The organism is Granulicella sp. L46 (assembly GCF_009765785.1).
In the GTDB taxonomy this organism is placed as follows: domain Bacteria; phylum Acidobacteriota; class Terriglobia; order Terriglobales; family Acidobacteriaceae; genus Granulicella.
Map to the genome: position 1 here is coordinate 129,292 of NZ_LMUT01000003.1, position 168,071 is coordinate 297,362.

The window sequence follows — 168,071 nt, forward strand, 5'->3', positions numbered from 1 at the left end:
CGCCGTGATTGCCGTGCCCTTGCCGGATCCAGGAGGACCTAGCAGCACGGTGAAGGCGCGCGGATTGACGCCTTGATAGTCCGTAGACAACTGACCGCCAACAACCGCGCCCACCACCGTGCGGAGTGATTCAGTGAAAAACCGCTTGCGGATGTAATTGCCACCCGTGCAGTAGTCTGCAAAGTCACCGTATGGCGTGCCGTTCCAAACTTCATCTGGATACACCGGCACGTTCGTCTCTTGCTCCGGCTCAAAGTCCTCGGGGTCAACGGTCACAGAGACAGTACCGCTGCCAAGCACAACCTGGACATCCGCGCCCGGCTCTGGTGTGAAGGCGGTTGCATTGCGGAGTGCCATTGCTGCCTTGAATTGGGCCGTGTTGCGTTTGGCCCTATCGCAGCCTCCGTGTTGACACCGGAACGCCAGCTTGCCGTCTAGGATGCTCAATACGGTGCTGCTAGGGTCACCGGCTCCGCTGTCGTGCTCCCACGGGCAGGCGATGCCCAACGTCCAGCCGTTCGCCACACGTTTTTCAAACTCACGGACTTCAACACCGTAGTGGTCGCAGTATTCCAACAGCCACGTCTTCCACTCATCGGCGGCTGCGTCACTCACAGCGGCTGCCGGGTCAAACGTCTGCTGACTGGCGGGTGCAAGATCCAGCACCCAATCAGGCATGGGCAGGATGGGCGCATCCACAAGGACTGAGTACAGCTCACCACTGGCGTGCACGCTGCCCGCCGCCATCACGTGTCCGCCGTTCGCACGGATGTCACCCTTGAGGCCGTCCTTCTCCCAACCAGCACCGTTGCGCACGGGCCGCGTGGGATCTGCCTGGAAATAAAGCTGGACACCAAACTCCGGGCGGCGTCCGGTTCTAACGGTGTAGGTGTACGGCAGCCAATCGGGCCACTCGCCATCCTCCATCAACCCGTGGTCAACGTCCACCACCACCAGCCCGCTTGGGCCGGTGGCAATGGCCACGGTTGCTTCGGGCTTGGCAGACCACCAACGCCGCACGGTCGCTTCAGCGTCGGTGGCGCTGAGGCTGCCGTGCGGCGCTAAACCGCCAATGGATTTCTTCTTTCCAGGTATGCAAGGAAAGACAAACCATCCACGCTGTGCATAAGAAAGTGCGAAGTCTAAGTTATTCATGGGCTGCCCGCTCCCACAACCGATTCGCGTTCGCAATCCATTGACTGACGGTTTCGCAGCCGCCGCCGCTGCCGTGCCCCATCTGCCAATAGGTATTGTCCGGGCCGTCACCAAAGAGCGCGGGGTGCGGTATGGAATACATGGAATCCACGTCGTATATCTCTCCGTGTCTCCGTGCTAATGCGTCATAGACCTTTTCGCATATCCGCACCTTCAGCGTGTGAGAGCCGCTGCACTCGCTATGCCCACACGGGAAAGTGACGATGAAGTCGAAGCCGGGCTGGTTGGCGAGTCGCCAATCCCAACCTGCAAGTGTGAAAAATCTTGCCCAACGTAATTTCAGAAACATGATGTTTTCCTTCTGCCCGGTTTGAAGGTGGGCCGCCTGTTGTCTCTACCCTGCCCCGCAATTGACGGACGCGCAAACCAAAGTGCGGTCCCGTATAAGCTCTGAGGAAAAACACCCGGCCTGGGAGTGACGCCAAGCCGGGTTGAATGAAGTTGCGCCTCCGAGGGTGTAAAAGGGCCGCGAGATAACGCGACTGCGGGGACCCTTCGGAGGCGGGATTTCTCCCCGCCCTTCTCGTTGGAGACTAGCCGCTAAACGTGGCTAATCTTGATTTGCTGGATGGCCTCAGACCTCCGAATCCGAGAATCGATCCGGCGATAAGCCAAAATGGCAAGCTGTCCCTGCAAAGCAAGCGGCTGGTCAAGGATCTTGACATTTATGCCTGCTCCGCCACGAACGCCAATCATATTGCCCGCCCGGAAGTCGCCGTACAGGATGGGCAGCACACCCGCTGTGGTCGCGGTGGGCAAGCTCGGCATGTTGCTGTCAAACAGAACCGGCTTGTCCAAGATGCGCATGTCCCCGTTCGCGTCCGTCGTGATGATGGGCACGTATAGGTTGGCTTGCATCTGTGCCTTGCGGATAGCCAGCGCAGTGGCGCGCGCCATCACCCAGGAGGCGTTGGGCTGGTAAACGCCCTTGAGCTGCGCAACCACGTCGTACAGAGCATTGATGAGGGTCAATCCGTCTGCTGACGTCCCCAACATTTCATACGCCGTGTTGGTGCCAAGGCCGGTGTTGCCCAGGATGCCCTGAGGCTGCCCGGAGCCGGTCCCGGTTGCCAGAAGTGCGCCCTCCGTGATCCGCTGGCCAATCAGGAGGTCATTTACAACGAACTCCTGAAACATGCCCACGTCTTGCAACAGCTCCCAAGACACGGTTCTTGCCGCCCCTACCATGTAGGCGCTGAGTAGCGTCTGTCCCAAGGTGGGATCCGACCCACCGAAGGTAGCAATGGTGCCGTTGGATTCAGCCTTGATAGCGCTGGCACCGAACGATGCTTGGCTGGGGACTTTAATGTCTGTAGCCGTAGGGATTAACAGGCTGGCGTCATACAGGGCGAGGTCCGGCAAGCCAAGCGGGACAATCTGTTGCCACGTTGGAATGCTAACGACATCGCCGCCCGCCGTGGTGGAGCTGCCCTGCGTGCCTTCATACAGAGCCGCGCTTGCACGTGGTCCTGCATAATTGCTGGTAGGGCGCTGGCGGGTAAACGCCTCACTCCTGGGGATAGCAAAGCCGCCCTGCCCGTCTGCACCAACCACCAAGTCTGCGGAGGCAGTTTTGCCTCCCGACAGGAGGAAGCTGCGCAATGCCTCAGAATAATCGCGGCTCTGCGTGTCAGCAGCGTTGAGCGCCGGTGAGTAGGTCGCCATGAAGCCACTCGCCGCTCCGCCAGCGCCGGGCGTGCCGTCGCCTCCAATCCACATCGGTATACCATCTTTGTTGAACATGGACCGGATGGTGCTCTGTGCTTTCCGGGCCTCAATCTGCCCGCGCAGAGCCTCCACGCGCCTCATGGTGCCCTTGTACTGTTCCTCGTCTGAGGCTGTCATCTGGTGACCCATCGGGCCGATAAGGGCATCCGCCTTGGCAATCTCTTCTTTGTGCTGATCCAACATTTCCATGAGAGTCATTGAAAATCTCCAATTGCATATGCGGGTTGAGTAGGTAATCAACATCCGCGTCCGCGCCTACAAAGCCGGTGCATTTCCGGCAGCCATCGCGGGCGACTCATGCCGTTTACATGAGCAACAATTAGGACACTCGGGCGGCTCCCCGTTACCGCCCTACAGTTCGCTGCCACATCTTGCACGTCTCCAGGTCAAGTACATGACCCGCTATCGAGCATGAGCCGGAGCTACTTCTCCGACCAGCGAAGCTTGGGTGTTAGTGGATGTGCTTCGGCCCGTCGCTGTATGCATAAATGCGCTCCAGCTCAGACACTTCCGCGCGTTCAATCTCAGCGGCAAAGCTGCCAGTGGTCATCGCGCTTTTCACGATGATGCCGATGTGTGCAGCGAATGCATCAGCCAGCGCCTCAAGTTGGCCGCCGTCCAACGGTTCACTGAGGGCCAACTGCGGCGCGCCGTCAACCAGCCCGATGTAGCCAACACCACGCAGGCCCCTGCCGGGCCAGCGCGAACGTAATTCTTCCCGCATCGCGTCCGTGGCAGGCTGTGGCCTAATCGGAACGAATTCCATATCGCCCGGCATGTCGCCTAAGAGGACACCCACGCAGATGGAGGAGTTGATTACTAGTTCGTCGCGTCTATGCTCATACGTTGTCATTGCTCTCACCTTTCAATTTGTGAGCAGCGCAGTCAGCCGTATAATGAGACAGGCTGATTGCGGTGCATTCGCGTGCGTCCAATTTCTTGCCAACCGGCTTCGGGGTGTTAGCGCACCTCGGAGCCTTCGTTTTTGTTTGTCCCTCTAATCCCCTGTTTACCTCCGGCCACCGCTTTTGTCCAGCAACGTCCGGGAGCCTTCTTTGTTAGTTCTTGAATCCCATCTGTGCCGCTGCAACGTTCATCGTGGCCTGGAGTTGCTGCTTAGCGGCGTCTCCGCCCATGAGTGGCTTCACCCATAAGGAAGCACCGCCGTCACTGCGCGCCTGCTTCCAGAGGATCCCAAGGAACAGCAACGTTCCGCGCGCCGCCATACGTTCAAAGTCCGTGACGTACTCTCCAATTTGCCCGGACGCGACCGGCAGCCACTTGCAACCAAACTCACCCGTCTCAATCGTGGAGTGGACAAGCCCGGCTGTGATGTCATCGCGGTTCAAGCCCTCATCGGCCATGAGCGTCCGTCCTTTCTCGACGGCCTCCACAAGGCGGCCCACGGCTTCAATGACCGGCATTTCCCGGGTGACGATACGGGCCGGGCTGCCCGATGCCAGCACCCGCCGTACACGCGCAGCCGGGTCGTTTGCTAGCTTGGCCTTCATCGTCTGAAATCCTTTCTCACGGCCTTGTTCGGTCAGTCCCATTCGTTTCTCCCTCTACTTATGGTGTTTACGAAAATCACCTTGCAATGTCAAGCGGGTTATCGGCTATTCCGCTGTAAATTACCAGCGTTCCATCTATACTTGTATCTACACATGGCGGCCACGTGTGTCAAGGTCTCCCTATACTCGTATTTACAAGAACTCGGTTTATAAAGCAAGCAAGTTATTGAATAAATCGCTCATGCCAGAAGCGATGTCCTTCTGAGACGTGTTATAGCCGCGCTCGGGTCGGGTGTAAAGGGGCATTGCACAATCCCGGCCTCCATGAGCAGCATTGCCTCTGAACTCTCCTTTTACAGAAGTGCGGCATGTTTGTCCAGCGAGTTATTGCGCATCTCGCTGCTTGTTGGTAGCGATGCCCTCTATACCTCTGTTTACCGACTAGAAGCACAGAAGTCAACTACAAAATAAAACCAAACCTACAGCGAGTTAGGCATTTTCTCGCTGAAATAAAACAGCGATACGCCCTCTGATACGGGTTATATCCGGGCCGCCCAGCGGTGTCAAGGCGCGCGGGCCGGGACGCGTAAAAATGCATTCTTACAAGTACATTCTTATAACTACATTCTTATAGCTCCACTTTAGGACTACAGTTACAAACTACACAAAATACACCACTTGACAAGAATAAAATCCGTGCGGTAGCGTGGTTTTCATCAATCATCCGCTCCACTGAAAGGACACACTAATGAAAATGAAAGAAACGCAAAAACGCTTGAATCGTATTCTCCGGGATCTCGACAACGCCGCTGGCTTCTTTGAGAAGTTGGGCCTAACCGCACAAACGGCGTTGCTTGACGAAGCCGCAGACGCCGTGGAGGCAACGCGCCATGTGGCGAAGGATCTCCGGGGGTGCTGCGCCTAACAGCCGGGCTCGCTGCCTAGTTGCTGGCGATGCCCCTTCTGCTTTGGACGAACACGGCCAAGCAGCGGGGGCAACGCATACGCTCAAAGTCCAGGCGCATGATTTCGCTAGGCGGGATTGGGTAGTGACACTGCGTGCAGGGGTTTCGAGGTCTTTGGGCTGGATGGCTAATCGGCGGGCTCTCATCCTCGCAGCATAAGCGAACAGAAAGCGAATATCCTGTGGACGCGGCAGGACTGTGCGCTCGGCTGTTGCCATCATTCCGGTGTCGGATTATGCTCGGTCCAATATGGCCTCAAACAACAAGGTTTGGAACGCATCCGACGCCCTCAAGCTCGTTGCGGTTGGAGCCGTCATACTCGGAGTTATCGCCTTTCTTAGCTCCCACGAACGCCCTCCCCAAGACCAACGGCCACTAGACAGTCAACTGGCCCCTGAAACCGCCAGCCAGTCTTCGGCAACGGATGTGTCATACCTATGCGATGCCCAGTCGTATCGGCAAAAGATGCTGGACGATGCGCTTGAGGATGTAGAAGAACACAGCGGGGATAAGTTCGATAAAGAAGCCGCGCGAAAGCGAGTTTTAGCCACTCCATACGCTACGCTTGAATCAGAGCGCCTGGGTGACTTGGCCTTCGTGCGCAAGACGTATCGCGAAGCCAACGACACGCACCAGATCTGCCCGAATCAATAGGCCCGGCACACCTGGGCGGAGGAAACAATGACAGTCGGTGAATTGATGAAACGTTTTGAAGGGTCTGACCCAAAGGCGTACGTTTTTGTCATTGACGAAACGGACGGCAAACAGCGGTACCTCAACATCGACAACATCGCACCCGGAGTTGGTAAGCCTTCCACAAGCCTTGCCGCTTGGCCCGGATTCGAGAATAACGGCACAGACAAATGGATGTTCCTCACCGCTCGCGCCATGGATCGCTAGCTGTCACCGGGCGTGTTTCAACTATTGGGCGGCCAATCAACACCATCTAAGTGGTGTTGAAAATGGTGTGGGACTGGCGCACCCGGCGCTCTAATTTCGCGGCGCGTCGATTCCCAACAAACACAGAGCTAGAACGTAATCGCATTTGACCCGGCTGCCCTAAATGGTGTGGTTTTGTGCGATGGTGGCAAAAATGGTGTTGCACAAAACCCGCATGGATAAAGGCCAAACACCACACTCAATGCCATCGTAAAGATTTCACTTGACTCGCTACGACTCTTTAGCGCCTCTTACGACTCTTGTAAGTTGCTGAAAGTAATAGACTTGTCCATTTTGGGAAGCTGACGTTCTGCCACTGAACTACTCCCGCTCAGAAGACTGATTATACCGCTGGTGGAGCGTTGAGGGTGGTTGGAGCCTGGGGGGTGGGTGGGATGGGGTGACTGGTATCACATACTTGCGGTGCGGTGAACGTTTCAATCGGAGCGGGTCTGGATGCCTCAGAGAAAGACTTGATGGGCCCGGCGGATGGGGCTGGCGAAATTTTCGCTGGGAGATTCGCTGGGAGAAGGAGCGGGTATGACTCCAATGGCGGCGTTGAGCGGCATTGCATTGAAGAGGATCGTGTTTGGCACGGATTTTTCGGTGGTGGCCGAGCGTGCGGCTACCTATGCGAAGGGGCTGGCACTGAGCTTTTCGGCAAGCGTGGACCTGGTGCATGTGTTCGATACGGATGTGTACCTGGATGACGCTGAGCCGCGGCTGCGAACGCTGGATGACCGGCTGGCGGTGCGGTCGGAGAAGCTGGAGGCGTTGGCGAAGACGTTTGCCGCAGAAGGACTGCGGACAAGGACTGAGTTACCGATAGTGCGGCCGAGCTGGAGCGGGCTGCTGAAAGCGGCGGAGACCGAGAAGGCGGATCTGATTGTTGTGGCGACGCGATCGAAGGCGCAGTTGAAGCGGGTGTTTGTGGGGTCGACGGTCGAGGAGCTGATTCGGCAGGCGCCGCAGCCGGTGCTGACGGTGGGGCCGCACGTGGCGGCGATGGATGGGCCGCTGGAGTTCAGGCGGATTGTGTATGCGACGGACTTTACGCCTGAGGCGGAGAAAGCGGCGCAGGCGGCACTGCTGTTTGCCGGGCATGGGGACGCGAATCTCTACGTGTGCCATGTGATTCCTTGCCGGGAGAATTCGGAGGACGGGCCGGCGGAGGGGGATGTGCGGGAGAACCTGGAGCGGTTGCTGGCTGCGTCGTCGCTGGGGGCGTATGGCTGCGAGCTGGAGATTGCGTATGGAGCTCCGGCGGAGTCGATATTGGCGCTGGCAGAGAAGGTGAAGGCGGATTTGATCGTGATGGGGCCGAGGAAGCATTCGTTCTGGCTGACGCATGTGCAGCGCGGGGTGACGCTGGAGGTGCTGGCGCAGGCGACGTGTCCGGTGCTGACGGTTCATTAGGGGTGGGCGTGTGGGTAATGCATGCCTCAGGGCTAAAGCCCTTTCTCCTTTGCGAGCGTATGAGACCCGAGGCTAAAGCCTCGGGGTACCTATATTGTGGTGTGCCGTTATGATGGGAGGGTTGAGACTGCGCGGGTTGGCGCGGTTTCCCTGATGCTCATACGTTGCGCGGCCATAAGGAGATAACTTAAGTGACCTCACGAAAGATTCTTGCACTGGTGTTGGGACTTGCCGCTTTTGGCACGGTTGGAGTGGTGGCGCAGACGTCGGGCGATACGGGGACGGTGCGGGCTACGCTGCCGAATGGGATGCGGGTGGTGATCATTCGCAATTCGCTGGCGCCGGTGGTGACGGTGCAGACGAACTTTATCGTGGGTGGGGATGAGACGCCGGAGGGGTTTCCGGGGATGGCGCACGCGGAGGAGCATATGGCGTTCCGCGGATGCACGGGGATGACCGCGGATCAGACTGCGGCGATCTATGCGCAGATGGGTGGAGAGAATAACGCCGACACGCAGCAGAATATTACGCAGTATTACGCGACGGTGCCTTCGGCGGATCTGGATGTGGCACTGGAGGCGCAGGCGGCGTGCTTGCGGGGTGCGGATAATACGCAGGAGGAGTGGTCGAAGGAGCGTGGGGCGATTGAGCAGGAGGTTGCGCGCGATCTCTCGAATCCTACGTACAAGTTTATCGACCGGATGAATGGGGATATGTTTGCGGGGACCCCCTATGCGCATGACCCGTTGGGTACGAAGGACTCGTTTGATAAGACGACGAGCGAGATGCTGCAGGAGTTTTACAAGAAGTGGTATACGCCGGCGAACGCGATCCTGGTGATTGTGGGCGATGTGGATCCCGCGGCGACGATGGCGAAGATCAAGGAGATGTACGGAAAGATTCCGAGCCATGAGCTGCCGAAGCGGCCGGCGATCCAACTGGGCGCGGTGAAGTCAGAGAGCTTTACGCTGGACAGCAATCTGCCGTACACGCTGGGTTTCATTGCGTACCGGTTGCCGGGAACGGACTCTCCGGATTATGCGGCGAGCCAGATTTTGGCGGATGTACTGAGCAGTCAGCGCGGCGATCTGTACGGGATGGTGCCTGCGGGCAAAGCGCTGGGCACGGAGTTTGGGATGGCTGAGGAGTATCCGATGGCGAGCGTCGGGTTCGGGCTGGTAGCCGAGCCGGCGGGCGTGGATGCGGCAGCTTCGATCGCGGAGATGCGCGGGATTCTCGAGAACTATGCAGCGAAGGGCGTGCCGGAAGATCTGGTGGATGCGGCGAAGCGGAGCGAGGTGGCGGCCGCGGAGTTCCAGCGGAACTCGATTCCGGGGCTGGCGAATGTTTGGTCGAATGCGCTGGCGGCGGAGGGACGGACGTCGCCGGATGAGGATGTTGAGGCGCTGAAGAAGGTGACGGTAGCGGATGTGAATCGCGTGGCGAAGCAGTATTTGACCCCCGCGAATTCGGTGACGGCGACGCTGAAGCCGGTGCCGACGGGGCAGCCGGTGTCTGCTAAGGGATTTGGCGGTGCGGAAGAGGTCACGTCGGCTCCTACGAAGCCGGTGGTGTTGCCGGAGTGGGCGGCGAGTGCTCTGGACACGCTGAAGGTGCCGACGGATTATGCGCAGGTTTCGCTGGATACGACGCTGGCGAATGGGATTCGGCTGATTGTTAAGACCGATCCGATCTCGCCGACGGTGACGGTGATGGGCAGCGTGAAGCATAACTCTGATTTGCAGACGGCGGAGGGGATGGATGGCGTGGCCGGGGTGCTGGACGGGCTGTATTCGTATGGCACGCAGACGATGGATCGGCTGGCGTTTCAGAAGGCGCTGGATGATATTGCGGCGAATGAGAGCGCGGGCTATGGGTTTTCGGTGGTCGTGCTGAAGGACCATTTTTCACGCGGTGTTGAGTTGCTGGCCGACAACGAATTGCACCCTGCCCTGCCGGCGCCGGCGTTCGCGGTGGTGAAGCAGCAGACGTCGCAGTTTGTCGAGGGGAACTTGAAGAGCCCGGAGTACAAGACGTCGCGGGCGCTTGATTTGGGACTGCTGCCCGTGGGCGATCCGTCGCTGCGTGAGACGACGCCGGCGACTCTGGCGAAGGTGACGCTGGACGATGTGAAGAAGTATCACGACAGCACGGTGCGGTCGGACCTGACGACGATCGTGGTGATTGGCGATGTGAAGCCAGATGAGGCGAAGGCGGTCATCGAGAAATGGTTTGGGGATTGGAAGGCGGTGGGGCCGAAGCCGGAGACGACGCTGCCACCGGTTCCGGTGAACAAGGCGTCGGCTGCGAATGTGGCTGATCCGGAGGCAGTGCAGGATTCGGTGTTTCTTGGATTGCAGCTGAAGCTGGATCGGTTTGATCCGGACTACTATCCGGTGCAGCTGGGCAACCACGTGCTTGGCGGCGGGTTCTATGCGACGCGGCTGTATCACGACCTGCGGCAGGTGGCGGGGTATGTGTATTACGTGAACGTCGGCGTGTCGGCTTCGAAGACGCGGGCGACGTACACGGTGGAGTACGGCTGCAACGCGGAGAACGTGTCGAAGGCGCGAGCGCTGGTGCAGCGGGATCTGAACCAGATGCGGACGCAGAATGTGTCCGACGCGGAGCTACACCAGGCTAAGGCTTTGTTGCTGCGGCAGATTCCGCTGAGTGAGTCGAGCGAGGAGGCGGTGGCGCATGGGTTCCTGGGACGCGCGGAGATTGGGCTGCCGCTGGATGAGCCGATTCACGCGGCGAAGACGTACTACGAACTGACTGCAGACCAGGTGCGGGCGGCGTTCTTCAAGCTGATTCGGCCAGAGGATTTTGTGCAGGTGGTGCGGGGGCCGGCTCCGCAGTAAGAGGTTTGCTTCATGGCTTGCGCTGTTGACTACCTAGCCGGACAAGGTACACTCCACTGGAGGACGGACAGCCTTGACCGATTCGACGACAAATCGTGGCAGCATGACGCTGGAGTCTGATCTTTCGAGCGTGGACGCTGTGGAGACGAAGGCCGAGCAGCTGGCGCGTGAGGCTGGATTCGACGAGGACAGTTCCAGCCAGATTGCGATGGTGGCGCGCGAAGCCGTCATCAATGCGATCCTGCACGGTAACAAGAAGGACCCCGCCAAGCAGATCCACGTGAGCTACGAGCTGAACGCCGAGGCGCTGCGGATTAAGATTGCTGATGAAGGACACGGGCTGGATCCGGATACGGTACCCGATCCGCTGGCGCCGGAGAATATTCTGCGCAGTTCAGGACGAGGGATATTCCTGATGAAGGCCATCATGGATGAGGTACACTTTCACCAGTTGAACCCCGGCACGGAGATCGAGATGATCAAATACCGAGTGAAGAAGGAGCTTTCAGCATGAGCATGACATTTAAGGTCCGCGAAGTGGGCGGCGTCACCATCGTTGATTTGAGTGGGAAGATCACCATGGGTGAAGGCAGCCCGACGTTGCGCGAGGAAGTGCACAAGCTGGTGGCCGAGGGCAAGAAGAAGATTGTGCTGAACCTGGCTGACGTGAACTATATCGACAGCTCGGGGCTGGGTGAGCTGGTAAGTTCGTACACGTCCGTGAAGAACTCTGGCGGCGAGTTGAAGCTGCTGAACCTAACCAGCAGGGTGCGGGATCTGCTCGTGATCACGAAGCTGGTGACGGTGTTCGACGTTAAGGATGATGAAGCGACGGCGGTTTCTTCGTTCGCGTAGAGATTCTGGAGTTTGGAAAACAACGGCGCGTCGATGACGCGCCGTTGCTGCGTTTGCGTGGAATGCGATGTCGGCCTGTAGTATTCCATCGGGCGGACAAGGATCGCAGTCCCAGGGGCTAAAGCCCCGTCGATTGGGTTGGTTTGTTGTCCAGGCTAAAGCCTGGACCTATCTAAGAGGCAACGACAAAGGCAACGGCAGAAGAAGAAGCAGATTCCCAGAGGGAATGACAGAAAGAAAAGCAACGACAAAGGCAGAAGAAGATTCCCCAAGGGAATCACAAAAAGAAAAGCAACGGCAAAGGCAGAAGCAGATTCCCCAAGGGGATCATAGAAAGAAAGGCAAAAACCTCGGGTACAGCAACTGTGGGTTTGCGCTAAAGGAGATGTCGATGAGCAGCGGCGTTGCGGGTTATATCGCGGCATTGGACCAAGGGACGACGAGTACGCGATGCATCATTTTTGATCGTCGCTGCCGGGTGGTGTCGGTTGCGCAGAGAGATCATGAACAGATTTATCCGCGGCCGGGCTGGGTGGAGCATGATCCGCTGGAGATCTGGCGACGCACGCAGGAGGTGATCGAAGAGGCGGCCGGGGCGCGGGGGCTTCTGGCGAAGGACATTCATGCCCTGGGGATTGCGAATCAGCGGGAGACGACAGTGGTTTGGAATAAGCGCACGGGCGTGCCCGTCTACAACGCGCTGGTGTGGCAGGATACGCGGGTGGCCGAGGGGGTGGAGGCGTTGAGCCGTAAGGGTGGGAAAGATCGACTGCGTGAGACGACGGGGCTGCCGCTGAGTACGTACTTTAGTGGGCTGAAGATTGCGTGGATCTTGGATCATGTGGAGGGGGCGAGGGCGGATGCGGAGAGGGGCGAGCTGCTGTTTGGGAATGTCGATAGTTATTTGCTTTGGAATATGACGGGGGGCGTGGACGGGGGCGTTCATGTGACGGACGTGACGAATGCGAGCCGGACGCAGTTGATGAATCTGCGGACGCTCGAGTGGGACATGGAGATTCTCGAGTTGCTGAGGATTCCGCGAGGGATGCTGCCGGAGATTCGGTCGAGCAGCGAACACTATGGAGAGATGAAGAGTGGGGCGCTGGCGGGGGTTTCGATCTGCGGGGTGCTGGGAGATCAGCAGGCGGCGCTGGTGGGACAGGCGTGCTTCAGGCCGGGGCAGGTGAAGAACACGTACGGGACGGGATGTTTTCTGCTGATGAATACGGGGGAGCTGAAGGTGTCGACGCACGGATTGGTGTCGACTGTGGCGTATCAGTTTGGCGGGGAGAGGCCGGTGTATGCGCTGGAGGGGAGCGTGGCGATTACGGGCGCGCTGGTGCAATGGGTCAGAGATAACCTGGGGCTGATTGAGCGCAGTGAGGATATCCAGGCGCTGGCGCAGACGGTGACGGACAATGGCGGGGTGTATTTTGTGCCGGCGTTCTCGGGGCTGTACGCGCCGTACTGGAAGGACGATGCGCGCGGGGTGATTGTGGGGCTGACGCGCTATGCGAATAAGGGCCACCTGGCGCGGGCGGTGCTGGAGGCTACGGCTTTCCAGACGCTCGAGCTCGTGGAAGCCATGGAGGCCGACGCGGGGATTCCGCTGGCGCAACTGCGGACGGATGGAGGGATGGTGGTCAATGATCTGCTAATGCAGTTTCAGGCAGACATTCTGGATCGCGAGGTGATCCGGCCGGCGATGCGGGAGACCACAGCGCAGGGTGCAGCGTATGCGGCGGGTCTGGCTTCGGGGTTTTTCACGGGGACGGAACAGCTCGCCGAAAGCTGGGAGATGGACCAGGTGTGGAAGCCGCAAATGGAGGCGGGGAGACGCACGCGGCTGTGCAAGCAGTGGAAGAAGGCTGTGCTCCGCAGCATGGATTGGGAGGAGGAGTGAGTCGCCGGGATGGATCCGCGGAGGCGCTGTGAGGGTGCGACTTCGCGGTGCTGCGAGGCTCGAGAGTGGAGGTCCGGTAGGAGGGTTGGGATGGCTGCTGTGGAGCAGGATATGAGGGTTGATCATGGTAGACTCGGAGCAGAATGAGTGACCCTAAGTATGGCGTGGGCAGCGGAGTTTGGAGCCCTGGCCCTGCCCGTTGTCGAACCGAAATTTCCCTCCGAATGGTGAGGCAGCTTGGGTTTTTTTTCCTAATGCCTGTGCTGGTGGTCTCTGCGAGCGCGCAGCAGCAGCAACAGCAGCAATCGACTCCTTCAGGCTATCCAGATAGCTCACAAACTTCTACGAATCCGGATTGCTCCGACCCGGCGCTGGCAAGCTCTGCGGACTGCATGGGGCAAGACCAGGGCAACGGTCAGCAGTTCAATGGGAATTCCCAGAACGGAGCTGGGGTGCCCAGAACGTTTGGAGCTCAGACGCCGAACTCAAACAATTACACCGATACGGGCCAGCAGAATTCGCGGCAGGGTCAACAGAACGGCGCGAACTCTCAGCAGCAGCTCTTGCTTCCGCCGGAGCCGTTGATAGAGTTCCAGAAGTTTATTGCTTCGACGACGAGCCAGGTTTTGCCGATCTTTGGAGCGAATTTGTTTCGGCGTGTGCCGTCGACGTTTGCGCCGCTGAACATGACGCCGGTTCCCTCGGATTATGTGATTGGACCGGGGGATGAGCTGCGTGTACGGGTGTGGGGTCAGGTGAACTTTCAGGCCAACCTTCAGGTGGACCGGGCGGGAGAGGTTTATCTTCCACAGGTGGGGCCGACACACGTAGCGGGCATGCCGTTTTCGGAGTTGGATGGGCATCTGCGGAAGGCGATTGGGCGGGTGTATCGCAACTTCGATTTGACGGCAGACATTGGGCAGATTCGGGCGATCCAGGTGTATGTGGCGGGACAGGCGCGGCGTCCGGGCGTGTACACGGTGAGTTCGCTGAGCACGCTGGTGGATGCGGTATTTGCTAGCGGCGGACCGTCGGTGCAGGGGTCGATGCGGCACATTGAATTGCGGCGCGGAAGCGAGGTTGTTACGGATTTTGACTTGTACGGTCTGCTGGTTCATGGCGATAAGTCGAAGGATGTGAAGCTGCTGCCGGGCGACGTGATCTTCATCCCGGCCGTGGGAGCCGAGGTTGCGATTACGGGCAGCGTGCGGACGCCGGCGATCTATGAGCTGCGGGAGGGCGAGTCGCTGGACGGGCTGATTGCGGATGCGGGAGGTGTGTCGGCCGTGGCGGCGGAAGCACGCGTCTCGATCGAGCGCATCTCTGAGCATCACGATCGATTTGCGATGGAAGTCGCCTACGATGCCAACGGCCTGAAGACGCCCATGGCGGATGGTGATCTGGTGCACGTGTACTCGATTGTGGCGCGGTACCAGAAGACGGTGACACTGCGCGGCAATATCGCGAATCCCGGACGGTTTGCGTGGCATGCGGGCATGCGTGTGAGCGATCTGATTCCGGATAGGGATTCCCTGATCACACGCAACTACTGGTGGAAGCGAGCGCAGCTTGGCTTGCCTGCTCCGGAGTTTGAGCCAATTCCCTACTTCTCCAACATGCGGCAGCCGACGGATGGCAACGCGGTCACGCTGAGGCTGCGGTCGCAGGGAGGAATAAACGGACAGCAGGGCCAAGATGGCTCGCAGCAGAATCTGGACGGGAACGCGAATGGAGTTCCTAACAACGGGCCGAACAACACTGCAGGCTTGCGTGATGGCCAAAATGGGTTAGCGCAAGACCAGGTGGGGCAGAACGCGGATGGTTCGCAGCAGGGGCAGTATGGTTCGCAACAGAACCAGCGGCTGAATGCGCAGCAGCAGGCGAGCAACTCGTCACTGGCAGCACAGCAGTCGGGAGTTTTCAATGGCCCAGCGCCGGCGCAGCGCACAGAGGTGAAAAAACTTGCTCCGGAAATTGATTGGGATTATGCAGTGATCCAGCGCCAGGATCCGGACACGCTGAAGACGACGCTGATTTCGTTTGACCTGGGCAAGCTGGTGCTGCAGCATGACACCTCGCAGGATATGGAGTTACAGGCGGGCGATGTGGTCTCGATTTTCTCTGAGGCTGACATCCGCGTACCGATTGCGCAGCAGACGAAGCTGGTGACGCTGAGTGGAGAGTTTGTGCATTCGGGCGTGTACTCGGTGCAACCGGGAGAGACGTTCCACCACCTGGTGGAGCGGGCTGGAGGTTTCACTCCGAATGCGTACTTGTACGGCTCGGAGTACACACGCGAATCGACGCGGGCGCTACAGCAGGCGCGCATTGATGAATACGTGCAGAACCTGAGCATGGAGATCCAGCGCAGCAATATGGCGATCGCGGCGTCAGGGACGGGATCCCCGCAGGATGCAGCGGCAGACCTGTCGGCACAGACAAATGAGCAGAACCTGCTGACGAACCTACGGCGGATTCGCGCGACCGGGCGTATTGTGCTGACGTTTGTGCCGACGAGCAGCGGAACCGTTTCCCTTCCCGAGATTTCGATGGAGGATGGCGACCACTTCAGCGTTCCGTCGGTGCCGGCGACGGTTAACGTGGTGGGCGCGGTGTACGATCAGAACTCCTTTTTGTACTCCACGAGCCGGCGGGTTGGCGAATACCTGGGGTTGGCAGGAGGACCGAACCGGGACGCGGATTACAAGCACTCGTTCCTGATTCGCGCGGACGGCGAAGTGGTCAGCAGCGACCTTGGAAAAGGGCTGTGGGCGGCCAAGTTTAAGGACGTGCGGGTGTATCCCGGCGATACGATTGTAGTGCCGGAAAAGACGTACAAACCCGGAACGTTGCGTACCGTACTTGCCTATTCGCAGCTGTTCTCATCGCTAGCGCTGGGGGCTGCGGCAATTGCCGTAATTCAATAGCAGGAATTTGCAGGAATTCTATGACTTCCAATTCCCCACTGCCGACCGTGAACGAACGAGTTGATGCGCCTCCTGCCGTGACGTCGGCGGATCGCGGCGCCGCGGACGATGAGGAAATCTCGTTGCTTGATTTACTGATTGTCCTCGCCGAACGCAAGCGCACTGTGCTGCGGGTAACGGGAGTCTTCGCTGTTCTTGCGGTCATCCTCTCGATGATTCTGCCGGTCCGCTACACCGCGACTGTTACCTTGCTGCCGCCGCAGGAGAGTTCCTCGATGGGCGCCGCGATGGCATCACTTGGCAATCTGGGAGGGGTGGCGGCTTTGGCGGGCGGCAGTCTCGGCCTCAAGAATCCGAACGACCGTTACGTCGCGATGCTACAGAGTCGAACAGTGGAAGATGCCATGGTGCAGCGATATGGTCTGATGCAGGAATACCACGCGCACTATCTGTCGGACGCGCGAAAGGTATTCCAGGGCCACACAACAGTCGATGGTACTGGCAAAGATGGTTTGATTCATATCACGGTTGAAGATCACAACGCGCAGAAAGCTGCAGAGCTTGCCAACGGCTATGTGGAAGAATATCGCGATCTGTCGCAACATCTTGCCATTACAGAAGCGTCGCAGCGCAGACTATTTTTTCAACGAGAACTCGAGCAGGCGAAGAACAACCTGGCCAATGCCGAGGTAGCGCTCGAACAGACGGAGCAGAAGACAGGCGTCATCCAACCGGATAGTCAGGCACGAGCCTTGATCGAATCCGCGGCAACTCTACGCGCGCAGATTACGGCACGCGAGGTGCAGATCGAGGGAATGCAGACGTACGCAACCGGACAGAACTCGGAGTTGATTCAGGCGCAACAGGAATTGGCTGGGCTGCGAGCGCAACTGGCTAAGCTGGGAGGCTCCGAAGATAACTCGGGGAGCGAAGTCCTGATCCCCAAGGGGCTAGTTCCCCAGGCTGGGATGGAATATGTCCGGAGGCTCCGGGACGTGAAGTACTATGAGACGATCTTTGACATCCTGGCGCGGCAGTTCGAGTTGGCGAAGCTCGATGAGGCGAAGGAGGGCGCGGTGATTCAGGTGGTTGACCCGGCGATTCCGCCAGATAGGAAGTCTTTTCCGAAGCGCAGCCTTATTGTGCTCGGGGCTACCGTAGCGGGATTCTTTATCGGAGCTTTCCTTGCACTATTTCAGGCTGCGTTGCAACGCCTAAAGGCCGACCCAGAAGGCACCCAAAAACTCAGCATTCTGCGCAGGGCTTTCTCAGCTAAACGCCTGTGATCTTGAATTGCCGGGCGATAGGTGGACCGTAACTACGGCGTGTTCAGAGACACGAACTAGTACATGCATTTGGTCATGTTAGCGGAAGGATAAGATCGCATCCATCGGTAACGATGAACCAGCCTGCTGAACACAGTCGGGCAGAAGTGATCGACACGGGAGCGCTTGTGTGGCCCCGGATGATGTGCAGCCTGGGACGCCGGGAGCTTTTGAGACTCAGTGCATTTGCAGCTACTGTCACAAAAGTGTAGGCAGCTTTATGTACGCGAACCTAACAAATCCAGTACAAGGAATCCGCGTCGTTGCATGAAGGTGGGCGATTGCCTATTTGCGTTCCCGCCTAGAACACTCCACGCAACCGACGGCTGGGAGGCATCTGAGCCACGAGCTTACGGTAGAATCAAGGCTTGGGACACATAACAAAACGGGGTCATTAGAATAACGTGGCGAAGATTGCTTTAATCACCGGCGTAACCGGGCAAGACGGTTCTTATTTGGCGGAGTTTCTTCTTCGCAAGGGCTATCAAGTCCATGGCATCAAGCGGCGCAGCTCTCTCTTCAACACAGACCGTATCGACCATCTTTATGAAGACCCCCATTTCGAAAAGAGGAACTTCGTCCTGCACTACGGAGATCTTTCTGATGCATGCAGTCTGCTTCATATTATGCAGAAGGTTCAACCGGCCGAAATTTACAATTTAGGCGCGCAGAGCCATGTTGCGGTGTCGTTCGAACAACCGGAGTACACGGCGGACATTGACGGGCTGGGAACTCTGAGGGTGCTGGAGGCTATTCGAATATTAGGAGCCGAAAAGAAGACGCGGTTCTACCAAGCCTCGACTTCGGAGCTATACGGATTGGTGCGGGAGGTTCCGCAGACCGAAAAGACGCCGTTTTATCCCAGGTCTCCGTATGCGGTGGCGAAGCTTTATGCGTACTGGATCACTGTGAATTACCGTGAAGCCTATGGCATGTATGCATGCAACGGCATCCTTTTCAATCACGAGTCACCGGTGCGGGGCGAGACATTTGTGACGCGCAAGATCACTCGGGCATTAGCGCGCATCAAGTTGGGTCTGCAGGATACGTTGTACCTGGGAAACCTGAGTGCTCTCCGAGATTGGGGTCATGCGCGCGACTATGTGGAGATGCAGTGGCGAATGCTTCAGCAGGAGCAGCCGGAGGACTTTGTAATCGCTACCGGGGTGCAGCATAGCGTGCGGGAGTTTGTAACGCTGGCGGCCGAGATCCTTGGTATCAGGCTCAGTTGGGTTGGCCAAGGAGTAGAAGAAAGAGCGATGGATGAGAGCGGCTCCACGGTAGTTGCGGTGGATCCGAGGTACTTTCGTCCGTCGGAGGTGGAGACCTTACTGGGTGACCCCAGCTATGCCCATGAGCGATTGGGATGGAAGCCGAAAGTCAGCTTCGAAGAACTTGTGAAAGAAATGGTTGACGCCGACCTGTTGGCGGCTGAGAGAGATCAACTTGTCAAGAAGCACGGATACAGCGCCTATGAATATCACGAATAGTTCCCTTCTGATCGGCTCCAAAGTGTATGTAGCGGGACACCGGGGGCTGGCGGGCTCGGCCATCATGAGACGGCTTGAGGGTGAAGGTTGCGCTGAGATAGTTACGCGGAGTCATGCAGAGTTGGACCTGACCGATGAAGCGGCGGTGGTTCGCTTCTTTGCGGAAGAGCGTCCGGAGTATGTGTTTCTCGCGGCGGCAAAGGTGGGTGGCATCCTGGCGAACAACACACGTCCAGCAGAATTCATTCAGGATAACCTCAACATCCAGGCCAATGTTATACAGGCGGCGCATGATTTCGGGGTAAAGCGTCTGCTGTTTCTCGGGTCAAGCTGTATCTATCCGCGTGACTGTCCCCAGCCGATTCGGGAGGAGTACATCCTCTCCGGGCCGCTGGAGCCGACCAACCGTTCCTATGCCGTGGCAAAGATTGCTGGCATCGAAACCTGCTGGGCCTTCAATCGCCAATACGGAACGCAATTCATCTCGGTGATGCCAACCAATCTCTATGGACCGAACGACAACTACGACCTGGCAGGTTCCCATGTGCTCGCCGCTCTGCTGCGCAAGATGCACGAGGCGAAGGTGGCGGGTGCATCCGAAGTCTCCGTATGGGGGACAGGCACGGTACGGAGGGAGTTCCTGCATAGTGACGATATGGCGGACGCTTGTGTCTTCCTGATGAATCTGCCGGATGCGGTGTATGGGCCCATCATTGACTCCAAGTCGCTGGCACCCCTGCTCAACATTGGTTGCGGTGAAGATCTGACGGTGCGTGAGCTTGCGGAGCTTATTGGCGAGGTTGTGGGTTTCAAAGGCCGGCTGGCCTTTGATACCTCGAAGCCCGATGGAACGCCGCGGAAATTGCTTGATGTATCTCGGATGAAGGAGCTTGGTTGGCAGGCGAGCATCTCTCTGCGCGAGGGACTCGCTGCTGTCTACCGAGAATATTCGGACATTCACAATGCGGCGCAGGAATATCCGGGCGAAGTTACAGAGGTCGTTGAGTGATCCAGTCAGCTATACGGAGGATTCGGCAGTTGCTGCATCTCCGGAACCAAGGCAGCCTGGAGGACCATGAGCGTGGGGCCGAGAGGAATCGCCGAGCACTGCTGACCGGGGGCACTTCCACACTTGCGCGTGTGGTGCAGATCGGCACCTCGCTCATCACCGTCCCTCTCACTCTCAAGTATCTGGGCAATGAGCGATTCGGCCTGTGGATGACCATCAGCTCCGTGCTGGCGATGGCAGCGTTCGCGGACTTCGGCGTGGGTAATGGCGTACTGAATACCGTCGCCAAGGCCTTCGGGAAGGACGATATGGAAGGCGTCCGCAAAGCCGTCTCCAGCGGATTCGCTGTGCTCAATACCATCGCCGCACTCCTTCTGCTGTCGTTCTTCTCTATCTACCGGTTCGTCAACTGGGCGAATTTCTTCCGCGTCTATTCGCCACAGGCCCGTGCGGAAGCAGGCCCCGCGCTGGCGGTCTTCGCCATCTGCTTCGCGCTGAACATCTCAATGGACGTGGTACAGCGGGTGCAACTTGGCCTGCAACAGGGGTATCGCTACGGTCTTTGGCAGTTGTGCGGGAGCGTCACGGGACTTATCGGCGTTCTAGGCGGCATCTGGCTGCATGTGAGCCTGCCCGTACTAGTGATCGCCATCGCCGGAGCACCGATTGTGTCCACTGCGCTGAATGCCATCCATTTCTTCGGCTTCGTTCGCCCCGACCTGCGACCAAGCCGGGAGCTTGTATCCCGCGATGCCATCTCCCAGATCGCGAGGCTCGGCGGCTTGTTCTTCGTGCTCCAAGTGGTGTCTGCTGTCTCTTACTCGGCGGACAACTTCATTGTTGCCCGTACGCTCGGCGCAGTGAATGTGCCCGAGTTTGCGATCCCGCAACGTATGTTCGCGCTCATCGCGATGATGTCGTCCATGCTGGTCGCTCCCCTTTGGCCCGCCTACGGTGAGGCCGTCTCTCGTGGCGATATCAAGTGGGTGCGGCACACCCTTGGCCGCTCTCTGCTGATTGTTCTTGCGGCAACCTCTGTAGCGTCAGGAGTTTTGCTGTTCTTATCCCACAGGCTTCTCTACTGGTGGGTTGGCTCCCGTATACATCCGCCCTTCCTCCTACTGCTAGGACTTGCTATTTGGACGGTCATAAGCTGTTGCGGAGATGCCCTTGCTATGTTTATGAATGGAGCGGCAATCATACGAATACAATTAGTGGTCGCGACGGTCTTTGGAGTAGCCTGCCTGGCAACAAAGATTACTTTCATACATCACTATGGAATATCCGGTATTCCCTGGGCTACGCTTTGCGCTTACATGGTTACGGTCGTATTGCCGTATAGCCTGTATGTCCCGCGTGTCGTCGGCCGGTTGGCAAATGCGGTAAAGCCACCTATACCATCTATGCGGTTGGATAGTTATGAATAGACTACAGTAACCAAGGGTTATGCTTATAATGAGTGCTTTTCGGTCTAAACTTGCGCAGTGTACATTTGATGCAACGATAACGTTACATTCACTTTCCGCTCACTCGGGGTTGCTTGGTCGTTCTTTGGCCCGTGCGGCGCTCAAAGCAGTGTTGCCGATCCTGCGGGTTGTAGGTAACGACCAGGCAGTAGTTGCGACCGTCTATGGACAGAGCCTCGCTATGCCGGCAAGGCATCCCCTGCCTGCCACGATGGCCTTATTTCCCCAATACAACCGGCCCTTTGGCCTAGCGGCGGAGGCTATAGTCCACTCAAGCACTAGTAATGCTCATCTGGCTGTTATTGATGTAGGCGCTAATATTGGTGACACAATTGCTATTTTGGAGCAGAGCTGCCCCGCACGCTGGCACTATCTATGCATTGAGCCGGATCCAGCGATTGCTGAATTCTGTACAGCAAATCATGCTGATAACGACCGAGTCCAGGTTAGGCAGATATTTATTGGAGAAGATGAAGGCGCGGACGTCTGGCTCCAGGATGATGGTCGGGCAAATCCATCGACGAAGCGACAGGATATTATGGATAGTCAGTCGCAACAGCGCGACGGCAAACTGGTGCGCTTGGACACCGCCAGTAATTGTTTTGCCACAAGCTACGGGACTGACCTCATTAAGGTGGATACCGAGGGCTACGATTTTCACGTTCTACGTTCGGGGCAGAACCTATTAAGGACGTACCAGCCAGCACTTTATTTTGAATTATTCCCGAAGTTACTGCTGGAGGCTATGGACAGCGTTGAGGCAGGGTTTAATTATCTGGCGGGTTTGGGGTATCGCTATTTTGTGTTTTTTACAAATCGTGGGGACCTGTACTGTACTGTTACCGATCCAGATCACATCTTCTTGCGGGGGCTGGAGAACATAGCAGGTGGAACTTCACCTCTACTCCCCTACTTCGATGTATTTGCTTCTGTTCACAAAAATGTGTGCGATACGCTGGTCGAGATGAACATTGATAGAGCTGCTAAATAATCGCTCTTCCCCTATGTCAATGCAGGCATTGGATTGGGGGTTACCCTTAGCAACATAGTGTGATTCCGCACGCTAAAGTTTACAGGACTCTGGAGATGTTTAAATTGCTCGAGGTTGTGCACAGAAGGATGAGATATGTGACACAACTCTGTGTTGACACCTTAGTAGTGTTGATGCAGAAGGGGACGCTTCGTCCTGATAGTGTGCTATTAATCCGTCTTGACGCCATTGGTGATTTCGTTCTATGGCTGGATGCCGCTCAGGCCACGGTAAAGCACTACAAGGCACAAGGTAAGAGCGTCGTGCTTGTAGCGAATGCAGCCTGGGCGGAATGGGCAAAAGAACTTGCAATCTTCGACGATGTGATTGCCCTGGACCGACGAAAATATGAACAGGAGCCGCTGTACAGGTTTCGTCTTGGGCGTCGTATTCGCAAGCTGAAATGCTCGATTGCCGTGCAGCCAACCTATTCGCGGGAGTTTTTTTGGGGAGATGCTGTTGTTCGCATATCCGGTGCAAGTGAACGAATTGGCTCCGCTGGTGACAACTCGAACATATCGCCATGGCAAAAGCGTATCAGCGACCGCTGGTACACGCGCCTGATATCTGCCACTCCAGCACCCTGCATGGAACTGGTGCGCAATGCCGAGTTTATACGAGGTTTGGGAGAGATCAGCTTTCTGGCCAAAGCACCGAATTTACGTGCAATGAGCACTCTTCGGAAAGGCGAATCGTTCCTTGCTGCAATGCAGCAGGATCAGCGCTATTATGTTCTATTTCCGGGCGCAAGTTGGGATGGCAGGCAATGGCCCGTGGCCAGTTTTGTCCAGATAGCTGCGCGACTTTACCATGAGACCGGATGGCATGGGGTGATATGCGGCGGAAACGTGGACCGTCAGCTTGCCGAGGACATCTGCGGACTGAGCAGAGCCCCACTAATGAACTGGGCCGGACGCACAGATCTGCCACAGTTGGCGGCCATTCTTTCCGAAGCGCAATTACTGTTGACAAACGAAACTTCTGCAGTGCACATTGCGGCTGCTGCTGGAGTGCCGACGGTGTGTATCTTGGGCGGTGGCCATTATGGACGTTTTATGCCTTACCTAGTTGAACAAACGGATGGCCGCTCGTTGCCATACGCAATTACCCACCAGATGCCATGCTTTGGTTGCAATTGGCACTGTATTTACACGCGTTCAAATGGGGTTCCAGTGCCGTGTATCGATCGAATCACCGAGGAAGAAGTGTGGAACGCAATTAGCACAATACTTCGGCCCGTGACTGGAACATTCTCGTGCCGCACGAGTCATTGACTCCATTGGTCAAAGCATTAGCGGATCGAGAATTTTATGTGCTATTGAGTCGCCTTTATCGATCCCTCGCGATTTGAGGGTTGGAGCACCAGCGTCGAAGAGACCAAGTCCATGGAATCAGATCGTACTTTCCGACATCTCTGTACATCGGGAGCAAACACCAGAGTGGAGCTTCTTCTTTCCGTCAGAGGATCCCGAAGATCTGGCCGGCTCCCTGGAGGCTGCATACAATCGATGCGAAGTGCGACACGACGCCGCCGATGCAGGACAAGTCAATGGAGCGTTGTCCCGAATGACGGCAGGAATTCGCACACACCTACTGAGATATCATGAATAGGATGTCAGAGAATCGAATCCTCTCCTAGTCCGAGGAGAACTGCTCCCGCGAACGGAGTATCCATCAGGAGCCGCAATGCAACTCGATCATGCATCCACATCTGGCGGCAAACGGCTCTCGACACCGATGAGGCCGGATTGTCCTCTCTTTACGGTGGTCACCGTTGTCTTCAACGGCGAAAAGGAGTTGGAGACAAGCATACTTAGCGTACTGAACCAGAGTTATAAGAATGTCGAATATATCATCATCGACGGCGGATCAACTGACGGGACACTCGACATACTCCGCCGGTATGAAGACGCGATCGATTACTGGATCAGCGAGCCGGACAATGGAATTTACGATGCAATGAATAAGGCAATTCGCCTCGCTCGCGGTAAGTGGGTGTACTTCCTTGGGTCTGATGACACTTTGCGCAATTGCCTGGAAATAGTGGCCGAATACCTCAAGGATGAGCGGATCATCTATTTTGGCACTGTTTACGCCCCAGGGCTAAAAGCAATAACTCAGACCCCCGTGCGACCATGGCAACTGCTACGCCGCAACATCTGCCAGCAGGCTATATTTTATCCTCGTGCATTGTTCGAATGGCGCGAGTTTAATATAAGGTACCGGATACTTGCCGATTGGGAGTTTAACATGCGATGTTACTCTAACCCGCACTTCAGTTTCCAGTACATACCTGTAGTGGTTGCAAATTATAACAATCTCACCGGGATCAGTTCAGTTTGTACTGATGAACAATTTATACTCGATCAGGCCGATATCATTCGTGAGTGCTTGCCCCCGGCGTGCTATGTATGGCATCGGATGAAAGGATTAGCCCATCTAGCGATAGACGGTGTTCAGGGGAAGCGATGACGTATCTTGAGTATTTTGCATCGGTTGGCGAAGCTCCGGGCACTTATTTTTTGATAATGATCGTCACTATTGCTTGCTACATATTTATCTTGCGCAAGCAATTTTACTCTATTTTCGATCCCCTATTTTACGCGACCGTGTTTGGCGCCTTTGCCGCAACCTGTCCCGTGTTTCTCTGGTGGCGTGGTCTAATCGACACAAGATATTTTATTCAGTTTTTGTGCACCGAATGCGCCTTTTTTATCGGACTTCTTTTATTTAAACCTATCAATTTCAATAAGCTAAACATTCGAGCTGTCGAGGGAGGCGGACAGAGACGGTTTCTTAATGCATTATATATGGTCTCTGCAACTACTTTCATTCTGACACAAGCGGTTAGCTATGCCACTCTCGGTATTCCTTTTCTCTCAGACAGCCGCCTTTCATACTATGCTGCGGGCGGCGGGATAGGCGCCTTGGGTCATATCATTGGTGTAACCTGGTCTTTTAGCGGCTACCTATTGATATATCGCCTTGCCCGCAACACTGAGACTGGACAACGAATTCATTTATCCGACATATTTGTAGGAGTCGCACTGCTTACGTCGGTAGCTTTGTCTGGCAGTAGGTCTGGACTCATACAGGTCATCTTCTTGATCTTCTATTCCCGATTCATGCTTAAGGGGAGGCGGTCAGGTGCAATAGCTGAAAAGTTTTTAGGGCGGTTACAAAAAACTATCATGATCGCTGCGGTAGTCGGAGCAATCCTCATCGTTAGCGTGAAAGCAGGAGGGGGCACTATTGATGGGTCAATTTTCGTACTGCTCCAACGGCTTGCAGTTAACGGCGATGTGTTCTTTATGGCATATCCGACGCACATCATTGACACTCTTTCTCCTAGAGGAGCATTCCTTGCTCTCTTTGGCAGTGTACTTGCCATGTTCCGCCTAGTCCCTCCAGCAAGCTTGCCAGAGCCCCTGGGGTTTCAGATCTTTCGCGCTGTTTACGGCTCTGTTGATTTTGTGGGGCCCAACCCCAGACACAACGTATTTGGAGTTGTCTATCTTGGGGTTTTCGGCGCCACGCTCTATTCGCTAATGCTCGGCATGATGGTTGGTTTCGTTCGCAATCGTATCCCGAGGTTCGTACGCAGTGGCAGCGCGATTGAACCACTATATGTGTTCTTGGCTATCTCATGTGTAGCGGCTCTGACTGATATCGGGGTGTTAATGATGGATATTGGAAGCGTAATACTCGTTGCCCCCTTTCTCTACGCCGCCGCAGCGATCCTGAGCCTTGCAGTTCCTCCGAGTTTGTTCACTTTACGGCACCTGTCCCTGCAATCGACATTATCAAAGGATTCGTAATGTGCTCAAGGTTTTTGGACTGACAGCGCTACTCAAGGAAGCGCGGGCAACCGATGGCTCTATGCCCGGGATTCAAAGGGCCCAAAGAAGCAGGGGGCAGCCATATTCGATAAGCCAAGACGCAGACTTATGTTTTAATTAGGAAGCGCTTAGGGGCGCGTAACGAGAGAGTATTCAGAGATTCGCTTGGAAGCGAGATCTCGGTTAGTCCATCAGGGCGGCCCTCACCTCAAGGCTGCCGGACGCTGCGACCTAACATTTCCAAGCCACACAACTCAGTCATGAAAATCCTTGCGATTGTCGTCCGCTACAAAACGCCTATTGAGCAATCGCACACGCTTCGGAGTTTGTCGGAGGCATTCTCATCCGAGCCTGAACTGCTTGGCAATTATGACGTCCTATTGTGGGACAACAGCCCTATGCGACTTGAGAATCCACAGCTTAGTTTTCCCTTCCAGTACAACTTTTCAGATCAAAACGTCGGAGTCGCGGGAGCCTATAACAGGGCGTTGGCACATGCCGAATCGATCGGTACTCCATGGCTTTTGCTCTTGGATCAGGACACCATCGTGACGGCGCATTATCTCCGACGCATGCTGGGATACGCCAAGGAAGTTGAGAGCGACCAGAGCATCGCAACAATCGTACCCTTCGTCCGCTCTCATGACTCTCTGTTTTCGCCACGGAAGCTTGGGCGGTTCATTCGCAGTCATGTGATCCCCCGGTCAGTCTCCGGGATCTACCGGAAGGAAGCGTATGCGGCAAACAGCGGAACTGTGATGCGAGTATCCGCTTTACGCGCGGTCGACGGATACAGCCAGGAATTCTGGCTTGATTTTTCCGACATCTACATCTTTCATGCGCTCTATCGGCACGGGAAATATATGTACATTGCTGGTGATGTGGAATTGTCTCATTCTCTTGCGAGCATGAATTTCGATCAAGAGGTGGGCTTGGAGCGCTACCGCAGTTTTCTCGCAGCCGAAAACGCCTATGTCGTACAGTATCGCTCCAGTCTGGCAAACCTGGCCCAGACCTTCTGGCTTGCAGGTCGAGTAGTGAGGCAATACCAGCGTTATAACAATAAACAATTTGCTAGAATCACGATGAATTTTCTGGGACAAAGAATCTTCTGGTCGAAATCCTCCTGTCTCGCAAACTGGAAGGATATCCTCCGAAAGGGCCGCAGCATTCCAGCCATCGCCGAGGGCAAAGTTATTGGATAATAGTTGCGTTTGGGATGCCAACTATCCCAACACTGTCCAGAGTCTGTCTTATCCATCGTTGTGGTATTGCGTTCAAATAGAACAACTATGATTGAAGTTTCAGCAATGCCGTGATCACGGCGGAGTTTTTGGGGTTGCACGACGGTATATTCTCGTCGTCCGGCAAGTTGGTACTGCTCCTTTAGGTTGCGACGATCAATGAAAGACTTTGAGAGCTATTCTGCCGGCCCGCGGTGTGAACACACCTTAGTCTATTATTCTTGTGCTTGTAGGACCACGGACGTGGAAGGTCTATCATGTCTTGCCGGCAAACAATGCAGACTGAAGGATGGCGGAAAACGGTGCTGAAAGCGGCTCTAAAAAGTGTGATGAGGACAGGAATCCTACCTCGACTTCTAATAGCACGCGTTAAGATCCTCAGGAGTTTGGGTAAATTGCCGAAGTTACGCATAGCACCCTCGGCGACGATTCAACGCATCTTCTTCTCGTTTCCATATCATAGCGTTGGCGATTTGATCCTTTCTCTAACGCTAGTGGATCGCATCCATGAGCTTTGGCCGGAAGCGCAGATTGATGTCGCTGTGGGGGTCTCAATGGGGGCAATCGTCGAGGAGATTCCATATGTGAGCCGGACCTTCAGGCTGACGAGGTCACGGTTTCGACAATCTTGGTTTGCAGCTTACGCCGAATTGTCCAATGCAACTAAACTGTTCCGGGCTGAGATCGCTGATACCGTCTACGACCTAGCGGTTGCGCCGCGGTGGAACTCTGCTGATTCGATCTACTCGGCCTATTTGGCCTACCTTACTGGTGCTCCCATCCGTTGCGGGTATTCCGAAAGCTCTGGTGGTGGCTCAGTCGGGATTGATCGCTTCTATACTATCGCCGCTCAAGGGGGAGCGAACGAGCATGAGACTGTGCGGTATACGCGGGTTTTGAGCCGTTGCGGCTTGGAGCCGGGGAGCGGGGTCCACTTTGCTCAAAATCCGATTCGTGCCTTAGAGTCAATTGTGGAGCACCGCAAGGCTCGGGGGGTGAAAATGTCTGCCCCCGTCGAGGGGAAGTATGTTGTGTTCTCGCCTGGGGCGACTAATCCTCGGAGGATGTGGCCGATAACGCGGTTCGCAGCGATTGGTCGCGCACTTGAGGAGAGATTCGGACTCAGCGTGATCGTAGTTGGTGGACCTGGGGACATAAGGCTCTGCCAGCAGTTGGCGGATGCCGTGGGCAAGAGCGCCTATTCGACGGCAGGCAAGACCGATCCTGTTCAGATGTTGGATCTTATTGCGGATGCGGTATTGTTTTTGGGGAATGACTCCGGTCCAGCTCATATTGCCGGTGGCTTGGGTGTCAGAACGATTGTGATCAGTCCTTTTCCTTCGTCCTGCACGGTGGATCACACCAATTCGCCGCTACGTTTTCGGCCTGCCGGGCCTCGGGTGCACGTGCTGCAACCGACAGCTCCCATGGCTCCCTGTTTCCCAACCTGTCAGCAGAATACACAGCACTGCATTCTGCAAGTCTCGATAGAAGATGTTCAGACAGTGTTGGATAGCCTGGTCACCGATAAGTCTGAGTTCGCTTCCGACCACCAACGGCCTCTTTCCGTGTCATAGCGTAAGAGGATTTGCAGTGTTGCCAGCTCCGACGCAGTGATCGAGCATGCCTTTGCGAACCACAGAATTTGCCCGGATCACGGAACCTCTCGCGATTTGAACATTAGACGTAATGAGTGTGTCGGCCCCCGCAAGAGATGTTTCTGAAGGCAGACCTGACTTCATAGGCTCGCAGCAGATCATCGAGTTTTTACACTTGATGCCGTATTCCCACATTCAGCAGAAAATCACCCGATACTGCGCCCGCACTTCGGCCTTCACGCATCGGGATAAACCAGGACTACAGTCTCCTCGCAATGGGTGGAGGGACCGTCAAATGCAGAGCCTATCGCGCTAATTGATCAACTCGGTTTGTCCGGACGCGTGAAGTTCATCCCTCGCGCAAGTGACGCGTGTGAGGTTGTCAGCAAGTAGCGTGGGCACATTTCCGAATCTGCAATCGATAGACTAAGCTACACAAGGGAGATATCTCGGTGTCGGTTGATAAAGTATTGATTACTGGCGGCCTTGGATTTATTGGCGGTGAAGTTGCCAAACGGCTGGTGGAGATCGGCCAAAGAGTCGTTCTATTCGATAATCTAAGCCCGCAAATTCACGGGGCCGTTCCCAATCTCTCCTCGTTGTCGCTGCTCAGAAGCACTGATGTAGAAGTCTTTCGTGGCGACGTCTGCAGACCCTGTGATTGGGAGGTGGCGCTCTCGGACGTCAAGTGCGTTATCCATCTTGCGGCTGAAACTGGTACCGCTCAATCCATGTACGAGATTTCACGATACACAGAGACCAATGTCGGCGGCACAGCCTTTTTGCTTAATTATTTGGCTAATCATAAACACAACGTTGCTAAGATCATCCTTGCTTCGTCGCGGTCCGTGTATGGCGAAGGCGCATATCTATGTGCCTGCTGCGGTCTGGTCTATCCATCCATGCGTTCGGAAGAAATGTTTCGCAGCAAACGATGGCAACCCGCATGTCCAACCTGCAACGGCCCGATCGTCGCAACCGCGACGCCCGAAGAGGCAAGAACATCTCCTGCCTCAATTTACGCGGCCACGAAGCTGGCGCAAGAGGACTTGGTACGGATCGCCACCAAGGCGCTTGGAATTCCCGCCGTCATCTTCCGATTTCAGAATGTGTATGGCGAAGGCCAGTCACTGAAAAATCCGTATACCGGCATTCTGTCAATTTTCTCTAACCAGTTGCGGAGCGGCGTGACGATCAATCTCTATGAAGACGGCCAGGAAAGCAGAGACTTCATCCATGTTTCAGACGTCGCGCGCGCGGTATTCCTCGGCGTAACCGGGGACGGCGCTGACGGGAGCACGTTGAATGTAGGATCCGGTCGGGCGACCACTGTGGAGCGGATTGCTCTCTTACTAAGGGAGAGGTTTGGATCTGAGACCCAGCCTCTCGTATCCGGCCAGTATCGTTTGGGCGATATTCGCCACGGGTATGCCGATACGGCTGCCATTTACGAACAACTGGGGTTTGCTCCTGAGATCTCTTTGGAACAAGGGCTAGATCGCTTTGTAGCTTGGGTAAAACAGCAAGCGCCGGAACCGGATCGGCTCAATGCTGTCACGGAGGAACTGATATCCCGGGGGCTGTATGGTGGGACATGCCGCAACTAAGACAGCTCCTATCTAGCGACCTCAAGCGCCAGTATGTACAGGAGGGTAAAGCTGATGCTTCTCCAACTTTCTTCCAGTTCATTTGCCGATTGCCCCATCCCCGGTTTTTACCGATCGTATTGTGCCGTATGAGTCGATCTGCGATGCTGCAGGGCATCCCGATACTGCCCAAAATGTTCACGTATATCAATATCGTGGTATTCGGCATGGAAATCACACCGCTTTGCGAAATTGGGCCTGGGGTCTTTTTCCCCCATACCTCGGGGATTGTGATTGGCGCCCGCCGGCTCGGCAGCAATGTGACGGTATTTCAGGGTGTCACGCTGGGTAGCAAAGAACTGGATATGGGGTTTGAGCCGGCTCTACGGCCCGAGGTCGGGGATAACGTCGTGTTGGGATCCGGCTGCAAGGTACTCGGCGGCATTCGAATCGGCGACAATGTAACTGTTGGAGCCAATTCTGTGGTGTTGAATTCAGTCGAACCAAACGGCACAGTGGTCGGGATTCCAGCTCGGAGAATCACCTAGTTCGCGGAGAGCACACAATGATCGGGGATTATGCAATGGAGGGTGCGTCAGTGGTCGAGCTTAAATCAGTCAAAGCTATGGAGAGCGGCTTGCTTGATTTGACGATCATCATTCCGAACTACAACACACAAGAATTACTTTATCAATGCCTCCAATCTATTTATGAAAACACGTGTGGGATTACCTTCGAAGTCTTTTGTATTGATGACAACTCGAGCGATGGCAGCGCCGACATGGTGGAGTCGTTCTTCCCGCAGGTAATTTTGGTGCGCAACCGTACTGGGCAATATTATGCGAAGAACAATAATCGTGGCTTGAAGGAATCCAAGGCGCGTTATGCGTGTCTGCTTAACAGCGATACCAAACTCTTAGGAAACACCTTTCAGCAACTTGTGGATTTCATGGATGCGCATCCGGAGGCTGCAGCGTGCGGTCCGACGCTTCTGAATCCCGATATCACAGTTCAGTCCTGCATACGACGGTTTGCCGGCAGCGGCACGATGATTCTGCAAGGGTTAAACATGCATAAGTTTTTCCCTCGTGGCAAAGTCGCACGAGAATACTATTCCATCAACTTCGATTACGAGAAGGAGCAGGTTGTCGATAGTATCGGGACTACGGCGTATGTTATACGCCGGTCGACTTGGGAGCAGGCAGGCATGTTGGATGAACGCTTTCCGCACTTCCAGGTAGATCTTGCCTATAACCTGATGCTCAAGCGTGCAGGCCTAAGAGTCTTCTACACTCCTTGCGCCAAGGTGATTCACTATGGCAGTCAGAGCGTGAATCAACAGCCCAAGAAAAAAATCATCGAGCTTCACCGCGCTCTGGCGGACTTTAGTGACTTCTACAATTACTTTGGAACAAGTTGGCTAGTAAAGAAGGTAGTTCGTGTAGCCCTGAGAATCCGTTGCTGGATCAAGCTTCTTGAATTTCAGCTTGGCTCCGACAAGCGAGTAATCAAGGGTCCAGGTGCGCCTCCGCTGAAGCGAAGTGATCTACACTAACCAACCGATGCAGTTGATTGGATTCATCCTATGCTGCTCGCAAGTACGAAAGTGAGGCAGTCGTATATGTTGATGAACACTGGGATCCTGGTTACAGGGGGAGCAGGGTTTATTGGGTCGAATTTTGTGCTGCATTGGATTCTGGCTGGCAAGGGACGGGTTGTCAATGTGGATGCGTTGACGTATGCGAGCAACCTTGGGAACCTGGCTTCTATTGAGGGGGACCCGGACCATGTGTTCGTGCATGGAAACATCTGTGATGCGGAGTTGATGGCCAGGACGCTTGCGGAGCATCGGCCTCGGGCTATTGTTCATTTCGCGGCGGAGAGTCATGTGGATCGGTCGATTATGGGGCCGGATGCCTTTCTGAAGACAAATATCGATGGGACGTTCACCTTGCTGCAGGCGGCGCGGGCGTATGTGGCAACGCTGACCGAAGAGGAGCGCGAGGCGTTTCGGTTCGTGCATGTTTCTACAGACGAGGTGTATGGGACGCTTGGGCCGGGAGATCCGGCTTTCTCGGAGACGACGCCGTATGCTCCGAATAGCCCATATGCCGCTTCGAAGGCCGCTTCCGACTTCCTGGGGCGCGCTTGGTTTCATACCTACAAGCTTCCGGTGTTGATAACCAACTGCTCGAATAACTATGGGCCTTATCAGTTCCCCGAGAAATTAATTCCGCTGATCATCACGCATGCCCTGACGGGCAAGCCGCTACCGATCTATGGGGACGGGCTGCAGATTCGCGATTGGCTGTTTGTTACGGACCATTGCAAGGCGATCGTTGAGGTGCTCGAGAAGGGTGTGGTTGGGGAGACGTACAACATCGGGGGGAATAACCAGCGCAGCAACCTGGAGGTGGTGAAGACGATCTGTTCCCTGCTGGATGAGCTGATGCCGGAGTCGCCCTACACGCCGCATGCGCAACTTATTACCTATGTGAAGGATCGGCCAGGCCATGATCGGCGGTATGCAATTGATGCGACGAAGATTGGGCGGGAGTTGGGGTGGAAACCCGAGGAAAGTTTTGAGACAGGCATGCGTAAGACGATCCAGTGGTACCTGTCGAATGCGGAGTGGATCGAGTCAGTGACGGGGGCGGCCTATCAGGAGTGGGTGACGAAGAACTACACTGACCGCAAGCAAAAGGCGGAGGGCTGATGAAGGGTATTATCCTCGCGGGCGGTTCGGGAACGCGTTTGCACCCAGTGACGCAGGCGGTTTCGAAACAACTGTTACCGATCTATGACAAGCCGATGATTTATTACCCGCTGACGACACTGATGCTGGCGGGCATCCGGGAGATTTTGCTGATCTCGACACCGCAGGATACGCCGCGGTTTGAGGCGCTGCTTGGGTCCGGAGAACAGTGGGGCATCAAGATTCAGTATGCGGTGCAGCCGTCGCCCGATGGCATCGCACAGGCATTCCTGATTGGCAAGGAGTTTCTTGCCGGGGAGGGATGCTGCCTGGCGTTGGGAGACAATATTTTCTTCGGTCATGACTTCGTGAAGGCGATGCAGCAGGCGGTTTCGCGTACCGAGGGGGCGACGGTATTTGCCTACGCAGTCACCGACCCGGAACGATATGGCGTGGTTGCGTTTGATGCTAACCGCAAGGTGACGTCCCTGGAAGAAAAACCCTTGAAGCCGAAGTCGCGGTACGCGGTTACGGGGATTTATTTTTATGACGCACAGGTTGTTTCCGTCGCCGAACAGATGAGGCCTTCCGCGCGTGGCGAACTGGAGATTACCGATGTGAACCGGTGGTACCTGGAGCGCGGTCAGCTGTGCACTGAGCTGCTGGGGCGGGGTATGGCGTGGCTGGATACTGGGACGCACGAAGCGCTGCTCGACGCCTCGAACTTTGTGCAGACGATTGAGCAGCGACAAGGTTTGAAGATTGCCTGTCCAGAGGAGATTGCGTTCCGCCTTGGATACGTCTCGACTGTGGAGCTGGAGGCGCTGGCAAGCAAACTGGGAAAGAGCTCGTACGGGCAGTACTTGAAGCGCCTGCTTACGGAGACACTCTACTGACGCCGATGGGCAATGGTCCGATTTTGCTACTCGGTGCTCATGGCCAGGTGGGCGGAGAGGCGTTGCCGCTGCTGCGCGAGCTTGGCGAGGTTGTTAGCCTTACGCGAGCCGAGCTTGACTTGACCGACGGCGCTGCCGTTCGAGCGGCCGTAAGAGAGCTGAAGCCGCGTTGGATTGTGAATGCGGCGGCCTACACGGCGGTGGACAAAGCCGAGAGCGAGTCGCGAACGGCGTATGTCCTCAATGGTGAGTTGCCGGGAATCCTGGGCGAAGAGGCTGCTCGCATCGGATCGGCGGTCATTCATTTTTCGACGGACTACGTGTTTTCGGGGGAGGGATCGCGGCCTTGGCGGGAGGACGATCCTACGGGCCCGCTGGGGGTGTATGGGGCGTCAAAGCTTGCGGGGGAGAGGGCGCTTACGGAGAGCGGCGCGGCGCACTTTATCTTTCGCACGAGCTGGGTATTTGGCGCGCGCGGTGAGAACTTTCTGCGGCGGATCCTGCAGTTGGCGATGGAGCGCGACGAGTTGAAGATCGTCGATGACCAGATTGGGTCGCCAACCTGGTCGAGGACGCTTGCGCGCCTGGTGGGGCATACGATTCGACGCACGGAGGATAGGGCGAAGCTCGGTGGAGGCGGGTTGGATGAGGTGGTGAGATCGGTGGGTGGGGTCTACCACGCCTCCAGTATGGGGTACACGACGTGGTTTGGTTTTGCAACGGAGTTCGTACAGATTGCGCGGAGGGCGATGCCGGAGAAGACGCTGGCGAAGCTGGCCGCTATTCCGACGAGCGCTTATCCCACGGCTGCGGTGCGCCCGAAGAATTCGCGGCTGAACTGCGAGAAACTTGCGCGCGGACTGGAGTTTGAGATGCCTGATTGGCAGTCCGCCACACGCGAGGTGATGGAGGAAGTGCTCGCGGAGATGCGGACGCGATGAGGCCAAACGGACTTATCAAGTTGTGCGCGTCACGCGATGGTCTGGTGCAGGTCGAGGGACGCAGGAAGTTCAGCGTCTTGCAGGAAGCTTCCTTTCGCGTCCTTCGCTGAGATCAAAGGTTCTTCGATTCCCTCAAGCGGCCAGGCAATGCCAAGGGTGGGGTCATTCCAGCGCACGCAGCGTTCTCCTGCCGGGTAATAGAAGTCCGTCGTCTTGTAGAGCACGTTGGCGGTCTCGGATAGAACGACGAAGCCATGCGCGAAGCCCTGGGGGATCCAAAGGAACTCGATATCCTCTCCATGCAGGTCAAAGCCCGCCCATTTACCGAAGTCAGCAGAGTTGGGGCGGAGATCCACGGCGACATCCCAGATGTGTCCTGAGATTGCGCGAATCAACTTGCCCTGGGGCTGCAGGAGTTGATAGTGAAGGCCGCGCAACACGCCTCGCTGGGAAAAGGACTGGTTGTCCTGCACAAAGCGATCGGGGAGACCAGCTGCAGCGAAGGTACGGGTATTGAATACTTCGGAGAACCAGCCGCGCTCGTCGCCATTCTTCTGTGGGCGGAGTCGTTTTACGTCGCGCAAGCTGGTGTCAAAAATTTGCATGGCTCATTCTAGCGTGGGCTAAATTTGTGACCTGCAGAAATACAAAAGGTAGGGATGGCGATCGGGGGTATCGAAGGTATATACACCCCCCATCGGGCACAGATGTTTACGCGGCTGGTCGCTTGACGGCGTCTTTCGCGTGCTTTGATTGGGGCAGCTAAACGCATGAAAACACTAGCTGCAGACGGAGATGCGCGGATGCTTGAGGGCTGGACACCGGAGTGAGGGTTGAGGCAGCCACCAAGTGAGTGATTGGTCGCACAGTTCGGTTCTCAGTGAGGGCGGCTGCGCGAACCTCAATGTGTTCGCACTTTCAACGATTTGTAAACTATTCGCGAAGGTTGCTACGTCTATCCTTAGACAGGAGAACGAATCGTGATGATTATGCGCCGTGGTTCCGAATTGGTATCAGACCCGTAACAGGAAATTCATCACGACAACCCGATTCCGCAAGAATGGATCACTGAAATCGCTCGAATGGCTCATGTACTATGTTTAAAACGTCTTGCGAGCATCGCACCCACACAGAGTGTTACGGCTGACAACCGACGGAAAAGGGATGGGCAGTTTTAATGGCAAATTCGCGGGCCGAACACGATCGTACCCCAAAGTCCGAAAAGAAGCTTTCCGAAACGTTCGAGGGGCAATTGTCGGAAAAGGCCAATGCAGATCCACTGTTTTGTCCCCGTTATGTAAGTGGTTGGTGCATGTCGAAGCGTAAACGCTGCTTCGATCTGGTGCTGAGCGTTATTGCTTTGATCGTTTTTTCTCCGCTGATGTTGTTGATCGCCTGGTTGATCAAGTTCACGTCGCAAGGGCCAGCCTTGTTTCGCCAGGAGCGGGTTGGGTTGCATCAGCAGACGTTTGTCATCTTCAAGTTCCGGACGATGGAAAACCGCCGCGAGCTTCTGAACGCCGGCCCGACGGTCACGAGGCACGGTGATTCGAGGATGACGAAGATCGGCGCACTACTTCGCCGCCTGAAGCTGGATGAGTTGCCACAGTTAATCAATGTTCTTCGCGGTGAGATGAGCTTCGTTGGGCCCCGACCCAAGATCGCGCAGCATGAAAATCTATGTATGCTTTGCCGCCCGGGTATCACGGGAGCGGCGACGATTGAGTTCTCTCACGAGGAAGGTTTGCTCGCAGGCGTTCCGGAAGAACTTGTCGAGCGCTATGTGGTGACTGTCCTCAATCCTGAGAAGTGCAAGCTGGACATCAAGTACATCGAGACGACCAGGTTTTCGACCGATCTCAAGATTCTGATGCACACCGTCTTCAAGCTCAGCAACCGGTCGAGGCGTACATTCTCAACGGAGTCCGTACGTTTTCTCAAGGCCAGAACGAACATGGAGACGAACTCCTCCAAGGCGCTCAATGCAGCGGGCGAATCGGACTTTTCCGGTCAAGAGGTTCGGCAGTCCGCGTGACCCGCGAGGCGCATAAAACTATCGGTGCGCTTCACTGTTCTTGATCTTGTGCCGAAGACCTATTCCTTATGCAGGAAGTAGGTTAGTTGAATGGTTCCGATAACATTGTGCTGTTGCCCCTGGGCTATCAGGGGTGCCTTCCACAGTTCGCCTTGCACGTTCGCCTTGATCTCAAAGTTGCGTAAGGGGCGTAACACGACGTCGGCGGAGAGGTCGTTCTGGGTAGTGCCTCCGGGAATAAAATCGTCTGCGGCCTTCGCTTGACGATATTGCAGTTGAATCTGCTGATCAGGACGAAGGTGCCAGGTTAGCCAGGCTTGGCCACCGGTGCTCTCGCGGCCAATCCAGTCGCCGAGAATGTAACCCTTGTTGGTGTAGCCCTGGACCTGAACGTTTTCCCACATGAGAAGACGACCTTGATTGCTTTCAGGATCATGCACATTGGTGGTAAATCCTTCGGCGCGGAAGTCCACTCGCGGCAAGCCGGGTAAGCGCGCGATGTAAATGCCTGGTCGTAGGCCGGAGCGTCCGAGGTTGCTGATGGGGAAGACGTTGTCGTGGGCGAACGAATCCATATAGAGGGTAACGAGGTGATTGTCCCAGGGTGTTCTCCAGGTCAAGTCGAAGGTGCTGAAGCGGGCGCCGGGATTCTGCCTTGAAAACTTGACGTCGGGCTGCGCAGCCGTGACGCTGAAAAAGCTGCGGAGAAACGTGCCAATCGTGATGGGCACGTTGCAGGTGGCAGATTGTGGGTCCGCCGGCGGCCCGCAATATTGTCCATGACCACCCCAGATGACGGAGCGCATGAAGCCGATCTCTAGATCGGGTACCACCTTCATGCTGACCTTTTCCATATGAATCCAGGGGTCGCTGGGAAACTGGTGCCCTTGCAAGATGCCTACCATGAAGTCATAGCGAAAGAGTCCCACATATCGGGAGAGGCCCGGGATATAGAGCGGCTCTACCCGGTTGATCCGAAAGCTGTAAATGTCCTGCGCGTTGTTGGACCAGCCCATGGCGGCGCCAAGTGCCGGACCTAGCCATTCATCACTTCTGCCGAAGGAGACTTCGTTGCCGAGGAGGTGGACGGAGGCATTTGCCTCCAAAATCTGGACAGTGTCCTGGCCGGGAATTACGCCTGCAGGGATGGTGGTTTGAGGGACGTTGGGGGTTTGATCGATGGCGGCGAGTTGTGCAGCGACAGACGGGGAGTAGCCCATCGCAGACGGAGCATGTTGGTACTCGGCGCGGACGATGAGGCTAAATCTTCCGCCCTGCGCTTCTGCGCTGACGCCGGTGAGGTTGTTGAAGCCGGTCTCATCGGGACGGCCGTAGTCGTTGACGATGGTTTGACCGAGGTGGAAACTGTCGTTCAGGATCTCGCCGTTGATCTCACGGACACGGGTGTAGGCGCTGGCTGAGCGGAGAGTGGGTGACCGGTCGCCGGCCAACTCGGGAGCCAATTCTCGGCGGAGGGTTGCGTTGATCTCGACGGCCTCCGCGGGTGCATAGGTTGAGTGCAGCGACTCCTGAGAAAGGGTAAGCATGTGCGCGAGCGAAGCGCGTGTCCAGGGCCGCATGTCAAGGTACGCGGTTGGAAGATAGCCGAGGTAGTAGAGGCGCAAGGCGGCTGAGTAGATCCAACTGTCGACCGGAATGTACGCGGAGCCCGCGGTGCTGGCGGATGCGGCGGCTACCTCATGGTGAGAGGGGATAGGCTCGCCGCTTTGCGCGAGCGTCGGCGTCGCGAGCATACCTATCGCGGAAGAAGCGACCAATAGGGCGCGGAGGATCAGTCGTTTCGCGGGCGAGGCGGAGGTGATGAACGATCGAGCTGACTGGCGGGAGAGAATCCGATGACTGGCAGGATGAAAGTCGATTGCTGCCTCCAAGGCGGGACGCACATGCAAGGATTGCGTTCTGGAACCCAAAGAAGATTGCTTACTTGGCATGCGGTGGCCTGGACTCACGAAACCCAACGTTACTCAAAGATAGTATAAGTCCTGCGCTGGCCGGGGGATCTTCGTGCGAGCGGCTTGGGTGTAGCCGGTTGAACACAGCGGAGATCGTGCTTTCGTGGGCAGGAGCGACTTCGGCCTTCTACTATAGAAAACTTTTGACATCCTGCCGATAGCTGGTCTGCATCCGTGAGGGTGCGTGCGGCGGTGAGCGATGAATGATGAGTGGTATGCGGAGGACAGCTCCTATTCGACTGCGGATTTAATTTGCGGAGGAGAGCCGACGGAGACGCCACTTGGATCTGCAAGCCCATCGTGCCTGGCCAGCCAGATTCGCGAATTGCTTGGCGAAGGTTGTGAGCTGGAGGCAAGCTTTCTTGAAGAGAGCTGGGCGTCTGGTCGACCGGTGACCTCGGCAAAGTGCTGGCCCAAGCGCGACCGGGCTACGGAAAACATCGTAGGCGTCACGTTTGCAGACTTGAGCACGGTCGGGAGCTTCTTCTTTTCAGCGGCGGATGGTTTGATGGGCGATCGCCCTGCTTACGCCTATCCCGCTAGTTCAAGGAACTCCTATGCTGCAGCTTGGTTGCACGATCCTTTAGAAGAGTTTGTCTCACGGACGGAGGATCACGCTGCGGTGCGGGATTCAGCGAGGGATAAGAGGCGTGCTGCCACGGAGACATTTGACTCGATGACGTATCAACGCGCTTGTGAACTTCTTAGTGTGGGCGAGGGCAGCACCGTAACGCAGATCAGGACGGCGTATCGGCGGATGGTCGGCGAGTGGCATCCTGACCGGCTGGAGCAGAGTAGCGAGAGGGTGCGCGCGTTCGCTACGAAGCAGATGGCTTCGATTAATGAGGCGTACCACTTGCTGCGGGATTTTTCGCCTGCGTCGGCATGCTAACGGACAGTGCCGATGCGCGAGGCGGTTATTCGGGGAGGAGCAGGATCACTAAGACCAGGGCCTCGACAGCGAACATTCGGAAGGCCGCGTCCTGACCGTTCCAGAGCTTCGATTGCCACATTAGGAACCACTCGGCGCCGATGCATAGAAACGCGATGAACCACTGAAGCATTCCGGAGGTCAGTGCAATCACGCCCACCTGCTTGGCACGGTGGAACTCCGGCTGGGGACTGCGGAGGGTACGAAAGAGGGCTATGCTCCCCCACCAGCTGAGAGCTGCGTTGAGGATCTCCCACGCGATGATGCTGAGATAGAAGGCGAGGTGGATCCAGGGGGCGCGAATGGCGCGCCATAGGCCGTGGTTTCCGGGGAAGGTGGAGTCCATCATGAGGACATGCCGGACAAATTGGTAGTTAGAGTCGAAGTCGGTCAGGTTATTGAATGCGACGAGGGCGAAGAAGAAGCCGACCGCGGCGAGCAGCAGCATCTTGCAGGTTCGAATGGCGATCATCGGGAGGACTCCTGAAAGCTGGCGAGATACCGTCGCAACGCAGTGAGTGTGGCGCCGTCATACTGCGGGCTGGAAGCCATCTGCGATCGCGGGATGATGTTCTTTGGGTGTAGGACGTAGGCGTCGAATTGAGTTGGATTGGCTACGGCCTCTTGCGCCAGGTCGCGCCAAAGGAGTTTGGACTTCTGTCCACCCTCTTCCGAACGGCTGTGGCAGCGAAAGCAATTTTGGCGCGCAATGGCGTAGCCCTGTTGCACTACTGAATCTTTGGCGGCTGCGCCTTGCGGCTTAATGGGTGCATAGACGGTTTGTTCGCGGCGTAGATCGAGTCGCACGACTCCCCAGGGGATCTGCGCTTCGTCATCGTGGGAGAGGACTCGGAACGACGGCTTGAAGCTGGGATGCGACACCATGTAGGGACCCATGGGCAATCGAACTATTCCCAATGGCCAATGATCCGATTCCAGGCCATTCATTTTGAGGACGAGGAGCGGGTGATGGGCATGAACGTAGGACGCTGGATAGTGTGCGGCGTACTTGTCGTCGCAAATGGCGATGACCATCGTCGCTCCGCTCTGCGCGCCGAGCCAGCCCGGTAATCTCTCCAAGGAGACGCCGCTGATCTGCACGGTTGTTCCAAAGTTTGGGTCGTCGGTAACGGTGTAGGTTTCTTGCGGAAGAGACAGCAGAGACTTGTAGGAGACGAATCGCGTTTGACCTTGCGGAACACCTTGCAATGACCCACCTATCTCGAGGTCGCTGGGTGCGTGGCGCTCAGTCTGAAGGACGAGGCGATGTTCCGTCTCGAGGGCGGCCGCACATACAGTCATCCCGCACAGCACCAGAAGTGCCATCAGAGACCGGCTTGTATGGGTCATTCGGTAATAGTAGCCGAAAACCGGCGAAGTTCAGCCACGGGACGGCTGACTAGCATGCTAAAGTAACCTTCACTATGGACCCACTCGAAGCACTGGAACACCTTGGTCTCGTGCTGCCGTCGCCGCCGGCGCCGGGGGGCAATTACACGTCGGCGAAGACTGCGGGCAATATTGTTTACCTGTCTGGAGTGGTCTCTCAGACTGCAGATGGCATCCTGACGGGCATCGTGGGGTTGGACCGTTCGATTGACGAAGGCTACGCGGCGGCTCGTGCCTGCGCGCTGTTGCAGCTCGCGGTGTTGCAAAAACATCTTGGCTCGTTGAGCAAGGTGCGAGGAATTCTCACGGTCAACGGCTATGTAAACTCTGTTGCGGGCTTTGCGGAGTCGCCGAAAGTGATCAATGGCGCGTCGGATTTGTTTCTTGCAGTCTTCGGCGAGGCTGGGCGGCATGTTCGCGCGGCAATTGGCGTGAGCGGCTTGCCGCGCCATGCGCTGGTCGAACTGCAAATGACGGTGGAAGTCTGATGGCCGAACATGCGCTCTCCGCCGTGCCAATGCATTCACGATGGAACGCGGCGCTGCCGCCACGCCTGACGATTGACTCGGGGGATGTGGTGCACTTTGAGTGCCAGGACGCGAGCGGCGCCGAGGTCCATCGCGGCATGACGGCGGAGGAGTTTCAAAGGATTGATTGTGGATTGATTCACGCGCTTACCGGGCCCGCGACCTGGGAGGCCGCATCCTAAGTGGATAAACCGCTGGAGCCTAAAGGAAGCATCGTTATGATTGAAAGCAGGAACAGGGCGACGCGTTTGAGTTTCATGAAAGTTCTCCTAGGGCCTAAGGAAATCCTTAATTCATTTCGTCCTTGGCTTGATATGAATTGAGCTTAGAAGTGCGCGGCCTCAAGATATATAGAGGTCTTTACACGCGGATGCATGTGGTTCTACTGGGGCTCGAAGAAACAACGACTGAAGAAAGAAAAGCCTGCGACGCGAGAACGCGCTACAGGCCTGCAAACTTCGGTGAGAAATTCTTACTGCGGCGGCTGTTGATCTTGGGGAGGCTGCTGATCCTGATGCTCATTAGCGACGTCGGCGGCGAGACGGAGTTCTTCGTTCGCCTCGCTTAGAAGCTCTTTCGCTCTCTGAGCATGGCCGCCGAGCTGGCCGTCGTTGGCTCTCTGCGCATAGCTGATGTAGTTGAAGGCCTGGACGACGTTGTCCTGCGCGGCCGCGAGGTTGCCATGGCGGTAGCGGTCGATGTTGACGTACGGCGTTGGTACGCCCTGGGCGATTGCCATGGCGCACACTACCGAAGCGCTGGCAACGGTAGTGAGGACGATATTGCGGCGTTTCATGATGTTTCTCCTTTGTTCAATTGAAATGGAATACGGCGTTGCTGCTGCGTGGCTTGGAGCGGACGGCGGCGAGTTAGTCCCACACGGCCATGATGATTTCGCCCTTCTCGTTGAGCAGGAGGGTTATACGGTTGGGGTCGGAGTCGAAAGTGCCAAGCCCGTCGGACTCACGGATGACACGTAGCCTGGCGGGTAGATCCTCTTCGCGAACAATGCTTTCCTGCGGTCGACCGGCTGGCGCGGTTTGTCCTTTGGGAACAAAGAGTTTACCCACGCACTTGACGCAGTCTTTCGGAGGGGCAGCGGCTTCCACATAACCGGGAATCGATTTCAGGACGACGCGGTTGGCCGCGCCGTGCACTCGCACGCCGTTGAAGGGATGTCCGGGCTCAATCGTGAAGACAGCTTCGACCTCAGGATAGGAAGTCGGCGCCGTATTTTCGAACGGCGCTTCGGCGATGAGTGCGAGATCAAGGATGCCGTCGGCAGGGATACCTTTGGTGAGGGGAACGAGTTCCACGGATTCCCAGCCTTCCGTGGTGACAAGACCGCGCACACGGACTACATCCAATTGCGGGGCGTGGGTGCTGCGCAAGACTTCAACGCTGGTGATCCAGAAGACGGGCGCCGTGTTCGGAGCATCGCCCTGGTCAGGCTTGGGCGCGGAGACTGATTCCTGCGGGTTGGGTGCGTTGACCGCGAGCGGTTTACTGCTTTGTGCGTTGCCGATGCCCGTGAGTATGAGGGTGGCATTCAGAAGTGCGGCTAACTTGGTTCTGGTTTGCATCGTTGTTACTCCTTATTTTTTGGAGATGATTTGAGTTATGCGCAGGCGGCTGGAGCGGGTTCGAGTTCTATCGGTGCTGAGCCAGGGAATACGGAGAAGTGGCCTGGTTGCACGGGTCGGGTGCCGTTCGTGAGGCTGGCTTCCATCTGATCGAAGGCTGAGAGGATAAGGTTGGCCGGCGTAATTTGAACGAGATTGCAGAAAGAAGTCTGAGTACTGGCAAACGTGCCGTTCTCTGACAGCTTGTTGACGGGCGCGCCGCCTCCGCAGAGCGAGAAGTATCCGCATTCCTTCTTGCAAGCTTCGACCCCGGCGCGGATGTCGGTAACCATAACTGCCATCGCGGGACTGCTCAGCATTTCTTCTATGGTGTGCTGGTGTACATTGCCGATGATGAAGTTGTTGTAGCGCTCATTCTTGTATCCAAGCAGCTCGGGCGAGAACGACGATACGTTGCCATTGCAATCGATGTTGAGCATTGCCAGGGGTTCGACCTGTTCGTTGCCGACCGGAGCCTCTTCTGGACGGAAAATGCGAGGGATCAGGCCGTCGATTTCACGAATGAAATTGATGCCTGGATTCTGGCGAGAGATGGTCCAGAATCGTTGCAGAAAGGCGTTGAACTTGTTCCGCATGCTGTCACGCGACAGCGTCATCAGCTCGGAGACGTGGTCGCCTTCGGACTCTTCGACGTTGAAGCAGACATCTTCGATTCCCTCCTCAACATAGAAAGCATGCAATTCGTCCGGGCATTCCAGGCCTTCTTTAGAAAGCACAGAGATGACGTGGAACGGAATTCCCTCCTCCTTCAGCAGGCGTGCTCCGCGGATCGCGCGGTCGAAGGTTCCCTTGCCCGAACGGGTGATACGGTTCGCGTCGTGCATGTGGCGAGGGCCATCGATACTGACTCCCACCCCCACGTTCCAACGACGGATCAGGTCGCACCACTCCTTCGTTACCAGGGTTCCGTTGGTCTGGAAAGAGTGGCGAATTTCGATGGAGGGAGGCCGCAGCTGTTCGATTGCCAGAAAGGCGGATTCGTAATATGAGACCGGAAGCACAAGCGGCTCTCCAGCATGCCAGATGACCGTGATCTGATTACCAGCATAGGGAGAATCGAAGACCTTCTGGAAGCTCGCGGTGACGGTATCGATGCTCATGACCGATGTGTCGTCGCGAGTTGGCAGATAGCAGTATTTGCAACGAATGTTGCAGAACGGTGTAGGCTGCAAAACGATCGTTTGAATTCTCGGTTCCGAGCTCTGCATGATCTCTGTGTCCTTTCTGGTGGGTTGGGAGGGTCAGGTGCTACCAGTTGTGCCAGAAGTTGTGCCAGTTGTGCCAACCCCCGTTGCCCCAGTTATGCCAGCCGCCATTTCCCCAGTTGTGCCAGCCGCCGTTGCCCCAGCCGCCATTCCGCCAGCCGCCATTGCCCCAGCCGCCGTTACGCCATCCGAACCCTCCGTTAAGCCAGTCGGCGAGCATGAGAGGCATTCCGGATGGGCTTTTGAAGACGGCGTCATTGACCGAGGAGACGGAGGCGCGGATGTCGCTGAGGCGGTCGGCGACCGATAGATTGTCGACCGTGCTGGTGGGGGTGGGTTCCGCTTGACCCTGTGTTGCGGCGAGAGCGGCAGAAATGCCAACTACGCCAGCGGGTATGAGTAATGCGAGAGCCTTTGAAGTGCTTTTCTTTGCGCTCATGGTGATTCTCCTTGATGACTAATGGTAGGTAGCCGCGATACATAAATGAATCCGTGGCGCTACACGTCTCGGGGTGTGAGGCTACATAAGTAGGCCATGTGGTTCCGCATGGGTCGAGGTGGAGCGGGAGAGGCGGAACGAGTACAATCTCGACACAACCCGCGCTTCACTCTGGATTTTGTCGAGGAATGTGCAGCATGTCGCAGTGGCCGCGTGATCAGGATGCTCGCAAAGATGAAGGCGTTTCTGCGCGCGCGTTTTTCATCGCATTCGTCGCAGCGTGCGTTTTGTCTTTCGCCCCGTGCGGGTGGGCACAGTACCGATCAACGCAGTGGACGGCTGACTCTGGCCTCCCGCAGAACAGCGTCCGCGGCATTGTCCACGCCGCAGACGGCTACCTCTGGGTCGCCACGCTGGATGGAATTGCAAAGTTCGACGGGCTCCGCTTTACCGTCTACAACAAGAGCAACACGCCGGGCATCACGTCCAACCGCTTTGTCGCGATGGCTGAAGGAGACGGCGGCGATCTCTGGATGGCTAGCGAAGACGGGAACCTCATTCGATATCGCGCTGGCCACTTCCAACGGATGGGAGAGGCAGAAGGACTCCGTCCCTATTCGGTTGGCGCCATCACCTACGATCATCGCGGTGGGTTCTGGGTGGACTCTGACGACCGGGTGTACCGTTGGGCACCCCAGTCCGGGCGCTTCGAAAGAGAAGCGTTCGACCGCGACGACACGCGATTCATTCCTTTGTGGTGGGGGGGGACAGGTTTCTGGGCGATTCAGAATGGCAATCTGGTATGTTTCACGCGCGGTCACCTGACGACACATCTGCTTCCGAAGACATTGACGCTCGCACACATTCAAGGTGTCGCGGTTGGAGGAGACGATGTCGTGTGGATTGGTACTACGGATGGCCATCTCGGAAGACTGGTTGACGGTTCCCTGGCCGTGGGAAAGGGAACAGTTACGACAGACTGGCTGAGTTCGAAGAGGGAGGGTTGGAGAGGCCAGATCGCGCCGGACTTCAGACGCACGGTGATCTTCCCGTCTGACGGCATAGAAAAGGGGATCCCCTATAACGTGGTCGTTGCCGACGACGAAGATAACATGTGGGTGGGTTCGGAGGATGAAGGGTTATTCCGGGTTCAACGACAATCGATTAAGTCGTTGTCTTCAACCCAAGGCCTTGCGAGTGACGGCGTTTATCCAGTAATGGAATCCAGCGCGGGCGACATGTGGGTGGGAAGCTGGCCGGCGGGTCTGACGCGTGTGCATGACGGCCGGGTAACGGCCTTTACGAAGGCGGACGGCGTCCCTGGCCTGGTGACAGCGCTCGCCGAAGATCGATCGGGAACCATCTGGGTGGGGTCGCATAACGGAGTGCGGATATTCTCCCACGGACGATTGATCGTTCCTCCCGGCATCCCCGAAGAGAAACTTCCGGTCGTCCAGGTAATCCATCCGATGGGCGATGGCGCCATGATGCTCGGAACACCGAAGGGCATCTACCTACTCGCTGGATCTAACTCGCGCTGGATGACAACGCGCGATGGCCTGGCGAGTGACGATGTTCGTGTGATCCTCGAGGACCGCAGGGGAGATACGTGGGTCGGTGGATATGGCGGTCTCACGCGCATCCACAACGGAGTGATGACGCGCTGGACAGAGGCGGAGGGTTTGCCCAGCAATAACATCCGCGCTATCGACCAGGACAGCGCAGGCGAGATCTGGGTGGGAACCTATGACGGTGGTATCGGATGGCTTCACAACGGCAAATGGGCAGTTTTCAATCAGAGTTCAGGACTCTACGATAATGGAGCTTTTCAGATCCTTGAAGATGGTCAGGAGCGGTTCTGGATTAGCTCCAACCGTGGCATCTATCGGGTAAGCCGGAGACAGCTCATCGACGTGGCGGAAGGGCACGAAAAGAGGGTCGACTCAGTGGCCTACGGGAGGGCCGACGGCATGTTGAGCATGGAATGCAATGGCGGAGTATGGCCAGCGGGAGCCAAAGACGCCCATGGATTCCTTTGGTTTCCAACCGAGAAGGGTGTCGCCATTGTCGATCCAACGTCTGTGTCCGTTGACAACTTGCCTCCGAAAGTCGTGATTGAATCAGCATCGGTTGAACATAAGGTGCAAACTGCAGTCGACCAGGTTGTGATGCGGCCTGGCGAGACGAACCTCGAGGTACAGTACACGGCGCTGAGCTACTCGAGGCCGGAACAGATTTCATTTCGTTACAAGCTGGATGGCGTGGATGAGAACTGGCAGGAAGTGGGTCATAGACGAACGGCGTACTACACGCATCTGCCGCCCGGCGATTATATCTTCCGTGTGACGGCGAGGAACAGCGACGGGGTCGAAAGCCTGGCGGACAGCACGCTGCGGGTGACAGTAATTCCGCCGTTCTATCGTCGCTGGTGGTTTTTCGCCTTAATCATTTTGACGACACTGGGGATTCTATGGCTGCTTTGGAATCGCCGCGCGCAAGAAGTGGCAAGAGAGCAGGCATCACAGCAGGCATTCTCACGTGAGCTAATTGCGTCTCAAGAAAACGAACGGCGGCGCATCGCTGCGGAGTTACACGACAGCCTGGGTCAGCGACTGATCATTATCAACAATCTTGCGCTCTTCCTGCTGAAGACAAAGGGCAAGGTTCGTTCTGAAGAAGATAAGCAGGAAACCATTGAGGAAATCAGTTCGGAAGCCACGCAGGCGATCGAAGAAACTCGAGCGATTTCCTATGCACTGAGGCCATTCCAGCTTGACCGGTTGGGACTGACGAAGGCGATTCAGGCGATGTTGACAAAGGTAGAGCGCGCGTCAGAGATTGAACTGAAAGCCGACATCCAAGACATTGACGACGCCTTTCCCGAAGAGTTGCGCATAAACTTTTATCGCATCGTACAGGAGGGCCTGAACAACATTGTGAAGCATTCTCATGCGACTCAGGGCACAGTGACAGCGCATCGAACGAAGTCGTCCGTAGTGTTGACAATTTCCGATAACGGCCAGGGACTGCCGAGCGAACCACGCAATATGAAGCCCGGAGCTGGAGGATTTGGGTTGACCGGCATCCGCGAACGCGCCATGCTGATGAGTGGAACGCTTCAGATCAAGAGCGAGAACGGGAATGGGACCGTGCTCGTGATCCACTTCCCACTGGAGAAAAGGAGCGCCTACGATGAGCCAAGTAATTGAAGTTCTGCTTGCGGATGACCATCCGGTTGTACGTCGGGGGCTGAAGGCGACGATTGAAGAAGACAGCGATCTGCGTGTTGTCGCGGAGGCTGCGGATGGTAACGACGCCTTGCGTCAGATCGTCGATCTTCGGCCGGCGGTTGCGATTCTCGATATTGATATGCCGGGCCTCAACGGACTCGGGGTGGCGCGCGAGTTGTTGGCGCAGAACATCGGGACGCACGTCGTGTTTATGACGTTCCATGCCGACGAGGATCTGATGCGCGCCGCAATGGATGCAGGCGGCAAGGGATATCTGCTCAAGGGCAGCGAGACGGACGAGGTAGGAGCGGCCATACACGCCGTGTGTGCAGGCAGGACCTACATCGGGTCCAAGATGGCGGCGGTTCTGCTTAAGCAGAAGGATGAATTATCCGGAGGCGTACAGCAGCTGGACATCACTGTACTGACTCCGTCGGAGAAGAAAATCCTTCGGCTCATCGCCGATGGCCTTTCCAGCAAGGAGATCGGTGACTCACTTTCGATCCATTACCGAACGGTGGAAAATCACCGCACAAATATGTGTCGCAAGCTAAACATCGAAGGCGCGAATGCGCTCGCGCGGTTTGCGTTGCAACATCGATCTGCGCTGCATGAACGACTGCTTTAAGGCACACCTGGCGTAGAATTCTGAGCGCGGCAGCTATTCAGCGCGTCCCTGAGTACGGTATCGAGTTCGGTGAGATTGTTTTTCAACGCGTAGGCACACGCTCCCGCCTCCCGAGCTGCGCTGCGAAGCGCATCGTCGTTATAATCCGTCAAAATCACGATCCGCGCATTGGGATGATGCTGAAGCAGTTGCCGGGTGGCTGACAGGCCATCCATGCGCGGCATGCGCACGTCCATCAGCACCGCGTCGGGGCTATGTTCTGTATATGCGGCCAATGCGTCGGCTCCGTCTTCACACTCGAAAATGTTGTCAGCAAAATCACTGATCGCGCGCCGGATCAGCCTTCGAATGGTTGGATTGTCTTCCACAATTAATATTGTCATCAGTTGCTTTTTCAATCTCGTACCTGAATAAAATCATAGGCGTTACTTGATTCCACAATCATTGGTATCGCTACATAGCGGCAGCGTGTACCACTGCACGGCCTTCCCATGCGGTTCCACACGGTCGAGTGATGAGCGTGACATGACGTGAGCCTTCTCGGTAGTGCGGCGCCCGTGGCTGCGGCCAGCAATTAGCACGTGTGGAAGCGCACGTAACGCTTGTGTAGTGATCGTCATTGGTTTCGGGGCGGCTGCTCTCTATAGTTTCAATCGTGATGAAATTGACGAGAGCCGTGCTGTGCCTGGTGGTTTTAAGTAGTGCTCTACCCATCAGGGCCGACGACGCCCGCTTTGATCTACCTGGCCCGAGGATCGATGTGTATGTAACTCGTGGCAACGCAACCTTGCCGATCGCCCAGGTGCCGGAGCTGCAGCCAAATGACAAACTGAGAGTCAAAACAGACCTTCCCGCGACGCAGTCCAATCACCTTTTGCTCATCGTGGCCTTCTTGCGTGGCACAACGAACGAACCGCCGGACAACTGGTTTACTAAAATCGAAACCTGGAAGCAGAGCTCACCGGAAGGGACGCTGATCGTCGTTCCTGACGGAGCCCAGCGTGCCATGTTATTTGTTGCACCGGAGACCGGTGGTGATTTCAACACTCTTCGCTCCGCGGTAAAGGGAAATCCCGGTCTTTTCACGCGGGCAAGTATTTCGCTCAACAAGGCCTCGCTCGAACAGCAGCGAATCGAGCGTTATATCACCAACATGCAGACCGTCGCGTTGGACGATGAGAAAGTGATCCAGATGCGCTCGGCAAAATTGGCCGCGGCACTGGCATTGAAGCCCAACGCAGACTGCTTCAAGCAGCCGGTGGCAGACCAGGTAGATTGCCTGACTCAGACCAGTGCGCCGTTGCTGCTCGATGATGGCCACGGGCAGACAGTCGCCGATGCGATCTCGACTGGCGCTTCATCGGATTTCTTCAACGAGGCGGCACAGAGCGACGACGCTACCTATTCCGCATATGTTGGTACGCTGATCGACCTCGTGCATTTGGTGGTGATGATGCGCACGGCTCAATATCAGTACATCCCGGCGATCAGCTTTCCTCGAGGACCCACCCTGAACCTCAAGTTGAACGCCCCGCCGTCGTTCAACAAAACGAAATCAGTCATCGTGGTTGCTCTGCCGCCGATCCAGAGTCCGCGTCTGCCAACGCTGCGGCCGGCAACGTCGACGCAGGTTTTCTGCCTCGCGAACCCTGCACTCATGTTGCCATTGCGTGGAGAGCCATTGCTCTTCTCCACCTCTTTCGCCCACGACCTTTCGGTCGAATTTGATGCCTCCGCTTCTATGGCGGGCATGCCACTCACGCCGGACGCATTTGATGGTGGCCTTGTACGGAGCGACACGGACTTGGCCCGAGGTCTGCAAGCCACCGCTGGCTCCGGGCCTTCGCAGGCCGCGTCAACTGTGCGCGGCACACTTCGAGGCTATTGGGGGTTCCGTGCGTTTGAGGGGCCAATTCTTACATTCCAACGGTCTGACGACGGCAACTGGCAGTTGACAGACACCAACGCCCTGGTCGCGGGGAAAGACGGGCAGGTCACATTGCAAGGGAGTGACACGGCTTGCATTAGCCACATCGTATTGACGAGCGCCGACGGTTGCAGCATTCCGGTGGCATTTGCGCCGGTTCCAAGCGGGGCGGACGCAATGAGTCTTAAAATTCCGCTGCAAGGCAAACAGCCTGGCACCTATTCGCTGGTCGTGCAGCAGTACGGTAACGCCATCCAGAAGACACTTCCGCTGACTGCATACAGCGCAGACACCCGTCTAGATAAAGTGTTGATAAGCCTGACCGGCGATACTGCCACGATCTTTGGGAAGGGCTTAGAGAATGTGCTTTCGATGAAGGTGGGAGATCAGGTCTTTTCGCCGGCAACACAGGCTGAAGATCTCGGAAGCCTCGATTTGCATGCGTCTCACACTGGATTCTTCCCTAAGATAGCGAACGCCGTCGTGACGCTGAAGGACGGTCGCGTGATCAACATGCGGGCGACAAGCGAGAATCCCAGCGCAACGCTGCAGTTGGTTTCGTTGCAACCGATGGTCACGCCTCGCGATGGAGAGCTTGAAGTGACGCTCGGCTCGCGTGAGGATATTCCCCTTCGCGCGGTTCTCAACTTCGTCGTCCAGAGTGCGGGTGTGTTTCCACTTTCGCAGTCAATCGAAGTGGCCACTGCGGATGGCACTCTCCGTACCACGCTTTCTTTCCGGTCGGAGAGCTTGATCCTGCAGGATGCGCACACCGTCGTGGGCTCTGTGGACCTGTACAAGGCATTTGGAGAATCCGCGTTTGGTGAATTGCATTTGCGTGCCGTACAGGGCGACGGAACAGCCGGCAGCTGGATCACTCTGGGAAAGCTGGTGCGTCTGCCGCACATCAAGGACGTTCACTGTACGGAATTCGATGCGCCAACTTGCGTGATTGAAGGCAGGGACCTCTTTCTGTCCCTTGCATTCAGTCCGACAGAAACTTTTGAGTCCGAGGCGCTGGTCCCAACCGGTTTTGACGAGCCAACCTTCGTTATGTCCATGCCGGCGTCCGGACGCTGGACCACGCTTTATATGCGTTTGCGCGATGACCCACAGGCAACGGCGACGGTCCGAGTACCACCTCGAGACGCCAGGCAATAAATGGCGGAAAGTGCGCCATTTATATGTGGGCAAACCCGCTATGTTTTCTATCAGCCCGCTTCCGAATTTTAGAGGCAGTACCCTGATAGAAAACTGGATGGGTCAATCGAACATCGAAACATACTCCCCATCTACCGCACTGTCAGGTTGTATGACACAGTCTCGGTCGTCGTGCCCGATGTGCCTGTGACCGTAAGCGTATAGGCCCCCGGTGGCGTCTTGTTCGCAGCGCCGCCTGAGTCGCCGCATCCCGTCACCGAGCCTGCCGCCAGCAATACCAGCGCAAGTCCTAGTTGCACGAACAACCAACTCTTACGCCGCCTCCGCACCAGCGTCGATCCCACCAGCGCGACGCCACTCAGCAACACCACCATTCCCTTTCCGCCGCCAGGCAGAGAACTGCGTCGCGCCGACATCACCGCTACATTCGTCTGCACTGTCAGTGTGGAGGTGACAGCAGCACTTCCGCTTGGTGTAACCGAGCTAGGACTCACTACGCACGTAGCATTAGACGGGGCTCCTGTGCAGGCAAGGCTCACGGCCTGTGTGAACCCTCCGGCCGAGGTCACCGAAATTGTCGCATTCGTCCCGCTGCCGGCCGCCACACTTCCACTGTTCGGTGAGATCGAAACCGCATAACTCGGCGTCACCGCCGCAGTAATCGTCACCGACACGGCGGTCGAAGTGGAAGCCGTAAAGCCCGTAATCCCTCCATACGCCGCCGCGATCGAATGCGTCCCCACCGCCAGCGCACTGGTCGCATAGGTCGCCACGCCCGACCCGTTTAGCGTCCCAGTCCCCAACGTAGCCGCCCCATCCAGGAACGTCACCGTCCCCGTCGGCAACGTCGTTCCTGACGCCGGCGTGACCGTGGCCGTGAATGAAACGCTCGTCCCACTCACCGCAGTAGTCGGCGAAGCTGCCAGCGCGGTGCTCGTCCCAACCGGGGTCATCACAGCCGACACCACGACCACCGACGCCGCTGACGTGCTCCCGCTGAAATTCGCATTGCCTCCATACACCGCCGTCATACTATCCGACCCAACCGGCAGCCCAGTCGCCGCATACGTCGCCACCCCGGCAGTCAGCATACCTGTCCCCAGCATCGTCGTTCCGTCATAGAACGTCACGGTCCCCGTCGGCGTTCCCGTACTCCCTGCCGCTCCCGTTACCGTCGCCGTCAGCGTCACACTGGTGCCCGCCGTAATCGCTGAAGCCGAAACGCCCAGACCAGTCGTCGTTGTCGCCAGTGTCGGGATCGTACTGCCATAGTCGTTCAGCAGCACTGTAGAGCCAGCCAGAATGTCCGGCTTCCCATCGCCATTCAAATCCACGGCAATCGACGTTCCTCCCGCAGCCAGGTTGATCAAATCTTTCGGCGCAAGTCCGCTCCCCGTATCCACGGATGTAAACGTCCCATCGCCCTTGCCATAGAGGATCCCGCTATATGCATTGAAATCAAACAGCGCCAGGTCGATGTTGCCATCTCCATCGAAGTCCGCCGCTGTAATTCCTCCTTCGATCCCGCCCTGCACGTCGCCAATGCCGCCGGTGAGCTGCAGAATCGTCGGCGCCGCAAACGTCCCATCGCCATTGCCCAGCGAGATCGCCAGTTCGGGATCAGCATTCGCATCCGCGCCCATGCAAGCTAGATCCAGTTTTCCATCCTTGTTGAAGTCCTCCACCACGCACGGAGAACCCGCATTCGGATACTGGGGAACGTTGACACTCGCCGCGGTATTTACAGTCGTCGGCGCAGCAAACGTCCCATCTCCATTCCCCAAATACACCTGCACGATGGTGTCGAGATCGTCGTCCGCGTTGTATGCACCCGAATGCGAAACGGCAAGCAAATCCTCCTTGCCATCGTTATTGAAGTCTGCAATCGTTACCACCTGCGGCACGCCCGTCAGAATCGCCGGCGCGGTCGGGCTGTTTAAACTATACGTCGTTACCGGCGTGCCAAACGTTCCATCGCCATTGCCAGGCAACACCATGAAGCCTTCGAGGTAGATATTCTGTGTCGTATAAATATTCTCGTAGAAGCTAAACGAGATCGCCGCTTTCCCTCCTTTCTTGAGAGGAGCCAACTGCAAACCCACAATTTGGCTCTGGGAGTCGTTTTCCCCCGGAGGCGCCAGCGACGGCATCAGGTGCGGCACCGGCGTAGCAAACGTACCGTCTCCGTTGCTCAGGGCCGTCCAGTAGAGCAACCCGCTGAAACTCAACGACGACGCATTATTTGTAATGAAAACCAGGTCTGCCTTCCCATCGCCATTTATGTCTCCGACCGCAAATGCCACGAGGCCAAGACTGGAGCCATTGATGGTCGTTCCATTGACCACAGCGCTTGCCGGAATATTAATCGTCGAGACCGGATTGAAGATGCCCTTCGCGGTTCCCAGCTGAACCGTAAAGGTCGAGTTCACCTGGTTGTTGGAGTAGGTGCCAAGCGTGATCAGGTCCGGCAATCCATCGCCGTCCACGTCACCCATATTCGTCCCCGTATACGCGCCATAAGCTCCCGTACCATTCACATACGGCGCCCCCGAAAACGTCCCATTGCCATATCCCATCAGCGCATACGACAAGTTCGGATCATCGCCATCCCCCACATACACGCCGCCATTCGCCAGTCCGTTATAGATGTCCAGGTTCCCATCGCCATCCAAATCCGAAACCGCTACCTCTCCATAGTTGCCGATCGACGCATAGTTCGGTCCCACATGAAACGTCCCATCGCCGTTACCAAAGTAGGTCGAGATGTTTCCGTTCCCTAGCACCAGGTCCAGCTTCCCGTCCTTATTCAAATCACCGCTCGAAAGATAAGGTCCGGTTGCCGACGAGAAATTGGCCTGGTACGGAAACGCCGGCGTGGGCGACGCTGTAAACGTCCCATCCCCGTTACCCAGAAACACCTCACCATTGTTGCCAATCAAGTCTTTCTTGCCATTCCCGCGCAGGTCGGCCGTAATCATGTTCGTAATCGGAGTCGAGAACTCGTCGGTGTATCCCGGCAGCGCCGGCACCATAAAGCTCTGCGCCGCGACAAATGTCCCGTCCCCCTTGCCCACCAGCACTGAGATCTGCTGTACCACCCCGCCGCTGTTACCCTGGAAATCTGAAACTGTAACAATGTCCAGCTTGCCATCGCCGTTCACATCCTCAATTACCGCGGCAATCGTCGCTGTCCCCGCCGTCGGATACGACACCGCCGTCTGAAACGTTCCATCCGTGTTGCCAAGCAGCACCGACACACTCCCGCTCGTCGTGAACACACTGTTCGTTACCACCAGGTCGTTGTTTCCATCCTTGTTCAGATCTGCCGCAGTAAGCGCGCTCGCTGTGGAGAAGCCAAAGATGCTAAGTGCGTAGTCCGTTGAAAACGCGCCAGTCGGGAGGTAACTTCCTTGCGTCAACGTACTGGTCACAACGTAAAGACCGGCAGTCATCGCGATAGGGTCATAGGCAATCCCGGCGAATATGTTGACTCCGGACGTTGTGGTCCCCACGAAGACCTCCTGTTCCGTCCCGAAGCCTGTAGTTGGTGGGACACAGCCGGATGCAAACACATCGGGGGCGGTGGTCAGGCCGGCTTCAGAATGCAGCAGGACCTCATAGTTGTCTGAAATCGTCCCACTCAGCACATCACTGCTTCCTGGTTGAACCGAGTAACTGCCGGCAGCCAATGTAAGCGAGCAATTGGGCTCGCGGACAAGGGAGACCAACTCGTTCCCCGGTGCCGAGATCGTCGTGAGGTTGCCCTGAAAATCCGCGACCCCGGTGACGGAGCCATCGGTCCCCGTCACCAGTGGCTTCGCCGCACCACGCTTCACCACAGCCTTTGGTTGCTGCTGAGCATGGGCCCCCATCCCCAACAACCAACTCGCTACCAGCACCAGTGCCGCACCGCCTCGAACCCGCCCACTCACACGACTCACCCACAACGTAACGGCCATCGCGATCCCGCCCTCGTCACTCGACATGTATTCGCAACGACGCCTCTAGCAGTAGAGACGTCGTCGCATCACCACCACCGCACCCATCCCGATCGCCAGCAGCATCCACGTTCCAGGCTCTGGCGCTGGCGTCGGATTGGTCACCGAAAAGTTCAGCGAACTCAAGCTCGTGATATCCAGTGTGTCGCCGTTCAAAAGCGAGTAGCCGACCCCCGAATAATTCGCGATCGTTTGACCGGTCACGCTTCCCGTAGGCGCCAGCGTTGTCATCAGCTCATAGTTCAGCAGCGCCGGGTCGTAGAAGATCTGCATATCGGTAGCAAACGTTGCGTTGAACAAATTAATGCTTTCGTAAATGCCCGACCCCGTGTTCGGATTTCCGTTGACTTCGATGTACGCGTTCGTCAGTGTCTCGGACGTGCTGCCGTCCGTAAATGCCCCGCTGACCGAGCTCAGAAGATAGTAACCAGCTGAGCCGGTTACGGTCGTGGGATCTTCAGTGAAACTGATGCTGAAGTTTTGATTACTGAAGGTAGAACTGCTCAACGCCGTTGGTCCAACGATCGCACCCGACGCGACTCCTGAAAACGTGTACGTCAGGTCGTCCGCTCTCATCGAGCGGGTCGACATTAATAACAATCCTCCTGCAACAGCGAACCACACAGGAAGCAAACGACTGGGAGACTTCAAGTGCAACATAACGCAATTCCTCCATTTGGCCTGGGTTTCGATCAATCGAACCCGGCCCTTGTTGGCGGTTCGATGGCGGTTCATGGGACGGCAGTTCTTCCATGCACAGCCCAGTTGGCTACAGGTGCGGCGGTCTAAATCGCGAGACAGGTAGTCCGCGCGGAAGGTTCAATACAACCTGCCTCGCCATCGGGATCTCATCGCATGCACGCAGCCTAGGCTTCGGACCTCGAAAAATCCTCACCCAAATCTGACCTAAATGCGAAATAATGCGGTGAACGTCCACTATTGTCGATATACTTCGGCGCAGACAGCCTTGGTCTCCCAAAATGTTTGTCTTAGGTTCTGCTCGGCTTGACCCAGAGAAGCAGCTGCTGATCACCGGCTCCGGCACGGTAGCCCTTCAGCGCAAGCCGTACCTCGTCCTTCGCTATCTCATCGAAAACCGACATCGCATGATCCTCCGCAAGGAGCTCCTCGATCAGTTCTGGGACGGCAAGAACGTCTACGACCAAAGCCTCAGCAAAGCCGTAAGCAGCATTCGCAAAGCCTTTGGCGAAACCCGCGACAGCTCCATCTTCATCGAGACGCGCTGGGGAATTGGCTACCGCTATGTCGGCCCCTTCGACGAGTCTCTCGCCGTCTCGCCGGCCTCGCCATTCTTCACCCCGCCGCCGAACACGCCAATCCCCGAGCACACTCCCCAGCTCGCCACAAAGCCTTCCTTCAAATGGCTCTTCCCACTTCTCCTATTCGCTCTCATCGCAACAGTCGCCCTCCTCATCCTCCAGCCACGCTCACACCGCTTGGCTGCGTCCAACCCTGTGCATGCGTCCGTGCTTGGACCCATTCGCTCTGTCGCCGTCCTTCCGTTCTCCGCCGACGCTGCCCAGCAGCAGGATCAATATCTCGGCATGGGACTCGCCGATGCCGTCGCCGACAAGCTCAGCACCGCCAACCAGCTCACAGTCCGCTCCTCGTCCACCGTCCGCTCCATTCTCGGCCCTCACCCCGACCCCGCCACGGCCGGCCCCCGCCTCAAGGTCCAGGCCACCGTCGCCGGCGACGTTCACCGCTCCATGCACAACCTCGTCATCACCGTTCACCTCATCGACAGCGCAACCAACGCCAACCTCTGGTCCAGCACCTTCAACACCGACGACTCCAACATCTTCGCTACCGAATCCTCCATCGCCCAGCTCGTCTCCACCGCGCTCCTTCCCCAACTCCCCGCCAACCCCATCCAGCCCTCCGCTACTCCAGACACCACCCATCCCGAGGCCTACAGCGATTACATGAAGGCCGAGTTCTTCGCCAGCAGCCGCACTCAATCCTCTTTCCTTAAAGCCATCGAACTTCTCAACCACGCCATCCTCATCGACCCCAACTACGCCCGTGCCTACGCCGCCCTCGCCAGTTGCTACCAGCTCCAGGGCTTCTACCACCTCGCGCCGCCGGAACAGGCTTACCCCCGCGCCAAGGCCGCCGCGCTCAAGGCTCTCTCCCTCGATAACTCGCTCGCCGAAGCCCACGTTGCTCTGCTTTCCATCCACACTGATTACGACTGGGACTGGGAAGGCGCCGAGCGCGAGTTCAAAGCCACCATCGCCATCGACCCCAACTACGCCGTCGCCTACCAGTACTACGGCTACGCTCTGTTCGGCATGGGGCGCGGCGAAGAAGGTCTCGCGGCCATGAAGCACGCCGCCGAACTCGACCCCGTCTCTCCCAGCGTCCAGACCTCGCTCGGCTGGGCCTACTTCCTCCTCCGGCAATACGACCAGTCCGCCGACCAGTGTCACCGGGTCCTCGAGCTCCATCCCGACTTCGTCCCCGCCCACCAGCTTCTCGGCCTTGTGCTCGGTCAGATGAAACAGGATCAAAAATCCCTCACCGAACTTACCGTCGCCCGCAAGCTCGAGCCTGACAGCAGCATCACGCCCATCCTCATAGACTACGAATTAGCCCGCACCGGCAAACGAGTCGAAGCCGCCAGCCACCTGACCACCCTCTTCGAAGGCGGCCATGGTGCCTCGTTACCCGACTACTACATTGCCGCTGCCTGGCTCGCCATCGGCGACAAGCAACAAGCGCAGCTCTTCCTCAATCGCGCCTTCCAGGCCCGCTCCAACTGGATCATCTACCTCCAATACGATCCTCGCTTCGACGACCTCCGCCCCAACCCTCAATTCCAATCGCTCGTCTATCAAGTCACCAACTCCCACACCGGCGCTAGCTAACGCCACGGCTCCTGTTCCTGGTACTAACGAGAACGAGGTTAACTTTTGTCAGGAGCTAACCGACGCTTGCTCTTTTCTGCGAGAGTCACGCGAATTCCTTGATCTTCCGACGCAAGTAGCGGTTCCAGTACATGACGAGGCCAGTTGCGGTAAGGACGGCGAGGCTTAGGCCTAAGAGGAACCAGAGTATTTTGATGGGGAGACCCCAGAGGGTTCCGAAGTGGAGTGGGTGCATGGACCAGAGGAACCAGTCGCCGACGGAGTGGTTGGCGCCGTAGTGCCAGTCGGTGAGTACGCGGGCGTCGACGGTCGAGATGGCGATGATGTCGCGGTGAGAAAAGTCGGCGGGGTCGCGTAGATCCATCTGAGCGTAGGCGGAGGTGCCGAGCAGCGAGGGATCGCTGATGGAGAAGAGGCGGCCTTGGGGAGAGGCTTGCTGGGCCGCGTCAAGGATCGATTGGAGCGAGGCGCGGTGCGGGCCGGTGGGCGTGGTGGACGGCATGCTGGGTGAGGCCATTCCGCTGAGAGGCGAGAGAGCATTGACGGCGGCGACGATGGGTCTGTAGAAGCCGAAGTAGACGCCGGAGAGCGACCACCAGATGACGATGAAGAGGGTCCAAAAGCCGATAGCGTGGTGGAGATCGAAGTTGATGCGACGCCAGTTGCTGCGCAGGCTGAGGGTGAGGGCGCGCGACCAGCGCGCAATTCCCTGCCACCAGAGAAAAATTCCGGTAATGCAGAGAAGGAGAAGGATGGCCGCGCCGATGGCATTGACCTGTTCGCCATATGCGGGGCTGAGCAGGAGAAGAACGTGGAGATCGTGGATCCATTGCACCCACGTGCGGGGCCGGGGATGGAGGGCGGCGGTGACGGGGTCGGCAATGAGGGTGAAATGGGAGCCGGTGGACGTGACGGCGTCGAGCGTGTAGGCGGGGATGGTGGGCCAGGGAGTGTAGAGGTCGGTGACGTGGGCGGTGGGATAGGCTCGCGCGAATGTATCCATCACGGTGGGGATCGAAGCGAGGTGCGCGGGGTCGTAGGCGGAGAGATGTGCGGGAAGCGTTGTGCGGGTTAGCTCGTTTTCGAATACCAGGATCGATCCAGTGAGGGCGATCACGATGACGTAAACGGACAAGAAGATTCCGGACCAGAGATGGATCTGGAAGAGCGCCTTGCGCAGGAAGAGCTTGCGCGGGTTGTGGACGGCATCGTGGAGAAACGGCATACGGGCTACTTGTTGAGATGGGTGTCGTACCAGGCCAGGATGCGCGTTAGGGATTCGATCTGGTGGGCCTGCTCGTGGAAGATATGCTGCTCGCGAGGGTAGCGAACCATCTGAACATCCTTGTTGAGGAAGCGGAGGCCGTTGTAAAACTCTTCGCCTTGCGAGATGGGGACACGAGGATCCGCTTCGCCGTGGAGGATGAGAACCGGCGTTTGAACGTTGGCAACGTAGCGGACGGGCGAGTGGGCATCGTAGATGGCGATGTTGGGTTGAAGCGGGCCCATGTAGCTTTGCGAGAAGCTAGGCGAGATGTCAGTGGTGGTGGCCATGCTGTAGAGGTCGGTGACACCGGCGCCGTCCATCGCAACCTTGAAGCGGTCGGTGTGGGTGACGGTCCAGGAGGTCATGAATCCGCCGAAGCTCCAGCCTCCGATGCCGAGGCGGTTGGGGTCGCTGATGCCCTGGGCGATGAGGTCGTCGACGCCGGCCATGATGTCGGCGAAGTCACCGCCACCCCAATCCTGATAGTCGGCTTCGGTGAAGGCTGGCCCCTGGCCCTCGGAGCCGCGGGGATTGGGAAGTAGGACGACATAGCCGTGCGACGCAAGCATCGTGGCATAGTTGTACCAATTGCCGTTGAAGCCAATGGTCCAGGCTTCTTCAGGGCCGCCATGGACGTGGACGATGGTCTTGTACTTGGTTCCCTGCTGGTAGTCGGGCGGAAGAACGACTACACCGTAGACGATGTGGTGGTCTTTCGGATTCTTCCAGGAGATTTCGCGCTGGTCGCCGATGTTCCAGTTCGCAACCTGCGGGTTGGTATTAGCAAGGGCTTCGGAGTGGCCGTCGTGCCAGGCGTAAGGATCAGGGGCTTCCGTCGGTGTGTCGCCGAGGAAGGCGAAGGTGCGGCCGTCGGGAGTGACGTCGAAGGATTCGCTGGAGGCGGGAAAGCCCGAGAGCGGCGTGATGGTGAAGTTCGCAGTGTCGACGTCGACGAGTTCATAATGCGTTGCGACGATCTGGTTGACGAGGAGGTGGGAGCCGTTGCCAAGCCAATGCATCTCGCGGATGGTGCCGGGAAGTTTGGATTCGAGCTTGATGTCCGCACCCGTGGATAGCATTTTGACGAAGTGCTCATCGGTGATGTGGAGCGTAGTGAAGCGCGAGTAGGCAACACGCAGGCCATCATGCGAGAAGGTGGGAGTGGCGTAGCCGGAGATAGGCTCGAGGGTTTTGGTGACCGCACCGGTGCGAGCATCGAGAAGGAGGACTTTGGAGACGCGCCAGTAGTCGTCGATGCGGGGCGTGGGAGAGGCGCGGGAGATGATCGTGGCGTCGTCGGGCGACCACTCGATGGTGTCGATGTTGATGTCGCCGGTGGTCAGGTGACGCGCTTGATGTGAGGCGAGATCGTAGATCCAGAGGCGATCGTACTTGTAATGGTGGTCGACGTAGTCCTGATCGTTCTTGTCTTTCTTTGCGGCAGCTTCGGCGGGCGTGTCCGTGTCGGTGCGGACGAAGGCGATGGACTTGCCATCGTGGGACCAGCGGAAAGATTTGATGCCGCCGGGGAGGTAGGTGAGGGGTTCCGCTTCACCGCCGGAGAGAGAGATGATCCAGAGTTGCATGGCGTCGGCGTCGGCTTCAGGTTTGGCGGGGATGTCCGGGCGGGTGGGCGTTGAGGTGAAGTGGTAAGGCGAAGGCTCGGCGTTGGACAGCGGATTCGAGCGGTTAGAGAGAAACGCGAGGTGAGAGCCATCGGGCGAGAAGGCGGGATTGTCTTCGGCGGCTCCGCTGTACGCGAAGGGATGCGCGCTATTGGGGACGCCGACGGTGGCGAGGAAGATGTGGGCGTCACGATGCTTGCCGGCCGGGACGGAAGTGTCCACCGCGTAGGCAACGAGTTTGCCGTCGGGGGAGATTGCCGGTTCGGCGACGCGTTTGATGTTCACAATGTCGGAGGGCTGGATCGTGGTCTTCTGGGCGCACGCAGGAACGATGGGGGAGCAAAGGAGGGCGGCGAGGACGCGGAGTCGAGAGGTAGGGGAGGCCATCGGGGTTCCTTTGATTGTAGGGGCGCGGGGGCGGGTTCTAGTGCGGGAATCTTCGCGCTTCGGTCAAGAGGTCGCGGGTTACGAGCAGTGCCGGAAAAAATGCTGCGCGCGCGGCGGCTGTTGGCCGTTCCGCACGCGCAGCTTGGTTAGAACTGCAGCTTGAGGGCGAACTGCAGCGAGCGTGGAGCACCGATTTGATACAGGCTGCTGAAGCCACCGTCAGCGCCGCCGCCGCCCAAGCTGGAGGCAAGCGTTTCGGAGGAGATACCGAAGTAGGGGTTGACGGCGCCATAGCTCGTGAGAATGTTACGGCCGTCGTTGACCCCTACATCGCCGAAGAGCGGGTGGTTGAAGACATTGAAGGCCTCGGCCCGGAACTGCAGCACGATGTCGTTGTGGATGGGAAATGTGCGACGGAGAGCGACGTCTTCCTGCCAGACGTCGAAGCCGCGAATGGTGTTGCGACCGAGATCGCCCTGGGTGAAGCTGCTGGCGGGTGTGCTAAAGGCAGCAGGGTTGATTACGCGTCCACCAGCAGCGGAGGGCTCGGAGAGCCAGATAGGCTGGCCGGGAACAACGTCGGGACGCTGGTTGGCCGCGGTCTCGTTATAGACGAGACCGAAGGAGAAGACGCCGGTATAAACCGTGAGCGGAGCGGCGGTATTGGAGCGGAAGAGGCTGTCGACGGCCCAGCCGTTAGCGATGTATTTGACTACGCTATTGCCGCGCGTAAGCTTTGGCAGCTCGTAGGTGATGGCATTGGTGAAGGTGTTGCGGATATCAAAGTCCGAAGAACCGTAGTCGAGACTGGGAGCGTAGACGGTATAGTACGGAACCGGCAGCGCTACGCCGGAGCCGTTGTCGAGGCCATGCGACCACGTGTACGTTGCCAGAAACTGCAGGTGATGCCAGAGCTGTTGCTTGAATTCGAACTGCAAGGCGTTGTAGTTGGAGTAGTCGTGATTGGTGATGACGTCGAGGAATTGGAAGTCGGCGTTGGCACCCATGGCAGGCGTGAGCATCTCGTTACGCAGAAGGTCGCTGCCAATGTTGCCGACGTAGGTGAGCTTCATGCTGCGATTGCCGCCGAGGTTCTGCTGCAATCCAAGGTTCCACATGTAGGTGCGAGGATCGCGCAGGTGCGGATCAAACGCAAACACGAAAGAGTATGGAGGATCGAGGGTGAAAGGGATGGGAGCAGCGGCGGCCTGCGAGAGCGGATAGGTGCCGTCGGTTCCGTAGAGGTATTCGGAACGGCTGTAGGGGAACCCAAGAGTTCCCTGCGCGCCCTGCTGGTTGCCCAGGCCGTAGAAGATGCCGCCGCCACCGCGCACAATGGTCTCAAATCCCGGATCCTGGTGAACAACATACGAGACACCTAGGCGAGGAGCGAAGTTGTGCTTGCTCGGGGTCCAGAGAGGGGTGCCTTCGGGGGCCAACGCAGCGTTGGCAGGATCGTTGAGATTGATGGCCGTATAGAACGGATGGCCGGTGCCTTCCGATGGGGGAGGATCATAGTCCCACCGAAGGCCATAGTTCAGGGTCATGCGCGGCGTGAGCTGCCACGAGTCCTGCGCGAAGAAGGAGAGGTTGTTGAAGATGGGGCGAAGCTCAGAGGTATCGGTGGTATCGACGTTGGCGTACGACGGGACCTGGGTCTGAACGAGGGACTGAACGCTGTCGAAGCCATAGCCGATGTCCCAGGGACGATAGCCGTTGGTCGGCGTGAGATGACGGAAGTCGACGCCGAATTTGAAGCTGTGCTTGCCGCGAGACCAACTGAGCGTGTCGACGAAGTTAAGCTGATGCTGGTGGTTGGTCGCGTCGTTGCCGACGTAGTAGTCCGTCGTGCTGTCATTGAAGAAGAGCGAGAAGACGGACGTGTCGACGGTATAGGTGGGATTTGACTGGAAGAGATAGGCGGAGGTGGGTGGGGTCGATCCGCCGAACCCAATGGGGACGACGGTGGTGGCGCCCTTGGATTTGCTGACGTTAAAGCGGAAGTCGTTCACCAGCGACGAGGTGATCATGTAGGTGACACCGGCCGTGATGGTGCTTACGTTGGCGATAGTGCTGCTGTAGGTGGAGGTGGCGTAGAAATCAAAGGCACCATACTGCGCGCCGTTCGAGGGAGCGTAGTCGCCACGGACGAACATGCTGAGCTTGGGCGTCGGCGTGTAGTCGAGGCGCAGACTGCTAGCGTTCAGCGTGGAGGGGTTGGAGAAGCTGGCAAAGAACTGGCCAGTGTATTGACCAGAGATGTCCTGACCGGCGGAAGGTAGCGGGTAAGCTTCGAGCAGCGGAAGCACTACGGCACTGGCCTGGTCGCGCGCGAAGGTGGTGGGAACGATGTTGATCTTGGACTCGGGTACACGGAGGCGAAGGCCCTCGTAGGAGAAGAAAAAGAACAGCTTGTTTCTGATGATGGGACCGCCGATCACACCACCGAAGTCGTTTTGCTTTTCAGCTTCGCGCGGAAGGCCTTCATTATTGTTAAACCAGTTGTTCGCGTCGAAGACGTCGTTCCGGATGTACTCAAACGCGGTGCCGTGGAATCGGTTGGTACCACTGCGGGTGACGATCGAGAGCTGCGCACCCGGAGTTCGACCGTACTCCGCGTCGAAGGAGTTGGTCTGGATCTTGTATTCCTGCATGTCGTCGACGGAGACGAGATTGTTGTAGCCGCCGTTGTTGCTGGTGGCTGGGGAAGCGCCGGCGCCGGCTGAACCGAGATAGACGTTCGAACCCTGGGTGATGCCAACGTTGGCGCTGACACCGTCGATCGAGAAATAGTTGGCGTCCGTGCGCTGGCCGTCGATGCTGAACTGCCCGGACGCGGTGTAGTACGTCTTGGCCGTGACGTTGCCCGGGGTGAGCGAGATGAGCGCCTGGAAGCTGCGGCCGTTGAGCGGCATATTCTCGATGAACTGGCGAGCGACGGTGGTAGCAACGGCGGCGGAGGTTTCGATCTGCTCGTTGCTGTCGGCCGTCAGGGTGACAGAGTCGGAGGCAGAGCCGACATCGAGCTTGACGTTCTGATCAAGCTTGTCCTGGGTGTGCAGCTCGACGTCCGGGACGATGGTGTCCTTAAAGCCGGGGGCGCTGACCGTGATCTTGTAGCGACTGGCGCGCAGGGTGGAGAAGCTGTACTGGCCCTTAGCACCGGTTTTAGTGGTGATCGCGGCGTTGGTGCCGAGGTCGGTGACGGTGACCGTGGCCCCAGGAATCACGGCACCCCCGGGGTCGGTTATGAGGCCGTTGATACTGCCGCTTTCGCTCTGAGCAAAGGCGGGGCTGGGAACACAGAGGACGAACAGCAAGAGAAGAGGGGTGAGATTGAAGTAGCGAAGCTTCATAAAAACCTCCTTAAGGGGTGCATGGAAATTGTGTTGCTTTGGCCCTGATCTGGTGCGTTGATTGAGGCATCGATCTGGTGCGGTTTATTTTGTTGGGTCGAACATGGTGCGTTTGAAGTGGAGTGGCAGCGCGTTAAAACGTGCGCGCAAGATTGTTCTGCCGGATGAGATACGCCAGCTCGCGCGAACTTCCTTCGTTGCGCGAGTCGAGTTCGTCGGCCACAGCAAGGGCGTCGCGAATGGGTTCATCCTGCCCGAGTTTGAATTTTGCTTCGACGCGATTGACGTGAAGCCGAAATCCGGTGATACCGGAGAAGCGACGCGTGATTTCCGAGCGAGGAATTTCGTCGGTCTTCCAGCCGTCGGGGATTGGCGATTCCATGCGCTGGGTGAGTTCTTTCAGAGAAGTATCGAGTTCCGACTCCTGCTGAAGTTCGATGTAACCGTAGCAGTGCACGGCGGTGTAGTAGTACGTCGACGGCATGTCGCGCCCCGGGTACCAGCTGGCGGTGACGTAGCTGTAAGGGCCTTCGAAGATGGCGAGGAAGATGGTCTTGGGATTCGCGAGTTGCTGTGCGTGGTCGTTAGCGCGAGCGATGTGGCCGACAAGGGTGAGAGGACTGTCGGGGTAGCTGCTCGAGGGGTCGATGAGGAGTGGGAGATTAGTGGCGAAAGGCCCGTCGTCGCCGTTACTCACCAGCAGCGCCCAGGGACTCTGCTCGATGAGCGAGCGAGTGTCCTGGGAAGATGTCGGCTGCCAGCAGGGGCGGACAAACATGGATGCGACTCCTTGATTAGTTAACTTTCGCGTGTCTGTTGCGAAACAAATCGCCAATTACTGTCTTACAATTTCTCCGCCGAGGACCGTCATCACTGGCTTGACGGCTTCGATCCGGACGGGATCCATGGCGAAGATATCTGCGGAGAGAACAGTGAAGTCCGCAAGCTTTCCCGGAGCGATCGAACCCTTGATGTCATCCTGACTTTCGGCAAAGGCGGAGCCAACGGTGTAGGCGTGCACAGCCTGCTTCACGGTGATCTTTTGCTCTGGAAACCAGCCGCCCGGATTCTTGCCATCCAGCGTGCGTCGCGTTGTCGCTGCGTAAATCCCGACGAGTGGATTAATCGGCGCAACAAACCAGTCCGAACCGAAGGCCAGGACCGTACCCGCGTCGAGCAGAGAACGAAACGCATATGTTGTCTCGGCTCGTTTGTGACCAATTCGTTTTTCCGCCCAGCGCCCATCATCGATCGCATGATATGGCTGAACCGATGCAATGACGTGCAGCTGAGCGAACCGAGGAATATCTTCCGCCCGCAGATGCTGTGCGTGTTCGATGCGCAGACGGCGGTCGGCGGGACCATTCTCCTCTTCCAACCGCTGGTACATATCAAGAATGGCCTTATTGGCGCGGTCGCCTATCGCGTGAACGGTAATGTGCAAGCCTGCTTGATCGGCCGCCTTCATATCGGCAAACATTTCTTCCGGATGCGCGAGTTGCTCCGTGGGCACGCCCGAATTTCCAGGAGCATCATCGTACGGCTGAAAGAACCAAGCCGTACCCGACCCAAGCGATCCATCGGCAAAGGCCTTCAGCGACCCGAGAACCAATGTGTCATTTCCAAAGTTGGCTACGATTCCCAGCGCGGTGAGGCGCTGATAGTGATCCAGAGGAAAACGCGCCGAGACCCTTACCTTCCACTTACCCTCGGCCATGAGACGCTGATACCCACGAACGACCAGCGCCTGCATATCTGCTGCATGCGATCCGGTGAACCCCATGTCCTGAACGCTCGTTACGCCGCTATCCAGAGCATATTTCTGTGCCGCCAGCAAAGCCTCATCCACTTGAGCATCCGACGGCGGAGGAATCACGCGCTCAATCAGATCCTTCGCAGCATCCTTGAATATCCCTGTGGGATTACCCTCTTTGTCGCGCAGGATGACGCCACCTGGCACGTCGGGCGTCGCCTTGGTGATGCCTGCGAGCCTCATCGCCATCGCATTGGCTAACATCATGTGGCCATCGGAGCGATTCACCCACACCGGGTTGTTTGGCGCGGCCGAATCAATCCACTCATGGGTCGGTAGACTTACGGGCGACCACTTCTCCTCGTCCCAATTCCCATCCTGAATCCACTCACCCGAGGGACGCGTACGCGCATAGGCTGCAATCCGCCCGGTGAACTGCTCGCGACTGGTGACGTCGCGAAGCTGAACACTTGCAATTCCCTGCCCGCCCCAGAAAAAGTGCACATGCGCGTCGTTGAATCCCGGAACGACTCGCTTGCCTTTGAGGTCAACCACCTTTGTTTGTGGCCCCGCAAATCGTTCGATCTCCTTGGTGGTTCCAACCGCGAGGATACGATGACCCGAAACCGCAATCGCTTCTGCCTCTGGCTGCGCAGGATTCTCCGTCCAGATTTTTCCGTGGATTGCGATCAACTCAACTTGCGCACGTAATTGCAACGGGATCGCGAGGATCAGAAGTAGCAGGAATCGCTTCAGCATACGTCCTCCCTCCGAACGCTTTGAAAGTGCGATTACGGTGAATATCGATAACGACGGATACACGTACGCTATGCCACGGGGTGGGCCTAAATCTAAGAGTCTTTTTACGGAAAGACATCAACTGTGCGCCTAATGTGTTTACAGTAGTATGAATTGCTGGACCAAGTAAAGATCCAGATTTGGACATCATGATGGTGCCAGCACGAAAGGTGGTCGATGACTCTACTGGGTAGACTCACGCTGGATGAAGCTCGGCCATCCTCGTTGCAGACGCAGCTCTCGGCTCAACTGAAGCAGCTAATTCAGACTGGTCAACTACTTGCCGGGGAACGCATGCCCTCGACAAGGGAGATGGCGATCGATCTTCAAGTCTCGCGCAACACGGTCGTCGCAGCGTACGAAATGCTTGTAGGACAGGGTTATTTGGAATCACGTCTCCGCAGCGGCTTCGAGGTCTGCGCCGCAGCGCAGGCATTCCGGACCTTGCCGGTGCTTGAGAAAGCTGCGCGCGAGAAGAAGCTTGAGCCAGTCCGGCCTGGAGTTCCGGTGCCGTTTCGTCCCACCCAGCCGGACGTGAATTTGTTTTCGATGCAGACGTGGAACCGCCATCGCACCCGGGCACTCAAGCGAGGCGCATCTCTTCTGCACTACCAGTCGAGGTTCCCTGTTGGGCTCGATGAGCTGCGCCAAAATGTCGCGAACTATCTTCGTGACAGCCGCGGCGTTCGTTGCCAGTGGAATGAGGTTGGAATTACAAGCGGTTCTCAGCAAGGATTGTTTCTGCTCGCGCAGCTACTGCTGGAGCCGGGGCAGACGGTTTACATGGAGGAGCCAGGTTATCCAGGAGCGAGAAACGCGTGGAAGCAGGCCGGCGCCAGGATCGTTCCCGCGCCGATCGACGAAGAGGGGATACAGTTGCCGGACAACAAAGCGGCGCAGGGTTCCCTCATTTATGTGACGCCGTCGCATCAATTTCCGCTTGGCACGTGCATGTCCTTAGCGCGTCGGCTCTCCCTATTGCAGGCTGCGCGCGCTTCGAAATCCTGGATTGTAGAGGACGATTACGACGCGGAGTTTCGCTACACGAGTTCGCCGCAGCCGAGTCTCCAAAGCCTGGATGAACATCGGCGGGTGATTTACATTGGCTCGTTCAGTAAGACGCTGTTTCCCGCTCTTCGGCTCGGGTATGTTGTCCTTCCGCCTGAGTTGGTGGACAAGTTCGCGGAGCTCAAGTCAGTCGTCGATGACTATGGTCCGCTGATTGACCAGGCAACGCTGAGCAGCTTTTTGGAGAGCGGCGCGTTCTATGCCCACCTCCGACGCTGCCGCCGCCATTATGCGGAACGCCAAAGCCTCTTTCTCGAACAGGTGGCTCGCTACGGGCTGCCCCTTACGTTTCCAATTACGGGACGAGGAATGAACCTCGCTGGCCTGCTGCCCGAAGGTTCCTCTGATCGCATTTGGAGCAATCGACTCAAAGCTGCTGGGCTGGACGTGCCGCCGCTTTCAAGCTATGCCATCAATCCCACTCCGCCGGGCCTGCTCTTTGGCCTTGCGGCATTCGATACTCGATCGATTCAGCGGGGAGTAGCCAAGATGGCACAAATGTTCGACCAAAGAGGAACTTCTTGAGGCAGAGGCCTACCGGTTCGGACCGCCTTTCACCCGCCGTCTCAATTTCGGCCACACCTCCATGTGCCGCATCCTCGAGGACTAGTCCAAGAAACGGCCCCGGTTTATTCAATTACGCAGCGCCGAGGAAAACGGACCTTCATTCGCTTACTTACTAATGCGCTTTGAATTGCCGATGCTGCACAGGAATACCCACTGCGCCAGTAAGGTATACGAAGCTTCATGGCCATCCTGACCAAGTCCGCCAAGGACTCGGCCTCCATCTTTCGCATCACCTGTCTTCTATGGACTTGCAGCGTGACTATGGCGATGCCGAGAACGGAGGCTGCCTGCTTATTCAGTAGGCCTCCAACTATGAGTGGGACAACGTCCCGTTCCCTTGGCGATAACAGCGAGTAGCGAGTTTTCAGCTTCTCCAGTTCAGCCTTTCTCAGTCGCAACTTTCGGTTCTGAACTAAGGCAATGTGAATGGCCTCCACAACTACTGCCGGGTCCACTGGCTTCGTAAATACTTCGATTGCCCCCATTTTCATGGCATGTACGGCCGCCGCCACGTCGCGGTGATCGCTAATAAAGATCATGGGAGGGCACAATTCAGGATCGATCCATTGGCGCAGGCTAGCGCCACCGCTATTATGCAATTGCAAATCAAGAACCAGACAGCCAGCCTCTCTTAGCTTGCCGTGTTCGAGACAATCTGCGCAGGAACTAAAACTCAAAACTGCTATGCCGGACGAAGCCAGCAGTGTTGAGAGTGTCTGACAAAATCTCAGATCCTCGTGGATCAGGTAGACCGTCTCCTTTGATCGCGCGGTCAAGCATCGATTAGATGAAATTACGACGGTGCGCTCCGCGTCCAAAGGTATACCGGGAATCAAATCAAGGTGATGGCTAATACCGTCCATGGAACACTACCTTTCAGAAGGGACTAGAGCACAATTGCTCAGTGGCACACTTCACTCTTTCTTCCGCGGGAAGGACCGTGGTTGTCATCGCTCCTGTTACGAGAAGTACCGAAAGTTTGTCTATACGGCATCGCAGCGGGATGCTTCGTCACCATCGAGTGCGATAGCACGACTCATCCAATATCACGGTAGCGATGTTTCGCGAGAGGCAACACATTGGGAACTACAGAAAACGACCTGCTCTTTTCTACAGTTCAACCAAGCGCGTGGCTCTATGCACGAAACTCACAACGCCTCATGATCGCCAATGATTCGACGGTAGAGTTTGCGGAGATTGGCGCGGATTCCAGTATCGGGATGCAAGAAGCTCACGTTGCCGGGCACAATCACGGAAATATCAGTTCCAGATCCAGTGGAACTGAGGATCGTCAGCCTTCCCTGGATACGTGCAGCGCGCTCACGCATACCCTGCAGGCCATGATGGCCCTCTCTCCCAGTCATGGCATAGCTCGGATCGATGCCAACCCCGTTGTCCCCCACATGAAGCGTCAGATTCTGGCCGTACATCAGGTCGATGCTCAGATGACTTCCGTGGGAGTGGGCTTTTGCATTCTGGATAGCTTCGTTCCCGATTCGATATAGCTCATCACGAACGATCGGATGCAACTCTCGTGCATCCCCAATGACCGAAACCGATACTGTCATTCCGTCAGGGACAACTCCAGTTTCTGCAGCCCGCCGCAGCGCCGGCCCGAGCTCGTTTTTCAATGTAGTCGAGGACCGCAACGAGTTCAGGGTTGTGCGGCCTTCCGCAATCGCCTGCTCAAGCCAACCGGAGACCTGGCCCAATGCACGGCGCATTTTCTCCGGATCCAATGGTTCCTCGAGCCCATCGTCGACGACGAATTTACTGCCTTGAATCGTCTGAAGGAATGTATCGTGGAGTTCTCGTGCCATGCGCGTGCGCTCGGAGAGTCGCTCGTCGAACCGCGCTCCAATAGCCCTTGCTATTTGTCGAACTCGAAGACGATAGACCGCCCAGATGAAAGCGATCACTAGGGCTACGCATGCGGCTAAGAATGTACGGGTTTGGTACCAGGTGGGAAGAACTTCAAAATTCAAGTTCGCACCTTGCGTGTTCCATACCCCATCACTGTTGCTGGCGATCACTTGAAACGTGTATTTACCTGGCGGGAGATTGTTATAGAACGCCTGCCGCCGTGAGCCAGCATCGTGCCAGATCTTCTCCCATCCATGCAACATGTAGCGAAAATGTATCTTTTGCGGGATGGCGAAGCTCGGCGCGGTGTAGTCGATCTCCAGTTCGCTCTTGATTGAGGGCAGACGCAGGCCATTCGCAACTGCGTAAGGCTGCCGGTCAACAACTACGTCCTCGACATGCACCGGCGGGACTACATCACTGATCCGATTCGCCGGGTCGACACTCTGCAATACAGCGCCATTCACAAACCAAAGCCGTCCGTCGCGAGACTTGGCAGCCCCATTAAAAGGAGCATAACCAGTCTGCGCGCCGTCCGCGGCATCTAATAGTCGGAACTGCAGTTTGCGGTCAGGCTTAGCCCACCATTCTTCCAATTCAATTCGTGGAATATCGATGAGGCCGCACTGCGCGTACAGCCATAGGTCACCACGATCATCCGTAATAAAGGCCTGGATGTCGTCACAGGGCAGACCGTTCTGTATGGTCATCGTCTGCTGCTTCCCGTTCTTCCACGCGACGACTCCGAAAGATGTAGCCCCCATGACGGAATCATCTGCACCGACGAATAGCTGATTGAACCTCGATGTCCCGTTAGAACGCTCGTTGTGCCCGAAGCGAAAGATGTCGAGCTTGCCGTTGGCGTATCGTCCGAGGTCGCCGCTGATGAGGCCTAACCAGAGAGCGCCGTCGGGAGCAGCCGCGACTCTGCGTGCAGCCGGCATTTGCGGTGCTGGAAATTCCTGTTGTACGGTATCGTTCTTAATCCGGACGAGCCTGCGTGGACTGCCGCTGATCTCGGCCCAAACAGTGTGTGCCGTATCCTCTGCCAATCCCACTACGAATCCAAGCGGAGAACCGTCGGGTCTGTTGATGCGACGGAACCTGCCGTTCTCGTAAATGTTCAAGGTATTGTCGATTCCCACCCACAGCCTGTCCCGGTCGTCCTCAAGCAGAGATGTCACTTGGTCGCCGGGCAGACCCTTCTTAGCTTGCAACGAAGAAATAACATCGTCGCGTATAGAACCCAGAGCTCCTGCGCCTCCTGCCCAGATCGTTCCGTCATGTGTTGCAAGAACAGAATCAACTTCATCCGTCCCTAATCCTCCGAGACCTGGGACGGTTGTTACGCGAAGATCACGGAAACAATCGAGCCCCTTGCTGGTCGCAACCCAGACGTCACCCTCGGTGTCTTCGTAGAAGGCCATAATAAAGTCGCCCGAGAGGCCATCAGAACTACGAAATCGATCTACTTTGCCATTATGAATTCGGTAGATACCCTCCGCCGCAGTGCCAATCCACAAGCTGCCCCGCCTGTCGGACAATAAAGCGGTTACCTCCAGAGAGCTCCCGTCGATACCCGGGGCAAGAAACGGCTTCAACGCCCCATGGACCACTTGCTCGAGTCCAAGTCCGGGACCAGCAGGATTGATTCCTGCCAGTATGACGCCATTGGGTTGAGCGACGATTGCAGCCACGCCGTCCGCTACGCCCCCTCGCTGTCCCGTTAGCCGCAAGATACTAGTTGAGCCCGGACGCCATCGCATGAGCGAGGTAGTGTCCCCGATCCAGAGGGAGCCGGCGGTGTCCTCGATGAAGGAGGCGCCTCCTCGGAGGGCGATTCCATCCTCCTGGCCGTAGCATTGGGTTTCCAGACCTACTACCCGACAAATCGCGACACCGTCCGGTCGAAAGCGCGAGAACCATACTTCTCCATTGAGCCGTTCGATGATTGTATCGATGCGGCCCAGCGAGCCCGGATACTGGACGAGCTTATGATCTACCCAATGCACAAGCCCAGATTCTGTGCCGATCCAGAGACTCCCATCACGGGCTCCAAGCAGGGATTGCATCCTGAGGGAGGGTGTCCGACCTCCGAGTCCCGACAACCATGGAACGAACCGCACGCCATCAAAACGCAAGAGTTCGTTCTTCGTTCCAATCCATAGGTATCCATCCGTCGTCTGTGCAATTGAGAAGGGATGGCCATTGAAGAATCCGTCCTGCAACCTCCAGACTGAATGACCATACTGCGACATCTGCCGGCTGGGATCGACCGCCCACGCGGAGCAAGTTGCCAAGAGCAAGAAGAGACATAGTCGGAGCGAACGCGAGGTCTTCAACTTGGCCACCTTGATGATTCTGAGCGCACTGCTCCTGAGTTTAGCTAGAAGACTGAGCTGATTCCTGCGGACTAATCTCAAGTCGTCGTGGGGGGCCTATCAGCATCCATCCATCAATCAAATCCGCAGCATCCGCATCAACTAATAATCACTTCAGCGTTTCACAATAGCGCTTTCGAGGCATTCGCGGAATATCATAATCTGCTGCCAGTGAGCTGTAGTTTTCTACAGTTCGGGATTAGATTTCGAGCAGGCCCCGTCGCACCGCAATGGTGACAGCATGAGTTCTGTCGTTCGCCTGCAGTTTGTCCACCAGATTCTTGATGTGAAAGTTGACCGTTGTCTCTGCGATGGCGAGCCGATCGGCAATCTGCTTGTTTCGATGGCCGTCCCGAATGAGCTGGAGCACCTGCAACTCGCGGACGGTAAGATCATCTTCACCGTAGTGTTCTGAGAGGCGCGCCGCAACTTCAGGAGGCAGGTACCGTCGACCTGCGTGGACTGTCCGGATCAGCCCCAGCAATTCGTTCTTCGGCATGCTCTTGAGAATGTAACCAGACGCCCCGGCCCGCATTGCCCGCTGGATCTCGCCGTCGCCGTCAGAGGTGGTCAGCATGACAATGCGCGCCTGGGGAAATTCTCCCCGAATCGCAACCATTGCATCTATGCCATTCGTGCCAGGGAGACGGAGATCCATTAGCGTGACATCGGGGCGGTGTCGACGGAAATTCGACAACGCCTCAACCGCATCGGTTGCCTGTGAAACGAGAATCATGTCTGGCTGAGAAGCAATGATCGTGCTCAAACCCTCCCGGAAAACGGGGTGGTCTTCGACGCTCAAGATGCGAATTGGCTCGCTAGTCATCCCGAGACCCTCAGTGTGATGATTGTAAAGGTGTGACCTATCGAGCGTCTGTCAGGCTATAGATAAATGCAGGTCCCACTCTGTAGTTTCCGAGGTTTGCGATCATTCTCCTCTAGGTTAGGTTTCAAGAAGCCGCCGCCTTATGAGACGCTGTCTCTCCTCCCTCCTTTGGCATCGCCGCGTACCTTCAAATCGAGCTTAGCGATTCACCACGAAATGCATGGAATTCAATTGGAGGATGTGGAGTATGGAACAAAGGACATTGCTACTCGAATATAAAGCCGTCGTTAGTCACGCTGAATATTCGATACCTGGCAACCCAACGCCAGAAACGCTATAGGCAGGAGACATTGAACTGGATCCGGAGCGTCGCACCGTGAAAAAGTGCGGTCAATTAGTTCACCTGACTCCGAAGGAATTCGATCTGACACACCAATTGATGAGTCATCCCGGAAGACCGATCCGGCACACGCTGCTGATAAAGGCGGTCTGAGGCTCCGCATATGGGACAAGACCCGAATATCTGAGAATCTACATGCGGCAGCTCCGCAAAAAGCTTGAGGATGACCCAGGAAATCCACAATATTTTCTGACCCATTCCCACTTCGGCTATTACTTTTCGGACTCGCTGTGATACTCACCTGTCGACGGTGCCTTATACTTTGGGTTGGCTTAGAGCGAAACCATAAAAGAATAAGTCAACCGGATCGCGATGCTGAACGAACCAGACCAACTCCCTCTTCCGCAACCAGTGCTCGGACCTCTCACACGCGCTGCGATCTTTCTCGTCGTCACGATCAATCCCGAAACTGAAAGTTATGAGGCTGTGCGTTCGTTCTGCGGCGACCTCGCCGGGCTGATCCGTGCGGTAGAGTTCCGCGACATAGACGCTGGACTCACTTGTATAGCAGCGTTCGGATCGGATGCGTGGGATCGACTTTTCGGCAACCCCCGGCCCGCCGAATTGCATCCGTTTCGGGAATTCCGGTCCGGCAAACGGCATGCGATCGCCACTCCAGGCGACGTGCTGTTCCACATCCGTGCCGGGCGGTTGGATATCTGTTTCGAGTTAGCCACGCAGATTATGGAGCGCATCGGGGACGCCGTTGCCATCGCCGACGAGGTTCAAGGCTTTCGATACTTCGAGGATCGCGATCTTATCGGTTTTGTCGATGGCACCGAGAATCCAAGGGGCACTCTTGCTCTCGAAGCCGCGCTCGTTGGCGCAGAGGATGCTCCTTTTGCAGGCGGCAGCTATGTCATCGTCCAGAAATACCTTCACGACATGAAGGCATGGAATGCCCTCTCGACCGAGGCGCAGGAACTCATTATCGGCCGCAGGAAGCTGTCGGATATCGAACTCGATGACACCACAAAGCCTGCCTCGGCACATACCGCACTAACCGTCATTGAAGAGGATGGGAAAGAGGTCAAGATCCTGCGGGACAACATGCCCTTCGGCCAGCCTGGCCGCGGGGAATTTGGAACCTACTTCATCGGCTACAGCCGGAACCCACGCGTGACCGAGCTTATGCTCGAAAATATGTTTGTGGGCCGGCCGCCCGGCAACTATGACAGGCTACTGGATTTCAGTCAGCCCGTTACTGGTGGCTTGTTCTTTGCGCCTTCAGTGACATTTCTAGAAGGTGCAGGCGCAGAACAGCCTGCGGCCGCGGCAATCGCCACACCGCCAGCGAGATCTGATCCGTCTTCCACATCGTCAGTGCGCAATACATCTCTGGGAATTGGATCACTTAAAGGAGAACGACATGAATAACCTCCATCGGGAGTTGGCACCAATCTCTGACGCCGCGTGGGCGCAGATCGAGGAGGAAACGACTCGTACACTCAAGCGCTATCTCGCCGGTAGACGAGTCGTTGATGTACCGACTCCAAGCGGGATCGACTCGCCGGCCGTTGCAACGGGCCATCTCTTGTCGATTGCTGCTCCGGAAGAAGGCATCGTTGCGAGGCAGCGCGAGGTGAAGGCCTTTGTCGAGTTGCGGGTGCCCTTCGAGCTGACACGTCAGGCCATTGACGATGTCGAGCGCGGCTCGGATGACTCCGACTGGCAACCTGCCAAAGACGCCGCCAAGACAATCGCTTTCGCTGAGGACCGTGCCATCTTCAATGGCTATCGCGAGGCAAATATCCAAGGCATCCGCGAAGGCACCAGCAATCCGATCATGACGTTACCCTCCGACGTGCGCGACTATCCAGACGCTATCGCTCAGGCGTTGAGCCAATTGCGCCTCGTAGGTGTGAACGGCCCGTATTCGGTTTTGCTCGGGGCCAAAGCTTATACGGAACTGGCCGAAACCCGCGATCATGGATACCCGGTGCTGGAACACATAAAACGCATTATCGACAACAACATCATTTGGGCCCCCGCTATTGAGGGTGCGTTCGTGTTGAGCACGCGTGGCGGAGATTTTGAGCTCAACATCGGACAGGATGCCTCTATCGGTTATCTAAGCCATACAGACTCGGTCGTTCGGCTTTATCTTCAGGAGACATTCACGTCCCGGGTACTGACGAGCGAGGCATCAGTTGTGCTCGCTCCCATGGATAAGCCTTCTGCCTGAATAAGCAAAGAAGATCGAAAGAGAACTCAACTGCGAGTGCCGCTGGACAAGACTGAAGGCTCGCTCTTCGGATCTCCTCTTAATCTAGGGGAACGACAATATAGACACTGAGACTTGTTCGGAATGTGGCGCCGACCTGTGCCGGACTACTCGTGACGATCCTTATCCGGAACTAACCTCAAAAAAATAGCAATCGGAGAGCGACTATAAACGTTGCGGAAAGATTGTGCGTTTTAGCTCAGTTCATAACGGTAAAAAACGAAGTGATCTATACAAAGAGATAATTGCGTCCGACCTAGCACGCCTCTACGCTCCTTATCAGTAAGCGAGTACTCGCCGATCGTTATCAGTCCACGGTCGTCTAGTGCGGACCTTAATTTAAGGAGAAAGACAATGCAAGCATTGAAGTTTGTTCGGAATAGTTTGGTGGCATGCGCCACATTACTCTCGATCACCAATACTGCCGTCAAGGCGACGGCGCAAGCGCAAACTCCCTCGGGGGTAAAAACTGTGCTCCTCATTCACGGGGCATGGGCCGACGGTTCTAGCTGGTCGAAGGTGATTCCTTTGCTCGAGGCGAAGGGTCTGCATGTAGTCGCTGTGCAGATCCCGCTAACATCCTTCATGGACGACGTCGCAGCAACGCAGCGGGCCATTGATCTCGAAGATGGGCCGGTATTGCTCGTCGGTCACTCCTACGGCGGAGCTGTCATCACTGAAGTTGGGAACGATCCGAAGGTCGCTGGACTCGTTTATGTGTCAGCTGTTGCTCCAGACAAGGGCGAATCCACTCTCGGTCTCATTATGAGTGTTCCAACGCCCATCGGCGCAGAACTACGCCCCGACAAGAGTGGTTTCCTTAAGCTGACACCCAAAGGTATCGCCGAGGATTTCGCGCAAGATCTTTCCGCTAAAGAGATTGCAATTCTGACCGCAACCCAGGTGCCCGCAAGCGTCGCGGCAATGAAGGGTGAAGTCACGAATCCAGCCTGGAAGTCCAAGCCGTCGTGGTACATCGTTGGCGGGAACGATCGCGCAATTTCACCCGTTCTTGAAGCTTCGTTGGCTAAGAAAATTGGAGCGACAACGATCACCGTGCCGTCCAGCCATGTGATTATGCTCTCCAAGCCAGCAAAGGTGGCGGATGTGATTATCGGTGCGGCGTCACAGGCCGGTTCGAAATAACGTGTCATGCATCGCTTTCTTCTGCTGGCATTTATTTCTCAGCCGCCTGGGAAGAGGCGATGCAGACATGTAGTAGGCATCGAGCAGCACTTCTAAATCGGCTTGGGCCCCACTATCGAGCAGGTTCTCGCATCGCCTTTCCAAGGAGAAGAATATGTCTCTCGTGATCTCTGCTTTTGCGTTGGGTGTTGTGTGCGGTCTCCGCGCCATGGTTGGTCTAGCCGCTGCAAGCTGGGCGGCTAACCGCCAGCAAATTTCGCTTGAGGGGACCTGGCTCTCCTTCCTCGGTTTCCGCTTCACGCCGTACATCACGAGCCTGCTCGCTATCGGCGAAATCATCAATGACAAGCTGCCCAAAACACCCAGCCGTCTTGTGCCTCCACAGTTCGCCGGTCGTGTGGTGATGGGTGCGCTCACGGGGTCTGCTATCGGCCTGTCGCAAGAACACTTCCTCATCGGTGCCCTCTCCGGAATCATCGGCAGCATCGTTGGGACACTTGCCGGCTCCAAGGCAAGAGCCTTCGCCGCCAAACTGTTCGGACGCGATTTGCCCGCCGCGTTGCTCGAAGACGCTATCGCGGTCGCGTTGGCCGTCGTTACCATCGTGACGCTTCGATAAAAAATTCCCGACCCCCGTTGGCGCCTTCTCGCGATAGCGGCCCCATTGTGTCGTCACTCATTCCCAATGTTCACGAAAAGAATGCTCACGAAAGGACCATTCGCAATGTTCGCTTCCCCTTTGCTCAAAAAAGTCCAAAGAAACTAACTCTTCCAGCCAGTCGGGATAAAGCCATTCCAATGAACCTACCGCATTGATCTGAAAGGGGTGTGTGGCGGAGAGTGAGGGATTCGAACCCCCGATAGCCTTGCGACTATGTCTGATTTCGAGTCAGGTGCATTCAACCGGGCTCTGCCAACTCTCCGCTGTAAGCCATTGAGGCTCAATCACTTGCACTGCAACGACAAGACCTTGAATGCGGTCGCGTCGCGAGAAACCAGGCATCTAGAGTGGCACCAGAATGCCGTTCGCCATGGCAAATGATTTTGGACCGAGCAGCTCTCCGAAGGCGGATACCCCATCGAGTCCTAGATGAGTGTACCGGCAAAGGTGTGGCTGTTGCAATGTTCTCAAGGGAAGGCGTTTGACAGTGGTTCAAGGCGATACCAGTTCAGCCCCTAGCCGGTTATCGCAGCAGCCCGGACCGAATACCACAGGGGTATGTTCCCTAACTACTATGATTAGAGTTCGGAAGCCCCACGACTGGATGGACTCTGACGCGAATTTTTGGGAGCATCGACCCACGTAATCCTTGGAGGCAATCATGGCTGCAGTACCTGGAACGACGGCCGCACATCCTGCTTCGACACGTGTTCTGTCGAAGAACATTCATCTCATCCGCTGGGTGGAGAAGATGGCCAGCCTGACGCAACCCGCGGCGATTCACTGGATCGACGGGTCGGCCGAAGAGAATGAATATCTTTGCCAGCAGTTGGTTGAATCCGGCACCTTTACCAAGCTCAATGAGAAACTTTGGCCGGGATGTTATTGTGCCCGCTCGTCGCCCAAGGATGTAGCGCGCGTGGAAGATCGGACGTTCATCTGTTCCCTTTCCAAGGACGATGCGGGGCCGACGAATAATTGGGAAGCTCCTTACGTGATGCGCAAGAAAGTCAAGGAACTCTTTCGAGGATCGATGCGCGGGCGGACCATGTATGTTCTGCCGTTTTCGATGGGACCAATTGGATCACCGATGTCGCGTATCGGCGTGCAGCTCACCGATTCGGCTTATGCCGTTGTGAATATGCGGATCATGGCGAGGGTGGGCCTGCCAGTCTTCGAGGAGATCGACAAAGATATTCATCGGGTTGTGCCGTGCATGCACTCAGTGGGAGCACCGCTGGCGCCCGGCCAGCAGGATGTGCCGTGGCCGCAGAACGATACGAAGTACATCGTGCATTTTCCGGAGACGCGCGAGATCTGGAGCTATGGCTCGGGCTACGGTGGCAATGCCCTGCTTGGCAAAAAATGTTTCGCGCTGCGTATCGCTTCCAACATCGCCCGGGATGAAGGTTGGATGGCGGAACACATGCTGATTCTCGGACTGGAATCTCCAGAGGGCGAGAAGACGTACATGGCGGCAGCCTTCCCTTCGGCCTGCGGTAAGACCAACCTGGCGATGATCATCCCACCCAGCGGATTCGACGGCTGGAAGACCTGGACCGTCGGCGACGATATCGCGTGGATCAAGCCAGACGAGACCGGTCGACTGCGTGCCATCAACCCTGAAACGGGCTTCTTCGGTGTAGCTCCGGGAACCAGCGAAAGGACCAATCCAAACGCCATGGCAACGCTGCGCCGTAACACCATCTTCACCAACGTGGCCGTTACTCCCGACGGCGGCGTGTGGTGGGAAGGTATGACGGAGGAGCCACCCGCTGAGTGCGTGGACTGGCGTGGCGAGCCCTGGACGCCGGAGATAGGCCGCGAGACAGGCAGGCCGGCCGCTCACCCGAACGGCCGCTTCACGGCTCCGGCCACGCAGTGCCCTTCGTTCGATGTGGAAGCCTCGGAGTCTCCCAACGGTGTGCCCATCTCCGCGTTCATCTTTGGAGGAAGACGCGCAACCGCAATTCCGTTGGTCGTGCATGCCTTCAACTGGTCATCCGGAGTTTATCTCGGTGCAACGATGGGCTCAGAGACGACCGCCGCAGCTGAGGGCGCGGTTGGCAACGTACGACGCGACCCTATGGCGATGCTTCCCTTCTGCGGCTATCACATGGGCGACTACTTTCGTCACTGGCTGACCATGCAGCGGCAGCTCTCCATCACACCCCGCGTCTTCCAGGTCAATTGGTTCCTCAAGGACGAGGCTGGCAAGTTCCTGTGGCCCGGCTACAGCGAAAATATGCGTGTACTGAAGTGGATTATCGATCGCGTGCGTGGGCGCGCCCAAGGCAGGGAGACTCCGATCGGATGGGTTCCGCGCTATCAGGATATAAATTGGGACGGACTCGACATGTCCCCCGAAACCTTTGCACAGCTTGAAAAGGTCGACAGCAAAGCCTGGCTGCGTGAGGTAATGGGTCATGAGGAACTTTTCCTCGCACTACATGACCATCTGCCGGCCGAGATGATTTATGAGCGGGAGCTGCTGATCTGCCGTCTGTGATAATGCTCTAGCCGCGATGGAAGATCTGGGCGATCAACTCCGGGACTATCTCCTGCATGCGCGATTGATCGAGCACCGTTGGGCTGAATCGCGCATTCAACGCAAACCCCTCCAGGATCGCCTCCACCGCCAAGGTATTGCTGCGCGTCTCTTCGAGCTTTTCGTTCTTCTCTGGGAATAAATCGGACAACTCCTGCCGATTCACCGACGTACTCGCTTCCAGATGCTTCTCCGCTAAGTCCGCCAGCAACTCCGGGTGGCGCAAAGCAAACAGCTTGAACTCAATCTGCAGCAGCTGGGTCTGGGTGTCACAGATCTGCTCGACGATGTAGTGAATGATCGCGTTGTATCGTTCTTCCTCATTCTTCACATCCTGGATGCGCTCTCGCAGCGCCCTTGCGCGCCGCCGCGTGGCGAGGCTGCGAAGGGCAAGAAACACCTCCGTCTTGCTGTCGAAATTTGCATAGAAGGCTCCGCGACTGCGGCCGGCCTCCGCTGCAATATCCTCAATGCGAGACGCCTCAAACCCATCGCGGGCAAAGATGACTTCGGCTGCACGCAGCAACTCCGTGCGAGTCCGCTCCGACTTCATCGCTTGCTGTGAGCGCGATACGGAAGCTAGGTCTGCGGCCAGGGGTCGTTCGCGACGGCGCATCTGCTTAAGCCGAGACATTTTTTGAATCGTTCCTCGAGGCCTAAGCATAATATACACACATGTATATTTTCCACTTTACGTGCAACGATCCAGTGGAATGATCGAGGTTCGAAACTATGACGTCACGTAATACCGTGCAGAGTGTAATCACGCTTGCCACCGTACTGTCCGCATTCTCTATGGGGTTGTTGAGCGGATGCAAGAGCGAAGGGCCTCCTCCGGGAGCAGCAGGGTTCGGACCTTTGCCCGTGCAGGTGAGCACCGCCGTTCAGCAGGATGTTCCGCTTACGGGCGAATGGGTCGCGACCACCGACGGATTTGTGAACGCACAGATCCAGCCACAGGTCTCCGGATACCTCATTCGACAGGATTACAAGGAAGGCAGCGAGGTCCACAAGGGACAGGTCTTATTTGAGATCGACCCGCGGCCCTTTCAAGCCATTCTGGATCAGGCAACGGCTAGCGTCGCGCAGGCGCAGGCGCAATATGAACTGGCCGGGATCAATGTGCGTCGAGACACGCCCCTAGCGGAAGCGCATGCGATTGCACAAAGCCAGCTCGACAACGACATTCAGACGCAGGCTGCCAACAAAGCCGCTGTAGCCAATGCTCAAGCCTCCGTGGAAGCGGCCGAGCTGAATGTTGGATTTACGAAAGTACGATCGTTGATCGACGGCGTTGCCGGACAGGCAGCGCTGCAGGTGGGCAATTTAGTAAACACCAGTTCCGTTCTCACGTCGGTCTCGCAACTCAATCCCATCAAGGTTTATTTCTACATCAGCGAGCAGGAGTATCTGACGCTGTCCGCGCAGGCAAAACAGCGCGGCGTAGCTGACCTGCTGCGCAGCGGGAACGTGATTCCGCTGAAGTTGAAGCTGGCAAATAACCAGGTGTATCCGCAGACCGGCCGCATCATCTTTGTCGACCGCGCTCTGAGCTCTCAAACGGGCAGCATTCGGATGGCAGCGCAGTTCGCAAACCCCGGAAATCTCCTTCGGCCGGGTCAATTCGGACGTGTCTCGGCGGAGACCACGGTTCTGCATAACGCGGTGGTAGTTCCGCAACGAGCCGTGTCGGAGATGCAGGGCATGAACCAGGTCATCGTGGTTGGAGCCGACAACGTGGCGCATATTCGCACGGTTCAGCTAGGAACGCAGGTCGGTCCAAACATCGTGATCTCGAGTGGCTTGAGTGCGGGCGATCGAGTGGTCACAGCCGGCAATGAGAAGGTAAGGGACGGCATGAAGGTCGTGCCTCAGGCGGATAATTCACCTGCTCCCGCAGCCGCCGGGCAGAACGCGCAGGGGAACTAACCTATGATCTCGAAGTTCTTCATACGCCGGCCCATTGTGGCCATGGTGATTGCGATTCTCATGGTGATCGGCGGGCTTGTCTCGCTGCTAAGCCTGCCAACGGCGCAGTTCCCTAATATTGTGCCGCCTGAGATTCTAGTGCAGGCGACCTACCCTGGAGCGGACGCAAAGACGCTGGAGCAGGCTGTCGCTACGCCGATTGAGCAGCAGATGAATGGCGTCGACAACATGAACTACATGCAGTCGACCAACGCCAGCAATGGTCTCACCCAGCTCACCGTCGACTTCGACGTGGCGACTAACGCCGATACCGACCAAATTCTTTCGCAGCTGCGCGTCGACCAGGCGCAGAGCCAGTTGCCCGCTGAGGTCACCGTCGCCGGCCTCACAGTGAACAAATCTCTCACCTCGCCGCTGATGCTGCTGGCGATCTCTTCACCGAACTCCACTTACGACGGAACGTTTCTGGCAAACTATGCCTACATCAACCTGGTAGATGAAGTCACCCGAGTGAAGGGCGTGTCGCGCATCCAGGTGTTCGGCGCGGGCCAGTATGCTCTGCGCATCTGGGTCAAGCCCGACCAACTCGCCAAACTCGGCGTCACCATTCCGCAGATCGCCGCAGCGCTCCAGGCTCAGAACACCGTAAACCCGGCTGGCCAAATTGGTGGCGAACCCGTTCCCAGTGGTCAACAGTTTACTTACACAGTCCGCACGCAGGGACGTCTCATCACCTCGGAAGAGTTCGGCAATATTATTCTGCGCGCTAATGCCGATGGCTCGATTCTGCACCTCAAGGACGTCGCTCGCATCGAGCTGGGTGCTCAGACCTACAACCTTAGCGGCCGCTTTGAAGGCAAGCCCGCGGCCGTCATGGCGATCTATCAACTGCCCGGCACCAACGCCGTGGAGACGGCAAAGAATGTTCGCGTGAGGATGGACCAACTCACGAAGAACTTCCCGCCGGACATGGCGTATCACGTTGCGCTCGATACTACGGCTGCCGTGAACGCCGGTATTCACGAGATTCTTGTAACGCTTTTCATCGCTCTGGCGCTGGTTATCCTGGTCGTCTACATCTTCCTGCAGGGCTGGCGCGCGACGCTCATTCCGTTGCTCGCGGTGCCCGTATCGCTCATTGGCACCTTCATGGTATTTCCGCTGCTGGGCTTCTCCATCAATACGCTGTCGCTCTTCGGCCTGGTGCTTGCGATTGGCTTGGTCGTCGACGATGCGATCGTTGTGGTCGAAGCAGTCGAACACCATATTGAGGAAGGCATGACGCCGCGCGATGCGTCGTATGCTGCGATGGAACAAGTAGCGAGTCCGGTCATCGCGATCGCGCTCATCCTCGCGGCCGTATTCATTCCGACAGCCTTTATTCCCGGCATCACCGGACGTCTGTACCAGCAGTTCGCAGTTACGATTGCAATCTCGGTATTGTTCTCGGCTTTCAATGCTCTCACTCTCAGCCCCGCGCTCTGCGCCCTGCTGCTGAAGCCCAAGACCGAGTCCAGAGGCCTTCTGGCCCGCTTCTTCGGTTGGTTCAACCGCGTCTTCAAGCGAACGACGGAGGGCTATGTCAGCACCTCGGGCTGGCTGGTGCGTAAGTCGATCGTCGGCGTACTCATCATCCTGATCCTCAGCGTGTTCGTTATGCTGTTGGGGGCGCGACTACCTGGCGGCTTCCTTCCAACCGAGGATCAGGGATACGCATTCGTCGCGCTGCAACTGCCGCAAGGCACCTCGCTTGAACGTACCGCCGACGCCTCACGGGATGTAGAGAACGCGCTGCATAAGGTGCCCGGCGTGGAGAGCGTGACCTCGGTCATCGGCTTCAGCCTGCTGAGCTTCACCCAGGACACGTACCACGCCTTTTACTTCGTCACGCTAAAAGACTGGGACCAGCGTAAGAGCGCCGATCAGCAATTCACCGTAATCCAGCAGAATCTGGCGAAGCAACTTGGCGGCGTCAAAGAGGGTCTCGCGTTTTCCTTCCCCCCACCTGCGATCCCTGGCCTGGGGAGTTCTGGTGGCGTGAGCATGCTGCTGGAGGACCGCTCCGGCAGCGGCGATTTGAATTTTCTGACTGCGAATACATATAAGTTCCTTGGCGCGCTCAAGAATCGTCCTGAGATTGCCGCAGCGATTCCCTCGTTCGCTCCCGCAGTACCTCAGCTTTACGTCGATGTCGATCGCGAAAAAGCGGCGCAGCAACAGGTAAACCTTGCGGACGTCTACACCACGATGCAGGCCTTCATGGGCGGCACGCTGGTGAACTACTTCAACCGATTTGGCCGGCAGTGGCAGACCTACATCGAGGCCGAAGGCGACACTCGCACGAACATCGACAACATTGGCCAGTTCTACGTAACATCGGCCAACGGCAATCGAGTTCCACTGAGCGCGATCACTACAGTGCGACGCTCGGCCGGCCCTGAATTCACAACGCGCTTTAACGAATACGAAGCTGCGCAGCTCACAATCGTTGCGACGCCCGGATACAGCTCAGGCCAGGTGATGAAGGCGCTCGAGCAGACCTTTGCACAGACGATGCCTGCAGGCATGGGAATGGATTACTCAGGCATGAGCTTTCAGGAGCACAAGGCGCAGCAGAGCATTCCGGCGTGGGTTGTGTATGCGCTCTCTATCGTGTTCTGCTTCCTCATTCTCGCTGCACAATATGAGAGCTGGTCTCTGCCTTTTGGCGTTCTGCTAAGTACGCCCGTTGCAATCTTTGGAGCCTATCTTGCCCTGACCGTGCGGCATCTTGAAAACGATGTCTATGCCCAGATCGGTCTCGTCATGCTCATTGGGCTATCGGCGAAGAATGCGATTTTGATCGTTGAGTTTGCGAAGGACGAATATGAAAAGGGCGAGACCATCTTTAGTGCGGCGATGAACGGCGCACGACTCCGTTTCCGACCCATCCTCATGACGGCTTTCGCCTTTATCCTGGGCTGCGTTCCGCTCTGGTTCGCCTCCGGCGCTGGCGGCGTCTCACGCCAGATCCTAGGCACGGTTGTGATTGGAGGAATGCTCGCGGCAACACTCATCGCAATCTTCCTCATCCCCGTCACCTTCTCCATCGCTGAACGATTTGCTCAACGTTTCGGTTCGGCGCATAACGCGAGTCTCGACTCCGACCACGACGCTGGTCCGCCGAAAACAACGGCGCCCTCGCAGGGAGGACAAGCATGAAACATACCTTCCGCAGCCTCTCCTCGCTCGCGCTGATCCTCACCATCGCCGGTTGCAAAGTCGGCCCTAACTATAAGCGGCCCGCGGTTAACACGCCGGCGAGCTATCGTGGGGCGCTCGCGCCTGACATCGCGCCCGCGACCAACGCCGTTCCGCTCGGCGCGCAAAAATGGGACACCGTCTTCACCGATCCAGTGCTGCAACAGCTTATTGCCGAGGCTCTAAAAAATAACTACGATGTGAAGATCGCAGCTGACCGTGTGTTGGAGCAACAGGCGCAGCTAGGCATTACCAAAGCGGCGCAGTATCCGACTCTCAATGTTGGGGCCACTTATGATGCGCTAGGCCTTCCCAGTAGCCTGTTAAACAGCGTCAACACTAGCTCGAATAGCTCTAAGAGCACCGGCCAGACGAACTACTACGCCGGCGGAATCACCGCGTCTGTTGCGTGGAATTTGGACTTCTGGGGCATGTACCGTCGCCAGACCGAAGCCGCACGCGCCAACCTGCGCGCCACCGAGTGGGCTAAGCAGACAACGTACAGCACACTCGTCGAAAATGTGGCAACGGCGTACTATCAGCTCCGCACACTCGATGCGGAGCTCGCGATTACCAGGAGCACACTGGATGCCCGCAAACAGTCACTCGATTTGACGCAGACGCTCGAACAGGGCGGCGCTGATTCCATGGCCGATGTGCGCCAGGCTGAGGAGCTCTACTATACCGCACAGGCTCAGATTCCAGATCTAGAACGGCAGATCGAACAGCAGGAGAACAACCTGCGTCTCCTGCTCGGCGAGGATCCTGGACCTATCGTTCGCAATGTCGCCGACAGCACATCGATCATCGCAAGCGCGCCGCATCCCGCAGATGTTCCCGCGGGACTTCCGTCCGATTTGCTGGAGCGCCGCCCTGACGTCCGACGCGCGGAAGAGCTGCTCGTCCAGGCCAACGCAAATATAGGGGTTGCACGTGCACAGTATTTCCCTCAACTCGCACTGACGGGTACAGGCGGCACTTCCGGAAGCCAGCTGAAGGGACTGGTGAACCCCGTGAATGTCTACTACTACGCAGCCGGTAACCTCACGCAGCCCATCTTTGACGCGGGCAAGATTCGCGCCAATTATCACTTGGCTCAGGCTACGGACAAAGAGCTGATCGATACCTACCAGCAGACCATTGCCGGCGCGCTACGCGATGTCTCGAATGCGCTGGTCGCATATAACAAGACACGCGAGTACCGTGAGCAACAGGAGAAGCAGACGGCGGCTTCAGCAGACGCTGTTCGCCTCGCGCGGATTCGGTACAAAGGTGGTTCGACCAGCTATTTGGAAGTGCTGACAACCGATACGAATCTCTATAACTCACAACTCACGCTCGAGGCAGCACAGCAGGCGGAGGCGTTGTCTCTCGTCCAACTTTATAACGCGCTTGGCGGCGGCTGGTAGCTATCGAGGGATCAATCCTGCGAGGCGCCTTTGCCATTCTGCAATCGCTGCGTGCGCGGACGCAGGAAAGGTCAAATGCCCGACCTTGCGTCCAGGCCGCGCCTCCTTGCCATAATCGTGGCGGAATAGCTCTGGGAACTTCGATGTCTCGCTTTCGCTTGGCATCGAGCCGATGCAGTTCAGCATGACCGTCGGGCGACTTTCCGTGTTGCCGAGTTTGCCGCCGACGATCGCCCGCAGATGATTTTCAAACTGCGAGGTCCCCGAACCTTCAATCGTCCAGTGACCCGAGTTATGAACACGAGGCGCCATTTCGTTAGCCAGCAAAGCACCATCCACAACAAAGAACTCTACCGCGAGTACGCCAACATACTCGAGCTTCTCGAACAATACGTCGAGATAACGTTCCGCTTGATGCTGTAGCTTTTCATTCACAAACGGCGCGATCGACGTGCGAAGAATTCCTTCGCGGTGATGGTTTTCGATCAGAGGATAAAACACCACCTGTCCGGACCTGCTGCGCACAGCGATGAGCGATACCTCTTCTTCAAAGTTCACCATCCCTTCAAGAATGCAGGGCACCCGGCCAACCTCCGCCCAGGCGTCTGCCACATCGTCGGAGCTGCGCAGGCGCGCCTGCCCTTTGCCGTCATATCCCATTCGTCGTGTCTTGAGAATCGCTGGCAGTCCAGTAACTTCCAGCGCGTGCTTTAAATCTTCGAGGCTATCGACCGGCGCGAAGGGTGCTGTACCGATCCCGCACGCATGAAAGAATTGCTTCTCCAATAGACGATCCTGCGCAATTCCCACAGCGCGCGCATTGGGATACAGGTTCAAGCCCTGCAGAACATCCGCGTGGATGTTCTCACTTTCGATCGTCACTACATCCACGGCCGCAGCAAAGGCAGCGACAGCGGCAGCGTCGTCCAGGTCGACGGGGATAACTTCGGCAACCTGCTCTGCGCAGTCCCCCGGCTGCCCTGCACAAATCACTTCAACATCCAGAGCCTTACCAGCCTGCGCCAGCATCAGCGCCAGTTGGCCCGCACCCAGTATCCCGATTCTTGGCCTCACTCGCGTAGTCATTTCCGTGGATCGGGCCCCTTCAACACGGTCTTTGTCTGCCCGCTGCGAAACTTCTCCAGCTTCTCCGCAATCGCCTCATCGGTTAGTCCAAGGATCGACGCAGCAAACAGGCCAGCATTTTTGGCACCCGCTTCCCCAATCGCAAACGTTGCCACGGGAATACCGGCAGGCATCTGCGCGATCGAAAGAAGGCTGTCGAGCCCATCGAGCGCGCGGCTCTTTACCGGCACCCCTAGGACGGGCAAACTTGTCTTCGACGCCACCATTCCCGGAAGATGCGCTGCACCGCCTGCGCCTGCAATGATGATGCGCAGACCTCGAGCCTTGGCGCTGGCCGCATACGTCATCATCTTGTCTGGGGTTCGGTGAGCGGAAACGACCTCAGCTTCATAAGCGATGCCAAACTCATCAAGAACTTTCGCCGCTGCTTCCATGGTCGGCCAATCTGACTTGGATCCCATAATGATCCCAACGACGACGCGAACTCCAGACTTTTTTGCCTTTGCCATCACAACCTCCACCCCTGCAATACTTCAATAAATGCAACCTGCTCTAAAGCCTGCACGCGATCCTTCAATATCTGTGGTGTATCTCCTGGCAATACGGAACAGCGTTTCTGCAACACGATCGGGCCGCCATCCACTTCTTCCGTCACCTGATGAATTGTGCAACCGGTCTCGCTTACACCCGCAGCCAAAACCGCTTCGTGCACCTTTTGATTCATCAATCCGCCGAATGCGGGCAATAGAGAGGGATGCACATTCAACAAACGTCCCTTCCAGTCTTCAACGAAACATGCCGAAACAATGCGCATGTACCCGATCATGAGCACCAACTCTGCACCCGCTTGGCGTAACGCATCGGTCACCTGTTGGTCATATTCATCGCGCTTTAGGCCTGCGGGGTCGAGAAACAGCGTGGGTACGTCATACCTCTCAGCCCGCTCAAGAATGGGCGCATTCCGCTTATCCGAGACGACCAATACGAGGTCAACATCGAGAGCAGCCTCCGTGACCGCGTCCAAAATACCTTGCAATGCCGTTCCACGAGTTGAGCCAAGTACACCGACTTTTAGACTCATGCGGATCGCAACCTCTTCATATGATCCACGCGGCCAGCGATCACCGAATCGGTACCGATGTCTGTGCGATGAAAGAATGGGCCCGGAATCTCCCGCACGACCTGTTCGCAAACAGCTTCCGCTTCACTGATGTTGTCGCCAATTCCAATCACTGCAACCGCGCGCGACCCGGTGGCGATTAACTTACCTTGCTGCACATCCACTGCGCTAAGAAAGATCTTCGCATTCGTGGGTAGTTCTTCAGGCAACTGAACCTCGTCTCCCTTGCGCGGGGTCTCTGGGTAGCCCTCGGGAACTACGTACTTGCAGACGCTAGCCCGGTCAGAGAATCGCACATCGACCTCGGCAAGTGTCCCGCCGACGATCGCACGGCAAATCTCCACGAAGTCCGTCTGCAAAAGGGTTAGGAGGTTGAGCGATTCGGGATCGCCAAAGCGTGCGTTGTACTCGATGAGCTTTACGCCGTCCCGTGTTGCCATGAACCCACCGTACAGGACGCCCCGATACGGCGCACCGCACTCTTGTGCCAATGCAGCCGCAACGCGCCGATTCATCTCCTGCGCCTCGGTAATGTCCTTGCCGTTCAAGAACGGCAATTTGTGGTCGGCATCCGTATACGTACCCATTCCGCCGGTGTTAGGCCCTTTATCGCCGTTATATGCGCGCTTGTGATCCTGCACTGCAGGCATGTGTTTGAGTGTCACGCCATCGCAGAAGCTCATGAGCGAGAACTCTTCTCCTTCAATCTTCTCTTCGACGACAAACGGATGCCCATGCTCGACCAGCTCCCTGGCGAACGCCAGACTATCGTCTATGGACAGAAGATGATCCCCACAAACTTTGACTCCCTTGCCGCCCGCAAGCCCATCATCTTTGATCACGTGACGATTTGCATAGACGTTCAGCACTTCCTCGAGCCCATCCATCGAAGTGAAACGCCGGAAGAACGGATTGCCGGGAATTTTATACTTCGCCAGAAGATCTCGCGCAAAGCCTTTGCTTGACTCAATCCGCGCGAGGCTTCGAGTTGGGCCGACTACCGGGACGCCGACCGACATGAGGGCATCCGCGACGCCGGCCGCAAGTGGGGCCTCGGGACCAATTACAGCAAGCGTAGCCTCATGCTCGCGAGCAAAAGCAGCTACGGCTTCTGGATCTGTGATGCGTCCGATGCCGTATTCCAAACAGAGGGAGGCGATACCTGGGTTGAGAGCATTGCTGAAACAAACCAGCGCGGGCTGCTGAGCCGACCGAGCCAGAGCGAGGGCAATCGCATGTTCGCGCGCCCCTGAGCCGACGATCAGAACTGTCTCGCTCATTGCTCCAGGCTCGCGAGAATGGTTGCCTCCAACGGCCTCAAGTCCGGCGCAAAGGTTATCCCGGTAATCTTTTCAAATAGCTGAATATACCGCGCAGCGAGCTCGGCAATTAGCTCATCCGGAGGAATGGGGAGTACCGCGTCCTGATAGGGATCACAACGATCGCGGAACCACAGTCGGAAGAACTCTTTGTCGATCATGTTCGGCTCCTGTCCGGCAGCCAGGCGTTCCGCGTAACTATCGGCTAACCAGTATCGACTCGAATCCGGTGTGTGGATCTCGTCGATCAACAGGATTTCGCCATCCGCTGTTACGCCGAACTCATATTTTGTGTCGGCGAGAATCAACCCGCGCTCGGCGGACCGCTTCTGGCCAAAGGCGAATAACTCAAGCGCTTTCGTTGAGGCAACTTCCCACTGTTTGGGCGTCAGCCAACCTTCCGCAACAATCTCCTTCGCTGTAATCGGCCGATCATGCGTTTTTTCCTTCGTCGTCGGCGTGACGATATTGTTTGACAGCGCCTCGTTTTTCTTCATACCCTCCGGAAGCGCATGGCCGCAATACGTTCGTACGCCTTTCTGATACTGCGTCCAGATCGACGTATCGGTCGAGCCCGTCATGTATCCCCGCACCACAAACTCGATCGGCAAGACCTGGCATTTGCGGGCAATCAGCGCGTTGGCATGTGGGCTGAGCAGTACATGGTTGGCAATAATGTCGCGAGTCTGCTCGAACCAGTACAGCGACGTTCGGTTCAATACTTGCCCCTTGTAGGGAATCGCCCCGAGCAGGCGATCAAATCCACTCTGCCGATCGGTCGTCACCAGCAGTAAACGCCCATCGCCAATTTCGTAGGTATCGCGGACCTTGCCGGGGTACTTAGCAGCGAGCGGCAGATCAGTGGATGTCAGGCAATGTGGAATCGCATCTAGCAACATTTGTCGTTCCATTTCAATTCACCTCGCCGAAGCGGGTGCCGGATGCATTTCCTTCGACTCGACCCAATTCCCACACCTTGAATTGGGGGAATCCAGCAATGGCCGCAGCCAAATCTTCTCGCAGGCCGGGCGGAGCGATCAAGACCAGTCCAACTCCCATATTGAATGCACGATGCATCTCGTGATCGTCGATGTTCCCAAGGCGTTGCATCAGCGAAAATATCGGCTGGGGCGTCCATGTCGCAGGGTCAATGATGGCTCCCAACCCGTCTGGAAGAACTCGAGGCACGTTTTCCACCAAGCCGCCGCCTGTAATGTGCGCCATGCCTTTCACTGGGATGCCAGCGTCCAGAATTCGTTTTATCGGCGCGACATAGTTTGCATGCGGGGCCAGTAGCACGTCCGCGATTGACTTCCCTTCCAACTCTTCGGGTTGCGCATCAATCCCATACCCGCCAATCTCAAAGATCAGTTTGCGTGCCAGAGAAAAACCATTCGTATGCAATCCGCTCGAATTAATTGCATACAAAACGTCACCCGCAATAATGTTTGCACCGGTCAGCAGGCGCTCGCGGTCGACAACGCCTGTGACAAATCCCACCACATCCAGATCGCCTTCAGCGTAGACGGCGGGCATCTCCGCTGTTTCGCCTCCCACCAAAGCGATTCCGGCTTCCACGCATGCAGCGCTCATTCCACGCACCAGGGCTTCTACGATCTCGGGTTCAATTTTATGAAATCCGAGGTAGTCCAGGAACGTGAGCGGCGTCGCACCCATCACCACAATGTCTCCCGCGACGGCCGCAACGAGATCATGGCCGAGCGCTTCATACCTGCCTGCCATGACCGTAACCTTGCTCTTGGTCCCGACGCCGTCGGTGCTCTGCACCATCACCGGATCCTTGAGATGCTTCAATGCATCGCCCAGCGAGAAGAGCGTTCCAAATGATCCGAGGCCGGTCAGGACGGCCGCAGAATGGGTCTTCGCGACGTGCGATTTGATGCGCCGCACCGCCTCATTCCCTGCCTCGATATCCACTCCTGCGGACTTGTAATCTACCTTCGAACTCAATCCAGCCACCTCTTATTTCTGTGAATCGCTTCTTATCCAACCCACTTTCGTGCGTTGTCAAACATTCTTTGCCATGGACTGTCTTTGAGCCTGCGCGTCCATGTGTGCTGGATTCCGAGAAAGATGCGCTCAGGATGCGGCATCATGATGAGCGCGCGTCCGTCGGCACTGGTCAGCCCAGCAACGCCCTCCGCCGATCCGCTTGGATTGAGCGGATAATGCTCAGTTACCTCGCCGTAGGTATCAATGTAGCGCAAACCGATCACGGCATCCGAGCGAACGTCGCTTACGTGGCCTTCTCCATGCGCAACCACTATAGGGATGCGCGAACCCGTCATTCCCTCGAAGAACAAGGACGGTGATTCCTCCACCGCGACCATACAGACGCGCGCTTCGAACCGCGTCGAAACATTGCGCCCGAAGTTCGGCCATGCAACTGTCCCAGGGATGATATCGCGCAGTTGCGCCATCATCTGACAACCGTTGCAAACTCCCAAAGAGAAACTATCAGAGCGCTCGAAGAACTGGGTGAACATCTCCTTCAACTGGTCATTGAACAGGATCGTCTTCGCCCATCCACTGCCCGCGCCCAGTACGTCGCCGTAAGAGAAGCCCCCGCATGCTGCCAATCCACGGAAGTCCTCAAGACGCGCGCGGCCGGCCAGGAGATCGCTCATATGAACATCAACCGCAGTAAAACCTGCACGATCGAACGCAGCGGCCATCTCTACTTGGCCGTTCACACCCTGCTCACGCAGAATGGCAACGCGAGGGCGCGCCGCATGGACGAACGGAGCATTGACCCGCTGTGCCAGATCGAACGGTACCGTGACAGAAAGCCCGGGCCGCCCAGCATCGTCCAACAGCGAAAACTCCTGAATCGCGCTTTCAGGATTATCGCGGAGGGTCTGGATGTGAAAGCTGGTCTCCGCCCACATCTTCTGCAGCGCTGTGCGGCTGTTCTGATAGACGATTTCCGCACCGCTGCGAATAATAATTTCATTACGTTCGATGCAATGCCCAACAACCTGCGCCGTAAGACCCGACGCATTTAGGTGCTCGATGGCATCGTCCAAATCTTTCTTCGCAACTTGCACCACAGCGCCGAGCTCTTCACTGAACAGCTCCTCCAAACCTGCTGCGGGCAGCGCGATATCCAGTCCGACGTTCCCAGCGAACGCCATTTCCAGCAGCGTGACAAAGAGGCCGCCATCACTGCGATCGTGATACGCCAGTAGCTTTCCTTCGAGATTTAACTTCTGAATTGTATCGAAGAACGCCTTTAATATTTCGGGCGAGGGAGCGTCCGGCCCCTCGTCACCTACCTGTCCATATACCTGAGCCAGGCATGAGCCGCCCAGTCTATTCTTACCAGCACCCAGATCGATGAGGACGAGAACTGTATCTCCCTCTTCAAGCTGTGGAGTCAGTGTTTTGCGCACATCCATGACGGGAGCAAATCCCGAGGCGATCAGCGAAAGCGGCGACACAACCACCTTGGCATCCGGGCCTTCGCGCCACTTGGTCTTCATAGACATCGAATCCTTGCCTACGGGAATCGACATACCCAGCGCCGGACAGAACTCCATGCCCACTGCGTGCACTGCGTCGAACAGCTTCTGATCTTCCTGCCCCTCACCTGCAGCGGCCATCCAGTTGGCGGAGAGTTTGATGTCGCCGAGTTTTTCTATCGAGGCACCGGCCATGTTGGTAACAACTTCACCTACAGCCATCCGGGCCGAGGCCGCGGCATTGATGACAGCCAGCGGTGTTCGCTCGCCGATCGCCATCGCCTCTCCGCAACCTGAGTCGTAGGAGCGAAGCGTGACAGCGCAATCCGCAACGGGAATCTGCCATGGACCCACCATCTGATCCTGCACAACAAGGCCTGAGATGCTTCGGTCACCAATCGTTATCAAGAAAGACTTCGATGCAACCGTTGGCAGTCGAAGCAATCGTTCGACCGCATCCGCAATCGTAACTCCTGCCAAATCGAGCGGCCTGGTATCAGTCCTCGATCGAGTAAAGGCCCGCTCCATCTTTGGCGGTTTCCCGAAGAGTATTTGCAACGGCAGGTCGATCGCATGCATTTCTGTAGTCGCATCCGTCTTCGCGCCTTCTGAACCATTGCTGAGCGTGAGATGCGGCCGCTTCTCAGCGGTTCCCACGACGGCGAAAGGACAGCGCTCGCGCTGGCAAATCGCTTCGAAGGCCTGCAGATGTTCTGGCGCGATCGCGAGCACATAACGTTCCTGCGCTTCATTGCACCAGGTCTCCAGCGGGCTCAAGCCCTCTTCACCCCGAGGAACGGCATTCAGATCGAAGCTTCCACCGCAGCCGCCATCCTTGACCAGCTCAGGAAACGCATTCGATAGACCGCCAGCGCCAACGTCATGAATGAACGCGATAGGATTGCTTTCGCCACGCTGCCAACAGCGATCGATGACTTCCTGCGCGCGCCGTTCCATCTCCGCGTTGTCCCGCTGCACCGAGGCGAAGTCAAGATCGGTGTTACCACTCCCTGCACTGCTCGACGCCGCGCCGCCACCGAGGCCGATCAACATCGCTGGCCCACCGAGCACAACCAGAGCGTAACCGGGCTTCATCGCGCCCTTCTCTACGTGTTCCGCGCGGATATTTCCCAGGCCGCCCGCAAGCATGATCGGCTTGTGATATCCGAAGACGGTACCGTTGCTCAACTGTTCGTAGGTGCGAAAGTATCCAGCGAGTGCCGGCCGACCAAATTCGTCGTTGTACGCAGCAGCGCCGAGCGGGCCTTCAATCATGATGTCGAGCGGTGAAGCAATATGCGAAGGCCGGCCATACGCCTTCTCCCAAGGCTGCGGCGCTTGCGGCAAGTTGAGATTCGATACCGTGAAGCCGCACAGCCCAGCCTTTGGCTTGGCGCCGCGTCCGGTCGCACCTTCGTCACGAATCTCTCCGCCCGATCCGGTCGCCGCACCTGGCCACGGCGAAATTGCAGTCGGGTGATTGTGGGTCTCCACCTTCAGCAGAATATGAATATCTTCGTCGTGGTATTTGTAGGTCGCATCGCCGGCCTCAGGGAAGAACCTTCCTGCGCGTCCTCCGCGAATCACTGCGGCATTGTCACGATAGGCCGAAAGAACATTGTCGCCTGAGAGTTCATTCGTATTGCGGATCATCTGAAATAACGACCGCGGCTGCTTCTCTCCATCGACCGTCCAGCTCGCATTGAAGATCTTGTGGCGGCAGTGCTCGCTATTGGCCTGAGCAAACATGTACAGCTCAACATCGGTAGGATTGCGTCCCAGCCGCGTAAACTCAGCCACCAGGTATTCGATCTCATCGCTCGCCAGCGAAAGCCCCAACGAGCGATCCGCTGCAACGATCGCCTCCGCGCCGAGGCCCAGCACGTCGATATATCCTAGCCCTTTGCCTTCCCGCGGCGCGAAGAGTGCCTGAAGTTCATCGGCACTCTCAAAAAAAACACTCTCGGTCATGCGGTCATGAAGTGCGGCTGTCAGCGTCGAAACATCTCCGACAACGCCCTCACCTGACGAGACAATCCGAACGACACGCGCACGCTCAATCCTCTCGATCGCGGTGAAGCCTGTGTTGTGCAGAATGTCGGTAGCCTTGCTCGACCATGGCGATTGCGTTCCAATCCGAGGCCCAATCCATACCCGCTGACCGGAAGAAAGGCCGTCGCCCGCACCCAGCAACTCCGCTAGTCGCTGGTGATCCACCGTGTCTTCGGCTTCCTTGCGGATAAGCAGGAGGTATAGATACGACGACTCAACGGCAACGACATTCCCTGCCTCGGCAGGATAATTCGTGCGCAGTTTCTGCACGACGCGCTCAGCCTCAAACGCCGTCAGTGCCGACGGCCCGGGCAGCACGCGCATGGTCGTTCCGCTAGAGGTGAGCGGAGAGATTTCTTGTGATGTGGCTTGCGACATCTTCGGTATGTTTGGCAGCGTCGTTCCGTTTTTGTTCCAGCGTGTTGAGATATTCTTCGGTGATGTCTCCGGTGACATACACTCCATCGAAGACAGAAGTATCAAAATGAGTGAGACTGGGGCAAGCGTCGGTAATGGCCTGTTTCAAATCGTCCAGGTCTTGAAAGATGAGTTCATCCGCTCCAATATTCTTTGCGAGTTGCTGCACATCGCGACCGCTGGCAATCAGCTCAGAACGCGCCGGCATATCGATTCCGTAGACATTCGGAAAGCGTACCGGGGGCGCGGCCGAACACACGTAAACCTTCTTCGCGCCTTGTTCCCGGACCATCGCGATGATCTCGCGGATCGTCGTTCCGCGGACGATGGAGTCGTCCACCAACAACACGTTCTTGCCTTGGAATGCTTGCGGAATCGGATTAAGCTTGCGCCGAATCGACTGCTTGCGCTGGGCCTGCCCGGGCATGATGAAGGTTCGCCCTACATATCGATTTCTCACCAGCGCATCACGATAGGGAATATTCAATCGAGTCGCAATCTCCTGCGCGGCTACGCGGCTCGTCGAAGGAATTGGGATCACGACATCAATGGGGAGGTGAGACCACTCGCGCTGAATTTTTTCCGCAAGCTTGGTCCCCATGTTGATGCGGCACTGGTAGACCGATGCCCCATCAAGGACAGAGTCTGGCCGCGCCAGGTACACAAACTCGAATAAGCAAGGGGCTTTCTCGTGTGCCTGCAGGCTCTGATGCTGGAAGACCGTACCTTCCGTGTCAATGAAGATTACCTCGCCCGGCGCGAGGTCGTGGTCCAGATCGAAGCCACTCACCTGCAGCGCCACGCTCTCTGAGGCGATCATGAACTCAGCCTCTTTCCCCTCGCCGCGCTTTCCGAAAACCAGTGGTCGAATCCCGTGCAGATCGCGGAACGCCACCATACCCACGCCAGCGACCATAGCGATCACCGCATAGCCGCCCTTACATCGTCGATGAACTTCTTCGACGGCCGCGAATACGTCAAACTCATTGGGGCGAACGGCTCCGCGCCGAGAGAGTGCATGGGCAAAAACATTCAACATGACCTCGGAGTCGGAGCTGGTATTCAGGTGGCGCATGTCCGTGAGGAATAGGCTCTCCACAATCTCTGAGACATTGGTGAGGTTGCCGTTATGCGCGAAGATAATTCCGTAAGGTGAGTTGACATAGAACGGCTGTGCTTCAGCCACCGACGCGCAGCCTGCCGTGGGATAACGCACATGCCCAATCCCCATGTCTCCTAACAGCCGTGCCATGTTTCCAGCCTCGAAGACATCGGTAAGCAGGCCATTTCCCTTCTCGAGGTAGAACCGGTCCTCAAAGCACGTCGCAATGCCCGCAGCGTCCTGGCCGCGGTGCTGAAGCATGGAGAGGCTTTCGTAGATGACGGAGCTAACTGGACTACGCCCGAAGACGCCGACAATACCGCACATGGTTCCTCACTGCCTGCCTGATGCCGCACAAACTTCTTGAATCATCGCGAAGTTCACCAGCGTGGATAAAACAAGCTAAAACGTCTGCCTGCTTACCTATATAACGTCAGCGTGCTTACCTATATTTAGAGTCCGGTCCAGCCCAAAGGGTTCAAAGGAGAGGAATCCGCAAGGCCGTTTAACTGCCTGCATTCAAGGGAAATTACTCTCTACCATCATCTCCCATCCCGATGAGGAAAATCGCGCAAGCGGGCGCCGACAACGAGAAACACTACCAAAAGTTTCGATAATTGAATAGGTTAGCGGAACAGCCGAGGCGGACGCACAGCCTAGAAGTTGAAGGACAAGCCGCCCTGAATTGCCCGCGGAACCTGCGCCAGGATCAGCGTCTGACCGTCCGGCGCGAGCACGGGCTGATAGCCCTGCTCCAATAGATTGGTCGCCTCCACCACGGCATCCAACCCCTGCGGCAGCATGCTTCCGGACCACAGCCTCTGCCGCACATAGAAGGTCACGTATGCCTCCTCCGGCATAACGTTGTAAGCGTTCACCTGGGTGAGTGTATTGGCCGGCTGCCAGCGATATTCCGCCTTCAGCGACGTGCCGGTACGAACGATTCTTCCTCTGAGAGCCACGCTGGCGGCCGCGGTCGTCTGGGGCGTCAGGCCGGCGGCCAGATTTGTCATCACTAGGTCGCCACCACTTCTCAGAGCAGTTCCGAGGTCATACTCCACCCACGCGGACAGCGCCGGTGTCAGCGTCTGCATGAGCGAAACGCTCAAACCCCGCGCAGCATATCCGGGACCGCCGACCTGGAACGTTCCCGTAGTTGGATCGGCTACTGCATTCGCCAGCTGCAGCGAACTGGCACTCATCAGCCCACTGCCACCAATGGCTCCATACGGGAGCCTATCGATATAGGCCGAGGCGCTGATCACGCGGCTACCCAGCTTACGACTCACTGACAGCTGCTGATGCATACCCCGGTCACTAAGCGGCTTGCCATTCGCGTCCGGCACCACGAACAACGCAGGTTTCAGTTGATCGAGACCATCCGAGCTCTGCAGCTCACGGCTGGAAGCATACCGATATTCCACCACCACATCATTCCCGGGGCGGGCGGTAAATCGTATGAATGGTTCAGCTTCCAGGCGGGTCTCCTCGAGGTGTTCGGCCTCCATCAATGTCCCCGCGTCAATCAGGAACATGTCACCCAGCGCGAACTGCTGGGTACTCGCCAGCCGCAGCACTTGGAAACCACCCGAGCCTCCATCGGTCAACTCCGGATGTGATTGGAAGCTCGAGACCAACCGCGTGCTTCCACCCAGCGGGCTGCGACGTTCGTAGCCTGTAATCAACGCGATGGACGGCTGCGGGGTGTCCCCACCCGTCTGCACATCCCCGACATCGGCGCGCAGCACAGCTCCATCTCCGTCCTCCATCGTTCTGTCCAGGACGAACGCCTGGTGCAGGCCGCCGTCTCCAAAGACTCCGTCTCCGCTGGTCAACATGATTCTTCCCTGCGAGGAGACACGGTGCGGCTGATCGGCGCTGGAAGAGATCGGCGCACCGCTCTCTGGATCCACCAGCCGCAGCAACGGCCGGTTTGCGGCCGATCTCAAGGTCCACTTCCAGTCGTCAACCGGCTCATCGGCTCTTCGGCGTTGCGCCGGCAGCCAGTTGTCGGCGTCGAACAGGTTGTTCATCGTGAGATTGACGATCGACTGCACACCCGCTCGCAAGCGCACGTCATTACGCAGAAGAGGAATAAAAAAAGCTGCGGTCGCGCGCAGCTGGTAGCGGCCCGGCGTCACCGTGGCCATGATGTAGCGGCCGTGATCGTCGCTGACCGCGGTCGCGATGGTGCCGTCCTCGGCACGCATCAACTCAATGAGCGCACCCATCTGGGGCGTACCGCGAACGTCTCGGACGGTGCCTGAGATGATGGCAGAGGTCTGCAGGGCGAACAATTGCCCACTACCAGCAACCATGATCAATAGCAACAAACCTGGTAAAACTCGTTTCACCGCGCTCAAACCCTCATTCGCGCGTCTACGGCTCTCCGATGGACCGCCCAGTCGGGAAGCCGGACGGCTGTCTAGCTGGTGGAGGCTGCTATCGCGGTACTGTCCTGCGTAGCTTGACTCCTCGTGCGCCGGAAGATCGGCTGAACTGCCCTTCACCTGCCCACGTTCGAACGGGCCCGCTTGCGTCTACTGCTTCGCTTGGGTCTACTGCTCCCCTTGCGTTTACTGCCCGACCTTACTGCTCAACAATGAACGGCGCACTCTGATCAATCGTCTGCTTCAAGATCCCGTCGTTCACCTTAATGGTCACCTGGTACTTGCCCGGCTCGAGGCCTGCCAGCGGCATCGTCTTTTCCAGTGTCAGCTGGTCGGCATTGGGGTTCAACTTTGAGGCCGACTCCTGCATATCCAAAACCGATTTGTTCGTCGCCATGTTGAGAATCTGGTACTCGATCGTGGCATCGTTGCGCTTGTTCTCGCCAATGCCCAGATTATAGACCTGCATCCAGAAGTTCAGGTTCTGCGCCCTGTGGAAGGTCACAGGCGCTGCAAACGTCGGCGGAACCCGTGGCACAACCTTCGTGTTTCCAATCACAAAGCTTCCAGCGCCCACGTCCTTCGAGGGTACCCGCTCCATCTCCCCCGCAAGGATGAGCGAAGAGGAAGCCAGCCGGTCGTCATCAAATTCGGGCACATCCACGCTCCGTCTCCATGCGCCCATGTGGTCAGGATTGTTGACATCCTTGATGGCAATCTCCAGCTTGTAACGTCCCGGAGGCAACGGAATCGCATTCCAGTAGACCGACATGTTGTTCTTTGTGCGCTGCAGAAGATCACTGGGCGTTTCAACCTTCACCGTGTCTTCAAACGTGTACACGATGCGGTGGGTAATAGTGCTCACGCGGCCAAGGATATTGACGGTTCCAACCGAGTCACCTTCCTTGGTGTTGTACGTGATGTCGCCGTTACGAATCTGCAGCGTGACGGGAACCATGACCGTCTCATTGGTCAGCTTCACGTAGTCGGTGCGAACGTCAAACAGGAACGGCGGTCCGGAGAGCACCTTCGAGGTGGCCAGGAAATCGTCCAGATCTGCGAACTTAACCGGCGGCGGGGCAAACAACTTGGAGAACGTATCCAGCCGATCAAATTCCTTGCTCTGCTGCGAAGACGACATCGGACCATTGCCGAGTTGCTCGAGCCCGCCGCCTGAGAAACGGTCCGCTTTCTTGGCCTGACCCATCTCCTCGTACTGCGTCAACCCCGCTCCAGGTACATGCTTCAGGGCATCCTTCTCGGAACGGTCGATGGTTGCGTGATACTCACCGCACATGCAGGTATCCACAAACTCGATGTCGATGTTGTCACCAATACCCTCCAGATAGCGGTAATGCCACACCTCGAAGGGGAAGGTCGATGTTTCGCCGCCGCCTTCATCCATGGGACGCTCGTAGCTTCCACCCGACGGGTGCGAGTCGATGCTGTCCGGCTTTCCGTAGGCGATATAAATGTGCCCGCGGTCTGTCATCCATCCCGGCTGACCGGCCGCGAAATGCTCGTTCGCATAGGCGATGCGTGCATAATACTCATCGCGATACTCGTTATCGTTCGAATCAGGATTCGGGTTGCGCCGTTGCCAGAACTGCTCGATGAACGAGTCACGCTCTTCGTCGTTGGAGAGGCTCTTGAACGTCTTGGCCTCCTGGTCGGTGATAATCCACCGCACATCTGCCTCCAGCCACGTCTTGTACGTGCCCTTCAACTCGATTTTGGTTGCATTGCGGCGCTCGCGTTCCTCGCGGTCGCTCAAGCGGCGCTTCAACGGATCGGGTTTCTCCGCCACCGGAGGGGTCTTCGTCACGCTACCTGTGTCGGGGGTCGATTGGGTCGCCTGTGCCGGGGTGGTATTTGGGGAAGTAGTCTGCGCAACCACCCCCATGCTGGTACACGAGAGTGCCACAAAAGCCATACCTGGAACTACAAAGCGCGACAAAAACATTTTCATTGGGTAAGGCCCTGCTCCTAATTTACTTAGACGCTCTATTCTAATCTCGGGAAGCCGCATGCACAAGGCTCCAAGCAACCCACTGATATCATCAGGTCATCGAAGGAGCTTTCCTGACCGCTTGACCGCAATCGTCCATCTAGAGTTCTGTTTATTCTGGTTCCCAAAGCATCTGTTCCCAATGCTATGGAACCGATCGCAGTCTGCCTGCGTATCCCATTTCGATGAATCCAACAGCGGATCTGTGTCTTGTCGACTGGACGCCCTCCGCAAGAGAAAGCGTCCATGACCGGTAAGAAAATTCTGCTGATCGTCGTCATCCTGCTCGTTGTGGCCGGTGTAATCGTTGGAACGGTGCTGCACAGCCGCTCAGACGTGCCCGCCGTAACCACCGCCAAGGCCATCCACGGAGACCTTGTATCCACCGTGAGCGGCACCGGCCAGATCAAGCCCAAGACCATTGTGAACGTCGGTGCAACCTCTTTCGGCCGCATTACTCACCTCTACGTAAAAGAGGGCGACCACGTTGCGAAGGGCCAATTACTCGCCACCGTCGAAAGCGAGCAGCCCGCCAGCGCCGTTGCCGCCCAGCAGGCGACCATCGCCTCTTCACGCACCAACGTCGATTCCTACGTTGCCGCAGAGAAGACCGCTGAAGCCAACGTAGAACAGGCCCAGGCGGACCTCGAGCAGAAGAAATTCGACTATCAGCGCGCCCAGGCGCTCTATAAGGACAACCTGATCGCCAAGCAGGACTTCGACGCCAAGAAGGCTGCCTACGATGTGGATGTCGCCACCCTTGCCCAGCGCAAAGCTGCCGTCAGCCAGGCAAGCGCCCAGACCGCTTCTGCCCGCAGCACGGTTCAGCAAAACACCGCCACGCTGAAAGGCGATACCTATTCGCTCGGCCTCACCCGCAGCGTCGCTCCCTTCGATGGCCTGGTCACCAACATCCCCGTCCGCGAGGGCGAAACCGTCATCATCGGCATCCAGAGCTCCGCGGGATCGACCCTGATGACCCTCGCCGACATGTCCACCATCACCGCCGAAGTCAAAGTGGACGAGACAGACATCGTCAATGTGGCTCTCGGTCAAACCGCAACCGTCACCGTTGACGCCTTCCCTGGCCAGACATTCACCGGCAAGGTCACTGAAGTCGGCGATCAGGCTCTCCTGCGCACCACCGGTCTCGCCACCTCGCAATCCACCACCGGCACCGAAGAGGCTAAGGACTTCAAGGTCGTCGTCACCCTCGACCCGGTCAAGATTGATCTCCGTCCCGGCCTCTCCTGCACCGCCAAGATCACCACCGCACATCAGCCAGACACCCTCACCATCCCCATTCAGGCGCTGGTCATGCGTGATCCCGCAGAGGAAGCCTCTCTCTTCAAGAATCACGGCAAGGCATCCACCACTGCGACTCCCGCGACCCCAGGCAAGCAGTCGACTCTCGTTCAAGGCGTCTATCTCATTGCCAAGGATGAAAACCGTCTCCGCGTTCGCTTCGTACCGGTAACGACGGGCATCACCGGTACTACCGACATCGAAGTCCTCAGCGGCCTCAAGCAGGACGACGAGATCGTCACAGGGCATTACAAAATCCTGCGTACGCTTCGAAGTGGCCTTGCTGTGAAACGCGACAATTCAATCACTCCTGTCGCGGTTACGGACGACAGTTCCAGCTAACGTTTTTCTTCCACCGTTCTCACGGAGACACCTATGACCATCGACACCTCCGAAGTCATTGCACCGGCACAGAATCGCATCGGGGCCAACGCCGATGGTCCCCACCCCGGCGACGTCATCGTCACCGACAATCTCTGGAAGACCTACGAGATGGGCGATCAGCAGGTCCACGCCCTGCGCGGCGTCGACATCCGCATCCGCAACAACGAATACGTCGCCATCATGGGGCCCTCCGGCTCCGGCAAATCTACGCTCATGAACCTGATCGGCTGCCTCGACTCGCCCAGCGAGGGCCATTACTGGCTCAACGGCCACGATGTCTCCCAGCTCAACGACGACGAACTTGCCCGCATCCGCAATAAGGAGATCGGCTTCGTCTTCCAGACCTTCAATCTGCTCGCTCGCGCCACGGCGCTGCACAACGTAGAGCTGCCCTTGATCTACAACGGCACCCCCGCCGCAGAACGCATCGCCCGCGCGAAGTTCGTGCTGGAGTCGGTCAACCTTGGCGAGCGCATGAATCACAAGCCGAACGAACTCTCCGGCGGTCAGCGCCAGCGCGTTGCCATCGCTCGCGCCCTGGTGAACAAACCCTCCATCATCCTCGCCGACGAGCCCACAGGCAATCTTGACTCCAAGACTTCGGTCGAGATCATGGCGCTCTTCGATGAGCTCCACGCCCAGGGCAACACCATCGTCCTGGTTACTCATGAGCCCGACATCGCCGACTACGCTCACCGCGTGATCTCGATTCGCGACGGTTCGGTGGAGTCCGATGGACCGAGCGCCCGCATGCGCAACGCCGAGCACGGAATTTCCGCCGTTCGACACTCCGGCGAGCCCTCCCACTAGCCAAACTAAGTGCGATGGGACTCCCAATCGTCTGCAACCTGCTCAGGCTGATCAATGAGGCTGGCGTTCCTCCGCCGGGAACCTCCTGCACAGCCCCAGGCGTTTCCTGGTTACCACAGCTACGACCGGGCATCTAAACTAGCAGTATGGATAAGCGCGTCCGATTTTTGCTGCTGCCCCTTCTCTTCCTCTCCTGCTGCAGACTGGGCTACGCCGCTGATTCACGCTTCGATTTGATTGGACCCAAGATTGACGTTCGCGTCACCCGCGACGGTCAGACGCTCCCCATCGCCGCCGTTCCCAACCTGCAGCCCGGCGATAAGCTCTGGATCCACCCGGAACTTCCAGCTTCGCAGTCGGTCCACTACCTGCTGATCTGCGTCTTCCTCCGCGGCAACACCAACCCGCCACCTGAGGACTGGTTCTTCCGCATCGAGACCTGGGATCCCAAGGTCAAAGCCGAGGGTGCTTTCGTCACCGTTCCCGCCGACGCCCAACAAGCCATCATGTTCCTCGCGCCCGAAACAGGCGGCGACTTTAAGACTCTCAAATCCGCCGTCCGCGGGCGGCCGGGCGCCTTCGTTCGCGCCTCCCAGGATCTAATCGAGGCCGGCTTCGAGGAAGCTCGCATCGAGAAGTACATCGCCTCCATCCGCCGAGTTCCTCCAGCTGATCCCACCTTGCTCGCCAAGCACTCCGATTTGCTGGCGCGCACGCTGGACCTCAAACCTAATGAAGCCTGTTTCAAGCAACCAGTCGACACGCAATTCACCTGCCTCACCCAAACTGGCTCACAAATTGTTCTCGACGACGGAAACGGCCAGACCCTCTCGAACGTGCTCAACGGCCCGACCTCCGACCTCATCTCCCAGGCCAGCTACACGGCGGCGGCAGGCGGCGGTCTTTACTCGGCATACGTGGGGGCCATCGTCGACGTCGTTCGCATCATGAGCAACCTGCATTCGGCTCAGTATCAGTACATCCCTGCCATCAGCTTCCCGCAGGACGACGCCATGAATCTGCGCCTGAACACGCCGCCGTCGTTCCATAATCCTAAGTCTGTTCTGGTCATCGCGCTTCCAGCGGTGCAGTCTGTCGTTACGCCGCCGCTGCGCCCCGCTGATCCCAACGAGGTCACCTGCCTGATCAAGCCGTCCGTCGTTCTTCCCATCGAAGGCGCGCCGTTGGTCTTCTCCACGGACTTTGCCCATGACCTCGTTCTGCATCTGAACACTCCTCCCGGCGCGCCGTCCGAGCCGGACATTCCACTCACCGCCGACGCCTACCACGGCGGCCTCGTGTTGCAGAAGGATCAACAGCACCACATCCCTCTGCATGAGGCCACGCCGCTACAGGCAGCCGGCTCAGGCCAGCCCAATCCCTTCGCGGATTCCAAACTGGCTCCTCACCCGACCGCACCGCCGCCCAAGCCTCAACCGAAACCTGCGCTGCTCACCGGTGTCATCCTGGGCCGCTGGGGATTCGACAGCTTCACCGGCCCCACCGTCCAGTTGCAGCAGCTTCCCGGCACCGACTGGACCGTTGTCCCATCCTCCGGCGCAGGCAAAGAGCCGACCTATGACCTCATCGCCGGCCATACCGCGACGCTCCTACTGAACTCAACCGGCTCAGCCTGCGTCCACACGATCACGGCGGATCCAGAGGCTGAAAACCCATTCCCGGTGCCCTTCAAGCCGCAGCCAAAACCTGATCGGCCAAACATTCTCGCTCTCACCCTGCCGCTCGAGCATGACCTGACGCCAGGCGATCTGCACCTTGCCATCCAGCAGTACGATCAGCCCAAGCCGGACCACCTTTCTGCCCGTACCTTTTCCGAACCCGCCACCGTCACCGCTGTTGAACTACATGCGGGCGACAAGACCCTGGTCGTCACCGGCACGCGGCTCGGCGAAATCGACAAGATCACCCTCGGCGATCTTGTCTTCTCGCCCGCACCCGATGCCTCGTACGATGTTCAGCCTCCCGACTCCACCTCGGCGGGAACCCTTCACTTCGATCTGCCTGCCAATCGGCCCATCCCACCCACCCACGTCGGCGAAAAGCTGACGGCCTCCCTTGCACTCCGCGACGGCCGCGTCCTCTCTGTGCCACTGGTTGTCTCTGCGCCGCGCCCGGTCATCGCGCTGCTGCGCAAGACGTCTATCCCTGATTCGAAGACCTCCAATATCAACCTTTCGAACCCGGATGATCTTCCCCTCACTTCGCTGTTCACCTTCACCCTGAAGAGTCCGGATCGCTTTCCACGCAACGGCCAGATCGAGATTGAGACGCTCGACGGCACCCTGCGCACCGTCCTCACCCTTGCGCCCTCGGGTGGCCTGCTCCTGCAGGACCCGCACACCATCGTGGCAACGTTGGATCCGCTGCGGTCGTTTGGCCCCAGTGCCTTCGGTGCCCTACGCATGCGCGCGATCTATCCTGTCGCCGCCTCGCATCATAACGACCGTCACGCTTCGGACACGCCCACCGAGCCCGGAACTGCGGCCGCAACCGCGGACACCGGCACCGACGATCCTGTGTCGCCCGCGAGCGATTGGCTGTCGCTCGTAACCCTGGTGCGCATCCCCACGCTCTCTCAGCTCCAATGCCCGGCGGACATCACCCAACCCTGCACGATCACGGGCATGAACTTATTTCTTCTTCAAGGGGTCTCGGCAAATCCGGATTTCTCCGATGCGGTCTCGGTTCCTGACGGCTACACCGGCACCACCCTCACCATCCCCCACTCCTCGGCTGCAACGATCTTCTTCAAACTTCGCGACGATCCCACGAGCATCCAATCAGCCGTTCTTCCGACGCCTGCATCACCGGCGACCCACATTCATCACGCAGCACACAGCACTCACGGCGACGCGGAACCCTCCGGCCAGGAGACGGCCCCGGACACGAACAACCCTGCCCCGACCACCCAGCCAACTCCAGCGCCCCAAAAGCGAGAGAGCCCGACGCCACCGGCGCCGAGCTCTCCTTCCACTACATCCCCCTCCAGCATCTGATTTCTGGTTCAGAAGAGTTGGGGCCTGATCCCATCGCCGCTTACAAGATCGGATCAATCAATGGCGCCTGTTCGGAAGCGGGCAGCTTCTGCACCTTGCTGTGCTTGACGCTGTAGGTGAAGTAAATCACCAGCCCCACCAGTAGCCATCCGACGACCACAATCTTGGTCAATGAAGGCAGGGTCCAAATGAGATACGCCGCGCTCAGGATCCCGAGGATCGGCACCAGAGGAACCAGCGGCGTCTTGAACGGCCGATGCAGACTCGGATTCCGTCGCCGCAAGATCCAGACCCCGGCACACACGATGCCAAACGCCAGCAGCGTGCCCATGTTCACCAGTTCGCTCAGCTTGTCGATGGGCAGTAGCGCCGGCATGAACGCCACGATCAGCCCAACCACAATGTTCGAGATCCACGGGGTCCGGAACTTCGGATGAATCGCGCTCGCCCACTTCCACAGCAAGCCGTCCTTCGACATCGAGAAGAACACCCGCGACTGGCCAAGCAGCATCACCAGCATCACGGTTCCAAGACCGAACACCGCGCCAATCTTCACCAGGATCGATCCCCAGCGAACGCCCGTTGCATCGATACCCACCGCGACTGGGTCGGCAACGTTCAGCGAGTGATAGTTCACCAGCCCCGTCAGCACGCCCGACACAAGGATGTACAGAATCGTGCAGATCACCAGCGATCCAAGAATGCCGATCGGCATGTCGCGCTGAGGATTCTTTGCCTCTTGCGCGGCCGTCGACACCGCGTCAAACCCGATGTACGCAAAGAAGATCGAAGCCGCGCCCGCCGTGATGCCCCCTATACCAAACGCGCCCGGCCCCTGGCTCGGCGGAATGAACGGATGCCAGTTGGCCTTCGCGACGTCTGGGTGATGCAGGATGAACCCGACTCCCAGCACCAGGAAAACTCCCACCACAAACAGCTTCACAATCACAATCGCGGAGTTGAGATTGGCCGACTCCTCAATCCCGATCACCAGCACCGCGGTGATCGCAAGAATCGCCAAAAAGGCCACGAGGTTGAACACCCCGGTAACGTGCGGCAGCCCAGCCGTGCTTATACCCGGCGCCAGTGAAGCGATCGGCTGCCAGCGATCCTGATACAGGACCAGAACATTGCCCGGCGTCGTCGTCAATTGCGGCGGCAGATGAATATGGAAGTCCTGCAGCAAACCAACCAGGTAGCCGCTCCAGCCGGATGCCACCGTCGCCGCGCCAAACGCATACTCGAGCACCAAATCCCAGCCGATGATCCACGCCACGAACTCACCCAGCGTCGCATAGCCGTAGGTATAGGCCGATCCCGCAATCGGAATCAGCGAAGCGAACTCCGCGTAGCAGAGTCCTGCAAAAGCGCAAGTAATTCCCGCCACCACAAAGCTAAGCACCACGGCCGGACCCGCATGCTTCGCAGCCGCCTGTCCCGTCAGCACAAAGATGCCCGCTCCAATGATGGCGCCGATACCCAGCGTGATCAGGTTCAGCGGCCCAAGTGCCCGTTTCAGACTATGCTCGCCTTCATTCTCGGCTTCCTTCAACAACATGGACAGCGGCTTGATCGCCAGCAGATTCGCCATTCGCTCTCGTTCTCCCAAATATTGATTCGTCTTCTTCTATTGGACGGCCTGCTCCACGTTCTTGCTTCGTCTCGTCCACACCCAATACACCGGCAAGCCCAGCAGCACCAGAATTAACCCTGGCCACGTGTATTGCGGCTTATATCGCAACAGTACACCACAAATCCATATCGCCATCACGATATACAGCGCCGGCAGCACAGGATATCCAAGCGCCTTGTAAGGCCGCGGAGCCTCTGGACGAGTCCTGCGCAACACAAACAAACCGCCAATCGTCAGCACATAAAACACCAGCACCGCAAAAATCACGTAGTCCAGCAGATTTCCGTACTGGCCACTCAAACACAGCAGGCAAGCCCAAACGCACTGCATCCACAAGGAGTTCACGGGCGTCTTCGTCTTCTCATCGAGCTTCCCTACCGACTTAAAGAACAACCCGTCCTGGCTCATCGCGTAATACACCCGAGCTCCAGCCAGCAGCATCCCATTCACGCATCCAAACGTGCTTACCAGAATCGCCGCTGCCATGAACTTCGCGCCGAGCCCACCAAACGCCGCTTGCATCACTGCCGTCGCCACCCGATCCTGCGGCGCGGTCTGGATACCCGCCATCGGCAGCACACTCAGATAAACCAAATTGCATGCGATATACAACAGCAACACCACACCCGTCCCCAATGCCAGGCTCAGCGGCAGATTTCGCTTCGGATTCTGAATCTCTCCCGCGGTAAACGTGACGTTGTTCCAAGCATCACTTGAAAACAACGAACCCACCTGTACGACCGCAAGGACAACCGCCACATTCAACACAATTTCCCGCAGACTCGCGCGGGGCCATTCGCCTTGGCCAAGCCACTCACCATGATGACTGAGAAATCCTTGCAATTTCCAAGGCCCCAACGACCAAAAGTTATGCCCAAAGTTCGACGCCAGTCCGGCCCCGTCCAGATGCTCGAAATACAGCAGCACTCCAACCCCAATGACTGCCAGCAGCGCCAGCACCTTTGCACTAGTGAAGACGTTCTGCACCGCCGCACCCAGCTTCACACCCCGCGTGTTCGTCCATGTCAACAGCACAATGATGACGATCGCGGCCAGATTCGCCGTGCTCAACCCAACGTTTCCACTCCCCACATGCCACAGCCAGTGCGTCTGACTAACGCTCGGAAAGAACACGCCAAGGAACTTCCCGAACGCCACACCCACCGCCGCGATTGTCCCTGTCTGGATCACCAGAAACAGCGTCCAGCCATAAAGAAAGCCCCAGATCGGGCCCAGCGACTCGCGCAGATACACATACTGGCCGCCAGCCTTGGGCATCATCGCGGCCAGTTCGCCATAGCTGAGCGCCCCAATGATCGTCATCAGCGCCGTCACCAGCCACGCCGCAATTAACAGCGCGGGCGACCCCAGCACCCGGCTCATATCCGCCGGCACAATAAAGATGCCCGACCCGATCATCGAGCCCATCACAATCGCGGTAGCTGAAAACAGACCCATCCCCTGCACAAACCTGGGCGCAGAGGCGGTCTCGACATTTGTGGGGGAAGCAGTCTGTTGCGGAATCACGTTCCCCAACCTTATCGCAAACACGAAACAAAGCGCCACTGGCCGCCTAGGCTTAGCCAGGGTGCTAACGTTCGCCGTTCCCTATCGCAAAATTTCAAGGAAGTCTTTCGCAATCTTACCCGGCCGCTCGCCCGTCGTCAGTAGCGCACCAATCACGGCCACCGCATCCGCTCCCGCATCAATTACGCTGCGCGCATTCTCGCGCGTAATCCCACCAATCGCCACCAACGGCTTTCGCGTGAGCGCACGTGCCCGCCGCACTCCTTCAAGCCCGACAACCGGCTGCGTATCTGCTTTGGTTGACGTCGCAAACACCGGCCCGATCGCAATATAGTCCGCCGCCGAGGCATCCGCCTCCACTACCTGGCTGTCGTTATGCGTCGAAACTCCAATCACCCGCCTCGCACCCAGCACCTTTCGCGCATCGTCCGGCGAGAGATCTTCATGCCCGACGTGCACACCCCAACCCGCCAGCAGCGCCAGGTCCGGTCGATCATTCATGATCAACTCGCAGCCCGACCCTGCAAACTCAGCAACAATCTCCTTCGCTGCGCGCAGCACCTCGTCCGGCGGCCCACCTTTATCGCGATACTGCAACATGTTCACCCCGGCCAGCGCCATCCCTCGCGCAAAATCACGGACATTCATCCCATGAGCATCCAGCGTCGCCCTGTCCACAATCGCGTAAAGCTTCGGCAGCGTCATGCTTAAGCCTTCAGCTTCTCCCGCTCCAGGAACCGCTCCATGAACTTCGTATCGAAGTTACCCGACCGAAACTCTTCATCCGCGAAGATCCGCTGGTGCAGCGGGATCGACGTATGAATTCCCTGCACCACAAACTGGCTCAGCGCCCGCTGCATCTTGTTCATCGCCTCTTCGCGATCCTTGCCATGACACACCAGCTTGGCGATCAGCGAATCGTAATACTGCGGCACAACTCCCTCCGCATATTGCGCCGTATCCACGCGCACACCATTGCCACCCGGGAGGTTGAAGACGGTAATCTTCCCCGGGCTCGGGATGAATTTCTCCGGATGCTCGGCATTGATGCGGCACTCAATCGCGTGCCCAATCATCTTCGGTTGCTCAGGCACAATGTCGTGCAGCTTTTCGCCCGCCGCGATGCGCAACTGCGCCTTCACCAAATCCACACCCGTCACCATCTCGGTAACGCAGTGCTCCACCTGGATACGAGTGTTCATCTCGATGAAGTAAATCGAGCCATCCTCATCCATCAGGAACTCAATCGTTCCGGCATTCCAGTAACCAATATCTTTCAGCGACCGCCGGATGACCTTAGCCATTTCCTCGCGCTGTTTGGGCGTAATCTGCAGGCTTGGCGCCTCTTCAATCAGCTTCTGATGGCGCCTCTGGATAGAGCACTCGCGCTCCCCCAGGCTCATCACATTGCCGTGCTCATCGGCCAGCACCTGGAACTCGATATGCCGCGGCCGCTCAATAAACTTCTCCATGTAGAGTGCTCCATTGGAAAATGCATTCAGCGCCTCATGCGACGCACTCTGAAACAACGCCGGCAACTCTTCCCTGCTGCGACAAATCCGCATGCCGCGCCCGCCACCACCGGCCACTGCCTTCAGCATCACCGGATATCCAACGCTGTTTGCCCATTCCAACGCCGCATCCACATCCTCGATGGCGCCATCGCTACCGGGCAAAATCGGTACCTTGGCCTTCTTCATCGTCTGCCGCGCCGTGGCTTTCTCACCCATCATCCGCGTAACTTCCGGGGGCGGCCCAATGAACTTAATATTCGACGCGCGACAAACTTCGGCGAAGTTCGCGTTCTCGCTCAGCATCCCATAACCCGGATGGATCGCGTCCGCGCCGACAATCTCTGCAGCCGAGATCACCGCCGGCACATTGAGATAGCTGTCCTTCGACGGCGGCGGCCCGATACATACCGCCTCATCCGCAAAGCGCACATGCAGGCTGTTACGGTCAGCTTCCGAGTACACCGCAACCGTGCGAATTCCCATCTCCTTGCACGCGCTGATCACGCGCAATGCAATCTCCCCGCGATTGGCAATCAATACCTTACGAAACATGCTTTGCCCTTGCTCTTCTTCCTGGAATCAGATGTCGACGGTGACGCCGTCAGCTACTTGACTGCGAATAGCGGCTGCCCATATTCCACAGGCTGTTCCCGCTTTACAAACACATGCACGATTTTTCCTGCGGCATCGCTTTCGATCTCGTTCATCAGCTTCATAGCTTCAACGATGCAAAGCACCTTGCCGACCGCAACCGTATCACCAACCTGCACAAACGCCGGCGAGTCCGGAGAGGGCGACTCATAAAATGTGCCCACAATCGGAGACTTCACAATATGCGCGCCGGCCCATGGATCAGCCTCGGCCGCAGATGCCTCAGGTACTGCCGCTGACGCAGCGATGCTTACCGGCGCCGCTGCTGGAGCCGGAGTTGCCGCAGGCGCTGGAGCCGCACTGCCCTTCGCCGCTGTCAGCAACGCCGCCATCTGCGCCGGATCGATTCCCGGTGCAGCGGCAGGGGTCTCGCCCGCAAAGCGCAACCCCACCTTCAGATCCGGCCGCTCCATCTCAAACTCGGCGATCCCATTGGCCTTGAGAAACTCGACCAATTCTTTCAACTCGCGCAAATCGTTACCTTCCGTACCAGCCATGCGTTCCTACTCCTGGAAAATTCTTTTTCCTAACTCTCAATTCAGCTTTACAGCTCGATCCAATCCTTCGGACTGGCGGCCGTCAGCAGCTCGTGGCCGCTCTTCGTTACCAGCACCATATCTTCGATGCGCACCCCAAAGGCCTTCGCAACCGGGTGCCCCTTTTTCGTGCGGGAGCCGGGCCGCCGAGCCTTAAGCGCAGCCCCACTAGAAAGATACGCCCCCGGCTCAATCGTAATCACCATGCCCGGCTCCAGCACCTGTTCCTGCCTCGCTGCAATCCTCGGTCCCTCGTGAATCTCCAGCCCAACGCCGTGCCCGGTTGAGTGCGAGAATTCCTTCTCCAACCCCGCCTTCCGCAACACCGAACGCGCAGCTTCATCTACCTCGCTACAGCGAACCCCAGGCGAAACAGCCGCAATCGCCGCCTCCTGAGCTTCCAGCACCGAATGATACACGTCCCACTCGCGCTCGCTGGGCCGCCCAAGGTGCACCGTCCGCGTCATGTCCGAGCAATAACCACCCAGCAGCACCCCAAAATCCAGCGTCACAAAACCCTGCGCGGGCAGCTTTGCCGCTGTAGCCCGACCATGAGGGAGCGCCGAGCGCTCTCCGCTCGCCACAATCGTCTCGAAACTCATGGCCTCCACTCCGGCCAGCCGGGCCATGAACTCCAGCTGCGCGGCCACCTGCGTCTCTCCAACTCCGGGAATCAAATACTGCAGCACCGCGCTAAAAAGACCGCACCCCACCGCGGCTGCCTTGCGCATGCGCACAATCTCGTCCTCGTCCTTCACCTGGCGAATCCGTGCCACCAAGCCATCGGTGGCCACAAAAAAACTTCGTCTCATCGGCGCGGGCACAGCCTTGAGCGCTTGATTTACAGCCTTCTTCATCAACTCCAGCGCCGCCACACTGGTCTGCGCGGCATCGAACGCGCATTTCTTAACGCCCGCTGCCGCCAGCCACTCCACCGCCTGCACGCCTGGCGATCGCTTGTCGATCACCAACCGCAGCCCGTTCACCTCAGCCTTCGCCTGCGTCGTATATCGCCCATCTGTAAACAAGGCAGCCCGTCCACCGGCCAGCGCGACCGCTCCACTAGAGCCGGTAAATCCGCTTAGGTAGCGAACATCGGGGGCGTGCGTTACCAGCAGCGCTTCCGCTCCAGCCCGCAGCGCAGCCTGCATCGCCTGCTTCCGTCTTGCCCTTTCGCGCATCCCCCCATTTTACCCGCGCTTCGCATCCTTCACACCGGCGATGCCTTAGTCGTTACCCTCAACGCGTGTTAGCCGCTATCATGAAGTATGCATCAAGGTTCGACCCCCACCGGCCAACCAGAATCGCACCACCTCACCCGCCGCGGTTTCCTTGGTGCCACACTCGCAGCTGCAGGCCTCGGCGTCGCCGTTTACTCGGGAACCCACGCGCGCCACGAGTTCGAAATCACGCGCCTCACCATCCCTATCCGCGATCTCCCCGACGGCTTCGAGAACTTCCGCATCGTTCAAATTAGCGACATCCACCTCGAAGAGTTCACCGAAGCCTATTTCCTCGAGCAGATGGTCGCCCAGACCAACGCGATGGCGCCAGATCTCGTCCTGGTCACGGGTGATTTTGTCAGCCGCGGCCCACTCTCTCTCGCGGCCTCCTGGCGCGCCGCCGGCTTAGCCGCCGAAATCCTCTCCACCCTCAAAGCCCCCCAGCGCTTCGGCATTCTCGGCAACCACGACGTCAACGTCGGCGCCGATCACGTCATTCCGCCCCTCGAAGCCCACGGAACCCCCATCCTCGTCGACAGCTATTTCCCCCTCGAGCGCGGCCGTGATGTTATCTGGCTGTGCGGCGCTAACGACGCCGGAACCCGCACCCCCGACCTCAACTTCGCGATCCCCCCAAACCCGCGCGCACCCGTCATCTTCATGTGCCACGAGCCGGACTACGTCGAGAACGTCATCCTTCACCCTCGGTTCCCGCTCATCGATCTCATGCTCTCTGGCCACTCACATGGCGGCCAGATACGCCTCCCCATCCTTGGCCCGCTCATTCTGCCGCCCATGGGTCAGAAGTACGTCGAAGGCATGTTCCAGTTCGACCACATGCAGCTGTATGTGAACCGAGGCATCGGCACGGTAGGCCTTCCCTTCCGCCTCAACTGTCCCGCCGAACTCACCCATTTCACCCTGGTAAGAGCCGCAGAGTCAGCGCTTGCCCCGGCACCCGCTACCGCGCGCTGGCCACGGGCTTCTTCTTCGCGGGCTCGACTGCCGCGCTCTTAGGCGCAACCCCACTCTTCACGTCCATCCAGTTATCCAGCAGGCTCTTGCGAAACCGCCACCGGTTCCCCAACTTGAACGCAGGCACAAAGCCCTCGGACGCATAGCGGTACAACGTATCCCCGCTGATCCCGAGGTAGTCCGCGGCCTGGCGAATATCCATCACCTCGCGGAGCGCCAGCTGTCCTTGTGTTGTTCCCGCTGCCATGAACATCTCCAGTCGTCGGTGAATCTTCCGGTATCGCCTGCGTACCCCTTGTTCTACCTGCTTTTCCACAGGCAGACAAGGTCTTTGTTTGGCGTCCGTTATGCTTCGCCACTGTTAATCAATTGATACATAGCTCCGATTGCCGTGGACCAGCTCCACCAGCTCGCAGAAACGATTGAAAACAAGGAAGATATATCTATTTTCTCGATCTGAGCGCATGCTGTGAAGTCGCCTTCTCCTATTCGCGCGAATCGGGAGGCTTGACGCTCTTCTTCGGCTCCCACTTCTTGCGCGCCGGCGCCGACGCAGCCGTATCTCCCAGTTCGGGCCCACTCGACACATCTGCCGCCACTTCAGGAACCGCCTCAACTGCCGCCGTCTCAGCAATCTGAGGCGTGCTCGCGATTGGCTCAGTGGATGTCCCCGACACCTTCGGCGTCCACTTCTTGCGCACCACTGCGGGCACCTGCCCGCCTCGTGTCTCCGTCGCTGCCACAGTATTTACTTCAGGCTCAATCTTTTGTTCCTGCACCCCAACGTCAATCAACGCCTCACTCTCCGTTGCGGAGACTGCAGCCTTCGGCGTCCACTTCTTACGCGCAACAACTGGCGCCGCGGCCTCCGGCATCTCCGCTACGGCAGCAGCATTTGCTACAGGCTCAACGGTCGACTCGAACACCGGCTCTTTAGCTCTCGCCACAACCTCCACCGAAGCCTCAACCGCCGCAGCGAGCCCCCGCGACTCCGCCGAACTCTGCGCGACGATCTCGCCAGCCCGCCGCAGCACGCTCTCCAGCATCAGCTCGGCAACGTCCTTCACCGCAATCCCGCCCTCACCCTTCCCCGGCGTGCTCTCCAGCATGCTCTTGCAGAACGGGCATCCCACGGCCAACACCTTCTCCTCGTTGTGCCCCGCCAGCCGCCCCTCCGCCTCGCGATACCGGTTGTCCGAAATCCTCTCGTCTCCCGCCTCTTCTTCCTTCCAGAACTGCGCACCACCCGCCCCGCAGCAGAACGAGTTCTCCCGTTTCCGCTCCAGCTCCACAAAATCGTTCGTCAACACCTTCAGCACATTCCGCGGCGCGTCATACACCCCGCTATGCCGCCCCAGGTAACACGGATCGTGATACGTAACCGAAGACTCGGTCGCCTCCACCTCCAGCCTTCCATCCGCCACCAGCGACTCCAGATACTCGGTGTGGTGGACCACCTTAAAGTCGCCGCCAATCTGCCGATACTCCTTGCCAATCGTATTCATGCAATGCGGACACGTCGCCACAATCAACTTCGGCCGCACCGTCGTCAGTGTCGCAACATTCTGGTCTGCGAGCTGCCGGTAGAGATATTCATTCCCCGCCCGCCGCGCCGTATCTCCCGTGCAACACTCTTTCTTCCCCAACACCGCAAAGTTAACCTTCGCCCGCGTTAGCAACTGAACAAACGCCCGCGCCGTCTTCTGCGACTGCGGATCATAACTAGCCGCACATCCCACCCAATACAAAACATCCGGCTCCGGATTCTCCTCGATCGTCGGCACCACCAACCCGTCCGCCCATTCCAGCCGCTTCTCGTGGCCAATCCCCCAAGGATTACTCGCCCGCTCCATCCCCCGAAACGCCGTCTGCAACTGCGCAGGAAACTCGCCCTCCATCATCACCTGCTGCCGCCGTATATCGATGATGTCCAGCATCTGCTCATTCTGTGTCGGACAAACTTCCATACACGCGCCACACGTTGTGCAGGCCCAAGCCGCCTCCGCCGACAGCGCAAACTGCAGCAGCGGCCGTGGGCTCTCCCCGCCCTTTTCAAATACCACGCCCGCCCGTGCCAGCGAGTTCAACTCCATCCGCTTATTGATCTCAAACGCAGCCGGGCTCAGCGACTTCCCGGTAGCCGACGCCGGACAAACATCCTGGCACCGGTTGCACTGAATACACGCATAAGCATCGAGCAGCCGAGGCCACCCAAGATCCTCCAATCGCTTCGCCCCCAGCTTCGGCTCTTCGGTCTCGAGGTTCACATCCAAAGCCGGCAGCACACCAGACGAAGCCTCACGCGCCACCAAATACTTAGTCGAAGCCATAAATAAATGCACATGCTTCGTGTACGGGAAATACATCAGGAACAGCAGCACACTCCCCAGCGCACCCCAGTACCCAAAAAACCTCCACGCCTCAGCGTTCGCCGGAGTAAATGCATGCGACAGCAGCGAAGCAAACGGCTGAAACCGATCCCGCCCCTCAATCGCCAGCTTCGCCCCCGCACCCACTGCCCGGCTCCCCACATGAAACAAAATGAACGCCGAAACAATCAGCGAGTCCCGCGAAATATACCGCCGCCCCACATCCTCATGCAGCATCGTCCGTTCATTGAACCGAAAATCCCGTTTGCTAGGCAGCAAGAATCGCCGCACAACCAGCGCCACCACGCCAACCAGCACCAGCAAGCTCAGCACATCCGCCGCAAGGTTATAAGCCGCCCCAACCCAGCTTCCCGATGAGATAGAAACCGGAAGATACCCCTCCACCGCATCTACAAAGTTCACCAGAATATAAAACGTGAACCCATAAAAAATGAACGAGTGAAAGAAGCTAATCCAGGGCCGCTTCTTGAACGTCCGCGTCTGCAACAGCGTAGTCGTCAGCGCGTACCAAACCCTCACCCACACCCGATCCCACCGCAAGTCCGCGTCCGCGCGCCCCCGCGCAATCCGCCGATACAGCCGATAGAATCCCCACGCCCCCAATCCACCTGTAATCCCCGCGAACACCAGGAAGGCAATCTTCTGCGCCAAAGGAAGCATCCGTACTCACTCCTGCATCGCGTTGCGGTGCGCGCTCGCTTACTTGCGCAGTTCCTGAATCATCGCAGGCACAATCTCTTTCACATCGCCCACAATGCCGTAGTCCGCGATCTTAAAGATCGGAGCATCCCCGTCCTTATTGATCGCCACAATACACTTGCTCTTGTTCATCCCGGAAAGATGCTGCACCGCCCCCGAGATCCCAACAGCAATATAAGCCTTAGGCTGCACCGTCTTCCCCGTCTGCCCCACCTGTTCCGAGTAAGGCCTCCACCCTGCATCTACCACCGCGCGCGTAGCTCCAACCGCAGCTCCCAACTGGTCCGCCAAACCTTCCACAAGCTGTACAAATCCCTCCGGAGTTCCAACGCCTCGCCCACCCGAGACCACAATATCAGCCTCGATCAACGCAATCCTTCCCGTCTTCTCCTTCGTGCTTCCCGTGACCACCAGCCGCCTCTTCGGCAGCTCCAAATCCACATCGAACTGCTCGGCTGCAGTCGTCCCCGGCACCGCCGGCGCGAACGCCCCAGCCTTCACCGTCACCACCACCACCGGCGCCTTCGCCTCCACGCGCTCGGTCACGCGCGTAAGAAAGGTGTAGTGCTCGGCATGAAGCACGCCCCCCTCATCCTTCAAGCTCATCACATCCTCAAGCAGCGGCGCATCCAACTTCACCGCGACCCGCGGACTATACTCCCGTCCACTGCGGCTCCCCGCAATCAGCACCACCTCCGCCTCACCCTCGGCAGCAATCTGCGCCACCGCCGCCGACCAAACCTCCGCATCATATTGCGCCAACTCAGCAGAATCCCCCACCAACACCTGGTCCGCAATCAGGGCAGCACTCGCAGCCACCGAAGCCACACCACTCCCCAGCACCAGAGCCGTCACGCCACCTTCACGTTTCAACCCGCGCGCCGCCGAAGCCAACTCATACGCACTCTTGCTCAACTTCCCATTCGCGTGTTCCGCAACAATCAAAATCATGCAATCACCCCAGCGTCTTCCCGCAACATCTTCACCAGCTGCGCCGCAGCGCCAGCCGCATCCTTACCATCCAGAATCTTCTTCAGTCGTTCCTTCACCTGGATCTCCACGCCGTTCACCTTCACCTTTGGCGCCGCGCCGTAAGCCTCCAGTGTTTCCTTGCGAATCTCTTTCTTCTTCGACTTCATGATGTTCGGCAGCGTCGGATACCGCGGCTCATTCAACCCCTGCTGTGTCGTCACCACCGCCGGCAGCACCACCTCAAACGACTCGCTCCCCTCATCCGCCTCATGTTTCCCCACCAGCGTCGACCCCTTCAATTCCAGCGCGCTCGTCCACGTAGCCTGGGGCCACCCCAGCCGCTCCGCCGTCGCCGCGCCGAGCGCCTGGCTATCCCAATCCGCCTCCTGCCCACCACAGAAGATCAGCTCCGCCCCCTCAGCCTTCGCAATCTGTGCCATGACAGCACTCAGCGCAATCGCATCAAGCGACACATCCGTCACCACGTGAATGCCACGATCCGCGCCCATCGCCAGCGCCGTGCGCAACGCTTCTTCTGCCCGCGCTGGCCCCACCGACACAGCCACAATCTCCGCCTCCGCGCCCGCCTCGCGTAACCGCAGCGCCTCCTCGACGCCATACTCATCCATCGTGTCCATCACCAGCTTGCTGCCTTCTAATTCCACCGCGCCATTGCGCACGCGGACACTCTCTTCCGCGTCCAGCACCTGGCGTATCAACGTCAAAATCCGCATCGAACCAACTCCTGCCTATCCCGTTACGCGCCAATCCACTACGATTACAGCGCACAAACTTGTCTGTCTCACTGCTGATCTGTTAATTTACCCTCGGGTAGAATAACTACGCAACCCCTTCCCGGAGAATCCAGCCCCATGCCCGCACTCGTCACCGAAACTTCCCTCCCCGCGCCTCTCTCCACCCTCACCGCCGAAGAGCAAATCATCCAGGAGACAGTCCGCAAGTTCGCCCGCAAAGAGATCGCACCGCTCGTCCGTGAGATGGACGAAGCGCAAAAAATGTCTCCCAAGATCATTCAGCGACTCTTCGAACTCGGCCTCATGGGCATCGAAATCCCCGAAGAATACGGCGGCGTCGGCGGCTCCTTCTTCAGCTCCATCCTCGCCGTCGAAGAGATCTCCGCAGTAGACCCCGCCATCGGCGTCCTCGTCGACGTGCAGAACACCCTCACAGTGAACGCCCTCCTTCGCTGGGGTTCCGAAGCCCAGAAGCAGCAGTACCTCCCGCGCATGGCAACCGACACCATCTGCTCCTACGCACTCTCCGAAGCCAGCTCCGGCTCCGACGCCTTCGCCCTCACCACCAATGCACGTCTCGACGGCGACCACTACATCCTCAACGGCCGCAAGCTCTGGATCTCCAACGCCGCCGAAGCTGGCCTCTTCATCGTCTTCACCACGGTCGATCCCGCGGCCGGCTACAAAGGCATCACGGCATTTCTCGTAGAGCGCGACACTCTCGGCTTCACCGTCGGCAAGAAAGAAGACAAGCTCGGCATCCGCGCCTCTTCCACCTGCGAGCTCCTCTTCGACGACTGCCGCGTCCCCACCGCCAACATCCTCGGCGAAATCGGCAAGGGCTACAAGATCGCCATCGAAACCCTCAACGAAGGCCGCATTGGCATCGCCGCGCAACTCCTCGGCCTCGCTACCGGAGCGTGGGGTCACGCCGCGAAATACACCCAGGAACGCCGCCAATTCGGTAAACCTATCGCAGAGTTCCAGGCCGTCCAATTTGCCCTCGCAGAGATGGCCACCGACATCGAAGCCAGCCGCCTCATGGTCTACAACACCGCACGCAGAAAGCTAGCTGGCTTACCCTTCCTCAAGGAAGCCGCCATGACCAAGTACTTCGTCTCGCAGGTAGCCGAGCGCGTCGCCAGCAAATGCGTCGAACTCCACGGCGGCTACGGCTTCGTCAAAGACTACCCTGTAGAAAAGCTCTACCGCGACGCCAAGATCGGTACCATCTACGAAGGCACCTCGAACATGCAGCTAGCCACCATCGCCAAACAGGTCCTGCAAGGCTAGACACCTTTGCCTTTGCATTTCTTCTGTCATTCCCTCTGGGAATCTGCTATTTGAGGCCCGCGGAGCGCGTTTGCTTCACGCGTTCCGCGGGCCTCTCATTTACAGCGTGTACCGGCCAGCTTCGACCATCACGGCTGAAATCTCGCGCCCCAGCGTCACCGTGTTTACCGGCTCATGCTTCGCCAGCCGCCGGAAGATCGCCATCTGTGTCCGCAGCATGTCTCCCTCCGCCACCGCAGCAATCACCCGCTCCGACGCCGTCTCCACAATCCGGAACGACCGCGCCGCATAATACTTCGTCATCTTGATCGCCAGCGCACTCTTGCCCGCCATCTTCTCCGTCCGTAAAATCGCAGACTCCAGCGCCAGCACCTCGATCAGCACATCCGCCAGCGCGCCCATCACCTCTTGCTGCTCGGCCAGGTCAGTCCCAAAGCGTTGCGAAGCCGCACCCGCGCAGAACAGCCCAAGCTTCTTCGCACTCGACAGCAGCGCCCGCTCTTCCGCCAGCGGGCCTTCATAGCTCGCCTTAGCAGTCGGTCCAGCCATCACCTCATCCATCACCTGCTTAATCGCTGGCAACAGCGCCAGTCGACCCTGCAGCGCCCGCTTGATCATCCATCCTGTGATGATCAGGCGGTTGATTTCATTGGTGCCTTCAAAGATCCGATTGATGCGCGCATCGCGATAGCTGCGCTCCGCCGGAAACTCCTCAACATATCCATAGCCGCCATGAATCTGCAGCGTCGAGTCCACCACCCGCTCCAGCATCTCCGATCCCCACACCTTCAGAATCGAGCACTCCACCGCGAACTCTTCAATCCTCTTCTGCACATCCTGCGTATACGTCGGCGAGTGTTTATCCAACCCCGCCAGCGCGGCCTCGATAGCGCCAACCGTTCTATAAATCAGCGCCTCTCCAACATAGATACCTACCGCGCCATCGGCAATCTTCTCCTGCACCAATCCAAACGAACTGATCGGCTTCCCAAACGCAATGCGCTCCTTGGCATACCGCACGCCATCGCGGAACGACTTCCGCGCTCCGCCAATCGCCGAAGCCGCCAGCTTGTACCGACCCACGTTCAGCACGTTGAACGCAATGTGATGCCCCTTGCCAGCCTCACCCAGCAGATTCTCCACCGGAACCTTGCAGTCCTCCAGCCGCAGCGGACACGTAGACGACCCACGAATCCCCAGCTTGTGTTCCTCCGCCGCAACCGTAAGCCCCAGCGTCCCCGCCTCGATCAAAAACGCGGTGAACTTCTCTCCATCGATCTTCGCGAACACGGTAAACAAGTTAGCAATGCCGGCATTCGAGATCCACATCTTCTCGCCGTTCAAAACATAATGCCTGCCGTCTTCGGTCAGCTTCGCCTGCGTCCGAATGTTCATCGCATCCGACCCCGCCGACGATTCCGACAATGCATACGCAGCAATCCACTCGCCTGTAGCAATCTTCGAAAGATACTTCGCCTTCTGCTCCGGCGTTCCATACCAAACGAGCGGCAGCGTTCCGATCCCCGCATGCGCACTGAACGTCACCGAAAAACTCCCGGACACTGCAATCCGATCCGCGATCACCGCCGACGTGACCTTGTCCAGGCCCAGGCCGCCATATTCCTCCGGCACATCCACTCCCAGCAGCCCCAGCTCGCCCGCCTCGCGCATCAGCTTCACGCTCACGTCAAACTTCTTAGCCTCAATTTCCGCCACCTGCGGAAGAATCTTCTCCTCCGCAAAGTTCGCCGTCATCTCCGCAATCTGTTTCTGTTCCGCCGAGAAATCCTCCGGGGTAAACACATCCTCCGGCCGCAGATCCTCAATCAGAAAACTTCCACCAGACGCACGCTTCGTTGGGTTCTCTACAGCTGCTGCACTCATCGCAATTCCTCCCGCACCATTCTTAATTTTGTAAGTTTTCAAAAATTCCAGCAGCACCCATCCCGCCGCCAACGCACATCGTCACCAGGCCATAGCGCGCCTTGCGCCGCTTCATCTCGCCCATCAGCGTCGCCGTCAACTTCGCTCCGGTACAACCTAGCGGATGACCCAGCGCAATCGCCCCGCCATTCACATTCACCTTCGCGATATCAAGCCCCAACGTCTTAATCACCGCCAGCGACTGCGCCGCGAAAGCCTCATTCAGCTCAATCACGTCGATATCCTCAAGCGTCAACCCCGCCATCTTCAGCGCCTTGGGAATCGCATACACCGGCCCAATGCCCATCTCCTCCGGCATGCAGCCCGCATAGGCAAACGACACGAACCGCGCCAGCGGCGTCGCCCCAATCGCCTTCGCGCGTTCGTCAGACATGATCACCGCAGCCGCCGCACCATCCGAAGTCTGCGAGCTGTTCCCCGCCGTCACCACGCCCTTCGCATGGAACGCCGCGCGCAACTTCGCCAGCGCCTCTAGCGACGTATCCGAACGCGGCCCCTCGTCAACCTTGAACTCCTTTTCCTTCGACTCCGCCTTGCCGCCGCCATTCAGCGCCGTGTGCGTCACCTTCACCGGAACAATCTCATCCTCAAATCGTCCTGCCTCAATCGCCGCCAACGCCTTCTGGTGGCTGCTCAACGCAAACGCGTCCGACTCCTCGCGCGTAATTCCGTAGTGCTTCGCCACCCGCTCCGCCGTCAGCCCCATCGACATATACGAGCCAGGAAAATTCTCCACCAGCCACGGATTGACCGAGATCTTGTTTCCTCCAAACGGCACATAGGACATCGACTCCGCGCCGCCCGCCACAATCACATCTGCCCCGCCGCCGCGAATCCGCTCCGCCGCCAGTGCAATCGTCTGCAGCCCCGACGCACAATAGCGATTCACCGTCATCGCAGCCGACTCCACCGGCAGCCCCGCACGCAGCGCAATCACCCGCGCCACGTTCATGCCCTGCTCCGCCTCAGGCATCGCGCAGCCAATAATTACGTCTTCAATCTCCGACCGATCCAGCATCGGCACGCGCTCCAGCGCGCCCACCACCGCCGCGGCGCCCAGGTCATCGGGCCGCGTATTCTTCAGCGTCCCTCTCGGCGCCTTGCCCACCGCCGTACGAACCGCACTCACCAACACTGCTTCTCTCATCCTCAACTCCTTCTATCCAGCAACCTCATTAACTCTTGCCCACGTACGACTAGTTCCTCAATGGCTTGCCAGTCTTCAGCGTGAACCCAACCCGCTCCACGGTCTTCGCCTCGCCGCACAGCGAAATGAATCCCTCCCGCTCCAGGTCCAGCAGATATTGCTCACTCACCAGCGTCCCTGCCGTAACGCCGCCGCCTGTCAGCACCTTCGCCACATGATTCGCAATCTTCGCGTCATGCGGACTGATGTATTGCGCCTCCAGCATTGTGTACACGCCCAGCTTCAGCGTCGCCTCCACCGAACTACCCGGCGCCGGAATATCCGTTCGCATCACCGGCGCAGAATACCCACCCCGCACCAGTCGCAGCGCCTGCGCCTTCGCATCGCTCACCAGCCGGTCGCGGTTCATCGAAATCGCATCACTCTCTTCCAAAATCCTCAGCCCCTTCGCCTCAAATGCCGACGTCGAAACCTTCGCCATCGCAATCGTCTCGAACACATTCCGGATCGCTTCAAATACCTCGACCGACTCCGCACCGCCGCCCGCATTCACCGCTCCCGCAGCCTCGAACGCCTTCAGCACCATCTCCTTGCATCCGCCGCCAGCCGGCAGCAACCCAACGCCCGTCTCCACCAGCCCGCTATACAACTCCACGTGCGGCTGCCGCACCGCCGCATGCATCGAGATCTCCGTTCCCCCACCCAAACAAAGCCCAAACGGCGCCGCCACCACCGGTCGCGGACAGAACTTGATCGCCTGCGTCATGTTCTGAAACTCGCGCACCATCAGGTCAATCTCATCCCACTCCCCATCCTGAATCCCCAACAGCAGCTGCATCAAATTCGCGCCCACCGAAAAATTCGTCGCGTCGCTGGTAATGATGAACCCGTCAAAGTTCTTCACCGCATCGCTTCCCGGCTGCAATTGCTTCTTCAGAAACCCAACAATATCCTGACCCAAACTATTCATCTTCGAGTGAAATTCGAAGCACCCAATCCCATCGCCAACATCAATCAGCGAGATCCCGGCATTGCTCGCGTACACCCCATTCGACCGTTGATAACTTGCCACCGGCGCCAGCTCCGGATTCAAATCCACCGGCCGATACACTCCAGACGCCACATCAAAAAACTCAGCACCCTCCGCCCGATACCACGACGTCCCACCCGCCGCCAGCAGCTTCTCAACCGCCGCGGGAACCGCCAGCCCGGCCTCCTTCATTTTCGCAACCGTCTCCACCACACCCGCCGCATCCCACATAGCGAACGGCCCCAACTCCCAGTTGAACCCCGCCTTCATCGCGCGATCTATCTCCACGATCGTGTCTGCAACCTCGCCAATCCTGTTAGCCGAGTACGCCCACATCTCCGGCAGCGCCGTCCAATAAAACTTCGCGACTTTATCCTTCGCCGCATTCCCGCTCAGCAGTGAACGAATCCTTCCCGTCAGCGAGTCATTCGACTTCGCCATCTCAATCTCTGCGAAGGCAGCCCTCCCCGCCGGACGATACTCCATCGTCGCGAAGTCCAGCACCAGCCGCGCTTCTTTACCATCCGCGCCGCGTTCCTTCTTGTAGAAACCCTGCTTAGTTTTATCGCCCAGCCACTTGCGCTCCATCAACTGCCCAATAATCGGTGGCAGCGTCACATCCGCACGCTCATCACGAATGTTCGCGGCAAAGTTCCGCGCAACATTTCCCAGCACATCGATCCCCACCATGTCCGCCAGCCGAAACGTTCCTGTTTTCGGCCAACCCATCACCGCACCCGTCAGCAGATCAATCTCCTCGATGCTCAACCCCTGCGCCTCCATAATGCGCAGCGTGTTCAGCATGCAGAAAGTGCCAATCCGATTCGCGATAAAGTTCGGCACATCCTTCGCTGGCACCACGGTCTTGCCCAACTTCTTGTCCGCAAACTCCGCGATCGCAACAATCGCTTTGGGATCCGTCTCCGGCGTTGCAATCAACTCGAACAGCCGCATATACCGCGGCGGATTGAAGAAATGGGTTCCAAACCAACGGCGCCGCAAATCCTCCGGCAGCACCTCCGCAACCTTCGCCACCGGCAGCCCGCTGGTATTCGTCGTTAGGATCGCGTCCGCACGCAGATGTCCTGCCACCCTGCTCAGCAAGCTGTGCTTGATCTCCATATTTTCAGCGACCGCTTCAATCACCCAATCGCAATCCTTTAGCTTCGCCAGGTCATCCTCAAAATTCCCGACCCGCACATTCGCCGCAAACGACGCATCCGCAAACGCCGCCGGCTTCGCCTTCTTCAACGCCTCCAACGCGCCCGCCGCAATACTGTTCCGCTCTCCATTTGCAGGAACGATATCCAGCAGCAGCACTGGCAATCCCGCATTCGCAATGTGCGCAGCAATCCGTGCACCCATCGTGCCCGCGCCCAGCACGGCCACGCGCCGCACGTCATACACCCTGTCGCTCGCTCGTCCACGGGACGAAGTCTCATCAACCACGGATTCCAATTCCAACGACGCCATCGTCACCACTCCCCCCGAGCCTTCAGCCGGGCTTTCTCAACCTGTGCGGCAGGCCGCTACCTCGCAGCCTCGCCAGCCCGTGCAGAATACTGAACGCGCGGTAAGAAAGTCAAACAACGCAAATCCGCTCTTGAAAAATCGCGAAAACCGCCTTTTCCTCAACCGTTAATTTGCCTAGTTCGTCCTTAGTGCTTACTGGCCGCTTTCGCCCGCGCCTTCTTCACGACCACCGGCGTCCCCTCGCATCCGCGCAGCCCCTGTGTCAGAAGATCCGCGAACTGCGTCGCAATCTCCTCGGCACTCAGCGAACCCTCCGGCCGATACCACGTCCCAATCCAGTTCACCGCGCCCGCCAGCGCAAACGACGCCAGCTTCACATTGCACGCTGCAATCGACCCGTCACGAATCCCCTCTTCCACATACGACCGGATCGTCATGTCGATCTTCCGCTTCAAGTCCCGCACCTCGCGCCGCGCTTTCGGCGAGAGCTCGGCATCATCCAGCATCGCCACGCACCGCCCAAAGTCGAAGCTCACCACCGCCTTCGCATACGCCTCCACATACGCCCGCACCTTGTTCAGCCCATTCCCATGACTCACGGCGGCCTTATCCAGTAGCTGCTCAATGGCCGCAATCCCCAGCCGATAGCACTCGACTAGAATCTCCTCTTTATTGTGAAAGTAGTAGTACAGTGCGGGCTTGGTGATCTTCAGCCGCGTCCCCAACTCACTCATCGACGTCCGTCGATACCCATGCTCGAGGAACAGGTGCGCAGCCGTCTGCAACACGGCATCCCGCTTCGTATCCAGATTGCGTTGCCGCGCCTGAAAGGCCTTCCACGGTTCGCGCGGATGATTTCCCGCCTCATTTGTATCCACGGTCTTGGCCAAGTTGCCACGTTCCTTCTCTAAACTCAATAAGCCGATTTTCTTCTGGACGGATTATGCCACAGCCCGAGCGTCTGATCCGCACACACTCCTCGAACTCGCGCACACTTAACTCTCGCCGTCCGCGCAGGACTACAGGAAGAAGTCCATCTGCAGCGGCTCACCCGGTGTCATCGCATAGCCCGACAAATCCGTCACTCCCGCCCCCGCCAGCACCTCATCGTCGATAAAGAAATTCCCTGTCGTCGCGCGGCTATCTTGCGTCAGGATCCAATGCGCCGCATCCGCCACAATCTCCGGCGTCCGTCCCCGCTCCGGATGCGCGCCCGGAATGATTTGCAGCGCGGCCGTCGCAATAATCGTCCGCGGCCACAGCGCGTTCACCCCGATCCCCAGCGGCTTAAACTCCTCCGCCATCCCCAAAACGCACATACTCATCCCAAACTTCGCGATCGTGTACGCCACATGATGCTTGAACCATTTCGCCTGCATACTCAGCGGCGGCGACAGCGTAAGAATCTGCGGATTCTCCGCCTTCGCCAGGTACGGCAAACAAGCCTGCGCGCAAACAAAGGTACCCCGAACGTTAACCCCCATCATCAAGTCGAATCGCTTCAGCGTCGTGTCCGCCGTGCCCGTCAGACTGATCGCGCTCGCGTTATTCACCAGGATGTCGATCCCGCCAAAGAGCTCTGCCGCCTTCTCAACCGCGGCCTTCACCTGCTCCTCCGCCCGAATATCCAACTCCAGCGCCAGCGCCCTTCCGCCCGCCGCCTCAATCGCCTCCGCAGCTGTGTAAATCGTCCCCGGCAGCCTCGGATTCGGCGTCACGGTCTTCGCAGCCACCACAATATTGGCGCCATCCCGTGCCGCCCGCAGCGCAATCGCCAGCCCGATTCCCCGGCTCGCCCCTGTAATGAAAAGTGTCTTACCCTTTAAGTCGGCCATGGTTCACGCTCATTCCCGACGGCCTTTCGCAGAATGACTCGTCCTGCGACTCTGCCTATTTCCATCTCTTGCAACCAGCCGCAAAAGATTGAAGATGACAGACGTCGTCTCTTTTGGTTATCTTACCCAGCGTTAAGGAAATTGCAAGGAGACCGATGCAACCGCTCGAACAGACTCAGATATCCGGCACAAACTCCATAGGCCCAGATCTACCGGAAGTCCCAAGTCTGCCGGATCGCGAGTTGCCGCTGCAAAGAATCTACGCGTGCGAACAAAATTCTCCAGCGCAGCCGCTCTTCACGCAACCCGTCAGCGGCGGCCAACTCCTCCAATGGACATGGGCCACCGCCATGCAGGAAGTCCGCCGCATGGCCGCGTGGATCGACGCCCAGGGCTGGCCCCCCGGCTCCAACATTGTCATCGTCTCCAAGAACTGCGCCTGGTGGTTCATGACCGACTTCGCCATCTGGATGTCGGGCCACGTCAGCGTGCCTTTCTTCCCCGCCGCCCGCGACCTCTCGCTCGCCGCCCTCTTCCGCCACTGCCAGCCCGTCGCCGCGTTCATCGGACCGCTCGAAAACCCCCTACCCCTAAACGAAGACGTCTTCCACAATCTCCCCTTCGTCGCCTTCCCCAACTGCGCGCCGCAGCACCTGCCCACCGGCAGCGCCCAGTGGTCCAACATCATCGCCCAGCAGTCTCCCCTCGAAGGCAGCCCCGTCCGCAGCGCCACTGACATCGCCACCATCATCTACACCTCCGGTACTACCGGCCAGCCCAAGGGAGCCGTGCACAACTTCCGCGCCCTCTCTCTCTGGGCCAAGTCCATGCTGCCGACCATTGGTCCCAACCCCACCGGAGATCTCGACCGCATCCTCTCGTACCTTCCCCTCGCGCACATCGCCGAGCGCGCCATCGTCGAGGTCAACTGCCTCTTCATGCCGATCCATATCTTCTTCACCGAAGGCCAACCCACTTTCCTCACCGACCTCATCCGTTCTCGCTGCACTCTCTTCTTCTCCATCCCCCGCCTCTACATCCGCTTTCAGCAAGGCGTCTTCGAGAAAATCCCCGAGAAGAGACTCAACCTCCTTCTCTCCATCCCCATCGTTGGCAACATCGTCCGCAAGAAGATCCTGGCCAACCTCGGCCTCGGCAACGCGCGCCTCATAAGTTCCGGCGGTGCCGCCATCCCCGTCGACATCATCCGGTGGTATCGCAAGATGGGCCTCAACTTCGCCGAAGGTTACGGCATGACCGAGTCCGGCATCACTCACGCCCCATTACCCGGTCAGGAGCGCATCGGCTACGTCGGCAATGCCAGCGCATGGGCTCTCACGCGCATCTCGCCCGACGGCGAAGTCCAGATCAAAGGCCCCATGAACATGATCGGCTACTACCACAATCCCGATCTCACCCGCGAAGCCTTCACCGACGACGGCTTCTTCCGCACCGGCGACCGCGGCGAGATCGACGAGCAAGGCCGCCTGCGCCTCGTCGGCCGCCTCAAGGAAGAGTTCAAAACCTCCAAAGGCAAATATGTTGCCCCCGGCCAAATCGAAAAACTCCTCTCCTGTTCTTATCTCTTCGAGTCCGTAGCGGTCTTCGGTAGCGGCATGACTGCCCCCTTCGCTATGGCCGTCCTCACCCCGCCGCTGCGCAAAGACCTTGCACCCTCTGGCCATCGCGCCGACATCGAAGCCAAACTCGCAGCCGAGCTCAACAGCGTAAACGCTCAGCTAGAGCACCACGAGCAACTCCGCTTCATCGTCCTCTCCGAACAGCCCTGGACCATCGACAACGAGCTACTCACCCCCACCCTCAAAGTCCGCCGCGCCACCCTCGAGCAGCGCTATTCCCCGCGCTTCGCCTTCTGGGAAAACTCGCAGACCAAAGTCATCTGGATGGAGTCCCTATGAGCCAATCCACGCCGACAACCGAAGCCATCCACACCCAGCACCTCCATCTCTCTCTCGACGGCAAAATGGCCGAGGTCGCGTATCACTCTGTTCCCGCGGCACACGGTACCATCCTTCTGCTGCACGAAGCGCTGGGCTCCATTAGCTACTGGAAGCAGTTTCCCCACAAGCTCGCCCAAGCCACCAACTACAACGTCATCGCCTACTCGCGCGCCGGCCACGGCAACTCCGAAGGCCCGCTCGCCAAGCGCAATGACGAGTACTACCTGCACCAGGTCAACACCGTCATCCCAACCCTCCTCGATCACTTCTCCGCCGCCGACCCTGTTCTCTACGGCCACAGTGAAGGCGCTGGTATCGCCATGCTCTACGCCGCATCGGCCAATCGCATAAGCGCTCTCATCCTCGAAAGCCCTTTCGTAATCTCCACCAACGCCGCTGGCGAACTTATTCACAAGATGGCCGCCGCCTATCCCGGCAGCAAACTACAGGAGCGCCTCGCCCACTACCACCAGCATCCCGACGAAGTCTTCGCCTCCTGGACGCAATGGGCCGCAACGCTCGGCGAGGAAGTCTTTCCTCTCCGTGAATTCCTCCCCAAGATCACTTGCCCGGTCCTCGTTCTGCAAGGAGACCGCGACGAGTTTGGTACCACCCTGCAGCTCGCGGCCCTTCAGGCTTCCATTCCCAATCTTGAGCATGAGAGTTATCCCGACACCGGTCACCTCCCTCATAAGGAACAAACCGATCGCGTTCTTCACCGGGTCTCTCAGTTCCTGTCCCCAACGCATCTTCACCAACGGCACCCGCTTACCGGCGGGGTCAATTCGTAACTGTTTTCCCCTTACCTAGGAGCTTCCATGACGCACCGTTCTCGCACCACTCGCCTCACCCGCATTGGCCTCTTCGCAGCCATCTTCCTTTTCCTCACCCAAATGCCGCACGCCTCCGCGCAGCAGCAGTACGTCGGACGCTACGACCTATACACCGGCTTCTCCGACCTCTACACCCCCGGTCTCAACGGCATCAACCAGAAGGGCTTCCACCTGCAGGCCGGCATCAATAACAACCGCTGGCTCTCCACCGGCTTCGACTACAGTGTCCAAACTGGCGACACCAGCCTCGTTCCCGGATTCGCCAGCCCTGCCATCGTCGCCGGCATCACCCAGCTCTATGAGCTCTACCAGGAAACTGACGGCGCTGTTGGGCTGCCCCCAACCTATGCCGTCAATGTTCCTTTGAGCGCAACTACGCAGACCTTCACTGCAGGCTCCCAGCTCAACTATCGCCACTTCTCGAAAGTGACGCTCTTCATCCGCCCTAGCCTTGCAGCCTTCCGCCTGAACGCCACCGCACATCCTCGGCCAGGCACACCGGATGAGACTGTCGTCGGCGCACTTATATTGGCGAACGTTCTCCAGCCCAACGCCACCATCACCGACTGGACCGGAGCCTACGGCGTCGGCGGCGGCGCCGACTTCGCTATCAACAAACACTTCGGCATCCGCGCCCAGATGGACGCCGTCTGGAATCACCCGTTCAACTACGTCGTCGCCGACGGCGGATGGTCCTATCGCTTCTCCATCGGCCCATCCTTCCACTTCGGCCGCAACGTGCTCGCGCCCTCCAAGAGAGCCAACTAAAACAACCCTTGGCACGTTGAACAGACGCATCACTCGTTCTACAGCGGCAGGAGCCACGCTCCTGCCGCGTACCTTTCCGCAGGAGATCCCCATGAAACTCACCCTCACCCGCTGCACAACCCTCGCTGCAGCCCTCTTCACCACAACCGTGATCGCCTCCAAGCCCGCGCTCGCTCGCCAAACCCCCGCAGCGACCACCTGCACCCTCATCGTGCACATCGACGGCTTCCGCAATCAGAAAGGCGACGCCGGCCTCTCCATCTTCAATTCATCCGACGGCTGGCCCGAGAACAACGACAAGGCTCTCCAGCACGGACCCCACCCCTTCTCCGGAATCGCCACCACCATCACCCTGCAGGTCCCGCCCGGCCGTTACGCGCTCGTCGCCCTGCATGACGAAAACTCCAACCACAAGCTCGATAAAAACATGTTCGGCATCCCCAAGGAAGGCTTCGGCTTCTCCAACAACCCACACGTGATCCTGTCGCCACCTTCCTTCGACACCGCAGCCATCCCAGTAGGCTGCCCCACCACCGAAACCACCATCCACCTCATCTACAAATAGAGCGAGCGCTAAATAATGCGAGCGCTTGCCACACCCCACATCCGTCATCTCGACCGAAGCATCACGCTCCTGCCTTTGTGATGCGCAGTGGAGAGATCCCCGCATTGGCCCTTGCCCTTGCCCTTGCCCTTGCCGTTGCCGTTGCCGTTGCCGTTGCCGTTCTTAGACAATTTCTGAAAGAAATTGTCATTCCGAGCTAAAACGAGGAACCTGCTTTTCTCCCGTTCTTGCTTTTCTTTCTCTCATTCCCATTGGGAATCTACGGTCCACCTAAGCGCCGCTACTCCGCGCGCTCCCACCACCCCGACCGCAACTCCGTCCCGCCAACCACCTCGGTCGGCGCTCCCGGCTTTGGCAGCCACAACTTAATCCCCTTCTCGTCCGCGATCTCCACCATCCGCTCCACCGGCTGCTTCCAAGCATGCAGCGCCAGGTTAAACAGCCCCCAGTGAATCGGCATCAACAACCCACCCCGCGCCCCACCGCCGTTCTGCATCATCACCTCGAAGGCCTTCGCCGCATTATCCGGCCCCAGATGAATCGCCGCCCACAGCGGATGAAACGCACCAATCTCCAACATCGTCAAATCAAACCCATCATACTGCGCTGCTATCTGCCCATACCCTTCCCACCAACCCGAGTCCGCGCCGAAGTACACCCGATGCCGCGGCCCCTCGATCACAAACGAACCCCACAGCGTCGAAAACCTATCCAACAATCCTCGCCCCGAAAAGTGTCTTGCAGGCCACGACGTCACCTTCAACGTCCCAACCTCCACGCTCTCCGTCCAATCAAGCTCCGTAATCTTTTCCGCCGGAACACCAAACCCGCGCAGCCTCTTTCCCACGCCCAACGACGTCACCCACCGAGCCCCCGCCACACCCGGTGCCTCCGCCAACTGCCGCACCGTCTTCGCGCCAAGATGGTCATAGTGATCATGCGAGATCAGCACCACATCGATCTTTGGCAGCGCCTGCAACGCAATGGTCGGCTCAAAGAACCGCTTCGGCCCCATGAACCCAAACGGGCTCGCCCGTTCCCACACCGGATCCACCAGCACCCGCATTCCGTCGATCTCAATCAGTGAAGCCGAGTGCCCAAACCACGTCACCCGCAACCCACTCGCCGCCGCAGTCGCATACAAGCTAGCATCCGTCTTGAACGGCCCTAGCGGCCGCTTCGGTTCCACCTGCGCAGGATTGTTCAAATACAGCGGCAGCACCTTGAACACGATGCGCAGCCCGCCCACATCCGTGGGCACGGGATTCAAAAACTTCCCACCCTGCTTCTCTGCTCGCTTCAAATAAGTCATTGCCCGATTGGATGCGTCCATCGCCTCATAGTCTCAGCAATGCACTCCCGTCGCAACAGCACCCGTCACTCACCGCCATATAGCGCATCGATCCGATCCTTATACCGGTCAAAGATCACCCGTCGCTTCAGCTTCATGCTCGGCGTCAACTCCCCACCCTCGATGCTCCACTCCTCCGGCATCACGCCCACCTTCTTTATCCGCTCGTGATCCTGCAGCTCCGCATTCACCTTCTTCACGATGCTGTCGTACTGCGCCTTCACCTTCGGATCCTTCACCAGCTCCTTAGGATCCTTCGTCGTCACACCATGCTCGCCTGCCCAACGCCCCAGCGCCTGAAAGTCCGGCGAGATCAGCACAGCCGCAAACTTGCGCGAGTCCCCAATCACCGCCGCATTGCCCACAAGCTCATCGGCCTTCAATTTCCCTTCAATCGGCTGCGGCGCAATATACTTCCCGCTGCTGGTCTTGATCAGCTCCTTCTTCCGATCCGTAATCGAAAGAAACCCATCCTCATACTTCCCAATATCGCCAGTCTTGAACCACCCATCCGCAGTGAACTCGCTCTTGCTCGCCTCTTCCCTCTGCCAGTAGCCTGAGAAAACGGTCGTCCCGCGCACTTCAATCTCTCCATCCTCCGCCATGCGAAGCTCAAGGTTCGGAATAACCATCCCCACCGTCCCGATCCGGTATCCGTCGTACGTGTTCCGCGAGATCACCGGCGACGTCTCGGTCAGCCCATACCCCTCGAAGATCCTGATCCCCATATCCAGAAACCATTCCGCCGAATCCATCCCCAGCGGCGCCCCTCCGGAAACATAAATGTTCGCCTTACCCCCAAACGCCTCTTTCAGCTTCGAGTACACCAGCTTGTCCGCCAGCTTCCAAAGCGGCGACGACGGCGTCTTCCCCGCCATCAACTCCTTGCGATGCTTCTTTCCCTGCCTCATCGCCCAATACAAAATCTTCTTCTTGAATCCAGTCGACTTCGCTTCCGTCCCCTGCCGAATCTTCTCGTACACTCGCGGCACCGCCAGAAAAATCTGCGGCTTTACCGCCTGCATCGCGCCCCTCAAATCGTCGAACTTCGCGAGGTACGCAATCTTACCCCCGTGCCCATAGATCGCATACCCCAGGTGCCGAGCCAGCGAGTGGCTCAGCGGTAGAAACGAAATCGTTACATCGCCAGGCCCAATCCTCAGCCCCACCGTCGAGTACCGCAGGTTGTCCGCCAAATTCCGATGCGTCAACATCACGCCCTTCGGATCACCCGTCGTCCCCGACGTATACACAATCGTCGCCAGCTCCTCCGGTTTCGTCTCCTTCAACAGCGCGTCAAACCCCGCATCAATTCCCTCGAGCTCCGGCGCGCCCTTGAACACCTCCCCCAAACTCGTCGCCCCATCAAACTCCCCTTCATCGAGCACCCCCACAAACTCGAGCGTAGGAATCTCCCCCGCCGCTACCAACTTCTTGTACTGCAGTTTGTTCGAAACAATCACCGCCCGCACACCGGCATCGCGCAGAATGTAGCCCATCTGCTCCGGCGTCAGCGTGTCATACAGCGGCACATCCACCCCGCCCATCGCGAGCACCGCGAAGTCCACCACCGGCCACTCCCAGCGGTTCTCGCTGACCAGACCAACGCGATCTCCGCGTTTGATTCCCCACTGCTGCAGCAACCCAACCAGCGCCCGCACCCGCCCATACATCTGCTGCGACGAAACCTCTTTCCACTCGCTGCCGCTCTTCCACATCGCCACCGGCGTCTCGCCCTGATGGCTCATCCGCTCAAACACATCGTTGATCGTCGCGAACTCCAGCTTCGAATAATCAATCATCCGTACCTCTCCCTCACTGCCATCATTCCGCGCACCTGCATCCTACCCTTGCTCTATGACAATATGCCCAAATCCGTCCCCTGCGCCCATCGGAAGGCACCTCCTGATGCGGGTTGTTAGTTCTCAGTTGTCAGTTCTCAGTTTTCGCTCAACTGAGAACTGACAACTAACAACCCTTCCTCAACCCAGCACCCCCTTCGACAAATACCTCTCCGCGGAGTCCGGCACAATCGTCACCACCCGCTTCCCCGCGCCCAGCTCCTTGGTCACCGCAATCGCCGCAAACATATTCGCGCCCGAACTCGATCCCCCCATCACGCCTTCCTCGCGCGCCATCCGCAGCACAGTCGCAAACGCATCGTCATCGCTCACCATGATCACCCGGTCGCATACGCTCGCGTCAAACGTCGCAGGAATCTCCGCCACCCCAATCCCCTCCACTCGGTGCGGCCCCGGAACCCCACCCTGCAGCACGCTTCCCTGCGCCTCGACGGCCACCATCAACACGTTCCCCAACTTCTTCTTGAACGCCCGCGCAATCCCAGTAAACGTTCCGGCAGACCCCACGCCAATCACCGCCGCATCGATCCGCCCGTCCATCTGTTCGAGAATCTCCACGGCCGTCGTCTGCTCGTGAAAGTCCGGGTTCGCAGGATTCTCAAACTGCATCGCCGCAAACGCTCCCGGCGTCGCGTCCTCGAACGCCAGCGTCCGCTTAATGGCGCCCGCCAGCGCCTCACTCTCCGGAGTCCGCACCACATCCGCGCCCAGCCCCCGCATCAGGATGCACTTCTCCTCGGCAAACCCCTCTGGAATAAAAATCTTCACCTTGTACCCACGCTGCACACCGATCAGCGCGAGCCCCACACCGGTATTCCCGGCCGTCGCCTCGCAGATCGTGTCGCCGGGCTTCAACACCCCGCGCCGCTCCGCATCCAGCACAATCCCCAGTGCCGCGCGGTCCTTAATGCTCCCGCCCGGATTCATCGTCTCCAGCTTCGCCCAAAGCTCCGCGTCGCCACTACCCACCAGCCGGTTGATACGCACCATCGGCGTATGCCCCACCAGCTCCGTCACATTATTTCCAGTACGCATCGTCTCTACAAATCCACTCGTGCGGCCAACGCGCTCCGCCCCAAAAGACTATCGCACTTACCCCACTCTAGTTCGAACCCGCCCCCGTTCCCTGTCCCCCCAACTTCGGGAAATACCCTGCCTTCGTCCGTACCCGCAACCCGTGGTATCCCTTCTCCGACGCCTCCACGTGAATCGTCCGATACCCAGGCACCGACATTGGCTTTGTCGAGTGGTACTCAATCATGTACTGGGACCGAATATCCTGCGCGACCTGCTGCGCAATCCCATCCACCTCTTTCAAGGACTTCGGGAAGTAAGCCTGCCCGCCCGTCTCATCGGACAGTTGCGTCAACACCTCCCGCGAGTGCTTGGAATCCTTGTGGTTCAGATCTCCCCCAAACAACAGCCCAATGCAATAAATCGACGGCCCATCAAGAGCCTGCACCCGTTGGATCGCCTCCTCGAGCGACGCATTCGAGGAGTTATCGTCTCCATCCGTCACAATCAGCAACACCTGCTTGGTTTGCTTCGCATTCTTCGAAAGATAATCAGCCGACGCAATCACCGCGTCATACAGCGCCGTCCCTCCGCCGGCCTTCATGTAGGCCAAACCCTGCTGCAGTTTCGCGATGCTGCTCGTAAAATCCTGGTCGATATACGGTTCCGAGTTGAAGTCCACCACGAACGCCTCGTCCTTTGGATTCGACAGCTTCACCAGGTTGAGCGCAGCCGCATCCACGGACGGCCGCTTGTCATACATCGACCCTGAGCTATCAATCAATATCCCCAGCGATATCGGCAGGTCCTCGTGTCGAAAGCCCACAATCTTCTGCAGCGTTCCATCCTCGTAGATCTTGAATGCGCTCTCCGGCAGCGAGTCCACCTCGTGGTCGCTGCTATCAAACACCGACGCGTCCAGCCGCACCTCGAACGCGTTGGCGCGCAGCGTAAACCGTCCATTCTCCTTGGTAATCTCATCCCCTTGCGCCTGCGCCTGCCCCAACACAGGCGTCTGCCCTGGAATCGCGTTCTGCGGATCCGGGCTCGGCACTGGATCCGAGTCCTGCGTTAACGGGTTCGGTGGCCGCTTCTGCATCACCGCGCTCTGACCTGTCGGGTTTTGCGGAGGCGTGTCGTTATCTGCCGGCGTCTGCGCAGCAGCCCGCAGGCCTCCAGTCGCAAGGACTCCGGCCACTAAGCTGATTCCTGCGATCCAGACCCATGTTCTACAGCGATCCTGCATAGTCCCCCTCGCGACACCAGTCATCTTCCTTGAAGAACCCGAGCCGGTGACCGTCGCTCCTTCAATTTACGCCACACTCCCACCCCTGCGCGCTTCCCCACGACTCTTAGCAGGCCCTCCGTGACCTGCGTCCTTTCATTGACCGTCCTATCCGCGTATGCTCTAATTCGCCCATTCGCCAAACCGCGTGTTTTTGCTTCTGCTATTTGCTCCACCATTTCCCGAGAAGAATTAAGAGGAATCTTTTTCATGAACTTAGGCGTGCTCGCAACACTGGTTCTCAGCTTCCAAGACAGCTCAAATGCCATGCAATCAAGTGCCCCCGCCGCCGTCCAGGGGAGTGACACCATCTGGCTTTGGATCGCCCTCGGCGTCGGCGTCCTCGCCCTCATCGCAGCCTTCATCCTCGCCCGCGTCGTTCTAGCCGGCGACACCGGCTCCCCCGACATGCGCCTTATCTCCGACGCCATTCGCGAAGGCGCCGAAGCCTTCCTCTCCCGCCAGTACCGCTCCATCGGCATCATGGCCGTCGTTCTAGCCATCGTCATCTTCCTCGGCTATTACTTCTCTCCGAGCACCCGCGCCGTCGCCATCCCGACCGTCATCAGCTTCCTGGTTGGCGCCATTTGCTCCGGCCTCGCTGGCTTCACCGGCATGTACGTTTCGATCCGAGCGAACATCCGTACCGCCGCTGCCGCGCGTAACTCCCTCAACGGAGCGCTCCAATCCGCCCTCCGTGGCGGTGCCGTCACGGGCCTCGTCGTCGTGGCTCTCGCTCTCATCGGCATTGCAGTCCTCTTCCTCTCCTTCGGCGGCCTCAACAATCCCCAGCACGTAGTCTACGAGCTAGTAGGCTTCGGCTTCGGAGCCTCCCTCGTCGCCCTCTTCGCCCAGCTAGGCGGCGGCATCTACACCAAGGCCGCCGACGTGGGCGCCGACCTCGTCGGCAAAGTAGAAGCCGGCATCCCCGAAGACGATCCTCGCAATCCCGCCGTCATCGCCGACCTCGTTGGTGACAACGTAGGCGACTGCGCCGGCCGTGGCGCGGACATCTTCGAGTCCACCGCCGCAGAAAACGTAGGCGCCATGATCCTCGGCGCCGCCCTCTACCCCGTCTTCGGCATCAAGGGCATTCTCTTCCCCCTGATGGTCCACGCCATCAATCTCGTCGCCTCCATCATTGGCGTCGCCGTCGTCAAAACCACCGACAACGAAGACCCCATGCGCGCGCTCAACCGCGGCTTCTACGTCACCTCCATCCTCGCCCTCGCCGGCTTCGGGGGCATCGTCTACAAGATGCTCGACGGTCCCGGCGTCCAGCCCGGCTACCTCTTTCTCTGCGGCGTCATCGGCCTGGTCACCGCATTCCTCTTCGTTTGGATCACGCAGTATTACACCGAGTCCCGCTACCGCCCCGTCCAGTCCATCGCCGAAGCCTCCCTCACCGGCCCTGCCACCAACATCATCAGCGGTCTAGCCGTAGGCATGGAAACTCCCGCGATGCCAGTAGTCGTCATCTGCTCGGCCCTACTCCTCTCCTACTACTTCGGAGTCAAAGGCCTCGCAGGCGTAGACCTCCCCGGCATCTCCAACTACGTCAAAGGCATCTACGGCACGGCCATCGCGACCATGGGCATGCTCTCCTGCGCCGCCTACATCCTTGCCATGGACACCTTCGGCCCCATCACCGACAACGCCGGCGGCATCATCGAAATGTCCGCCCAACCCGACTCCGTCCGCGACCGCACCGACAAGCTCGACAGCGCCGGCAACACCACCAAGGCCCTCACCAAGGGTTACGCGGTCGGCTCCGCCTCACTAGCGGCCTTCCTCCTCTTCTCTGCCTATCTCGAAGAGATCAAGTCCATCGTCACCGCCCGCGTCACCGCCGCCGGTCCTGCAGGCTTCATGCCCGCAGGCTGGTCTTTCACCAACGTCAATCTAGCCGAGATCCCAGTCTTCGCCGGAGCGATGCTAGGCGCAATGCTCGTCTACCTCTTCTCGTCGATGGCGATCAAAGCCGTAGGCCGCACCGCGCAAATGGTCGTCAAAGATGTCCGCGACCAGTTCCGCGAAAACCCCGGCATCATGGCCGGCACCTCCAAACCCGACTACGCCCGCTGCGTCAGCATCGTAACCGGCGCAGCCCTCAAAGAGATGGTCCTCCCCGGCATCCTCGCCGTAGGCCTCCCAGTAGCGGTCGGCCTCATCTTCCGCAACTTCAGCTCCGTCTACGCCACCACCATCAACACGGCAGGCGGCCTCTCGACAGTCCCCACCATCAACGGCATCCCCGTCAACCTGGGCGGAGCCACCGCAGTAGCCGGCCTCCTCATGGTCGGCACCATCGCCGGCGTCCTCCTAGCCATGCTGATGAACAACGGCGGCGGCGCATGGGACAACGCCAAGAAGTGGATCGAAACCGGCAAGTACGGCGGTAAAAAATCCGACGCCCACAAGGCAGCCGTAGTAGGCGACACCGTAGGCGATCCCTTCAAGGACACCGCCGGCCCCTCCCTCCACGTCCTCATCAAACTCCTGGCCACCATCACCCTCGTCCTGGCCCCCCTCTTCCTCTAACCCGCTCTCCAAGCAAGCAAAGGCCGCTCGGTTCCTATCGAGCGGCCTTTGCCGTTACACTCCAGCGATGCAGCCTTCAACCCCCACGAACACCCACAGCAACACCGTCGCCCTCACCGTCCTACGAATCGTAGTTGGCCTCTTCTTCATCGTCTTCGGCAAATACAAAGTCTTCGGCACCGAGTTCACGCTGCACGGCGGCTTCGAAGCAACCCTCCGCGACTTCATTCATTCCGGCGCATACCCCTTCATGGTGCCGCTCCTCCAGGCCATCCTCGCCCACGCCGCCACCCTCATGGCCTTCCTCGTAGCCTATGGCGAACTCCTTATTGGCATCTCGCTCCTACTCGGCGTTCTCTCGCGTGTCGCCAGCCTTTTCGGCCTCTCCCTCATGCTCGCCATGTGGCTCTCAGGAGGCTATCCCGGCCCCCACGCAGCCTTCTGGATGTACTGGGGCGCCTCACTCAACTGGTCCATCCTCGCCCTCTGCTTCGTAGTCCTCATCATCGGCCGCCCCGAAGACCTCTGGAGCCTCCGCCGCCTCCGCACCTCCCGGCGCCCACACTGAGCCGCCCACAAAAATCACTCTCAACCTCGACGCCCATCCACTATACTGGCCCCAACTTTCCCAAGGAGCCACCATGTCCGGCGACCGCCTCCTCATCGCAAGCGGCCTCGCTACCTTCGTCGCCCGCCACACCATCGGACAAGCACCTTCAATCACGAGGACTGCTGATGACAATTTCTAAACGGCTCTTGTTCGGTCCAGCCGCCGCTGTGATTTTCGCCGTAGGCATCGTCAGCCTGCCCCTGATGATCCCCGGTTACAGCCAGGTCCGCCAGACAGTCAGCGAGATCGGCGAAGTTGGCTCGCCGGCAAGGCTTCCCTTTTCGGTCATGCTCTGTTGCGTCGGCGCCTTGCTCCTCGTCTTCGCATCAGCGGTCGGCAGCCTCTCCCGGCGCCGCGGACACTCGCCCCTCGCCGCCTGGATCATCGGCTTCATGGCCGTGCCCTGCATTGGCATCGGCATCTTCGCCTATCCTCATCCCCTGCATAACGTCTTCGGTATGCTCGAAACGATTGGCTACCAGGCACCGATATTCCTGGCTCTCTCGTGGCGCAGGGATCCGCAGACAAAATCCCTCGTTCGCTTCTCCTGGATATTCTTTGCCATCGTCTGGTTCACCATCGCCATCAACTTCACCGTCTTCCACCGCTACGGAACAGTCTGGGCCCACGTAAAACCAATCTACGGGCTCGTCCAGAGATCGCTCTTCGCAGCCTGGTTCATCTGGTGCGCAGGCGCCGCACTCTTGCTCCGCCGACAGGATGCCAGCAGCGTCCCAACTGAAAGCGCATTGGTCGCCGCGTCCCATACCTGACACCCTCGTCGTCATGAGTTGACGCCGCCCGTTCCACCGCCACGCGAAGCTACTCGCCGTCCGCGCAGGATTCCCCGATGGACTTCTCCATCACTACAAAGTGCAGATCATCGCGCAGCGGTCGCCCAAGCCGCCCATCCCCATACGGATACGGCTGCGTCGCCCCGGTCTTCCGATACCCCCGCCGCTCATACCACCCCATTAGCACTTCCCGCCCCGACAGCACCGTCATCGTAATCCGCCGCCCGCCTCGCTCCTTCGCATAGTCCTCCGCCGCCGCCAGCAGCGTCCTCCCCAGCTTCCGATCCTGCACATCCGGCCGCACGGTAAGCAACCCCAAATACCAAACCCCATCTTCCCGAGGCTGCATCCAAACCGTCCCCATCAGCGGCCCACCCGGCTCATCCCGCCATACCAGCAACTCCGGCTTCTCGACCAAATCCTCTCGCAGCGTAGCCTCCGTCAGCCGCGGCCCCTCGACCAACCCCGCCTCAATATTCCAACTGGCAGCCTCACCCTCCTGCCTCCCGGTTCCCCGATACGCCAGGTTCGCCAACGCCACCACGTCCGCATAATCCGCTTCCACAACCCGTTCCAGCAACATGCGCCCCAGTCTACGACAACCACCCCCCGGTGATCTCCTTCACTGCAAGCGGAGGATATCCTTCCGCCCTCGCACCCGCCGTTGCCGTTGCCGTTGCCGTTCTTTGACAATTTCTGAAAGAAATTGTCATTCCGAGCGCAGCGAGGAACCTGCTTCCCCCGCTTACCCATGCCCCGTCATCTCGACCGCAGCATCACGCCCTTTCTTTTGTGATGCGGAGTGGAGAGACCCCTGTATTTGCTGTTGCTGTTGCCCTTGATCTTGCCCTTCCCTTGCCTTTCTTTCTGTCATTCCCTCTGGGAATCTGCTTCTTCTTTCCCCCAGACACACCCCAAAAATAAATTCCCAAAATCACCTTCCAAAACAACCCAAAAACCGCATGTCAACCCCCCACCAACCACCAAACCCCACAAACCCCCCATGCCCATTGCCGATTCCCCTCTCCACAACTTGGCATAGTTACCCTCACCAAAGGCCTAAACTAGAACTAGCCCACACACTCAAAGCATTCCTCCCAAGCCAAGCCAGGGAAACGCAACCACACACGACGGGATCACGACTCCCACCACGCTCAAAACCCGCATGGGAAGATACTTTGACCCATAACCAACCTGAATACAAAGACTTAGATCAGAAAGACCCCCATACCCGAGGGATACTTTACCTCCTAACCCATTTGACGAGAGCACTTTAGGCCGCAAGTCATACCGAGAGGGGGGTGGGGGGGTGCCCCTTACCACCATTCCGACCCTTGCCGTCAGGACCAGCCCGCACCCGACATTACAATCATCGAATGGCTCGCCTGTATCCCTTCCGCGCTCTCCGTTACGACCCCACCCGCGTCAACCTCACCGACGTCGTCACCCAGCCCTACGACAAGATCACCCCGGCCATGCAGGATGCCTACTACGCTGCCAGCCCCCACAACCTTATCCGCGTCATCCTCGGCAAGCACCTCCCCGCCGACACCGACGCCGACAACGTCTACACCCGCGCCGCCTCCACCCTCGCGGAGTTCCGCCAGGAAGGCATCCTCAAAGAAGAGACAGAGCCCGCCCTCTACATCTACTCCCAGACCTACACGGTCCCGGGCACATCGGAAGTCCGCGAACGCCGAGGCTTCATCGCCCTCGGCCAGCTCCACGATTACGCCGACAAGGTCGTCTACCGCCACGAACAGACCTTCCCCAAGCACAAGTCCGACCGCCTCGCCCTCTTCAAGGCCACCCGCGCCTACTGCGAACAGATCTACATGCTCTACTCCGACCCCGAATCCAAGGTCGACCACCTGCTCTTCGACACCGAAGGCCAACAAAAACCCGCCGCCATGCGCGCCCCCGACGTCGAGATCACGGACGAGTACGACGTAATCCATCGCCTCTGGAAACTCGCCGACCCCGACATCATCCAAAAAGTTCTCGACGCCATGTCCGACAAGTGGCTCCTCATCGCCGACGGCCACCACCGCTACGAAACCTCCACCACCTACATGCAAGAGCGCGCCGCCCAGCTAGGCATCGACCCCAACGCCAACCCCGTCGACGTACCCATAGCGCCCGGCAAAACGCTCCCCCAACCAGCCTTCCCCGAACAGGCCATGATGATGACCTTCGTCAACATCGACGCCCCCGGCATCACCATCCTCCCCACCCACCGCGTAGCCTTCAACCTCATCGGCTTCCACGGCCGCGAGTTCGCCACCAAGGCAGAGCAGTACTTCCACGTCACCGAAATCCACGCGACGCCCAGCGGCCACTACCCCGGCCCCGACGCCCTGCTCAAGCAACTCAACGACACCAAGGGCGTAGCCTTCATCGCGGCAACACGGGACGGAGATTTTCTCCTGTCTCCGAAACCCGAAGCCATCGTCCCGTTACTGGCCGGCCTCCCCAAGCGCCAGCAGCAACTAGACGTAACGCAACTTCACAAAGTGATCCTCGAGGAACTTCTCAACCTCAATGAAGAAACCGTGCGCACCGGGGGCAACATCCGCTACCTCCGCGAAGCCTCCGAAGCCCTGCAACAAGTAGGCTCCGGCAACGCCGACGTAGCCTTCCTCCTCAAGCCAGTAACCCTCGACCAGATGCGCGACATCTCCCTAAACCTCGAAGTCATGCCCCAAAAGTCCACCGACTTCTACCCCAAACTCCTAAGCGGCCTAGCCATGTACACCCTCGACTAACCCCACCCAAAATTCGGGTGCCCCATCTTCGGCGCGTTACTTGCGCCTAAGGTGGGCAACGCGCGACCGCTCTCCCCACCCAAAACTCTGTCATCCTGACGAAGCGAGCGAGCCGCCGCAAACGAACCCTACCGCACGCGCCGCGCAAGCATCATCGACGCCCCAAATCCGAACAGAAATAAACCCCCGCCCTTGAGGTACCCTTCCGCCTCCGGCATCTGCTCCCTGGCCGCCTCCACATCGTCCCCCGCCGAGCGATCGTGATTGTCCACGGCCTCAATGGCTTCGCCAGTCAGATTCGGCATACTCATGTACTGAAACACGCACACCCCAACACCCACCAGGCAAGCAAACGCGCAGAAGTACAAAGCGCGCTTTAGTGGCCTCACCGCGAGATCCCCTCCAACGGCGAGCTAGCCGTCGCATACAACTTCTTCCCCATCCGCCCCGCCAGAAACGCCTCTCGCCCCGCCTCCACTCCCTTCTTCATCGCACTCGACATCAGCACCGGATTCTTCGCCGCCGCCATCGCTGTATTCAACAGCACGCCATCAAACCCCATCTCCATAGCCAGCGCCGCATCGCTCGCCGTCCCCAACCCCGCATCTACAATCAGCGGAACCTCCGTCACCAGCTCGCGCATCATCCGCAGCGTGTACGAATTCGCAATCCCCAAACCCGTCCCAATCGGCGCCCCGAGCGGCATCACCGCAGCCGCTCCCACATCGATCAGCCGCTTCGCAAACACAATGTCATCCGTCGTGTACGGCAGCACCGTAAAGCCTTCCTTCACCAGCACGCGCGTGGCTTCAACCGTCGCTTGAACATCCGGATACAGCGTCGCCGTATCGCCAATCACCTCAATCTTCACCCAGTCCGACAGCCCCACCTCGCGCCCCAGCCGCGCCGCCCGAATCGCCTCCTCCGCGGTAAAACATCCCGCCGTATTCGGCAGCAAAAAATACTTCTTCGGATCAATAAAATCCAAAAGGGATTCTTTGCTTCGGTCCAGCTCCACCCGCCTGACCGCCACCGTCACCATCTCCGCGCCCGACGCCTCAATCGCCGCCCTGGTCTCCGCACCATCCTTGTACTTTCCCGTACCAACAATCAGCCTTGACCCAAACGTCCGCCCTGCGATCACCAAAGAATCCATGCCCTTAATCCTACGCCAGCCCCAAACACAAACGGCCCGCCCCAAAATAGGAGCGAGCCGCCAGTGCAGTGATCTGTTGAGATTGACTTGAGGCATCCGTTCTCGGATGGGCCTCGGAGTTTGAACCCACGCAGGAAGCATCTACAACGCTCCCCGCACTCCAGGTCTAGAGCACGGATGCTCTAAGCCTCAGTCACCTCACGTGTTTTTGTATAACTGGAACAATCAATTTTCATAGGTTTGGACCATCCTCCTTTCCCGTGTTGAAACTCAAACTAAACTTACCCCCGCCCTCAAGTCAACGGCCCCAACCAACCCTCTGTGCATATCTGCATCTCACCTGCTGAATTCAAATCGCTTAGGAGAATCTCACTCCATGAAACCAGCCACCATCATCGGCATTCTGCTCATCGTCCTCGGCATCATCGGCTTCGCCGTCGGAGGCTTCAGCTTCACCCACGAACATCAGGACGCCAAAGTGGGCCCGATCGACATCGAGCACAAGCAAACCAGCACCGTCCCCATCCCACCCGTCCTCAGCGGCATCGCCCTGGTCGGCGGAATCGCGCTCGTCGTTGTCGGAGCAAGGCGCACCTAACGCAAGCGAGCGCCCGCCTCCGGCGACGCTTACTTCATATATGCCCGCACCAGGTCGATCAGCTCTTCGCCCAGCTCGGGAGTTAGCGCCTTCGACTTCGGTCCAATCAGGTGCAGCCGAATATGATCCTCCAGCACCTCTGCCATCAACCCATCAATTCCGCCGCGCACCGCAGCCAGAAGCATCAGCACATTCGCGCAATCGTGCTCCTCTGTAAGGCTGCGTTCCACCCGTTCCATCTGCCCGTTGATTCTCTTCGCACGGTTCACCAGCTTTACCCGCTCGCGATCCAATTCCATTGTTCCTCCTATACCCTACTGGGGTATACTATTCCTCGCAGACTGAAATTCACACTCTATTCTTTCTCCCCATGAAGAATAAGGAAGCCCTTCATGTTCTCCCCACGCACGCCCCCGTTCGCCGCGCTGTTCCTCTGCCCGCTGCTCGCCGCCCCCCACATGCAAGCGCAGCAGCCCCTCCAGGCCTCCGCGCAAGTTGCACAAACCTCCCTCCCGAACGCACCTTCCGTGCACCTCGCCGCAGATCTTCTCCCCGACATCAGCATCCCCGTGCAGTCCAGCCAGCAAGCACCTCCCGCAGGCACGCAAAGTCTCCCGCCCTCCGCGCAGGAGCCAGCAACCAGCCCCGCACACAACACCCCGTCGGCAACCGACGAGTCCAACAAGCCCCCGCAAACCTATAACCTCCACGCGCAATACACCCTTACCGGCATGGCGTATTCCTCCTTCAGCGCCAAGTACTCGAACCCGGCCTATCTCGTCTACGGCACCGGAAGCAGCCTTCCCACCGCAGGCCAGGCCCGCGAAACGCAATCCGCCGACGCCTACTTCGGCTACCGCTTATTCGCCAACACCGAGTTCCACGTCGATGCCCTATTCTGGCAGGGCTATGGCGTGAACAACACGTTCGGTATTGGCGACTTCCCCGACGGCGAAGCCTTCAAGGTCGGCGTCCGTTACCCTCACTTCGCCGTCGCGCGCTTCTTCACGCGGACGACAATCAATCTCGGAGGCCCCCAGCAATCCGTCGACGACGACCTGCTCACCCTCCGCGGCAAGCAGGATACGAATCGCATCACCATCACCATCGGAAGAATGAGCGTCAAAGACATCTTTGACAACAACCAATATTCGAACGACCCCCGCGGGCAGTTCATGAACTGGGCTCTCATGGCCAACGCCGCGTACGATTACCCCGCAGACGCGCTCGGCTTTACCACCGGCATCGCCATCGAGGCGAATACCTCCAACTGGACGCTCCGCTACGGCTGGTTCCAGATGTCGAAATACCGCAATCAGTTCACCGCCGAAGGCCTCTACCTCGTGCTCCCCACTGAGCCGCTATCCGGCGACGGAAAAATCTTCTACGACTGGGGCATGGTCACCGAGCTCGAGCACCGTCACGCCATCGCCTCTCATCCAGGAGCCGTTCGCCTCCTCGTCTTTGACGACCGTTCAAACAATGGCAGCTATAAAGCAGCCGTCGCACTCGCCAACGACCCAGCCACCCTCGCCATCTGGGGTACGCCCGCAGCATTCCTCGCCAGCGCGAACGGCGTAACCGGTGGTATCGACGACACGCACGCCCTGCGCAACACCTGGGGCCTCGGCCTCAACGCAGACCAGGAAATCACCAAAAACATCGGTGTCTTTTCCCGCATCGGCCGGAACTCCGGTCAGAACAGCGGCTTCGAGTTCACCGACACAAACTGGACAGCAACCTTTGGCACCAGCATCAAAGGCGAGAAGTGGAAGCAGCCCGACGACGTCATCGGCGCAGCCTTCATCATCAGCGGCATTTCAAAGGCAAATCAGGATTATCACGCTGCCGGCGGCATCGGCATCCTCACCGGTGACGGCGCTCTGAACTACGGTCCAGAAAAAAACGTGGAGCTCTACTACGATCACAAGTTTTCGAAGTACTTCTTCGGTACCGTCGATTACCAGTTTGTGGACGACCCCGCCTACAACAAAGATCGTGGCCCCGTCCCCGGCATCTTCGGAATCCGCCTGCATTATGAACGCTAGACTCGCTGACCTCTAACCCGCGACCGCCGCATGCCTTCCCAACATCACCCGCAGCCCCCACCCCAAATCAAACACCAACACTCCCAGCACTCCCCACACGATCGCCCCCTCGTACGCCCGCCACGTAGTTGCAATGATCGCGCCCTGCGGATCGCCGACGCGATACAGCACCGGCACGATCTCTCCCGCAGGAAACTCCACCTCCTCTGACCCGCTCGCCGCCTGCACCGTCACCAACTCCCCGCCTGGCAATCGGAATCGAAATCGCGGCGTGTACACCACTCCACCCTCTTTTGCGAATCCCGAAACATTCTCCGTGATCGTCGCCGTAGCCCTCACCCGCGTCCGCGCAAACATCCACGAGCGCACCGCAAACCCAGCAGCAATCACAAGCAACACGATACCCACCAAGGGCAGCATTCCAGCCAGCGGCGGCGCAACCCGCTCAAAACTCTTACGCAGCCATCGTAAAAACTCCATTGCCCCACTCTAGCCTCTCGGACCCGTCTAACAAAGCATTCATGCGCCGCACGCACATCCCCGGCTAAAATTAATCCCTATTCTTATGACCTCTTCTCACAAAATCCTGAAAGTCGTTCGCCAGATCCATCTCTACATTGGCATCTTCATTTCGCCCGCGATCCTCTTCTTCGCCTTCACCGGCGCCCTCCAGACCTTCAGCTTGCATGAGACCACGCGCGGCAGCGACTACAAGCCTCCCACCTGGATCGCAACCCTCGCCCAACTCCACAAGAAACAAACCACCACCGTCCCCATCCGCAAACCCCGCCCCGCCGACGTCGTACCTAAGCCCGACAAGCATGCCGACGCCTCCGCCCCGCAGCCATCCCCCGAGCCGCCACAGAAGTCTCATCTCCCGATGAAGATCTTTTTCCTTCTCGTCGCCATCGGCCTCTTCACCTCGACCCTCACCGGAATCTACATGTCCTACAAATTCATGCGCAACCGACTGGTCGTCACCGTACTTCTGATAGCGGGCACCATCATCCCTCTCCTCCTGCTCCCCTTCTGACGCGCGCACATCTCCAATCCAACGGCATGCCTCACCTATACTGAACTCTCATGTTCACCGGACCTCTCGTCTTCGAGCTGCCCGCCTTTTTCCTCGGCCTGCTCTTCGGAAGCTTTCTCAACGTCTGCATCTCCCGTCTGCCCGACCATCGCAGCCTGAGCAAGCCGCGTTCGCACTGCCCCCACTGCCTCCACACCGTCGCCTGGTACGACAACATCCCGCTCGTCAGCTGGATCCTTCTCCGCGCGCGCTGCCGCCAGTGCCAGCAACCCATCTCCTGGCGTTATCCCGCAGTCGAGCTCGCCTTCGCCCTCTGGCTCACCTTCGCCGCCCGCACCGCCTTTCCGCTGCTCAGACCTGGCATATCCACCAACGCCTTCGCCGCTGCCACCATCGACGCCGTCGCCCTAGCCATCCTCGGCTTCCTCCTCATCGGCCTCCTCGTCATGGACTGGCAAACCCACACCCTCCCCGATGCCTTCACCCTCACCGGAACCCTCATCGGCTTCCTCCTGCTCTGCGCCCGCGCCGCGTACCTCCCTCCCCACCAGTACGATCTCCTCCTCCACGGCCACAACCCACTCACCAGCGTCGGCGGCGCCGTCGACAACGGCAACGTCATCCTCACCGGCTCCGAGCACCTCGTCCTCGGCCGAATCCTCGGCATCGCCGTCGCCGCAGGCCTCCTCCTCCTCATCCGTCTTCTGTACAAGCAACTCCGCCATCGCGAAGGTCTCGGCCTCGGCGACATCAAGCTTGTCGCGATGATCACCGCATTCCTCGGCTTCTGGCTTGCCGCCTTCGCCATCTTCCTAGGCTTCGTTCTCTGCGCCACCTACGCACTTACCCTCATCGCCCGTCGACGAGTCACCGCCACCACCCGTCTCCCCCTCGGCGCCTTCCTCGCCATCGGAGGCCTGGTCGCCGCCATCCTCGGCGCCCCCGTCATCGCCTGGTACGCCTCGCTCTTCTAAGCCACGTCGCTGCTATAAATCTTCCGTAACCCCCGAACACCCATCCTCGCTCCGAAAAGGACACTTCCATGGCAACCAAAGTCTGCGTTGAAGTCCCCGGAATGCCCGCCATCGGCCCTTACTCCCATGCCGTCCAAGCCGGCGGCTTGCTCTTCGTCTCCGGCCAGCCCGGTCTCGACGCCGCCACCGGCCAGGCCTCCCCCGACATCAAACAGCAGATGCGCCAAGCCTTCCTCAACCTCGACACTGTCCTCCGCGCCGGCGGCTCCAGCCTCGACCTTGTAGTGAACACCACAGCCATCGTTCCCGACCTCGCTAACTTCCCTCTCGTCAATCAACTCTTCGCCGAGTTCTTCCCCACCGCTCCCCCCGCGCGCATGACCATCAACGCCCCGCTTCCAAAAGGCCTCCAATTCTCCATCGGCTGTGTAGCGGCCCTCGCCGATTCCTGATCGAATCCCCTTCCATCCCCCCACTGTCCGTTTCCCGCCCGAAACGTGCGATGACCGCGCGCAAACTTGACCCTTGACCGCGCCACTCCTACACTCAAAACTAGCCATGTCGACGCAGAATCCCTACATTTGGCAGTACCTTCCGCTCGTGCTTCAGATTCTCGTAGCCGTCGGTGTCGCCTCGTTCATGGTGGCCGCGTCTTACTTCCTCGGCAAGCACAAACGCTCCCGCACCAAGCTCAGCCCTTACGAGTGCGGCATGGATCCCGTCGGCGACGCGCGCGGCCGCTTCTCCGTCAAGTTCTACATGGTCGCCATGCTCTTCATCCTGTTCGACGTCGAGGCGGTATTCGTCCTTCCCTGGGCCGTAATCTACCGTCGCCTTCCCGCCATCACAGGCTCCCGCATGTTCGGCTTCTGGGAGATGCTCGTCTACCTCGCCTTCGTCGCTGTCGGCCTCTTCTACGTCTGGAAGAAGGGCATCCTCAACTGGTCCAACGACAAAGCTGACCTATAGCCCCAACAGAGCGCCTTCAGGAAACCTATGGCTGATCCCATCACCAATCCCGCCACCCCCGACGCCATCTTCGGCAAAGCTGCCGTCACCGAAGCTCTCGCCGACCACGTCGCCATCCTCGGCTTAAAAGACCTCATCACCGACGCCAAGTGGGACCGTAAAGAGCTCACCCTCACCATCGCCCCCGAGAACATCCGCGCCGCCGCCCAGGCCGCCAAAGACGCCGGCTACAACTTCTTCGAGGACGTAACCGCCGTCGACTGGTATCCAGCCGAGCCCCGCTTCCAGGTCGCCTACTCCATCCTCAGCATGGGCCTCAAGCAACGCATCCGCATCAACGTCCGCGTCTCCGGCGACGATCCCCGCATCGACTCCATCACCTCCGTCTGGCCCTCCGCCAACTTCTACGAGCGCGAAGTCTTCGACCTCTTCGGCATCCACTTCCCCGGCCACCCCCGCCTCACCCGTATCATGATGCCCGACAACTGGAATGGCCACCCGCTCCGCAAGGACTACCCCGTCGAGGGATACCGCTAATGAGCAACTCCACTCTCGAAGACCCCCGCCAAACCGCCTACAACGCACCTGAAGCCGACTCAGCGCCCATCACCGACACCACCGGCGCCACCCTCGCCGGCTTCCGCAACGCCGAAGACCTCATCATCCCCGGCGTAGAAGACGTAGTCGAAGAATCCACCTCGCACCACCACCCGCACGGCTCCGATCCTGTCGACTCCCAGACCATGGTCCTCAACATGGGCCCGCAGCACCCGTCGACTCACGGCGTCCTTCGCCTCGTACTCGAAGTAGACGGCGAAACCGTCATCTCCCTCGCGCCCGACATCGGCTACCTCCACACCGGCATCGAGAAGACCGCCGAGGCCAAGTTCTACTCCCAGGTCACGCCCCTCACCGATCGCATCGACTACATCTGTCCGATGACCAACAACACCGCCTACGCCCTGGCGGTCGAAAAGCTCCTCGGCCTCGAAATCCCCGAGCGCTCCCAGTATCTCCGCGTCCTGCTCAACGAGCTCACCCGCATCCAGTCGCATCTCGTCTGGCTCGGCACGCACGCCATGGACATCGGCGCGCTCACCGTCTTTCTCTACTGCTTCCGCGAGCGCGAAGACCTCCTCCGCATCTTCGAGGCCATCAGCGGCCAGCGCATGATGTCCAGCTACATCCGCATCGGCGGCGTAGCCCTCGAGCCGCCCGCCGACATCTACGACCGCATCCGCAAATTCCTCAACGCCTTCCCCAAGCACATCGAGGAGTACGAAGGCCTGCTCAACGCCAACCCCATCTGGATGGGCCGACTCAAAGGCGTCGGCGTTCTCTCCGGCGAAGAAGCCATCGCCCTCGGCGTCACAGGTCCTCCCCTCCGCGCCTCGGGCATCGACTGGGACGTTCGCCGCGACATGCCGTACTCCGGCTACGACAAGTTCAAGTTCAACGTTCCCACCTCCAAAGACGGCGACGTCTGGGCCCGCTACATCGTCCGCATGCAGGAGATGCGCGAATCCGTCAGCATCTGCCACCAGGCCCTCGACCTCCTCGCCAACCTCCGCGACACCCGCCTCAACGCCGACGCACCCAAGATCGTGCTCCCCGACCGCGAGCAGATGAAGACCCAGATGGAGTCGCTCATCCACCACTTCAAGATTGTCACCGAAGGCTTCCAGGTCCCCGCCGGCGAAGCCACCAGCTCGGTCGAAGCGCCCCACGGCATGATGAACTACTACGTAGTCTCGGACGGCACCGCCAAGCCCTACCGCGTCCACATGCGCAACGCCGACTTCGCCAACCTCCAAGCCCTCGAAACCATGTGCAAAGGCCGCCTAATCGCCGACGTAGTAGCAGTAATCGGCTCCATCGACATCGTCCTCGGAGCCATCGATCGCTAGCATGGAGGCAACGATGAATGATCGCCTCCACACCGAACTCTGGACCTCCTGGGCCTCCCTGCTTCGCAGCTACGCAGCCGCCCACGGACTCAACAGCACCCACCACGCCGTAGTCGAGGTGAGTGCCAACGAAATTACCCTCCGCGTCAACGACCGCTGGCTCCGCTTCACCCCCAGTGACCTCCAACACAGCGGAGAAACCCCCACACCCTTTACCCTCAACGAAAACGGAACCGTCACCATCGACCACCAACCCGAGCAGGAGATGGACATCGCCGCCGAACAATTCGCCCGCGAAATCCTGACATCGAAGAACTGACAACTGAGAACTGACAACTCCCATGGCCACCATCCCCAACTCGATCTTCACCCCCACCACCGCCGCCCGCTTTGACAAGCTAGCCACCATCTACCCCGTCAAGCGCTCCGCCCTCGTCCCCATGCTGCTCTACGCGCAGGACGAGATCGGCTACGTCTCAGACCCGGTAGTCGCCGAGATCGCCCAACGCCTCGACCTCCTCGAACTCGACGTCCGCAACGTCCTCAGCTATTACTCCATGCTGCGCACCGTGCCAGCCGGCAAGTACAACGTGCAAGTCTGCACCAACATCTCCTGCATGCTCCGCGGCGGCTTCGAGCTTCTCGACCACTGCAAGCACACCCTCGGCATCGGCCACAAAGAAACCACCCCCGACGGCCTCTTCTCGCTCGAAGAAGTCGAGTGCATCGGCGCCTGCTGCTGGGCACCCGCCGTTCAGGTCAACTACGACTTCCACGACGACCTAACCCCGGAAAAGATGGACGCAGTCCTCGACAGCTACCGCGCACGAGAGCCCAAGTAGCACATAAGAAATCGCGTAAACTGGAAGTTCCACGGTAAGGATCAGGATCACGAATGCCAACTCTCGTCTCACATCCCGATGAAGTGAAGGTCCTCTCCAAACGCTTTGGCCTGGGTGCCGCAGACATCGACAAGTACATCGAGCTAGACGGCTACAAGGCGACCCAGAAAGCCATCGCCGAAGGCCCCGAGTGGATCATCAACACCATGAAAGCCTCCGGCCTCCGCGGCCGTGGCGGCGCCGGCTTCCCTACCGGCATGAAGTGGTCCTTCGTCCCCAAAGTCTCCGAGAAGCCCAAATACATCCTCGTCAACGGCGATGAATCCGAGCCCGGCACCTGCAAAGATCACCTGGTCTTCCGCGAGGACCCCCACGCCGTCATCGAAGGCACCATCATCGCCGGCCTCGCCATCGGCTCGAAGATGGGCTTCATCTACTTACGCGGCGAGTACCGCTACCTCCTCAACATCGTGGAAAAAGCAGTAGCCGACGCGTACGCAAAAGGCTTCCTCGGCAAAAACATCTTCGGCAATGAAGGCGTCGACTTCGACATCATCACCCAGACCGGCGCCGGCGCCTACGAGGTAGGCGAAGAGTCCGCCCTCATGGAATCTCTCGAAGGCAAGCGCGGCATCCCTCGCATCAAGCCGCCCTTCCCCGCCGTTGTCGGCCTCTATGGTGGCCCCACCGTCATCAACAACGCCGAAACCATCGCGAACGCCCCGCACATCCTCCTCATGGGTGGCGAAGCCTTCGCCAAGCTAGGCACGGAACGCAACGGCGGCACGCGCCTTTTCGGCATCTCGGGCCACGTAGAACGCCCCGGAGTCTATGAGCTTCCGATGGGGTATTCGCTAAGAAAAGCCATCTACGACGTAGCCGGCGGCATCAAGGACGGCAAGCAGCTCAAGGCCGTAGTCCCCGGCGGCGCATCCTGCCCCATCCTCAAAGCCGACGAAATCGACATTGGCCTAGACTTCGACCAGATGGCCAAAGCCGGCACCATGCTAGGCTCCGGCGGCATCGTCGTCCTCGACGAAACCGTCTCCATCGTAGAATTCGCCCTCCGCACCATCCGCTTCTACCAGCACGAATCCTGCGGCTGGTGTATCCCCTGCCGCGAAGGCACGGACTGGATCAAGAAGACCCTCACCCGCTTCCACGCCGGCGGCGGCACGAAAAAAGACATCGACAACATCCAGTACATCGCCGACAACATGATGGGCCGCACCTTCTGCCCCCTCGGCGACGCGGCCGCCATGCCCACGCTAGGCTTCGTCAAAAAGTTCCGCTCCGAGTTCGAGGACTACTTAGCCGGCGCCCGCCCAGCCAACCCCCTCATCCAGATCCAACCAGTCGGCGAACCCGAACACGCAGGAGCCCACTAGACAATGGCTGACGTAACCTTCATCGTAGACGGAAAAACCCTCACCGCCCCCGCAGGCACGCTCCTCATCGAAGCCTGCAAGTCCCACGGCATCGAGATTCCCGCCTTCTGTTACTACCCTGGCCTCTCTCTCCAGGCCGCCTGCCGCATGTGCGTAGTCCGCATCGAGAAGCAACCCAAACTCGCCACCGCCTGCACCACAACGGTAGCCGAGGGCATGAATGTCACCACCGAATCCCCCGAAATCGCCCAGGCCCGCAAGGCCACTCTCCAACTCCTGCTCGGCAACCATCCCCTCGACTGCCCCGTCTGCGATGCTGGCGGCGAGTGCGAACTCCAGGACATGACCTTCAAGTACGGCGCCGCCGACAGTTTCTACGCGGAGCCCAAGAATCACCGCGACGAGCAGAAGTGGTCGCCCGTCGTCTACTTCGACCGCCCCCGCTGCATCCTCTGCTACCGCTGCGTCCGCATGTGCGGCGAAGGCATGGACATCTTCGCCCTCGGCGTCCAGAACCGCGGCAGCTCCTCCGTCATCGCCCCCAACATCCCCGCGCAGCTCTCCGGCGTAGTCGAGAACGGCACCGAGCTAGCCCAGCTCGACTGCGAACAATGCGGCATGTGCATCGACGCCTGCCCCGTAGGCGCGCTTACCTCCGGCACCTACCGCTACAAGACCCGCCCCTGGGAGATGAACCACACCGCCACCGTCTGCACCCACTGCGGCGACGGCTGCAAGACCACCCTCGGCGTTCGCTCCGTCTCCGACGGCTCCGAAATAGTACGCGGCGATAACCGCGACAAGTCCGGCATGAACGGCGACTTCCTCTGCAACAAAGGTCGCTACGCCTTCGACTTCGCCAACAACATCGAGCGCCTCACCTCCCCGCTCATCCGCAAGGATGGCAAGCTAACACCTGTCTCCTGGGACGAAGCCCTAACCTTCGCCGGCAACAAACTCCGCGACCTCCGCCAGGACCGCGGCCCCAACAGCATCGGCGTCATCGGCTCCAACCGCACCACCAACGAGGAAAACTACCTCCTTCAGAAGTTCGCCCGCACCGTCATCGGCACCAACAACATCGACCACCACCGCACAGCCGACTTCGTTACCCTCGCCACTTCTCTCCAAGGCGCCACCGGCCGCTTCGCCTCCCAGCACGACGTCGAGAAATCCCCCGCCATCCTCCTCGTAGGCGGCGATCCCACCAACCAGGCCCCACTCACTGCCTGGAACATCCGCACCAACGTCCGCCACAACAACGCCCGCATCTACATCGCCAATCACGAAGGGATTAAGCTCCGTCGCCAGGCCAAGGCTTTCGTTCAGGTCGCGCCTTTCGGCTACGGAGCCTTCATCGAATCTCTCAAGGCCGACAATGACTTCGCCAAGTCTCTCCACGCCGAAGAGCAGCTAGTCGTGGTCGTAGGCAACGAACTTCGCGGCGGCGAACTCGCCAGCCTCATCAAGGCCCTCCCCCACGCCAAGTTCGCTCTCCTCGCCGACTACGCCAACTCCCGCGGCGCCTCCGACATGGGCCTCCTTCCCGACGTGCTCCCCGGCTACCAGTCCCTCGCCGGCAGCACCATCGCCAACGAATACGCCGCCGCAGACACTCCCGGCCTCGACCTCCTCGCAATGTTCGACGCCGCAGCCGCCGGCAACCTCTCGGCCCTCTACGTAGTCGGCTCGAACCCCGTCAAGCGCTACGGCATCGACGCCGTCACGCTCAAATCCACCTTCCTCATCGTGCAGGATCTCTTCCTCACCGAGACCGCCGCACTCGCCGACGTAGTCTTCCCCGCCGCCAACCTATACGAGAAATCCGGCTCCGTCACCAACTCCTACGGCGACCTCCAGCTCGTCTCGAAAGCCGCCGACAAAGCAGGCACCCGCTCCGACTTCGAGCTCATCGTTCGCCTCGCCGGCCACATGGGACACGACCTCAAAACCCTCGTCCCCTTTGGCAAAGGTCTCCGCTCCGACATGGGCCAGTCCCGCGGCGCGCAGTCTGGCGAAGCCGATCGCCACAGCGTCTGGATGACCGCCAACAACCTCGAGCCCAAGACCAGCCCATTCGATCCCTTCGCCATCCTCGACGAAATCCAGCGCCTCGTCCCAGGCTACGACAAGCTCCTCCGCCTCCAACTTCTCAGTGGCAACGATCAACACATTTCCCCTTCCGCCTCAGGCCTAGTCCAGATCACCACCTCTCGCAAGGACCTCGTCCTTCCCAGCGCGGACACCCTCTTCACCTCCGGCTCCCTCACCCGCTACTCGCCCATGCTCCAGGACGTCCAGCGCCACCAATCCACCGAAGTAGCCGACCACCTGGCCTCCGCCGACTGAGAATTGATAGCGATCCGATGAGCCACCTGAACAACTTCGAAATCTTCCTTCTGCTCACGATCGTCAAGATCGCCATCGTGCTGATGATCACGCTGATGGCAGTCGCGTACACGGTCCTGCTCGAACGAAAAGTTCTTGGCCGCCTCCAGAACCGCTGGGGACCCTCCCGCGTCGGCCCCTTCGGCCTTGCGCAGCCCCTGGTCGACGGCCTCAAGCTCTTCCTCAAGGAAGACATGATGCCGCTCGCCGTCGAGCGTCCCCTTTTCGTCATCGCCCCCATCATCGCCCTCGGCTGCGCGCTCATCTCCATCGCCGTCGTTCCCTTCGGCGCAGTCACCCTGGTCCACGGCGTCGACCTCTTCCAGATCGCCAACCTCAACATCGGCCTGCTCGTCATCCTCGGCGTCACCAGCATCGGCGTCTACGGCGTCGCACTCTCCGGCTGGAGCTCTAACAGCAAGTACTCGCTCTTCGGCTCACTGCGCTCCACCGCCCAGATGATCAGCTACGAACTAGCTCTCGGCCTCTCGCTCGTAGGAGTAGTTCTCCGCGCCCAGTCGCTCTCCCTGCGCGACATCGTCGCCTCCCAGTCCGCGCACGGCGCCATCTCCTGGAACGTCTTTGGCGGATTCCAGTTCATCGCCTTTTTCATCTATCTCATGGCCGCCTACGCCGAGACCAACCGCTCGCCCTTCGATCTCTCCGAGGCCGAATCCGAGCTAGTCGCCGGCTATCACACCGAGTACTCCTCCATGAAGTTCGCCATGTTCTTCATGGCCGAATACGCCAACATGATCACCGTCTCCTGCGTCGCCACCCTGCTCTTCCTCGGCGGCGCCTCCAGCCCCTTCGGCCACCTCTTCGACCACGTCGCCTCCGGCATCGTCGGCACCGCCCTCTTCTCCATCTTCTGGTTTGTCGCCAAAGTCTTCTCGTTCCTCTTGCTCTATATCTGGGTGCGCGGCACGCTGCCCCGCTTCCGCTACGACCAGCTCATGGCTTTCGGCTGGAAGTTCCTTCTACCGGTCGCGATGGTCAACATCCTCGCCACCGCTCTAGCGCTCACGTATCACGGCTAATCCAATGCAATCCATTTACAATCAGCACGAAACATCACGGCCCATACGCACTCTCTGGAATCGATAGTCCCCGATGGAAATCGCACTCTTCCTCATCTTCGGTTTACTGGCAGTCGCAGGAGCTCTCAACCTCCTCTTCCAGCGCCATCCCATCAACTCGGCGCTCTCGCTGGTCGTCGTCATGATGTCCCTCGCCGTCCTCTACTGGTCTCTCGGTGCCGAGTTCCTCGCCGCCGCCCAGGTCATCGTCTACGCCGGCGCGGTCATGGTGCTCTTCATCTTCGTTGTCATGCTGCTCAACGCCGGTGAAGAAGAACGCTCCCACGGCTCAAAGATCGCATACATCGCCGGCATCCCTGGCGCCGCCGCCATCTTCTGCCTGCTCAGCTTCGTCTTCCTCTCCGAGCGCAGCCACCTCGGCGCCACCCCCCTCGGCGGCTATCTCTCGAGCGCCGTCTCCAACATCTCCGAGATCTCGCACACTCTCTTCACCTCTCTGCTTCTGCCCTTCGAAGTCACCTCCATCCTCATCCTCGTCGCCATCCTAGGCGCCGTCGTTCTTGCACGAAAGGAGCTCTAACTATGACCATTCCCTGCGGCGGTTTTTATGTTCTCTCGACTGCGTGGATGGCGCTTGTTCTCTGCGGCGTCGTAGGTGTCATCCTCGTCAAGAAGCTGGGGAGACACTAAGCATGGTGCCCATCGCCTATTACCTCGTCCTCGCTGCCGTGCTCTTCTGCATCGGCATCGCGGCGTTTCTCATCAAGCGCAACGTCATCACGATCTTCATGTCCATCGAGCTCATGCTCAACGCCGTCAACCTCACCTTCGTCGCCTTCGCCCACATGTGGCACCAGGTCTCCGGCCAGATCTTCGTCTTCTTCGTCATGGTCGTCGCCGCTGCAGAAGCTGCCGTCGGCCTCGCCATCATCATCGCGCTCTTCCGTGTTCGCCAGACCCTCAACGTCGACCAGATCGACCTATTGAAGAATTAGCCATTGCTTTTGCCGTTGTCGTCGCTGTTGCTTTTCTCGTTGCTTTTGCTTTTGTCGTTGCAAGTTTTTCGCCGTCATCCTGAGCGAAGCGAAAGACCCCCATATTTGCTTTTGTTGTTGCTCTTGCCTTTGTTGTTGCTTCCGCCCTTGCTCTTGCCCTTGTTTTTCTTTCTGTCATTCCCTCCGGGAATCTGCTTCTAGCCTTTAGCACCTCGCACCACGAATCTCGCATATGAACCCTCAACTGCTCTGGCTCATCCCGATCCTTCCCTTCGCCGGCTTCCTGCTAAACGGAACCATCGGCCGCAAGCTGCCCCGCGCCCTCGTCGCGACCATCGCCCTGCTCTTCACCGCGGCCCCTGCCTTCATCGTCGCGCAACTCTGGATCTTCATGAAGTCGGCCGGAGCGCCCCTCGCCCTCTCGGTCATGAGCCGCCCCTGGATCGCCGTCTCTGGCTTTCAAGTCAATTTCGCCTTTACCGTCGACCACCTCACCCTCGTCATGCTCGGCATCATCACCGGCGTCGGCTTCCTCATCCACATCTATTCGGTCGGCTACATGGCGCACGAAGAAGGCTACTGGCGCTTCTTCGCCTACCTCAACCTCTTCATGTTTTTCATGCTGGTCCTGGTCCTCGCCTCCAGCTTCCTCCTGCTCTTCGTCGGCTGGGAGGGTGTAGGTCTCGCCTCCTACCTGCTCATCGGCTTCTACTTCACCAAGGATTCAGCCGCGAACGCCGGCAAGAAAGCCTTCATCGTCAACCGCGTCGGCGACTTCGGCTTCCTCCTCGCGATGTTCCTCCTGGTCGCCCACTACGGCACCCTCGACTTCAGCACCATCTTCGAGCAAATAGCCGCGTCGCCTCTCAGCGGAGGCATCTTCACGGCCATAGCCCTCCTCCTCGTCCTCGGAGCCACCGGCAAGTCCGCGCAGATCCCCCTCTACATCTGGCTGCCCGACGCGATGGAGGGCCCCACTCCCGTCTCCGCCCTCATCCACGCGGCCACCATGGTCACGGCCGGCATCTACATGGTCGCCCGTTGCCACGTCCTCTTCGACCACTCCCCCGCAGCCCTCACCGTCGTAGCCTGCATCGGCGCAGCGACCGCCCTCTTCGCCGCTACCATCGGTCTAGTCCAGCACGACATCAAGCGAGTCCTCGCCTACTCCACGGTCTCGCAGCTTGGCTACATGTTCCTGGCCTGCGGCGTCGGAGACTACTCGGCCGGCATCTTCCACCTCATGACCCACGCCTTCTTCAAGGGTTTGCTCTTCCTCGCCGCCGGCAGCGTCATTCATGCCCTCTCCGGCGAACAAGACATGCGGAATATGGGCGGCCTCCGCAAGCGCATCCCCATCACCTTTTGGACCATGTCCGCCGGCGTCTTCGCCATCTCCGGCATCTTCCCCTTCGCCGGCTTCTACTCCAAGGACGAGATCCTCTACGACACCGCCACCTCAGGCAGCCCCCTCCACCTCCTTCTCTGGTTCGTAGGCCTTCTCACCGCCGGCCTAACCTCTTTCTACATGTTCCGCCTCTGGTTCAAGACCTTCTTCGGCGCCGCACGCTTCGAAGAGCGCGGCCCCACCCACGACTACGATCTCCACGCCGGCCATCTAGCCGCCGTCCACGCCAGCAAGTCCTCAACCCTGACGCTCGAAGCCGAGCCCGAACCCAGCCACGCCCTCGCTCACGGCATCCACGAGTCCCCCTGGGTCATGACCCTCCCCCTCATCATCCTCGCCATCCTCTCGCTCATTGGCGGATGGGTCGGCATCCCCGAAGCCCTCGGCGGCCACAACGAGTTCGATCACTTCCTAGCCCCCGTCTTCAACGCCGGCCTCGACATCGCCGCCAATCCCGCGCACTTCTTCATGGAGCGCGTCGACGCCATCGTCTCCCTTCTCGTCGCGCTGACGGGTGCCTTCATCGCCTGGTACTTCTATTGCTACAAGCCCGGTACCGCCGCCGCCCTCGCTGCAAAGTACCGCCGCCTCTACTCCCTCCTCGACCACAAATACTGGGTCGACGAAATCTACGGCCGCTTCATCATCACGCCCATCCTCGTCATCTCGCGCCTCATCCTCAACGGCCTCATCGACGGCGGCATCGTCCAGGGCACCGCCGCCGGCCTCGCTGCCTCCACCCGCAGCGGCGGCTGGCTCGTCCGCCGCATCCAGTCAGGAAACATTCGCTCCTACGCCGGCTGGCTAGCCGCCGGCGCCGCCGTAGTCATCGCCATCGTCCTCTTCGGTCACCACGGAATACCGCACTAGCTTTCGCCGTTGTTGTTGAACTCGCTTTTCACTAGCTTTTGCCCTTGTCGTTGCACTTGCTTTTCTGGCTGTCATTCCGAGCGTAGCGAGGAACCCGCTTCCTGAACCACCTAAGAACTCAATGAACCCAATGAACTTCGACCCAATCATCCTGACGCTCATCATCGCCACCCCGCTAGCGGGCGCGATCCTGCTCGCCTGCATCCCAGAGCGCGAGGGCAGCAAAACACACGCCATCGGCGCCCTCCTCATCAGCCTCTTGACTCTCCTCCTCACGCTTCATCTCCCCTCGCACTTCAACTACCACGCCGCCCCGCGCACCTTCCAGTTCGAGCAGAACCTTTCCTGGATCCCGTCACCCAACATCCGCTACCACCTCGGCGTCGACGGCCTCAGCATGTGGCTCATCGTCCTCGCCGCCTTCTTAGCCCCCATCGGCGTGCTCGCGTCTTGGAATGCAATCCACACGCGAACGAAGCTCTTCTACACCCTCTTCCTCCTCCAGCAGGTCGCCATGCTCGGCATCTTCGCCGCCCTCGATCTCTTCCTCTACTACGGCTTCTGGGAACTCTCGCTCGTCCCCATCACGATCCTCATCGCCACCTTCGGCCGCACCGAAAACCGCCGCCGTGCCGCGATCAAATTCTTCCTCTACGCGTTCATCCCCTCCGCGATCCTCCTCGTCGCCATCCTCTGGCTCTACAACCTAACCGGCACCTTCGACCTGCCCACCCTCCAGTACCTCGCCCTCACCCACCACCTGGCAGCAACGCCCACCGCGCTACTACTCTGCTCCATCGCCTTCCTCGTAGCGTTCGCCGTCAAAGTCCCGGTCTTCCCCCTCCACGGCTGGCTACAGGACGCAGTCGCCGAAGCCCCCACCGCCGCCGTCATGGTCCTCGCCGGCAAGCTCGGCCTCTACTCCATCCTTCGCTTCAGCTTCGGCATCTTCCCCGAGCAGTCCCGCCATGTAGCCCCGGTCCTCATCGCCTTAGGCGCCATCGGCATCGTCTACGGCTCACTCATCGCGCTCATCAAGACCGACCTCAAGAAGCTAGCCGCCTTCTCCACCCTCGCGCACGTCTCCTTCGTGATCCTCGGCATCTTCACCTTCACAGTCATCGGCCTCGACGGCGGCGTCTTCCAGATCCTCAACGAAAGCCTCATCGGCGCGGCCCTCTTCGTCCTTCTCGGCCTGCTCTACGAGCGCTACGGCACCTACGACATGCGCGACTACGGCGGCCTCGCCACACGTCACCCGTGGATGGTCACGATGTTCGTCATCACCGTCCTCGCCGCCGCCGGACTTCCCATGCTCAACGGCTTTGTCGGCGAATTCCTCATTCTCTCCGGCTCCATGCAATCCATCGCCACGCACCACATCCTCTGGACCGTCATCGCCGCCACCGGCGTAATCTTCGGAGCCTCCTATCTCCTCTGGATGATCCAGCGAGTCTTCTACGGCAAGATCGGCGTACGCCCCGACGAAGTCCCCGGCTGGGACCTCACCGCCCGCGAGCATCTCGAACTCTGGCCCTTCGCCGCCCTCTTCCTCGCCATGGGCGTCGCCTCCCCCTTCTGGATGCGAGCCATCGACATCTACGGCGCCTCCACTGCAGGCAAGCTCGTCGAGGTTGGCCACGGCCTCTACAAGAACACCGCCAACGGCGAATACAGCTTCAATGACCAGGAATACAGCCGCTGGTGCCTCGACCACCCCGGCCACTGCCGCGTTGAAGTCAGATTCGTTGTATCAACCCCTAAGGAGGCCCGCTAATGTCCACTAACCTCCTCGCCCTCCTTCCCGAACTAATCCTCGCCCTCACCGGCGTCCTCGTCATGCTCGCCGAGCCCCTAATCACCCCCGGCCGCACCCGCAAGCCTCTCGGCTGGCTCGCCATCTTCGGCATCACCGCCTCCGGCCTCGCCGCCCTCTACCAACTCCACGTAGTCGACACCCTCCGCCCCGCCACTGGCATCCTCTCCTCAATCCCCGTCAGCGGTAGCCCCACCGCCTTCTCCGGCACCATCCAGGTCAGCGCCTTCTCCGTCTTCTTCCACCTCCTCATCGCCAGCATCGTCCTCGTCACCCTGCTAGCGTCACTCGACTACTTCGAAGACCCCATCACCCACGCCGGCGAGTACTTCGCCCTGGTCTGCTTCGGCGCCACCGGCATGATGTTCATGACCAGCTCCGTCGAGCTCCTCATGGTCTTCATCGGCCTCGAAATCTCCTCTATCTCCACCTACATCCTCGCCGGCTTCCGCAAAGGCCGCGCCACCGCCTCGGAAGCCGCCATCAAATACTTCCTCCTCGGCAGCTTCGCAACGGCCTTCTTCCTCTACGGCATCGCGCTCTGCTTCGGAGCCACCGGCTCGACCAGCATCGCCGCCATCGCCGCCGGCCTCGCCATCACCAAGACCCCGCTCTTAGGCTGGCTAGCTGTAGCGATGGTCCTCATCGGCCTCGGCTTCAAAGTCTCCGCTGCCCCCTTCCACGTCTGGACCCCCGACGTCTACCAGGGCGCCCCCTCCCCCGTAGTCGCCCTCATGTCGACAGCCCCCAAGGCCGCCGCCTTCGCCGTCCTCCTCCGCTTCCTCTTCAGCGCCACCCCCATGTACCGCGACCACTGGGTGCTCATGATCGCCATCCTCGCCGTAGCCACGATGACCATCGGCAACCTCGGCGCCCTCCTGCAGTCCGACGTGAAGCGCCTCCTCGCCTACTCCTCCATCGCCCACGCCGGCTACCTCCTCGTCGCCTTTACCTCCGCGCAGCACGAAGCCGTCTCCGCCGCCTGCTTCTACACCGCCGCCTACGCCGCCACAAACGTCGGAGCCTTCATCGTCCTCACCCAACTCTCCGGCTTCGACGAAAAACTCCGCACCCTCGACGACTTCACCGGCCTCGCCCTCAAGCGCCCCGTCCTCTCCGCGATCTTCGCCTTCTTCCTCCTCTCGCTGATCGGCATCCCCTTCACCGGAGGCTTCTTCGGCAAGTTTTACGTCTTCTCCGCAGCGGTCCACGGAGGCTACACCTGGCTAGCGATCGTCGGCCTGGCCAACTCCGGAGTAGCCTGCTTTTACTACCTCCGCCTGCTAGCCGCCCTCTACGCCCGCCCCTCCACCGACACCCTAGCCGACACCCCC

133 protein-coding genes, 1 tRNA gene and 2 pseudogenes are annotated in these 168,071 nt (G+C 58.4%); 74 read left to right on the top strand and 62 right to left on the bottom strand.

Going from position 1 to position 168,071, the window contains the following annotated elements; all coding sequences use genetic code 11:
* The 5 genes from GSQ80_RS01490 to GSQ80_RS01510 form a co-directional block, all read right to left on the bottom strand.
* On the bottom strand, positions 1 to 1,155 hold a 1,155-nt coding region (locus tag GSQ80_RS01490), incomplete at its 3' end, for a bifunctional DNA primase/polymerase (protein WP_174241291.1).
* Complete coding sequence (locus GSQ80_RS01495; RefSeq protein WP_158785744.1) at positions 1,148 to 1,504, bottom strand: hypothetical protein; 357 nt, start codon at positions 1,502 to 1,504, stop codon at positions 1,148 to 1,150. The genes GSQ80_RS01490 and GSQ80_RS01495, both read right to left, overlap by 8 nt.
* Positions 1,505 to 1,755: 251 nt before the next feature.
* Complete coding sequence (locus tag GSQ80_RS01500; RefSeq protein ID WP_158785745.1) at positions 1,756 to 3,141, bottom strand: phage major capsid protein; 1,386 nt, start codon at positions 3,139 to 3,141, stop codon at positions 1,756 to 1,758.
* A gap of 253 nt (positions 3,142 to 3,394) precedes the next feature.
* Entirely contained in the window at positions 3,395 to 3,796 is a 402-nt protein-coding gene (locus GSQ80_RS01505; RefSeq protein WP_158785746.1) for a hypothetical protein, read from the bottom strand.
* Between the two features lie 205 nt (positions 3,797 to 4,001).
* The gene (locus GSQ80_RS01510; RefSeq protein WP_158785747.1) at positions 4,002 to 4,496 is read right to left on the bottom strand and encodes a hypothetical protein; all 495 of its coding nucleotides are present in this window, start codon (positions 4,494 to 4,496) and stop codon (positions 4,002 to 4,004) included.
* A 706-nt stretch (positions 4,497 to 5,202) separates the two neighbouring features.
* Here GSQ80_RS01510 and GSQ80_RS01515 point away from each other — a divergent pair.
* The 25 genes from GSQ80_RS01515 to rfbD all read left to right on the top strand — a co-directional run bounded on the left by GSQ80_RS01515 (position 5,203) and on the right by rfbD (position 35,442).
* Entirely contained in the window at positions 5,203 to 5,379 is a 177-nt protein-coding gene (locus GSQ80_RS01515; RefSeq protein ID WP_158785748.1) for a hypothetical protein, read from the top strand.
* Between the two features lie 238 nt (positions 5,380 to 5,617).
* Positions 5,618 to 6,073, top strand: coding sequence for a hypothetical protein (locus tag GSQ80_RS01520; RefSeq protein WP_158785749.1), 456 nt, complete (start codon positions 5,618 to 5,620; stop codon positions 6,071 to 6,073).
* A 27-nt stretch (positions 6,074 to 6,100) separates the two neighbouring features.
* On the top strand, positions 6,101 to 6,319 hold the full coding sequence (locus tag GSQ80_RS01525; RefSeq protein WP_158785750.1) for a hypothetical protein: 219 nt from the start codon (positions 6,101 to 6,103) through the stop codon (positions 6,317 to 6,319).
* A 579-nt stretch (positions 6,320 to 6,898) separates the two neighbouring features.
* Complete coding sequence (locus GSQ80_RS01530) at positions 6,899 to 7,774, top strand: universal stress protein (protein WP_158785751.1); 876 nt, start codon at positions 6,899 to 6,901, stop codon at positions 7,772 to 7,774.
* A 191-nt stretch (positions 7,775 to 7,965) separates the two neighbouring features.
* Positions 7,966 to 10,638 (top strand): pitrilysin family protein, encoded by a 2,673-nt coding sequence (locus GSQ80_RS01535; protein WP_158785752.1) that lies wholly within the window; start codon positions 7,966 to 7,968, stop codon positions 10,636 to 10,638.
* A gap of 73 nt (positions 10,639 to 10,711) precedes the next feature.
* A complete protein-coding gene (locus GSQ80_RS01540; protein WP_254059387.1) occupies positions 10,712 to 11,152 on the top strand; it encodes an ATP-binding protein in 441 nt (146 codons plus the stop codon).
* Positions 11,149 to 11,493 carry an STAS domain-containing protein gene (locus GSQ80_RS01545; RefSeq protein WP_158785753.1) on the top strand — a complete coding sequence of 115 codons (345 nt, stop codon included), beginning with the start codon at positions 11,149 to 11,151 and terminating at the stop codon, positions 11,491 to 11,493. Before GSQ80_RS01540 ends, GSQ80_RS01545 begins: the two co-directional genes overlap by 4 nt.
* Before the next feature lie 391 nt (positions 11,494 to 11,884).
* Entirely contained in the window at positions 11,885 to 13,396 is a 1,512-nt protein-coding gene (glpK, locus tag GSQ80_RS01550; RefSeq protein WP_216850079.1) for a glycerol kinase GlpK, read from the top strand.
* A 224-nt stretch (positions 13,397 to 13,620) separates the two neighbouring features.
* Positions 13,621 to 16,323 (top strand): SLBB domain-containing protein, encoded by a 2,703-nt coding sequence (locus GSQ80_RS01555; protein WP_158785755.1) that lies wholly within the window; start codon positions 13,621 to 13,623, stop codon positions 16,321 to 16,323.
* 20 nt (positions 16,324 to 16,343) lie between these two features.
* Positions 16,344 to 17,609, top strand: a complete 1,266-nt coding sequence (locus tag GSQ80_RS01560; protein ID WP_158785756.1) for a Wzz/FepE/Etk N-terminal domain-containing protein — start codon at positions 16,344 to 16,346, stop codon at positions 17,607 to 17,609.
* Positions 17,610 to 18,052: 443 nt separating this feature from the next.
* Complete coding sequence (gene gmd, locus GSQ80_RS01565; protein WP_158785757.1) at positions 18,053 to 19,138, top strand: GDP-mannose 4,6-dehydratase; 1,086 nt, start codon at positions 18,053 to 18,055, stop codon at positions 19,136 to 19,138.
* Positions 19,122 to 20,147, top strand: a complete 1,026-nt coding sequence (locus GSQ80_RS01570) for a GDP-L-fucose synthase (RefSeq protein WP_305794638.1) — start codon at positions 19,122 to 19,124, stop codon at positions 20,145 to 20,147. The genes gmd and GSQ80_RS01570 overlap by 17 nt, the downstream gene beginning before the upstream one ends.
* A 29-nt stretch (positions 20,148 to 20,176) precedes the next feature.
* On the top strand, positions 20,177 to 21,574 hold the full coding sequence (locus tag GSQ80_RS01575) for a lipopolysaccharide biosynthesis protein (protein WP_158785758.1): 1,398 nt from the start codon (positions 20,177 to 20,179) through the stop codon (positions 21,572 to 21,574).
* A 28-nt stretch (positions 21,575 to 21,602) separates the two neighbouring features.
* A complete protein-coding gene (locus GSQ80_RS01580; RefSeq protein ID WP_158785759.1) occupies positions 21,603 to 22,604 on the top strand; it encodes an FkbM family methyltransferase in 1,002 nt (333 codons plus the stop codon).
* A 173-nt stretch (positions 22,605 to 22,777) separates the two neighbouring features.
* Entirely contained in the window at positions 22,778 to 23,917 is a 1,140-nt protein-coding gene (locus GSQ80_RS01585; RefSeq protein ID WP_158785760.1) for a glycosyltransferase family 9 protein, read from the top strand.
* Positions 23,918 to 24,329: 412 nt separating this feature from the next.
* Positions 24,330 to 25,115: a glycosyltransferase family 2 protein gene (locus tag GSQ80_RS01590; protein WP_216850080.1), complete on the top strand. Its 786-nt coding sequence runs from the start codon at positions 24,330 to 24,332 to the stop codon at positions 25,113 to 25,115.
* Entirely contained in the window at positions 25,112 to 26,461 is a 1,350-nt protein-coding gene (locus GSQ80_RS01595; protein WP_158785761.1) for a hypothetical protein, read from the top strand. The genes GSQ80_RS01590 and GSQ80_RS01595 overlap by 4 nt, the downstream gene beginning before the upstream one ends.
* A gap of 281 nt (positions 26,462 to 26,742) precedes the next feature.
* On the top strand, positions 26,743 to 27,687 hold the full coding sequence (locus GSQ80_RS01600; protein WP_158785762.1) for a glycosyltransferase: 945 nt from the start codon (positions 26,743 to 26,745) through the stop codon (positions 27,685 to 27,687).
* A 434-nt stretch (positions 27,688 to 28,121) separates the two neighbouring features.
* Positions 28,122 to 29,303: a glycosyltransferase family 9 protein gene (locus GSQ80_RS01605; protein WP_158785763.1), complete on the top strand. Its 1,182-nt coding sequence runs from the start codon at positions 28,122 to 28,124 to the stop codon at positions 29,301 to 29,303.
* Positions 29,304 to 29,776: 473 nt separating this feature from the next.
* Entirely contained in the window at positions 29,777 to 30,931 is a 1,155-nt protein-coding gene (locus GSQ80_RS01610; RefSeq protein ID WP_158785764.1) for an NAD(P)-dependent oxidoreductase, read from the top strand.
* Between the two features lie 143 nt (positions 30,932 to 31,074).
* Positions 31,075 to 31,458, top strand: coding sequence for a serine O-acetyltransferase (locus tag GSQ80_RS01615; protein WP_158785765.1), 384 nt, complete (start codon positions 31,075 to 31,077; stop codon positions 31,456 to 31,458).
* Between the two features lie 17 nt (positions 31,459 to 31,475).
* Positions 31,476 to 32,465 carry a glycosyltransferase family 2 protein gene (locus GSQ80_RS01620; protein ID WP_158785766.1) on the top strand — a complete coding sequence of 330 codons (990 nt, stop codon included), beginning with the start codon at positions 31,476 to 31,478 and terminating at the stop codon, positions 32,463 to 32,465.
* A gap of 72 nt (positions 32,466 to 32,537) precedes the next feature.
* Positions 32,538 to 33,626, top strand: coding sequence for a dTDP-glucose 4,6-dehydratase (rfbB, locus tag GSQ80_RS01625; protein ID WP_158785767.1), 1,089 nt, complete (start codon positions 32,538 to 32,540; stop codon positions 33,624 to 33,626).
* Entirely contained in the window at positions 33,626 to 34,501 is an 876-nt protein-coding gene (gene rfbA, locus GSQ80_RS01630; RefSeq protein ID WP_158785768.1) for a glucose-1-phosphate thymidylyltransferase RfbA, read from the top strand. The genes rfbB and rfbA overlap by 1 nt, the downstream gene beginning before the upstream one ends.
* 5 nt (positions 34,502 to 34,506) lie before the next feature.
* Entirely contained in the window at positions 34,507 to 35,442 is a 936-nt protein-coding gene (gene rfbD / locus GSQ80_RS01635; protein WP_158785769.1) for a dTDP-4-dehydrorhamnose reductase, read from the top strand.
* A gap of 29 nt (positions 35,443 to 35,471) precedes the next feature.
* Here the strand turns inward: rfbD and rfbC are convergent, their stop codons facing one another.
* The gene (gene rfbC, locus GSQ80_RS01640; protein WP_158785770.1) at positions 35,472 to 36,047 is read right to left on the bottom strand and encodes a dTDP-4-dehydrorhamnose 3,5-epimerase; all 576 of its coding nucleotides are present in this window, start codon (positions 36,045 to 36,047) and stop codon (positions 35,472 to 35,474) included.
* 707 nt (positions 36,048 to 36,754) lie between these two features.
* On the opposite strand from rfbC, the gene GSQ80_RS01645 reads away from it, so the two are divergent.
* Positions 36,755 to 37,477, top strand: a complete 723-nt coding sequence (locus GSQ80_RS01645; protein WP_158785771.1) for a sugar transferase — start codon at positions 36,755 to 36,757, stop codon at positions 37,475 to 37,477.
* Positions 37,478 to 37,536: 59 nt separating this feature from the next.
* On the opposite strand, the gene GSQ80_RS01650 is transcribed toward GSQ80_RS01645, so the two are convergent.
* Positions 37,537 to 39,408 (bottom strand): capsule assembly Wzi family protein, encoded by a 1,872-nt coding sequence (locus tag GSQ80_RS01650; protein WP_158785772.1) that lies wholly within the window; start codon positions 39,406 to 39,408, stop codon positions 37,537 to 37,539.
* Positions 39,409 to 39,649: 241 nt separating this feature from the next.
* Between GSQ80_RS01650 and GSQ80_RS01655 the strand changes: the two genes are divergently transcribed.
* Positions 39,650 to 40,342 (top strand): DnaJ family molecular chaperone, encoded by a 693-nt coding sequence (locus GSQ80_RS01655; protein WP_158785773.1) that lies wholly within the window; start codon positions 39,650 to 39,652, stop codon positions 40,340 to 40,342.
* Positions 40,343 to 40,367: 25 nt separating this feature from the next.
* On the opposite strand, the gene GSQ80_RS01660 is transcribed toward GSQ80_RS01655, so the two are convergent.
* Together GSQ80_RS01660 and GSQ80_RS01665 are read right to left on the bottom strand one after the other, a co-directional pair.
* Entirely contained in the window at positions 40,368 to 40,853 is a 486-nt protein-coding gene (locus GSQ80_RS01660) for a DUF2165 family protein (protein WP_158785774.1), read from the bottom strand.
* On the bottom strand, positions 40,850 to 41,707 hold the full coding sequence (locus tag GSQ80_RS01665; RefSeq protein WP_158785775.1) for a hypothetical protein: 858 nt from the start codon (positions 41,705 to 41,707) through the stop codon (positions 40,850 to 40,852). Before GSQ80_RS01665 ends, GSQ80_RS01660 begins: the two co-directional genes overlap by 4 nt.
* A 98-nt stretch (positions 41,708 to 41,805) precedes the next feature.
* On the opposite strand from GSQ80_RS01665, the gene GSQ80_RS01670 reads away from it, so the two are divergent.
* Complete coding sequence (locus GSQ80_RS01670; RefSeq protein ID WP_158785776.1) at positions 41,806 to 42,258, top strand: RidA family protein; 453 nt, start codon at positions 41,806 to 41,808, stop codon at positions 42,256 to 42,258.
* Entirely contained in the window at positions 42,258 to 42,479 is a 222-nt protein-coding gene (locus tag GSQ80_RS01675; protein ID WP_158785777.1) for an acetamidase/formamidase family protein, read from the top strand. Before GSQ80_RS01670 ends, GSQ80_RS01675 begins: the two co-directional genes overlap by 1 nt.
* A 290-nt stretch (positions 42,480 to 42,769) precedes the next feature.
* On the opposite strand, the gene GSQ80_RS01680 is transcribed toward GSQ80_RS01675, so the two are convergent.
* The 4 genes from GSQ80_RS01680 to GSQ80_RS22945 all read right to left on the bottom strand — a co-directional run bounded on the left by GSQ80_RS01680 (position 42,770) and on the right by GSQ80_RS22945 (position 45,584).
* The gene (locus tag GSQ80_RS01680) at positions 42,770 to 43,093 is read right to left on the bottom strand and encodes a hypothetical protein (RefSeq protein ID WP_158785778.1); all 324 of its coding nucleotides are present in this window, start codon (positions 43,091 to 43,093) and stop codon (positions 42,770 to 42,772) included.
* 73 nt (positions 43,094 to 43,166) lie between these two features.
* Positions 43,167 to 43,880, bottom strand: coding sequence for a hypothetical protein (locus tag GSQ80_RS01685; protein ID WP_158785779.1), 714 nt, complete (start codon positions 43,878 to 43,880; stop codon positions 43,167 to 43,169).
* 35 nt (positions 43,881 to 43,915) lie between these two features.
* Complete coding sequence (grrM, locus tag GSQ80_RS01690; protein WP_158785780.1) at positions 43,916 to 45,148, bottom strand: cyclophane-forming radical SAM/SPASM peptide maturase GrrM/OscB; 1,233 nt, start codon at positions 45,146 to 45,148, stop codon at positions 43,916 to 43,918.
* Positions 45,149 to 45,188: 40 nt separating this feature from the next.
* Positions 45,189 to 45,584, bottom strand: a complete 396-nt coding sequence (locus GSQ80_RS22945) for a hypothetical protein (RefSeq protein WP_158785781.1) — start codon at positions 45,582 to 45,584, stop codon at positions 45,189 to 45,191.
* 197 nt (positions 45,585 to 45,781) lie between these two features.
* On the opposite strand from GSQ80_RS22945, the gene GSQ80_RS01700 reads away from it, so the two are divergent.
* Positions 45,782 to 48,793: a two-component regulator propeller domain-containing protein gene (locus GSQ80_RS01700; protein WP_158785782.1), complete on the top strand. Its 3,012-nt coding sequence runs from the start codon at positions 45,782 to 45,784 to the stop codon at positions 48,791 to 48,793.
* Entirely contained in the window at positions 48,777 to 49,442 is a 666-nt protein-coding gene (locus tag GSQ80_RS01705) for a response regulator transcription factor (protein WP_158785783.1), read from the top strand. The genes GSQ80_RS01700 and GSQ80_RS01705 overlap by 17 nt, the downstream gene beginning before the upstream one ends.
* On the opposite strand, the gene GSQ80_RS01710 is transcribed toward GSQ80_RS01705, so the two are convergent.
* A complete protein-coding gene (locus GSQ80_RS01710) occupies positions 49,439 to 49,840 on the bottom strand; it encodes a response regulator transcription factor (protein ID WP_158785784.1) in 402 nt (133 codons plus the stop codon). The genes GSQ80_RS01705 and GSQ80_RS01710 overlap by 4 nt on opposite strands.
* A gap of 257 nt (positions 49,841 to 50,097) precedes the next feature.
* Between GSQ80_RS01710 and GSQ80_RS01715 the strand changes: the two genes are divergently transcribed.
* A complete protein-coding gene (locus GSQ80_RS01715) occupies positions 50,098 to 52,530 on the top strand; it encodes a hypothetical protein (protein WP_158785785.1) in 2,433 nt (810 codons plus the stop codon).
* A 131-nt stretch (positions 52,531 to 52,661) separates the two neighbouring features.
* On the opposite strand, the gene GSQ80_RS01720 is transcribed toward GSQ80_RS01715, so the two are convergent.
* Positions 52,662 to 56,516 (bottom strand): FG-GAP-like repeat-containing protein, encoded by a 3,855-nt coding sequence (locus GSQ80_RS01720; RefSeq protein WP_158785786.1) that lies wholly within the window; start codon positions 56,514 to 56,516, stop codon positions 52,662 to 52,664.
* 18 nt (positions 56,517 to 56,534) lie between these two features.
* Positions 56,535 to 57,119: a PEP-CTERM sorting domain-containing protein gene (locus GSQ80_RS01725; RefSeq protein ID WP_158785787.1), complete on the bottom strand. Its 585-nt coding sequence runs from the start codon at positions 57,117 to 57,119 to the stop codon at positions 56,535 to 56,537.
* 389 nt (positions 57,120 to 57,508) lie between these two features.
* Between GSQ80_RS01725 and GSQ80_RS01730 the strand changes: the two genes are divergently transcribed.
* The gene (locus GSQ80_RS01730) at positions 57,509 to 59,419 is read left to right on the top strand and encodes a winged helix-turn-helix domain-containing tetratricopeptide repeat protein (protein WP_158785788.1); all 1,911 of its coding nucleotides are present in this window, start codon (positions 57,509 to 57,511) and stop codon (positions 59,417 to 59,419) included.
* 85 nt (positions 59,420 to 59,504) lie between these two features.
* On the opposite strand, the gene GSQ80_RS01735 is transcribed toward GSQ80_RS01730, so the two are convergent.
* The 5 genes from GSQ80_RS01735 to GSQ80_RS01755 all read right to left on the bottom strand — a co-directional run bounded on the left by GSQ80_RS01735 (position 59,505) and on the right by GSQ80_RS01755 (position 68,566).
* Positions 59,505 to 60,644 carry a PepSY domain-containing protein gene (locus GSQ80_RS01735; RefSeq protein WP_158785789.1) on the bottom strand — a complete coding sequence of 380 codons (1,140 nt, stop codon included), beginning with the start codon at positions 60,642 to 60,644 and terminating at the stop codon, positions 59,505 to 59,507.
* A gap of 5 nt (positions 60,645 to 60,649) precedes the next feature.
* On the bottom strand, positions 60,650 to 62,698 hold the full coding sequence (locus tag GSQ80_RS01740) for a S9 family peptidase (protein ID WP_158785790.1): 2,049 nt from the start codon (positions 62,696 to 62,698) through the stop codon (positions 60,650 to 60,652).
* 146 nt (positions 62,699 to 62,844) lie between these two features.
* The gene (locus tag GSQ80_RS01745) at positions 62,845 to 66,054 is read right to left on the bottom strand and encodes a TonB-dependent receptor (RefSeq protein ID WP_158785791.1); all 3,210 of its coding nucleotides are present in this window, start codon (positions 66,052 to 66,054) and stop codon (positions 62,845 to 62,847) included.
* A gap of 133 nt (positions 66,055 to 66,187) precedes the next feature.
* Entirely contained in the window at positions 66,188 to 66,832 is a 645-nt protein-coding gene (locus tag GSQ80_RS01750) for an FMN-binding negative transcriptional regulator (RefSeq protein WP_158785792.1), read from the bottom strand.
* 57 nt (positions 66,833 to 66,889) lie between these two features.
* Positions 66,890 to 68,566, bottom strand: a complete 1,677-nt coding sequence (locus GSQ80_RS01755) for an amidohydrolase (RefSeq protein ID WP_158785793.1) — start codon at positions 68,564 to 68,566, stop codon at positions 66,890 to 66,892.
* 216 nt (positions 68,567 to 68,782) lie between these two features.
* On the opposite strand from GSQ80_RS01755, the gene GSQ80_RS01760 reads away from it, so the two are divergent.
* Complete coding sequence (locus GSQ80_RS01760) at positions 68,783 to 70,198, top strand: PLP-dependent aminotransferase family protein (protein WP_158785794.1); 1,416 nt, start codon at positions 68,783 to 68,785, stop codon at positions 70,196 to 70,198.
* Positions 70,199 to 70,302: 104 nt separating this feature from the next.
* Here the strand turns inward: GSQ80_RS01760 and GSQ80_RS01765 are convergent, their stop codons facing one another.
* The 4 genes and pseudogenes from GSQ80_RS01765 to GSQ80_RS01775 form a co-directional block, all read right to left on the bottom strand.
* A complete protein-coding gene (locus GSQ80_RS01765) occupies positions 70,303 to 71,103 on the bottom strand; it encodes a response regulator transcription factor (RefSeq protein WP_158785795.1) in 801 nt (266 codons plus the stop codon).
* 285 nt (positions 71,104 to 71,388) lie between these two features.
* Positions 71,389 to 73,800: a sensor histidine kinase gene (locus GSQ80_RS01770; RefSeq protein ID WP_216850083.1), complete on the bottom strand. Its 2,412-nt coding sequence runs from the start codon at positions 73,798 to 73,800 to the stop codon at positions 71,389 to 71,391.
* Between the two features lie 456 nt (positions 73,801 to 74,256).
* Positions 74,257 to 74,361: pseudogene (locus GSQ80_RS23800) on the bottom strand (two-component regulator propeller domain-containing protein); the annotation flags it as partial.
* A 322-nt stretch (positions 74,362 to 74,683) separates the two neighbouring features.
* Positions 74,684 to 75,310, bottom strand: a complete 627-nt coding sequence (locus tag GSQ80_RS01775) for a response regulator transcription factor (RefSeq protein WP_158785797.1) — start codon at positions 75,308 to 75,310, stop codon at positions 74,684 to 74,686.
* A gap of 517 nt (positions 75,311 to 75,827) precedes the next feature.
* Between GSQ80_RS01775 and GSQ80_RS23805 the strand changes: the two are divergent.
* From GSQ80_RS23805 to GSQ80_RS01805, 5 genes and pseudogenes are all read left to right on the top strand, one after another.
* Positions 75,828 to 75,944 (top strand): annotated as a pseudogene (locus GSQ80_RS23805) (winged helix-turn-helix domain-containing protein); the annotation flags it as partial.
* Between the two features lie 78 nt (positions 75,945 to 76,022).
* On the top strand, positions 76,023 to 77,087 hold the full coding sequence (locus GSQ80_RS01790) for a Dyp-type peroxidase (RefSeq protein ID WP_158785800.1): 1,065 nt from the start codon (positions 76,023 to 76,025) through the stop codon (positions 77,085 to 77,087).
* Complete coding sequence (locus tag GSQ80_RS01795) at positions 77,080 to 77,895, top strand: family 1 encapsulin nanocompartment shell protein (protein ID WP_158785801.1); 816 nt, start codon at positions 77,080 to 77,082, stop codon at positions 77,893 to 77,895. The genes GSQ80_RS01790 and GSQ80_RS01795 overlap by 8 nt, the downstream gene beginning before the upstream one ends.
* A 393-nt stretch (positions 77,896 to 78,288) precedes the next feature.
* On the top strand, positions 78,289 to 79,080 hold the full coding sequence (locus GSQ80_RS01800; protein WP_158785802.1) for an alpha/beta fold hydrolase: 792 nt from the start codon (positions 78,289 to 78,291) through the stop codon (positions 79,078 to 79,080).
* 154 nt (positions 79,081 to 79,234) lie between these two features.
* On the top strand, positions 79,235 to 79,699 hold the full coding sequence (locus GSQ80_RS01805; protein WP_158785803.1) for a DUF4126 domain-containing protein: 465 nt from the start codon (positions 79,235 to 79,237) through the stop codon (positions 79,697 to 79,699).
* A 212-nt stretch (positions 79,700 to 79,911) separates the two neighbouring features.
* Here GSQ80_RS01805 and GSQ80_RS01810 read toward each other — a convergent pair.
* Positions 79,912 to 80,003, bottom strand: a tRNA-Ser gene (locus GSQ80_RS01810).
* 399 nt (positions 80,004 to 80,402) lie between these two features.
* Between GSQ80_RS01810 and GSQ80_RS01815 the strand changes: the two genes are divergently transcribed.
* On the top strand, positions 80,403 to 82,250 hold the full coding sequence (locus tag GSQ80_RS01815) for a phosphoenolpyruvate carboxykinase (GTP) (RefSeq protein ID WP_158785804.1): 1,848 nt from the start codon (positions 80,403 to 80,405) through the stop codon (positions 82,248 to 82,250).
* Positions 82,251 to 82,257: 7 nt separating this feature from the next.
* Here the strand turns inward: GSQ80_RS01815 and GSQ80_RS01820 are convergent, their stop codons facing one another.
* On the bottom strand, positions 82,258 to 82,923 hold the full coding sequence (locus GSQ80_RS01820) for a TetR/AcrR family transcriptional regulator (RefSeq protein ID WP_158785805.1): 666 nt from the start codon (positions 82,921 to 82,923) through the stop codon (positions 82,258 to 82,260).
* 98 nt (positions 82,924 to 83,021) lie between these two features.
* On the opposite strand from GSQ80_RS01820, the gene GSQ80_RS01825 reads away from it, so the two are divergent.
* Genes GSQ80_RS01825 through GSQ80_RS01835 form a run of 3 tightly spaced genes read left to right on the top strand, consistent with a single transcriptional unit; the run spans position 83,022 to position 88,867 of the window.
* Positions 83,022 to 84,218, top strand: a complete 1,197-nt coding sequence (locus GSQ80_RS01825) for an efflux RND transporter periplasmic adaptor subunit (RefSeq protein ID WP_158785806.1) — start codon at positions 83,022 to 83,024, stop codon at positions 84,216 to 84,218.
* 6 nt (positions 84,219 to 84,224) lie between these two features.
* A complete protein-coding gene (locus GSQ80_RS01830; RefSeq protein ID WP_158786200.1) occupies positions 84,225 to 87,419 on the top strand; it encodes an efflux RND transporter permease subunit in 3,195 nt (1,064 codons plus the stop codon).
* Positions 87,416 to 88,867 carry an efflux transporter outer membrane subunit gene (locus tag GSQ80_RS01835; protein WP_158785807.1) on the top strand — a complete coding sequence of 484 codons (1,452 nt, stop codon included), beginning with the start codon at positions 87,416 to 87,418 and terminating at the stop codon, positions 88,865 to 88,867. The genes GSQ80_RS01830 and GSQ80_RS01835 overlap by 4 nt, the downstream gene beginning before the upstream one ends.
* Here GSQ80_RS01835 and GSQ80_RS01840 read toward each other — a convergent pair whose 3' ends face one another.
* From GSQ80_RS01840 to GSQ80_RS01885, 10 genes are all read right to left on the bottom strand, one after another.
* Positions 88,868 to 89,941 (bottom strand): 5-(carboxyamino)imidazole ribonucleotide synthase, encoded by a 1,074-nt coding sequence (locus GSQ80_RS01840; RefSeq protein ID WP_158785808.1) that lies wholly within the window; start codon positions 89,939 to 89,941, stop codon positions 88,868 to 88,870.
* Positions 89,942 to 89,949: 8 nt separating this feature from the next.
* The gene (gene purE / locus GSQ80_RS01845; RefSeq protein WP_158785809.1) at positions 89,950 to 90,462 is read right to left on the bottom strand and encodes a 5-(carboxyamino)imidazole ribonucleotide mutase; all 513 of its coding nucleotides are present in this window, start codon (positions 90,460 to 90,462) and stop codon (positions 89,950 to 89,952) included.
* Positions 90,462 to 91,034, bottom strand: a complete 573-nt coding sequence (gene purN / locus GSQ80_RS01850; RefSeq protein ID WP_158785810.1) for a phosphoribosylglycinamide formyltransferase — start codon at positions 91,032 to 91,034, stop codon at positions 90,462 to 90,464. The genes purE and purN overlap by 1 nt, the downstream gene beginning before the upstream one ends.
* The gene (gene purD, locus GSQ80_RS01855; protein ID WP_158785811.1) at positions 91,031 to 92,353 is read right to left on the bottom strand and encodes a phosphoribosylamine--glycine ligase; all 1,323 of its coding nucleotides are present in this window, start codon (positions 92,351 to 92,353) and stop codon (positions 91,031 to 91,033) included. Before purD ends, purN begins: the two co-directional genes overlap by 4 nt.
* Complete coding sequence (locus GSQ80_RS01860; RefSeq protein ID WP_158785812.1) at positions 92,350 to 93,303, bottom strand: phosphoribosylaminoimidazolesuccinocarboxamide synthase; 954 nt, start codon at positions 93,301 to 93,303, stop codon at positions 92,350 to 92,352. The genes purD and GSQ80_RS01860 overlap by 4 nt, the downstream gene beginning before the upstream one ends.
* Position 93,304: 1 nt before the next feature.
* Positions 93,305 to 94,363: a phosphoribosylformylglycinamidine cyclo-ligase gene (purM, locus tag GSQ80_RS01865; protein ID WP_158785813.1), complete on the bottom strand. Its 1,059-nt coding sequence runs from the start codon at positions 94,361 to 94,363 to the stop codon at positions 93,305 to 93,307.
* 32 nt (positions 94,364 to 94,395) lie between these two features.
* Positions 94,396 to 98,250 (bottom strand): phosphoribosylformylglycinamidine synthase, encoded by a 3,855-nt coding sequence (gene purL, locus GSQ80_RS01870; protein WP_158785814.1) that lies wholly within the window; start codon positions 98,248 to 98,250, stop codon positions 94,396 to 94,398.
* Between the two features lie 10 nt (positions 98,251 to 98,260).
* Entirely contained in the window at positions 98,261 to 99,772 is a 1,512-nt protein-coding gene (purF, locus tag GSQ80_RS01875) for an amidophosphoribosyltransferase (protein WP_158785815.1), read from the bottom strand.
* A gap of 329 nt (positions 99,773 to 100,101) precedes the next feature.
* Entirely contained in the window at positions 100,102 to 101,799 is a 1,698-nt protein-coding gene (locus GSQ80_RS01880) for a carboxypeptidase-like regulatory domain-containing protein (protein ID WP_158785816.1), read from the bottom strand.
* Positions 101,800 to 102,034: 235 nt separating this feature from the next.
* The gene (locus GSQ80_RS01885) at positions 102,035 to 103,798 is read right to left on the bottom strand and encodes a GWxTD domain-containing protein (RefSeq protein WP_158786201.1); all 1,764 of its coding nucleotides are present in this window, start codon (positions 103,796 to 103,798) and stop codon (positions 102,035 to 102,037) included.
* A gap of 291 nt (positions 103,799 to 104,089) precedes the next feature.
* On the opposite strand from GSQ80_RS01885, the gene GSQ80_RS01890 reads away from it, so the two are divergent.
* From GSQ80_RS01890 to GSQ80_RS01900, 3 genes are all read left to right on the top strand, one after another.
* Positions 104,090 to 105,490 (top strand): efflux RND transporter periplasmic adaptor subunit, encoded by a 1,401-nt coding sequence (locus tag GSQ80_RS01890; RefSeq protein WP_158785817.1) that lies wholly within the window; start codon positions 104,090 to 104,092, stop codon positions 105,488 to 105,490.
* Positions 105,491 to 105,523: 33 nt separating this feature from the next.
* The gene (locus tag GSQ80_RS01895) at positions 105,524 to 106,342 is read left to right on the top strand and encodes an ABC transporter ATP-binding protein (RefSeq protein WP_158785818.1); all 819 of its coding nucleotides are present in this window, start codon (positions 105,524 to 105,526) and stop codon (positions 106,340 to 106,342) included.
* 146 nt (positions 106,343 to 106,488) lie between these two features.
* A complete protein-coding gene (locus GSQ80_RS01900; RefSeq protein ID WP_216850084.1) occupies positions 106,489 to 109,359 on the top strand; it encodes a hypothetical protein in 2,871 nt (956 codons plus the stop codon).
* 40 nt (positions 109,360 to 109,399) lie between these two features.
* Here GSQ80_RS01900 and GSQ80_RS01905 read toward each other — a convergent pair whose 3' ends face one another.
* From GSQ80_RS01905 to GSQ80_RS01930, 6 genes are all read right to left on the bottom strand, one after another.
* Entirely contained in the window at positions 109,400 to 110,950 is a 1,551-nt protein-coding gene (locus GSQ80_RS01905; RefSeq protein ID WP_158785819.1) for an amino acid permease, read from the bottom strand.
* Between the two features lie 36 nt (positions 110,951 to 110,986).
* Positions 110,987 to 112,450 (bottom strand): APC family permease, encoded by a 1,464-nt coding sequence (locus tag GSQ80_RS01910; protein ID WP_158786202.1) that lies wholly within the window; start codon positions 112,448 to 112,450, stop codon positions 110,987 to 110,989.
* Positions 112,451 to 112,600: 150 nt separating this feature from the next.
* Entirely contained in the window at positions 112,601 to 113,224 is a 624-nt protein-coding gene (thiE, locus tag GSQ80_RS01915; protein WP_158785820.1) for a thiamine phosphate synthase, read from the bottom strand.
* Between the two features lie 2 nt (positions 113,225 to 113,226).
* Positions 113,227 to 114,585, bottom strand: a complete 1,359-nt coding sequence (gene accC / locus GSQ80_RS01920; protein WP_158785821.1) for an acetyl-CoA carboxylase biotin carboxylase subunit — start codon at positions 114,583 to 114,585, stop codon at positions 113,227 to 113,229.
* A gap of 53 nt (positions 114,586 to 114,638) precedes the next feature.
* Positions 114,639 to 115,181 (bottom strand): acetyl-CoA carboxylase biotin carboxyl carrier protein, encoded by a 543-nt coding sequence (gene accB / locus GSQ80_RS01925; RefSeq protein ID WP_158785822.1) that lies wholly within the window; start codon positions 115,179 to 115,181, stop codon positions 114,639 to 114,641.
* A 47-nt stretch (positions 115,182 to 115,228) separates the two neighbouring features.
* Positions 115,229 to 116,401, bottom strand: a complete 1,173-nt coding sequence (locus GSQ80_RS01930; RefSeq protein WP_254059388.1) for a Xaa-Pro peptidase family protein — start codon at positions 116,399 to 116,401, stop codon at positions 115,229 to 115,231.
* A gap of 87 nt (positions 116,402 to 116,488) precedes the next feature.
* On the opposite strand from GSQ80_RS01930, the gene GSQ80_RS01935 reads away from it, so the two are divergent.
* Positions 116,489 to 117,460: a metallophosphoesterase gene (locus GSQ80_RS01935; protein ID WP_158785823.1), complete on the top strand. Its 972-nt coding sequence runs from the start codon at positions 116,489 to 116,491 to the stop codon at positions 117,458 to 117,460.
* On the opposite strand, the gene GSQ80_RS01940 is transcribed toward GSQ80_RS01935, so the two are convergent.
* The 4 genes from GSQ80_RS01940 to GSQ80_RS01955 form a co-directional block, all read right to left on the bottom strand.
* A complete protein-coding gene (locus GSQ80_RS01940; RefSeq protein ID WP_254059389.1) occupies positions 117,405 to 117,665 on the bottom strand; it encodes a helix-turn-helix domain-containing protein in 261 nt (86 codons plus the stop codon). The genes GSQ80_RS01935 and GSQ80_RS01940 overlap by 56 nt on opposite strands.
* A gap of 238 nt (positions 117,666 to 117,903) precedes the next feature.
* Complete coding sequence (locus GSQ80_RS01945) at positions 117,904 to 120,468, bottom strand: (Fe-S)-binding protein (RefSeq protein WP_158785824.1); 2,565 nt, start codon at positions 120,466 to 120,468, stop codon at positions 117,904 to 117,906.
* Between the two features lie 39 nt (positions 120,469 to 120,507).
* Positions 120,508 to 121,458: an electron transfer flavoprotein subunit alpha/FixB family protein gene (locus GSQ80_RS01950; RefSeq protein ID WP_158785825.1), complete on the bottom strand. Its 951-nt coding sequence runs from the start codon at positions 121,456 to 121,458 to the stop codon at positions 120,508 to 120,510.
* The gene (locus GSQ80_RS01955; RefSeq protein WP_158785826.1) at positions 121,455 to 122,213 is read right to left on the bottom strand and encodes an electron transfer flavoprotein subunit beta/FixA family protein; all 759 of its coding nucleotides are present in this window, start codon (positions 122,211 to 122,213) and stop codon (positions 121,455 to 121,457) included. Before GSQ80_RS01955 ends, GSQ80_RS01950 begins: the two co-directional genes overlap by 4 nt.
* A 138-nt stretch (positions 122,214 to 122,351) precedes the next feature.
* Here GSQ80_RS01955 and GSQ80_RS01960 point away from each other — a divergent pair, with 138 nt between their 5' ends.
* The gene (locus GSQ80_RS01960) at positions 122,352 to 123,527 is read left to right on the top strand and encodes an acyl-CoA dehydrogenase (protein WP_158785827.1); all 1,176 of its coding nucleotides are present in this window, start codon (positions 122,352 to 122,354) and stop codon (positions 123,525 to 123,527) included.
* A gap of 99 nt (positions 123,528 to 123,626) precedes the next feature.
* Here GSQ80_RS01960 and GSQ80_RS01965 read toward each other — a convergent pair whose 3' ends face one another.
* From GSQ80_RS01965 to GSQ80_RS01985, 5 genes are all read right to left on the bottom strand, one after another.
* On the bottom strand, positions 123,627 to 125,411 hold the full coding sequence (locus GSQ80_RS01965; protein WP_158785828.1) for an acyl-CoA dehydrogenase family protein: 1,785 nt from the start codon (positions 125,409 to 125,411) through the stop codon (positions 123,627 to 123,629).
* A 22-nt stretch (positions 125,412 to 125,433) separates the two neighbouring features.
* Positions 125,434 to 126,618, bottom strand: a complete 1,185-nt coding sequence (locus GSQ80_RS01970) for an acetyl-CoA C-acyltransferase (protein ID WP_158785829.1) — start codon at positions 126,616 to 126,618, stop codon at positions 125,434 to 125,436.
* Positions 126,619 to 126,667: 49 nt separating this feature from the next.
* Positions 126,668 to 129,121 carry a 3-hydroxyacyl-CoA dehydrogenase/enoyl-CoA hydratase family protein gene (locus GSQ80_RS01975; RefSeq protein ID WP_158785830.1) on the bottom strand — a complete coding sequence of 818 codons (2,454 nt, stop codon included), beginning with the start codon at positions 129,119 to 129,121 and terminating at the stop codon, positions 126,668 to 126,670.
* 185 nt (positions 129,122 to 129,306) lie between these two features.
* Entirely contained in the window at positions 129,307 to 130,011 is a 705-nt protein-coding gene (locus tag GSQ80_RS01980; protein WP_254059390.1) for a TetR/AcrR family transcriptional regulator, read from the bottom strand.
* A gap of 129 nt (positions 130,012 to 130,140) precedes the next feature.
* Positions 130,141 to 130,956: an NAD(P)-dependent oxidoreductase gene (locus tag GSQ80_RS01985; RefSeq protein ID WP_158785831.1), complete on the bottom strand. Its 816-nt coding sequence runs from the start codon at positions 130,954 to 130,956 to the stop codon at positions 130,141 to 130,143.
* A gap of 155 nt (positions 130,957 to 131,111) precedes the next feature.
* Between GSQ80_RS01985 and GSQ80_RS01990 the strand changes: the two genes are divergently transcribed.
* From GSQ80_RS01990 to GSQ80_RS02005, 4 genes are all read left to right on the top strand, one after another.
* Positions 131,112 to 132,875, top strand: coding sequence for an AMP-binding protein (locus GSQ80_RS01990; RefSeq protein ID WP_158785832.1), 1,764 nt, complete (start codon positions 131,112 to 131,114; stop codon positions 132,873 to 132,875).
* Positions 132,872 to 133,708, top strand: a complete 837-nt coding sequence (locus GSQ80_RS01995; RefSeq protein WP_158785833.1) for an alpha/beta fold hydrolase — start codon at positions 132,872 to 132,874, stop codon at positions 133,706 to 133,708. The genes GSQ80_RS01990 and GSQ80_RS01995 overlap by 4 nt, the downstream gene beginning before the upstream one ends.
* A 27-nt stretch (positions 133,709 to 133,735) precedes the next feature.
* Positions 133,736 to 134,518, top strand: coding sequence for a hypothetical protein (locus tag GSQ80_RS02000; RefSeq protein WP_158785834.1), 783 nt, complete (start codon positions 133,736 to 133,738; stop codon positions 134,516 to 134,518).
* A gap of 91 nt (positions 134,519 to 134,609) precedes the next feature.
* On the top strand, positions 134,610 to 135,083 hold the full coding sequence (locus GSQ80_RS02005; RefSeq protein ID WP_158785835.1) for a DUF2141 domain-containing protein: 474 nt from the start codon (positions 134,610 to 134,612) through the stop codon (positions 135,081 to 135,083).
* Positions 135,084 to 135,363: 280 nt separating this feature from the next.
* Here the strand turns inward: GSQ80_RS02005 and GSQ80_RS02010 are convergent, their stop codons facing one another.
* From GSQ80_RS02010 to GSQ80_RS02025, 4 genes are all read right to left on the bottom strand, one after another.
* Positions 135,364 to 136,416, bottom strand: a complete 1,053-nt coding sequence (locus GSQ80_RS02010; protein WP_254059391.1) for an MBL fold metallo-hydrolase — start codon at positions 136,414 to 136,416, stop codon at positions 135,364 to 135,366.
* A 44-nt stretch (positions 136,417 to 136,460) separates the two neighbouring features.
* Positions 136,461 to 138,236 carry a long-chain fatty acid--CoA ligase gene (locus tag GSQ80_RS02015; RefSeq protein ID WP_158785836.1) on the bottom strand — a complete coding sequence of 592 codons (1,776 nt, stop codon included), beginning with the start codon at positions 138,234 to 138,236 and terminating at the stop codon, positions 136,461 to 136,463.
* Positions 138,237 to 138,416: 180 nt separating this feature from the next.
* Positions 138,417 to 139,331 carry a PLP-dependent cysteine synthase family protein gene (locus GSQ80_RS02020; protein ID WP_158785837.1) on the bottom strand — a complete coding sequence of 305 codons (915 nt, stop codon included), beginning with the start codon at positions 139,329 to 139,331 and terminating at the stop codon, positions 138,417 to 138,419.
* Positions 139,332 to 139,398: 67 nt separating this feature from the next.
* Entirely contained in the window at positions 139,399 to 140,508 is a 1,110-nt protein-coding gene (locus GSQ80_RS02025; protein ID WP_254059392.1) for a VWA domain-containing protein, read from the bottom strand.
* A gap of 297 nt (positions 140,509 to 140,805) precedes the next feature.
* Between GSQ80_RS02025 and GSQ80_RS02030 the strand changes: the two genes are divergently transcribed.
* From GSQ80_RS02030 to GSQ80_RS02040, 3 genes are all read left to right on the top strand, one after another.
* A complete protein-coding gene (locus tag GSQ80_RS02030) occupies positions 140,806 to 143,136 on the top strand; it encodes a sodium-translocating pyrophosphatase (protein ID WP_254059393.1) in 2,331 nt (776 codons plus the stop codon).
* A 67-nt stretch (positions 143,137 to 143,203) separates the two neighbouring features.
* The gene (locus tag GSQ80_RS02035; protein WP_158785839.1) at positions 143,204 to 143,704 is read left to right on the top strand and encodes a DoxX family membrane protein; all 501 of its coding nucleotides are present in this window, start codon (positions 143,204 to 143,206) and stop codon (positions 143,702 to 143,704) included.
* Between the two features lie 167 nt (positions 143,705 to 143,871).
* Entirely contained in the window at positions 143,872 to 144,519 is a 648-nt protein-coding gene (locus GSQ80_RS02040; protein WP_158785840.1) for a DUF998 domain-containing protein, read from the top strand.
* Positions 144,520 to 144,568: 49 nt separating this feature from the next.
* Here the strand turns inward: GSQ80_RS02040 and GSQ80_RS02045 are convergent, their stop codons facing one another.
* Positions 144,569 to 145,123, bottom strand: a complete 555-nt coding sequence (locus GSQ80_RS02045; RefSeq protein WP_158785841.1) for an N-acetyltransferase — start codon at positions 145,121 to 145,123, stop codon at positions 144,569 to 144,571.
* Between the two features lie 793 nt (positions 145,124 to 145,916).
* Between GSQ80_RS02045 and GSQ80_RS02050 the strand changes: the two genes are divergently transcribed.
* Complete coding sequence (locus GSQ80_RS02050; RefSeq protein WP_158785842.1) at positions 145,917 to 147,305, top strand: DUF1015 domain-containing protein; 1,389 nt, start codon at positions 145,917 to 145,919, stop codon at positions 147,303 to 147,305.
* A gap of 128 nt (positions 147,306 to 147,433) precedes the next feature.
* Here GSQ80_RS02050 and GSQ80_RS02055 read toward each other — a convergent pair whose 3' ends face one another.
* Together GSQ80_RS02055 and GSQ80_RS02060 are read right to left on the bottom strand one after the other, a co-directional pair.
* Entirely contained in the window at positions 147,434 to 147,694 is a 261-nt protein-coding gene (locus GSQ80_RS02055) for a hypothetical protein (protein WP_158785843.1), read from the bottom strand.
* On the bottom strand, positions 147,691 to 148,461 hold the full coding sequence (locus GSQ80_RS02060; protein ID WP_158785844.1) for a thiazole synthase: 771 nt from the start codon (positions 148,459 to 148,461) through the stop codon (positions 147,691 to 147,693). The genes GSQ80_RS02055 and GSQ80_RS02060 overlap by 4 nt, the downstream gene beginning before the upstream one ends.
* 376 nt (positions 148,462 to 148,837) lie before the next feature.
* On the opposite strand from GSQ80_RS02060, the gene GSQ80_RS02065 reads away from it, so the two are divergent.
* The gene (locus tag GSQ80_RS02065; protein WP_158785845.1) at positions 148,838 to 149,059 is read left to right on the top strand and encodes a DUF3185 domain-containing protein; all 222 of its coding nucleotides are present in this window, start codon (positions 148,838 to 148,840) and stop codon (positions 149,057 to 149,059) included.
* A gap of 29 nt (positions 149,060 to 149,088) precedes the next feature.
* On the opposite strand, the gene GSQ80_RS02070 is transcribed toward GSQ80_RS02065, so the two are convergent.
* Positions 149,089 to 149,358, bottom strand: a complete 270-nt coding sequence (locus GSQ80_RS02070; RefSeq protein ID WP_158785846.1) for a metal/formaldehyde-sensitive transcriptional repressor — start codon at positions 149,356 to 149,358, stop codon at positions 149,089 to 149,091.
* 93 nt (positions 149,359 to 149,451) lie between these two features.
* On the opposite strand from GSQ80_RS02070, the gene GSQ80_RS02075 reads away from it, so the two are divergent.
* Positions 149,452 to 151,107: a carbohydrate porin gene (locus GSQ80_RS02075; RefSeq protein ID WP_158785847.1), complete on the top strand. Its 1,656-nt coding sequence runs from the start codon at positions 149,452 to 149,454 to the stop codon at positions 151,105 to 151,107.
* Between the two features lie 12 nt (positions 151,108 to 151,119).
* Here GSQ80_RS02075 and GSQ80_RS02080 read toward each other — a convergent pair whose 3' ends face one another.
* Complete coding sequence (locus GSQ80_RS02080; RefSeq protein ID WP_158785848.1) at positions 151,120 to 151,587, bottom strand: DUF3592 domain-containing protein; 468 nt, start codon at positions 151,585 to 151,587, stop codon at positions 151,120 to 151,122.
* Positions 151,588 to 151,672: 85 nt separating this feature from the next.
* Between GSQ80_RS02080 and GSQ80_RS02085 the strand changes: the two genes are divergently transcribed.
* The 13 genes from GSQ80_RS02085 to nuoK all read left to right on the top strand — a co-directional run bounded on the left by GSQ80_RS02085 (position 151,673) and on the right by nuoK (position 162,643).
* A complete protein-coding gene (locus GSQ80_RS02085; protein ID WP_158785849.1) occupies positions 151,673 to 152,140 on the top strand; it encodes a PepSY domain-containing protein in 468 nt (155 codons plus the stop codon).
* A gap of 50 nt (positions 152,141 to 152,190) precedes the next feature.
* Positions 152,191 to 153,114, top strand: coding sequence for an A24 family peptidase (locus GSQ80_RS23600; protein ID WP_158785850.1), 924 nt, complete (start codon positions 152,191 to 152,193; stop codon positions 153,112 to 153,114).
* A gap of 68 nt (positions 153,115 to 153,182) precedes the next feature.
* The gene (locus GSQ80_RS02095) at positions 153,183 to 153,566 is read left to right on the top strand and encodes a RidA family protein (RefSeq protein WP_158785851.1); all 384 of its coding nucleotides are present in this window, start codon (positions 153,183 to 153,185) and stop codon (positions 153,564 to 153,566) included.
* Between the two features lie 106 nt (positions 153,567 to 153,672).
* Complete coding sequence (locus GSQ80_RS02100; RefSeq protein ID WP_158785852.1) at positions 153,673 to 154,083, top strand: NADH-quinone oxidoreductase subunit A; 411 nt, start codon at positions 153,673 to 153,675, stop codon at positions 154,081 to 154,083.
* A 27-nt stretch (positions 154,084 to 154,110) separates the two neighbouring features.
* Entirely contained in the window at positions 154,111 to 154,620 is a 510-nt protein-coding gene (locus tag GSQ80_RS02105; protein ID WP_158785853.1) for an NADH-quinone oxidoreductase subunit C, read from the top strand.
* A gap of 206 nt (positions 154,621 to 154,826) precedes the next feature.
* Positions 154,827 to 155,990, top strand: coding sequence for an NADH dehydrogenase (quinone) subunit D (gene nuoD / locus GSQ80_RS02110; protein ID WP_174241299.1), 1,164 nt, complete (start codon positions 154,827 to 154,829; stop codon positions 155,988 to 155,990).
* Positions 155,991 to 156,003: 13 nt separating this feature from the next.
* Entirely contained in the window at positions 156,004 to 156,309 is a 306-nt protein-coding gene (locus tag GSQ80_RS02115; protein ID WP_158785855.1) for a transcriptional regulator, read from the top strand.
* Positions 156,310 to 156,331: 22 nt separating this feature from the next.
* Positions 156,332 to 156,832: an NAD(P)H-dependent oxidoreductase subunit E gene (gene nuoE / locus GSQ80_RS02120; protein WP_158785856.1), complete on the top strand. Its 501-nt coding sequence runs from the start codon at positions 156,332 to 156,334 to the stop codon at positions 156,830 to 156,832.
* Between the two features lie 53 nt (positions 156,833 to 156,885).
* Positions 156,886 to 158,220, top strand: a complete 1,335-nt coding sequence (nuoF, locus tag GSQ80_RS02125) for an NADH-quinone oxidoreductase subunit NuoF (RefSeq protein WP_158785857.1) — start codon at positions 156,886 to 156,888, stop codon at positions 158,218 to 158,220.
* 3 nt (positions 158,221 to 158,223) lie between these two features.
* Complete coding sequence (locus tag GSQ80_RS02130; protein WP_158785858.1) at positions 158,224 to 160,569, top strand: molybdopterin-dependent oxidoreductase; 2,346 nt, start codon at positions 158,224 to 158,226, stop codon at positions 160,567 to 160,569.
* Between the two features lie 17 nt (positions 160,570 to 160,586).
* The gene (nuoH, locus tag GSQ80_RS02135) at positions 160,587 to 161,648 is read left to right on the top strand and encodes an NADH-quinone oxidoreductase subunit NuoH (protein WP_158785859.1); all 1,062 of its coding nucleotides are present in this window, start codon (positions 160,587 to 160,589) and stop codon (positions 161,646 to 161,648) included.
* Positions 161,649 to 161,721: 73 nt separating this feature from the next.
* Positions 161,722 to 162,228: an NADH-quinone oxidoreductase subunit J gene (locus tag GSQ80_RS02140; RefSeq protein WP_158785860.1), complete on the top strand. Its 507-nt coding sequence runs from the start codon at positions 161,722 to 161,724 to the stop codon at positions 162,226 to 162,228.
* Positions 162,229 to 162,340: 112 nt separating this feature from the next.
* A complete protein-coding gene (nuoK, locus tag GSQ80_RS02145) occupies positions 162,341 to 162,643 on the top strand; it encodes an NADH-quinone oxidoreductase subunit NuoK (protein ID WP_158785861.1) in 303 nt (100 codons plus the stop codon).
* Here the strand turns inward: nuoK and GSQ80_RS02150 are convergent.
* A complete protein-coding gene (locus tag GSQ80_RS02150; RefSeq protein ID WP_158785862.1) occupies positions 162,609 to 162,821 on the bottom strand; it encodes a hypothetical protein in 213 nt (70 codons plus the stop codon). The genes nuoK and GSQ80_RS02150 overlap by 35 nt on opposite strands.
* 54 nt (positions 162,822 to 162,875) lie before the next feature.
* Here GSQ80_RS02150 and nuoL point away from each other — a divergent pair, with 54 nt between their 5' ends.
* The 3 genes from nuoL to GSQ80_RS02165 form a co-directional block, all read left to right on the top strand.
* Positions 162,876 to 164,921 (top strand): NADH-quinone oxidoreductase subunit L, encoded by a 2,046-nt coding sequence (nuoL, locus tag GSQ80_RS02155; protein ID WP_158785863.1) that lies wholly within the window; start codon positions 162,876 to 162,878, stop codon positions 164,919 to 164,921.
* A 121-nt stretch (positions 164,922 to 165,042) separates the two neighbouring features.
* On the top strand, positions 165,043 to 166,698 hold the full coding sequence (locus tag GSQ80_RS02160; protein ID WP_371315673.1) for a NuoM family protein: 1,656 nt from the start codon (positions 165,043 to 165,045) through the stop codon (positions 166,696 to 166,698).
* The coding region (locus GSQ80_RS02165; RefSeq protein WP_158785864.1) for an NADH-quinone oxidoreductase subunit N at positions 166,698 to 168,071 on the top strand (1,374 nt) is incomplete at its 3' end. The genes GSQ80_RS02160 and GSQ80_RS02165, both read left to right, overlap by 1 nt.

What these genes read in the sequence shown, in the direction of transcription:
- GSQ80_RS01900 (WP_216850084.1), top strand. Translation starts at nt 106,489, where the DNA reads ATGGATAAGCGCGTCCGATTTTTGCTGCTGCCCCTTCTCTTCCTCTCC.
- GSQ80_RS01755 (WP_158785793.1), bottom strand. Translation starts at nt 68,566, where the DNA reads ATGCTGAAGCGATTCCTGCTACTTCTGATCCTCGCGATCCCGTTGCAA.
- glpK (WP_216850079.1), top strand. Translation starts at nt 11,885, where the DNA reads ATGAGCAGCGGCGTTGCGGGTTATATCGCGGCATTGGACCAAGGGACG.
- GSQ80_RS02030 (WP_254059393.1), top strand. Translation starts at nt 140,806, where the DNA reads ATGAACTTAGGCGTGCTCGCAACACTGGTTCTCAGCTTCCAAGACAGC.
- GSQ80_RS02035 (WP_158785839.1), top strand. Translation starts at nt 143,204, where the DNA reads ATGCAGCCTTCAACCCCCACGAACACCCACAGCAACACCGTCGCCCTC.
- nuoE (WP_158785856.1), top strand. Translation starts at nt 156,332, where the DNA reads ATGGCCACCATCCCCAACTCGATCTTCACCCCCACCACCGCCGCCCGC.
- GSQ80_RS01515 (WP_158785748.1), top strand. Translation starts at nt 5,203, where the DNA reads ATGAAAATGAAAGAAACGCAAAAACGCTTGAATCGTATTCTCCGGGAT.
- GSQ80_RS02045 (WP_158785841.1), bottom strand. Translation starts at nt 145,123, where the DNA reads ATGTTGCTGGAACGGGTTGTGGAAGCGGATTATGCGGACGTGGTGGCG.
- GSQ80_RS01660 (WP_158785774.1), bottom strand. Translation starts at nt 40,853, where the DNA reads ATGATCGCCATTCGAACCTGCAAGATGCTGCTGCTCGCCGCGGTCGGC.
- GSQ80_RS02005 (WP_158785835.1), top strand. Translation starts at nt 134,610, where the DNA reads ATGAAACTCACCCTCACCCGCTGCACAACCCTCGCTGCAGCCCTCTTC.
- GSQ80_RS01545 (WP_158785753.1), top strand. Translation starts at nt 11,149, where the DNA reads ATGAGCATGACATTTAAGGTCCGCGAAGTGGGCGGCGTCACCATCGTT.
- GSQ80_RS02040 (WP_158785840.1), top strand. Translation starts at nt 143,872, where the DNA reads ATGACAATTTCTAAACGGCTCTTGTTCGGTCCAGCCGCCGCTGTGATT.
- rfbD (WP_158785769.1), top strand. Translation starts at nt 34,507, where the DNA reads ATGGGCAATGGTCCGATTTTGCTACTCGGTGCTCATGGCCAGGTGGGC.
- GSQ80_RS02095 (WP_158785851.1), top strand. Translation starts at nt 153,183, where the DNA reads ATGGCAACCAAAGTCTGCGTTGAAGTCCCCGGAATGCCCGCCATCGGC.
- GSQ80_RS02105 (WP_158785853.1), top strand. Translation starts at nt 154,111, where the DNA reads ATGGCTGATCCCATCACCAATCCCGCCACCCCCGACGCCATCTTCGGC.
- GSQ80_RS02065 (WP_158785845.1), top strand. Translation starts at nt 148,838, where the DNA reads ATGAAACCAGCCACCATCATCGGCATTCTGCTCATCGTCCTCGGCATC.
- GSQ80_RS01930 (WP_254059388.1), bottom strand. Translation starts at nt 116,401, where the DNA reads ATGCGCGAAAGGGCAAGACGGAAGCAGGCGATGCAGGCTGCGCTGCGG.
- rfbB (WP_158785767.1), top strand. Translation starts at nt 32,538, where the DNA reads ATGAACACTGGGATCCTGGTTACAGGGGGAGCAGGGTTTATTGGGTCG.
- GSQ80_RS01950 (WP_158785825.1), bottom strand. Translation starts at nt 121,458, where the DNA reads ATGATTTTGATTGTTGCGGAACACGCGAATGGGAAGTTGAGCAAGAGT.
- GSQ80_RS01750 (WP_158785792.1), bottom strand. Translation starts at nt 66,832, where the DNA reads ATGTTTGTCCGCCCCTGCTGGCAGCCGACATCTTCCCAGGACACTCGC.
- GSQ80_RS22945 (WP_158785781.1), bottom strand. Translation starts at nt 45,584, where the DNA reads ATGAGCGCAAAGAAAAGCACTTCAAAGGCTCTCGCATTACTCATACCC.
- GSQ80_RS01835 (WP_158785807.1), top strand. Translation starts at nt 87,416, where the DNA reads ATGAAACATACCTTCCGCAGCCTCTCCTCGCTCGCGCTGATCCTCACC.
- thiE (WP_158785820.1), bottom strand. Translation starts at nt 113,224, where the DNA reads ATGACGCTGCCGAAGCTTTACGCGATTGTGGACAGGGCGACGCTGGAT.
- GSQ80_RS01720 (WP_158785786.1), bottom strand. Translation starts at nt 56,516, where the DNA reads ATGTCGAGTGACGAGGGCGGGATCGCGATGGCCGTTACGTTGTGGGTG.
- GSQ80_RS01760 (WP_158785794.1), top strand. Translation starts at nt 68,783, where the DNA reads ATGACTCTACTGGGTAGACTCACGCTGGATGAAGCTCGGCCATCCTCG.
- GSQ80_RS01825 (WP_158785806.1), top strand. Translation starts at nt 83,022, where the DNA reads ATGACGTCACGTAATACCGTGCAGAGTGTAATCACGCTTGCCACCGTA.
- GSQ80_RS01820 (WP_158785805.1), bottom strand. Translation starts at nt 82,923, where the DNA reads ATGTCTCGGCTTAAGCAGATGCGCCGTCGCGAACGACCCCTGGCCGCA.
- GSQ80_RS01910 (WP_158786202.1), bottom strand. Translation starts at nt 112,450, where the DNA reads ATGGGTCTGTTTTCAGCTACCGCGATTGTGATGGGCTCGATGATCGGG.
- nuoK (WP_158785861.1), top strand. Translation starts at nt 162,341, where the DNA reads ATGGTGCCCATCGCCTATTACCTCGTCCTCGCTGCCGTGCTCTTCTGC.
- GSQ80_RS01800 (WP_158785802.1), top strand. Translation starts at nt 78,289, where the DNA reads ATGCAAGCATTGAAGTTTGTTCGGAATAGTTTGGTGGCATGCGCCACA.
- GSQ80_RS02020 (WP_158785837.1), bottom strand. Translation starts at nt 139,331, where the DNA reads ATGCGTACTGGAAATAATGTGACGGAGCTGGTGGGGCATACGCCGATG.
- GSQ80_RS01510 (WP_158785747.1), bottom strand. Translation starts at nt 4,496, where the DNA reads ATGGGACTGACCGAACAAGGCCGTGAGAAAGGATTTCAGACGATGAAG.
- GSQ80_RS01885 (WP_158786201.1), bottom strand. Translation starts at nt 103,798, where the DNA reads ATGTTTTTGTCGCGCTTTGTAGTTCCAGGTATGGCTTTTGTGGCACTC.
- GSQ80_RS01655 (WP_158785773.1), top strand. Translation starts at nt 39,650, where the DNA reads ATGAATGATGAGTGGTATGCGGAGGACAGCTCCTATTCGACTGCGGAT.
- GSQ80_RS01530 (WP_158785751.1), top strand. Translation starts at nt 6,899, where the DNA reads ATGACTCCAATGGCGGCGTTGAGCGGCATTGCATTGAAGAGGATCGTG.
- GSQ80_RS01555 (WP_158785755.1), top strand. Translation starts at nt 13,621, where the DNA reads ATGGTGAGGCAGCTTGGGTTTTTTTTCCTAATGCCTGTGCTGGTGGTC.
- purE (WP_158785809.1), bottom strand. Translation starts at nt 90,462, where the DNA reads ATGGCAAAGGCAAAAAAGTCTGGAGTTCGCGTCGTCGTTGGGATCATT.
- nuoF (WP_158785857.1), top strand. Translation starts at nt 156,886, where the DNA reads ATGCCAACTCTCGTCTCACATCCCGATGAAGTGAAGGTCCTCTCCAAA.
- GSQ80_RS01600 (WP_158785762.1), top strand. Translation starts at nt 26,743, where the DNA reads ATGAAAATCCTTGCGATTGTCGTCCGCTACAAAACGCCTATTGAGCAA.
- GSQ80_RS01935 (WP_158785823.1), top strand. Translation starts at nt 116,489, where the DNA reads ATGCATCAAGGTTCGACCCCCACCGGCCAACCAGAATCGCACCACCTC.
- GSQ80_RS01670 (WP_158785776.1), top strand. Translation starts at nt 41,806, where the DNA reads ATGGACCCACTCGAAGCACTGGAACACCTTGGTCTCGTGCTGCCGTCG.
- GSQ80_RS01945 (WP_158785824.1), bottom strand. Translation starts at nt 120,468, where the DNA reads ATGCTTCCTTTGGCGCAGAAGATTGCCTTCCTGGTGTTCGCGGGGATT.
- GSQ80_RS01860 (WP_158785812.1), bottom strand. Translation starts at nt 93,303, where the DNA reads ATGGAACGACAAATGTTGCTAGATGCGATTCCACATTGCCTGACATCC.
- GSQ80_RS01725 (WP_158785787.1), bottom strand. Translation starts at nt 57,119, where the DNA reads ATGTCGACCCGCTCGATGAGAGCGGACGACCTGACGTACACGTTTTCA.
- GSQ80_RS02100 (WP_158785852.1), top strand. Translation starts at nt 153,673, where the DNA reads ATGTCGACGCAGAATCCCTACATTTGGCAGTACCTTCCGCTCGTGCTT.
- purD (WP_158785811.1), bottom strand. Translation starts at nt 92,353, where the DNA reads ATGAGCGAGACAGTTCTGATCGTCGGCTCAGGGGCGCGCGAACATGCG.
- GSQ80_RS01645 (WP_158785771.1), top strand. Translation starts at nt 36,755, where the DNA reads ATGTCGAAGCGTAAACGCTGCTTCGATCTGGTGCTGAGCGTTATTGCT.
- GSQ80_RS01995 (WP_158785833.1), top strand. Translation starts at nt 132,872, where the DNA reads ATGAGCCAATCCACGCCGACAACCGAAGCCATCCACACCCAGCACCTC.
- GSQ80_RS01685 (WP_158785779.1), bottom strand. Translation starts at nt 43,880, where the DNA reads ATGCAAACCAGAACCAAGTTAGCCGCACTTCTGAATGCCACCCTCATA.
- GSQ80_RS01735 (WP_158785789.1), bottom strand. Translation starts at nt 60,644, where the DNA reads ATGCCGTTTCTCCACGATGCCGTCCACAACCCGCGCAAGCTCTTCCTG.
- GSQ80_RS01805 (WP_158785803.1), top strand. Translation starts at nt 79,235, where the DNA reads ATGTCTCTCGTGATCTCTGCTTTTGCGTTGGGTGTTGTGTGCGGTCTC.
- nuoD (WP_174241299.1), top strand. Translation starts at nt 154,827, where the DNA reads ATGGTCCTCAACATGGGCCCGCAGCACCCGTCGACTCACGGCGTCCTT.
- GSQ80_RS02115 (WP_158785855.1), top strand. Translation starts at nt 156,004, where the DNA reads ATGAATGATCGCCTCCACACCGAACTCTGGACCTCCTGGGCCTCCCTG.
- GSQ80_RS01675 (WP_158785777.1), top strand. Translation starts at nt 42,258, where the DNA reads ATGGCCGAACATGCGCTCTCCGCCGTGCCAATGCATTCACGATGGAAC.
- GSQ80_RS01585 (WP_158785760.1), top strand. Translation starts at nt 22,778, where the DNA reads ATGCAGAAGGGGACGCTTCGTCCTGATAGTGTGCTATTAATCCGTCTT.
- GSQ80_RS01680 (WP_158785778.1), bottom strand. Translation starts at nt 43,093, where the DNA reads ATGAAACGCCGCAATATCGTCCTCACTACCGTTGCCAGCGCTTCGGTA.
- GSQ80_RS02130 (WP_158785858.1), top strand. Translation starts at nt 158,224, where the DNA reads ATGGCTGACGTAACCTTCATCGTAGACGGAAAAACCCTCACCGCCCCC.
- GSQ80_RS01590 (WP_216850080.1), top strand. Translation starts at nt 24,330, where the DNA reads ATGCAACTCGATCATGCATCCACATCTGGCGGCAAACGGCTCTCGACA.
- GSQ80_RS01500 (WP_158785745.1), bottom strand. Translation starts at nt 3,141, where the DNA reads ATGACTCTCATGGAAATGTTGGATCAGCACAAAGAAGAGATTGCCAAG.
- GSQ80_RS02010 (WP_254059391.1), bottom strand. Translation starts at nt 136,416, where the DNA reads ATGGACGCATCCAATCGGGCAATGACTTATTTGAAGCGAGCAGAGAAG.
- accB (WP_158785822.1), bottom strand. Translation starts at nt 115,181, where the DNA reads ATGGCTGGTACGGAAGGTAACGATTTGCGCGAGTTGAAAGAATTGGTC.
- GSQ80_RS01740 (WP_158785790.1), bottom strand. Translation starts at nt 62,698, where the DNA reads ATGGCCTCCCCTACCTCTCGACTCCGCGTCCTCGCCGCCCTCCTTTGC.
- GSQ80_RS01990 (WP_158785832.1), top strand. Translation starts at nt 131,112, where the DNA reads ATGCAACCGCTCGAACAGACTCAGATATCCGGCACAAACTCCATAGGC.
- GSQ80_RS01525 (WP_158785750.1), top strand. Translation starts at nt 6,101, where the DNA reads ATGACAGTCGGTGAATTGATGAAACGTTTTGAAGGGTCTGACCCAAAG.
- rfbA (WP_158785768.1), top strand. Translation starts at nt 33,626, where the DNA reads ATGAAGGGTATTATCCTCGCGGGCGGTTCGGGAACGCGTTTGCACCCA.
- GSQ80_RS01905 (WP_158785819.1), bottom strand. Translation starts at nt 110,950, where the DNA reads ATGGCGAATCTGCTGGCGATCAAGCCGCTGTCCATGTTGTTGAAGGAA.
- GSQ80_RS01505 (WP_158785746.1), bottom strand. Translation starts at nt 3,796, where the DNA reads ATGACAACGTATGAGCATAGACGCGACGAACTAGTAATCAACTCCTCC.
- GSQ80_RS02015 (WP_158785836.1), bottom strand. Translation starts at nt 138,236, where the DNA reads ATGATTGATTATTCGAAGCTGGAGTTCGCGACGATCAACGATGTGTTT.
- GSQ80_RS02085 (WP_158785849.1), top strand. Translation starts at nt 151,673, where the DNA reads ATGACCTCTTCTCACAAAATCCTGAAAGTCGTTCGCCAGATCCATCTC.
- GSQ80_RS02150 (WP_158785862.1), bottom strand. Translation starts at nt 162,821, where the DNA reads ATGACAGAAAGAAAAACAAGGGCAAGAGCAAGGGCGGAAGCAACAACA.
- GSQ80_RS01620 (WP_158785766.1), top strand. Translation starts at nt 31,476, where the DNA reads ATGATCGGGGATTATGCAATGGAGGGTGCGTCAGTGGTCGAGCTTAAA.
- GSQ80_RS01705 (WP_158785783.1), top strand. Translation starts at nt 48,777, where the DNA reads ATGAGCCAAGTAATTGAAGTTCTGCTTGCGGATGACCATCCGGTTGTA.
- GSQ80_RS01665 (WP_158785775.1), bottom strand. Translation starts at nt 41,707, where the DNA reads ATGGCACTTCTGGTGCTGTGCGGGATGACTGTATGTGCGGCCGCCCTC.
- GSQ80_RS02160 (WP_371315673.1), top strand. Translation starts at nt 165,043, where the DNA reads ATGAACCCAATGAACTTCGACCCAATCATCCTGACGCTCATCATCGCC.
- accC (WP_158785821.1), bottom strand. Translation starts at nt 114,585, where the DNA reads ATGTTTCGTAAGGTATTGATTGCCAATCGCGGGGAGATTGCATTGCGC.
- GSQ80_RS02050 (WP_158785842.1), top strand. Translation starts at nt 145,917, where the DNA reads ATGGCTCGCCTGTATCCCTTCCGCGCTCTCCGTTACGACCCCACCCGC.
- GSQ80_RS01765 (WP_158785795.1), bottom strand. Translation starts at nt 71,103, where the DNA reads ATGGACGGTATTAGCCATCACCTTGATTTGATTCCCGGTATACCTTTG.
- GSQ80_RS01495 (WP_158785744.1), bottom strand. Translation starts at nt 1,504, where the DNA reads ATGTTTCTGAAATTACGTTGGGCAAGATTTTTCACACTTGCAGGTTGG.
- GSQ80_RS02140 (WP_158785860.1), top strand. Translation starts at nt 161,722, where the DNA reads ATGGAAATCGCACTCTTCCTCATCTTCGGTTTACTGGCAGTCGCAGGA.
- nuoH (WP_158785859.1), top strand. Translation starts at nt 160,587, where the DNA reads ATGAGCCACCTGAACAACTTCGAAATCTTCCTTCTGCTCACGATCGTC.
- GSQ80_RS02080 (WP_158785848.1), bottom strand. Translation starts at nt 151,587, where the DNA reads ATGGAGTTTTTACGATGGCTGCGTAAGAGTTTTGAGCGGGTTGCGCCG.
- GSQ80_RS23600 (WP_158785850.1), top strand. Translation starts at nt 152,191, where the DNA reads ATGTTCACCGGACCTCTCGTCTTCGAGCTGCCCGCCTTTTTCCTCGGC.
- GSQ80_RS01940 (WP_254059389.1), bottom strand. Translation starts at nt 117,665, where the DNA reads ATGGCAGCGGGAACAACACAAGGACAGCTGGCGCTCCGCGAGGTGATG.
- GSQ80_RS01560 (WP_158785756.1), top strand. Translation starts at nt 16,344, where the DNA reads ATGACTTCCAATTCCCCACTGCCGACCGTGAACGAACGAGTTGATGCG.
- GSQ80_RS01965 (WP_158785828.1), bottom strand. Translation starts at nt 125,411, where the DNA reads ATGAGTGCAGCAGCTGTAGAGAACCCAACGAAGCGTGCGTCTGGTGGA.
- purF (WP_158785815.1), bottom strand. Translation starts at nt 99,772, where the DNA reads ATGTGCGGTATTGTCGGCGTCTTCGGGCGTAGTCCAGTTAGCTCCGTC.
- GSQ80_RS01975 (WP_158785830.1), bottom strand. Translation starts at nt 129,121, where the DNA reads ATGGCGTCGTTGGAATTGGAATCCGTGGTTGATGAGACTTCGTCCCGT.
- GSQ80_RS02075 (WP_158785847.1), top strand. Translation starts at nt 149,452, where the DNA reads ATGTTCTCCCCACGCACGCCCCCGTTCGCCGCGCTGTTCCTCTGCCCG.
- nuoL (WP_158785863.1), top strand. Translation starts at nt 162,876, where the DNA reads ATGAACCCTCAACTGCTCTGGCTCATCCCGATCCTTCCCTTCGCCGGC.
- GSQ80_RS01890 (WP_158785817.1), top strand. Translation starts at nt 104,090, where the DNA reads ATGACCGGTAAGAAAATTCTGCTGATCGTCGTCATCCTGCTCGTTGTG.
- GSQ80_RS01815 (WP_158785804.1), top strand. Translation starts at nt 80,403, where the DNA reads ATGGCTGCAGTACCTGGAACGACGGCCGCACATCCTGCTTCGACACGT.
- GSQ80_RS01595 (WP_158785761.1), top strand. Translation starts at nt 25,112, where the DNA reads ATGACGTATCTTGAGTATTTTGCATCGGTTGGCGAAGCTCCGGGCACT.
- GSQ80_RS01985 (WP_158785831.1), bottom strand. Translation starts at nt 130,956, where the DNA reads ATGGCCGACTTAAAGGGTAAGACACTTTTCATTACAGGGGCGAGCCGG.
- GSQ80_RS02000 (WP_158785834.1), top strand. Translation starts at nt 133,736, where the DNA reads ATGACGCACCGTTCTCGCACCACTCGCCTCACCCGCATTGGCCTCTTC.
- GSQ80_RS02070 (WP_158785846.1), bottom strand. Translation starts at nt 149,358, where the DNA reads ATGGAATTGGATCGCGAGCGGGTAAAGCTGGTGAACCGTGCGAAGAGA.
- GSQ80_RS01775 (WP_158785797.1), bottom strand. Translation starts at nt 75,310, where the DNA reads ATGACTAGCGAGCCAATTCGCATCTTGAGCGTCGAAGACCACCCCGTT.
- GSQ80_RS01960 (WP_158785827.1), top strand. Translation starts at nt 122,352, where the DNA reads ATGCCCGCACTCGTCACCGAAACTTCCCTCCCCGCGCCTCTCTCCACC.
- rfbC (WP_158785770.1), bottom strand. Translation starts at nt 36,047, where the DNA reads ATGCAAATTTTTGACACCAGCTTGCGCGACGTAAAACGACTCCGCCCA.
- GSQ80_RS01580 (WP_158785759.1), top strand. Translation starts at nt 21,603, where the DNA reads ATGAGTGCTTTTCGGTCTAAACTTGCGCAGTGTACATTTGATGCAACG.
- purN (WP_158785810.1), bottom strand. Translation starts at nt 91,034, where the DNA reads ATGAGTCTAAAAGTCGGTGTACTTGGCTCAACTCGTGGAACGGCATTG.
- GSQ80_RS01570 (WP_305794638.1), top strand. Translation starts at nt 19,122, where the DNA reads ATGAATATCACGAATAGTTCCCTTCTGATCGGCTCCAAAGTGTATGTA.
- GSQ80_RS01745 (WP_158785791.1), bottom strand. Translation starts at nt 66,054, where the DNA reads ATGAAGCTTCGCTACTTCAATCTCACCCCTCTTCTCTTGCTGTTCGTC.
- GSQ80_RS01895 (WP_158785818.1), top strand. Translation starts at nt 105,524, where the DNA reads ATGACCATCGACACCTCCGAAGTCATTGCACCGGCACAGAATCGCATC.
- GSQ80_RS01955 (WP_158785826.1), bottom strand. Translation starts at nt 122,213, where the DNA reads ATGCGGATTTTGACGTTGATACGCCAGGTGCTGGACGCGGAAGAGAGT.
- GSQ80_RS02060 (WP_158785844.1), bottom strand. Translation starts at nt 148,461, where the DNA reads ATGGATTCTTTGGTGATCGCAGGGCGGACGTTTGGGTCAAGGCTGATT.
- GSQ80_RS01790 (WP_158785800.1), top strand. Translation starts at nt 76,023, where the DNA reads ATGCTGAACGAACCAGACCAACTCCCTCTTCCGCAACCAGTGCTCGGA.
- purL (WP_158785814.1), bottom strand. Translation starts at nt 98,250, where the DNA reads ATGCGCGTGCTGCCCGGGCCGTCGGCACTGACGGCGTTTGAGGCTGAG.
- GSQ80_RS01615 (WP_158785765.1), top strand. Translation starts at nt 31,075, where the DNA reads ATGCTGCAGGGCATCCCGATACTGCCCAAAATGTTCACGTATATCAAT.
- GSQ80_RS01795 (WP_158785801.1), top strand. Translation starts at nt 77,080, where the DNA reads ATGAATAACCTCCATCGGGAGTTGGCACCAATCTCTGACGCCGCGTGG.
- GSQ80_RS01970 (WP_158785829.1), bottom strand. Translation starts at nt 126,618, where the DNA reads ATGAGAGAAGCAGTGTTGGTGAGTGCGGTTCGTACGGCGGTGGGCAAG.
- GSQ80_RS01700 (WP_158785782.1), top strand. Translation starts at nt 45,782, where the DNA reads ATGTCGCAGTGGCCGCGTGATCAGGATGCTCGCAAAGATGAAGGCGTT.
- grrM (WP_158785780.1), bottom strand. Translation starts at nt 45,148, where the DNA reads ATGCAGAGCTCGGAACCGAGAATTCAAACGATCGTTTTGCAGCCTACA.
- GSQ80_RS01730 (WP_158785788.1), top strand. Translation starts at nt 57,509, where the DNA reads ATGTTTGTCTTAGGTTCTGCTCGGCTTGACCCAGAGAAGCAGCTGCTG.